The sequence below is a fragment of the Micromonospora sp. DT63 genome, from assembly GCF_049841615.1.
Taxonomy (GTDB): Bacteria; Actinomycetota; Actinomycetes; order Mycobacteriales; family Micromonosporaceae; genus Micromonospora.
The window spans coordinates 1-222,728 of record NZ_JBNCKQ010000009.1 but is presented as its reverse complement, the minus strand read 5'-3'; the positions used below and the strand labels follow the sequence as shown (position 1 = coordinate 222,728).

189 protein-coding genes, 1 tRNA gene and 1 pseudogene are annotated in these 222,728 nt (G+C 72.2%); 82 read left to right on the top strand and 109 right to left on the bottom strand.

Annotated elements, in window-relative coordinates:
• Window positions 1–65 precede the first annotated feature (65 nt).
• Window positions 66–149 (bottom strand) — tRNA-Leu (locus ACLQ27_RS28310).
• Between the two features lie 231 nt (window positions 150–380).
• Here ACLQ27_RS28310 and ACLQ27_RS28305 point away from each other — a divergent pair.
• The 5 genes from ACLQ27_RS28305 to ACLQ27_RS28285 all read left to right on the top strand — a co-directional run bounded on the left by ACLQ27_RS28305 (window position 381) and on the right by ACLQ27_RS28285 (window position 10,546).
• Window positions 381–3,056, top strand: coding sequence for a tetratricopeptide repeat protein (locus ACLQ27_RS28305; protein ID WP_425869534.1), 2,676 nt, complete (start codon window positions 381–383; stop codon window positions 3,054–3,056).
• A 208-nt stretch (window positions 3,057–3,264) separates the two neighbouring features.
• Window positions 3,265–5,889, top strand: a complete 2,625-nt coding sequence (locus ACLQ27_RS28300) for a fibronectin type III domain-containing protein (RefSeq protein ID WP_425869532.1) — start codon at window positions 3,265–3,267, stop codon at window positions 5,887–5,889.
• Between the two features lie 27 nt (window positions 5,890–5,916).
• A complete protein-coding gene (locus ACLQ27_RS28295; protein ID WP_234587888.1) occupies window positions 5,917–6,912 on the top strand; it encodes an AAA family ATPase in 996 nt (331 codons plus the stop codon).
• A 14-nt stretch (window positions 6,913–6,926) separates the two neighbouring features.
• Window positions 6,927–8,084, top strand: coding sequence for a DUF58 domain-containing protein (locus ACLQ27_RS28290; RefSeq protein ID WP_425869530.1), 1,158 nt, complete (start codon window positions 6,927–6,929; stop codon window positions 8,082–8,084).
• The gene (locus ACLQ27_RS28285) at window positions 8,060–10,546 is read left to right on the top strand and encodes a DUF3488 and transglutaminase-like domain-containing protein (protein ID WP_425869528.1); all 2,487 of its coding nucleotides are present in this window, start codon (window positions 8,060–8,062) and stop codon (window positions 10,544–10,546) included. Before ACLQ27_RS28290 ends, ACLQ27_RS28285 begins: the two co-directional genes overlap by 25 nt.
• On the opposite strand, the gene ACLQ27_RS28280 is transcribed toward ACLQ27_RS28285, so the two are convergent.
• Both ACLQ27_RS28280 and ACLQ27_RS28275 read right to left on the bottom strand, forming a co-directional pair.
• Window positions 10,547–11,125 (bottom strand): hypothetical protein, encoded by a 579-nt coding sequence (locus ACLQ27_RS28280; RefSeq protein ID WP_425869526.1) that lies wholly within the window; start codon window positions 11,123–11,125, stop codon window positions 10,547–10,549.
• Window positions 11,112–11,378, bottom strand: coding sequence for a hypothetical protein (locus tag ACLQ27_RS28275; RefSeq protein WP_425869524.1), 267 nt, complete (start codon window positions 11,376–11,378; stop codon window positions 11,112–11,114). Before ACLQ27_RS28275 ends, ACLQ27_RS28280 begins: the two co-directional genes overlap by 14 nt.
• A gap of 6 nt (window positions 11,379–11,384) precedes the next feature.
• Between ACLQ27_RS28275 and ACLQ27_RS28270 the strand changes: the two genes are divergently transcribed.
• The gene (locus ACLQ27_RS28270; protein WP_425869522.1) at window positions 11,385–12,188 is read left to right on the top strand and encodes a class I SAM-dependent methyltransferase; all 804 of its coding nucleotides are present in this window, start codon (window positions 11,385–11,387) and stop codon (window positions 12,186–12,188) included.
• On the opposite strand, the gene ACLQ27_RS28265 is transcribed toward ACLQ27_RS28270, so the two are convergent.
• Together ACLQ27_RS28265 and ACLQ27_RS28260 are read right to left on the bottom strand one after the other, a co-directional pair.
• The gene (locus ACLQ27_RS28265) at window positions 12,185–12,976 is read right to left on the bottom strand and encodes an SDR family oxidoreductase (protein WP_357493200.1); all 792 of its coding nucleotides are present in this window, start codon (window positions 12,974–12,976) and stop codon (window positions 12,185–12,187) included. The two genes, ACLQ27_RS28270 and ACLQ27_RS28265, sit on opposite strands and share 4 nt — an antisense overlap.
• Complete coding sequence (locus ACLQ27_RS28260) at window positions 12,973–13,956, bottom strand: LLM class F420-dependent oxidoreductase (protein ID WP_357493438.1); 984 nt, start codon at window positions 13,954–13,956, stop codon at window positions 12,973–12,975. The genes ACLQ27_RS28265 and ACLQ27_RS28260 overlap by 4 nt, the downstream gene beginning before the upstream one ends.
• A 64-nt stretch (window positions 13,957–14,020) precedes the next feature.
• On the opposite strand from ACLQ27_RS28260, the gene ACLQ27_RS28255 reads away from it, so the two are divergent.
• Complete coding sequence (locus tag ACLQ27_RS28255; RefSeq protein WP_357574312.1) at window positions 14,021–15,331, top strand: low temperature requirement protein A; 1,311 nt, start codon at window positions 14,021–14,023, stop codon at window positions 15,329–15,331.
• A gap of 39 nt (window positions 15,332–15,370) precedes the next feature.
• Window positions 15,371–16,234, top strand: coding sequence for a DUF1028 domain-containing protein (locus tag ACLQ27_RS28250; protein WP_357493205.1), 864 nt, complete (start codon window positions 15,371–15,373; stop codon window positions 16,232–16,234).
• Window positions 16,235–16,332: 98 nt separating this feature from the next.
• On the opposite strand, the gene ACLQ27_RS28245 is transcribed toward ACLQ27_RS28250, so the two are convergent.
• A complete protein-coding gene (locus tag ACLQ27_RS28245) occupies window positions 16,333–17,001 on the bottom strand; it encodes a maleylpyruvate isomerase N-terminal domain-containing protein (RefSeq protein ID WP_425869553.1) in 669 nt (222 codons plus the stop codon).
• A gap of 8 nt (window positions 17,002–17,009) precedes the next feature.
• Entirely contained in the window at window positions 17,010–17,897 is an 888-nt protein-coding gene (locus ACLQ27_RS28240; RefSeq protein ID WP_357493208.1) for a phosphatase PAP2 family protein, read from the bottom strand.
• A gap of 194 nt (window positions 17,898–18,091) precedes the next feature.
• On the opposite strand from ACLQ27_RS28240, the gene ACLQ27_RS28235 reads away from it, so the two are divergent.
• Window positions 18,092–18,745: a DUF3159 domain-containing protein gene (locus ACLQ27_RS28235; protein WP_425869551.1), complete on the top strand. Its 654-nt coding sequence runs from the start codon at window positions 18,092–18,094 to the stop codon at window positions 18,743–18,745.
• A gap of 284 nt (window positions 18,746–19,029) precedes the next feature.
• Here ACLQ27_RS28235 and ACLQ27_RS28230 read toward each other — a convergent pair whose 3' ends face one another.
• Window positions 19,030–21,936, bottom strand: a complete 2,907-nt coding sequence (locus ACLQ27_RS28230; protein ID WP_357574313.1) for a glycoside hydrolase family 48 protein — start codon at window positions 21,934–21,936, stop codon at window positions 19,030–19,032.
• 843 nt (window positions 21,937–22,779) lie between these two features.
• On the opposite strand from ACLQ27_RS28230, the gene ACLQ27_RS28225 reads away from it, so the two are divergent.
• Window positions 22,780–24,123 (top strand): GH1 family beta-glucosidase, encoded by a 1,344-nt coding sequence (locus ACLQ27_RS28225; RefSeq protein ID WP_425869518.1) that lies wholly within the window; start codon window positions 22,780–22,782, stop codon window positions 24,121–24,123.
• Window positions 24,124–24,202: 79 nt separating this feature from the next.
• Here ACLQ27_RS28225 and ACLQ27_RS28220 read toward each other — a convergent pair whose 3' ends face one another.
• From ACLQ27_RS28220 to ACLQ27_RS28210, 3 genes are all read right to left on the bottom strand, one after another.
• Window positions 24,203–24,625, bottom strand: a complete 423-nt coding sequence (locus ACLQ27_RS28220) for a roadblock/LC7 domain-containing protein (protein WP_053652618.1) — start codon at window positions 24,623–24,625, stop codon at window positions 24,203–24,205.
• A complete protein-coding gene (locus ACLQ27_RS28215; protein ID WP_425869516.1) occupies window positions 24,622–27,171 on the bottom strand; it encodes a sensor histidine kinase in 2,550 nt (849 codons plus the stop codon). The genes ACLQ27_RS28220 and ACLQ27_RS28215 overlap by 4 nt, the downstream gene beginning before the upstream one ends.
• Before the next feature lie 98 nt (window positions 27,172–27,269).
• Complete coding sequence (locus ACLQ27_RS28210; protein ID WP_425869514.1) at window positions 27,270–28,682, bottom strand: FGGY family carbohydrate kinase; 1,413 nt, start codon at window positions 28,680–28,682, stop codon at window positions 27,270–27,272.
• Between the two features lie 271 nt (window positions 28,683–28,953).
• Here ACLQ27_RS28210 and ACLQ27_RS28205 point away from each other — a divergent pair, with 271 nt between their 5' ends.
• Window positions 28,954–30,885 (top strand): anthranilate synthase family protein, encoded by a 1,932-nt coding sequence (locus ACLQ27_RS28205; RefSeq protein ID WP_425869549.1) that lies wholly within the window; start codon window positions 28,954–28,956, stop codon window positions 30,883–30,885.
• Window positions 30,886–30,998: 113 nt separating this feature from the next.
• Here ACLQ27_RS28205 and wrbA read toward each other — a convergent pair whose 3' ends face one another.
• The 4 genes from wrbA to ACLQ27_RS28185 form a co-directional block, all read right to left on the bottom strand.
• Complete coding sequence (wrbA, locus tag ACLQ27_RS28200; RefSeq protein WP_234589883.1) at window positions 30,999–31,616, bottom strand: NAD(P)H:quinone oxidoreductase; 618 nt, start codon at window positions 31,614–31,616, stop codon at window positions 30,999–31,001.
• Window positions 31,617–31,904: 288 nt separating this feature from the next.
• Window positions 31,905–32,273, bottom strand: coding sequence for a DUF3037 domain-containing protein (locus ACLQ27_RS28195; protein ID WP_357493221.1), 369 nt, complete (start codon window positions 32,271–32,273; stop codon window positions 31,905–31,907).
• On the bottom strand, window positions 32,270–33,028 hold the full coding sequence (locus tag ACLQ27_RS28190; protein WP_234589868.1) for a HipA family kinase: 759 nt from the start codon (window positions 33,026–33,028) through the stop codon (window positions 32,270–32,272). The genes ACLQ27_RS28195 and ACLQ27_RS28190 overlap by 4 nt, the downstream gene beginning before the upstream one ends.
• An 80-nt stretch (window positions 33,029–33,108) precedes the next feature.
• Window positions 33,109–33,501, bottom strand: a complete 393-nt coding sequence (locus ACLQ27_RS28185) for a hypothetical protein (protein ID WP_234589865.1) — start codon at window positions 33,499–33,501, stop codon at window positions 33,109–33,111.
• Between the two features lie 135 nt (window positions 33,502–33,636).
• Between ACLQ27_RS28185 and ACLQ27_RS28180 the strand changes: the two are divergent.
• Window positions 33,637–34,757: pseudogene (locus ACLQ27_RS28180) on the top strand (winged helix DNA-binding domain-containing protein).
• On the opposite strand, the gene malQ reads toward ACLQ27_RS28180, so the two are convergent.
• The 6 genes from malQ to ACLQ27_RS28150 all read right to left on the bottom strand — a co-directional run bounded on the left by malQ (window position 34,739) and on the right by ACLQ27_RS28150 (window position 41,781).
• Window positions 34,739–36,763 carry a 4-alpha-glucanotransferase gene (malQ, locus tag ACLQ27_RS28175; RefSeq protein WP_425869511.1) on the bottom strand — a complete coding sequence of 675 codons (2,025 nt, stop codon included), beginning with the start codon at window positions 36,761–36,763 and terminating at the stop codon, window positions 34,739–34,741. The pseudogene ACLQ27_RS28180 and the gene malQ overlap by 19 nt on opposite strands.
• A 158-nt stretch (window positions 36,764–36,921) precedes the next feature.
• Window positions 36,922–38,130 (bottom strand): ABC transporter ATP-binding protein, encoded by a 1,209-nt coding sequence (locus ACLQ27_RS28170; RefSeq protein WP_234589859.1) that lies wholly within the window; start codon window positions 38,128–38,130, stop codon window positions 36,922–36,924.
• Window positions 38,131–38,140: 10 nt separating this feature from the next.
• Window positions 38,141–38,977, bottom strand: coding sequence for a carbohydrate ABC transporter permease (locus ACLQ27_RS28165; protein WP_234589857.1), 837 nt, complete (start codon window positions 38,975–38,977; stop codon window positions 38,141–38,143).
• Between the two features lies 1 nt (window position 38,978).
• Window positions 38,979–39,962, bottom strand: coding sequence for a carbohydrate ABC transporter permease (locus ACLQ27_RS28160; protein ID WP_425869509.1), 984 nt, complete (start codon window positions 39,960–39,962; stop codon window positions 38,979–38,981).
• Complete coding sequence (locus ACLQ27_RS28155; RefSeq protein WP_357493235.1) at window positions 39,959–41,248, bottom strand: ABC transporter substrate-binding protein; 1,290 nt, start codon at window positions 41,246–41,248, stop codon at window positions 39,959–39,961. The genes ACLQ27_RS28160 and ACLQ27_RS28155 overlap by 4 nt, the downstream gene beginning before the upstream one ends.
• A gap of 278 nt (window positions 41,249–41,526) precedes the next feature.
• Window positions 41,527–41,781 carry a flavin reductase gene (locus ACLQ27_RS28150; RefSeq protein WP_357493238.1) on the bottom strand — a complete coding sequence of 85 codons (255 nt, stop codon included), beginning with the start codon at window positions 41,779–41,781 and terminating at the stop codon, window positions 41,527–41,529.
• 283 nt (window positions 41,782–42,064) lie between these two features.
• Between ACLQ27_RS28150 and ACLQ27_RS28145 the strand changes: the two genes are divergently transcribed.
• The 5 genes from ACLQ27_RS28145 to ACLQ27_RS28125 all read left to right on the top strand — a co-directional run bounded on the left by ACLQ27_RS28145 (window position 42,065) and on the right by ACLQ27_RS28125 (window position 44,901).
• A complete protein-coding gene (locus ACLQ27_RS28145; RefSeq protein ID WP_425869505.1) occupies window positions 42,065–42,865 on the top strand; it encodes a helix-turn-helix domain-containing protein in 801 nt (266 codons plus the stop codon).
• A complete protein-coding gene (locus ACLQ27_RS28140; protein ID WP_357493243.1) occupies window positions 42,853–43,041 on the top strand; it encodes a DUF397 domain-containing protein in 189 nt (62 codons plus the stop codon). Before ACLQ27_RS28145 ends, ACLQ27_RS28140 begins: the two co-directional genes overlap by 13 nt.
• A gap of 176 nt (window positions 43,042–43,217) precedes the next feature.
• Window positions 43,218–43,919, top strand: coding sequence for a VOC family protein (locus ACLQ27_RS28135; protein ID WP_425869503.1), 702 nt, complete (start codon window positions 43,218–43,220; stop codon window positions 43,917–43,919).
• Window positions 43,920–44,104: 185 nt separating this feature from the next.
• Entirely contained in the window at window positions 44,105–44,536 is a 432-nt protein-coding gene (locus tag ACLQ27_RS28130) for a hypothetical protein (RefSeq protein WP_234589839.1), read from the top strand.
• Between the two features lie 47 nt (window positions 44,537–44,583).
• On the top strand, window positions 44,584–44,901 hold the full coding sequence (locus ACLQ27_RS28125) for a hypothetical protein (RefSeq protein ID WP_234589836.1): 318 nt from the start codon (window positions 44,584–44,586) through the stop codon (window positions 44,899–44,901).
• A 367-nt stretch (window positions 44,902–45,268) separates the two neighbouring features.
• On the opposite strand, the gene ACLQ27_RS28120 is transcribed toward ACLQ27_RS28125, so the two are convergent.
• Window positions 45,269–45,979 carry an HAD family hydrolase gene (locus ACLQ27_RS28120; protein WP_357493249.1) on the bottom strand — a complete coding sequence of 237 codons (711 nt, stop codon included), beginning with the start codon at window positions 45,977–45,979 and terminating at the stop codon, window positions 45,269–45,271.
• An 86-nt stretch (window positions 45,980–46,065) separates the two neighbouring features.
• Window positions 46,066–46,641, bottom strand: a complete 576-nt coding sequence (locus ACLQ27_RS28115; RefSeq protein ID WP_357493251.1) for a TetR/AcrR family transcriptional regulator — start codon at window positions 46,639–46,641, stop codon at window positions 46,066–46,068.
• 177 nt (window positions 46,642–46,818) lie between these two features.
• Here ACLQ27_RS28115 and ACLQ27_RS28110 point away from each other — a divergent pair, with 177 nt between their 5' ends.
• From ACLQ27_RS28110 to ACLQ27_RS28100, 3 genes are all read left to right on the top strand, one after another.
• On the top strand, window positions 46,819–48,021 hold the full coding sequence (locus ACLQ27_RS28110) for a low temperature requirement protein A (protein WP_425869500.1): 1,203 nt from the start codon (window positions 46,819–46,821) through the stop codon (window positions 48,019–48,021).
• A 512-nt stretch (window positions 48,022–48,533) separates the two neighbouring features.
• Window positions 48,534–48,923 carry a hypothetical protein gene (locus ACLQ27_RS28105; RefSeq protein WP_425869498.1) on the top strand — a complete coding sequence of 130 codons (390 nt, stop codon included), beginning with the start codon at window positions 48,534–48,536 and terminating at the stop codon, window positions 48,921–48,923.
• 72 nt (window positions 48,924–48,995) lie between these two features.
• Window positions 48,996–49,355, top strand: a complete 360-nt coding sequence (locus ACLQ27_RS28100; protein WP_425869496.1) for a hypothetical protein — start codon at window positions 48,996–48,998, stop codon at window positions 49,353–49,355.
• Window positions 49,356–49,714: 359 nt separating this feature from the next.
• Here the strand turns inward: ACLQ27_RS28100 and ACLQ27_RS28095 are convergent, their stop codons facing one another.
• A complete protein-coding gene (locus tag ACLQ27_RS28095; RefSeq protein WP_425869494.1) occupies window positions 49,715–52,423 on the bottom strand; it encodes an MGH1-like glycoside hydrolase domain-containing protein in 2,709 nt (902 codons plus the stop codon).
• A 42-nt stretch (window positions 52,424–52,465) separates the two neighbouring features.
• Between ACLQ27_RS28095 and ACLQ27_RS28090 the strand changes: the two genes are divergently transcribed.
• From ACLQ27_RS28090 to ACLQ27_RS28025, 14 genes are all read left to right on the top strand, one after another.
• On the top strand, window positions 52,466–54,409 hold the full coding sequence (locus ACLQ27_RS28090) for an amylo-alpha-1,6-glucosidase (protein WP_357493266.1): 1,944 nt from the start codon (window positions 52,466–52,468) through the stop codon (window positions 54,407–54,409).
• Between the two features lie 137 nt (window positions 54,410–54,546).
• Window positions 54,547–55,881, top strand: coding sequence for a glycosyltransferase family 4 protein (locus ACLQ27_RS28085; protein WP_234591471.1), 1,335 nt, complete (start codon window positions 54,547–54,549; stop codon window positions 55,879–55,881).
• 84 nt (window positions 55,882–55,965) lie between these two features.
• Entirely contained in the window at window positions 55,966–57,804 is a 1,839-nt protein-coding gene (locus ACLQ27_RS28080; RefSeq protein WP_425869491.1) for a protein kinase domain-containing protein, read from the top strand.
• 118 nt (window positions 57,805–57,922) lie between these two features.
• A complete protein-coding gene (locus ACLQ27_RS28075) occupies window positions 57,923–59,569 on the top strand; it encodes a serine/threonine-protein kinase (protein ID WP_425869489.1) in 1,647 nt (548 codons plus the stop codon).
• A 102-nt stretch (window positions 59,570–59,671) separates the two neighbouring features.
• The gene (locus ACLQ27_RS28070; protein ID WP_234591164.1) at window positions 59,672–60,481 is read left to right on the top strand and encodes a metal-dependent hydrolase; all 810 of its coding nucleotides are present in this window, start codon (window positions 59,672–59,674) and stop codon (window positions 60,479–60,481) included.
• A complete protein-coding gene (locus ACLQ27_RS28065; protein WP_425869486.1) occupies window positions 60,478–61,398 on the top strand; it encodes an amidohydrolase family protein in 921 nt (306 codons plus the stop codon). The genes ACLQ27_RS28070 and ACLQ27_RS28065 overlap by 4 nt, the downstream gene beginning before the upstream one ends.
• A 437-nt stretch (window positions 61,399–61,835) precedes the next feature.
• Window positions 61,836–62,885, top strand: a complete 1,050-nt coding sequence (locus ACLQ27_RS28060; RefSeq protein WP_357574384.1) for a LacI family DNA-binding transcriptional regulator — start codon at window positions 61,836–61,838, stop codon at window positions 62,883–62,885.
• An 86-nt stretch (window positions 62,886–62,971) separates the two neighbouring features.
• Window positions 62,972–64,276, top strand: a complete 1,305-nt coding sequence (locus ACLQ27_RS28055) for an ABC transporter substrate-binding protein (protein WP_357574332.1) — start codon at window positions 62,972–62,974, stop codon at window positions 64,274–64,276.
• Between the two features lie 67 nt (window positions 64,277–64,343).
• Window positions 64,344–65,312 (top strand): carbohydrate ABC transporter permease, encoded by a 969-nt coding sequence (locus ACLQ27_RS28050; RefSeq protein WP_357493273.1) that lies wholly within the window; start codon window positions 64,344–64,346, stop codon window positions 65,310–65,312.
• 1 nt (window position 65,313) lies between these two features.
• Window positions 65,314–66,195, top strand: coding sequence for a carbohydrate ABC transporter permease (locus ACLQ27_RS28045; protein WP_357493274.1), 882 nt, complete (start codon window positions 65,314–65,316; stop codon window positions 66,193–66,195).
• Window positions 66,192–68,432, top strand: a complete 2,241-nt coding sequence (yicI, locus tag ACLQ27_RS28040) for an alpha-xylosidase (RefSeq protein WP_425869484.1) — start codon at window positions 66,192–66,194, stop codon at window positions 68,430–68,432. The genes ACLQ27_RS28045 and yicI overlap by 4 nt, the downstream gene beginning before the upstream one ends.
• Window positions 68,429–69,826: a GH1 family beta-glucosidase gene (locus ACLQ27_RS28035; protein WP_425869482.1), complete on the top strand. Its 1,398-nt coding sequence runs from the start codon at window positions 68,429–68,431 to the stop codon at window positions 69,824–69,826. Before yicI ends, ACLQ27_RS28035 begins: the two co-directional genes overlap by 4 nt.
• Before the next feature lie 75 nt (window positions 69,827–69,901).
• Window positions 69,902–70,858: a GlxA family transcriptional regulator gene (locus ACLQ27_RS28030; RefSeq protein WP_425869480.1), complete on the top strand. Its 957-nt coding sequence runs from the start codon at window positions 69,902–69,904 to the stop codon at window positions 70,856–70,858.
• Window positions 70,859–70,874: 16 nt separating this feature from the next.
• On the top strand, window positions 70,875–71,522 hold the full coding sequence (locus tag ACLQ27_RS28025; RefSeq protein ID WP_357493281.1) for a DJ-1/PfpI family protein: 648 nt from the start codon (window positions 70,875–70,877) through the stop codon (window positions 71,520–71,522).
• Window positions 71,523–71,529: 7 nt separating this feature from the next.
• Here the strand turns inward: ACLQ27_RS28025 and ACLQ27_RS28020 are convergent, their stop codons facing one another.
• Entirely contained in the window at window positions 71,530–72,123 is a 594-nt protein-coding gene (locus ACLQ27_RS28020; protein ID WP_234591166.1) for a nucleotidyltransferase family protein, read from the bottom strand.
• A 432-nt stretch (window positions 72,124–72,555) separates the two neighbouring features.
• A complete protein-coding gene (locus ACLQ27_RS28015; RefSeq protein ID WP_425869547.1) occupies window positions 72,556–74,265 on the bottom strand; it encodes a bifunctional 3'-5' exonuclease/DNA polymerase in 1,710 nt (569 codons plus the stop codon).
• A 99-nt stretch (window positions 74,266–74,364) separates the two neighbouring features.
• On the opposite strand from ACLQ27_RS28015, the gene ACLQ27_RS28010 reads away from it, so the two are divergent.
• Together ACLQ27_RS28010 and ACLQ27_RS28005 are read left to right on the top strand one after the other, a co-directional pair.
• Window positions 74,365–76,086, top strand: a complete 1,722-nt coding sequence (locus ACLQ27_RS28010) for an ABC transporter ATP-binding protein (protein ID WP_425869545.1) — start codon at window positions 74,365–74,367, stop codon at window positions 76,084–76,086.
• 50 nt (window positions 76,087–76,136) lie between these two features.
• A complete protein-coding gene (locus ACLQ27_RS28005; protein ID WP_425869543.1) occupies window positions 76,137–77,834 on the top strand; it encodes an ABC transporter ATP-binding protein in 1,698 nt (565 codons plus the stop codon).
• A 4-nt stretch (window positions 77,835–77,838) separates the two neighbouring features.
• On the opposite strand, the gene ACLQ27_RS28000 is transcribed toward ACLQ27_RS28005, so the two are convergent.
• Genes ACLQ27_RS28000 through ACLQ27_RS27980 form a run of 5 tightly spaced genes read right to left on the bottom strand, consistent with a single transcriptional unit; the run spans window position 77,839 to window position 82,870 of the window.
• Window positions 77,839–78,768 carry a carbohydrate ABC transporter permease gene (locus ACLQ27_RS28000; RefSeq protein WP_357493283.1) on the bottom strand — a complete coding sequence of 310 codons (930 nt, stop codon included), beginning with the start codon at window positions 78,766–78,768 and terminating at the stop codon, window positions 77,839–77,841.
• Window positions 78,768–79,676: a carbohydrate ABC transporter permease gene (locus tag ACLQ27_RS27995; protein WP_234591425.1), complete on the bottom strand. Its 909-nt coding sequence runs from the start codon at window positions 79,674–79,676 to the stop codon at window positions 78,768–78,770. Before ACLQ27_RS27995 ends, ACLQ27_RS28000 begins: the two co-directional genes overlap by 1 nt.
• Before the next feature lie 18 nt (window positions 79,677–79,694).
• Window positions 79,695–81,134, bottom strand: a complete 1,440-nt coding sequence (gene ngcE, locus ACLQ27_RS27990) for an N-acetylglucosamine/diacetylchitobiose ABC transporter substrate-binding protein (RefSeq protein ID WP_234591424.1) — start codon at window positions 81,132–81,134, stop codon at window positions 79,695–79,697.
• A 27-nt stretch (window positions 81,135–81,161) separates the two neighbouring features.
• A complete protein-coding gene (locus ACLQ27_RS27985) occupies window positions 81,162–81,911 on the bottom strand; it encodes a sugar isomerase domain-containing protein (RefSeq protein WP_425869477.1) in 750 nt (249 codons plus the stop codon).
• Window positions 81,908–82,870 (bottom strand): MurR/RpiR family transcriptional regulator, encoded by a 963-nt coding sequence (locus tag ACLQ27_RS27980; RefSeq protein ID WP_234591421.1) that lies wholly within the window; start codon window positions 82,868–82,870, stop codon window positions 81,908–81,910. Before ACLQ27_RS27980 ends, ACLQ27_RS27985 begins: the two co-directional genes overlap by 4 nt.
• Window positions 82,871–83,073: 203 nt before the next feature.
• On the opposite strand from ACLQ27_RS27980, the gene ACLQ27_RS27975 reads away from it, so the two are divergent.
• Complete coding sequence (locus ACLQ27_RS27975) at window positions 83,074–84,060, top strand: N-acetylglucosamine kinase (protein ID WP_425869475.1); 987 nt, start codon at window positions 83,074–83,076, stop codon at window positions 84,058–84,060.
• Between the two features lie 390 nt (window positions 84,061–84,450).
• On the opposite strand, the gene ACLQ27_RS27970 is transcribed toward ACLQ27_RS27975, so the two are convergent.
• The 3 genes from ACLQ27_RS27970 to ngcE (ACLQ27_RS27960) are packed head-to-tail and all read right to left on the bottom strand — an operon-like array spanning window position 84,451 to window position 87,727.
• On the bottom strand, window positions 84,451–85,350 hold the full coding sequence (locus ACLQ27_RS27970) for a carbohydrate ABC transporter permease (RefSeq protein ID WP_357574337.1): 900 nt from the start codon (window positions 85,348–85,350) through the stop codon (window positions 84,451–84,453).
• On the bottom strand, window positions 85,347–86,255 hold the full coding sequence (locus ACLQ27_RS27965; RefSeq protein WP_355067158.1) for a carbohydrate ABC transporter permease: 909 nt from the start codon (window positions 86,253–86,255) through the stop codon (window positions 85,347–85,349). Before ACLQ27_RS27965 ends, ACLQ27_RS27970 begins: the two co-directional genes overlap by 4 nt.
• Window positions 86,256–86,314: 59 nt before the next feature.
• A complete protein-coding gene (ngcE, locus tag ACLQ27_RS27960; RefSeq protein ID WP_357493293.1) occupies window positions 86,315–87,727 on the bottom strand; it encodes an N-acetylglucosamine/diacetylchitobiose ABC transporter substrate-binding protein in 1,413 nt (470 codons plus the stop codon).
• 200 nt (window positions 87,728–87,927) lie between these two features.
• On the opposite strand from ngcE (ACLQ27_RS27960), the gene ACLQ27_RS27955 reads away from it, so the two are divergent.
• The gene (locus ACLQ27_RS27955; RefSeq protein ID WP_425869472.1) at window positions 87,928–89,373 is read left to right on the top strand and encodes an acyltransferase family protein; all 1,446 of its coding nucleotides are present in this window, start codon (window positions 87,928–87,930) and stop codon (window positions 89,371–89,373) included.
• Here ACLQ27_RS27955 and ACLQ27_RS27950 read toward each other — a convergent pair.
• Together ACLQ27_RS27950 and ACLQ27_RS27945 are read right to left on the bottom strand one after the other, a co-directional pair.
• Window positions 89,345–90,856 carry a CoA-acylating methylmalonate-semialdehyde dehydrogenase gene (locus ACLQ27_RS27950; protein WP_425869470.1) on the bottom strand — a complete coding sequence of 504 codons (1,512 nt, stop codon included), beginning with the start codon at window positions 90,854–90,856 and terminating at the stop codon, window positions 89,345–89,347. The genes ACLQ27_RS27955 and ACLQ27_RS27950 overlap by 29 nt on opposite strands.
• Window positions 90,853–92,151 carry an aspartate aminotransferase family protein gene (locus ACLQ27_RS27945; RefSeq protein WP_425869468.1) on the bottom strand — a complete coding sequence of 433 codons (1,299 nt, stop codon included), beginning with the start codon at window positions 92,149–92,151 and terminating at the stop codon, window positions 90,853–90,855. Before ACLQ27_RS27945 ends, ACLQ27_RS27950 begins: the two co-directional genes overlap by 4 nt.
• 239 nt (window positions 92,152–92,390) lie before the next feature.
• Here ACLQ27_RS27945 and ACLQ27_RS27940 point away from each other — a divergent pair, with 239 nt between their 5' ends.
• On the top strand, window positions 92,391–93,287 hold the full coding sequence (locus tag ACLQ27_RS27940) for a glutamate cyclase domain-containing protein (protein ID WP_425869466.1): 897 nt from the start codon (window positions 92,391–92,393) through the stop codon (window positions 93,285–93,287).
• A gap of 6 nt (window positions 93,288–93,293) precedes the next feature.
• Here ACLQ27_RS27940 and ACLQ27_RS27935 read toward each other — a convergent pair whose 3' ends face one another.
• Both ACLQ27_RS27935 and ACLQ27_RS27930 read right to left on the bottom strand, forming a co-directional pair.
• Window positions 93,294–94,193, bottom strand: a complete 900-nt coding sequence (locus ACLQ27_RS27935; protein ID WP_425869464.1) for a hypothetical protein — start codon at window positions 94,191–94,193, stop codon at window positions 93,294–93,296.
• Between the two features lie 19 nt (window positions 94,194–94,212).
• Complete coding sequence (locus tag ACLQ27_RS27930; protein ID WP_425869462.1) at window positions 94,213–95,085, bottom strand: hypothetical protein; 873 nt, start codon at window positions 95,083–95,085, stop codon at window positions 94,213–94,215.
• An 88-nt stretch (window positions 95,086–95,173) separates the two neighbouring features.
• On the opposite strand from ACLQ27_RS27930, the gene ACLQ27_RS27925 reads away from it, so the two are divergent.
• Window positions 95,174–96,136, top strand: coding sequence for a hypothetical protein (locus tag ACLQ27_RS27925; protein WP_425869460.1), 963 nt, complete (start codon window positions 95,174–95,176; stop codon window positions 96,134–96,136).
• A 62-nt stretch (window positions 96,137–96,198) separates the two neighbouring features.
• On the opposite strand, the gene ACLQ27_RS27920 is transcribed toward ACLQ27_RS27925, so the two are convergent.
• Window positions 96,199–96,882, bottom strand: a complete 684-nt coding sequence (locus ACLQ27_RS27920) for a Tat pathway signal sequence domain protein (protein WP_357493311.1) — start codon at window positions 96,880–96,882, stop codon at window positions 96,199–96,201.
• A gap of 390 nt (window positions 96,883–97,272) precedes the next feature.
• On the opposite strand from ACLQ27_RS27920, the gene ACLQ27_RS27915 reads away from it, so the two are divergent.
• The 3 genes from ACLQ27_RS27915 to ACLQ27_RS27905 all read left to right on the top strand — a co-directional run bounded on the left by ACLQ27_RS27915 (window position 97,273) and on the right by ACLQ27_RS27905 (window position 99,362).
• Window positions 97,273–98,037 carry a TetR/AcrR family transcriptional regulator gene (locus ACLQ27_RS27915; protein WP_357493314.1) on the top strand — a complete coding sequence of 255 codons (765 nt, stop codon included), beginning with the start codon at window positions 97,273–97,275 and terminating at the stop codon, window positions 98,035–98,037.
• Between the two features lie 232 nt (window positions 98,038–98,269).
• Window positions 98,270–98,851, top strand: coding sequence for a DUF6230 family protein (locus ACLQ27_RS27910; protein WP_357493316.1), 582 nt, complete (start codon window positions 98,270–98,272; stop codon window positions 98,849–98,851).
• A gap of 1 nt (window position 98,852) precedes the next feature.
• Complete coding sequence (locus ACLQ27_RS27905) at window positions 98,853–99,362, top strand: DUF6114 domain-containing protein (protein WP_357493318.1); 510 nt, start codon at window positions 98,853–98,855, stop codon at window positions 99,360–99,362.
• A 1-nt stretch (window position 99,363) separates the two neighbouring features.
• On the opposite strand, the gene murD is transcribed toward ACLQ27_RS27905, so the two are convergent.
• Complete coding sequence (gene murD, locus ACLQ27_RS27900) at window positions 99,364–100,710, bottom strand: UDP-N-acetylmuramoyl-L-alanine--D-glutamate ligase (protein WP_425869457.1); 1,347 nt, start codon at window positions 100,708–100,710, stop codon at window positions 99,364–99,366.
• 83 nt (window positions 100,711–100,793) lie between these two features.
• Between murD and ACLQ27_RS27895 the strand changes: the two genes are divergently transcribed.
• On the top strand, window positions 100,794–102,143 hold the full coding sequence (locus ACLQ27_RS27895) for a hypothetical protein (RefSeq protein WP_425869455.1): 1,350 nt from the start codon (window positions 100,794–100,796) through the stop codon (window positions 102,141–102,143).
• 33 nt (window positions 102,144–102,176) lie between these two features.
• Here ACLQ27_RS27895 and ACLQ27_RS27890 read toward each other — a convergent pair whose 3' ends face one another.
• The 3 genes from ACLQ27_RS27890 to ACLQ27_RS27880 are packed head-to-tail and all read right to left on the bottom strand — an operon-like array spanning window position 102,177 to window position 106,271.
• Complete coding sequence (locus ACLQ27_RS27890; protein WP_425869541.1) at window positions 102,177–103,982, bottom strand: PucR family transcriptional regulator; 1,806 nt, start codon at window positions 103,980–103,982, stop codon at window positions 102,177–102,179.
• Window positions 103,979–105,430, bottom strand: coding sequence for an argininosuccinate synthase (gene argG / locus ACLQ27_RS27885; protein WP_234588495.1), 1,452 nt, complete (start codon window positions 105,428–105,430; stop codon window positions 103,979–103,981). Before argG ends, ACLQ27_RS27890 begins: the two co-directional genes overlap by 4 nt.
• 28 nt (window positions 105,431–105,458) lie before the next feature.
• On the bottom strand, window positions 105,459–106,271 hold the full coding sequence (locus ACLQ27_RS27880; protein ID WP_425869453.1) for a TrmH family RNA methyltransferase: 813 nt from the start codon (window positions 106,269–106,271) through the stop codon (window positions 105,459–105,461).
• A 119-nt stretch (window positions 106,272–106,390) separates the two neighbouring features.
• Here ACLQ27_RS27880 and ACLQ27_RS27875 point away from each other — a divergent pair, with 119 nt between their 5' ends.
• Complete coding sequence (locus ACLQ27_RS27875) at window positions 106,391–108,238, top strand: thiamine pyrophosphate-requiring protein (RefSeq protein ID WP_425869451.1); 1,848 nt, start codon at window positions 106,391–106,393, stop codon at window positions 108,236–108,238.
• 113 nt (window positions 108,239–108,351) lie between these two features.
• The gene (locus tag ACLQ27_RS27870; protein ID WP_425869449.1) at window positions 108,352–109,077 is read left to right on the top strand and encodes a hypothetical protein; all 726 of its coding nucleotides are present in this window, start codon (window positions 108,352–108,354) and stop codon (window positions 109,075–109,077) included.
• 58 nt (window positions 109,078–109,135) lie between these two features.
• Here ACLQ27_RS27870 and ACLQ27_RS27865 read toward each other — a convergent pair whose 3' ends face one another.
• The 4 genes from ACLQ27_RS27865 to ACLQ27_RS27850 all read right to left on the bottom strand — a co-directional run bounded on the left by ACLQ27_RS27865 (window position 109,136) and on the right by ACLQ27_RS27850 (window position 114,005).
• Window positions 109,136–111,340: a transglycosylase domain-containing protein gene (locus tag ACLQ27_RS27865; protein ID WP_425869447.1), complete on the bottom strand. Its 2,205-nt coding sequence runs from the start codon at window positions 111,338–111,340 to the stop codon at window positions 109,136–109,138.
• Between the two features lie 161 nt (window positions 111,341–111,501).
• A complete protein-coding gene (locus ACLQ27_RS27860; RefSeq protein WP_234588490.1) occupies window positions 111,502–112,269 on the bottom strand; it encodes a hypothetical protein in 768 nt (255 codons plus the stop codon).
• 151 nt (window positions 112,270–112,420) lie between these two features.
• Complete coding sequence (locus ACLQ27_RS27855) at window positions 112,421–113,527, bottom strand: SPFH domain-containing protein (RefSeq protein WP_357493343.1); 1,107 nt, start codon at window positions 113,525–113,527, stop codon at window positions 112,421–112,423.
• A gap of 4 nt (window positions 113,528–113,531) precedes the next feature.
• Window positions 113,532–114,005, bottom strand: coding sequence for an NfeD family protein (locus tag ACLQ27_RS27850; RefSeq protein ID WP_425869444.1), 474 nt, complete (start codon window positions 114,003–114,005; stop codon window positions 113,532–113,534).
• 120 nt (window positions 114,006–114,125) lie between these two features.
• Here ACLQ27_RS27850 and ACLQ27_RS27845 point away from each other — a divergent pair, with 120 nt between their 5' ends.
• Window positions 114,126–115,427, top strand: a complete 1,302-nt coding sequence (locus ACLQ27_RS27845) for a serine hydrolase domain-containing protein (protein WP_425869442.1) — start codon at window positions 114,126–114,128, stop codon at window positions 115,425–115,427.
• A gap of 80 nt (window positions 115,428–115,507) precedes the next feature.
• Here the strand turns inward: ACLQ27_RS27845 and ACLQ27_RS27840 are convergent, their stop codons facing one another.
• On the bottom strand, window positions 115,508–116,320 hold the full coding sequence (locus tag ACLQ27_RS27840; protein WP_357493350.1) for a DUF3097 domain-containing protein: 813 nt from the start codon (window positions 116,318–116,320) through the stop codon (window positions 115,508–115,510).
• Between the two features lie 62 nt (window positions 116,321–116,382).
• Entirely contained in the window at window positions 116,383–117,285 is a 903-nt protein-coding gene (locus ACLQ27_RS27835) for an alpha/beta hydrolase family protein (RefSeq protein ID WP_425869440.1), read from the bottom strand.
• A 121-nt stretch (window positions 117,286–117,406) separates the two neighbouring features.
• On the opposite strand from ACLQ27_RS27835, the gene ACLQ27_RS27830 reads away from it, so the two are divergent.
• Both ACLQ27_RS27830 and ACLQ27_RS27825 read left to right on the top strand, forming a co-directional pair.
• Window positions 117,407–117,982, top strand: coding sequence for a TetR/AcrR family transcriptional regulator (locus ACLQ27_RS27830; RefSeq protein WP_234588481.1), 576 nt, complete (start codon window positions 117,407–117,409; stop codon window positions 117,980–117,982).
• 170 nt (window positions 117,983–118,152) lie between these two features.
• Complete coding sequence (locus ACLQ27_RS27825) at window positions 118,153–118,947, top strand: hypothetical protein (protein WP_039908695.1); 795 nt, start codon at window positions 118,153–118,155, stop codon at window positions 118,945–118,947.
• 112 nt (window positions 118,948–119,059) lie between these two features.
• Here the strand turns inward: ACLQ27_RS27825 and ACLQ27_RS27820 are convergent, their stop codons facing one another.
• The 4 genes from ACLQ27_RS27820 to fabG all read right to left on the bottom strand — a co-directional run bounded on the left by ACLQ27_RS27820 (window position 119,060) and on the right by fabG (window position 122,491).
• Window positions 119,060–119,839, bottom strand: a complete 780-nt coding sequence (locus ACLQ27_RS27820) for an HAD-IIA family hydrolase (protein WP_234588479.1) — start codon at window positions 119,837–119,839, stop codon at window positions 119,060–119,062.
• Window positions 119,832–120,884, bottom strand: coding sequence for a ferrochelatase (locus tag ACLQ27_RS27815; protein ID WP_357493358.1), 1,053 nt, complete (start codon window positions 120,882–120,884; stop codon window positions 119,832–119,834). Before ACLQ27_RS27815 ends, ACLQ27_RS27820 begins: the two co-directional genes overlap by 8 nt.
• A 100-nt stretch (window positions 120,885–120,984) precedes the next feature.
• A complete protein-coding gene (gene fabI / locus ACLQ27_RS27810) occupies window positions 120,985–121,752 on the bottom strand; it encodes an enoyl-ACP reductase FabI (protein WP_234588477.1) in 768 nt (255 codons plus the stop codon).
• 34 nt (window positions 121,753–121,786) lie between these two features.
• The gene (gene fabG, locus ACLQ27_RS27805) at window positions 121,787–122,491 is read right to left on the bottom strand and encodes a 3-oxoacyl-ACP reductase FabG (protein ID WP_425869436.1); all 705 of its coding nucleotides are present in this window, start codon (window positions 122,489–122,491) and stop codon (window positions 121,787–121,789) included.
• A 154-nt stretch (window positions 122,492–122,645) separates the two neighbouring features.
• Between fabG and ACLQ27_RS27800 the strand changes: the two genes are divergently transcribed.
• From ACLQ27_RS27800 to ACLQ27_RS27785, 4 genes are all read left to right on the top strand, one after another.
• Window positions 122,646–123,875 (top strand): sensor histidine kinase, encoded by a 1,230-nt coding sequence (locus ACLQ27_RS27800; protein WP_425869434.1) that lies wholly within the window; start codon window positions 122,646–122,648, stop codon window positions 123,873–123,875.
• The gene (locus ACLQ27_RS27795) at window positions 123,872–124,534 is read left to right on the top strand and encodes a response regulator (protein WP_007462555.1); all 663 of its coding nucleotides are present in this window, start codon (window positions 123,872–123,874) and stop codon (window positions 124,532–124,534) included. Before ACLQ27_RS27800 ends, ACLQ27_RS27795 begins: the two co-directional genes overlap by 4 nt.
• Before the next feature lie 99 nt (window positions 124,535–124,633).
• Window positions 124,634–125,530 carry an alpha/beta hydrolase gene (locus tag ACLQ27_RS27790; protein ID WP_425869432.1) on the top strand — a complete coding sequence of 299 codons (897 nt, stop codon included), beginning with the start codon at window positions 124,634–124,636 and terminating at the stop codon, window positions 125,528–125,530.
• On the top strand, window positions 125,527–126,780 hold the full coding sequence (locus ACLQ27_RS27785; protein ID WP_425869430.1) for an acyltransferase family protein: 1,254 nt from the start codon (window positions 125,527–125,529) through the stop codon (window positions 126,778–126,780). Before ACLQ27_RS27790 ends, ACLQ27_RS27785 begins: the two co-directional genes overlap by 4 nt.
• Before the next feature lie 326 nt (window positions 126,781–127,106).
• Here the strand turns inward: ACLQ27_RS27785 and ACLQ27_RS27780 are convergent, their stop codons facing one another.
• Genes ACLQ27_RS27780 through ACLQ27_RS27770 form a run of 3 tightly spaced genes read right to left on the bottom strand, consistent with a single transcriptional unit; the run spans window position 127,107 to window position 130,170 of the window.
• Window positions 127,107–128,057: a VWA domain-containing protein gene (locus tag ACLQ27_RS27780; RefSeq protein WP_425869428.1), complete on the bottom strand. Its 951-nt coding sequence runs from the start codon at window positions 128,055–128,057 to the stop codon at window positions 127,107–127,109.
• Entirely contained in the window at window positions 128,054–129,049 is a 996-nt protein-coding gene (locus ACLQ27_RS27775) for a DUF58 domain-containing protein (protein WP_357493456.1), read from the bottom strand. Before ACLQ27_RS27775 ends, ACLQ27_RS27780 begins: the two co-directional genes overlap by 4 nt.
• Complete coding sequence (locus ACLQ27_RS27770) at window positions 129,028–130,170, bottom strand: AAA family ATPase (protein ID WP_234588469.1); 1,143 nt, start codon at window positions 130,168–130,170, stop codon at window positions 129,028–129,030. Before ACLQ27_RS27770 ends, ACLQ27_RS27775 begins: the two co-directional genes overlap by 22 nt.
• A 239-nt stretch (window positions 130,171–130,409) precedes the next feature.
• Between ACLQ27_RS27770 and ACLQ27_RS27765 the strand changes: the two genes are divergently transcribed.
• The 4 genes from ACLQ27_RS27765 to ACLQ27_RS27750 all read left to right on the top strand — a co-directional run bounded on the left by ACLQ27_RS27765 (window position 130,410) and on the right by ACLQ27_RS27750 (window position 133,165).
• Window positions 130,410–130,640 (top strand): hypothetical protein, encoded by a 231-nt coding sequence (locus ACLQ27_RS27765; RefSeq protein WP_357493371.1) that lies wholly within the window; start codon window positions 130,410–130,412, stop codon window positions 130,638–130,640.
• The gene (locus ACLQ27_RS27760) at window positions 130,637–130,768 is read left to right on the top strand and encodes a hypothetical protein (protein ID WP_357493373.1); all 132 of its coding nucleotides are present in this window, start codon (window positions 130,637–130,639) and stop codon (window positions 130,766–130,768) included. Before ACLQ27_RS27765 ends, ACLQ27_RS27760 begins: the two co-directional genes overlap by 4 nt.
• Window positions 130,769–130,998: 230 nt before the next feature.
• The gene (locus ACLQ27_RS27755) at window positions 130,999–131,538 is read left to right on the top strand and encodes a PH domain-containing protein (protein WP_357493458.1); all 540 of its coding nucleotides are present in this window, start codon (window positions 130,999–131,001) and stop codon (window positions 131,536–131,538) included.
• A 43-nt stretch (window positions 131,539–131,581) separates the two neighbouring features.
• Window positions 131,582–133,165 carry a PH domain-containing protein gene (locus tag ACLQ27_RS27750; RefSeq protein ID WP_425869425.1) on the top strand — a complete coding sequence of 528 codons (1,584 nt, stop codon included), beginning with the start codon at window positions 131,582–131,584 and terminating at the stop codon, window positions 133,163–133,165.
• Between the two features lie 109 nt (window positions 133,166–133,274).
• Here ACLQ27_RS27750 and ACLQ27_RS27745 read toward each other — a convergent pair whose 3' ends face one another.
• The gene (locus tag ACLQ27_RS27745; RefSeq protein ID WP_305076148.1) at window positions 133,275–134,333 is read right to left on the bottom strand and encodes a phosphatase PAP2 family protein; all 1,059 of its coding nucleotides are present in this window, start codon (window positions 134,331–134,333) and stop codon (window positions 133,275–133,277) included.
• Window positions 134,334–134,471: 138 nt separating this feature from the next.
• Between ACLQ27_RS27745 and ACLQ27_RS27740 the strand changes: the two genes are divergently transcribed.
• Together ACLQ27_RS27740 and ACLQ27_RS27735 are read left to right on the top strand one after the other, a co-directional pair.
• The gene (locus tag ACLQ27_RS27740; RefSeq protein ID WP_425869423.1) at window positions 134,472–134,876 is read left to right on the top strand and encodes a thioesterase family protein; all 405 of its coding nucleotides are present in this window, start codon (window positions 134,472–134,474) and stop codon (window positions 134,874–134,876) included.
• Window positions 134,873–135,703, top strand: coding sequence for an MBL fold metallo-hydrolase (locus ACLQ27_RS27735; RefSeq protein ID WP_425869421.1), 831 nt, complete (start codon window positions 134,873–134,875; stop codon window positions 135,701–135,703). The genes ACLQ27_RS27740 and ACLQ27_RS27735 overlap by 4 nt, the downstream gene beginning before the upstream one ends.
• Window positions 135,704–135,886: 183 nt before the next feature.
• Here ACLQ27_RS27735 and ACLQ27_RS27730 read toward each other — a convergent pair whose 3' ends face one another.
• Both ACLQ27_RS27730 and ACLQ27_RS27725 read right to left on the bottom strand, forming a co-directional pair.
• Entirely contained in the window at window positions 135,887–136,822 is a 936-nt protein-coding gene (locus tag ACLQ27_RS27730; protein WP_357493381.1) for a carbohydrate kinase family protein, read from the bottom strand.
• Between the two features lie 142 nt (window positions 136,823–136,964).
• A complete protein-coding gene (locus ACLQ27_RS27725) occupies window positions 136,965–138,116 on the bottom strand; it encodes an XdhC family protein (protein ID WP_357493383.1) in 1,152 nt (383 codons plus the stop codon).
• A gap of 477 nt (window positions 138,117–138,593) precedes the next feature.
• On the opposite strand from ACLQ27_RS27725, the gene ACLQ27_RS27720 reads away from it, so the two are divergent.
• Window positions 138,594–139,745, top strand: a complete 1,152-nt coding sequence (locus ACLQ27_RS27720) for a lytic polysaccharide monooxygenase auxiliary activity family 9 protein (RefSeq protein WP_357493386.1) — start codon at window positions 138,594–138,596, stop codon at window positions 139,743–139,745.
• Window positions 139,746–139,832: 87 nt separating this feature from the next.
• On the opposite strand, the gene asnB is transcribed toward ACLQ27_RS27720, so the two are convergent.
• Window positions 139,833–141,794, bottom strand: coding sequence for an asparagine synthase (glutamine-hydrolyzing) (gene asnB / locus ACLQ27_RS27715; RefSeq protein WP_357493388.1), 1,962 nt, complete (start codon window positions 141,792–141,794; stop codon window positions 139,833–139,835).
• A 134-nt stretch (window positions 141,795–141,928) separates the two neighbouring features.
• Here asnB and ACLQ27_RS27710 point away from each other — a divergent pair, with 134 nt between their 5' ends.
• The 3 genes from ACLQ27_RS27710 to ACLQ27_RS27700 all read left to right on the top strand — a co-directional run bounded on the left by ACLQ27_RS27710 (window position 141,929) and on the right by ACLQ27_RS27700 (window position 147,890).
• Window positions 141,929–143,410 (top strand): aminopeptidase P family protein, encoded by a 1,482-nt coding sequence (locus tag ACLQ27_RS27710; protein ID WP_357493391.1) that lies wholly within the window; start codon window positions 141,929–141,931, stop codon window positions 143,408–143,410.
• A 462-nt stretch (window positions 143,411–143,872) separates the two neighbouring features.
• Complete coding sequence (locus ACLQ27_RS27705; RefSeq protein ID WP_425869417.1) at window positions 143,873–145,936, top strand: right-handed parallel beta-helix repeat-containing protein; 2,064 nt, start codon at window positions 143,873–143,875, stop codon at window positions 145,934–145,936.
• Window positions 145,937–146,237: 301 nt separating this feature from the next.
• A complete protein-coding gene (locus tag ACLQ27_RS27700) occupies window positions 146,238–147,890 on the top strand; it encodes a hypothetical protein (RefSeq protein WP_425869416.1) in 1,653 nt (550 codons plus the stop codon).
• A 75-nt stretch (window positions 147,891–147,965) separates the two neighbouring features.
• On the opposite strand, the gene pulA is transcribed toward ACLQ27_RS27700, so the two are convergent.
• From pulA to ACLQ27_RS27675, 5 genes are all read right to left on the bottom strand, one after another.
• Window positions 147,966–153,467, bottom strand: a complete 5,502-nt coding sequence (pulA, locus tag ACLQ27_RS27695; RefSeq protein ID WP_425869414.1) for a pullulanase-type alpha-1,6-glucosidase — start codon at window positions 153,465–153,467, stop codon at window positions 147,966–147,968.
• Window positions 153,468–153,577: 110 nt separating this feature from the next.
• Window positions 153,578–154,270, bottom strand: coding sequence for a cellulose binding domain-containing protein (locus tag ACLQ27_RS27690; RefSeq protein WP_425869412.1), 693 nt, complete (start codon window positions 154,268–154,270; stop codon window positions 153,578–153,580).
• A gap of 83 nt (window positions 154,271–154,353) precedes the next feature.
• Window positions 154,354–155,019, bottom strand: coding sequence for a hypothetical protein (locus ACLQ27_RS27685; RefSeq protein ID WP_425869410.1), 666 nt, complete (start codon window positions 155,017–155,019; stop codon window positions 154,354–154,356).
• A 135-nt stretch (window positions 155,020–155,154) separates the two neighbouring features.
• Entirely contained in the window at window positions 155,155–155,544 is a 390-nt protein-coding gene (locus tag ACLQ27_RS27680) for a hypothetical protein (RefSeq protein ID WP_234588232.1), read from the bottom strand.
• Between the two features lie 36 nt (window positions 155,545–155,580).
• Entirely contained in the window at window positions 155,581–156,288 is a 708-nt protein-coding gene (locus ACLQ27_RS27675; RefSeq protein WP_234588231.1) for a hypothetical protein, read from the bottom strand.
• A 19-nt stretch (window positions 156,289–156,307) separates the two neighbouring features.
• On the opposite strand from ACLQ27_RS27675, the gene ACLQ27_RS27670 reads away from it, so the two are divergent.
• On the top strand, window positions 156,308–156,496 hold the full coding sequence (locus ACLQ27_RS27670; protein ID WP_425869408.1) for a hypothetical protein: 189 nt from the start codon (window positions 156,308–156,310) through the stop codon (window positions 156,494–156,496).
• A gap of 62 nt (window positions 156,497–156,558) precedes the next feature.
• On the opposite strand, the gene ACLQ27_RS27665 is transcribed toward ACLQ27_RS27670, so the two are convergent.
• The 4 genes from ACLQ27_RS27665 to ACLQ27_RS27650 form a co-directional block, all read right to left on the bottom strand.
• On the bottom strand, window positions 156,559–157,215 hold the full coding sequence (locus tag ACLQ27_RS27665) for a DedA family protein (protein ID WP_234588229.1): 657 nt from the start codon (window positions 157,213–157,215) through the stop codon (window positions 156,559–156,561).
• 265 nt (window positions 157,216–157,480) lie between these two features.
• Window positions 157,481–158,821: an FG-GAP repeat domain-containing protein gene (locus ACLQ27_RS27660; protein WP_425869405.1), complete on the bottom strand. Its 1,341-nt coding sequence runs from the start codon at window positions 158,819–158,821 to the stop codon at window positions 157,481–157,483.
• A gap of 77 nt (window positions 158,822–158,898) precedes the next feature.
• Window positions 158,899–160,449: an FG-GAP repeat domain-containing protein gene (locus ACLQ27_RS27655; protein WP_425869404.1), complete on the bottom strand. Its 1,551-nt coding sequence runs from the start codon at window positions 160,447–160,449 to the stop codon at window positions 158,899–158,901.
• Window positions 160,450–160,501: 52 nt separating this feature from the next.
• Window positions 160,502–162,760, bottom strand: a complete 2,259-nt coding sequence (locus tag ACLQ27_RS27650; protein ID WP_425869402.1) for an AfsR/SARP family transcriptional regulator — start codon at window positions 162,758–162,760, stop codon at window positions 160,502–160,504.
• Window positions 162,761–163,018: 258 nt separating this feature from the next.
• Here ACLQ27_RS27650 and ACLQ27_RS27645 point away from each other — a divergent pair, with 258 nt between their 5' ends.
• Window positions 163,019–165,871: an aconitate hydratase gene (locus tag ACLQ27_RS27645; RefSeq protein WP_234588223.1), complete on the top strand. Its 2,853-nt coding sequence runs from the start codon at window positions 163,019–163,021 to the stop codon at window positions 165,869–165,871.
• A 228-nt stretch (window positions 165,872–166,099) separates the two neighbouring features.
• Here ACLQ27_RS27645 and ACLQ27_RS27640 read toward each other — a convergent pair whose 3' ends face one another.
• The 9 genes from ACLQ27_RS27640 to ACLQ27_RS27600 form a co-directional block, all read right to left on the bottom strand.
• A complete protein-coding gene (locus ACLQ27_RS27640; RefSeq protein ID WP_425869400.1) occupies window positions 166,100–167,359 on the bottom strand; it encodes an RNA polymerase sigma factor in 1,260 nt (419 codons plus the stop codon).
• 4 nt (window positions 167,360–167,363) lie between these two features.
• Complete coding sequence (locus ACLQ27_RS27635; protein ID WP_234588219.1) at window positions 167,364–167,699, bottom strand: YciI family protein; 336 nt, start codon at window positions 167,697–167,699, stop codon at window positions 167,364–167,366.
• Between the two features lie 82 nt (window positions 167,700–167,781).
• Window positions 167,782–168,393, bottom strand: a complete 612-nt coding sequence (locus tag ACLQ27_RS27630) for a GTP-binding protein (protein ID WP_234588218.1) — start codon at window positions 168,391–168,393, stop codon at window positions 167,782–167,784.
• On the bottom strand, window positions 168,374–168,760 hold the full coding sequence (locus ACLQ27_RS27625; RefSeq protein WP_007462630.1) for a DUF742 domain-containing protein: 387 nt from the start codon (window positions 168,758–168,760) through the stop codon (window positions 168,374–168,376). Before ACLQ27_RS27625 ends, ACLQ27_RS27630 begins: the two co-directional genes overlap by 20 nt.
• A gap of 5 nt (window positions 168,761–168,765) precedes the next feature.
• Window positions 168,766–169,188 (bottom strand): roadblock/LC7 domain-containing protein, encoded by a 423-nt coding sequence (locus ACLQ27_RS27620; protein ID WP_234588217.1) that lies wholly within the window; start codon window positions 169,186–169,188, stop codon window positions 168,766–168,768.
• Window positions 169,189–169,279: 91 nt separating this feature from the next.
• Window positions 169,280–171,865 (bottom strand): nitrate- and nitrite sensing domain-containing protein, encoded by a 2,586-nt coding sequence (locus tag ACLQ27_RS27615; protein WP_425869397.1) that lies wholly within the window; start codon window positions 171,863–171,865, stop codon window positions 169,280–169,282.
• Between the two features lie 123 nt (window positions 171,866–171,988).
• Complete coding sequence (locus ACLQ27_RS27610) at window positions 171,989–173,593, bottom strand: prenyltransferase/squalene oxidase repeat-containing protein (protein ID WP_357576117.1); 1,605 nt, start codon at window positions 173,591–173,593, stop codon at window positions 171,989–171,991.
• Window positions 173,586–174,503: a terpene synthase family protein gene (locus tag ACLQ27_RS27605; RefSeq protein ID WP_357498917.1), complete on the bottom strand. Its 918-nt coding sequence runs from the start codon at window positions 174,501–174,503 to the stop codon at window positions 173,586–173,588. Before ACLQ27_RS27605 ends, ACLQ27_RS27610 begins: the two co-directional genes overlap by 8 nt.
• Window positions 174,500–175,837 carry a cytochrome P450 gene (locus tag ACLQ27_RS27600; RefSeq protein WP_357498941.1) on the bottom strand — a complete coding sequence of 446 codons (1,338 nt, stop codon included), beginning with the start codon at window positions 175,835–175,837 and terminating at the stop codon, window positions 174,500–174,502. Before ACLQ27_RS27600 ends, ACLQ27_RS27605 begins: the two co-directional genes overlap by 4 nt.
• A gap of 465 nt (window positions 175,838–176,302) precedes the next feature.
• Here ACLQ27_RS27600 and ACLQ27_RS27595 point away from each other — a divergent pair, with 465 nt between their 5' ends.
• On the top strand, window positions 176,303–176,551 hold the full coding sequence (locus ACLQ27_RS27595; RefSeq protein WP_234591490.1) for a DUF2630 family protein: 249 nt from the start codon (window positions 176,303–176,305) through the stop codon (window positions 176,549–176,551).
• Between the two features lie 49 nt (window positions 176,552–176,600).
• Here the strand turns inward: ACLQ27_RS27595 and ACLQ27_RS27590 are convergent, their stop codons facing one another.
• The 3 genes from ACLQ27_RS27590 to ACLQ27_RS27580 all read right to left on the bottom strand — a co-directional run bounded on the left by ACLQ27_RS27590 (window position 176,601) and on the right by ACLQ27_RS27580 (window position 179,314).
• Window positions 176,601–177,533 (bottom strand): RIO1 family regulatory kinase/ATPase, encoded by a 933-nt coding sequence (locus ACLQ27_RS27590; protein WP_357498914.1) that lies wholly within the window; start codon window positions 177,531–177,533, stop codon window positions 176,601–176,603.
• Between the two features lie 210 nt (window positions 177,534–177,743).
• Window positions 177,744–178,388: an HAD family hydrolase gene (locus ACLQ27_RS27585; RefSeq protein ID WP_234591492.1), complete on the bottom strand. Its 645-nt coding sequence runs from the start codon at window positions 178,386–178,388 to the stop codon at window positions 177,744–177,746.
• A 65-nt stretch (window positions 178,389–178,453) separates the two neighbouring features.
• Complete coding sequence (locus ACLQ27_RS27580; protein ID WP_357576116.1) at window positions 178,454–179,314, bottom strand: carbon-nitrogen hydrolase family protein; 861 nt, start codon at window positions 179,312–179,314, stop codon at window positions 178,454–178,456.
• Window positions 179,315–179,391: 77 nt separating this feature from the next.
• Between ACLQ27_RS27580 and ACLQ27_RS27575 the strand changes: the two genes are divergently transcribed.
• The 6 genes from ACLQ27_RS27575 to mug all read left to right on the top strand — a co-directional run bounded on the left by ACLQ27_RS27575 (window position 179,392) and on the right by mug (window position 183,775).
• Window positions 179,392–179,964 (top strand): TetR/AcrR family transcriptional regulator, encoded by a 573-nt coding sequence (locus ACLQ27_RS27575; protein ID WP_234591495.1) that lies wholly within the window; start codon window positions 179,392–179,394, stop codon window positions 179,962–179,964.
• Window positions 179,965–180,119: 155 nt separating this feature from the next.
• A complete protein-coding gene (locus tag ACLQ27_RS27570) occupies window positions 180,120–181,049 on the top strand; it encodes a TIGR04222 domain-containing membrane protein (RefSeq protein ID WP_425869393.1) in 930 nt (309 codons plus the stop codon).
• A complete protein-coding gene (locus ACLQ27_RS27565) occupies window positions 181,046–181,864 on the top strand; it encodes a DUF692 domain-containing protein (RefSeq protein ID WP_357498907.1) in 819 nt (272 codons plus the stop codon). Before ACLQ27_RS27570 ends, ACLQ27_RS27565 begins: the two co-directional genes overlap by 4 nt.
• Window positions 181,861–182,385: a hypothetical protein gene (locus ACLQ27_RS27560; protein WP_425869391.1), complete on the top strand. Its 525-nt coding sequence runs from the start codon at window positions 181,861–181,863 to the stop codon at window positions 182,383–182,385. The genes ACLQ27_RS27565 and ACLQ27_RS27560 overlap by 4 nt, the downstream gene beginning before the upstream one ends.
• Window positions 182,370–183,131 (top strand): SDR family oxidoreductase, encoded by a 762-nt coding sequence (locus ACLQ27_RS27555; protein ID WP_357498903.1) that lies wholly within the window; start codon window positions 182,370–182,372, stop codon window positions 183,129–183,131. Before ACLQ27_RS27560 ends, ACLQ27_RS27555 begins: the two co-directional genes overlap by 16 nt.
• Before the next feature lie 44 nt (window positions 183,132–183,175).
• Window positions 183,176–183,775, top strand: coding sequence for a G/U mismatch-specific DNA glycosylase (mug, locus tag ACLQ27_RS27550; RefSeq protein WP_425869389.1), 600 nt, complete (start codon window positions 183,176–183,178; stop codon window positions 183,773–183,775).
• 102 nt (window positions 183,776–183,877) lie between these two features.
• On the opposite strand, the gene ACLQ27_RS27545 is transcribed toward mug, so the two are convergent.
• The 3 genes from ACLQ27_RS27545 to ACLQ27_RS27535 all read right to left on the bottom strand — a co-directional run bounded on the left by ACLQ27_RS27545 (window position 183,878) and on the right by ACLQ27_RS27535 (window position 187,010).
• Entirely contained in the window at window positions 183,878–185,854 is a 1,977-nt protein-coding gene (locus ACLQ27_RS27545) for an ABC transporter ATP-binding protein (protein WP_425869537.1), read from the bottom strand.
• A gap of 114 nt (window positions 185,855–185,968) precedes the next feature.
• Window positions 185,969–186,736: an enoyl-CoA hydratase/isomerase family protein gene (locus tag ACLQ27_RS27540; protein ID WP_425869387.1), complete on the bottom strand. Its 768-nt coding sequence runs from the start codon at window positions 186,734–186,736 to the stop codon at window positions 185,969–185,971.
• A gap of 46 nt (window positions 186,737–186,782) precedes the next feature.
• Window positions 186,783–187,010 carry a helix-turn-helix domain-containing protein gene (locus ACLQ27_RS27535; RefSeq protein ID WP_007462679.1) on the bottom strand — a complete coding sequence of 76 codons (228 nt, stop codon included), beginning with the start codon at window positions 187,008–187,010 and terminating at the stop codon, window positions 186,783–186,785.
• 212 nt (window positions 187,011–187,222) lie between these two features.
• Here ACLQ27_RS27535 and ACLQ27_RS27530 point away from each other — a divergent pair, with 212 nt between their 5' ends.
• Entirely contained in the window at window positions 187,223–187,822 is a 600-nt protein-coding gene (locus tag ACLQ27_RS27530; RefSeq protein WP_425869385.1) for a cadmium resistance transporter, read from the top strand.
• Window positions 187,823–187,870: 48 nt separating this feature from the next.
• On the opposite strand, the gene ACLQ27_RS27525 is transcribed toward ACLQ27_RS27530, so the two are convergent.
• Window positions 187,871–189,475, bottom strand: a complete 1,605-nt coding sequence (locus tag ACLQ27_RS27525) for an ABC-F family ATP-binding cassette domain-containing protein (RefSeq protein ID WP_234588419.1) — start codon at window positions 189,473–189,475, stop codon at window positions 187,871–187,873.
• Between the two features lie 246 nt (window positions 189,476–189,721).
• Between ACLQ27_RS27525 and ypfJ the strand changes: the two genes are divergently transcribed.
• A complete protein-coding gene (ypfJ, locus tag ACLQ27_RS27520; protein ID WP_357498893.1) occupies window positions 189,722–190,624 on the top strand; it encodes a KPN_02809 family neutral zinc metallopeptidase in 903 nt (300 codons plus the stop codon).
• 60 nt (window positions 190,625–190,684) lie between these two features.
• Here ypfJ and ACLQ27_RS27515 read toward each other — a convergent pair whose 3' ends face one another.
• From ACLQ27_RS27515 to ACLQ27_RS27460, 12 genes are all read right to left on the bottom strand, one after another.
• Entirely contained in the window at window positions 190,685–191,050 is a 366-nt protein-coding gene (locus ACLQ27_RS27515) for a nuclear transport factor 2 family protein (RefSeq protein ID WP_425869383.1), read from the bottom strand.
• A 2-nt stretch (window positions 191,051–191,052) separates the two neighbouring features.
• Window positions 191,053–191,364 (bottom strand): muconolactone Delta-isomerase family protein, encoded by a 312-nt coding sequence (locus ACLQ27_RS27510; protein WP_425869381.1) that lies wholly within the window; start codon window positions 191,362–191,364, stop codon window positions 191,053–191,055.
• A gap of 107 nt (window positions 191,365–191,471) precedes the next feature.
• On the bottom strand, window positions 191,472–192,134 hold the full coding sequence (locus ACLQ27_RS27505; RefSeq protein ID WP_357498887.1) for an acVLRF1 family peptidyl-tRNA hydrolase: 663 nt from the start codon (window positions 192,132–192,134) through the stop codon (window positions 191,472–191,474).
• Between the two features lie 53 nt (window positions 192,135–192,187).
• Complete coding sequence (locus ACLQ27_RS27500; RefSeq protein WP_357498885.1) at window positions 192,188–192,814, bottom strand: LysE family transporter; 627 nt, start codon at window positions 192,812–192,814, stop codon at window positions 192,188–192,190.
• A 558-nt stretch (window positions 192,815–193,372) separates the two neighbouring features.
• Window positions 193,373–193,900: a metal-sulfur cluster assembly factor gene (locus ACLQ27_RS27495; protein ID WP_425869378.1), complete on the bottom strand. Its 528-nt coding sequence runs from the start codon at window positions 193,898–193,900 to the stop codon at window positions 193,373–193,375.
• A 73-nt stretch (window positions 193,901–193,973) separates the two neighbouring features.
• Window positions 193,974–194,447, bottom strand: a complete 474-nt coding sequence (gene sufU / locus ACLQ27_RS27490) for a Fe-S cluster assembly sulfur transfer protein SufU (protein WP_234588465.1) — start codon at window positions 194,445–194,447, stop codon at window positions 193,974–193,976.
• A gap of 2 nt (window positions 194,448–194,449) precedes the next feature.
• Window positions 194,450–195,754, bottom strand: a complete 1,305-nt coding sequence (locus ACLQ27_RS27485; protein ID WP_357498883.1) for a cysteine desulfurase — start codon at window positions 195,752–195,754, stop codon at window positions 194,450–194,452.
• 20 nt (window positions 195,755–195,774) lie between these two features.
• Window positions 195,775–196,548: a Fe-S cluster assembly ATPase SufC gene (gene sufC, locus ACLQ27_RS27480; protein WP_151489655.1), complete on the bottom strand. Its 774-nt coding sequence runs from the start codon at window positions 196,546–196,548 to the stop codon at window positions 195,775–195,777.
• A complete protein-coding gene (locus ACLQ27_RS27475) occupies window positions 196,548–196,874 on the bottom strand; it encodes a non-heme iron oxygenase ferredoxin subunit (protein ID WP_234588432.1) in 327 nt (108 codons plus the stop codon). The genes sufC and ACLQ27_RS27475 overlap by 1 nt, the downstream gene beginning before the upstream one ends.
• Window positions 196,874–198,019 (bottom strand): Fe-S cluster assembly protein SufD, encoded by a 1,146-nt coding sequence (gene sufD, locus ACLQ27_RS27470; RefSeq protein WP_357498880.1) that lies wholly within the window; start codon window positions 198,017–198,019, stop codon window positions 196,874–196,876. The genes ACLQ27_RS27475 and sufD overlap by 1 nt, the downstream gene beginning before the upstream one ends.
• Window positions 198,020–198,111: 92 nt before the next feature.
• A complete protein-coding gene (gene sufB / locus ACLQ27_RS27465) occupies window positions 198,112–199,542 on the bottom strand; it encodes a Fe-S cluster assembly protein SufB (protein ID WP_234588434.1) in 1,431 nt (476 codons plus the stop codon).
• Entirely contained in the window at window positions 199,539–200,261 is a 723-nt protein-coding gene (locus ACLQ27_RS27460; protein ID WP_234588466.1) for a helix-turn-helix transcriptional regulator, read from the bottom strand. Before ACLQ27_RS27460 ends, sufB begins: the two co-directional genes overlap by 4 nt.
• Before the next feature lie 173 nt (window positions 200,262–200,434).
• Between ACLQ27_RS27460 and ACLQ27_RS27455 the strand changes: the two genes are divergently transcribed.
• On the top strand, window positions 200,435–201,397 hold the full coding sequence (locus tag ACLQ27_RS27455) for a COX15/CtaA family protein (protein WP_425869375.1): 963 nt from the start codon (window positions 200,435–200,437) through the stop codon (window positions 201,395–201,397).
• A 250-nt stretch (window positions 201,398–201,647) separates the two neighbouring features.
• Here the strand turns inward: ACLQ27_RS27455 and ACLQ27_RS27450 are convergent, their stop codons facing one another.
• The 3 genes from ACLQ27_RS27450 to ACLQ27_RS27440 all read right to left on the bottom strand — a co-directional run bounded on the left by ACLQ27_RS27450 (window position 201,648) and on the right by ACLQ27_RS27440 (window position 204,156).
• Window positions 201,648–202,562: an ATP-grasp domain-containing protein gene (locus ACLQ27_RS27450; RefSeq protein ID WP_357498876.1), complete on the bottom strand. Its 915-nt coding sequence runs from the start codon at window positions 202,560–202,562 to the stop codon at window positions 201,648–201,650.
• Window positions 202,563–202,576: 14 nt separating this feature from the next.
• Window positions 202,577–202,912 (bottom strand): hypothetical protein, encoded by a 336-nt coding sequence (locus ACLQ27_RS27445; RefSeq protein WP_357498874.1) that lies wholly within the window; start codon window positions 202,910–202,912, stop codon window positions 202,577–202,579.
• Window positions 202,913–203,202: 290 nt separating this feature from the next.
• On the bottom strand, window positions 203,203–204,156 hold the full coding sequence (locus ACLQ27_RS27440) for a heme o synthase (RefSeq protein WP_425869372.1): 954 nt from the start codon (window positions 204,154–204,156) through the stop codon (window positions 203,203–203,205).
• 265 nt (window positions 204,157–204,421) lie between these two features.
• On the opposite strand from ACLQ27_RS27440, the gene tkt reads away from it, so the two are divergent.
• The 6 genes from tkt to pgl all read left to right on the top strand — a co-directional run bounded on the left by tkt (window position 204,422) and on the right by pgl (window position 212,979).
• On the top strand, window positions 204,422–206,560 hold the full coding sequence (gene tkt, locus ACLQ27_RS27435) for a transketolase (RefSeq protein WP_357498870.1): 2,139 nt from the start codon (window positions 204,422–204,424) through the stop codon (window positions 206,558–206,560).
• Window positions 206,561–206,575: 15 nt separating this feature from the next.
• Window positions 206,576–207,751, top strand: a complete 1,176-nt coding sequence (gene tal, locus ACLQ27_RS27430) for a transaldolase (RefSeq protein ID WP_234588441.1) — start codon at window positions 206,576–206,578, stop codon at window positions 207,749–207,751.
• A gap of 117 nt (window positions 207,752–207,868) precedes the next feature.
• Entirely contained in the window at window positions 207,869–209,518 is a 1,650-nt protein-coding gene (locus ACLQ27_RS27425) for a glucose-6-phosphate isomerase (protein ID WP_425869369.1), read from the top strand.
• Between the two features lie 2 nt (window positions 209,519–209,520).
• Window positions 209,521–211,074: a glucose-6-phosphate dehydrogenase gene (zwf, locus tag ACLQ27_RS27420; protein ID WP_357576121.1), complete on the top strand. Its 1,554-nt coding sequence runs from the start codon at window positions 209,521–209,523 to the stop codon at window positions 211,072–211,074.
• Entirely contained in the window at window positions 211,071–212,087 is a 1,017-nt protein-coding gene (locus tag ACLQ27_RS27415; RefSeq protein WP_234588443.1) for a glucose-6-phosphate dehydrogenase assembly protein OpcA, read from the top strand. The genes zwf and ACLQ27_RS27415 overlap by 4 nt, the downstream gene beginning before the upstream one ends.
• Window positions 212,088–212,208: 121 nt before the next feature.
• Window positions 212,209–212,979, top strand: coding sequence for a 6-phosphogluconolactonase (gene pgl, locus ACLQ27_RS27410; protein ID WP_234588444.1), 771 nt, complete (start codon window positions 212,209–212,211; stop codon window positions 212,977–212,979).
• A gap of 34 nt (window positions 212,980–213,013) precedes the next feature.
• Here the strand turns inward: pgl and ACLQ27_RS27405 are convergent, their stop codons facing one another.
• The 8 genes from ACLQ27_RS27405 to rapZ all read right to left on the bottom strand — a co-directional run bounded on the left by ACLQ27_RS27405 (window position 213,014) and on the right by rapZ (window position 220,102).
• Window positions 213,014–213,358 carry an RNA polymerase-binding protein RbpA gene (locus ACLQ27_RS27405; protein ID WP_354860378.1) on the bottom strand — a complete coding sequence of 115 codons (345 nt, stop codon included), beginning with the start codon at window positions 213,356–213,358 and terminating at the stop codon, window positions 213,014–213,016.
• Window positions 213,359–213,497: 139 nt separating this feature from the next.
• Complete coding sequence (secG, locus tag ACLQ27_RS27400) at window positions 213,498–213,758, bottom strand: preprotein translocase subunit SecG (RefSeq protein ID WP_234588446.1); 261 nt, start codon at window positions 213,756–213,758, stop codon at window positions 213,498–213,500.
• 95 nt (window positions 213,759–213,853) lie between these two features.
• Window positions 213,854–214,645 carry a triose-phosphate isomerase gene (gene tpiA / locus ACLQ27_RS27395; protein ID WP_425869366.1) on the bottom strand — a complete coding sequence of 264 codons (792 nt, stop codon included), beginning with the start codon at window positions 214,643–214,645 and terminating at the stop codon, window positions 213,854–213,856.
• 2 nt (window positions 214,646–214,647) lie between these two features.
• Window positions 214,648–215,847: a phosphoglycerate kinase gene (locus ACLQ27_RS27390; protein WP_234588450.1), complete on the bottom strand. Its 1,200-nt coding sequence runs from the start codon at window positions 215,845–215,847 to the stop codon at window positions 214,648–214,650.
• On the bottom strand, window positions 215,844–216,848 hold the full coding sequence (gene gap, locus ACLQ27_RS27385; protein ID WP_234588452.1) for a type I glyceraldehyde-3-phosphate dehydrogenase: 1,005 nt from the start codon (window positions 216,846–216,848) through the stop codon (window positions 215,844–215,846). The genes ACLQ27_RS27390 and gap overlap by 4 nt, the downstream gene beginning before the upstream one ends.
• Window positions 216,849–217,109: 261 nt before the next feature.
• Window positions 217,110–218,090 carry a DNA-binding protein WhiA gene (gene whiA, locus ACLQ27_RS27380; RefSeq protein WP_074312802.1) on the bottom strand — a complete coding sequence of 327 codons (981 nt, stop codon included), beginning with the start codon at window positions 218,088–218,090 and terminating at the stop codon, window positions 217,110–217,112.
• A gap of 54 nt (window positions 218,091–218,144) precedes the next feature.
• Window positions 218,145–219,200, bottom strand: coding sequence for a gluconeogenesis factor YvcK family protein (locus ACLQ27_RS27375; RefSeq protein WP_425869363.1), 1,056 nt, complete (start codon window positions 219,198–219,200; stop codon window positions 218,145–218,147).
• Window positions 219,197–220,102 carry an RNase adapter RapZ gene (rapZ, locus tag ACLQ27_RS27370; RefSeq protein ID WP_234588457.1) on the bottom strand — a complete coding sequence of 302 codons (906 nt, stop codon included), beginning with the start codon at window positions 220,100–220,102 and terminating at the stop codon, window positions 219,197–219,199. Before rapZ ends, ACLQ27_RS27375 begins: the two co-directional genes overlap by 4 nt.
• A 348-nt stretch (window positions 220,103–220,450) precedes the next feature.
• On the opposite strand from rapZ, the gene recQ reads away from it, so the two are divergent.
• Window positions 220,451–222,292, top strand: a complete 1,842-nt coding sequence (gene recQ, locus ACLQ27_RS27365) for a DNA helicase RecQ (protein ID WP_357576102.1) — start codon at window positions 220,451–220,453, stop codon at window positions 222,290–222,292.
• A 122-nt stretch (window positions 222,293–222,414) separates the two neighbouring features.
• Here the strand turns inward: recQ and ACLQ27_RS27360 are convergent.
• The coding region (locus tag ACLQ27_RS27360; protein ID WP_425869360.1) for a C39 family peptidase at window positions 222,415–222,728 on the bottom strand (314 nt) is incomplete at its 5' end.

The following is a 222,728-nucleotide window of genomic DNA, read 5'->3' as shown; positions in this document are numbered from 1 at the left end:
CACCCGGAAGCGCAAACGGTGCACGCTGAAACCGATCTCAGCGCGCACCGTGGGGCAATTGTTTGTGTCCGAGGGGGGACTTGAACCCCCACGCCCTATACGGGCACTAGCACCTCAAGCTAGCGCGTCTGCCATTCCGCCACCCGGACCTGCTCGTTCAGCCTACCTCGCCGCTCAGATGATCTTTCCATCCGAGGTCGGCACGGCGAGCCGCACGGGGAGTTACTGTACACGGCGCTCGTGGATCATGCACATCGCCCACCGGCGCCTGCCCGGTCGCCCTCCCGCCCCTGCTCACACCCGTCACGCGAGGTCACCGAAGCGGGATCGGGTGTGAGCCCGGGTAGCGTCGGCGGCCCGGTGCCGGGCAGCATTGCCCTGTGTCCCATCCCTCTCCTCTGGCCGCCGTCCAGCAACGGGCCCTCGCACTGCGCGCCGAGGGCGACCTCGGCACTGCCCGGCAGCTGCTCGCGGACGCTGTCGGGTCCGCCCGTCGGCCGTACGGCGAGGACCACCCCGAGACGCTGCACACCGCGCACCTGCTGGCCCGCCTGCACCGCGAGGCGGACGACCCGCTTGCCGCCCGCCGGGTGCTTGAGGAGGCCTTCGCGGCGGGCGAGCGGCGCTGGGACCATTCCGAGCCGACGATGCTCGCGCTCGCCTTCGAACTGGCCGAGGTCGCCGAGGAGTTGGGCAACAGACACGAGGCCCGCCGCAACTACACGCGCGTCGCCAGCGCCGGGCCCGCCGTGCTCGGTGAGCACCACCCGGTGGTACGCGCCGCCCGCGACTACCTCGGCGAGGCCAGCCCTGGGCAGACCCGGCCGGACGCCGGACCGCCGACGTCCGCCCCCGCTGCCACGACGAAGGACTCCGGCGCCCGATCGGCGTTGACCGGTCCGACGCTGTCCCTGGCGACCCTGGCCGCGATGCGCCCGGCGGCGGGCGATGGTCCGGCTCCTGCGTCGCCCTGGGCCCCACCGCCTCCCCCGGCCCCCACCCATGCGGCGCCGACCTCGTCACCCATGTCGCCGACGCCGGCACCGCCCGCGCATCCGGTCCCGCCCGCGCCCGTCATGTCACCGGCGCCGGCAACGCCCGTCCAGCCGGTGCCGCCGCGCCAGCGGACCGAGCAGCAGCCGCCGCCGTCACCCCCACCGGTCGCGCCGCCGCCTCAGGCCGCCGGCCGGCCGACGCCGTACGTCCGGCAGCAGCCACCACCCACACCGCCGCGTCAGCGAACGAATGACCAGCCGATCCACCCGGTCGTCGAGGCGCCGCCCTCCACGCCGTCGGCCGCGGATCCGGCTCGCCCTCCGGTCCACCCGACGAGTCCGGCCCCGGCTGTCGCCGCGCAGACCTCCGCCGCGCCCTCGGCACCCCCACCGTCGGCGCCGGCTCCGCGGTGGGCCGACCCGACCATTCAGGTACGGCAGATCGAGCCCCTGCTGGCCGAGGAGGCCGCCCGGGTCGCAGCGGCCGGGCCGAGCGGGCCGACCCGCACGACGGACCGGCCGGGGCCTTCCGGGACCATCCCGACGAGTCCAGACCCGGCGCCCTCCCGCCCGGTGAGCGGGCCACCCCTGCACCACGCGGGCAGCGCGACGCCCGCCGCGACGCAGCCGGTCTCCGCGCCGCCTGTCGGTTCGACCTCCGCACCGGCCGCGGGCCCTTCGCGTCCGGTGTCGGCTCCGCCCGAGCACGGCCAACCCGTCTCTGGACCGCCCGACCGGCCCCACCCCGCCTCCGGCCCACCGACGGCCCACACCCAGCCCGTGTCCGGACCACCCGGCTACGGACCGCCGGTGTCCGCGCCGCCCCTCCACACCTACCCCGTGTCGGGGCCACCGGCGCAGCCCTACCCCGTGTCCGGACCACCAGCCCACCCCTACCCCGTGTCCGGACCACCAGCCCACCCCTACCCCGTGTCCGGACCACCAGCCCACCCCTACCCCGTATCCGGACCACCCGGCTACAGCCAGCCCGTCTCCGCGCCACCGGTGAGCGCGCCGCCGGTGAGCGCGCCACCGTGGGGATTGACCGCTCCCCCCTGGAGCAGCATTGCGCCCCCGCATCCGCTACCCACGACTGCCGGGGACCCCGTGGACCCGCCACGGACGGACGCCGCAGAGACCACACCCGCTAGCGCGGCCACCCTGGGCGGCGCGGTCACACCCACCAGCGCGGTCCCACCCACCAACGCGACCACCCTGGGCGGCGCGACCACCCTGGGCGGTGTGCCCACGCCGAGCAACGTCGCCACCCCGGGCGGGGCGCCCACCCTGGGCGGCCTGTCCACAGCGGGCGGCGAGAGCATGCCGGTCGCGAGCCCACCGTTGCCGACCGTGCAGGGTGAGCCGTCGGGCTTCGCGTCCGCGTCGACGGAGGTGTTCCCGGCCGTCGGGCCGGAGCCGGCCCCGCCCCAGGACACGACGGCTGCGCCCCTCGCGCCCGCGGCCTACCGGCCGCCGGCCACCGTCACGCAGCCGCCCGCCGCGCAGTACCCGTCCGGTCAGCAGTACCCGGGGCAGCCCTACCAGCAGAGCCACGAGGTGTATCCGGGGCAGCGGTACCAGCAGGACCCCTACTCGACCGCGTACGCCGATGAGGGTGTTTCGACGGGTCGCAGCCGGGCGACGCTGATCGGCGCGGCGGTGGCGGCCGGGGTTGCCCTGGTCGCGGTTGCCGGCCTGGGCGCGGTGGTGCTGAACCGCGACGACGCGCCACCCCCGGCCGGCGACGCGGTGACGGCGGCGCCGGCGGTGAGCGGTCCCCCTCCCGGTGACCTGAAGCTGCGCGACGACCTCGTGACGATCACTCTGACCTGGACGGACCCGTCCGGGGGTGCGGTGCCGTTCATGGTCGCCGGTGGACGGGCCGGTCTGGCGCTGGGGGTGATGGCCACCGTGGAACCGGGGCGGACCAGCCACACCATCAACGGTCTCAGCTCCCGGGTGGACTACTGCTTCACAGTGCTCGCGGTCTACTCCACGGACAGCTTCGCCACCTCGAGCCAGGTCTGCACCAAGCGCGAACGGTCCACACCGCCGAGCTGATCGTGAGCGGTCCGCGCCGCCGAGTCGACACAGTCGGGTTCGCGATCGTCGAGCTGAGCTGGGCGTCCACTGCGCACGCTCGGTATCCACAGGGGTGACGGTGCGGGTTCCCCCGTTCCCGGCCGAGCCATATGATGGCACCCGGCTCAGGGGAGGGGTCGCCGCGAGGCGTACGCCACCTGCCACGACTCAGGGAAGGCAGCCGGCTGTGGCCAGCATCGACGACGCCGAGCGGACCGACGCCCCCCGTTCCCGGTCCCGACTGCGCGGCGGGCTGGTGACGGTCGGCACGGTCACCGCGCTGCTGGCCGCGATGGGGTTGACCGTCCTGGGGCTGGGGGCGGCGGACAACGCGGTGGCCAACTACGACGCGAGTTCCTGGCTGTGGAGCGCGGTCCGCAGCGAGCTGGCCCGGGTCAACGGGGTCACCGCCCGGGTGGACACCCGCACCGAGGTTCCCGGTGCCCGCCGGCACCCGATGCAGGTCGCCCAGACCGATCGGCTGCTGATCCTGCGTGATCTGCAGACCGGGCAGATCAGCTCGCTGGACCTGGCCACGCTGCAGCTCACCGCGACCACGCCGACCACCCCCGGCCTGGGTGTGAGCGTCGCCCTGCACGAGGACGCGGCGTTCGTCGTCGACGCCGTGCAGGGCATCGTGCGGCAGCTCGACCCGCGGTCGTTGAGCCCGGTCGGCGAGCCGGTGCGCTATCCCCCGGGCATCACCGGCGGCACGTTCGACGGAGAGGGCCGGCTCTGGATCGCGGTGCCCAGCGAGGGCACGGTCTCGGCGATCACCGCCGCGAAGCTGCCGTCCGCGCCGGCCTCGGCCGCGCCGGCAGGTGGCGGGCTCAGCCCGGAGCGGGTTGAGACGTACGACGTGGCCGACGCCAGCCACGAGCTGGTGGTCTCCACCCTGGACGACGGGGTGGCGGTGCTCGACCGTACGGCCGCCCGGCTGGTGCGGGTGCAGCGCGGCGAGGTCCGCCCGACGCCGTTGACACTGCCCGGCCCGGCGGCGATGCCGACCCGCACCTCCGGGCCGCGGGTGCCGGTGACGGTGCCCGCCGAGCGGCGGGTGTTGGTCGTGGGTGACGCCGGTGAGGAGCGGGCGTTCACGGTGCCGGGCAGCGGCGACCGGCTGAGCCCGGCGGTGGCCTGGGCGGACCGGTTCTACTGTGCCGACGAGGCGACCGGCACCATCTACTCCTTCGACGCGGGCGGCCAGCTGGTCGACACGGTCAAGGGCAGGGCGAACGGGCCGCTGGAGATGGAGGTGCGGGAGAACCACCTCTTCATCAACTCGCCCGACTCGGCGACGGCCCGGGTGGTGGACGACAAGCACCAGGTGCGCGAGGTCGACAAGTACGCCAACGACGTGCTGGGCGGTGACCCGCCGCCGGCTCCCCCGCCGCCGCCCCCGCCGAAGAAGCCCCGGGTGGGCAAGCCGAGCGCGCCGCGCAGCGTCACCGCCGCCGCGGGCAACGCCCAGGCCCGGGTGAGTTGGCGGCCGGCCGCCGCGAACGGTGCCGAGATCATCAGGTACGTGGTGCAGGGTGCCGGTCAACGCCTGGAGGTGGGCGCCAACCAGCGTTCGGTGGAGGTCAAGGGGCTGACCAACGGCGAGACGTACCGTTTCGCGGTGCACGCCGTGAACGCCAAGGGTGACGGCCCGGCGCGCAGCAGCAACCCGGTGACCCCGACCGCAGCGGTGCCCGATCCACCGGCCAGCGTCACGGCGCAGGAGCGGCCGGACGGCACGGTGGTGGTGAAGTGGCCGGCCGCGAACGGGCAGGGCAACAAGATCGCCAAGTACGCGGTGACGGCCACGTCGGCGGGGACGAACGCGCCGGCCGGCGAGTCGACGAAGACGGAGCTTGTGGTGCCGGCCGGTGAGCTGGAGTTCGGCACCCAGTACGCGTTCACAGTCGTGGCCGTCAACGACAAGGGCGCCGGCTCGGCCGCGTCGCCGGTGAGCAACACGGTGGTGCCGTTCGCGGCGCCGGGTCGGCCGCTCGACCTGCAGGCCGGTACGGTCGCCGACCAGCCGGGCGCGGTCACCGTGCAGTGGTCGCCGGCGGAGGCCAATGGCCGACCGGTGACGAAGTACCAGGTGGACGTCGGCGGCAGGACGAGCGAGGTGACCGAGACCCGCACGACAGTCACCGGGCTGGGCAACGGCCAGAACGTCACCGTGAAGGTGAAGGCGGTCAACGAGGCTGGGCCCGGTCCGGAGGCCACCGCCACGGCCCGTACGGTCGCCGCGCCCCGGGTCACGGTCACCGGCTCGTCGGCGACGGCCACGTCGGCGACCGTCACGTTCACCGTGGACGCGGGCGGCGGTAAGGCCACCTGCTCGCTGAGCACGTCGGGTGAGCCGGCGAAGGCCGGGGCGTGTTCCAGCATCACGATGACGGGACTGACGCCGGGCACGAAGTACACGTTCACCGTGACGGCGAGCAACGCCGCCGGTAAAGGCACCGCGGAGCGGGCGGACAGCACCGAGCCGCTGTACGGGATCGCGACGTGCAACAACGGCCCCGACGGCGACCAGCGGACGTACTGCAACAGGGACGTCGACGGCCGCAACGGCAACGAGATCTTCTCGGTGACCCGGCAGGACAACGACAAGCAGGAGGGCTGGGCGAAGCCCGGCACCCGGCTGAAGGCGTACTGCAAGAAGTCCGGCGAGGACGTCGACTCGTGGATCTACAACGATCAGAAGCGCAGCACCTGGTGGGTGCAGGTCGAGTACAGCGGGAAGAACTACATCCCGTGGGCCTGGCTCAACCTGGAAGGCGGCGACAACATCAACGTCCTGCCCACCTGCTGAACCACCAGCCGAGGAGCACCACCGACCGTGAACACCCACGAGCCGCTCACCCAGCCGGAGGTGCAGGGCTTCGCCGCCCTGGCCGCCCGGCTGGCCGAGAACGTCAACGCGGTGGTGCTCGGCAAGCCGCAGGTGGTCCGGTTGGCGTTGACCGCGCTCTTCGCCCAGGGTCACGTGCTGCTGGAGGACGTGCCCGGGGTCGGTAAGACGACCCTGGCGCGGGCGATCGCCGCGACGGTGAAGGGTGAGTGGCGGCGCATCCAGTTCACGCCCGACCTGCTCCCCTCGGACGTGTCCGGCGTGACCATCTTCAACCAGGCGACCCGTGACTTCGAGTTCCATCCGGGGCCGGTCTTCGCCAACATCGTCATCGCCGACGAGATCAACCGGGCGTCGCCGAAGACCCAGTCGGCGCTGCTGGAGGTGATGGAGGAGCGCACGGTCACTGTGGACGGCGTCCGGCACCCGGTGCCCGCGCCGTTCCTGGTGGTCGCCACGCAGAACCCGGTCGAGATGGACGGCACCTACCGGCTGCCCGAGGCGCAGCTCGACCGTTTCCTGGTGAAGCTGTCCGTCGGCTACCCGGACGAGGCGGTCGAGGTGGAGGTGCTGCGCGGCGCGACGGTCCGCTCCCCCGAGGCGCTCGCCCCGGTCACCGACACCGCGACAGTCGGGGAGATGGTCCGGATGGCCCGCCGGGTGCACATCGCCGAGCCGCTCTACGCGTACGCGGTCCGGCTGGCCGCCGCCACCCGCACGCATCCGCAGGTACGCGTCGGGGTCAGCCCTCGGGGCGTGATCGCGTTGACCCGGGCAGCGTGCTCGTACGCGCTGATCGACGGTCGGGGCTGGATCATGCCGGAGGACCTGAAGGCGCTCGCCGAGCCGGTGTTCGCGCACAGGCTGCTGCTGACCCCGGACGCGCAGGTGCGCGGGGTGACCCCTGCGGAGGTGCTGCGCCAGGCCATCGCCTCGGTGCCGGTGCCGCTGCCGTCGGGGCAGCCCGCCCCGGTGCAGGGCTGACCGGCAGCAGCGCCATGGGGATCACCGCCCGCGGAGTCGGGCTGCTCGTCGCCGCCGTCGTCCTGCTCGGCCTGGGGTTCCGCTTCGCGTACCCCGAGTTGACGTTGCTCGGCGCGGCGGCCGGCGCGGCCGTCGGCTACGCGGCGCTGACCGCGGCCTGGCGGCCCCAACTGGTGGTCGACCGCCAGGCGGACCCGGACCGGGTGGCGCGCGGGGAGCCGGCGAGCATGACGCTCACCGTGCGCAACGCCGGCCGGCTGCGCTCGGCGAACCTACTGGCCGAGGACCGGTGCGGGAGCCGTGCCGTGCCGGTGCCGCTGCTGCGCCTGCGGCCCGGTCGGGACACCGAGGTCCGCTACGACGTGCCGACCGACCGTCGCGGGGTGGTGCCGGTCGGTCCGCTGCGGGTGACGCGGCGCGACCCGTTGGGGTTGGTGGCGCTGGCCCGCCCGTACGGCGGGACGACGCCGGTCTGGGTGCATCCCCGGATCCATCCGCTCACGGCGGTGCCCCGCGGCGCGGGCCGCAGCCTCGACGGCCGGGTGGACGGTGTGCCGCACGGGTCGATCACGTTCGACTCGCTGCGGGAGTACGTGGTGGGTGACGAACTGCGTCGGGTGCACTGGCGCACGAGTGCCCGGGTCGGCGAGCTGATGGTGCGCGAGAACGTGGACACCAGCCTGCCGCGCCTGGTCGTCCTCCTGGACAACCGGGCCGCCGCGCATCCGCAGCGGTCCGGCGGGGTGGCCGAGTCGTTCGAGTCCGCGTGTGAGGCGGCGGCGTCGGTCGTCACCGCCGCGCACCGCGCGGACCTGCCGGTGTTGATGCTGCTGGTCGGCCCGGAGCAGGGGGACGGCGGGGACGGCCCCGCGCTCGGGCCCCTGGACCGGCTTGCCGCCGCCGACCTGTCCGACGAGGCCGACGCGTTGCGCGCGGTCACGACCCGGCTGCGCCAGGACCGGCTCGGCGACACACTTGTCTTCCTGACCGGCCCCGGTGGTCGGGACGGGTTGGGACACGTCGGCGCGCTGCGCGGCGCGTACCCGTCGGTGGTGGTCGGGGTGTTCGGCGCGGCCGAGCCGACGCCGGCGGGCACTGCCGGTCTGGTGGTGGTCGACGCGGCGGACGGCGCGCAGTTCGCCGCCGAGTGGGACGGGGTACGCCGGTGGTGACGGGCATCGCGCCGCAGGAGGAGACGGCGGCCCGTCGACAGGCGCCGCCGGCGGGCGGCGGCCCGAGCGCCGCGGCGCGGGTGGTACGCGCGCTGCGGGCGGCCGTCGTGCCGCTGGCGCTGATCACGCTCACCGCGCTCGCCGGGGTGGTGCTCGGTCGGGTGTACGCGGGCGACCTGCTGACCCGGCTGGTGATCGGCGCGGCGGTGGGCTCGGTGCTGGTGAGCGTCGCCACCCGACGGCTGCCGTCCTGGCTTGTCGCACCGGTGTCGATGGCGGCGATGGCCGGCTGGACGCTGTGGGCGTTGCGGCTGGCCGCCACCCACGCCGACCTGCCGGGCAGCCTGCTGGAGGTGAGCGCGGACGCCGCCCGCAACGGCATTCCCCGGCTGCTCACCGCGATGATTCCCGTGGAGCCCACACCGGACACGGTGCTGATCCCGGTGGTGGCGGCCTGGCTGGCCGGTCTGGCCGGGGCGGAGGTGGCGCTGCGCACCGGCCGGGTGCTGCTCGGCTACCTGCCGGCGGCGGGGCTCTACGCGGCGGCCCTCTACGTGGTCGGCCCGAACGCCGAACCGGCGATCGGGACGACTGTCGCCTTCGTCGCGGTCGCGGCGGTCGGGCTGGCCGCGCCTTCGGGTACGCCGTCGGCCGGCGGTGACCCGACGGCCGGTCTCGCCCCGGGGACGCGCGCGGCGGTACGGCTTCGGCTCGCGGCCTCGGCGGCGCTCGGCGTCGCGCTGGTGATCGGCCTGGTCGCGCTGCTCGGCCCGGTGGTCGCCGGTCAGGTCGACGGGCGTCCGGTGGATCCGCGCCGGTACGTGGAGCCACCGCAGGTGCAGACGCTCGACGAGAACCCGCTGATCCGGATCTCCGGGTGGGCGCTGCGCCCGGAGCAGAAACTCCTCGACGTGAACACGGTGGGTGCCACCCCGCCGGCCGACGCTGGGAACGACCCGAAGGCGACCGGCGGCGCGGACGATTCGAAGGCGGGTCGCAGCGTACAGATCCGGTTGGCGGTGCTCAGCGACTACGACGGGATCACCTGGCGGGTCGGCGCGACGTACCGCAACGCGGGGCGGATCCTGCCGGCCACCGCGCCGGCCCGGGACAGCACCGTGGACAGTGTTCGGCAGGAGATCACCGTGGCGGAGCTCAGCGGTCGGCTGCTGCCGGCCGTGGCGACGCCGCGCGAGGTCAGCGGGGCGCGGGTGGCGTACGACCCGGCGACGGGCACGCTGATCAGGCCGGAGGGACTGACGCCGGGGCTGCGGTACACGGTGACGTCGGCCCGGGAACGCCCGGACAACAACCTGCTGGCCACCGCGAACGTGCCGGCCGGCGAGGAGGTGGCCCGGGTGCTGCGGGTCGCCGACGGGGTGCCCGACCCGATGCGCCGGTTGGCGACACAGCTCGCCGAGGAGAACGGCGCCCCCTACGAGCGGGCGGTGGCGATCGAGCAGTTCCTGGCCGAGCACTACCGGGTGGTGGCCGACGCGCCGAGCGGGCACGCGTACCCGAATCTGGCGTTCTTCCTCTTCGGTCCGCGCAACGGCGGCGGGCAGCGCGGGACGTCGGAGCAGTTCGCGGCCTCGTTCGCGGTGCTCGGCCGGCTCTCCGGTCTGCCGACGAGGGTGGTGGTCGGCTTCTCCTGCAGTGGGCAGGGCCCGGTGCGGGCCGGTGACGCGTACGCCTGGCCGGAGGTGCTCTTCGACGGGTTGGGTTGGGTGGCGTTCAACCCGCTGCCCCGCCCGGAGAACGAGCCGAGGCCGGTGGAGGAGGATTTCCGTCCGACCCCGGAGGACCCGCCGCCGTCGGAGGCGCCGGCGCCCACTGTGGATCCGAGCGCGTCGCCGGAGCCGGTGGCCGCCGCCGAGGGCCCGCCCGCACGGGGTGGCGCGTCCACGCCGGTGCTGGTCGCGGGCGGCAGCGGTGCGCTGCTGCTCCTGGTGGGGGCGCTGCTGCTCACCCTGCTGGCGATGCGCCGCTCCCTCACCCGCAAGCGGTTGGCGGGTGGTGACCCCGGCCAGCGCATCGCCGGCGCCTGGCGGGAGGTCACCGACGCGTTGCGACTGGCCGGCCGTCCGGTCGGTGACGACCTGGCGGCGACCGAGGTGGCCGCGCAGGCCCGCCAGGCCCTTGCCGAAGCCCGAGCAGGCACGACCAGCGGTGGCAGCGCACCTGGCAGCGGCACGAACGGCAGCGCCACACCCGGCGGCGGCGTGCCCAGCGCGGAGCCGGCAGTCGACGAACTGGCGACGCTGCTCAATCAGGTGGGCTTCGCCCCCGAGGCCGCGGCGGCCGGTCAGGCGGCCCGCGCCGCCGAGGTGGCCACGGCCTACGTCGCCAACCTGCGCTCGGCCCGCCCCTGGTGGCGTCGCCTGCTCTGGTCCGTCCACCCCTCCCCCCTGCACCAGGCCCGCCGGTCCCCCCACTCCCACCCCCGCCGACCCACGCGGTGATCAAGAGGTTCGCGTCATGTCAGGACCCGTTCCTGACCCGAACCTCTTGATCACCGGTGGCGGGTTGGGGGATCGGAGCCGGGCGCGGCGGCCGTAGTCGGCGGCCACCGCAATCACCAGGGGGCCCCACGCGGCCAGCGGTGCGTAGTACCGCAGCACGTCCCAGCCGGGCGGGGTGCGCGCCGGTTCGTCGCGCCCCATCCCCACCCAGCCGCGGTTCACGACGTGGAACGTGCTGTTCAGCACCAGGTACAGGCAGATGGCGACGAGCAACGAGCCGCCGACCACCGCGGCGAGCACGACCGGGCGTGCCGGGATCGAACGCCTGCCGAACAGCGGCACCCAGTGCGGCACCTGCTGTCCCCAGTGGTGCACCAGCCCGAGTGTCGACAGGGCCAGGCCCATCGACAGGACGGACAGGAAGATCATGTACCACGTCGTGACGGCGTCGTCGGTGAACACGAGGGACAGTCGCCAGATCGCGGACGGCAGGACGCAGAGCGGGACGGCGTACGCGGCCCCGACGGCCCAGGGCGCGGGAGCGGCGGCCCAGGTGCGGCCCGGGTCAGTGGATGTCATGCGCGTTCCGATCGTCGAGGGCGATCCGGTAGAGACGCAGGGCAGTCGCACCGACGACGAAGACGCCGCAGGCCACCGCCCATCGCCGCACCCGGTCGATCGCTGCGGATCGAGTGACATTCATGAACCGATGATCTGCGGGCCGGACGCGCGCCTCCTCCCCGGCGGAGGTGAACGCGTTCCCGCCTTCGAGGGAGGAGTCGCGCGCCGGCGCGGAAACACGGTGGCGGCGGATAGGCGCGACGACGAGCATCGGGGGGTGGATCAGCACACGAGCGAGATCGTCGACTACTACACGCTGCGCTACCGCGAGGACCAGCGGCTGTCCGCCCGCCCCCAGGCACGGCTGGAGTGGATCCGCACGACGCAGCTCCTGCGGGATCTCCTGCCCGGCCCGGGTGCTCGCGTCCTGGACATCGGCGGAGGCACTGGCGAGTACGCGAGGGCCCTCACCGGTGCCGGCTACGAGGTCCGCCTCGTCGACCTGGTGCCGAGTCACGTCGCCCAGGCACGCGGCGGACAGCCGCCCATCGAGGCCCGGGTGGCCGACGCGCGGGCGCTTCCCGACGCCGACGACGCGTACGACGTGGGGCTCCTCCTGGGGCCGCTCTACCACCTGGTGAACCGTGCCGACCGGCTGAAGGCGCTACGGGAGGCCGTCCGGGTCACCCGCCCCGGCGGTCACGTCGTGGCCGCCGCCATCTCCCGTTTCGCCGGCCCGCTGGACTTCGCCGCCACCGGACGCCTCGACGAGAGGCTCCTCGACGAGGCCGAGAGCCTCCTGACCGACGGCACCAACGATCCACGGACCGGTTTCACCCATGCCTACTTCCATCGGGTCGAGGAGATCACCGACGAGTGTTCGGCGGCGGGGCTGACCGACGTCGTCGTACACGGGGTGGAGGGCCCCGCGTGGACGGCTGCGGAGGCCGCGGCGGGCGGGCCGGGGCAGGACGCGGTCTTCTCCGCGGCGTTGGATCTGGCCCGCGTCTACAGCACCGAGCCAGCGCTGGTCGGATCGAGCGCGCACCTCCTGGTCGCCGGACGCGTCCCGGGGCGTTAAGCGGTCAGCCGGCGGACCAGCTTGCGGAGGCCGGCCTGCCAGCCGTCCGGGTCCTCGGCGCGGCGGCGGGCGTAGTCGGCGACCTCCGGGTGCGGCAGGATCAGGAACCGCTCCTCGGCCAGCCCGGCGATTGTCGCCTCGGCCACCTGGTCCGGGCTGAGCACCGCTCCGGAGGCGGCGATCACCCGGGCGCCCAGGTGGCCCTCGACGATGCCGTCGGCGAGCATCGGGGTGTCCACACCCTGCGGGCAGAGGGCGCTGACCCGGATGCCCCGGTCCCGGTAGGTGATGGCGAGCCACTCGGCGAAGCCCACCGAGGCGTGCTTCGTCGTGGTGTAGGCGGCGTCGCCCACCGCGGTCAGCACCCCCGCCGCCGAGCAGGTGTGCAGCAGGTGGCCGCCGCCGCGGGCGAGCATCCCGGGTAGCACCGCGCGGGCCGAGTAGACGTGGGCGAGCACGTTGACCCGCCACGCGCGGTCCCAGGCCGCGTCGTCGACCTCCACTCCCCCGCCGGTGGTCACTCCCGCGTTGGCGCAGAACAGGTCGATGCGGCCGAAGCGTCGTTCGGTGTCGTCGACGATCGCGCGGACCTGGGCCTCGTCGGTGACGTCGAGGGCGGCGGCGTGCGCCACCGGGCCGATGCTCTCGGCCACCGCGTGGGCCGCCTCGGCGTCCAGGTCGGCGACGATCACCGCTGCGGCGCCCTCGGTGGCGAAGCGCCGTGCCAGTGCCGCCCCGATGCCACCGGCCCCGCCGGTGACCACCGCGATCCGGTCGGTCAGGTTCACGCGGACGCTCCCACGGGCTCGGTGCCCAACCGGGCGATGAGGGTCATCAGGGCGGCGGCGCTGCCGGCGGTCACCTCGGGAGTGGGCAGCAGCGCGAGGACCGGCACGTCCACGCCGGCGTCGGCGTAGCGGCGGACCTGGGCCCGGCACCGCTCCGGCGAGCCGTGCAGCACCAGGGCGTCGACCACCTCGTCGGGCACCGCCGCGCTGGCGGCACGCCGGTCACCCGCCGCCCAGGCCTCCCACATCGGCGCCAGCGCCTCCGTGCGGCCGAGCCACCGATGGAATTCGGCGTACGCCGGCACGGTGAGGTAGCTGGTGATCAGCCGGCGGCCGAGCGTGCGGGCGTACGCGGTGTCCTCGGTGGGGCAGACGAAGATCCGGGCGGCGATCTCGAAGCCGGCCCGCCGCTCGCCCAACTCGGCGAGGGTCCGCGGCACGTCGTCGGCGCTGAGCCAGTTGAGGATGACCCCGTCGGCCTCGGCGCCGGCGAGCCGGAGCATGCCCGGGCGCAGCGCGGCGAGCAGGATCGGCGGCGGCACCGCCGGTGGCCGTTCGAGGGTGAACCGGCGCACGGTGAAGGTGTCGTAGACCTCGTCCACCGTCTCGCCGCGCAGCGCGGCGCGCAGGAACCGCAGGACGTCGCGGGTGCGCCGGAACGGCTCGTCGAACCGCACCGCGTTCCAGTCCCGCACGAGCACCGGCGAGGACGCGCCGATGCCGAGCGCGAACCGGCCCGGTGCCGCCTCGGCGAGCGCCGCCGCGCTCATGGCGAGCAGCCCGGGGCCACGGGTGAAGACCGGGGTGATCGCGGTGCCCAGCCGCAGCCGCGGCTGCCACGCCGCGGCGAGGGCCAGCGGCGTGAACGCGTCGGTCCCGGCGACCTCGGAGGACCACACGTCGGTGAACCCGGCGCGATCAAGGGTCGTGTAGACCGCCTGGTGATCGGCCAGCGGGATCCCGCCCAACGGCACCGTCATGCCCCATCGATTCGTCACCGATCGATCGTGCCCGTTGACGGTGCCCGCGAGCAAGATCCCCGAAGTGGGCAGAATCGCCGGTTCGCGGCTGCGCGCCCCGGCCGAGGTGCTACGACTTCGAGGTGGACCGGAGCACCGGCGCAGGCCGCTGACCATGGGTTCCAGGGCGGCGGGACACCTGGAGCCGGTTCCGGCGGCGGCCGCACCCGGTCGGGCCACGTTCCTGGAGCTCTTCTTCGACCTGGTCTACGTCTTCGCGCTCACCCGGATCTCCGCGCGCGCGTTCGAGGACCTGACCGAGAGCCCGGCGCGGCAGCACCTCTGGGCGGCGGTCACCGGCAGTGGCAAGACGCTGCTGTTGCTGCTGGCCCTCTGGTCGGTCTGGCAGGGCACCGCGTGGACGACCAGCCGCTACGACCCGTACCGGGCGCCGCTGCAGACAGTGGTGTTGACCGCGCTCGTGTCCAGCATGGTGATGGGGGTCGCGATCCCCCGGGCCTTCAGCGAGACCTCGCTGATGTTCGCGACGGCGTACGTCATCGCGCAGGTGACCCGGCCGCTGATCCTGTCGATCGCGTTGGGGCCACATCCGTACCGCCGGCTGAAGGTGCGGATGACAGTGGTCTTCGCCGTCAGCGGGGTGTTCTGGATCGGTGGGGCGTTGCTGGCCACCAACGGGCAGGTGGTGCTCTGGACGCTGGCGCTGCTCATCGAGTACCTGGCGGCGCGGTGCGGCTGGCCGGTGCCGGGCCTGGGCCGGTCGACGGTCTCGAAGTGGGAGATCGCCGGGGAGCACCTGGCCGAGCGGTACCAGCAGTTCTTCCTCGTGGCGCTGGGCGAGACGATCCTGGTGGCCGGTTTCGCCTACAGCAAGGGCACCTACGAGTCGGGGCACGCGTTGGCCTTCGCGCTCGCGGTGGCCACGTCGATCATGCTGTGGCGGATCTACGTCCAGCGCGCCGGGCAGATCCTGGCCGAGGCGGTGATGACGGCCCGTCACCCGGCCAACATCGGTCGCTCGGCGGCGGACACGCACCTGGTCATGGTGGTCGGCCTGGCCGCCACGGCGGTCGGCTACGAGCTGATCATCGACCACCCGCTGGGCCATGCCCCACCGACGTGGCTGGCCATGACGCTCGGCGGACCCGCGCTGTTCCTGGCCGGCCGGGCCCGCTTCGAGTACGAGGTGTTCGGGCGGGTCTCCCCGTCGCGCTGGATCGCCATCCTGGTGCTGGCGGCGGTGGCCGTACCGCTGCTGTTCCTGCCGGGGTTGGCCGCGTCGGCCGCCGGAGTGGTCGTGCTGGGCGGCGTCGCGGTCGCCGACGCCCGCCGGGCGCGGGGCGGGCCGCCGGAGGCCGCCGCGACACCGTTCTGAGCCGTCGGCGTACGCCGAACGGCCGGATAGTCTCGGCGGGTGACCTTCTCCCTCGTCGCCCGATCCGCCGACGGCCGCCGCCACGGCGTCGTCGTGGCCAGCAAGTTCCTCGCCGCCGGGGCGCTGGTGCCGGCCGCGCAGGCCGAGGTCGGCGCGCTGGCCACCCAGGCGCACGTCAATCTCGCCTACCGCCCGCAGGGGCTGACTCTGCTGCGCACCGGGGTGGGCGCCGCCGACGTGGTGGCCGGCCTGGTCGCCGCCGACGCCGAGCGGGAGCACCGGCAGCTCGGCGTGGTGGGCGTCAGCGGGCCGGGCGCGAGCTGGACCGGCCCGGCCTGCCACCCGTGGGCCGGCGGGCGCACCGGCGACGGCTGGGCCGCGCAGGGCAACATCCTCACCGGCCCGGAGGTCGTCGACGCGCTGGGCGACACGTGGCTGGCCTCCTCGGCGCTGCCGTTCGCCGAGCGGCTGGTCGCCGCGCTGCGCGCCGGTGACGAGGCCGGTGGGGACCGGCGCGGCCGGCAGAGCGCCGGCCTGCTGGTGGTCGAGCGCGGCGGAGGGTACGGCGGCACCAGCGACGTGCTGATCGACCTGCGGGTGGACGACCACCCCGACCCGGTCACCGAACTGGGCCGGCTGCTGGCCGTGCACACCCTGCTGTTCAGCCGACCCGACCCGGCGACCCTGCTCGACCTGAGCGGCGCGGTCGCCGACGAGGTCGCGACGTTGCTCACCGCGCTGGGCCACCCGGTCGGCGACGACGGGCCGGAGGCGGCGCTGTTCTCCTGGGCGGGGCTGGAGAACCTGGAGGAGCGGCTGGTGCCGGGCCGCATCGACCCGGTGGTGCTCACGCACCTGCGGGGCGTCGCCCCGCACGTTCCCGCACCCCGCCCGGCGAGCTGACCGGGCAGCCCGGCGTCGCCCGGGCCCGCGCGCGGTCCGGCGAGCCGACCGACCAAAGCGGCGCCAGCGGCACTCGCTGACGGGCCAGGGTGGTCGGGTCAGCGGCCGAAGGCGAGCCAGCGGAAGCCGGCGGCGTCGATCGCGGCCCGTTCCGGGCCGGTCAGCGCGGCACGTCCGGTGGTCTTGCGGATCAGGGTCAGCCGGTCCCAGCCCAACGCGGCAGGCGTGGGTCGCCCCGCGGTGAGCAGGTCGGCGATCACCGCGGCGGCGTGCGGTGTGAGCCACGGCTGGCGGTCCAGCGCCGCCGCCAGGTCCAGGCCGTGCACGCCCACCTCGACCACCCGGGTCCGCAGGAACTCGGTGAGGAGCATCGCATCGCCGTGGCGGGTCCGGACCACCCGATCGGGCGGGGCTCCGGCGACCGCCGCGTCGGCGGCCCGCCAGGCCCGCTCGAACCCGATCGCCAACGCCTCCCCGCTCGCCTGCCGCGCGTCGCGGCGGCCGCCGGCGATGCGGTCGGCGTCCACCTGCGGGGTGAACTTCGCCGCGCCGAAGTAGCGGGCGGCGTCCACCTCGGCGCGCGGAGGTGCGGGGGCGGCGAGCATGTCGGCCAGCCGTCCGGCGCCGGTACGCACGTGCGCGAGCAACTCCCGGACGGTCCACGGCGGGCAGGGGGTGGACCGGTCGAGGTCGACGTCGTCCACCTCGGCCAGGACCTCGGTGAGCCGTCCGCACTCGGCACGGAACGCGGCACGAACCGGGTCCATCGGTCGGCTCACCCCTTGACCCTCGGCACCAGCCGATGCACGACGGTCAGCACCAGCGCCATCACCAGCGCCATCGTGCCGGCGATGCCGGCGGCGCTGCCCGCGTACCCGACGAAGAGCGGGCGGCGGCTCAACTCCTCCGGCCCGGTCCCGCGCAGGTCCACCAGCCAGGTGAGGGCCAGCCCGGAGGCGATCAGGGCGAGCACGCCGGCCACGCCGAGCACGATCGCGGCGACGCGGTGGGCGTCGCCGGGCGCGATCTGGGCCTGCTCGCGTTGGGTGATCAGCAGGACCAGTCCCGCCAGCGCCGCCCACACGCCCACCACCAGGTAGGCGGCGACCGCGTCGCTGGGTCGGTGCCAACCGGCGGACAGGGTCGCCACCCCGGCGAGGGCGGCGTAACTCGCGCCGACGAAGGCACCGACGGCCCGCACCTTTGGCGGCAGGACGAGCATGAGCGCGACCGCCACCGAAGCGGCCACGGCGGTGTGCCCACTGGGGAGGCTGTTGCCCACCGCTGCGCGGTCCGGGTCGAGGCCGAGGTCGGGCCGGCTCAGGCCGTACTTGAGCAGTTGGGTGGAGACGTTCGCCCCGGCGATGAGCAGGGTCGCGGTGACGGCCAGGGCGATCCGCCCCCGGATGAGCGCGATGAAGCCGATCATCGCGGTGGCGGCGAGCAGGGAGACCACCGACATCGCGTTGAGGATCCGGTCCACCGGACCGTCGATACGGTCGTGGCCGATCTGGTTGCCGGTCAGTGCGACAGTGTCGACCCACTGGCCGATCTCGGTGTGCAGGGCCACCCGCCAGACGGCGAGGAAGGCGGCCGCCTGGACGAGGGCCAGTACGACCAACCAGACCGCGGTCCAACCCCGTGCCGTCGCGCGCATCCGCACACCGTAGCGGCCGGTGCCGGCCGGTCGGTCGGTGGCCCACCGGCTCCCGCCGGTTAGGTTGGGACCGAGGCGAGGAGGTGGCGGTGGACGGCACACCGGGGCGGGAGTCCGGCCAGGTCGAGCCCGGGCCGGACCGGGCGGCGGCGGCCGGTCCACACGCCGGTGGGACGGCCCCGGTCGAGTCCCTGGCGGACTTGCTGGGCGGTCGGCGGGGCGCGGTGGACGCCACGCTGCCGCCGGTGGCGTTCGCGCTGGGCTGGCTGATCGGGGGCGAGTCGCTGTGGGCCGGGGTGGGCGCGGCGCTCGCCGTGGGCGTCGTGGTGGCCGGCGTACGGCTGCGGCGGGGTGACCGCCCGCGCTCGGTGCTGATCGGGCTGCTCGCCGTCTGCGTCGCGGCGCTGATCGCGGTGCGGACCGGGCGGGCCGAGAACTTCTTTCTGATCCAGCTGCTGTCGAACGCCGCCAGCGCGCTGGCCTGGGCCGTGAGCATCGTGGTGCGCTGGCCGCTGCTCGGCGTGCTGGTCGGCGCGGCGCTGGGCCAGCGGACCCGGTGGCGGCGGGACCCGGCGCTGCTGCGCGGGTACGGCAGGGCCAGTTGGGTGTGGACGGCGACCTATGTGGTGCGGGTGGCGGTGTTCGTCCCGCTGTACCTGAGTGGGCAGGTGCTCGCGCTCGTGGTGGCCCGGATCGCGTTGACCTGGCCGCTGGTCGCGGCGGCGCTGGCGGTGAGTTGGGTGGTGCTGCGCCGGTCGTTGCCGACCGGGCACCCGGGGCTGCGTCACCCGGTCACCGGCGACCCGGACGTCCGGCCCGACGAGCAGGCAGGGCACGGGTCCCGGCGGGCATAAAAGTGGAGAGGCCGCCACGGGGGGAGCGGCCTCTCCGGTGACGTACGTTACTCCGTCATCCTCTGTGGTGTGATCCCGCGACAGCCGGAATTTCTGGGCTTTTTCGCGGCAGTCTTCAGTCCGGGCGGTGGGGTGGGCCGGTCGACCCGCTGCGTTGGCCAGATGACCGGCCCACCCCGGCCTGACCGTGGGTGTCAGGCCGTCCGCCGGCCGGGTCCCGTCGTTCCCCCGGACCCGGCCGAACCCCGGGGTGGGCGGGGCACTCCACCCACCCCGGGTCGTTGTCAGCCGTTCGGGAACAGGGTCCCGTAGTCGGCGTACGCCATGGCCACGTCGGCCTGCGCCCAGAAGCGGTGGTAGTTGAAGCTGGGCTCCGCACCACCGTTCAGGTACGCCTGCACCTTGGGCCAGTCCGGGTCGTTCTTGTAGAAGGACCGGATGTCGAGGAAGCTCTTGCCGGCGGCGATGGCGTCACCGTTCGGCATCTTCCCGGTCCAGCCCGGCGGGACGTAGAGGCCCTGCCCGGTGGACGCGTCGTAGACGTCGTCGAAGCGCTTGTAGTCGCCCCGCGTCTCGGTGGTGGAGACGCCCTTCGCGTCACTGGCGGCGTCGAGCGCGTCCAGCAGGCCCTTGGCGGTGGTCTTCGCCGCCGCGTTGCCCGACTTGGCCGCGTACGCGATCAGGGTCCGGGCGTAGGAGGCGGCGACGCCGACGTCCTGGCCCTTGCTGATCACCTCGACGTGCAGGTTGGTGTTGGGCTGCGGGCTGGACGGGTTCCAGGTGGTCGGCTGACCGGTCCACTTCATGTCCGACGGGATCGACCAGTTGGTGCCGACGGTCGTGTTGGCGATCGCCCACGGCACCCACTTGTCCAGCAGCGCCTTGGCCTTCGCGTTGCCGGTCTGCAGATACAGCTCGGCGATCCGCTGCATCGACCACGCCTGCATGCCGAACCACTGGTTCGACGGCGGGTCGTTGTAGACCGGGTCGACGTCGTAGAACATGCCGTAGAAGGTGCTGGTGCCCGACGGCGGCTGGGCGTAGCTGCCGTCCCAGCTGTTGGTCGCGCCGCCGGCGATGCCGCCCTCGGACGACTGCAGCCAGGTGTAGAACTCCAGCTGCCGGTCGAAGCTCTTGGTCCAGTCGGCGACAGCTGTCGACGACTGCGGCTTGAGCTCCGGGGTGTTGGTCAGCGCCCAGGCCGCGAACGGGTTCTGGTAGCCGAAGTGGTTGTGGCTGGAACCGATCCGCCAGGACCAGTTCTGGCTGGTGTCGTACGCGCCGCCCCAGGCGTAGTACCAGGACAGCAGGTAGTGCGCCGAGTCCTTGCCGCTGCCGGCGGGGCAGGTGCTGGCCCCGACGCAGTTGCCGATCTTCTTGAAGTACTTGTCGAACATCGCGTACCGCAGGTAGTCGCCCATCTTGGCGGCCTTGGCCACGGTGGCGGCGACGTCGGCCTGCTTGCCCTGCGCCTTGGCCCAGGTCAGCGCCCAGTACGCGGCCTGCACGGCACGGGCGTCGGCGTCCGGGGCGTTGGTGTACTTCCACTGCTTGGCGGGAGCGCCGGTGTCCTTGACGAACAGGTCGAGGTAGCCGTACTGACCGCCGTGCTTGAAGGTGTCGCAGGACGGCTGCGGGACGGTCTCCCACACCGACTCCTGCGTGCCCCGCTGGAAGGTGTTGATGTACGCCGGCTTGGTGGTGCCGTCACCACAGTGGCCAAAGCCGTAGGTGTTGTCGACGTCCATCAGCCAGTGCATGCCGTAGATGTCGCCGGTGCCGTAGGTGGACTGGAGCTCCGAGCGGAGCGGGTCCTGCCCGACGGAGATGTTGGGCTGCAACGCCGAGGGGTACTGGCTGGGCAGGTTGTACTCGGCGGCGTACTGCGGGGTGCCGGCGGAGCCCGCGGTGGGCTGGTCGGCGTGCGACGGGATGATGTACTTCTCCATCACCGTCCAGGCGTTGTTGAACGGCGCCCAGTTCTGGGTGACGCGGCCGTACTGGGCCTCGAGCCAGATCCAGAAGCTGAACGCCTCCGACGTGGTCTCGTGGCCGTGGTCGGGCGCCTCGACGATCAACGTCTCGACCGAGTGGTACGGCACGCCCTCGGGGCTGAAGTAGCCCGAGTTCTTGATCTTGCCGTACTGGTCGAGGAACTTCTTGATGTAGGCGTTGTCGCCGCCGGGGGTGTCGTTGTCGATCTCCGTGGCGGTGACCGCCAGGGGCGCGATACCGGTGGCGGACGCGGTGATGGTGGCGGCGCCGCCGACGGTGTCGGTGTCCTCCGCCGCGGCGACCGTGACGGTGACCCCGGTGTTCCAGTTGGTCGGCGTCAGCGTGGCGCTGGTCGGCGAGACCGTGATGTCGGTGTCCCCGCTGGGGGTGAGGGTGACCGGCACGCTGGTCGTCGGCGCGGCGCTGAGCTTGAGGTTGAAGGTGGTCGTGCCACCCTCGTTGACGCTGACCGCGGACGGCGTGGCGATCAGCGTCGGGCCGCTGGCGGCGCCGACGGTGAACGCCTTCTCGGCGACCCCGATGCCGTTGGCGTTGTCGTACGCCTTGGCCTGCACCGTGTAGTTGCCGGCCGGCAGGTCCTCCTGCGTGTACGCGTACGGCGCGGTGGTGTCGGTGTTGATCAGCAGGCCGTTGCGGTAGAACTCGACCTTGCTGATCGTCCCGTCCGGATCGCTGGCCGTGGCGGTCAGCGGCACGTCGGCCGGGGCGGTGAACGGCCCGCTCGGCAGGGCGAGGGAGACGGTCGGCGGCTGGTTGGCCGGGGTGCCGTTGCAGGAGGTGCCGTTCAGGGTGAACGAGGTGGGCTTCGGGTTGCTGCCCGAGTAGGAGCCGTTGAAGCCGATGGTGGTGGAAGCACCGGTGCCGAGGTTGCCGTTGTACGACTCGTTGGTCGCGGTGACCTCACTGCCGGACTGGCTGAACCTGGCCGACCAGCCCTGGGTGACTCGTTGGCTGCTGTTCGGGAAGGTCCACTTGAGGGTCCAGTTGCTGACCGCGTCGCCCAGGTTCTTGATGGTCACGTTCGCGGTGAAGCCGGTGTTCCAGTCGTTGGTCGCGTAGACCACGTCGCAGGCGGGTGCTGCCTGCGCGGCGCCGGCGGGCAGCGTCACCCCGCCGATGGCGAGCGCGGCGGCGGCGAGAATCGCCACTCGGCGGCGTCGTGCCAGTTGTCTCATGTGCGCGGTGTCTCCTCGGACCAGGCCGGGGTGGTCCCCGGCGAGGCGCCTGCCCGCGGGTGTGGTGGTACGCGGGGGATTCGAGGCGCCGGGAAGGTGGTCGCCCCGGGCCCGGCCGGGGTACGGCGGTGCGGCCCGCGCGGGAGGGGGTTCCGCCGGCTGCGATCGGGTGCCGTGACCGGAAGTCGTGCTGCCGGCTGCCCTCGGCGGACCCACGCCCACGCGATCTGGCTCCTGTCGCGTTGAATCGACAGTGTGCCATGGAAGCGCTCCCACAACAAGCGCACAGAGGGTGGGATCACCCAGTTGTTTCGATCTCGTTTTGGGTCTTTCACAAAGGCGTGACGGGCGTTACAGTCGCAACATCGGTCGATGGGAGCGCTTCCATCGACAAAGGTTCCAACTGGAAGATCACCGGGACCGTCCTCGTGGCGGGCCCGGGGAACCAACCCGAAGGCCGACGGCGGGCCAGCCCGGACGCCGCCGTCAGCCATCATCCCGCCACAGGGAGGGAGGTGGAACCAGAGCCACTCGCGTGGCCCGGCTCCCGCGCGACACGCACGGCAGGACCCAAATTCCGCCCGTGTGTGTGCAGTTACGGTGGGGACGGGGGTTGCCCTCCCCCGTCCCCACACTAAACCCCCGTACACAATGGGAAAAGAGGCCGACGGGACAGGCGCGAGGCGCCGCCCGGTCGGCCTCGTTCGCTGTCCGGGGCCCTCACCCGCCTCGACCCGCCACGCCGGCCGCCCTGACGGCCGGCTCACCGGGCCGGCCGCTCCTGGCCTATCCTGGGAGCGCTCCCGAATCTCGGCGGCGGCCCCGTATCCACGAGGAGAATCCATGTCGATACCTACCGGGCCCGCCGGCCCGCTGCGCTTTCCCCGCGACTTCGGCTGGGGCGCGGCCACCTCCGCTTACCAGATCGAGGGCGCCACCAAGGAGGACGGCCGCGGCGAGTCGGTCTGGGACACCTTCAGCCGTGTCCCCGGGCGCACCCGCAACGGCGACACCGGCGACGTGGCCGCCGACCACTACCACCGGTACGCCGAAGACCTCGACCTGATGCGCGACCTGGGTCTGCGCAGCTACCGCTTCTCCATCTCCTGGCCCCGCGTCCAGCCCGACGGCACCGGAGCGCCCAACCAGCGCGGGCTCGACTTCTACCGCCGTCTCCTGGACGGCCTGCACGAGCGCGGCATCGCCCCGATGGCCACCCTGTTCCACTGGGACCTGCCGCAGGCGTTGCAGGACGCCGACGGCTGGGAGTCCCGCGACACCGCCCACCGCTTCGCCGACTACGCCGACGCGGTCTTCACCGCCCTCGGTGACCGGGTGCCCGTCTGGCTCACCATCAACGAGCCCAAGACCGTCGTGCAGAACGGCTATCTCATGGGCCACCACGCGCCCGGCCGGCAGGACCCGGACGCCGCCTACCTCGTCGCCCACCACCTGCAACTGGCCCACGGTCTCGCGGTCCAGGCGCTGCGCGCCGCCGACGGCACCGGCCGGATCGGCCCCGCGCTCAACCTGCACCCCTGCTACCCCACGGACGACTCCCCCGAGGCTGCCGCCGCCGCCCAGCTGTACGACGGCTACGAGAACCGCCTCTACCTCGACTCGCTGCTCAAGGGCAGCTACCCGCAGGATGTGCTGGCCGACCTGGGCCCGCAGAGCCGGATGGTGCGCGGCATCCGCGACGGCGACCTGGCGGTGATCTCGGCCCCGGTCGACCTGCTGGCCGTGCAGTACTACACGCCCATCTACGTCACCGCCGACGGCAGCACCGAACACCGGTGGCCGACCTCCGAGGCCGGTTGGCAGCAGATCTACCCCGACGGCATGTACGACATCCTGACCCGGGTCACCCGTGACTACGGCCCGATCCCGCTCACCGTCACCGAGAACGGCCTGCCCACCCCCGACACCCTGGCCGCCGACGACACCGTCGACGACAGCGGCCGGATCACCTTCCTGCGCGACCACCTGGCCGCCGCGCACCGCGCCATCAGCGCCGGAGTGCCGCTGGAGAGCTTCCACGTGTGGTCGATGCTCGACAACTTCGAGTGGGACGAAGGGTACGACCAACGCTGGGGCCTGGTCTACGTGGACTACACCACCCAGCGTCGGGTGCTCAAGCGCAGCGCCCACTGGTACCGCTCCGTCATCGCCGAGGGCGGTTTCTGAGCGGGCCGCCCGGACGGCCGGGCCCGGACGGCTCGGCTCCGGGTGAGCCGGTGACCGTCCGGGTTCCGGTCGGGAACGTTCAGCGGGGCAGCGCCTGCTGCAACTCCGCCCGCAGGGCAGGGGTGAGCATCTCCCCCGCCTGCTTCGCCAACCGGGCCATCTCGTAGCCCACCACGCCGATGTCCGCATCGCCGGCCGCGAGCGTGGCCAGGATCGACCCGTCGCGGACCTGCATCACGAGGAAGTAGCCCCGGCCCATCTCGACCACCGTTTGCTTGACGATGTCGCCGTCGAACATCTGCGCCGCGCCCGCCGTGATGCTCATCAGCCCGGACGTCACCGCGGCGAGCTTGTCGGCGTGGTCGCGGGGCAGATGGTCGGAGATGGCCACCAGCAGCCCGTCGGAGGAGACCACCACCGCGTGCGCCACACCCGGCACCCGCTCCGCGAACGCGCTCACCAGCCAGCTCAGGTCACGTGCCTCCTGGCTCAACGTCGTCACTGTCGTCGTCCTCCTTCGTCGTGCCCCCACGAGGGTGGCACCGGTATCTCGGTGGTGTCCTCGGCCTCGGCACGCCGTACCCCGCTGTAGAGCCGGGAAAGCATGCCACCGACCGCCTCCGGGTCCAGTTCGGCGCGCGCCGGCGCCGACTCCGGCTGGGCCGGGCGGGTGACCGCGGAGAGTTGCGCCATCGGCACGCGGATCGGCAGGCCCCGCTCGTTCGTGCCGGCCGTCACCGGGGTGGCGGGCGGCGCGGCCGGGCCGGGGGCCGCCGCCCCGGTCGGTCCCTGCCGGGACCACCAGCCGCCGCCGTCAGCGCCGCCGCCGACGGCGGCCGGCGCCAGCACGTCCTCGGCGCGGACCGGCACGGGGCGACTCTGGCGCGGCACGGTGGCGGCCGGCGGGCGACCGGCCACCGGCAGGTCCAGCGGAGCGACGGCCGGGCCACGGGCACCCGCCGACCGGGCCGCTCCCGGCAGCCGCTGCGCGGCGGCGCCCCGCGCCGCACTCGCCGCCAGCATCCGCGCCGGCGCCGGCGGATCCAGCTCCACCGAACCAGCCGGAGCCAGCAGGGCGCCCGGCAGCACCAGCCGCGCGACCAGGCCGCTCTGGCCCGCGTCGAGCTGCACCCGCACGCCGAGGCGGCTCGCCAGGTGGCTGACCACGAACAGGCCCATCCGCTCGACAGCCGCGACGTCCGCGGCCGGCGGAGTGGCCAGCACCGCGTTCGCCTCGGCCAGCGCGGCCGGGCTCATGCCCAGGCCGTCGTCCACGATCTCGATCAAGGCTCCCGAAGCCTGGACCCGGGCGGTCACCAGCACGACAGTGTCCGGACGGGAGAACGCTGTCGCGTTCTCCAACAGCTCGGCCAGCATGTGCACCAGTTCCCCGACCGCGTGCCCCACCACGTTGACCTCGCCCACCGAATCCAGCCGGACCCGCTGGTACTGCTCGATCTCGGCGGCGGCGGCCAGCAGCACGGTGCCGAGACCCACCGGACGGTTCCACCGACGGGTGGAATCCGTACCGGCGAGCACGAGCAGACTCTCGTCGTTACGGCGCATCCGGGCGGCCAGGTGGTCGAGCTTGAACAGGTTGTCGAGCTGGTCCGGGTCGCTCTCCTCGCGCTCGAGGTCGTCGAGCAGCTCCAGTTGGCGCTCCACCAGCACCTGGCTGCGGCGGGCAAGGTTGACGAACATCGCGTTGACGTTGCGCCGCATCGACGCCTGCTCGACGGCGACGGTCACCGCGCTGCGGTGCACCGCGACGAACGCCTCCGCCAGCTCACCGATCTCGTCGAGTGAACGGACCACCGCCGGCGCTACCTCGATGCTCGGCACCCCGCCGGTGACGGTCCGCAGCCGATCCAGCGCGTCCGGCAGCTCGACCTGCGCGATCCGCAGCGCCTGGCTGCGCAGCAGCCGCATCGACCGGGCGACCGACCGCCCCACCAGCAACGAGATCAGCAGAGCGACCAGCAGGACGGCGACGACACCGCCGACCACCAGCAGGGTGGCCCGCAACTGGCCACTGCTGGCGTCGTCGGCCTGGCGCACCGCGTCGTCCAGCACCCCCGCCTCGACCTGGCGCAGCAGCTCCTGACGCTGTTGGCTGGCCGACCACCACTGCTCGGACGGCAGCACCTCGGACGCGGCGTTCCCGGCCGGCAGGCTGCGCTCCTCCAGCTGGGTGGCGACCAGGAACAGCGGGTTCACCGAGGTTTCGTCGTACCGGCGGATCTGGTCCGTGGTGGCGGCCACCCGGAACGCGCCGAGGGCGGTCAACTGCTGGGCCCGCAGGTCGGTGAGGGCCACCCGGTCCTCCGTGCCATAGCGGCCGGCGCGGGCGGCGGCGTAGAGCTGGGCGCGGACGCGCGAGGAGAGCTCCTTGACCCGGGCCAGCTGCACGTAGCGCAGCACCGCGTCGCTCAGCGCCGCCCGGTCCTGACCCGGCGTCGGCTCGGCGAGCAGATCCAGCAGCGCGCCCACGGCCCGGTGGTAGTTGCTCAGGATGGTGTCGTTACTGAGCACCGCCGGCGGGATCGCCGGACGGATGTCGATCACCTGGTCGTACGCCTCCTGCGCCTCGGAGAAGGCCACCCGCCAGGACGCGTCGGCGTCGGCCAGCGGCCTGGCCGCCCGACTCAGGTCGGCCATCGCCCGGTCGGAGGACGCCTGCAACGGCCGCAGCGCGGTCGCGGCGGCCTGCCGGTCGCCACCGCGGCGCAGCTCGCCCAGCTCACCCGCCGAGCGGTCCCGCTCCTGTTGGAGCTGGTGCACCACGGCGGTGATCTCCCGGCCGATGGCGACCTGCCGGGAGAAGTCGTTGAGCGCTGTCGTCCGACCGACCAGGGTGCTGGTCTGCACCCCCGCGAGCACCAGGAACGCCAACGACGGCACCACCAGCACGGTGGCGAGCTTGGTGCTCATCCGCCAGTCCCGCAGCCGGAACGGCGAGCGGCGTCGATGCGGGACGACGCGGACGTCGAAGCGTCGCCGGCGGTGGTTCGACACCCCGCCGGTCGCCGGGTCGGGACCTGCCGCCACCCTGCCTCCTCCTCCTGCCGCGTCCACCGCGACCCGGGGAGCGCAGTCCATCCAACCAGGCTCGGTAGCGCTGTCAACGGCCCGGGCAGGGCGAAAGTTCAGGAAGGATACTGCGGGTGGGACCGTCCTGTCGTGGTCGGTAAGACCAGCTCATCCGTCCGGCCGATGTCGGCGAGCTCGGCCGCCGCGCCAAAGCGGCCCAGCGCGACCAACGCGGCGCCGGTGGCACCGATCTCCGGGTTCCGTTGGTGCGACACCGGACGCGGCGCGAGCGCGGCGGCGAATGCCTGCCGCCACCACACCGAGGCGGCCACCGCGCCGCCACCCAGCACCACCCCGACCGGTTTGTCGACGGTGGACTCCAACACCGCGAGATCGTCGGCGACCAGCTCGCACAGCCCCTGCATCAACCCGGCCAGGATGTCCACCGCAGTGGTGCTGAAGCTCAGGCCGCGCAGCTCGCCCGAACCCGCCGGCGCCAACCCGGGCGGCCGGTCGCCCCCGAAACGGGGATCGGCCGGCCGGCCGCCGCCCGCCGGCACCAACGCCAGCGCCGCGTCCAACTCGTCCCCGGAGGGCAGTCGCAGCTCCCTGTTCGCCCAGGCGAACAGGTTGCCACCGCTGGAGTACGCCGCCCCGGTCACCACGTGGTCGTGATCGACCCGGTAACGCCAGAGTCGTTCGGGCAGCCGCGGCAGCGGCTCACCGGCCGGGATCCGTTGCATCAGGCGTACGGCCGCGGAGGTGCCCACCGTGACCGCGGCGCGGCTCGGGTCGGCGCAGCCCGAGCCGACGTTCGACGCGCCGCCGTCACCCACCGGCGGCGTCCACCGGGCCTCGGCCAGCTGCGGCCAGCGGCGGGCGCGGTCGGGCCGGAGCCGGCCGTGCCAGTCCAGCTCACCCAGGGGCGGCAGGTCGCGCGGTCGCGCGCCGGCGAGCGTCAACGCCTCCTCGTCCCAGCGCAGGCTGCTCAGGTCCAGCAGGCCGGTGCCGGAGGCCTGGGAGACCGACATGGGCGCCGCCTGCAGCAGCTCGCCCAGCACGTACTCCGGCAGGCCGACGAACCGTGCGATCGGCGAGCCCGACTGTTCCCGCAGCCAGGGCAGGCGCATGGACCAGTAGGAGCGGTGCCACCAGCAGCCGGTGCGCTGGTGGAACCCGTCCGGGTCGGCCGGGCCGGACGTGTCGCCGACCGGCGCGGGCCGGGTGTCCAACCAGGTGACGACCGGGCCCAGCGGAGTGCCGTCGCGGTCCAGCGGAAGCACCGAGTGCCACTGCGCGGAGGTCGCCACCAGACCGACGTCGTGCAGGTGCCCCGCCTCGGCCAGCTCGTCCAGACACTCGATGAGACAGGCGAGGTAACCGGGACCGGAGAGCGTGCCGGTGCCGTCGTCACCGATGGCGAGGTTGACCTTCCGCCGGGCCAGGGCGCCGGGCAGCGGCTGGGTTCCCCCGTCCAGCACCAGCCCGCGTACGGAGGAGGTGCCCAGGTCGAGCGCGAGAATGTTCATCGCCGGTCAAGTTACCCGGTGCCGGCCGCGCGGGAACGAAGGTCCGGTCGGGCACACCCGTACGTCCGAAGGGGTCCCGGGCCGGGCCGCGGCCGCGTAAGGTGGACCGCATGCTCGCGCACCCAACCTCCTGGTGGCCCGCCGACCCGGCGGCCACCCCCCGCGCGTAGCTCCATCCACGCGGCCGCCACCGAGGCGGCCGCCGGATCTCCCGGCCCGGATGGCCGCCACCGCTGGCGGCGCCCGGCCCACGGAGACCACGATGACCAGCCTGACCCACCTGACCGACCTGCTCGCCGCCATCTCCCGTGGCGACGACCCCGGCCCGTTCGCGCTGCTGCGCCGCGAGGGCGCCGACGAGCTGGAACTGTTCACCGGCGTCGTCGCCACCGTCGACCGGCTGGCGGACATCCCGCTGTCGCCGAGCGTGCCCGGGGCGCGGACGCTGGCCCTGGTGCCGTTCCGGCAGATCGCCGAACGCGGCTTCGCCTGCGTCGACGACGACGCCCCGCTGGAGTGCCTCCAGGTCCGCGAGCACCTGCGGATCCCCCTGGCCGAGGCCCTGGCCGCGCTGCCCGACCAGCCGGTCCGCACCCGCGACGCCGCGTTCGACGTCAGCGACGAGGAGTACGCGGGGATCGTGCAGCGGGTGCTCACCGAGGAGATCGGCCGCGGCGAGGGCGCGAACTTCGTCATCCACCGCACCCTGCACGCCACAGTGCAGGGCGCCCCGCTGGTGGCGGCGCTGGCCGCGCTGCGCCGGCTGCTGGTCGCCGAGCGTGGCGCCTACTGGACGTTCGTGGTGCACACCGACACGCGGACCCTGGTCGGCGCCAGCCCCGAACGACACGTCAGCGTCGACGACGGGCTCGTGATGATGAACCCGATCAGCGGCACCTTCCGGCCCAGCGGCGACACCCGGGACCGGGAGGCCCTGCTGCGGTTCCTCGCCGACCCCAAGGAGGTCGAGGAGCTCTACATGGTGCTCGACGAGGAGCTGAAGATGATGGCGACAGTCGCCGAGCACGGCGGCCAGGTCATCGGCCCGTACCTCAAGGAGATGTCCCACCTGGCGCACACCGAGTACCTGCTCGCCGGGCGGGGCACCCGCGACGTGCGGGAGGTCCTGCGGGAGACGATGTTCGCGCCCACCGTGACGGGCAGCCCGATGGAGAACGCCTGCCGGGTGATCGCCCGGCACGAGCGCCGGGGCCGGGGCTACTACGCGGGTGTGCTGGCCCTGCTCGGGCACGACGACGCCGGCCGGCAGACGCTTGACGCGCCGATCCTGATCCGTACCGCCGAGATCTCCCCCGCCGGCCAGCTGCGGGTGCCGGTCGGCGCCACCCTGGTCCGGCACTCCACGGCGGCCGGCGAGGTGGCCGAGACGCACGCCAAGGCCGCCGGGGTGCTGGCCGCGCTCGGTCTCGGCCCGGCGGCGCCCGCCGGCGACCGCGGGCCGGTCGTGCGGCTGGCCGACGACCCGGCGGTACGCGATGCGCTCGCCGCGCGGAACACGCCGCTGGCCCGGTTCTGGTTGGACCAGCGGGCGCCGGACGCGCCGGGGCTGCCCGGGTTGGCCGGTCGGCGGGCACTGATCGTGGACGCCGAGGACACCTTCACCGGCATGCTGGCGCACCAGCTGGGCGCGTTGGGTCTCGCGGTCACGCTGCGGCCGTGGCACGCCGGTGGCCCGGTCGACGAGTACGACCTGGTGGTGGCCGGGCCCGGGCCGGGCGACCCGGGCAGCGCGGACGACCCGAAGATGACCGCGTTGCGGGAGCTGCTGGACGGACTGCTGGCGACCGGCCGGCCCACCCTCGCGGTCTGCCTGGGGCACCAGGTGCTGGCCGGGCTGCTGGGGCTGCCCCTGCACCGCCGGGACGCGCCCTATCAGGGGTTGCAACGGGAGGTCGCCCTGTTCGGCAGGACCCGCCGGGTCGGCTTCTACTCCTCGTTCACGGCACGGGCCGAGCTGGACCTGCTGCACACCGCGTACGGGACGGTGGAGCTGGCCCGGGACGCGCGCGACGGGTCCGTGCACGCCCTGCGCGGGCAGGGTTTCGCCGGGGTGCAGTTCCACCCGGAGTCGGTGCTCAGCCCGGACGGTCTGACCGTGCTGACCGAGTTGCTGGCCGATCTGCTGCCGGCGTCCCGCCAGGTCCGGCAGGCATCGCCCACCGGCCCGGCCCACCAGGCGTAGCCGACCGGCCGCGCCCGCTCGGCATAGCCACCGCCGTCGTGGGGTAGGGCTGGTGCGACAGGTGGTGCGGGCGGGCCGAGAGCCCCCGCCCGCGCCACCGGTCGCACCAGCTGTCAGCCGCCCAGGCCCTGCTTGAGCGCGGTGCCGATCAGCACCGCCCGGCGGGCGGTGAGGGCGCAGGCGCCCAGCGCCACCGCGTCCGGGGCGATCTCCCCGTTGTTGCTGGTGTGCGAGGCGCCGTACGGGTTGCCGGCGATGAACTGGCTGGAGTCGGTGTAGCCGGGGGGCACCACGACACCACCCCAGTGGTAGAAGACGTTGAAGAGCGAGGTGAGGGTCGTCTCCTGCCCGCCGTGCGAGGTCGCGGTCGAGGTGAAGCCTGCGTAGACCTTGTTGGCCAACGCGCCCTGCGCCCACAGCGGACCTGTGGTGTCGATGAACTGCTTCAGCTGGGCGGCGATCATGCCGTACCGGGTGGGCGATCCGAGGATCACCACGTCGGCCCAGGCCAGGTCGTCGATCATCGCCTCGGGCACGTCCTGGGTCTCCAGGTGGTGCGCCTGCCAGCCGGAGTTGGAGCGGATCGCCTCGTCCGGCGCCAGCTCCCGCACCTTGCGCAGGCGCACGTCGGCGCCGGCCTCCCCGGCGGCCTCGCACGCGGCCTGCGCCATCTGGTAGGTGATGCCGGTGGCGCTGTAATAGATCACCGCTACCTTGGTCTGGGCAGCCATCAGATTGTCCCCTTCTCGTCTCGGGTCAGCTCCCGCGACTACCCGACGGGTGCGGTGACAAACGACGCCGGTGACCGCCTTCCGGTCGTCCGGGCTCAAGTTTTCCGCAAGTTCCCGGTCGTTCCGGCCCGGCCGTGAGCGCGGGCGGCCATCCTGATGCCATCGGTGCCGGCGCGATCCTGCCGCCCCCCAGGCACCGGGCGCCTGAACGGGGGATCGCGCTCCGCTGGCAACGACGCTGGCGCAGCGCGATCAGGGGTACGTCCCGAGACCTCGCGGCCCGTGCGCTCAGTGGACCAGCGCCGCCATCAGCCGATCCAGCTCGTCGGCCGGGTCAGCGGTGAGGCCGGTGTGCACCGGGCCCGCCTGGATCATCGTGCTGCGGGGCGCGGCCAGCCAGTGGAACCGCTCACCGAGCCGCATCCGGGTCGCCGGCCCGTCACCGGAGCAGGTCCGGTCCAGAGAGTCGAGCACCGCCGCCACGGCCGGCAGATCGACATCGGGCGCCAGCGCGCGGACCCGATCGGCGTCCAGGTGCGTCCGCGCGGCCAGGAAGTCACGCTGCTGGCAGTAGAGCAGCACCCCGACGTTGATCTGCTCGCCGCGCTCGATGCGGGGAACCAGCCGGATGAGGGCGTACTCGAACGGATGCCTCACGCCACGCTCCCCGCCGGTAGCCAGTCCGCCGGCCGGGCGACCCGCCGCGACAGGTGCGCCACGTACGCCTCGCGCGCCGCGTCGGCCGAGTCGAAGTCGGCGGCGGTCAGCCACTGGTCCGGCACCAGCGCCAGCACCTCCCGCAGCAGCTCCGGGGTGACCCGGGGGGCCAGCTCGGCATCGGCCTCGGCCATTCGCGACGCGTACGGCTCCAGCACGTGGTCGTCCGCGCGGTAGGCCCGGTGCACGGCGGCGTCGGCGCGCGGCCAGTTGTGGTGGAAGTACAGCGCGGCGCCGTGGTCGATGAGCCACAGCTCCCGGTGCCAGACCAGCAGGTTCGGGTTGCGCCAGCTCCGGTCGACGTTCTCCACGTACGCGTCGAACCAGAGCACCCGGGACGCCAGCACGGCGTCGACCGGGTGTGCGACCGGGTCGAAGCCGAGCGCTCCCGGGAGGAAGTCCATCCCCAGGTTGGCGCCGCCGCTGTTGCGCAGCAGCTCCTGCACCTCCTGGTCGGGCTCCGCCCGCCCGATCACCGGGTCGATGTCGAGGACCACCAGCGGTGGCACCCGCAATTCCAGCCGGCGGGCCAGCTCACCGCAGATCACCTCGGCGATGAGCGCCTTGGGGCCCTGCCCGGCGCCGGAGAACTTCGCCACGTACGTGCCGAGGTCGTCGGCCTCCACGACGCCCGGCAGCGAGCCACCCTCGCGCAGCGGCGTGACGTAGCGGATGGCGTTGACCTGGCGGAGCACGTCGCCCACCCTACTGGGGCCCGGGTCGTGGCCCTCCCCCTGTCGTCGTCGGACGTGCTCCGCCATCCGGGCGGCCCGCGTCAGTCGAGCTTGTCGCGCAGCTTGTCGACCTGCGTCTGGAGGCGGTTCACCGCGTTCTCGTTGTTGACGAAGGTGGTGATGCCCGCGGCGAGGCCGAGGCCGATCAGCACCGCCAGGATGCTCAGCACCAGCCCGCCGATCGACACCCCGCGGCCGGTCACCCCGGGTCGTTGCGCCATCTTGAGCCCGACGATGCCGAGGATGATTCCGATGATGCCGAGCACCAGCCCCAACCAGGCGAGGATGGCGGTCAACACGCTGAACAGGCCGGCGACGCCGAAGACCAGCGCGAAGGTGGCGGCCGCGCTGGTCTTCGCGCTGGCATCCCCCCGGTGGCTCCGAGACCCGGCCGGTACGCCGGCGCCCCGCGCCGGCTCGCTTGCGGCAGTCATGCGACTCCCCCTTCGTACGCGCGGCTCGCGTACTTCCGGTGCGCCGCCTTCCCGCTGCTCAGGCGGTTATGCAGCCGGGCCACTGTCGGTCGGGTGCCCTACCCTGACGCAGCCACCCCCGGGGAAGGGAGTCCGATGACCAGGGACCGCACCGCGTCCGAGGCGCTCGGCCTGCGGATGACGAGCCTGCTGCTGCGACCGCACCCGAGCATCCGGCCCGGCACCGTCGCCGACGTGGTCGAGTGGTTCGGCGCGATGCAGGCGCAGGATGTGGCGAGCGGGATGTGGTCGCTGGGTGTCCGGTTGCCGGGGTGGACCAGAGCCGACGTGCAGGCGGCGCTGGAGCGCCGTGAAGCTCTCCGCACGTGGCCGATGCGGGGCACCGTGCACCTCGTTCCCCCCGCCGACACCCGCTGGATGCTGGAGCTGACCGGCGTCCGCTCGCTGGCCGGCGCGGCGACCCGGCGAACACAACTCGGGCTCACCGAGGCCGACGCGGGCCGGGCGTTGGACGTGCTCGGCGCGGCGCTGGTCGGCGGACGCCGGCTCACGCGGGCGGAGTGCCTGGCGGCCCTCGGGCGGCGGGCCTGTCGACGGACGGCCAACGTGGCTACCACCTGCTCTGGTACGCGAGCGTGCGCGGGGTGACCTGCGTGGCGCCGAACGTCGGCGTCGACCAGACCTTCGCCCTGCTCGACGAGTGGGCGCCGGAGCAGCGCCACCTGGATCGGGACGAGGCGTTGGCCGTGCTCGCCCACCGCTACGTCCGGGGGCACGGGCCGGTCACGGCCCGCGAGTTCGCCGGCTGGAGCGGCCTCACCCTGACCGACGCGCGGCGCGGTTTGGCAGCCGCCGGCGAACTGCTGAGCACCGTGGTCGTCGACGGCGAGCCGATGCACGTGGACGCGGCGCTGTGCGACACGGCGTCGGCCGGTGCGCGCGCGCCGCAGGATGACGTGCTGGCGCTGCCCGGCTTCGACGAGTACCTGCTCGGCTACCGGGACCGCACGCTGATGCTCGACCCCGCGCACCAGCCGGCCGTGGTGCCCGGCAACAACGGCGTCTTCCAGGCGACGGTGGTCCGCGCCGGCCGGGTGGTGGGCGTCTGGAAGCGTACGCTCGGCCGGGCCGCCGTCACGGTGGCGATCCGGCCGCTGACGGCGCTGGACGCCGGCGAGCGAGCGCGGGTGGAGCAGGCGCTGGGACGGTACGCGGACTACCTCGGGCTGCCCGCCCGCTATGACTGGTCGGCCTGAGGGCTGCTCGGCTCGGACCGGCGCGGGGCGGACGATCGGGGACGCGCTGCGGTGAGCAGGTCGACGACGCGCGTCACCTGCGGGTCGTCGCGGATCTGCGCCACGGTCGCCGGCAGCGGCAGGCGCCAGTTCGGGTACTCGTCGACAGTGCCCGGCATGTTGGGCTGGCGCACCTCGCCCAGCACGTCGTAGAGGGAGACGCCGAGCAGCCGGGTGGGGCTGGCCGCGAGCGCGGCGTGCATCGCCACCACCACGTCGTCGTCGGTTGAGGCCGGCTGGCCGCCGGGCGTCGCCTCCGGGTCGGCCGGCTCGGGCAGCAGCGCCTCGTCGCGCAGCATCGCCAGCAGCCGTTCGCGGTCGGCGGCGGCCCGGGCCCGCTCGACCGTCACGTCGGTGCCGAGCAACTTCAACTCGTCGCGGACCCGGACGTGCTCGCCGGTCAAGAAGCCCGCAGCGGTGGGCAGGTCGTGGGTGGAGATGCTGGCCAGCGCGTTACGCGGCCACCGGGCCGGCGGGACGAAGGTGCCGTCGTCGTCCCGGGCGAACCACAGCACCGTCGAACCGAGCATGTTGCGCCCCCGCAGCCCCCGGGTCACGGCGGGTTGGACCGTGCCGAGATCCTCGCCGACCACCACCGCGCCGGCCCGGTGGGCCTCCAGCGCGAGGATGCCGAGCATCGCCTCGGCGTCGTACCGGACGTAGGTGCCCTCGGCGGCGCTGGCGCCCGGCGGCACCCACCACAGCCGCCACAGCCCCGCGACGTGGTCGACCCGCAGGCCGCCCGCGTGCCGCAGGGTCCGCCGCAGCATGTCCCGGTACGCCGCGTACCCGGTTTCGGCGAGCCGGTCCGGCCGCCAGGCGGCGAGGCCCCAGTCCTGGCCGAGCTGGTTGAAGTCGTCAGGTGGGGCGCCGACCCGCACCCCCTGGGCGAGGACGTCGGCGAGCTGCCAGCCGTCCGCGCCGCCCGGGTCGATGCCGACGGCCAGGTCGTGCACCACGCCGACCGGCATCCCGGCCGCGCGGGCCGCCGCGGTGACGGCGTCGAGCTGCTCGTCACACAGGTGTTGCAGCCAGGCGTGGAAGGCCACCCGGTCGGCCAGCTGCCGACGCTGCTCGGCGACCGCCGGGGCGTCCGGGTGGTGCAGCTCCGCCGGCCAGGCACGCCAGTCGTTGCCGTGCCGCTCCGCCAGCGCGCACCAGGTGGCGAAGCTGGCCAGCGCCGGGTCCGCGGCCAGGTCGACCGGCCGGGCGTACGGGTGCAGCAGCTCCAGGGCGTGCCGCTTGGCGGTCCACACCTCGTCGTAGTCGATCAGGTCGCCGCGGTCGGGGCGCAGCGCGTCCACCACCGCCCGGGTGGCCGGGTCTGCCGCAGCGTACGCGGCGGTGTCACTCACGCGCAGGTAGAGCGGGTTGACGAAGCGCCGGCTGGCCGGCGAGTACGGCGAGGCGGCCACCGGATGCGCTGGCCCCACCGCGTGCAGCGGGTTGAGCAGCACCAGCCCCGCGCCCGTGGCACCGGCCCAACCGGTGAACTCGGCCAGGTCGCCGAGGTCGCCCATGCCCCAGGAGCGTTCCGAGGTGAGCGCGTACAGCTGGAGCATCCAACCCCAGGTGCGCGGCGGCACGGGCAGCCGGCGGGGCACCACCACGAGCGTCACCTCGCGGCCGGCACAGCCCAACCGGTGCCAGCCCAGCGGCAGGTCTCCCGGCAACTCGCCGTCGACGTCGCGGCGACCGCCGTCCTCCAGGGTCACCACGCCCGGGCCGGGCAGCGCCCGGGTCGTGCCGTGGGTCAGCACCACGGTCGGCGGCAACGCGGTCGGATCGACCGCGCGGGCGGCGGCGAGGGCGTCGGCAACGGCGGCCGGGCTGGTCGCGTCCACGCCGAGCAGGCCGAGCACGCCCACGACGGTCTCCGGTGCGACCTCGACGCGGCGGTGCCGCCAGTCCTCGTACCAGGTGGACACGCCGTGCGCCTTGGCCAGCGCGGTCAGTCGTCGGTCCATCCCGCCCCCCGCCTCACGATGCGACCTGCGACCACCTTGCCACGCCCACCCACGCGGTGCAGCACAAGGCGTGCCCCCGCCCCGCCGATCTTGCGCTTACTGTCGCGACACAGTCGACAACAGAAACCGCAAGATCGGCGGGATGGGAGCGAGGGCCGTCAGTCGGCGAGGGCGCCGGCGGACCTGCCCTCGTGCAGGGTGAGGTTGCGGCCGTTGGTCGGGTCGAACAGGTGGATCTTCTCCAGGTTGAACCAGACCCGGCGGGACTGTCCCTCCGCGACCGGCGACTCGGCGGACAACCGGGTGACCAGGTTGCCACCGGTGCCGGCGAAGTCGCCCGCGCCCGCGTCGGCGGCCAACTCCTCCAGCTCGGCGGCGCTGGCCCGCTCCCCCTCGACAGTGAAGTAGACGTACTTGTCCGAGCCCATCGACTCGACGATCTCCACGGGCGCCTCGAACTCCAGGCCCCGGCGGCGGGTGTCCTCGTCGACCAGCTCGGCGTCCTCGAAGTGCTCGGGGCGTACGCCGAGGATCAGCTCGCGGGGCGCGTCGGCCGCCTCCAGCTCGCGGCGGACGCGGTCGCCGAGCGGCACCTCGCCCAGCGCGGTGTGCAGGCTGCCGTCCTGCACGGCGGCGTGCAGGAAGTTCATCGACGGGGAGCCGATGAAGCCGGCCACGAAGAGGTTGCGGGGGTGGTCGTACAGCTCCTGCGGAGGCCCGACCTGCTGGATCGCGCCACCGCGCATGATGACCACCCGGTCGCCGAGGGTCATCGCCTCGGTCTGGTCGTGAGTGACGTAGACGGTGGTGGTGCCGAGCTGCTTCTGCAACCGGGACACCACAGTGCGCATCTGCACGCGCAGCTTCGCGTCCAGGTTGGACAGCGGTTCGTCCATGAGGAACGCCTTGGGCTGGCGGACGATCGCCCGGCCCATCGCGACCCGCTGACGCTGACCGCCGGAGAGGTTGGCCGGCTTGCGGTCCAGCAGCGGCACCAGCTCCAGCACCTTGGCCGCCTCGTCGACCTTGGCGTTGATCGTCTCCTTGTCGAGCTTCGCCAGCCGCAGCGGGAACGCCATGTTCTCCCGCACGGTCATGTTCGGGTACAGCGCGTAGGACTGGAACACCATGGCGATGTCCCGGTCCCGGGGTGCCTTGTCGTTGACCCGCTGGCCGCCGATGCGCAGCTCGCCGGAGCTGATGTCCTCCAGGCCGGCGATCATGTTGAGGGTGGTGGACTTGCCGCAGCCCGAGGGACCGACCAGGATCACGAACTCGCCGTCGGCGATCTCCAGGTCGACGTCCTGCACGGCGACGGTCCCGTCCGGGAAACTCTTGCTCACCTTGTCGAGCACGATGTCAGCCATGACTACTCACCTATCCCTTGACTGCGCCGGAGGTCAGGCCGGACACGATGCGGCGCTGGAAGAAGAGGACGAACAGGATGATCGGTACGGTGATCACCACGGCGGCGGCGCAGATCGCCCCGGTGGGGTCCTCGAACTGCGACGCGCCGGTGAAGAACGACAGCGCGGCCGGCACCGTGCGGGACCGCTCGGTGGAGGTCAGCGAGATGGCGAACAGGAAGTCGTTCCAGCAGAAGATGAAGACCAGGATCGCCGTGGTGAACAGGCCGGGTGCGGCCAGCGGCGCGATCACCCGCCGGAACGCCTGCGCCTGGGTGGCGCCGTCCATCTTCGCCGCCTTCTCCAGGTCCCACGGGATCTGCTTGAAGAACGCCGACAGCGTGTAGATCGCCAGCGGCAGCGCGAAGGTGATGTACGGCAGGATCAGCCCCGGCCAGGTGTCGAAGATCTTGAGCTGACGCTCGATCTCGAACAGGGGTGACACGAGGGACACCTGCGGGAACATCGCGATCAGCAGGGAGACCCCGACCAGCAACCCCTTGCCGGGAAAGTCCAGCCGGCTGATCGCGTACGCGGCCATAGCGCCGAGCACCACCGCGATGAGCGTGGCGATCAGGGCGATGCCGATCGAGTTGATCAGCGCGCGGACGAACTGGTCGGTGTCGAAGATCGTCCGGTAGTTGTCCAGCGTCCACTCCCGGGGGATGAAGTTCCCGTCGGTGAGGGTGGCCGGCGTCTTGAACGACAGCGACGCGATCCACAGCACCGGGACCAGCGCGAAGACGACCACGAGGACGTCGAGCAGACCCCAGCGCACCTTGGCTCGGGTGGTGGTTTCGACAGCCATGTCAGCGCCTCTCGGAGTCGTCGCTGCCGGGGGCAGCGGTGCCGAACAGCTTCACGAAGACGAAGGCGATGATGGCCACCGTGATGAAGATGAGCACCGACATCGTCGAGCCGATGCCGAGGTTGAGACCCCGGATCAGGTTGTTGTAGGCGAGCATCGACACCGACGAGGTCTCGTTGCCTCCGGCGGTCAACACGAAGATGTTGTCGAAGACCCGGAACGCGTCCAGGGTGCGGAACAGCAGCGCGACCAGGATCGCCGGCTTCATCACCGGCAGCATCACCTTGGTGAACTTCTGCCAGGAGGTCGCCCCGTCGGTGGAGGCGGCCTTGAGCAGGTCCTCCGGCACCAGCGCCAGCCCCGCCATCAGCAGCAGCGCCATGAATGGCGTGGTCTTCCAGATCTCCGCCAGCATGATGATCGCCAGCGAGCTGGCCCGCTCGGTGAGCGGCGCACCGTCGCTGAACAGGTCGGCCAGGTAGCCGGTGCCGGGCGTCCAGGCGTACCGCCAGGAGAACGCGGCGACCACCGTGACGATGCCGTACGGGATGAGCGCCGACGTGCGGACGAGGCCGCGCCCGACAAGCGTGCGGTGCATGATCAGCGCCAGCCCCATGCCGAGCACCAGCTCGACGGCCACGGTGACCACAGTGATCAGCGCGGTCACCCCGAACGCCGTCCACCAGAACTCGTTGGTGAGCACGGTGACGTAGTTCTCCAGCCCGATGAACTCGCGCTGGTCCGGAAAGCGCAGGTCATAGCGCTGCAACGACAGCCAGACCGAGTAGATGATCGGGTACGCGGTCACCGCCACCATCACCAGCGCGGCGGGCGCGCAGAGCAGCCAACCGAGCCGGCGTTCGGCCTTCTTGTTCTCACTCAGCGGCGGCTTGCGACGGCCGCCTCGCTGCGTGGGCACGGTGGTGGTGGATCGTTCTGCCTCGGCGCTCACCTGCGCGCCGGCCGGCGTGGCGTTGACACTCACGGCAGGACCCCCTTGGACTCCAGGGCGTCGGCGATGGCGCCGCGCAGCTCATCGGCCGTCTGTTGCGGACGGATCGCCGACGGCGGCGACAGGATCGCCGACATGACAGTTGAGATGCTCTGGTAGGCCGGGGTCAGCGGACGCGTCGCCGGGTCCTTCAGCTCTTCGAGGATGGTGTCCTTCATGGGGTACGCCTCGGTCATCTCCGGCTCGTCGAAGACCGCCTCGATGGTCGGTGGCACGCCGTCGTTGATGGCGGAGAACTTCTGGTGCTCGGGGCTGCGCAGACACCGGGCCGCCTCGAACGACTGCTCCGGGTGCCGGGAGTAGGAGCTGACCGCCAGGTTCACGCCGCCGATGGTGACCTTGCTGGGCGTGTTCTCGTCGATGCCGGGCACCCGCGCCCAGCCGACCTGCTTGGCCAGCTCCGGGTTGGCCTCCTGCAAGGCCGGGTAGACGAACGGCCAGTTCACCTGGAACGCGCCCGAGCCGGACTGGAACTCCAGCCGGACGGGGTCCTCGGTGGCGTTGCTGAACGACGGCGACGTCACGCCCGACGTGGCGAACTTCTTCAGCTGGTCCAGCGCCCGGACCGTGCCGTCGTCCATGACGGCCTTCTTGCCGTCGTCGGAGAGGACCTTTCCGCCGGCGCTCTCGGCCAGGGTGTTGTAGAGGACGACCAGGCCCTCGTACTGCGCGCCCATGGTGAGCACCTGGTACGGCTTGCCCTGCTCCTTGAGCTGCTTCGCGGCCGTGATCATCTGGTCCCAGGTGGTCGGCGGCTGCGGCACCAGGTCCTTGCGGTACCAGAGCAGTTGGACGTTGGTGTTCTTCGGCGCGGCGTAGAGCTTGTCCTCGTAGCGGGCGGTGTCCAGCGGCCCGGCGAGGGTGCCCTGCTCGACGTCGGACTTGTCCTGGCCGGTCCACTCGCGGATCCAGTCGGCGCTGGCGAACTCCTGGGTCCAGGTGACGTCCAGGCCGAGCACGTCCATCCCGGTGTCCTCGGCGGCCAGCCGGCGCACCATCTGCACCCGCTGGTCGTCGGCCTGGCGGGGCAGCACCCGGTAAACGATCTTGTATCGTCCCTGGGCCTGCGCGTTGCAGTCGTCGACCACCTTCTGCAGGTTCTGCTCCGGCGGGTAGTACAGGTTGATCGTCGGCGTACCGCCGCCACCGTCGTCGGCGCCGCACGCGGCCAGCGGCGCGACCAGCGCCAGCGCGGCGGCTGCGGCGCCGAGCCGGGCAGCCGGCCGACGCCGGTGTCGAGCCGTTTCGGGGTCCGTCATCGCCCTCCCCCTCTCTTCGGCGAGAAACCGGGGAGGGGCATCCGTGCCCCGGTGCACGGCGAGGCCATTGCGGGCCGATGAGCTGCGGAAATGCCCAGGCCCGGATGGTCCCAGCGGCTACACTGCCCCGCCTGCGAAGTCACGAAACCTGCCCGCAACGGGCAAGACGAGCACCCCGCAAGATCCGCACAACATCCCTGTCGTTGCTGCCGCAAGGCCGCCGGAGGCAGCAATATCACCGAAACTGCGCGGATCTTGCGCGCCCCGACCGGCAAGCGTCAGCCCCGGGCTCGCGCCCAGGAGAGGAAGCGCTCGGTCATCCGCGCCGGTGGGTGGTCGGGGTGGAGCTGGGTGAGATGGTGGGTCGCCTCGTTCATCAGGGCGCCGAGGTAGATCAGCAGACCCGTCCGGTCGGTCCGGTACTCCGTCAACAGGGTGAGCTTGGCCGGCTGGCAGGGCCACTCCCGGCCGCAGTTGCGGCACCGCCACAGCGGACGCATGGCGACATGTGGGGTGGGCGGGCGAACCACCATCACCACCACCGTGTCTCGTCGTGGTGGTCTGTCGGGCTCAGCACATCGGCCTCCTCGCGCATGGGGAAGGGGCCGCTCCCGCAAGGGGGGGGGGAACGGGAGCGACCCCAGGGGGCAGAGCCCGCCAGCGCCGTTGCGGCCACCAGCGAACCCGCCATTGGTGACAGTCTGCGATGACTCGACTACCTTCGATAGGCGCTCGCGCCATCCGCGCAGCTCATGGACTCAGGCGAGCGGTCGGGACCGACACGCCGATCCGGGTTGGGCAGAGATTGGGGAATTGATGGGGACCGTCACCGACTACGTGCTGGAGGAACTGCGGCTACTCCGGGCGGAGACAGGGCTCAGCCAGGACGACTTCGGCCGAGCCATCGGCTACTCGGGCTCGCACGTCAGCTCGGTCGAGACGGGCGGGCGACCGCCCACGAAGGAGTACACGCGGGCGGTCGACAACCACCACCGGACCGGCGAGCGCTTCCAGCGGATGCTGGAGCGGTTGGGCCGGCTCGACGCCGAACCGGCCTGGCTGCGCGAATGGATCGAGTTCGAGCGGGAGGCGACCACGCTGCGCTGGTTCGAGTTGGCGTACGTGCCCGGCCTGTTGCAGACCGAGCGGTACGCCCGCGCCACGCTGGCCGGCGGCCGGTTCGACGCCGAGGACGTCGACCGGATCGTCGCGTCCCGGCTGGAGCGGCAGGCGATCCTGCGACGCCCCCGCCCGCCGCAGCTCATCGCCGTGCTGGACGAAGCGGTGTTGCGCCGGCCGGTGCTCGACCAGCCGGGCCTCATGGTCGAGCAGTGCGAGCACCTGGTGGAGCTGGCGGCCCAGGAGCACATCCAGGTGCATGTCGTCCCGGTGGACGCGGGCATGTACCTGGGGTTGGCCGGTCAGTTCATCATCGCCGAGATGCCGGACGGCGAGCGGGTGGCGCACGCCGACAACCAGCTCATCGCGCAGTTCGTCGACGCGTCGACCGACGTCGCTAAGCTGGCGAAGACGTGGGAGATCGTCCGCAACGAGGCCCTCCCCCGCCGGCAGTCAATCGAGCTGATCAAGGAAGTGGCGAAGGCATGGACACCCTGACCCCGCAGTGGCGCAAGTCGACCAGGTCCGGCGGCAACGGCGGTTCCTGCGTCGAGGTCGCCGACAACCTGCCGCACGTCGTGCTGGTGCGCGACACCAAGGACCGCGACGGCGGGACCCTCCACGTCACCCGGAATGCCTGGAAGGCATTCATCGGTTACGCCACACAGCGCTGACCACCCGCTCTCCCGGGCCAGCACCCCGCAAGATCCGCACAACATCCCTGATATTGCTGCCTCAAGGCCGCCGGAGGCAGCAATATCACCGAAACTGTGCGGATCTTGCGGACCGCCGCGTACGACACGCCACGCACCGCCCCCCGCGACCGCGCCGGACCGGCCATGCTGGGACCGTGATCGCACGCTTCAAGGACCTCTGCCTGGACGCCGCCGACCCGCTCGCACTGGCGGGCTTCTGGGCGCGGGTGCTCGACGCCGACGTGGCCGACGCCGGTGACGGCGACACGCGGATCGATCCCCGCTCGGCACGCTCGGCCGCCGAGTCGATCTGGGTGAACCGGGTGCCCGAGCCCCGGACCGGCGCGACCCGCGTACACCTGGATCTGCGCCTGGCGGACGCGGACCCGGCGGCGCTGCTCGCGGCCGGCGCGCGGTCGGTGCGCGAGCCCGACGGCGACACCGACCGCCGGGTGCTGGCCGACCCGGAGGGCAACCAGTTCTGCGTGCTTCCCGCCAGCGACGGGGCCCGGCCGGGTCCGGTCGGGCTGGTGGTGGCCGCGGTCGACCCGGCCGCTCAGGCCACCTGGTGGGCCGGTGTGCTCGGCGGCAGGGTCGAGCATGGATCGAGCAACGCGTCGGTGGTCGGCGCGGCCGGGTTCGAATGGGAGCGCTGGGTGTTCAACGCGGCGCCCGGGCCCAAGGCCGTCAAGAACCGGATGCACTGGGACGTCGAGATGGTCAGCCCGGAGCCGACAGCTCTGCTCGACGCGGGCGCGACGCTGTTGCGCGAGCCGATCACCGAGGCGCGCTGGTGGGTGCTGGCCGACCCCGAGGGCAACGAGTTCTGCGCCTTTTCGCCACGCCCCACCGGGTGAACGACCGACTACCCAGCGCGGGCGGCTTCGACTAGCGTTTCCGTAGCGCCGCAGCCAGCGCGTTCGCCGCCGACGTCGACACGCCTCCGGCCGGCCCAGCCTGCCCGATCGGTTGGTTATCGCGGGAACGTCCCACCGCCACTGCACCGGTTCGGCAGGATCGTCCCAATGAGGGAGGTGCCGTCGTGCAGGACACCCGCGCTCTCGCCCTGACGTTCGAGGTGAGCGGCCTGCCACCGGTCAAGACCGAAGCGTTGTCCATCTTCGCCGCCGGGCATCGGCAGGCGACGAGGGTCCGCACCCTGCTCCAGGCCGCCCTCGGCGCGGCCCAGCGCACCGGCTGGACGCCGTTGCCCGGGCCGATCGAGGTGGACCTGGTTCTGCGCTGCCCGCCCGGGCACCGGACATCCGACGCCAGCACCCTGCTCGGCGGCGTCTGCGCGGTGCTCCAGGACAAGAAGCGGGTCTCCACCATCGGCCTGGCGCACCTCGGCGTCCTGGTGGACGTCGCCCTCTACGACGACGACCGGCAGATCCGCCGCCTGTCGTACCACGAGGAGCCGGCGGAGGACTTCTCGTACCAGGTGCGGGTCGCCGCCGTACCATCCGGCGTTTGACCGACGGCCGCGGTGGGGTATCGCGGACGCCGACGAAGGGAGCACCGATGTCGGAGCCACATGTCACGCTCGACCCGCGCGGGCTCGATCCGGTGCAGCAGAAGCTGCGCGGGCCGCTGGAGGACCAGCTGACCTCGGCTCTCCAGGCAGCCACCGACCGGGTTCGCGCCGGCTACGCCGGCGAGCCGGTCGAGCAGGTGTGCCAGCGGCTGTTGGACGAGACCCGCTCCGGGTTGCATCCCGACATCGCGGCCGGGTTCAACCCGGACATGGACGAGTTCTGCCGGGTGGCGATCTCGATCGTGCGCGGCGGGTCCGACGAGCCGGACGCCCACCACGGCGGCGACGGCCGGCACCGCGCCTGACGGGCCGGCACCGATCGGAGTGGCCGGGTCAGGACCGGGTCCGCAACTACCCGGTCCTGACCCTCGGCCGTCCGACGGGGAGCGGACAGGTCCGGCACCCACCGCGCGCGTGGGCGCGGCACGACGCCACGCGGCCCGGCGGGGAGGTTCCGGCCGCCCTGCACTCAGCTCCACGGTGCCCACCCGCCGGACACCCGTGCGCCCCCGGCACACCCCGAAAGGCCGTGAGCGCCGGCCCAGGTTAGGCGGATCCCGACGGGCCGGACAAGCGTTGCGGGACCGTCCGCGACGTGACTGATCTCAAGGGGAAAAAGCGGCATGTGCGCGTAACGCGACCCTGATCTTCGACGCTGTTCGGGTTCGACGGTCAGAAGTGCCGGAGCAGGTCACGGAAGGCGGCCAGCCGCAGGATGCCGTCGTCGGTCGGGTCCAGCTCGTCGTCCTCCAACACCCAGGTGTTCTCGTTCGGAATGAAGACCGCGTTCAGCCCGGCCGCCCGCGCCGGGAGGATGTCGGACTTCGGGGAGTTACCGATCATCCACGCGTCGGCCGGCTCGAACCCGTGCTCGCGGATGAGCCACCGGTAGGTGTCGACGTTCTTCTCGGCGACGATGTGCGCCGCCCCGAAGTGGTGCAGCAGCCCGCAGGCGTCCAGCTTGCGCTGCTGCTCCTCCCGCTCGCCCTTGGTCAGCAACAGCAGTTCGTGCCGGCCGGCCAACTCGTCGAGCGCCTCGGCGACACCGGGCATCAGCTCCACCCGGTGCTCCACCAGCGCCAGGGCCAGCCGGTCGATCTCCTGGCGCTCGGCATCGGTGGCCGGCCGTTCGCGCAGCCGCTCCAGGCACTCGGCGAGGCTCCGGAGGAAGACCTTGCTGCCGTACCCGTGCGCCACCGCGTTGGCCCGCTCGATGTCGTCGAGGATCGCCCGGGTCTGGGCCCGGTCCAGGGTGGGGTGGTCGAGCCAGGCCAGGAAGTCGTCGATCACCCGCTCGAAGACGACGTTGTTCTCCCACAACGTGTCGTCCGCGTCGAAGATCAGCACCTGTGCCCGTCGGCGGGCCTCCTGGTCCGCGGTCATGCCGCCCCCTCCTCGCGATCATGCTCGTGCGGACGCGAACTTTAGGGCATCCCGCCCTGGGCACCCAGCGAGTTTCCGCCCGCCGGTCACGGCCACCGCAGCAGCCGTTCCGCGATCATCGACTCCCGCTCCTCCTGCGCCTCGGGGCGCAGCCGGCCACCACGGGTGAGCATCACGAGGCCGTGCAGCAGGCTCCAGCCCACCTCGGCCAGGGTGTCCGGATCACGCCCCTGGGCCAGCGGTAGCAGGGCCGCCCGCAGCGCGGCGGACACGGCCCGGGGCGCCGCCGGCACACCGGCCGCGCCGAGCGCGAGGTCCGGGGTCAGCGCGAGCATCGCGTCGTAGACAGCCGGATTGGCGTACGCGAAGTCGAGGTACGCGCTCGCCATCACCGCCCAGGCCCGTTCCGGGTACGGGTTGTCGGCGTGCGCTGCGGTCAGCGTGGCGGCCAGATCGGCGAAGCCGTGCACCGCGACCGCGGCCAGCAGCGCCTCCTGGTCGGCGAAGTGGCGGTACAGGTCGCCGAGGTCCATCTCGGCCCGTTCGGCGACCCGACGGACGCTCAGGCCCACCCAGCCCTCGGCTTCGGCCAGCGCGCGTGCGGCGGCGACGATGAGCAGGCGTCGCTGGTGTTCGATGGCCTCCTCGGCAGGTACGGACACCGGCCGAGCGTAACGATCCGCACTGTCCGCATCCGCCTCGTGACAGATTGGTGACTGATCGCCTGCTCCGAGCCCCTTCGCTGCCGTATCCGGTGGTGGTTCGTTAGGTGGTCAGGTCACCGCGACGGGAGGGCACGTGGTCGTTCGACGGCGTCCGCCCACCGAGGCGGTCGGCGGGTGAGGGAAATCCCCGATGGCGGGCTGCTGCGCGGCGCGGGCACCCGGGAGCGGGCCACCTTCCTGGAGCTGTTCCTCGATCTCGTCTTCGTCTTCGCCCTCACCCGGATCTCCCTGCGGCTGATCGACGACTTCACCGACGGCGAGCGGGGCGCGTTCGCGGGCCTCGGTCAGGCGCTGGTGCTGTTCCTGGCGCTGTGGACGGTGTGGACGCTGACGGTCTGGTCGACCAGTTGGCTCGACCCGGAGGCGATGGTCGTCCAGACCGTCATCGTCATCACGATGGCGGGCGCGATGACGATGGCGGTCGCCGTGCCCGACGGATTCGGCGCGCGGGCCTCCCTGTTCGCCATCACGCTGGTGACCCTCCAGGTCGGACGGGTGGTGTACTTCCACATCGCCGGCCATGGCCGCCCCGATCCGCAGCAGTCGATCCGGATCATGTTCTGGTTCGGCCTGAGCGCGCCGTTCTGGATCGTCGGTGGGCTGGTGAACGACGGCGACGTCCGTGGTTGGCTCTGGGCGGTCGCCGTCCTGGTGGACTACACCGGGTCGTACCTCGGGTGGCCGACGCCGCGCCTGGGGGCGCAACGGCTCGGTGTCCAGGGCATCGCGGCCGAGCACCTGGCCGAGCGGTACCAGCAGTTCCTGCTCATCGCGCTCGGCGAGGCCATCTTCGTGATCGGGCTGGCGTTCAGCGGCAGCGGCTTCCACGCCGAGCAGACGGCCGCCTTCGTACTCGCGCTGGCGACGACGGTCCTGCTGTGGCGGATCTACTTCCACCTGGCCGGCGGGACGCTGGACGCCGCCGTCGGCAACTCCGGCGACCCCGCCCAACTCGCCACCGACATGGCGTTCGCCCACCTGGCGATGATCGCCGGGATCGTGCTGACCGGCGTGGGCATGGAGCTCTACATCACCGAGCCGTTCGGGCCCCTCCCGGCGACCTGGCTCATCCCCATCATCGGTGGTCCGGCGCTCTTCCTCGCCGGAAGGTCCGCCCTGGAATACCAGGTGTTCGCCCGGATCTCCCGCTCCCGGACAGCCGGCCTGCTCGCCCTGGCCCTGCTGGTGCCGGCGACCCTCCCCCTGCGACCGCTCACCGCCGGCACGGCCGCCACCCTGGTGCTGCTCGGCGTCGCCGGCGCGGACTCCCGGCACTCCCGGCACCGGCCCCGCGAGATGGCCAGGCCGCCGTTCTGACCCCGCCATCGATCAGCGGCGCAGCGCGGTCGCCTGCTGCACGTGCGACAGCTTCTCGGGACTGCGGACGGCGTACAGACCGCTGACGAGACCGTCGTCGACGCGCACCGTCGGGACGGTGTCGAGTGCGCCGCCGGACCGGACGATCAACGCCGGTCAGCCGTTGACCTCGGCCGGATGCAACGACAGCGCGGCGACCTCCACCTTGCGGAAGCCAGGAGACGGGCCACCCGGTCGGCGCCGACGACCGGCCGCAGCGCCGCCTGCTTGATGCCGCCGCCGTCGCCCAGCAGGACGACGTCGGGCGCCAGGACGTCGAGCAGGCCGCGCACGTCGCCCGACTCGACCGACCGCTGGAACGCCTGCAACGCACGTCGCGCCTCGGTCGCGGAGACCGGGCCGCGCGGTCGACGTGCGGCGACGTGCGCCCGTGCCCGGTGGGCGACTCGGCCCCGAGACCTCCGCCGGCTGACGTTCACGGGAACTCCACAACGCCTCGCTAGCCTGGCGCGATGACATCGCCGACCCCGCCGCGTCGACGCGCCCGATCGCTCCTCGTGGCCGGGTTCGGCGTCGTGGGCCTGCTGGCGTGCCTGTGGGGGCTGTGGTTCGCGTCGCTGCGGGCGTTCGGCGACGAGGGATCGTTGCCGCCGAAGTGGCGCATCCCGGACGTGCCCGCCGGGGCGACAGTCGTCGACGAGAGCGAGGAGTGCGCCTCCGGCGGGTGCTCGTGGCAGGTCACGGTGACGCCCGCGGCCGGCCAGTCTCCGGAGGATCTGGCCGAGCAGATGGGTCTCTCCGAGGACCGGACCGAGCCGCCGAAGTTGTTCGACCCCGGGTCCGTCTACGTGGTGGCACAACCCAGGAACGGCCAGTTGGTCATTCACGTCGGCTACGAGTAGGCCCTCGGGCCTCGACAGGTCCTGCGTCACCTCATGTGACGTGAAGCGCTTGAAGTTGGGGACGCTTCATGCATGGCAGCGACGAAGGCGGGCCCGAAGCGCCCCTCAGCATCCAGGAGATGGGAGACCGCCGGTGAGCGGTTCATCGGCGTCGGTGGCCCGGAGATCAGCTTCTTCGACATGGCGGCGATGCTCGCGCGGCACCTGCCCAGCCTGGCCGACCGGGTGCCGGCCCGGGAACTGAGCGACGAGGAGGTCCGGGAGGCCGCGAAGACCGAGCCGGCCCTGCGCGACGCCGCCCTACGCGGACAGATCCCGATGATCAGCAACGACAAGGCACGTCGGGTCCTCGGATGGCAGCCCCGCCCGGTGGCGACGACGATCACCGACACCGCCGACAACCTGATCAAGCACGGCCTCGTCACGCCCTGACCACCCGCACCTAGCGCCCGTCCCGCGCTCCGACGCACCCGCCGCCGCCCGGCCGCCCGGCATGATCGTGCTCGATCCAGGATGTAGTGGCCTCCCGCGCCGAGGACGCCACTACAACAAGGATCGAGCGCGATCATGACGGAGCCGGCCCGCAAGATCCGCACACTTTCGGTGATATTGCTGCCTCCGGCCGTCGTGATGCAGCAGCATCACTGAAGTTGCGCGGATCTTGCTGGCGCGGTGCGCGGCGCGGACCGGTGCGCAGGCGCGGTGCGCAGGCGCGGTGCGCAGGCGCGAGGCGCGAGGCGCGAGGCGGGGAGGCGGGGAGGCGGGGAGGCGGGGAGGCATCCAAGGGTCGGTCAGCGGCGCAGGGTGAGGATCAGGTCGGCGATCAGGGCCGTCCAGCCGGTCTGGTGCCAGGCGCCCAGGCCGGCGCCGTTGTCGCCGTGGAAGTACTCGGGGAAGGCGATCAGGTCCCGCCAGTCCGGGTGGGTCTGGAACATCTGGGCGGCGCCGTAGATCGGCCGTCGACCCCAGTCGTCCTGGGTGAAGAGCGAGATCAGCCGGGCGGACAGGTCGTCGGCGATCTCGTCCAGCGAGCGTTTCACCCCCGAGCGGGTCGGATACTCCACCTGGAGGTCGTCGCCGAAGAACGCCGCGTAGTCGCGCAGCGCGCTGATCAGCAGGAAGTTCGTCGGCATCCAGATCGGCCCGCGCCAGTTCGAGTTGCCGCCGAACAGGCCGCTGGTCGATTCGGCCGGTTCGTAGCCGACGGAGAACTCCTGCCCGCCGAGGGTGACGGAGAACGGCTTGTCCAGGTGCGCGCGGGACAGCGTCCGCAGGCCGAAGTCGGAGAGGAACTCGTCGGGGTCGAGCATCCGGGCGAGCAGTCGGACCACCTGCTCCTGGCCGACCATGGACAGCAGCCGCTGCTGGCGGCCGTCCGGGCCGAGCCGCCGGGTGCCGATCACCTGGGCGTACTCCGGGCGGTTGGTGAGGAACCAGCGCAGCCGGGCGCCCAGCTCCGGCAGGCGGTGCAGGGTCCTGGCGGTGAGGCGGGTGGTGGCGGCCAGCGGCAGCAGCCCGACCACCGAACGGACCTTCAACGGCACCTTCGTGCCGTCGGCGAGGCGCAGCACGTCGTAGAAGAAGGCGTCCTCGTCGTCCCACAGCCCCTGCTCGTACGCGGCGGCGGCGATGTAGAGGAAGTGTTCGAAGAACTTCGTGGCGGTGTCCACCCACGTGCGGTCGTGCTCGGCCAGCACGATGGCCATGTCGAGCAGGTTGAGGGCGTACATGGCCATCCAGCCGGTGCCGTCGGACTGTTCCAGCACGCCGGCCACCGGCAGCGCCGCCGAGCGGTCGAACGGCCCGACGTTGTCCAGCCCGAGGAAGCCGCCCTCGAAGACGTTGTTGCCGCCGGTGTCCTTGCGGTTGACCCACCAGGTGAAGTTGAGCAGCAGCTTGTGCAGGACCCGGCCCAGGAACTCGAAGTCCCGGCCGCCGTCGATCTCGAACACCTTGAGCGCCGCCCACGCGTGCACCGGCGGGTTCACGTCGCCGAACGCCCACTCGTACGCCGGGATCTGCCCGTTGGGGTGCAGGTACCACTCGCGCAGCAGCAGCAGGATCTGCTCCTTGGCGAAGCCCGGATCGACCCGGGCGATGCTCACGCAGTGAAAGGCCAGGTCCCACGCCGCGTACCACGGGTATTCCCAGGGGTCGGGCATGGAGATGACGTCGAAGCTGGTCATGTGCCACCAGGCGCTGTTGCGACCGTGCCGGCGCCCGGCCGGCGGGGGCGACGAGCCCGGGTCGCCGTCCAGCCAGCGCTTGACGTCGAAGTGGTAGAACTGCTTGCCCCACATGAGCCCGGCGATGGCCTGCCGCGCCACCAGCGCCTCGTCCGGGGTCGCGGCCTCCGGGATCACACCGGCGAAGAAGCGGTTCGCCTCGGCCCGCCGTGCCCACACCACTGCCTCGAATCCGTCACGGAGGTCGGCCGGGGGCGGCGGGGCGGCGGCCGGTGGCGACGCGGTACGGGTCAGCCGCAGCCGGATCTGCCGCTGGCCGCCGGCCGGCACGTCGAGCACGTAGTGCAACGCGCCCTTGGTGCCCTCGCGGGCCGGGTTGACCGTGGGGGCGCCGTTGACCACGTGGTCGTTGATGCCGTCCTTCGGGTACGGCGAGCGGCCGGGCAGCCCCCACAGCCGCTCGGCGTTGGTGTCGTTGTCGCAGAGCAGCGGCACCGGGCCGCCGTCGCCCTCCAGCAGCAGTTGGCCGAGCACCCGGTGCTCACCGACCAGCCGGGTGCCCTCGCCGGTGAGGCGCGGGATCCGGTCGCCGCCGGGCAGCCCCCACGCCCAGGTGTTGCGAAACCACAGGGTGGGCAGCACGTGCAGGGTCGCCGCCCGGTCGCCCCGGTTGGCCACGGTCACCACGATGCACAGGTCGGTCGGGGACGCCTTGGCGTAGTCGACGGTCACCGCCCAGTACCTGTCGTCGTCGAAGATCCCGGTGTCCACCAGCTCGTACTCGGTGTCGTCCCGGCCGCGCAGCGCGTTTACCGCGACGAGTTCGTCGTACGGGAAGGCGGCCTGCGGGTAGTGGTAGCGCCAGCGCATCCAGGAGTGGGTGGGCGTGGAGTCCTCGTACCACCAGTACTCCTTGGCGTCCTCGCCGTGGTTGCCGCCGTCGCCGCCGAGGCCGAACATCCGCTCCTTGAGGATCGGGTCCTTGCCGTTCCACAGCGCCAGGGCGAAGGCGAAGGTCTGTCGGTCGTCGCAGACGCCTGCCATCCCGTCTTCGTTCCAGCGGTAGGCTCTGGACCGCGCATGGTCGTGTGGGAAGTAGTCCCACGCCGTACCGTGCTCGCTGTAGTCCTCCCGTACCGTCCCCCACGCCCGTTCGGACAGATAGGGACCCCATGCACGCCAGTCCTGCTCCCCCGAGTCGGCCTGGGCGAGCCGGAGCCGCTCAGCGTCGGGTGGCGAGGCGTCGGAGGACGATCGGTCAGTGATCACGTGCACATCTTTGACGCCGCCGCGGTACTTCACCACAGCGGCCATTCTCGTCGTGGCGTGTTACACCTCGGCGGCGGTGGAGGAAAGTTGATCGACATTCACTTCGGTCCGCAGGTCTGCGGCGAGCTGACCAGCGCGTCCAGCCGGGAGTGGCTGGTGCCCGACGGCCTCGGCGGGTACGCGATGGGCACCGTCGGTGGGCTGCGGACCCGCCGCTACCACGGTCTGCTGGTGGTGCCGGGCGAAACTCCCGCGTCCCGTCAGGTGGGACTGGTCAGTCTCGACCCGGCGGTCACCCTGCCGTCCGGCGCCCGCGTCCGGCTCGGCGCCCACGAGTGGTCCTCCGGCGTCGTCGACCCGCGCGGCTTCGAGCTGCTGGAGCGCTTCGAGCTGGTCGACGGGCTGCCCCGGTGGCGGTGGCGGATCGGTGGGGTGGTGATCGAGCGGGAGCTGGCAATGCTGCCCGGCCGTTCCTGCGTGGCGGTCGTCCACCGGCTGGTCGCCGGCGGGCCGGTCCGGCTGGAGCTGTCGGCCGCGTGCACCTGGCGGGACGCGCACGGCGAGCGGCGGGCCGACGGCCCGACCCCGCAGGTCGAGGCGGTCGCCGACGGCGCGGTGGTCGAGGGCGCGTACCGGCTCGCCGGGCCCGGCTGGGCGCCGGAGGGGCAGTGGTGGCTGGGCGTGCACCACCGCGAGGAGGCCAACCGCGGACTGAACGCGGACGAGGACCTCTGGTACGCGGGACGCTTCGTCGGCGAGCTGGAACGCCCGGGCGACACGGTGTCGGTGCGGGCCTGGGCCGGTCGACTCGACGAGGAGCCGCCGCCGGCCGCCGAGATCGTGGCGACCGCCCGGCGACGCAACCGGCAGGTGGTGGCCGCGGCGCGGCCGGCCGACGAGGTGGACGCGACGCTCGCGCTGGCCGCCGACGCGTTCGTGATCCGTCCCGGCGGCACGGCTGTCGACGTGGTGGCCGGATACCCGTGGTTCGGCGCCTGGTCGCGGGACACGATGATCTCGTACGAGGGGTTGTTCCTCGGCACGGGCCGGGCCGCCGAGGGGCGCGAGCTGCTGCGGGCGTACGCGGCGACGCTGTCCGATGGGATGCTCGCCAACACTGCCGACACCGGTCGGGTGGAGTACAACACCGTCGACGGCACGCTGTGGTTCCTGCACGCGGTGAGCCGGCACGTGACGGTCACCGGCGACACCGATCTCGGCGACGAGCTGCTGCCGGCGCTGCGTGCCGTGATCGACGCGCACGTGGCCGGCACCCGCTACGGGATCGCCGTCGACCCGGCCGACGGGCTGCTCGCCCAGGGCGCCCCGGGCACCGCCCTGACCTGGATGGACGCTCGCGTGTACGGGGTGCCGGTCACCCCGCGTACGGGCAAGCCGGTCGAGGTCAACGCGCTGTGGATCAATGGGCTGGCCGGCCTCGCCGAGCTGACCGAGCTGGCCGGGCAGGACGCGGGCGAGCTGTGGCGGCGGCACGCCCAGGCGACCGCGTCGTTCCGGGACCGCTACCCGGCCCCGACCGGCTGGCTGCACGACGTGCTGGACGCGCCCGCGCCGGCGTACCCGCTGGGTGGGGCGGCCCTGCACGACGACGACGCCCTGCGCCCCAACCAGTTGCTGGCCTGGTCGTTGCCGTTCGCGCCGCTGGAGCCGGACGAGCCGACGCTGCGCCGGATCGCGACGGGGCTGCTCACCCCGCTCGGGCCCCGCAGCCTCGCCCCGGACTCGGCCGAGTTCGTGGGTCGACACCGGGGTGGCCCGGCCGAGCGGGACGGCGGCTACCACCAGGGCACGGTGTGGCCGTGGCTGATCGGGCCGTACGTGGACGCCTGCCGCCGGGGCAAGATGTCAGTCGATGACGTATTGATTGGTATTGAGTCCCATCTGACCGAATATGGGCTAGGCTCGGTAAGCGAGACGGCCGACGGCGTCGCGCCGCACTCCGCGACCGGCTGCCCGTTCCAGGCGTGGTCGGTGGCCGAGCTGCTGCGGGTGCGCCGAAAGGGCCAGTAGCGCTTTACACGACCGCAACGGCGGTGTCTCCGCTGGTTATCTCGGCCCCGGCAGGATTGGCCCCGATCCAGACGCGACGGCGACACCGACTCCGGTGTCGGTCGGCGCGCGCCCGGGGACAACTCAAAGGGGGCCGCATGTCACCCGACGCCCACGTGATCGACATCCACCCCGCCCGTCAGCTGCGGGTGCTGATGCTCTCCTGGGAGTACCCGCCGGTGCTCGTCGGCGGCCTCGGCCGCCACGTCCACGCCCTCTCCGTCGCCCTCGCCGCCGCCGGCCACGACGTCACAGTCGTCACCCGCCACGCCGACGGCGCACCCCTGGAGGAATACGCCGACGGCGTACGCATCCTGCGCGCCCCCGAAGACCCCGTCACCTTCCCCCTCGCCACCAGCTCCCTCCTGGCCTGGACCATGGCCTTCAACCACACCCTCACCCGCACCGCCCTACGCGCCACCCAGGCCGGCAGCTACGACGTCATCCACGCCCACGACTGGCTCGTCGCCCACACCGCGACCACCCTCGCCGAACACCTCGACCTCCCGCTGGTCACCACCATCCACGCCACCGAGGCGGGCCGGCACCAGGGCTGGCTGCCCGAGGAGATGAACCGCACCATCCACGGTGTCGAGCACTGGCTCAGCGGGTCCTCCACCCGGGTGATCGCCTGTTCGGGTTACATGCGCGACCAGGTGAGCGCGCTCTTCGACGTACCGACCGGGTTGGTCGACGTGGTGCCCAACGGAGTCGACGACCGGGCCTGGCGGGCCCGCCCGCGCGCGGTCGCCACGGCCCGTGCCCGGTTCGCCGCCGACGGCCCCCTGGTCGGGTACGCCGGACGCCTGGTCTACGAGAAGGGCGTGCAGCACCTCGTGCACGCGGTGCCCCGGCTGCGCGAGCGGCACCCCGGCCTGCGCGTGGTGATCGCCGGCGACGGCCCGTACCGCCCCGAGTTGGAGGCCGAGGCCCGCCGCCTGGCGCTCGGCTCGACAGTCCGCTTCACGGGCTTCCTCGACGCCACCCAACTGCCGGCGGTGCTCGGCGCGACCGACGCGACAGTGGTCCCCAGCCTCTACGAGCCGTTCGGCATGGTGGCCCTCGAAGCGGCCGCGGCCGGAGCGCCGCTGGCGGTGGCCCGCACCGGCGGCCTCGCCGAGATCGTCGAGTCCGGCGTGACCGGCGTGACGTTCCCGCACAGCGACCCGGCGGCGCTCGCGGGCGCGGTCGACCAACTGCTCGGCGACGAGGTCTTCGCGCGAAGGGTGGCCCGACGGGCCCGCAGCATGGTCGGCGAGCGGTACGGCTGGGCCAGCATCGCCGCCCGCACCGCCGCCACCTACGCCACCGCCCGTCGCGAGCACGGCCCGCTCCAGGCTCGGCGGGCCGCCGCCCGACTGGCCGGTGGACGCGCCCGGATCGCCATCCCGGAGGGCAATCTGCTCGCCGCCACCGACCACGCCGCCTGCTGAAGGCGGGTCGGACGACCGATAGGTGACTTCCGATCCGCTGGTTAGGGTGTACCCCGGACAGCGGCTGAGGAGGAGCGTGCGCAGGTGCTGATCGCGGGTCGGTACCGGCTGCTCGACCTGGTGGGTCGTGGGGGCATGGGTCGGGTGTGGCGAGCCCGCGACGAGATGCTGCACCGCGAGGTCGCGGTCAAGGAGGTCGTACCGCCGAGTTGGCTGGCCGACCACGAGCGGGCCGAGCTGCGCTCGCGCACGCTGCGGGAGGCGCGCGCCGCGGCCCGGCTCAACCACCCCGCCGTGGTCCGGCTCTACGACGTCGTCCCGGTCGAGGGCAGCCCGTGGATCGTGATGGAGTACGTCCCGTCGCGCACCCTGCAGGACGTCATCGACGCCGAGGGGCCGCTGGAGCCGGCTCGCGCCGCCCAGATCGGCCTGGCCCTGCTCGGTGCGCTGGAGGCCGCGCACACGGCCGGCGTGCTGCACCGCGACGTCAAACCGCAGAACGTGCTCGTCGCCCACGACGGTCGGGTGATGCTCGCCGACTTCGGGCTGGCCACCTTCGACGGCGGGGACGGCGCGATGACCCGCCCAGGGATGGTGCTCGGCTCCCCGCAGTACGTCGCTCCGGAACGGGCCGCCGAGGGCGTGTCCACGGTGGCGGCCGACCTGTGGTCGCTCGGCGCCACCCTGCACGCCGCCGTGGAGGGCCGCTCCCCGTACGCCCGCAGCAACGCCATGGCCACCCTCAGCGCGCTGGCCGCCGGTCCACCCGACCCGGCCCCACACGCCGGACCGCTCGCGCCGGTGCTCGCCGGGCTGCTGCGCCGCGACCCGCGCGACCGCCTCGACCACGACGCGGCCCGCCGGCTGCTCACCGCCGCCGCGACCGGCCACCCCGGCCCGCCGGCGCGCACGCGGGAAGCCGCAGTCGACGCCGCGACCCACTCCCCGCCGGCGACCAGTTCCCCGACCTCGAACGGTTCCTCGGCCTCGGCGGCGTCCGCTGCGGGGGAACCGGCCGACCAGGACGTCACCATCCCGCTGCCCGAGCCCGACCCGGCAGCCACCAGCAGCGGCGAACCGGGAGTCCGGGCCGCGGCGGACGAGACAACCCCCGCCCCTTCGACGCCCGAGCGATCGGGCGGACGACCGGCCGGACCACTGGCCGGGCGGCCCAGGGTGCGACGGGCCGCGCTTGTCGTCGCCGCGCTGCTCGTGGCCGCCGCGGCCGGCGTGGGCACCGCTCTGGCCGTCGCCGGTGATGCCCCGACCGACACCGCCGGACGGTCCACCGAGCCGACGGCGGACCGTCCGAACGACGGCAGCGGCACGAACGAGGGCTCCGGCGACGGCCGGGGCGGCCCGTACGGCGGTGGTGGCCCCGGCCGGCCCGGCCCGCCGCCGAATGGCCGCGACGTGCCCCCGCCGCCGTTCCCCTGCGTCCATCCGGACGTCGCGGGGCCGCCGGTGTCGGTGGGGTCACCCGCGCCGGGCGAGCCGTTCCGGCCACCCACGGGCTGGGTCTGGCACGCCGACAGCACCGGCTTCCGCGTCTCCGTGCCGGCGAGCTGGCACTACTCCCGCGAAGGCCCGGTGGCCTGCTTCCAGGACCCGGCCACCGGTCGGGCGTTGAGCGTCGCGCCGGGCACGGCTGCCGACCCGCTGACCCGACTGCGCTCGACCCGCGACGACGCGGCCCGGATCGGGGCGCTGCCGAACTACGACGAGATCCGGCTCACCGCGGGCGGTGGCGGCGCCGAGTGGGAGTGCCGGTGGACGGCGCCGTACGGCGTCGTGCTGCACGCCCGGCAGGAGGTCCTCGCACCCGAGAGCTGGACCTTGGGTTGGATCACCGACGATCGGGACTGGACGGCTGCGGACGCGGACTGGAGGACAGTGCGAAAGAGTTTCCGACCACCCCGCTGACCTGCGCCGTATGGCCCTGCCGGGCCCTCCGTCCGGCGTGGATCGAGGCCGCTCAGCGGATGAGAAAAGTCGTCTTGGTGGCTATCGTGTAACTCGGGGTGACCGAGGGGGAGCGACCGTGCAGCAGTTGCTGATCGCGGGTCGGTACCGGCTGCTCGACCTGGTCGGCACCGGCGGGATGGGCCGGGTGTGGCTGGCCCGCGACGAGATGCTGCACCGGGACGTGGCGGTGAAGGAGGTCGTGCCGCCAGCCTGGCTGGCCGAGGCCGACCGCGCCGAACTACGACTGCGGACGCTGCGCGAGGCCCGCACGGCCGCCCGGCTCAACCACCCCAACGTCGTTCGGCTGTACGACGTGGTGCACCACGGCGAAAACCCGTGGATCGTGATGGAGTACGTGGCCTCCCGGTCGGTGCAGCAGATCATCAACACCGAGGGCCCGTTGAGTCCACAACGTACCGCCCGGATCGGGCTGGCGGTGCTCGCGGCGTTGCGGGCTGCGCACAGCGCCGGCGTGCTGCACCGCGACGTGAAGCCGCACAATGTGCTGGTCGCCGACGACGGGCGGGTGGTGCTCACCGACTTCGGGCTGGCGACGTTCGACGGCGGGGACGGTGCGATGACCGGCCCGGGCCTGGTGCTCGGCTCGCCGCAGTTCGTCGCGCCGGAACGGGCCCGCGAAGGCGTGTCGGATCCGCGTACCGACCTGTGGTCGTTGGGCGCGACGCTCTACGCCACGGTCGAGGGGCAGTCCCCGTACGCCAGGTCCAGCGCGATGGCGACGCTGAGCGCGCTGGCCACCGAACCGCCGGATCCGATGCGCCGGGCCGGCCCGCTGCGTCCGGTGATCACCGGCCTGCTGCAGCGCGACCCCTGGCGGCGGTTGACCGCGATCGAGGCCGAACAGCTGCTGCGCGCAGCGGCGGCCGACCACGACCGGCCGGCCGGGCCGGCTCCCTCCTCGGCGGTGGCGGCGGTCCGCAGCGCGGGCCGGTCCGCAGCGTCCACCCCGATCAGCCCGGCCGGTCCGTCGAACGACGCGGCCCCGCCGATCCGCCCGCCGACCCGTCCGCCGGCGGCCCGTCCGAACGGTCGACGAGGTCGGCTGATCGCGCTCAGCGGCGCGGCGACCGCCGCCGTCCTGCTCGTCGCCGGGGGTGTCACGGCAGCGCTGCTGCACCGCCAGGACGAGCGGACGCCGCCGTCCGGCGTCGGAGGTGGCGCGAGCGCCACCCGACCGGCCGCGTTCGCCTGCGCGGCCCCTCCGCCGCCGGCCGCCACCCCGGTGCCGTTGGTGTCGCCGCCCAGCGACGCGCGGTACGGGCTGCGCGACGGTTGGACCTGGCACGTCGACCCGGCCGGTTTCCGCATCGCGGCGCCGGTGGCCTGGGCACGCTGGACCGAAGGGGCGGTGACCTGCTTCCGCGAGCCCAGCGGGGCCCGGGTGCTCAGCGTCGAGGCGGGCCCGCCCCAGGCCGATCCGGTGGCGCACTGGACGGCCGAGGAGAAACGGCTCGTCGGCGGTGACGCGCTGCCGGGCTACCGCAAGCTGGACATCTCGGCGCTCGACGTCTTCGACGGCGGGGCCCTCTGGGAGTGCAGTTGGGAGAACGCGGCAGGCGAGCGGGTGCACAGCATCCGGCTGCTCGCCAACACCTCGGCCGGACGCGCCTACACCGTCTCGTGGTTGACAAAAGAGTTCGACTGGCAGGTCAACGCGGCATACTTCGTGATGATCCGGCAGAGCTTCACGCCCACCCTCTGACACTGTCCGTTGTGGACGGCCCGACTGACGCCCCTGCGACACCGGCGCTGGCTACAGTGGCGTAGTTTTGGCGCTCAAGATCCCTGGGGAGGGTGAGCCGAGATGATGGGACCGTCGCACGCGCTGTCCGGCGCGGCGGTATGGCTGGCCGGGTCGTGGGCGCTGGACCAGTTCGCCGACTACCACCAGTCCCCGCTGGCGCTGGCGGTCGGCACGGCGGTGTGCGCGGGCGGGGCGCTCTTTCCCGACCTCGACCTGTCCGGCAAGGTGACCCGCAACCAGGGCGGCGCCACCGTCGCCCGCACGTTCGGGGTCTTCTCGCTCTTCGTCGCCGAGGTGATGGAGAAGATCTCGCTCGGTGTCTACTACGCGACGAAGCTCAGCAAGGATCCGCGTCGCAACAACGGGCACCGCACCCTCACCCACACGCTTCCGTTCACGGCCCTGGTCGGCTGGGGCACCACCGCCCTCTGCGCCGCGTACGGCAAGTGGGCGGTGATCACGATCCTGTTCTTCATGTTCGGTCTCGCCCTGCGCGGGCTCTTCGACGAGTGGGCCGAACGGGCCGGCTGGGTGATCGTGACCCTCGCGTCGGCCGGCGCAGCCTGGTTCACCTTCGCCAACCTGCCGGGCGGGCGGGGCTATCCCCTGATCGGCACGGCCGTCGGGGTGGGCTGCCTCGTGCACATCCTCGGCGACATGATCACCAGAGCCGGGGTGCCGATCCTCTGGCCGATCCCGATCCGCCGACGCATGTGGACGATGATCGGCCTGCCCAACAGCATCGCCCTGCGCACCGGCAGCAAGACCGAGGTGGTCGTGCTGCGCGCCGTGCTGACCGTGGTCTCGGTGCTCGCCACCGCCGGCCTGGTCGCGCCATCGGTGCTGCAACGGTTCAACATCGACGTATGACCGAGGCCGCCCCCGCGTCGAGCCTGCCGTCACCGCCGGCCGAGGACGCGCGGGTGCCGGAGTTCTGGCGCGCGCTGGGGCTGCCCGGACTGGCGGACGTGCACGTGCACTTCCTGCCGCCGAGGCTGCTGCGCCGCGTGTGGGAGTACTTCGACGCCGCCGGCCCGCTGGTCGGCACCGAATGGCCGATCCGCTACCGGTGGAGCGACGCGGACCGCGTCGCCCACCTGCGCCGCCTCGGGGTACGCGCGTTCAGCGCGCTGGCGTACCCCCACCGGCCGGGCATGGCGGCGGACCTCAACCGCTGGACGTTGCAGTTCGCCCGGGACACCCCGGGCTGCCTGCCCTCGGCGACCTTCTTTCCCGAGCCCGGCGCCGCCGCGTACGTCGAGGCCGCGCTGGCCGACGGAGCCCGGCTGTTCAAGGTGCACGTGCAGGTCGGCGGCTTCTCCCCCACCGACCCGGCGCTGGACGAGGTGTGGGGGACGCTCACCGACGCCGAGGTGCCGGTGGTCGTGCACGCCGGGCACGCCCCGGTGGGAACCACACACACCGGACCTGCCCCGTTCGCCGACCTGCTCGCCCGGCACCCCCGGCTGACCGCCGTGGTGGCGCACCTCGGTGCGCCGGACTACCGGGCCTTCCTCGACCTCGCCGACACGTACGAGCGGGTCCGGCTGGACACCACTATGGCGTTCACGCCGTTCTTCGACAGGTTCGTACCCTTCCCCGCCGACGAGTTGCCCCGGCTGCGCGACCTGGGCCTCGCCGGCAAGGTGCTGCTCGGCAGCGACTTCCCCAACATCCCCTACCCGTACGCCGACCAGCTGACCGGGCTGGCCCGGCTGGACCTTGGTGACGACTGGCTACGCGCGGTCTGCTGGAAAAACGCGGCCACCCTGTTCGACCTGACCTGAAGCGCCCAGCCGAGGCCGCCACAACCGGGCCCGCCACGCCCCGCGCCCGCGCCCGCGCCCGCGCCCAAGATCGTGCTCGATCCTGGATGTAGTGGCCTCCTCACGGTTCGAGGGGACTCTTTCCAGGATCGAGCGCGATCATGGCCAGCGGCGCACGGCGCAGCGGCAGCACGGCGGCGACGCGGCGGCAGCACGGCCGCGCAGCGGCGGCAGGACGGCGGCGCAGCGGCGGCACGGCAGGACGGCGGCGGCGGCGCGACAGGACGGCGGGGGCGGCTCAGGAGGCGGGGTCGGCGGGCCCGACTTGTTTTCGACATCGGCTATTGACGTCGCCGTAACAGGTGGCCTAGCGTCTGTCGAAACGCTTCGTCGAAACGCTTCGACGATCATTCGGGAGCGATCCCACGCCGGGCCGGAGGAGGTGCGCGGTGGCCACGATGCACGACGTCGCCCGCCTTGCGCAGGTCTCGGTCAGCACCGTGTCGTACGTGCTCACCGGCACCCGGCCGATCTCCCAGGCCACCCGGGACAAGGTGCTCGCCGCGATGGCCGAGCTCGACTACCAGCCCAACGCCATGGCCCGCGGGCTGGCCAGCCGGCGCAGCCGCATCCTGGGCCTGCTGATGCCGATGGACGAGCGCGGCCTGGGCGCTACCGAGACGGCGTTCGTCACCGGCGCCGCCGCCGCGGCCAGCGCGGTCGGCTATCACCTGGTGCTCTCGCCGGTCGGCGGGGGCAACCTCGACGACCTGCGGCGGCTGGCCAGCCAGCGGATGCTTGACGGCGTCGTGCTGATGGAGGTGCAGCTCGCCGACGAGCGGGTCACCGTGCTCCAGGAGGCGGGCGTGCCGCTGGTGCTGATCGGGCGCACCGGCGACACCACCGGGCTCTCCTACGTCGACATCGACTTCGAGCAGACCGTGCGGGAGGCCGTCGCGCACCTGGTCGGCCTGGGACACCGTCGGATCGTCTACGTCAACCACTCGGCCGCCACGCTGGCCAGCGGCTACGGTCCCGCGTTGCGTACCCGGGACGCGTTCGTCGCGGCGATGACCGGCCACGGTCTGGAGCCGGTCATGATCCCGGCCGAGGACAGCGCCGCGGGCGGGCGGGCCGCCCTGGCCGCCGCCTTCGCGCGGACGCCGGAGCTGACCGCCGTGCTGGCGATGAACGAGACCGCGATCTTCGGCATCCTCGGCGAGCTGACCGGACGGGGGCTGTCGGTGCCTGACGACGTCTCGGTCGTCTCGATGGTCACCTCGCCACAGGTCGCCGAGCTGGCCACCCCGGCGCTGACCGCGATGACGTCGCCCGGGTCGACGCTGGGCCGGATCGCGATCGAGGCGCTGGTGCGCCACCTGGACGGGCCCGGTCACGAGCGCCACCAGCAGCTGCTGCCGTGCGCGCTGGAGATCCGGGGATCGACCGCCGGGCCACGACGGCCGGCTCCGGTCAGCACCGAACCGTCTCCGACGAGCGGGGGCTGACCAGCCAGAACGGCCCGCCGCCGCGCGGCAACGCGACGACGGGCCCAGTGAGATACCGGGCTCGATACTCAACGAGGAGGATAGCAATGCAGCGATTCCGCCGGATCGTCGCGGCGATCGCCCTGGCGGCGACCGCGACGACCACCGTGGCCGCGTGCGGCGGCGGCGAGAGCGAGGACGACAGCGGGGCCAAGACCCTCAAGCTCTGGCACTACGAGAGCGAGAACAGCGCGATGGGGGTCGGCTGGAACAAGGCGATCGAGATCTTCAAGGCCGAGCACCCCGGCGTCGAGGTGCGCTTCGAGCGCAAGGCGTTCGAGCAGATCCAGCAGAACGCCGGCATGATCATCAACTCGTCCGAGGGCCCGGACATCATGGAGTACAACAAGGGCAACGCGACGGCCGGCCTGCTGTCGTCGCAGGGTCTGCTCACCGATCTGAGCGCCGAGGCCGACAAGCGCGGCTGGGCCGGCAAGCTCAGCCCGAGCCTGCAGACCACCGCCCGGTACAGCGACAAGGGCGTGATGGGGTCGGGCAACTGGTTCGGCGTGCCGAACTACGGCGAGTACGTCACGGTCTACTACAACAAGGACCTGTTCGACAGCAACGGCGTCAAGGTGCCGACCAGCATGGCGGAGATGACCGCCGCGATGGACACCTTCGTCAGCAAGAAGATCACCCCGTTGGGCATGGCCGGGGCGGAGTACCCGGCCGGGCAGCTCTTCTACCAGTTGGCGCTGTCCAAGGCCGACAGGCAGTTCGTCGACAACTACCAGCTCTACAAGAACCCGGTCGACTTCAAGGCCGACCCGCTGAAGTACGGCGCGGACACCTTCGCCGAGTGGGTGCGCAAGGGCTACGTGGCCAAGAACTCGGCGAGCCTCAAGGCCGAGGACATGGGCACCGCGTTCATCGCCGGCAAGACCCCGATGATCGTCTCGGGCAGCTGGTGGTACGGCCGGTTCAAGACCGAGATGAAGGCCAACTGGGACACGTTCCTCTTCCCCGGCAACACCCTCAACGCCGGGTCGTCGGGCAACATCTGGGTGGTTCCGTCGAACAGCAAGGCCAAGAGCCTGGCGTACGACTTCATCGACATCACCCTGCGTCCGGAGATCCAGGACCTGATCGGCAACAACGGTGGCGTCCCGGTCGCCGCCGACGCGTCGAAGATCAGCGACCCGAAGGACCGCAAGCTGATCGAGGACTTCAACACGGTCAGCAAGTCCGACGGCCTGGCCTTCTACCCGGACTGGCCGGTGCCCGGCTACTACGACGTGCTGGTCGGCGGCTTCCAGGGCCTGATCAACGGGTCGAAGTCCCCCGACCAGGTGCTCGACACGATCGCCAAGCCGTACGCCGATGGCGTCAAGGAGATCACCGGCAAGTGACACGGCGAGCGGCGGGCACGACCGGCACGACCGGCGTGCCCGCCCGCCCCGCCGGGAAGGATCTTCCATGGCAGTCTCCGAGACCGTCGCCGCCCCACACCCGACGGCGACCCCCACCCCGCGCAAGCCCCGCCGCGGACCGCGCGGCCGCAACGCGGCCTACTGGCTCTACCTGCTCCCCGGAGCGGTGCTGTTCGTCCTGGTCATCGGCGCTCCCCTGGTCGGCACCGGTTACCTGTCGCTGACCAAGTGGTCCGGCATCGGCGACCCCACCTTCGTGGGGTTCGACAACTACCAGCGTCTGCTGCACGACGAGGTGTTCTGGGCGTCGTTCCGCAACACCGTGGCGATGATCGTCGCGATGGTGGTGGTGCCCACCCTGCTCGGGCTGCTGCTCGCCTCGGTGCTCTTCGACGTCATCGGGCGCCGGTTCAAGCCGCGTACCGCCGCCGCGCTGCGGGCCGCGTTCTACCTGCCGCAGGTGCTGCCCGTGGTGGTGGCCGGCATCGTCTGGGGTTGGATCCTGCGCCCCGACGGCGCGTTCAACAGCCTGCTCGACGCGGTAGGTCTCGGCGCGCTGCGCCACGACTGGCTCGGCGACCCGGGCACCGCCCTGCCGGCCGTCATGGCGGTGATGATCTGGGTGCAGATCGGCTACCCGGTGGTCGTGTTCATGGCGGCGTTGCAGCGGGTCGACCCGGAGCTGTACGAGGCGGCCGAGGTCGACGGCGCGAACTGGCTGCACCGGTTCCGGGCGATCACGCTCCCGCAGATCCGGCCGGAGACCTTCGTGGTCGCGTTGACCTGCACCATCGCCGCGTTGAAGGTGTTCGGGCCGATCTTCGCGCTGACCCGGGGCGGCCCGGAGAACGCCACGAACGTGCCGTCGTACTTCGCGTACTACACGTTCTTCAAGAAACTCCAGGTCGGCTACGGCTCCGCGATCTCCACAGTGCTCACGCTGATCATCGTGGTGGTGGCCGTGATCTTCATCTGGATGCAGGCGCGCAGCGAGCGCCGGGACCGGGGGTTCTGACATGGCCGTCACGCTCACGCCGGCGCCCACGCCGGTGCGCCGGCCGGTCCGCGACCGGCACCACCGCGGCGTCAGCCGCTGGGTCGTGCTCGTGCTGGTCACCCTCGGCGCGCTCGTCATGCTGGTGCCGTTCGCGTTCATGCTGCTCAACGCGTTCAAGTCGCCAGGCGACTATTCGTCGGGTGGGCCGCTGAGCTGGCCGGGCGAGTTCTACACCAAGGGTCTGCGGACGTACTGGACCGAGGTGAACTTCCCCCTCAAGCTGTGGAACTCGGCGCTCATCGCCGGCTCGGTGGCGGTGCTCGGCGTCGTCGTGTCCCTGCTCAACGCGTACGCCCTGGGCATCGGCCGGGTCCGCGGCCGGCTGTGGATCGTCGGGTTGTTCCTGCTGGCCAACATGCTGCCGCAGGAGGCGCTGATCTACCCGCTGTACTACGTGGCGAAGGAGATCGGCCTCTACAACACCCGACTCTCGGTGATCATCATCTTCACGGTGATCCAGAGCGCCTTCGGCACGTACCTGCTGGCCTCGGTCCTGGGCACGTTCCCGCGCTCGCTGCTGGAGGCCGCCGCGCTCGACGGCGCCGGCAAGTGGACGGTGCTGTGGCGGGTGGTCTTCCCCAACCTGCGACCCACGCTCGCCGTGCTCCTCATCTTCTTCTTCATCTGGACCTGGAACGAGTTCCTCATCCCGCTGGTCATGCTCATCGACAACCAGACGCAGACCATCCCGGTCGCGCTCGCGTCGTTGCAGGGCGACCGGCTGATGGACGCCCCGACGACCAACGCCGGGGCGTTGATCAGCCTGGTGCCGGCCATCCTCTTCTTCCTCATCTTCCAGCGCACTCTGGCGCGCGGCATCACGGCAGGAGCCGAGAAGTGAAGTTCACCGACGGGTACTGGCAACTGCGCCCGGGGGTCAGCGTGCTGCGCCCCGGCACAGTGGAATCGGTCGAGCCGGACGAGCGCGGCTTCACCGTCTTCGCGCCGGCCGGTCAGATCACCGGTCGGGGCGACACCCTGAACCGGCCCGTCGTCACCGTCCGGTTCTTCTCCCCCGCCCCCGGCGTCGTCGGGGTGACCATCGGCCACCACAGCGGCGGCCTGCCCCGCGAGCCGCACTTCGGGTTGACCACCGACGACACGCACCCGGTCACCGTCGACATCACCGGCATCACCGCGTCGCTGACCACCGGCGAACTGACCGCCCGGGTGGCGCTCATCGACGGCTGGCGGGTCGAGTTCCTGCACGGCGACCGGCTGATCACCGCGTCCACCGCGCGCAGCGTCGGCATCGTGACCGACGGGGAGGGCCGCCGGTACGTGCACGAGCGGCTCGCCCTCGGCGTCGGCGAGACGGTGTACGGGTTGGGCGAGCGTTTCGGCCCGTTCGTGAAGAACGGCCAGACCGTCGACATCTGGAACGCCGACGGCGGCACCGCCAGCGAGCAGGCGTACAAGAACGTGCCGTTCTATCTGAGCAGCGCCGGCTACGGGGTCTTCGTGGACCACCCGGAGCACGTGTCGTTCGAGGTCGGCTCGGAGGTCGTGGCGCAGAACCAGTTCAGCGTCGAGGGTCAGTCGCTCACCTACCACGTCATCGACGGGCCCACCCCGAAGGACGTGCTGCGCCGGTACACGGCGCTGACCGGCCGGCCGGCCCGGGTGCCCGCCTGGTCGTACGGGCTGTGGCTGTCCACGTCGTTCACCACGTCGTACGACGAGAAGACGGTGACCGAGTTCGTCGACGGGATGGCCGAGCGGAACCTGCCGCTGTCGGTGTTCCACTTCGACTGCTTCTGGATGCGCCAGTTCCACTGGGTCGACTTCATCTGGGACCCGGCGACCTTCCCCGACCCCGAGGGGATGCTGCGCCGGCTGCACGAGCGCGACCTGAAGGTGTGCGTCTGGATCAACCCGTACATCGCGCAGCGTTCGTACCTCTTCGAGGAGGGCCGCCAGGCCGGCTACCTGGTCCGTAACCCGGACGGTTCGGTCTGGCAGTGGGACAAGTGGCAGGCCGGCATGGCCCTCGTCGACTTCACCAACCCGGACGCGGTCCGCTGGTTCACCGGCAAGCTCAAGGTCCTGCTGGACATGGGCGTCGACTGCTTCAAGACCGACTTCGGCGAGCGCATCCCGACCGACGTGGTGTGGCACGACGGCTCGGACCCGCAGCGGATGCACAACTACTACGCCTACCTCTACAACAAGGCCGTCTTCGAGCTGCTGGAGACCGAGCGGGGCGAGGGCGAGGCGGTGGTGTTCGCCCGCTCGGCCACCACCGGCGGGCAGCAGTTCCCGGTGCACTGGGGCGGCGACTGCGAGGCGACGTTCGTCGCGATGGCCGAGTCGCTGCGCGGCGGGCTGTCCCTGGCGTCGTCCGGTTTCGGCTACTGGAGCCACGACATCGGCGGCTTCGAGGGCACCCCCGACCCGGCCGTGTTCAAGCGGTGGATCGCCTTCGGGCTGCTCTCCTCGCACTCCCGGCTGCACGGCTCCGGCTCGTACCGGGTGCCGTGGGCGTACGACGAGGAGGCCGTCGACGTGCTGCGGCACTTCACCCGGCTCAAGCTCAGCCTGATGCCGTACCTGGCCGCCACCGCGCAGGAGGCGCACCACGACGGCATCCCGGTGATGCGCCCGATGATCGTGGAGTTCCCGGACGACCCGGCCGCGGCGCACCTGGACCGGCAGTACATGCTCGGCCCGGACGTGCTGGTCGCGCCCGTGCTCAGCGCCGACGGCCAGGTCACCTACTATGTGCCGGCCGGCACGTGGACACACCTCGTGACCGGCGCGCAGCTCACCGGCCCGGCCTGGGTCACCGAGAAGCACGAGTTCGACAGTCTGCCGGTGCTCGTCCGGCCGGGCGCGGTGATCCCGTTCGGATCGCGCTCCGACCGGCCCGACTACGACTGGGCGGACGGCGTGCAACTGCGCCTCTACGCTCCGGCGGAGGGGCAACGGCAACGGGTGCGGATCCCGTCGCCCGGCGAGGGGCCGGGCGCGGAGTTCGAGGTGAGCTTCCACGACGGTGTGGCCAGCGCGGAACTGGTGGCGGGTGACTCGTCGGCGTACCACTGCGTGGTCGCCGGGACGGAGGTAGCAGGACGATGACGGGACGCACCTTTCCGGAGAGCTTCCTCTGGGGCTCGGCGACGGCGGCGTACCAGATCGAGGGCGCGGCCACCGAGGACGGCCGTGGGCCGTCCATCTGGGACACCTACAGCCACACGCCCGGTCGGACGTTGAACGGCGACACCGGCGACGTGGCCGCCGACCACTACCACCGCTGGCCGCAGGACCTCGACCACATCGCCGAGCTGGGCCTGGGCGCGTACCGTTTCTCGATCTCCTGGCCGCGGGTGCAGCCGGGCGGGTCCGGGCGGTTCAACCAGGCCGGCCTGGACTTCTACTCCCGGCTGGTCGACGGCCTGCTGGAGCGCGGCGTCCGCCCGGTCGCCACCATGTACCACTGGGACCTGCCGCAGGAGCTGGAGGACGCCGGTGGGTGGCCGGTGCGGGACACGGCGCTGCGCTTCGAGGAGTACGCGTCGGGGATCGTCGCCGCGCTCGCCGACCGGGTGCACACCTGGACCACGCTGAACGAGCCGTGGTGCTCGGCGTACCTGGGCTACGGCTCGGGCGTGCACGCTCCGGGGCGGACCGAGCCGGCGGCCGCACTGGCGGCGGTGCACCACCTGAACCTCGCGCACGGCCTGGCCGGCCGGGTGGTCCGGGAGCTGGCCCCGACCGCCGAGCTGTCGGTGACGCTGAACCTGCACGTGATCCGCCCGGCGTCCGACTCGGCGGCGGACGTCGACGCGGCCCGCCGCATCGACGCGCTGGCCAACCGGGCGTTCCTCGGCCCGATGCTGAACGGGGCGTACCCGGGCGACCTGCTGGCCGACACCGCGGGCGTCACCGACTGGTCGTTCGTGCACCAGGGCGACGAGAAGATCGCGGCCGTGCCCCTGGACGTGCTCGGGGTCAACTACTACTCCAGCACCCTGGTCCGCGCCTGGGACGGGCACTCGGCCCGCTCGGACGCCGACGGTCACGGCGCGTCGGCACACTCGCCGTGGGTCGGCGCCGACGACGTCGACTTCCTGCCGCAGCCCGGCCCGTACACGGCGATGGGGTGGAACATCGACCCGCCGGCCCTGACCGAGCTGCTGCTGCGGCTGGGCCGGGAATACCCGGGGCAGCCGCTGATGATCACCGAGAACGGCGCTGCCTTCGACGACGCCGTGTCGGCCGACGGCCGGATCCACGACGACCGGCGGATCGACTATCTGCGCCGGCACATCTCGGCCGTGGCGGACGCCCGGGAGCAGGGCGTGGACGTGCGGGGCTACTTCGTCTGGTCGCTGCTGGACAACTTCGAGTGGGGTTACGGCTACGACCGTCGGTTCGGGATCATCCGGGTCGACTACGACACGCAGGAACGCATCTGGAAGGACAGCGCGCACTGGTACGGGCGGCTCGCGGCCACCGGTCGTCTCGACTGAGCCGTCCCGCACGGTGTCACTATCCGTGGGTGGCGCGTCATGGCGCCACGCCGGTCGCCCCGACAGACTCAGGGCATGGTTGAGCGCGTCACAGTCGTCGCCTTCGGGGGTGTGCAGTCCCTCGACGTCGCCGGGCCGTGGGAGGTCCTCACGGGGGCGAACCGGTATCGGACCGCACACGGTGACGAGCGGGCGTACGACCTGAGGCTGGTGGGCACGGAGGCCGAAGTGGCGTCCGAGAGCGGCCTCGTCATGGTGGCCGGTGCGCTCGGAGAGCCCGTCAGCGGCGGCACCCTCGTCGTCCCCGGTGGCCGTACGGCGGCCGCCGGGGACGAGCACGACGACCTCGTCGCCTGGTTGCGGGGCTGCCGGCCGACCCGCCTGGTGTCGATCTGCTCCGGGGCGTTCCTCTGCGCACGGGCCGGACTGCTCAGTGGTCGCCGGGTGGCCACCCACTGGTCGCTGTCCCGGGAGCTCGCTCGGCGGTTCTCCGACCTCACCGTCGACCACGACGCCCTCTACGTCCACGACGGTCCGGTCTGGACGTCCGGCGGTGTCACCTCGGGAATCGACCTGGCGCTCACCGTCGTGGCGGCCGATCACGGAGCACGGGTCGCGCAGGAGATTGCGCGCTGGCTCGTGATGTTCCTGCACCGGCCCGGCCAGCAGGCACAGTTCTCCGGCCCGGTGTGGCTGGAACGCGCCACCGACCGGCGGGTGGCCGCCGTGCAACGTGCCATCGACGCCGATCCGGCCGCCACCCACCGGGTCGACGATCTCGCCGCGCAGCTCGCCATGTCGCCCCGGCACTTCCAGCGTCTCTTCGCTCGGGAGACGGGGCTCACCGTCGGGCGCTACCGCACCGAGTTGCGTCTGGAGACCGCCAAACGCCTTCTGGTGCAGTCCGACCTCGCCCTCGACGTCGTGGCGGTCCGGGCGGGATTCGGTTCCGCCGAGTCGCTCCGACGTGTCTTCGGCGAACGGCTCGGTACGACGCCGGGCGCGTTCCGCGCACGCTTCTCGACCCTCTGACCGGAAGGAACCTCTGGTGACCCACGTCGTCATACCGCTCTACGACCGTTTCACCGCCCTGGACGTCATCGGCGTCTACCAGCCACTGGCCCTCACCCCGGGCATCGACGTGGTCCTGGTGGCCGAACGCCCCGGTCCCGTCCGCGACGACTGCGGGATGCTCTCCCTCGTGGCCGAGGCCGCGCTCGACGACGTGCGGGCGGCCGACGTCCTCGTGGTGCCGGGCGGGCCGGGGACCGGTCCCGCTCTCACCGGCCCCCTGCCGGCATGGATCAGGCGGATCCACGCCACGACGACGTTCACGACCTCCGTGTGTTCCGGCTCGCTCCTGCTCGGGGCTGCCGGACTGCTGCGGGGACGACGGGGCACCAGCCACTATCGGGTGGCGCAGAAGCTGGTCCACTTCGGTGCCGAACCGACGGACCAGCGGGTTGTCGAGGAGCCCAACGCGCGCATCATCACGGCCGCCGGCGTGTCGAGTGGCATCGACATGGGGCTGAGACTCGTCGAACTCCTCACGGACCGCACGACGGCGCAGGCGGTGCAGCTGTGGATGGAGTACGACCCGCAGCCGCCCTTCGACAGCGGCCACCCCTCCCGCGCGACCGCCGAGGTGATCGCACGAGCGGCGGCGTACGAGAGCGCAGGCAGAGTGGCCCGATGACCTGGCCCTAGACCCCGACGCGCTGCGGCGGGACGGTGAGGCCGTAGAGCGCCATCAGCTCCGGGGTGTCGACGCGACTGCCGTCGGCCACCGAGTCGCAGGCGATGTCGACGATCTGGTCCTTGTGCGCCAACAGGTACGGCCGAGCGCCCACGTCCGCGCTGGCCAGCGTCGCGATGCCGGGCCAGTGCCGGCGGCCGAACAGCATCGGGTACCCGCGCAGCCCGTCGTAGGTGGCGCACACCAGCACATCCGGGTACGGCAGCGCGGCCACCCGGCGGACCGCTGCTGCGGTCAGGCCCGGCATGTCGACGGGCACCACCACCACCGCCTCGATCCCCGCGTCGTCCATGGCGGCCAGACCGGCGCGGATGGACGAGCCGACCCCGGTGCCCCACGCCTTGTTGATCACAACTGTCGCCTTGCCCAGGTCGGCGGTCTCCCGGACCTGGTCGGCGGCGGCCCCCAGCACGACCACGATCTGCTCGCAGCCGGCCTCGGTCATCGTGTCGATCATCTGGTTGACCAGGGGCTTCTCACCCTGGTGCAGCAGCGCCTCGGGACCGCCGATGCGGCGCCCCCCACCTGCGGCGATGATCATTCCTGCGATCCGGTTCAGCTGGGCCCCCTCAAGCACGGGACCGACCGTGACGGCCGGCCCCCTCCTACGGACACTGCAACGAGGAGGGCCGCGCACGAGTGGCGGGGCAAAACGGAGAAATAGCGCAACCGTTACACGCCAGACAGTTGCGCCGGGGGATCAATTGATCATTGGCGCACTCCGGGGTAGCGGAGGTGTTCGGGTCGTCCTTTGCTCTGCTTCAACCCACGCAACACGGAGGGCCCGAAAGTGTTGCGTGGGTTGAAGCAGAGCAAAGGGAGCGGCACATAGGTGCCCCCTCGTCCGACACCCGGTGCGGGCACCCGACGTCAGGGGCGGTCATCAGAGGGTTGTCACCAGGATTCAGGCCCTTGACGCAGCGGCGGCGACCTACTTCTCGTCAGTGGACAACGGCAGGGCAGTGGCCGCCGGTCAGGCCGCGTCGGCGTAGCAGTCGACGATGGACAGATCCAGGGGGAAGCGCACCGGGGTGTCGCCGAACAGCAGCGCGGTGGCCCGCTCACCCGCCCTGCTCACCGCCGCCGCCACGGCCTCGGCCTGATCGGCCGGACAGTGCGCCATCACCTCGTCGTGCTGGAAGAAGACCAGCTCGGCGTCGGTGCCGGCCAGCTCGGCCCGCAGCGTGGCCAGCAGCGTCGAGGCCCACTCCGCGGCGGTGGCCTGGATGACGAAGTTGCGGGTGAAACGCCCCCGGGAGCGGGCGGCCCGCGCCCTAGGGCTCTGCCGATCGGACGCGGCGTCCGGATCGGTCGGCAGCTCGTCGGGATCACCGAGCCCGACCGAGCCGGGTGGGCAGGTGCGCCCCAGCCACGAGCGCACCAACCCGCCCGCCTCCCCCGTGCGCGCCGCCGCCTCGACATAGCCGAACGCCGTCGGGTAGCTGCGTTTGAGCACCGCGAGCGCGGGCACCGCCGCACCGCCGGTCTGCCCGTACATGGCACCGAGCAGGGCGACCTTGGCGCGGGGACGGTCACCACCGAACGAGTCCCGGGCGAGCGCGGCGTACAGGTCACCGGCGCCGCCCGCCGCCGCCAGCCGATCGTCCCCGGAGACCGCCGCCAGGACGCGCGGCTCCAACTGGCCGGCGTCGGCGACCACCAGCCGCCAGCCCGGGTCGGCCACCACCGCCCGGCGGATCACCTTGGGGATCTGCAACGCGCCACCGCCCCGGGTCGCCCAGCGGCCGGAGACCACCCCGCCCGGCACGTACTCCGGCTGGAACCGACCGTCGCGCACCCACTGCTCACGCCAGGACCAGCCGTGCGCCGTCCAGATCCGGTACAGCTCCTTGTATTCCAGAACCAGGGGCACCGCCGGATGGTCGACCCCGCGCAACACCCAGGCCCGGGTGTTGGGCAGCTCCACCCCGGCCCGGGCGAATGCCTTGAGCAGCTCGGCCGGGGAGTCGGCGTGCAACTGGCGGACGCCGAACGCGTCAGCGATGCGGGCCGCCAACTCGGCCAACCGGCGCGGCGGCCCACCGACCGGGGACGGCTCCCCCAGCAGCTCGGCGAGGATCGCGTCGTGCACCTCGGCCCGCCAGGGCAGCCCGGCGACGCCCATCTCCACCGCGATCAACGCGCCGGCCGACTCGGCGGCCACCAGCAGCCGGAACCGGCCCGGGTGCTCGGTGGTGGCGAGCCGGGCGACCTGGTCGGCGTACACCCGGGTCAGTGCCTCGATGCCCGGCCCCGGCGGACCGGGCAGGGTGTCGAAGAGCGCGCCCTGGCCGTGCCCGGGCGGCGCGGCGGCGCGCGGCGGCGGGTCGGGCGGCACCGCGGCACCGGTCAGGCGGGCCCAGGCGGCGGCCAGCGAGCGGGGCTCGCCCCAGCGGCCGGCGTGCCCGAGCAACAGGGCCTCGGTCAGCTCCACGTCGTGGCACCGCTCGACGCGCACCCCGGCCCGCAGCAGCGCCGGGTAGATCGCGCCCGCGGCGGCCCACACCCACCGCGGATGCTCGGTCGCCTCCCGTGCGGCCACCGCGGCCGCGAGATCGCTGACGGTCTCGACCGGGCCGACGGGTCGGCCGGCGGCGTCGAGCGGACGCAGCTCTCCCCCACCGCGTTCGCCCGCCACCACCGCCACCAGCACGAATGTGATTCTGCCTTCCCCCTCCGACAGGAAAACGGGTCGGTGCGTCGGCCCGGTGCTCGATAGCGTGGCCAGGTGCCTCCCCAGATCCCGCACTCCGACCCCGGTACCCCCGACACCCGCGGTCCGATGCGGTACCTGTGGTGGCTGGTCCGGTGCCAACCCTGGCGGATTCTGCGCGGCAGCCTGCTCGGCACGGCCTGGATGGTCGGGCTCTCGGCGCGGCCCTACCTGATCGCCCGCGCCGTCGACGACGGCCTGCGCGCCCGCGACAGCCGCGCCCTGGCCCTGTGGGTCGTGGCGATCGTCGTGGCGGGGGTGGCGTTGTCGTACCTGGGGATCATGCGACACCGCACGATGACCTTCATCCGGGAGGACGCCAAGGCCCGCTCGGCGGAGGTGCTGCTGCGTCAGCTGTCCCGGGTCGGCGCGGCGCTGCCGCGTCGTTCCGCCGCCGGTGAGGTCGCCACCGTGGGCGGTTCCGACATCGACTGGTCGGCGCAGGTGCTGACCCTGACCGGGCCGGGGGTGGGCGCGATCATCGCGTACGGGGTCATCGCCGTGGTGCTCTGGTCGATCTCCCCGCTGCTCGCGCTCTGCGTGCTGGTGGGCATGCCGGCTGTCGCGCTTGTCGTCGGACCGCTGCTGCGCCGGCTCGAACGGGCCGAGTCGATCTACCGCGGGCAGCAGGGCGCGCTGACCGCCCGGTCCGGCGACATCGTGGCCGGGCTGCGAGTGCTCGCCGGGGTGGGTGGCCGGGACCTGTTCGCCCGCCGGTACGCGAGCCGATCGCAGGAGCTACGCGCCGAGGGCTACCGCGTCGGCGCGGTCGTGAGCTGGATCGACGCGGCCACGGTGGCCATCCCCGGCCTGTTCCTGGCGGCGGTGGTGTGGCTGACCGCCCGGATGGCCGTCACCGGCGACGTCACGATCGGTGAACTCGTCGCCGTCTACGGCTACGTGGCGACGCTGATCGTGCCGGTCTGGTTCCTGTTGGAGGGCAGTCACCAGCTCATCCGGGGTCGGGTCGCCGCCCGGCGGATCGCCGGTCTGCTCCGGCTCGCCCCGGACGACGTCGGTGGGCCGGGCCGCCGGTGGCCGGCCGGTGTCCCCGGCGCCCGCGACCCGCACGCCGTGCCCGCGCCATCCGGCCCGGCCGACCTGCACGACCCGTCGACCGGGCTCACCATACGCGCCGGCCGGCTGACCGGGGTCGCCGCCGACGACCCGGCCGAGGCCGTGGCGCTTGCCGACCGGCTCGGCCGGTACGTCACCAGCGACGTCACCTGGGGCGGCGTGCCGCTGACCGCAGTCGCCCTGGACGAGGTCCGGGCCCGGATCCTGGTCGCCGACCACGACTCGTACCTCTTCGCCGGCACGCTGCGCGACGTGCTGGGCCCGAAGCCCGACGACGAGATCCGCGCCGCGCTGCGGGCCGCGTCGGCCGACGACATCGTCGACGCCCTGCCGTCCGGGCTGGACACCCCGCTGGACGCCCGGGCCCGGACGCTGTCCGGCGGTCAACGCCAACGGGTGCGCCTGGCCCGGGCGCTGCTCGCCGAGCCGGAGGTGCTGATTCTCGTCGACCCCACCTCGGCCGTGGACGCGCACACCGAGGCCCGCATCGCCGAGCGGCTCCGGATCGCGCGGGCCGGGCTGACCACAGTTGTGTTCGCCACGTCGCCGCTGCTGCTCGGCCGCGCCGACTGGGTCGCGCACCTGAGCGAAGGCCGGGTCGACTCCTCCGGCACCCACGAGGGGATGCTCGACTACGACCCGGGCTACCGGCACCTGGTGGCCCGGGGCAGCGATGACGGGCAGCACTCCGATGCCGAGGAGGCGTACCAGTGAGCCGCCTGCCGGTCGCGGATCGCGGCACCGTACGCCGCGCCCTGCGGGACATGATCAGCCGGCATCGCCGGGCCGTCGGCGTCGTGCTGGCGCTGCACAGCGCCGCCGCGATCGCCGGCCTCGCCCCGCCCTGGCTGCTGGGCGCCATCGTCGACCGGGTCACGGCCGGCGCGGGCGTGGCGACGGTGGACCGGCTGGCCCTGGCCATCGCCGGCTGTGTCGTGGTGAGCGCGCTGCTCGCCCGGTACGCCCAGTACGCCGGTCACCGCTTCGGTGAACGTGCCGTCGCCGAGCTGCGCGAGCAGTTCGTCGACCGGACGCTCGCCCTGCCCGTGTCGGTCGTGGAGCGGGCCGGCGCCGGGGACCTGGCGACCCGCAGCTCGGTCGACGTGGCGACCGTCGGCACCACGGTCCGGGACGTGGTGCCGACCATCGTCATCGCCTCGGTGCAGTTGACGTTGCTGTTCGGGGCGGTGTTCCTGCTGCATCCCCTGCTCGGGCTCGCGGCGCTGGCCGGGCTGCCGTCGATCGTGGCGGTGACGCGGTGGTACCTGCGGCGGGCCAGCTCCGCTTACCTCACCGAGGGCGCCGAGGCGGCCGAGTTGACCGAGGCGTTGACCACCACCGCCGAGGGGGCCCGCACGGTCGAGGCGCTGCGGCTGACCGACGACCGGATCCGGCACGGCACCACCCGCGTCACCCGGCTGTGGCAGGCCCGGCGGGCGACCCTCGCGCTGCGGACCGTGTTCTTCTCGGTCGTGGAGGCCAGCTACCCGCTACCCGTCGCCATGGTCCTGCTCGTCGGGGGCTACCTGTACGCCGCCGACCGGGTCTCGCTCGGCGCGGTGGTCGCCGCCGCGCTCTACCTCCAGCAGGCCATCGACCCGCTGGACCGGCTGTTGCAGTGGACGGAGCAGGCGCAGCGCGGCTTCGCGTCGTTCGCCCGGGTGCTCGGCGTCGGGCTGGTCCCACCGGAGCCGCCCGGCACCACGGCCACCTCGCGGGGCGAGCGGCTCGTCGTGCGCGAGGCGCGGTTCTCGTACGCCGACGGGCACGACGTGCTGCACGGCATCGACCTGGACGTGCGGCCCGGCGAACGGCTGGCGGTCGTCGGCCCGTCGGGCGCCGGCAAGTCGACCCTGGCCCGGCTGCTGGCCGGCATCGACGCGCCGCGGCGGGGCGTCGTCAGTATCGGTGGCTGCCCGGTCACCGACCTGGACCCGGCCGAACGTCGGAGGCGGATCGCCCTGGTCACCCAGGAGCACCACGTCTTCATCGGCTCGGTACGCGACAACCTCGCGTTCGCCGCGCCGGACGCCTCCGACGAGCAGATGCGCGCCGCGCTCGCCACGGTGGGCGCCGACTGGTACGACGAGCTGCCCGAGGGGCTGGACACCGCGCTCGGCGACGGCGCCCGCCAGCTCGGCGCGGCCGAGGCCCAGCAACTGGCGCTGGCCCGGCTGGTGCTCGCCGACCCGCACACGCTGATCCTGGACGAGGCGACCGCGGCGCTCGACCCGAGCACCGCTCGGCGGACCGAGCGCGCCCTGGCCGCCGTGCTCGTCGGGCGGACCGTCATCGCCATCGCGCACCGGCTCAACACCGCGCACGACGCCGACCGGGTGGCCGTCCTGGCGGACGGCCGGATCACCGAGATCGGCAGTCACGACGACCTCGTCGCGGCCGACGGGGCGTACGCCGCCCTCTGGCGCTCGTGGCACGCGCACGCCGACGAGCGCCAGAGGTGACGGCCTACTTCACCGCGCCGGAGGTGAGCCCGGCCTGGATCTGACGCTGGAAGACCGCGTACACGATGATCATCGGGAGGATGGCGATGGTCAGCGCGGCGAACAGCCCGGACCAGTCCGCCTCGTAGCCGGCGTTGACCGAGATGTCGGCGATGCCCTGGGTGAGCACCCACTTGTCCTTGGCGTTGGAGAGCAGCACCAACGGGAGCTGGTACTGCGCCCACTGCCCGATGATGTTGAAGATCGCCACGCTGATCAGGCCCGGCTTCGCCATCGGCATCATGACCTGGAAGAACAGCCGGGCGTGCCCGCAGCCGTCGATCATCCCCGCCTCGGCCACCGAGGTCGGCAGCGTCTTGAAGAACGCGGCCAGGAAGAAGACCGTGAACGGCAGCGAGTACGCGATGTAGACCAGCACCACGCCCTGGTAGGTGTCCAGCATGCCCAGCTGCTTCACCACGAAGAAGAGCGGCACCAGGGCCAGGAAGACCGGGAACGCCAACCCCGAGACGAACAGGTAGTAGATCGCCCGGTTGCCCCAGAACCGGTACCGCGCCAGCACGTACGCCGCCATCGAGCCGAGCAGCATGGTGCCGAAGGTGCTGCACGAGACCACGAGGACGCTGTTGAGGAAGTACCGGCCGACGTTCGCCTTGGTCCACGCCCGGCCGAAGTTCTCCCACCGTAGCTCCGCCGGGAGCGTCCACGGGCTGCTGAAGATCTCACTGGTGTTCTTGAACGCGGCGAGGAACGTCCAGAGGATCGGCACGATCACGATCACCGCCCACACGGCGAGCGCGACGTGTCCCAGGCCGGCGAAGAGCCGCACCTCCGAGCGGGGGCCCTTGCCACGCCGGCCGCCGGTCGCGGAGTTCTCGCCGGTCTTCGGCGGTAGGGCCGCCGGCGTCGGCGGCAGCGTCGACTGGGGGTTCATCAGTACTCCACGCTTTCCCGCTTGGTGAGCCGCAGCGTCAGCGCCGCGAACGTGAGGGTGAGGAAGAACAGCGCCACGCCCATCGCGGAGGCGTAACCGTACTTCGAGTAGACGAACGCGTTGCGGTAGATCTCCATGGCCAGCACGGTGGTGGCGCCGTCCGGGCCGCCACCGTCGACCGAGAGCACGGCCACGATGGCGAACGCGTCGAACGCCGCGATGCCCAGATAGACCCACGCGACCTGGAGGGTGTCCCAGAGCAGCGGCAGGGTGACCCGGAAGAACAGCGTCACCCTGCTCGCCCCGTCCATCTCCGCGGCCTCGTAGATCTCGCCCGGGATGGAGGCCATCCCGGCCGAGAAGAGCACCACGTAGAAGCCGACGGCCTGCCAGACCAGCACCGCGAGGATCGACCAGAGGGCCAGGTTCGGCTTGACCAGGAAGAGGATCGGCTCCAGGCCGAACTTCATCAGCACACCGTTGATCAGGCCGGACTCGTTCGGCCGGTAGACCATCTGGAACAGCACCGCGATGATCGCCACCGCCAGGACCTGGGGGAAGAAGAACACCACCCGGTAGAACTTCGCCCCCCAGACCCCCTGGCGTTGACCGCCACTGCTCTTGCCACCCACGTTGAGCAGGAAGGCGAAGAACAACGCGATGGCGATCGTGATCAGCGGCAGGGCAAGCAGCAGTACGCCGTGGTGCTGGACCGCCTTCCAGAAGGCGCCGTCGTCGAGCAGCTTCCGGTAGTTGTCGAAGCCCACCCACTGCGGGGCGGAGAGCCCTCGCCAGTTGGTCATCGAGATCTGGAACGCCTGCGCGTACGGCCAGATAACGAATGTCACGTACAGCGCGACCGGGGCGAACAGGAACCCGATCACGAATGGATACTTGCCGTGCCGCATGACCCTAGCTCCGATCGATCAGCGCTTGAACTTGGCGACCGAGCTGTCCTTCTTGATCGCGTCGGCGCGCTTCTGGATCCGCTCCACGAAGGCGTCCGCGTTGATCCGGCCGAACATCAGCTCGTTGGTGGCGCTGCGCGCCTCGGTGTCGAGCTCCTTGTACCAGCCGTCGAAGTACAGGTTGAACACGTCCTGCCCGGCCGCCTTGAGCGCGGCCTGCGAGCTGGCCACACCGGGCGGGAAGGCGAAGCCCTCCGAACCGGAGGTGACCACGGTCGGGGCCTTGACCACCTCGGTGAAGCCCTTCGCGCCCGCCGTGGACAGCATCTGGCGCATGTACTCCAGGCCGCCCTTGGGGTTCTTGCTCTTCGCCGAGACGAAGTAGCCCTCGCCCGCGGTGGCCCGCAGCGCCGTGGCCGGCAGCTTGTCCGACGCGGTGAGGCTCGGCACCGGCATGAGCTGGTAGTCGAAGCCGGCCGGGGTGTCCTTCTTCTGCTCGCCCTCCAGCCAGTCACCGCTGGGGTACAGGGCCACCTTGTACTGGTTCTGCCGCAGCTGCACGTCGGTGTGCTTGAGCCCCTCGAAGCTCTTGTCGCTGAACTTCGCCCCGACCTCGGCCCACGCCGTGGCCGCCTGCTTGACCGCGTCCTGCTTCCAGGCGCCGTCCTCCAGGTTGTCGATGTTCTTCAGCACCTCCACGCCGCCGATCTTGGCGGCCTGGGTGAGGATCACGTTCCACTGGTAGTACGCCGCGTTCGCCCCGGCGTAGCCGTACGGCGTGATGCCCTTGGCCTTGATGGCGGTGAGCAGCTTGATGAAGTCGTCCCAGGTCTTCGCCGGCGCCCAGCCGTTGTCCTTGAAGAGCTTGCCCGAGTACCAGATGCCGAAGACCGTGGAGACGTAGTACAGCACGTACGGCTTGCCGTTGAACGAGCCCGCCTCGACGGTGCCCGGCACCACGGTGTCGCGGACCTTCTTGGCCGGGTCGTCGACCGACGGGGCGTCCCACAGCTCGGTGAGGTCCTGGAGCTGACCGTCGGCGACCAGCGCGCCGAAGTCCATCAGCTTCTCGCCCGAGTTGTTCACGAACTCCGGCGGGTTGCCGGACGCGAACCGCGGCTGCAGGACCGTGGAGACGGCCTGCGTGGACTGGTGCTTGATCTCCGCCTTGGGGAACGCCTTCTTGTAGAGCGGCTCGTGTACGTCGGTGGCGTACTTCTCGCCGTAGCCACCGTTGAAGATGATCACCTCGATCGGAGCGTCGTCCTTGACGCCCAGCGGGTTCTTCTCACTCTTGGTGCCTTCGGCGGCCTTCTCGTTGTCCTTGTCGCCGCCGCTGCTCGTCGCGCACGCGCTGAGCAGGCCGATGGCCGGAGTGGCGAGCATGCCCACGGCCGCGGCGCGACGCAGCACCGTGCGACGGTCGAGTGCGGCCGGGTGCTCGGGGGTAATCGACATCGTCGTCTCTCCTTGTGGAATTTCGGGTCAGGCGGTGCGCCGGAGACGCCCGGCGTACCGCGACTCGAGGGCGATGTTGTGCTCGTCCCCGCCGGGGACGTTGGCGGAGAGGTAGATAGGGGGTACCTCCCCGGCCTGGTGGAACCGTCGTACGACCTCAGCGGTCAGCAACTGCGCCAGCAGCGCGGTGGTGACCGAGGAGACCGCACAGACCGCGCCGCCGCCCTCGAGCGGCAGCAGTGCGTCGCCGTACGGTGCGCCGTTGTCCAGCACGACGTCGGCGAGGTCGGCGAGCCGTTGACCGGACGGGTGCCGTGGCGCCACCCGTGCGGTGTGCTCGACCGAGGTGACCGCGATCAACGGGTGACCGCGCTCGGTGACCAGCGCCGCCAGCTCGACCACCGAGCCGTTGATGCCGGACTGGGACGCCACCACGAACACGTCGCGCGGCTGGGGCGCCGCGAGCGCGTAGATCTGGTGGGCGATCCAGGGGTCGCGTTCCAGCTTGGGGTCGGCGAGCACGTCGCGCGGGGCGTCGCCGTGCACCACCAGGTCCCGTACCGACAGCTGGTTGGTGGGGACCAGCCCACCGGCGCGGGCGACCAGCTCGGCGGCGAACGCCTCGGAGTGCCCGGCGCCGAACGCCTGGAGCACACCGCCGGCGCGCAGGCTGTCGGCGATCAGGTCGGCGGACCGGGTGATCCCGTCGGCCTCCGAGTCGAGCAGGCGGTCGAGCACCGGGCGGACGGCGTCCGCGTACCCCTGGGCACTGATCATGACTGGGCCCCTTTCGCGGCCTTGTGCCCGTCGACGGCCTGCGCGGTGCGCCGGAAGGCCGCGTGGGCGCGGTCGTGGGTGCGCTGGGCGACGGCGATGTAGAGCAGGTCGAGGACCACCAGTTGCGGGTGGCGGGCGGAGAGGGCGTCCGGCCGGAAGGTGGTGGCCTGGCTGGCGGTGAGCAGCACGATGTCGGCCAGCTCGGCCAGCGGTGAGCGGGGAAAGCCGGTGAGGGCGAGTGTGGTGGCGCCCCGGCTACCCGCCTCGGCGAGCATCTCGATCGTCTCCCGGGTCTGGCCGGTGTGCGAGATGCCGAGCGCGACGTCGCCGACGCCGAGCAGCGCGGCGCTGGCCAGCCCCTCGTGCACGTCGCTCCAGGCCCAGGCGGCCACCCCGATGCGGTGCAGGCTGAACTGCATCTCCTCGCCGACCAGGGCGCTGCCGCTGGCTCCGAAGATGTTCACCCGGTTGGCGCCGGCGATCGCCACCGCGGCGCGTTCCACCTCGCCGAGGTCGAGCAGCGCGGCGGTGTCGTGCATGGCCCGGGTGTCGGCGGCCATGATCTGGTCGAGCACCCGCGCGAGGGGGTCGTTGGGCTGGATCTCACGGCCGATGTCGACGGTCCAGCCGGCCGAGCGGGCCCGGCCGGTCTCGGCGGCGATGCCGAGGCGCAGGTCGGCGTACCCCTCGAAGCCCATCGCCCGGCAGAAGCGGGTGATGGTGGCCGGCGAGGTGCCACTGCGCTCGGCGAGCTCCACAATGGTGGAGCGCGCGGCGGCCTCCGGGTCGCTGAGGACGTGCTCGGCGACGCGGCGCAGCGCGCCGGTCAGTTCGCCGAGACTGTTGCGGACCCGGGCCAGCACCCCGTCGGACGACGATCCGAGGGCGTTTCGCCGGTCGATCGCGTCGGCGTCGACCACCGCGGTTCCCGCAGCGGTGTCCACCTCATGATCAACCATCGACGCCTCGCATTTTCGAAGGACTGTTAACTGTTAGTGGTAAAATTTCTTACTGAACGACCTTCTATGTCAAGACCGTGGGCGAAGTTTTCAAACTGTTACCTGGCGCACGCCCCTCCGCGCCGCCCCGAAGTTGCCCCGCGCGGCCGCGCCGACCAGCATGAACAGGCCCAGCACCGCGCAGCGCAAGGAGGACCGTGCCGATGTCCGACACCGTCGTGGTCGGTCTCGACGTCGGGGGTACGTCCACCCGGGCGACCGCCCTGACCCTCGCCGGCGAACGCCTCGGCACCGGCCGAGCCGGCGGCGGCAACCCCACCAGCCACGGCGCCGAACGGGCCGCCGCCGAACTGTTGACCGCGCTGCGCGCCGCGCTCGCCGACGTCGACCCGACCCGGGTGGCCGCCGGCACCATCGGGTTAGCCGGCGCAGCCCGGATCCTCGCCGACCCCGCCAGCCGCGCCGCCTTCGACCAGGCCTGGCACGACGCCGGCCTGCGCTGCCCGTACGCCGTGCACGGCGACGCCCTGGTCGCCTACGCCTCCGGCACCGCGGTCCCCGACGGCACGGTGCTCATCGCCGGCACCGGCGCGATCACCGCGCAGGTCGTCGACCTGCGACTCGACCGGGTCGCCGACGGCCACGGCTGGCTGCTCGGCGACGCCGGATCCGGCTTCTGGCTCGGCCGCGAGGCCGTCCGCCGGCTCCTGGCCGACCTGGACGCCGCCCGCACCCCCGGCACGCTGACCACTGCCGTCCTCACCGAACTGACCGGCAGCGCCGAGGTCGCTCCCCGCCCCCGCGACACCGTCGACGCCACGATCCAGGCGGTCACCCGCCGGCCGCCGATCGAGCTGGCCCGGCTCGCGCCGCTTGTCGTCACCGCCGCGGTCGACGGCGAACCCGTCGCCACCGCGCTGATCGCCGAGGCCGCCGCCCACCTGGCCGCAAGCGTCGGCCGGATCCGCCCCGCCGAGGCGACGACGCCCGTCGTACTCGGCGGTGGACTGCTCACCGCGCACACCCCACTGGCCACAGCCGTGCGCGCCGAGATCGGTCAACGCTGGCCGTCCGCGCCCCTGCGCACCGCCGGTGACGGTGCCGCCGCGGCAGCCTGGCTCGCCGCCCGCGCCCTCCCCGAGCTCACCGACCCGGCAGCCCTGCACGCCCGCCTCTTCCCCACCCCCTGACCGCCCCCACCCGGACCACCCCACCCCGGGCCGAACCGGGCAGCGCCAGACCGCGCCTGGTCATGATCGTGCTCGATCCTGGAAAGAGTGCCCACCTCACGCCACGAGGCCACTACATCCTTGATCGAGCACGATCAACGCGTGTGCACGACCGCCGCCACGGCAAGATCCGCGCAGTTTCAGGGAAACTGCTGCCTCACGACGAGCTGAGACAGCAACTTCACCGAAGTTGCGCGGATCTTGCCCTGGCGGCGGGCGGGCGGGCGGCGGGCGACGCGAGCGGGACCGTGTGATCAGGAGCGGTCACTTGTTGGTGGTGGATGCCGCCTCTGGGGGCGGCCGCCGTTGCCCAGTTCGGCGGGTGGCGGGTGAGCCGCCACCCGCGCCGTCCTACTTGAGCTGACCCGCGGTCAGGCCGGCCTGGACCTGGCGTTGGAAGGCCACGTAGATCGCCAGCACCGGCAGCACCGCGATGCTCAACCCGGCGAAGAGCCGCGCGTAGTCGCCCGCGTAGCCCTGACTGACCGACAGCGCGAACAGCCCCTGGGCGAGCATCCACTTGGACTCGTCGCCCTGCATCAGCACCTGCGGTAGCAGGAACTGGTTCCAGTGACTGAGGAAGTTGAAGATCGCCACGCTGATCAGTCCCGGACGCGCCATCGGGAGCATCACCCGGAAGAACAGCCGGAAGTGACCGCAGCCGTCGACCATGGCCGCCTCGGCCACCGAGGTCGGCAGCGTCCGGAAGAACGCGGTCAGGAAGAACACGGTGAACGGCATCGAGTACGCCGCGTACACCAGGATCAGTCCCGTCCAGGTGCCGAAGAGGCCGGCGTTACGGACCACGAAGAACAGCGGCACCAGGGCGAGGAACACCGGGAACATCAGGCCGCCGACGAACAGGTAGTAGACGACCTGCCGGCCACGGAACTCGTACCGGGCGAAGACGTACGCGGCGGCGGCGCCCATCAGCATGGTGAGGCTGACCGAGCCGGTGACCACCACGAGGCTGTTGAGGAAGTACCTGCCGATGTGCGCCCCGGTCCACGCGCGCGCCCAGTTGTCCCAGCTCAGCGACGCGGGCAGCCCCCACGGGTCGGCCAGGATCTCGCCGTTGGTCTTGAACGAGCTGAGGAACATCCACAGCAGCGGCAGGACGGTGAGCAGGCCCCAGAGCAGCAGGAAGCCGTGCGAGAGGGCGTTGGCGACGCCGAGTTCCCGCCGGACGGGACGGTCCCGGGCCGGGGTCGACGTCGGCGCGGCGGCGGTGGGCTGGTCCAGTGTGGTCACGAGTACTCGATCCGATCGCGCCGGCCGACCCGCAGCGACAGCACCGCCACCGAGAGGGTCAGGAAGAACATCACCACGCCGATCGCCGAGGCGTAGCCGAACTTGGTCTCGCTGCCGAAGGCGGTGTCGTACATCCGTACGCCGATCACGTCGGTGGAGAAGTTCGGTCCACCGTTGGTCATGAGCTGCACGAGGATGAACCCGTCGAGGGCGAAGATGGCCAGGTAGACCCAGGCGACCTGCACGGTGTCCCAGAGCAGCGGCAGGGTGATCCGCCGCAGCGTGGTGAACCGGGACGCGCCGTCGAGCAGGACCGCCTCGTAGATCTCCTTCGGTACTGCCGACATCGCGGCGCCGAACAGGACGACGTAGAAGCCGACGTTGCTCCACACCATCACCGCCAGCACACACCAGAAGGCGGTCGCCGGGTCGCCGAGCCAGGTCGGGGCGGGCAGGCCGACGGCGTGCAGCGCGCTGGTCAGCAGCCCCTTGTTGGGGTGGTAGACCTCCTTGAACAGCAGCGCGATGATCACGACGGAGAGCACCTGCGGGAAGAAGTACACGGTGCGGTAGAACGCCCCGCCGCGGACCCCGGTGACTCCGGCGCGGCCCCGACGCCCGCCCAGGGCGAGCATGGTCGCGAAGAAGAGCCCGAATCCGATGGTCAGCACGGGCACCAGGGCCAGCAGGATCGCGTTGTTCTTCAGCGCGTTCCACACGTAGTCGTCGTGCCACAGCGCCGTGAAGTTCGCCAGCCCGACCTGGTTGGCGTCGGCCGAGTAGCCGAGCCAGTCGGTGGTGGAGATCTGGAACGCCTGCAGGTACGGGGAGACGACGAAGAAGACGTACAGCAGCACCGGCGGCACCAGGAACGTGACGATCAGCGGCCACTTGCCATGTTTCACGGTGGACCTTTCCCAAGGTGCGGCCGGTGGGGGCTCGCTCGCCCCCACCGGCCGGGCTGTCAAGCCGCTCGCTTGTACTTCTTGATCGAGCTGTCCTGGGCGATCGAGTCGGCGCCCTTCTGACACTGGTCGAGGAACTCCGCCGGGCCGATCCGGCCGCTGAAGAACTCGCCGCACGCCGCGTCGACGAGGTTGCGCTCCAGCTTGCGGTAGTAGTTGTTGTAGACCCAGTTGAAGCCGTTGGACCCGGACGCGTCGAGTGCCTTGACCACGGTCGTGAGCCCGTACGGCAGCTCGACTCCCTCGGTGGCGCCGGCGACCACGGTGAGGCTGGCGACCTTCTTCGTGAAGTCCTGGGCGCCCTTGAGGGACAGCATGGTCCGGAAGTACTCCAGCCCACCGGCGACGTTGCGGGCCTTGGCCGGCACCATGAACGGCTCGCCGGCGGTGCCTCGGATCGCCTCGAACGGCAGCTTGTCGCCGCTGCCCAGGCTGGGGGTGGGCGCGATGGTCATGTTGAACCCGGCCGGGGTGACGTCCTTCTGCTCACTCTCCAGCCAGGATCCGCAGGAGATGAAGGCGGCCTTGCCCTGGCACCAGGCGGTCTGCGACTGCTTGTGGTCCAGGCCGGGTGAGCCCTCCAGGATGAACTTGTCCTTGACGATCTGGTGCCACGCGTCGGCGGCGGCCCGCATCGAGTCGGACTTCCAGGCGTTCGGCTCCAGGTTGTCGATGGCGGTCGCCACCGACGGCCCGCCGAGCTTGATCGCGGTGGCGATCAGCGGCCAGCTCATGTAGCGCGGGTGCAGGCCCGCGTACGTCCAGGGGGCGATGCCGGCAGCCTTGATCTGCTTGCAGAGCGCGATGTGGTCGTCCCAGGTCTTGGCGTACTCCCACCTGCGTTCGGCGAACAGCTTCTCGGAGTACCAGATGCCGTAGGCGGTGTAGGTGTAGTTGAGCACCAGGAACGTGCCGTCGTACGACCCGACCTCGACCGCGCCGGGCAGCAGGGTGTCCTTGACGGTCTTGCCGGGCACGTCGAGGCTCGGCGCGGCGAGCAGCTCACCCAGGTCGGCGATGGCGTTCTGGCTGACCAGGCCGTTGAAGTCGATCTGACTGGCGCCGGAGTTGTTGACCACGTCGGGTGGCGTGCCGTCGACGAAACGCGGCTGGAGGGTCTTGCTGATCTCCTGGGTGGCGGAGTGCTTGATCTTCGCCTTCGGGTACTTCGCGGTGTACATGGCCTCGTGGGCCTTGGCGTACTCCTCGCCGAACCCGCCGCCGAAGATCACCACCTCGAGCGGGGCGTCCTCCTTGACGCCGAGCGGGTTCTCGGCGCTCTTGGTGCCCTTGTAGGTCTCGGCATCGCCCTTGTCGCCGCCGCCTGTCGCACAGCCGGTCAGCAGGCCGGCGGCGGGGGTGGCCAGCAGACCGGCGGCGGCGCTGCGCCGCAGGATCTCACGCCTGTTCATAAGGTCTCCTCGGTTCGGGTCGGGCGGTCGCCGGGGGGATGGGGGAAGGCGTCCGTCGCGCGAGGCACGGGGGGTGTTGCTTGTCTTCAGTTAGCGCAAAGTTGCTGAAGAATTTCTACGGCAGCGACGAGCGGACTTCAACCCCCGGCAGCCGAACCGTTATCACCACCGGCCACCACCTGCTCGCCTAGCCTGAGGTGATGGGCCGCCTGCGCCAGCTCGCCGAGCGCACCCCGGCGGGCCGGGAGCGGTACGTCGACCTGCTCCGCGCCCTCGCCATCACCATGGTCGTTCTCGGACACTGGGGCGTCGCGGTGATCGTGCGCGACGACGGCGGGCTGCCCACCGGGCATTCCGCGCTCAGTGACCTGCCGTGGGCCTACCCGCTGACCTGGGTGGCCCAGGTGATGCCGGTCTTCTTCCTGGTCGGCGGTTACGCCAACGCGGTCTCGCTGGCCCGCCTGCGGGCGCGGGGTGGCGACGCCGCCAGTTGGCTGCTCGACCGCAGCGCCCGGCTGGTCCGCCCCACCAGCGTGCTGGTGCTGGTGCTCGGCGGCGCCGCGGTCGTGGCGCGGTTGCTCGGCACCGACCCGACCCGGATCCGCGAGGTGGTCTGGTTCGCCACCATCCCGCTCTGGTTCCTGGTCGCGTACCTCGCGGTGGTCGCGCTCACCCCACCGATGTACGCGCTGCACCGCCGCCTCGGCCTGATCGTTCCACTGGTGCTTGTCGCCCTGGTGGGTCTGGGCGACCTGGGCCGGCTCACCGGACCGGTGGGGCTGAGCTACGGCAACTACCTGTTCGGCTGGCTGGCGATACACCAGCTCGGCTTCGCCTGGTACGACACCCGGCCGGCCGCCGGGCCGAAGCCAGCCAGCGATACCGCCCCGCCGGCCGACGCCGCCGGCCGTCCGGCCCCCGCTGAAGCCGACCCGTCGGCCCACGAGCATTCGGGGGTACGTCGCCGCCGGCTGCCGACCTCCCGCCGGGCCGCTCTGGTGTTCCTGTTCGGGGGACTGGCCGCGCTGCTGCTGCTCACCGTGCCTGGCCCCTGGCCGGTGGCCATGCTGAACGTGCCCGGCGAGAGGCTGGACAACGCCGGCCCGCCGAGCCTCGCGCTGTTGGCCGTTGCCGCCACCCAACTCGGCGTGATCCTGCTGCTGCGCGGCCCCGCGGAGCGCCTGTTGCGGCGCACCGGCCCGTGGCAGCTGGTGATCGGGGTCAACCTGGTGGTGCTGACCATCTTCCTCTGGCACCTGACCGCCGCGATCCTGCTGATCGGGCTGCTTGACGCGACCGGGACCCTGCCCACACCGGAGGTCGGCTCGACTGCCTGGTGGGCGTGGCGGGTGCCCTGGCTGCTGCTGCTCGCGGCCGTCCTGACGGTGCTGGTCGCCATCTTCGGGCCGGTGGAGGTCCACAGCAGCGGGCACCGCACCGGGCAACGGGTCGGCCAGGGCACCACGATCCGCACGGCGCTGACCGTGGCCGGTTACGCCGCCGTGGTGTTCGCACTGATGCTCAACAGCGCGACCCCGAAACTCGCCGCGGAACCGCTCGGCATGCCCGCCCCGGCCCTGCTGGCGTACCTGGCCGGGGCGGGCGTGCTGCGTCTGCTCAGGTCTGGGTGGGGAACCCGAGGTTGACCCCGCCGTGGCGTGGGTCCAGCCACCGGCTGGTGACCACCTTGCCCCGGGTGCAGAACCGCACCCCGTCCTCGCCGTGCGCGTGCAGGTCACCGAAGAGCGACGACTTCCAGCCGCCGAACGAGTGGTACGCCATCGGCACCGGGATCGGCACGTTGATCCCGACCATGCCGACCTCCACCTCGTGCTGGTAACGCCGGGCCGCGCCGCCGTCGTTGGTGAAGATCGCCGTGCCGTTGCCGTACGGGCTGGCGTTGACCAGCTCCACGGCCTCGTCGTACGAGCCGACCCGGACCACGCTCAGCACCGGCCCGAAGATCTCGTCCGTGTAGATCGACATGTCCGGGGTGACCCGGTCGAACAGGGTCGGGCCGAGCCAGAAGCCCTCCGGGTCGCCGTCGGGCGTCACGTCCCGGCCGTCCACCACCGGCACCGCGCCGGCGGCGACACCGGCGTCCACGTAGGAGCGCACCTTCGCCGCGTGCGCGGCGGTGACCAGCGGACCCATGTCGCAGCCCCGTCGGCCGTCGCCGGTGCGCAGACCGGTCACCCGGGCGGCGATCCGGTCGACGAGCGCGTCCGCCACCGGCTCCACCGCCACCAGCACCGAGATGGCCATGCACCGCTCCCCCGCCGAGCCGAACCCGGCGTTCACCGCCGCGTCGGCCGCCAGGTCCAGGTCCGCGTCGGGGAGCACCACCATGTGGTTCTTCGCCCCGCCGAGCGCCTGCACGCGCTTACCGGCCGCCGTTCCGCGCTGGTAGACGTACCTGGCGATCGGGGTGGAACCGACGAACGACACCGCCCGCACCTCCGGGTGCTCCAGCAACGCGTCGACCGCCTCGGAGTCGCCGTTGACCACGTTGAGCACCCCGTCGGGCAGGCCCGCCTCGGCGAACCACTCGGCCAGCAGCAGTGCCGCACTCGGGTCCTTCTCGCTCGGCTTGAGCACCACCGCGTTGCCGCAGGCCACGGCCACCGGCACGAACCACAGCGGCACCATCACCGGAAAGTTGAACGGGGAGATCACCGCGACCACGCCCACCGGCTGCCGGATGGTGTACGAGTCGACCTCGGTGGACACGTTCTCGCTGAACGCGCCGCGCAGCGCCGACGGCAGGCCGCAGGCGTACTCGATGACCTCCAGGCCGCGCTGCACCTCGCCGGCGGCGTCGGCGAGCACCTTACCGTGCTCGGCGGTGATCACCTCGGCGAGCCGGTCCCGCCGGGTGTGCACCAGCTCGCGGAAGGCGAACAGCACCGCCGACCGTTTCGCCAGCGACGCGTCGCGCCAGTCGCGGGCCGCGCGGGCGGCGGACCGCACCGCGACGTCGACGTCCGCGGTCGAGGCCAGCTCCACCTCGGCGGTACGCCTACCCGTCGCCGGATCGAACACGTCACCACGCCGTTCGGACGTGCCGCCGACCCGCTTGCCGTCGACGAAGTGGCCGATGCTCGTGCCGCCCAGACCGCCGATGCTCATGCCACCACCGCCGCCGACGAGCGGATCGCGTCGACGAGGATCGCCAGGCCCTCACGGGCCTCCTCCTCGGTCAGCGTCAACGGTGGACCCATCCGCAGCACGTTGCCGTACAGGCCGCCCTTTCCGGTGAGCAGTCCACCGGCGCGGCACGCCTCGAAGACCCGGTTGGTCAGCGCCGGATCCGGCTCACCGCCGCCCGGCCGAACGAACTCGACGCCGAGCATCAGCCCCTTTCCGCGTACCTCGGCGACGCAGTCGAGACCGCCCACGGCGGCCCGCAGGCCGTCGGCGAGGATCGCGCCGACGCGGGCCGCGTTGGCCTGGAGGTCGTGCGCGAGAAGGTAGTCGAGCACCGCGTTGCCGGCCGCCGTGGAGATCGGGTTGCCGCCGAACGTGGAGAAGCTGATCCCCGGCACCGCCTGGAGCACCTCGGCCCGGCCGACCACCCCGGCGAGAGCGAACCCGTTGCCGACGCCCTTGGCGAAGGTGAGCAGATCCGGCGTGACGCCGTGCGCCTGGTAACCCCAGAAGTGCTCCCCGGTACGCCCCCAGCCGGTCTGCACCTCGTCGGCGATGAACAGGATGCCGTGCTCGTCGAGGACCTTCTTCCAGCCGGCGAAGAGCCCGTCCGGCGGGTGCACGAAGCCGCCCACGCCCTGGATCGGCTCGGCGATCAGCGCGGCCACGTCACCGGTGGTCTGGGTGGCCAGCACCTCGCGCAGGTCCTCCACGGCCGCGTCGACCTGCTCCTCGGCGCTCAACCGTGCCAGCAGACCGCGAACCCGGTCACCGGAGTGCAGCCAGGCCACCTGGAGCGGGTTGAGCGCGCTTGCCGACCAGGTGCGGTTGCCGGTGACGCCCATCGCCGCGTACGACCGGCCGTGGTAGCTGTTGCGCACGGCCAGGACCTGGTGCGATCGGCGGTAGTTGGTGGCGACCAGCAGCGCCGCCTCGTTCGCCTCGGTGCCGGAGTTGGTGAAGAACACCCGGGCATCTCCGATGCCCGAGCGCTGGGCGATCTTCTCGGCCAGCTCCACCTGCTGACGGATCAGGTAGAGCGTCGAGGTGTGCACGATGCCGGTGGCGAGCTGCCGCTCGACCGCCTCGCGGATCTCCGGGATGTCGTACCCGATCATGTTGGTCAGCACGCCGCCGAAGAAGTCCAGGTAGCTGCGGCCCCGCGCGTCGGTGACCCGGCGGCCCGAGCCGGCGACCAGCTCGATCGGCTCGTCGTAGTAGAGAGGCATCCAGGACGGGAGCACGGCCCGGTGCCGGGCCAGCAGGTCGTCGGTCATCGTGGCAACCCTTCAGCGGCGTTCGTGGATACCGCACGCTCCCACCGCCGGCCCGCACGGACAACTGTCAGGGTGTAGCGCAAGGCCGTTCCGGCCTGACAGCACGTCAACGGTTTCCAGAGCCGTGGTCGTGGTTGGCCGCTGATTTCCGCAGCGAACATGCTCTTCCTCCGCTCGATCCGCAGTCTGGTCGCTCACCGCTACCCTGGGTCCGTCCACTGTCGCCGGGGAGGCACGCGGTGCGCATCGACGAGACCATCGCCGCACTGGAACGCGTCGCCGCACGGGAGGTGGGCCGGGGCAGCGAGGCGCTGGCCGCGCCGGCGGCCGGCGGGCTGCTGGCCGCCGCCCGGTCGCTCGCCAGCGCCGGTGCGCCGGACGCCGCGGTGCTCACCGGGTTCTTCATCCCCGGTGCCGAGCCGCCGGCCGCGGAGACCGACGGCCCGCTCGGCGCCGTCCAGATCGCCGCCGCGCTGCGCCTGCTCGGTGGCCGGTGCCGGCTCGTCACCGACCAGCCGTGCGCGCCGGTGGTCGAGGCGGCCGTCGCCGCCGCCGCGCCGGGCCTGCCGGTGGACGTCGCGCCGCTGCGGGGGTACGACGAGTGGGCCGCCGCCCTCCTGCCCCGCTACGACCGCCTGACGCACCTCATCGCCTGCGAACGGGTCGGGCCCGGAGTGGACGGTCGACCCCGCAACATGCGCGGCGAGGACATCGGCGCGCACACCGCGCCTCTGGACCGGCTCTACTGTGCCGGTTCGGCCTTTCGGATCGGCATCGGCGACGGCGGCAACGAGCTGGGCATGGGCCTCCTGCCGGCGGACCTCGTCGGCCGGGTGGTCGCCTCCGGCGAGCGGATCCGGTGCGTGGTGGGCGCTGACGCGCTGCTCGTCGGCGGCACCTCCAACTGGGCGGCCGCGGCCCTCGTCGGCGCGCTGTCGCTGCTGCGCCCCGACGTGCCCGGGCTTCGTACGCTGCTGGAGCCCGCGTGGTCGTCCGACCTGCTGGCCGCGATCGTCTCGGCGGGCGCGGTCGACGGGGTGCGCCGCCGCCCCACGCTCAGCGTCGACGGCCTCGACTGGCCCGCGTACGCCGAACCCCTCGCCCAGATCGCGGACCTGGTCCGGAGCGCCAGGTAGTCGGGGTCACCGCACGGTGGGTGGCTCGGCCGCCGACCGCAGGGGTCTCGACACGCGCCTCGGCGGGCTGGCCCGGGCGGCCCCACGGCGGCGCTTCGGCAGGTGCAGGACGGTGGCGACCACCGCGAAGGCGGCCCAACCGGTGCCCAGCGCGACGGCCGACGAGACGTCCTGAAGGTAGTGGTACGCGGTGAGGAAACCGACAAGCGCGAGGCTGTTGCGGGCGAAGTGCCCGCTGAACTCGAACAACTGACGGCGGGCCTCGACGGCGACCAGCACCCCCGAGTACGGGAATGTCACCACCATGCCGCGCAGCACCGCGCCGAGCAGCGCGGTGAGGATCGCCCCGACGAAGATGACAAGCAACTTGAGCAGCGCCGGCAGACCGTCCGGACGGCCTCCGGCCGACGTCTCCGCGTCGGAGCCCGCGTCGGAGCCCGCGTCGCCGACCGCGCCCGGTCCGCCAACGGCGGCGTCCGCTCCGCCGGCAACGGCTGCGTCTGCTTCGCCGGCAGCGGCGGCGGGGGTGACCCGCGTCCGGGCGCGACGGCGCAGCAGGAGCATGGCCGCCAGCCAGAGCACGAGCGTGGCGGCGAGGGCCGCCTCGAACGGGATGTCGACGGCCAGCAGACCTGCGCTCAGCGCCACGTAGACGGCGATCCCCGCGCCGTCGGCGAGCAGGATGGGCCAGCGCAGCCGCTGATGGGTGACCGCCACGGTGACGAAGAAGAGGTTGAGCCCGAGCACGCCGAGCACCTGCGCGCCACCCACCCCGTAAGGCGTGCTGACCAGGGCGAGCGTCATCGGCAACGGAAGGCTGTAGACCAGTGCCCGGAGCCGGATCGAGCGGATCACGCTGACCGCCCAGACCACTGCCGTCACCAGCAGGACCGCACTCAGCGTCATGGCTTCCCCGTCCCGACCGTCAGTCCTGGAAGGTCGCGGCGTTCACGCAGACGTCGAACACGCGGGTGAGGCGCTCGACGTCCGTCCGGTTGACCGAGAACTGGTTCTCGCCGATCTCGCCGTGCGCGGTCATCCGGGCCTCCCAGCAGCTCGACCCGTCCCAGACTGTCAGATTGACCAGGAGCTGTGGACTGACCACACCGAAGGGCAGCAGGCCCACCCGCGCCCCGACCGCGCGCTGCGCCTGCACGAGCGCGGACAGCTCGTCGGTCAGCGTGGCGTAGACGAAGACCCGGGTGATCCGTACGCCCCGTTGCAGGGCCTCGACGTTCGCCTCCCAGTAGCGTCGGCCGATCTCGCTGCGCCACCAGCTCAGCTCCCCACTCACCCGGGGCATCACGTTCGTGAGTGCGTCGAGCCGGTGCACGCAGCCGCGGGTCGCGCCGACCAGGTCCTCGTCCTCGTCGCCACGCCGGATGATCCGCCCCTGCGCGAGCTGCTCGGCCTCCAGCCGGAACTGCTCGTAGCGCCGCTGCGCCTCCGCCGCGACCCGCGTGCCCGCGTGCTGCTCGGCCGCCTCCCGCATCGCCCCGGCCAGCTCGGTGGTGGTGTGGACGAGCCACGGCGGCCCGTCCAGCAACGTCCGCAGGTGAAACCGGCGCTCCGCACGGGCCAGCGAGTCCACCAGCAGCGAGATGGTGATGCCCATCAGGCCGGCCAGCAGCGACTCCACCCCCGAGGCGGCGTTGGTGAGGTCGAGAATGACGCTGAGGCTGATCGACAACGTGATGCCGACCAACGCCACCGGGTCGGTGTGCGCCACCAGACGCGCGAAGCCGTCGGAGGCGCCGCCGCGCTCGCGGGGCCGCCGACGGGCCACGTCACGGACCATCGAACTCCCCCAATCCGCCGGTGCCGCCAGGGTAGATGCCAACCACAACCCGCAGGTCCCGCCGGACCGCAGCGGTAGCATCCGGCAGGTGCAGAGCGCGGATGCGGCCCCGTCGACGGTCGCCGAGCAGATCACGGCGGACGTCCGGGCCTGGGTCGACTCCGGTGCGCTCCGCGGCCTGGTCCGGCACTTCGGCGGTAACTGGCCGACCGGCGACCTCGCCGAGGTGCTGCGGTTCCTCGACGACTTCTCCGCCCGGCACTGGGACTTCCGGCAGGGGCGCGAACGCCCGGACGCCCGGGAGCCGAGCTTCGACGCGCTCACGTCCGGGCTCGTCCTCGACGCGGTCGCCGCGCTCGGCATGGTGCGTGCGGTGCCGCCGGCCCGCCCGGCGTACGCCCACCTGCTCGTGCTGGGCGGCCTGGCGCACGCCTGCGTGCGGCGCGTCGCGTACGCCGCGCATCTGCTGCGCGCGGGCCTGCGGGTGACCGGCGAGGTCGCCGTGCTGGGCAGCTTCCGGCCACTGTCCGAGTGGGAACGCGCCACCCTCGCCGACGCGGGCCTGCCGCCGGACGAGACCGAGGTGGACGTGCTGGACACGGCGGTCCGGCAGGTGTTCGGGGTGACCGCCCCGACCGAGCAGGACGGCGTCGACGCGGGCCACCCCCACCACTCCTGGTCGTCGCGGACCTACCGGCCGGAGGGCCGGCCACCGGTACGGGTGCTGGCCGCGCCGTCCAGCGAGCCTGACCGGCGACGCGCCCACACCGCCGACACCCAGCGGTTCTGGGCCGGGCACGTCCGGCTCGCCCCGGGTGACGAGGCGCTGATGGTCACCGCGCCGATATACGTGCCGTTCCAGCACTGCGACGCCCTACGCACCCTGGCGGTCCCGTACGGGTGCCACATCGACACCGTCGGGGTGGACCCGGCGCTGACCGACCCGGCGGTGCTGCCGGAGCAGACCCTCACCCCGGGGCGCTACCTGCAGGAGATCCGCTCGGCCATCCGGTCGATGCGCGCCCTGCACGCGGCGCTGGCCGCCGGCTGACCCGCGCAGGGTCGAGGGCCGGCGCACGGCGGATCGCCGCGCACCGGCCCCGGTGGACCTGGTCAGTTCACGTAGACGGCGGCGTTGCCCTTGGTGCTGTCGCGCACCGGCGAGTACGTCGCCGAGAAGTACGCGGTGCCGAAGCAGAGGGACGGGCCGGAGAACTTGGTGAACGGCTGGTTGGTGAAGGTGATCGAGTTGGTGGCGTTGGCCGCCGTGCCGGTGAGGCTGTTGGTGCTGGTCCGGTAGACGCAGGTGATCGCGCCGAGCAGCGAGTTCAGCACGACGGTGCTCTGGACCGGCGCCGCCGTGGTGCCGGAAATCTTGACCACGCCGGCGCTGGTGACGGAGGTGGCGTACGGGAGGTTGTTGAGGGCGATGCTCTGCACCCCGGTGGTGCCGAGCACGTTGGTGGTGCAGGTGCCGAAGGTCTGGGCGGTGAGGCTCTCGGTGGCGGTGCCCGGGGCGGTCGGGTTGGTGAGCACCTTGGCGCTGAAGCTGGATGCGGCGCACTTGATGCCTGTGGTGCCCGAGGTGGAGTTGTAGAAGGTGGCGTTGGTGCCGGCCTTGAGGCTGGCCTGGATGACGTCGTTGACGGCGACGGCGGTGCCGCCGGCGGTGGGGTAGGTCAGGACGTTGCTGGCGAGCGTTGCCGACGGGTCGGCGGAGGCCGGGGTGGCGGCCACGAGACCGGTCAGCAGCGCGAGGGCGACGAGGCCCCCGCCGATTTTGCCGTACCTGGGCATGGTGCTTCCTTCCGGTGGTGGGACGGGAACGAGCGGACCGCGCAGGCGGTCACCGCCGGGCGGGAACGCCGGGCGGAGATTGTGGCCATGACGTGGACGGTGGGTGGTGGTGGCGCCAGGTGACCGTCGGGTCGGGCCGGGTGACTTAAGGTGCCGCGGATCAGCGGGCGGACCGGCGTGGTGCACTGCGGCGTAGCCGCGTCACCTGCGCCTTTCCGGCATTGGGAGAGCGTTCGTGTTCGGCGATAATGACAGCCATCGAGCCCTCCTTCGACGAGTCAGGGTGACCATCCGGGGAGATCACCAAAGGTGACGGGGGGAGAACTGAGCGTGAGGAAAGTTATAAACCCCGGAGGGTCGCAAAGTCAACGAATCAAGGAGGTCGATGAGTTGACCACGCAGAGCCACCCGCAGCCGGCACCGGCGCCCCTACCGGGCGCACGCCCGGGCCGCGACCCGGACCGCGCGATCAAGCGCGGCCCGCGACGGGTCTCCGCGGAGGTCGTGGCCGCCACCCAGCGCGACCGCCTCTTCGACGGACTCGTGCACGAGGTGGCGACCAAGGGCTACGACAACGCCCGGGTCAGCGACATCTGCCACGCCGCCGGCGTGACCCGACCGGCCTTCTACGCCCTGTTCACCGGCAAGGAGGACGCGTTTCTCGCCGCCTACCGGCACGGGATCGCCGTGGTGTCGCAGCTGATGGAGGACGCCTACCGCGAGGCCGGCCCGGCCTGGCCGGACGCGGCGCGCGCCGCGCTGCGCACCCTGCTGGAGGTGCTGGCGAGCGTGCCGGCGTTCGCCCGGATGGCGCTGGTCGAGGTGGACGCGGCAGGCCCCGACGCCCGCCGCGAGCGCGACGGGCTGCTCACCAGCTTCCGCCGGTTCTTCGCCGACGCCGGCCCGGGGCCGGCGCTTGCGGACGTGGGCCGCGACGAGCTGGTGTCCACGGTGGTCGGCGGCATCTACGCCACCGTCCGGGGGCGCGTGGCGCGGGGCCGGGCGGCGGAGTTGCCGGAACTGCTGCCGGTGCTCACCTACGCGGCCATGGCGCCATTTCTGGGCACCGAGGGTGCGATCCAGGCGACCCGGCCGATACGACCGGACGACGGCCCGAGCACGACCGCGCCCTGCGTACCGGCCCACCACTCCTGATCACCCGGTCGGAAACCGCAGCGGTTTTTCACTTTGGCCGCATTTAACGAATACCGCCCAAATGGCCGCCACACACCGTTGACCTCCCCTTTACTCGGCGGTAACTTCGGCTCTGCGCCCACCAGGCGCAGGTCAACGTGCAATTCCCATTGCCGCCAATCAATTGATCTTAAGGGGAGCCGCCATGTCGGAGGAAACCACACCAATCGCAGGGGGCCCGCCACGTAGTGGCGTGCGCTGGCGCCGGTTCGCCGCCACCTTCGGAATCGTCGTGGCGGGCGCCGCCGGCATGATCATGCTCACCGCCCAGGGCGTGCTGGGCGCGCAGTTCGCCATCTCGGGCATGCCGTTCACCGTCACTGCCGACAAGCTCACCGGCACCGGGTTCGAGCAGTTCGCCACCCTCGACCAGATGATCCCGGACAGCCCCAACCAGGGCGACACCGGCGGACAGGTCCTGGTGATGGTGTCGGCGATCGACAAGGCCGAGCTGACCAACCTCTGCCAGAGCATCAACCTCGGCGGCATCTTCCTGAAGATCACCGCCGGCGGCGGCGACCGACCGGTCACCGCCCGGACCCTGGTCGTCGACGGTGACGAGGTCAACGGCGACGCCGCCTTCCGCAACATCAACGTCGGCCAGGACGCCAGCACCCTGGACAAGGTGCCCGGCGTGAAGGGGAACCCCGGCGTCTTCTCGCAGCAGGCCGACTCGGTAGTCATCGAGAACCTGCGGCAGAACAACTACGCCACCACCGCGGCGGTCTTCAACCTGCCCAACCTGCGCATGGCGTTCACCTCCGACGGTTGCTGACGTGAGCGCCGAACGACACCAGACAGCGCCCGCCGTCCGCGGATCCCGCGGGCGGTGGCGCCGCTGGCGGCGGGCCCGCCCGTTCACCGCCGCCGTGCTGATCGCCCTCGGAGGCGTGGAGATGCTGGCCACCCTGCGCGCGCCGCTGGGGGTGCTGCTGCACATCGGACCGCAGGGTCTCGCCGCCTACCTGGTACCCACCATCCTCGTGATCTGCGGGGTGCTGCTGATCACCACCCCGCAGCAGCGGGTCTTCTACGCCGTGGTCTCGCTGGTGCTCGGGCTGGTCTCCTGGTTGACCTCGAACCTGGGTGGCTTCGTGGTCGGGATGCTGCTGGCCCTGACCGGCGGGGCACTCGCGTTCGCCTGGACCCCGGACAAGGACCGCCGCCGCACCGGCGCCACGACGAAACCCGCGGCACCGAACGACGACGAGAACGACGCCGACACCGACACCGTGCTGCTGCCCGGGCTGCAGTCACCGGACCCCAGCCCGGTCGACCGCGGCTGAGTCAGCGGGCGGTGTCGGCGACGGCCTGGGCGAAGACCTCGGAGCGGTGCTCGAAGTTGCGGAACCGGCCGTAGCTCGGGGCGGCCGGGGACAGCAGCACCACCCCGCCGGCCGGGGTCACCTCCCGGGACAGCCGGACCGCGTCCACCAGGTCGTCGACCAGTTCGGTACGCACCTTCGGCAGGCCGGCGAGCGCCTCGACGATGCGGGCGCCGCTGTCCGGAATGCCGATCACGGTCAGCTCCCGCTCGGCGAGGTGCTCGGCCAGCGGCGTGTAGTCCAGCCCCCGGTCGTTGCCCCCGACGATCACGGTCAACGGCCGCCCGTCGTACGCGTCGATGGCGTGCATGGCCGCGTACGGGCTGGTGGCCAGGGTGTCGTCGACGAAGGTCAGGCCGGACGGGTCGGTGATCTCGGTGAGCCGGTGGGCCAGCCCCTGGAACTCGGCCAGCGCGACGGCGAGGTGGTCCTTGGCGGCCACCACGTCGATGCCGAGCGCGTCGAGCACGGCGAGGGCGACGCAGAGGTTGCCCTCGTTGTGCCGACCCACCAGCGGCAGCACGGCGCGTGGGAAGAGCGGCTGGTCGCCGAGGTGGAACCACCGCGTGCCGTCCGCGCCGGTGGCGACGTGGGTGGTGTCGGGGCGGCCGGCCCGCACCGCCGGCAGCTCCCCCAGCTCGGCGGCGAGCCGCGGGTCGGCGCCGTTGACGACGATCGTCTGCGGATCGTGGGCGAGCAGGTTGAGCTTGTCGCGGTAGTACTCCCGCTCCCCGCCGTGCGCGTCCAGGTGCTCGGGGAACAGCGCGGTGACCACGGCCACCCGGGGCGAGTCGGTGAGGTCGCTGCACTGGTAGCTCGACAGCTCCAGCACGTACAGCTCCGCGTCGGGCAGGTCGAGGGTCGGCACGCCGATGTTGCCGCCGAAGACGTTCGGGCGGCCCATCGCGGTGAGCAGGTGGCTGATCAGGCTGGAGGTGGTGCTCTTGCCCTTGCTGCCGGTCACCCCGACGGTGCGCTCGGCATGGTCGGCCATCCACAGCGCGGTGCCCTGGGTGACCGGCACGCCGCGTCGGCGCAGCTCGACCAGCCAGGGATGGGTCTGCGGCACGCCGGGCGAGCGGACCACCACGTCGGCGGCGGCCAGCCGGGCGAAGCCCTCCTCGCCGGTGACCAGCGGGGCCGCCTCGGCCAGCGGGCCGTCCCAGGGCAGTGACAGGAAGTTGGCGCTGTCGTCGACGGCGACCAGCTCAGCGGGGCCGTGCGCGGCGATCGCTGTCACAGCTGCCCGGCCCTCCCGACCGGTCCCCCAGACGGCGACGCTACGTCCGCGCAGGTCAGACAGGCGCACTGGGCTCTCCTCGGGATCACGGCGGCGACAGGGCGGGGGCCCGGTCCGGACACGGCCGGACGAACCAGGGCCTAGTATGGCGTGTGCCCAACGAGCAGCTCCGGCGGATGGACGCCTTCACCTTCCCGTCCTACTCGATCGACTTCGCCACCGGCGAGGTGTTGTTCGACTACGCGCTGACCGGCCCGGCCGGCGAGCAGCGGTTCACCGAGGTGATCACCCTTCCGTTGCCGGCGCAGCCGCCGTCCGACGAGACCGTGGCCACCCTCGGCCGGGTGTTGGAGGTGCTGCACCTCGTCGCCGGAGTGAGCTACTACAAGGTCGCCGCGCCGCCCCGGCTGGTGCTGCCGGCGCCGCTGGGCGCGGCCACCGTCGACTACGTCACGGCCGTCTACACCAAGGGCCTCGCGGAGTACGCGTACCGCAACCAGTTGCCGCACGTGCTCGAGTTGCGCCCGGAGGTGCCGGCAGGCTCACCTGAGTCGCCGCGCCTCTACGACAACTCCGATCGTCGCCCCCTCTCCGCGGTCGGCGGCGGCAAGGACTCGATCGTGAGCTTGGAGGCGCTGCGCCGCGCCGAGCTGGACCCGGTGCCGTTCTCGGTCAACCCGAACCACGTGATCGTCTCGGTCAACGAGGCGTCCGGGCTGACCCCCCTCGCGGCCCGCCGGCGTATCGACCCGGTGTTGTTCGACCTGAACGCGGCGGGCGGGCTGAACGGGCACATCCCGGTCACCGCCATCAACTCGCTGATCGCGGTGGCGACGGCGGTGCTGCACGGGCTCGGCCCGGTGGTGATGTCCAACGAGCGCTCCGCGTCCGACCCGAACCTCAGCTGGAACGGCCACGAGATCAACCACCAGTGGTCCAAGGGCGTCGAGGCCGAGGGGCTGCTGCGGGGCGCGCTGGCCGAGCACGCCGGCCTCACCGAACCGTACTTCTCGCTGCTGCGTTCGCTGTCCGAGCTGCACATCGCCCGGCTGTTCGCCGAGTTCACCAGGTACGACGACGTGGTGACGAGCTGCAACCAGGCGTTCAAGCTGCGCGACGCGTCCGAGCGCTGGTGCCGGGACTGCCCGAAGTGCCGGTTCGTCTTCCTCGCGATGGCCCCGTTCATGCCGCGCGAGCGGGTCACCCACATCTTCGGCGGCGACCTGCTGGCCGACCCGGAGCAGATCCCCGGCTACCGGGAGCTGCTGGGCGTGGACGGGCACAAGCCGTTCGAGTGCGTGGGTGAGGTCGAGGAGTCGGTGGTGGCTCTCGGCCTGCTCGCCGAACAGGACCAGTGGCGCGACGCCCCGGTGATCAAGGCGCTGGTCGAAGCCGTACCGGAAACGGCCTGGTCCGCGGTGGCGACGTCGGACGTCTTCACCCCCGGCGGCCCCAACCACATCCCCCCAACCTACGCAAAAGCCCTAACCTCCCTGTCCTAACCCCACCCCCTGCGCCGCGCGGTAGGGGGCGAGTTAGGGGGTTCGGACGGCTTCCAGGGCCAGCAGGGCCACGTGTAGGGAGAGGCTGGTTTCCACCGAGTCCAGGTCTGCGTCGAGGATGCGGGCTATGCGGGCCAGGCGTTCGTAGAAGGCCGGTCGGGACAGGTGGGCGGCCGCGGCACCGGCGGACTTGTTGCGCCCCTGCTCCAGGTACGCGCGCAGGGTGTCGAGCAGCCGCTCCCGGGGGTGCTGGGCGTCGTACTCCAGCAGCGGGCCGAGTTCGCGCTCGACGAAGGTCTGCAGCCGGGGCTCGTCGCGCAGCAGGTGCAGCAGCCCCGCGAGGCCCACGTGCGGCAGTCGGAAGACCGGCAGGTCACGCCGGTCCCGTCGGGCCGCCTCGACGATCTGCCGCGCCTCGACGAGCGACCGTCGAGCCTCGCGCAGGCTGCTGACCCCGGACCCGGCGGCGATGATCAGCCCGGCGGACGTGCCACCGACGCCGCTTCGCAGCGGGTCGACACCCGACCCCGGGCGGGACGGGTCGGCGGCGGACGCGGCCCGGCCCGCGCCGGCGTCGAGGCGTACCCGACGAAGTGCGCCGGCGAACGCGGCCAGCGCGCGGTCCTCGGCGGCCGGGTCGGGCAGCGCCAGCAGCGCGCCCACCGAGTTGTCGTCGACCGCGCTGGTCAGCGCGGTCAGCTTCGCTTCCCGCAGCGCCTGGCCGACGGCCTCGGACAGGTCCCGCAGCCGGGCCTGGCCGACCTCGGGGCCGTTCTCTCCGGCGAGTTCGTCGCCACGGTGCCGGACCATCACGCCGACGAGGTGCCGACGGTCCAGCGCCACACCGAGCGCCTTGGCGCGCAGCGCCACCTCGTCGACCGGTCGGGAGTGGTCGAGCAACGCCGTGAGCAGGGTGCGGTGCAGCTGCCGTTCCAGCCCCTCGGCGTCGCGGCGGATCAACCGGCCCAGCGCGAGGGTGGACGCGGCCCGCTCGATGAGGATGGTGAGCCGGGTGGGTGGGGCGAGGGCCGCCTCGCCGCCCCGGGCGCTGGTCGCGTCTCCGCTGGCCGGCCAGCGCAGCAGCAACCGCCCCCAGTCCTGTCCGCGGGCGCCGACGACTGTCACCAGCCAGCCGCTGTCCGGGTCGTACGCGGTGCGCCCGGCCGGCCGGATCCGCCGCGAGTGCTGCTCCCAGCCGTCCAGCAGCAGCTCCGCGCTCTCCCCCGCCGGGTCGTACCCGAGAACCTGCCGGGACAGGTTCTCCAGCACCACCGGGCAGCCGGACAACTCGGCGGCCTGCCGGATCACCTCGGCCGCGTCGGCGCCCTCCACGGAGAGGTCGGTGAACCGCTGGTGGATCTCCTCGGCGGCCCGCAGCTCGGTCAGCTGCGCGTCGACGATCAGCGCGTGCACGGCCTCGGTGATCCGCACGAACGGGGTGGCCCGGCGCAGCTCGACCAGGGGCAGGCCGCGCCGCTCGGCGGCGGCGGCCATCACCCGGGGTACACCGCTGACGTACCGGCGGCCCAGTTCGACGACGAGCCCGGAGACACCGACGTCGGCGAGGTCGCCGATGAACGCGCGCAGTCCCGCGTCGTCGGCCGGCAACCCGATGCCGGTGGTGAGCACCAGCTCACCACCGCCGAGCAGGGTGGCGATGTCGGGTACCTCGGCGACGTGCACCCACCGGACCGGCCGGTCCAGCCCGGCGTCCCCGGCGACCACGCGGGGAGCGCCGTGGCGGACGGGGTCCAGGGCGAGGACCTCACGGACGGTAGGGAACACGGCCGACACGCTACCGTCCGTGACCCCGGACCTCGACGTGCCGGGGCCGCTCAGTCGACGCCGAACTCCATGGCGGCGCGGTCGAGCGCCTCGTCGGCGGCGGAGGCGACACCCCGGGAGGCGATGGCCTCCGCGCCGCCCTCGGGCATCGCGCCGATCAGCCCGGTCGAGGCTGCCTGCGCGGCGCCGATCATCCGCTGGGGAGCCGCGCCGCCGACCATGCCGAGGGAGGCGTACTGCTCCAGCTTCGCCCGCGAGTCGGCGATGTCCAGGTTGCGCATGGTGAGCTGGCCGATCCGGTCGGACGGGCCGAACGCCGAGTCCTCGGTGCGCTCCATGGACAGCTTGTCCGGGTGGTAGCTGAACGCGGGGCCGGTCGTGTCCAGGATCGAGTAGTCCTCGCCCCGGCGCAGCCGCAGCGTCACCTCACCGGTGACCGCCGTGCCGACCCAGCGCTGCAACGACTCGCGCAGCATCAGCGCCTGCGGGTCGAGCCAACGACCCTCGTACATCAGGCGACCGAGGCGGCGACCCTCGCTGTGGTAGTTCGCCAGCGTGTCCTCGTTGTGGATGGCGTTGACCAGCCGCTCGTACGCGGCGTGCAGCAGGGCCATGCCGGGCGCCTCGTAGATGCCCCGGCTCTTGGCCTCGATGATCCGGTTCTCGATCTGGTCGGACATGCCCAGGCCGTGCCGGCCGCCGATGGCGTTGGCCTCCAGCACCAGGTCGACGGGGCTGCCGAATTCCTTGCCGTTGATCGTCACCGGGCGGCCCTGGTCGAACCCGATCGTGACGTCCTCGGTGGGGATCTCGACCGACGGGTCCCAGAACCGGACGCCCATGATCGGGCTGACCGTCTCGATGCCGGTGTCGAGGTGCTCCAGGGTCTTCGCCTCGTGCGTCGCGCCCCAGATGTTGGCGTCGGTGGAGTAGGCCTTCTCGGTGCTGTCCCGATATGGCAGGCCCCGCTCCAGCAGCCACTCCGACATCTCCTTACGCCCACCCAGTTCGGTGACGAAGTCGGTGTCGAGCCACGGCTTGTAGATCCGCAGCTGCGGGTTGGCCAGCAGGCCGTAGCGGTAGAACCGCTCGATGTCGTTGCCCTTGAAGGTCGAGCCGTCGCCCCAGATCTGGACGTCGTCGGAGATCATCGCCCGCACCAGCAGGGTGCCGGTCACGGCCCGGCCCAGCGGGGTGGTGTTGAAGTACGCCCGCCCGCCGGAGCGGATGTGGAAGGCGCCGCAGGTCAGCGCGGCGAGGCCCTCCTCGACCAGGGCGGCGCGGCAGTCGACGAGCCGGGCGACCTCGGCGCCGTAGCTGAGCGCTCGGCCGGGCACCGAGCCGATGTCGGGCTCGTCGTACTGGCCGATGTCGGCCGTGTAGGCGCAGGGGACGGCGCCCTTGTCGCGCATCCACGCGACCGCGACCGAGGTGTCGAGGCCGCCGGAGAAGGCGATGCCGACACGTTCGCCGATGGGCAGGGAGGTGAGAACCTTGGACACGGGGAAGATTATTCAACAAGACGCATGGTCATGCAAGCTGATCGTCCCGACCCAGTTCCCAGAACGCCACCGCCGCGGCTGCGGCGACGTTCAACGAGTCCACGCCGCGCCGCATCGGGACGACCACCCGCACGTCGCTGGCCGCCTGCGCCGCCGCGGTGAGGCCGGGCCCCTCGGCGCCGAGCAGCAGCGCCGCCCGCGCGCGCTGCGCCGGGGTCAACCGCTGAATGGGTACGGCATCCGGCGCGGGCGTCATGGCGAGCACCGTGAAACCCGCCTCGCGCACCTCGTCGAGCCCGGTGGGCCAGCGTTCGAGCTTGGCGTACGGCATCGCGAAGACCTCACCCATGCTGACCCGCACGCTGCGCCGGTACAGCGGATCGGCGCAGGACGGCGACAGCAGCACGGCGTCGATGCCCAGCGCGGCGGCGCCCCGGAAGATCGCGCCGAGGTTCGTGTGGTTGTTGACGTCCTCCAGGATCACCACCCGGCGCGCGGCGGCGAGCACCTCGGCCGCCGTCGGCAGCGGGCGGCGGTGGAACGACGCGAGCACCCCCCGGTGTACGTGGAAACCGGTGGCCCGTTGCAGCACGTCCTGCGTGGCGGCGTAGACGGGCGCGTCGCCGGTGTCCAGGTCGGCGAGCTGGTCGACGCGCTTGGCGTCCACCAGGTACGACCGGGCGGGGTAGCCGGCGCGCAGCGCCCGGCGCAGCACCAGCTCGCCCTCGGCGATGAACAGGCCGTGCGGAGGCTCCCAGCGGGTGCGCAGCTCGACGTCGGTGAGGGCGCGGTAGTCGGCGATCCGGTCGTCGTCGGGATCGGTGATCTGGTGGACGGGCACCCGACGATTCTGCCGGACGGCCAACCCCCGCTCCGGATGCCGGCCCTGCGGGGTGTTTTGTCCCGTCGAGACGGGGAACGACCGGTGGAGTACCGGACCCGACGGGAAGGACCAGCCAGGTGAGCGCAGACCACACGGCACCGGGCGAAGCGGGCGCGCTCCCCCGGCGACCGACAGTCGCGGATCACATCGTCTCCCGGCTGGCCAGCTGGGGCGTGCGGCGCTACTTCGGCTATCCCGGCGACGGCATCAACGGCATGACCTCGGCGCTGCAACGCGTCGACGGGCGGGCCCAGTTCATCCAGGTCCGGCACGAGGAGACCGCCGGCTTCGCCGCCTCCGCGCACGTCAAGTACGGCGGCGGACCGCTGGGCTGCGCACTGGTGACCAGCGGCCCCGGCGCCATCCACCTGCTCAACGGCCTGTACGACGCCAAGCTCGACCACCAGCCGGTGGTCGCCCTCGTCGGGCACACCGCGGTCACCGCCGAGGGTGGCGGCTACTACCAGGAGGTCGACCTCCTGGCCCTCTACAAGGACGTCGCGGCGGCGTTCCTGGCCCAGCTCGACCACCCGGCGCAGGTGCGTCACCTCGTGGACCGGGCGTGCCGCACGGCGCTGTCCCGGCGTACCGTCACCGCCCTGGTGCTGCCCTCCGACATTCAGGACGAGCCGGCGATCCCCGACCCGCCGCACGCGCACGGCTACTACCACACCAGCAACGTGCCGAGCAGCACGCCGACAGTTCCGCCGACGGCCGACCTGCGCCGTGCCGCCGAGGTGCTGCGCGGCGGCGAGCGGGTGGCCATGCTCGTCGGGCAGGGCGCGCTCGGCGCGCAGGACGAGGTCCGCGAGGTCGCCCACCGGCTCGGCGCCGGCGTGGCCACCGCGCTGCTCGGCTTCACCGTCGTCGACCATCGCGAGCCATGGGTGACCGGCGCGATCGGCCTGCTCGGCACCCGGCCCAGCTGGCAGCTCATGACCGGCTGCGACCGGCTGCTGATCGTGGGCAGCAACATGCCGTACTCGGAGTTCTACCCGCCGCCCGGTCAGGCCCGCGCGGTGCAGATCGACCTGGACGGCACCCAGCTCGGGCTGCGCTACCCGACCGAGGTCAACCTGACCGGCGACGCCCGCCCCACCCTGCGGGCGCTACTCGACGAGCTGGGCCCCGGCCCCGGGCCGACCGCCTGGCGGGCCGAGATCGCCGAGGCCACCTCGGCCTGGCGACGCGTCCAGCGCGACCTGGCCGCGCAGAGCGCCGACCCGGTCAACCCGCAACTGCTGTTCACCGAGCTCAGCGACCGGCTCCCCGACGACGCGATGCTCGCCGTGGACTGCGGCACGGCGACCGCCTGGTACGCCCGGCACGTGCAGGTCCGGCCCGGGATGCTGGCCAGCCTCTCCGGCACGCTGCTGTCCATGGGCGGCGCCATGCCGTACGCGCTGAGCGCCAAGTTCGCCCACCCGGACCGGCCACTTGTCGCGCTGATCGGCGACGGGGCGATGCAGATGAACGGCGTCAACGAGCTGATCACCGTGGCGAAGTACTGGCGCGGCTGGGCCGACCCGCGGTTCGTGGTGCTCGTGCTCAACAACCGGGACCTGGCGTTCGTCAGCTGGGAACAGCGCTCCAGCGAGGGGACGCCGATGTTCCCGGACAGCCAGCAGCTGCCGGACATCGGCTACCACCAGTGGGCCCAGGTCCTCGGGTTGCACGGCGAACTGGTCGACGACCCCGCGCAGGTGCCGGGCGTCTGGGACCGCGCGCTGAGCGCCGACCGGCCGGTCGTCATCAACGCGCTGGTCGACCCGGCCGAGCTGATGCTGCCGCCGCACTTCACCGCCGAGCAGGCGCGCAAGACCGCGGCGGCGGTGCTGCGTGGCGACACCGACTGGGCCGGCATCATCCGACGCGGTCTCCCCGCGACGATCGCCAGCTACCGCCCCCGCCGCCGGGAGCGCTGAACCTGACCTGCTCCCGGTGCCCGCGACGACGCGGACATCGAAGGATTGCCCCAGATCGATCATGGGTACCTGCGTGTCTGCTCACCCACGGGGGTGGCACGAGGGAGCTGACGATGAGATCACCGACAATCAAGAAGCACCTGGTCGCCGTGGTGGCGGTGGCCCTGCTGGCCGGCTGCGGAGGCAAGGGAGAAAGCGAGCCGGAATCCACAGCGCCCGCCGACAACGGTGTCGCCGCGCTCGCACCGAACGAGGCACTCCAGCGCGCCACGACGGCGGTGCGGAACGCGAAGTCCTACCACCTGGTGGGCGATGTCGACAACGACGGCCAGAAGATGACCCTCGACTTCAAGGTGACCGGCAGCGACCTGGGTGGTCGGGTGTCCACCGACGACGGCACGGTGGAACTGCTCTCCGTGGCCGGTCAGCAGTACATCCGGCCGGACGAGAAGTTCTGGGCGAAGAACCTCGGTGCCCAGGCATCGGGCGAGATCGTGAAGTTGATGGGCGAGAAGTGGGCCAAGGTGTCGAAGAAGGACGACTTCTCCCAGCTGTTCGACATCGCCAACATCGACGAGCTGCTCAAGCCGGACGGCACCCTGACCAAGGGTGCGGCCAAGGAGTTCGACGGCGTCAAGACCATCGGCCTCGTCGACGGCGACAACAGCGGCACCCTCTACGTCGCCACCACCGGTGAGCCGTACCCGATCCGGATGGAAGGCGACCAGGACACGGCCGGTCAGATCACGTTCAGCGAGTTCGGCGCGACCTTCGACGACGTGAAGGCGCCGCCGGAGGACCAGGTGGTCGACTTCGACCAGTTGAAGAGCAAGAAGTAGACCGACGCAGACCGGCGCCTCCCCACCACACGGTGGGGAGGCGCCGTCTCGTCGGGGCTCAGCCGCGCCGGTTGTCGAGCCAGCGTTGCAGGGCCGAGCGCGGGTCCTGCTCCCGCGTGGGCTGCTGGCGCTCGGGGACGACCGGGCGCTCCACCGGGCGGCGGGGCTCGCCGGCCAACTCCTTGGTGGGCGCGACGAACGCCTTCTCCGGCTGACCCTTCACCGCCGTGGCGATGACCCGGGCGACCGCGTCGATCACCTTGCTCTGCACCGCCGAACCCACCGAGTCGGCCGGGTCGTCCGGGTTGACGGCGATGCCGGCGACGGCCACCTGCGGGGTGAAGCCGACGAACGTCTCGGTGGAGTTCTCCTCCGAGCTACCGGTCTTGCCGGCCACCGGCCGACCGTCGAGGATGTCGTTCACACCGGTGGCGGTGCCACCGTTGCACTGCCCGTACGGCGACTGCTGGCCCACCGGGCAGCGGGCCGCGTCCGTCGCGGCGCGCGCCACGTCGGCGTCCAGGACCCGCTTGCAGGACGGCTGGCCGACCGGCACCTTCGCGCCCTTCGCGTCGGTCACCGAGACCACCGGCACCGGTGTGCAGTAGGTGCCCTCGGCGGCCACCGTGGCGTACGCGTTGGCCAGGTCAAGCGGGGTCGTGGCCGCCACGCCGAGGGTGAACGAACCCCAGTTCGCGGCGTTGTCCCTGGCGAAGGCGGCGTCCGAGTCGGCGCGGAAGGTGATGCCGAGCCGCTGCGCCATCTCGACGACCTTGTCCTGACCGACCTGCTCGGCCAGCCAGACGAAGTAGGTGTTCACCGACCGGCCGAAGCCGTCCCACATCATCCGGTACCCGTCCATCCAGTCCGGGTTGGCGTTCGCCGGGCACCACTTGCCGTCGCAACTGCCCGGTCCTTCGGCGGCGTACCGGGTGGGCAGCTTGGCGGGCGCGTCGAACCCGGTGGAGAGGGTACGGCCCGACTCCAGCGCGGCGAGCATGGTGAACAGCTTGAACGTCGAACCCGCCTGGTACCCGTCGACACTGGCCCCGCCGGAGATCAACGGGTTGACGGTGTTCGGGTAGTTCGCCTGCCCGGCCGGGTTGTCGGCCAGGCTGTAGTGCCTGTTGACCGCCATCGCCAGCACCCGACCGGTGCCCGGCTGCACGGCCGCGATCGGCAGGGCGCGCTTGTTGTCGTACCCGTACACCTTGGTGGCCTGCTGTTGCGCGGTGGCCTGGACCTGCGGATCGAGCGAGGTGACGACGGTGTAGCCGCCCGCGCGCAGGGCCTGCTCGCGCTCCGCGGTGGTGGCGCCGAAGGCCGGCTGGGTCAGCCACCACTGGCGCAGGTAGTCACAGAAGTAGCCCCAGTCGTCGTGGCCCTGGGCGACTGCGGTGCAACCGTTGGGCTGCGCGGTCGGGTGCAGGGTCAGCGGCTCCGCCTTGGCCTGCGCGGCCTGCACGGCGGTGATCGCGCCGGTGGCGACCATCGAGTCCAGCACGTACGACCGGCGGGCCAGCGCCTGGTCCTTGTCGCCGCCGATCGGGCTGTACGCGTCCGGGGACTGCACCAGGCCGGCGAGCAACGCCGACTCGGCGAGGGTCAGCTTCGCCGGCGGCTTGCCGAAGTAGCGCTGGCTGGCCGCCGCGATCCCGTACGCCCCGGAGCCGAAGTAGGCGATGTTCAGGTACCGGTTGAGGATCTCGTCCTTGCCGAGGCTCTTGTCGAGCGCGCCCGCGTACCGGATCTCCTGGAGCTTGCGGCCGACGGTCGGGTCGGTGGCGGCGGCGCGCTCCTCCGGCGTGCGGGTGGGGTCGGTCTTGAGCACGTTGCGGACGTACTGCATGGTCAGCGTGGAGCCGCCCTGCTCGGTGCCGCCGCCCTTGACGTTGGCCACCAGCGCTCGGGCCAGGCCCCGCAGGTCCGCGCCGCCGTGGTCGTAGAACCGCCGGTCCTCGGCCGCCACGATCGCCTGGCGCATCACCGGGGCGACGTCCGCCAGCGCGACGTCGGTGCGGTTCACGTCGTAGAACGTGGTGAGCAGCGTCTTGCCGTCGTTGGCGTAGAGGTACGAGCGCTGTGGGGTGGCCGGGGTCTTCAGCGAGGCCGGCAACGCGGCGTACGACCCGATCGCGGCGCGCGCGGCGAACCCGACCAGCAGGTTGCCCGGGAGCGCGGCGACGGCCAGGACGAGCCCGGCCAGCACGCCGGCGAGCAGCACGGTGAACAGCCGCGACAGCGGCGAGCGAGAGGCGGCCATGCTCCCCAGGATTGCCACATATAGCGCCAACCGACCACCCCCAAAACCCAACTGTCACCAACTTCACGCCCCACGGCCCCTCCCCGGACCGCGTTGATCGAGAAGCTGTTGCACGACACGCCGAGGTGGAGGGCAACAACTTCATGATCAACGGCGTGGGATCAGGGGGTTGGGGTGCTCAGGCTGGCGTTTGCGGCGTCCCTCGCGGTTTCGCGGGGCATCAGGCGGCCGGAGCGGTAGCCGATGCCGATGCCGGCGATCAGCACGAAGATCGCGCCGAACGTCTGGAGCGAGCCGATCAGGGCACCTCCCAGGCCGAGCAGCGGTGCGGCGATGATCAGCATGACGCCGTCGCCGAGGCTGAAGGTGCCGGAGCGGGCCACCGCCCACCCGGTGAGGAACCAGCCCACGCTGTAGAACGTGGCGCCGAGCAGGACCAGCGAGCGCGCGGTGGTGCCGAAGACGGGCGTCTGCTCCTCGAGCCCGGCGAAGGGCAGCATCAGCACGGTGCCGGCGATGCTGACCAGCAGACCGGCGGCGGCCACCCGGCGGCTGCGCGTGGCGGCCAGCAGGCCGGTGAGGGCCAGGAGCGCGAGCAGGCCCAGCCACACCGCGGCCACCCAGCCGACCAGATACACGGCCCGGCCGTTGGCGGGATAGGGGTCGTTGCCCACCCCGCCGTCGCTGGCCATCGCCACGACGCCGTAGAGAATGGCGTACGCGGGCAGCAGCCACACCGCGGCCCGCGCGAACCGGCGTACCGACCAGGCCCAGCTGGCATTCGTGGCCGGGGCGCCCGGGGTCGGCTCACCCACGAAGGGCAGTACGCCGAAACCTCCACCGGTGCTGCGGGAGCCCAGCGGGGCGACCGGGTCGTGCGCGCCGGGCACCGGGGCCGAGGACCACATCCGATTCGCCGGATCCTTCATGCGTCACCTCGCTCGTCCGCGAGCGGTGCGAGACGCGCCGGGGCGCCCCGATTGCCTGGTCACCACCCGTCCTAGGACCGATCGTGGCAGGCATCGGAGCGCCCCATGAGTCTTTCTCGCATTTAGCCGGCCGGCTGGCCGGCGTCCTGCGTCAGCCGCGCTCGCGCTGGTCGGCCGGGTCCTCGGTCAGGCTGGCCGGGGTGACCGGCTCCGGCGCGGGCAGCCCCTGCGGCTTGTTGCCACCGGTGGCCTGCACCTCGGCGACGCGTACCTCGTCGTGGATCTGCTGGGCGGCGTCCGCCGCGGCCTGCGCCGCCTCCGCGGCCTCGCGCTCCACCTGGCTCGCGTGTTCGGCCGCCTCCGGTGCGGGCAGGTCTCCCACCATCTGGCTCAGCCCGCCGAGCGCGCCGCCCATGCCCTCCAGGGCCTTGGTCAGCTCGGCCGGCACGATCCAGACCTTGTTGGCGCTGCCCTGGGCGATCTGCGGGAGGGCCTGCAGGTACTGGTAGGCGAGGACCTTCTGGCTCGGGTTCGCCTGGTGGATCGCGTCGAACACCGTCCGGATCGCCTTCGCCTGACCCTCGGCCTGCAGGATCCGGGCCTGCCGGTCACCGTCGGCGCGCAGCACCGCGGACTGCTTGTCACCCTCGGCGGTGAGGATCACCGACTGCTTGTGGCCCTCGGCGGTGAGGATCGCGGCGCGGCGGTCCCGCTCGGCGCGCATCTGCTTCTCCATCGAGTCGCGGATGCTGGCCGGCGGCTCGATCGCCTTGATCTCCACCCGGGTCACCTTGATGCCCCAGCGGCCGGTGGTCTCGTCCAGCACGCCGGACAGGTGCCGGTTGATCTCGTCCCGGCTGGTCAGGGCCCGCTCCAGGTCCAGCGAGCCGATCACGTTACGCAGCGTGGTGACGGTCAGCTGCTCGATGGCCTGCAGGAAGCTGGAGATCTCGTACGTCGCCCGGACCGAGTCGACCACCTTGAAGTAGAGAACGGTGTCGATCGAGACCACCAGGTTGTCCGAGGTGATCACCGGCTGCGGCGGGAAGCTGACCACCTGCTCCCGCATGTCGACCTTGGTGCGCACGGCGTCGATGAACGGCACCAGCAGGTTGAGGCCGGGGCTGAGGGTGCGCTTGTACTTGCCGAGCCGTTCCACCACGTCCTGACGCTGCTGCGGCACGATCCGCACCGCCTTGGCCAGCGTAATCACGGCGATCAACGCCACCGCGATGATCAGCACACCTATGACCGTCATCGGTTCACCCTCTCGCTTCCGGCAGCTCGCCGGCGGAAGAAACGTCGTCCTGCCACACCAGGGCCGTCGCGCCCCGGACCTTTATCACCCGAACCCGTTGACCGGGCTCGAAAGTCTGCGTCGTGTCGTACGACCGGGCGGTCCACAACTCACCGTCGATCTTGACCAGGCCGTGCTCAGCGTCCACCCGTTCCAACACCAGTGCCGTGGAGCCCTCGATCGCCTCCACGCCGAACGGCTGCTCGCCGCTCTCCAGCGCGGAGCGGCTGTGCCGCCGGATCACGGGTCGGACCACCACCAGACTCAGCGCGGACACCACCGCGAAGACCAGCGCCTGCACGGCCACCGGTGCTCCCAGGGCCGCTGCGCCGGCGGCGGCGAACGCGCCGACCCCGAACATGATCAGAAATAGCGTCGTCGTGAAAATCTCGGCGACGGCCAGCAGCACTCCCAAAACGATCCACACCACGGCGTCCACCCCACGATCGTGACACGCAAATGCACGCGCGACCTGCCCGCGAAGATCAGTACGCTCGGCGAAGCCCTTTCCGACACACCAAAACACCACAAATCGGCGGCCCGACCCGAGGAGATCGCATTGACCCTGCTACCCGAGACCGCCCGACAGATCGACACCCGGGTCGCCCAGGCACAGGCCGACGGCCGTACCCCGTCGCTCGTGCTGGGCGTGGTCCGCGACGGCACACTGGCACACCTGGCCGTCGCCGGCGAATACCCCCGCCCGGACGTCGACCTCCAGTACCGGTTGGGCTCGATCAGCAAGACGATGACCGCCACCCTGATCATGCAGTTGCGCGACGCCGGCCGACTGGACGTCGACGACCCGCTGGAGCAGCACCTGCCGGGCACCGGTGTGGGCAAGCTCACCCTGCGCCAACTGCTCAGCCACGGCAGCGGCATCCAACGCGAACCCGAGGGCGACTGGTGGGAGCGGGCCGCGGGCGTCGACCTGACCACCCTGCTCGCCGAGGTCAACGCCGGCAAGATCGCTTACCCGCCGCACCGCACGTACCACTACTCGAACCTGGCGTACGGGCTGCTCGGCGGTTTGCTCGAACGGCTCACCGGGAGGTCCTGGGCCGACCTGCTCGACGAGCGGATCCTCACCCCGCTGGGCCTGCGCCGCACCACCTACGCGGCCACCGAGCCGTACGCCCGCGGTTACGTCGTCCACCCCTGGCACGGCACGCTGCGCGAGGAGCCCCGTACCGACACCGGCGCGATGGCCCCCGCCGGGCAGCTCTGGTCGACGGTCGAGGACCTGGGCCGCTGGGCCGCGTTCCTCGCCGACCCGGACCCGTCGGTGCTGGCCGCCGAGACCCTGACCGAGATGTGCGCCCCCGTCATGATCAGCGACCTCAACTCCTGGACCGGCGGGCACGGCCTGGGCCTGGAGCTCTACCGGGACGGCGAGCGCGTGTACGTCGGACACGGCGGCTCGATGCCCGGATACGTGGCCGCCCTCGTGGTACACCGGCCCACCCGTACCGCTGTGGTCGGCTTCGCCAACTCCTACGCCTTTCCGATCACTAGGCTCGCCCGCCAGTTGCTGACCACGGTGCTGGACGCCGAACCGGCGTTCCCGCAGCCGTGGCGGCCGGCCACCGCCGCGCCGGACGCCGGGTCGGCCGAGCTGACCGGCCGCTGGTGGTGGATGGGCACGTCGCTGGACCTGCACCGGGACGCGGGTGACCTGGTGGCCCACGTACGCGGCGAGAGGGTCAGCCGGTTCGTCCCCGAGGGCCCGGACCGCTGGCGGGGACGTTCCGGCCCGGAGGACGGTGAGATCCTCACCGTCCGCCGCGACGAGCAGGGCGCAGCGGTGGCCCTGGACATCGCCACCTTCGTCTACACCCGCAGCCCCGACCAGGAGCCCTGACCGCCGCCCTGCCCCCAGCGGTGACGGGGCAGCGGGTGACAGGGTGGGCGGTGACGGGGTGACGGGGCGGCAGCCGGTGGTCAGGCTGGCTCGGTGACGAAGTCGATGAGGCGTTCCATGGCGTTGATCAGAGGGGTCTCCACGTCGGCGAAACTGTTCACCCGGGACAGGATGTGCCGCCACATGTCGGCCGGCTCGGCCACCCCGAGGGCCGCGCAGACCCCCTCCTTCCACGGCTGCCCCGGCGGCACGACCGGCCACGCCGCGATACCCAGTGCCGCCGGTTTGACCGCCTGCCAGACATCCACGTACGGGTGGCCGGTCACCAGGACGTACGGCGAGTTGACCCGGGCCACGATGCGGCTCTCCTTGCTGCCCGACACCAGGTGGTCGACGAGCACGCCGAGGCGTCGGGTCGGGCCGGGACCGAAGTCGCGTACGTCGGCGTCCAGGTCGTCGATGCCGTCCAACGGCTCGACCACCACACCCTCGATCCGCAGGTCGTCGCCCCAGATCCGCTCGACCAGGGCGGCGTCGTGGATGCCCTCCACCCAGATCCGGCTGGCCTTGGCCACCTGGGCGCGGACGTTGTCCACCGCCACCGAACCGGACGCGGTACGTCGGCGGGCCGCCGGCACCGGCGCGCGGCTCGGGCGGCGCAGCGTCACCGGACGGCCGTCGAGCAGGAACGCCGCGGGCAGCAGCGGGAAGTTGCGCCGCCGGCCGTGCCGGTCCTCCAGGACCACCGCGCCGGCCTCGAAGCCCACCACCGCCCCGCAGAACCCGGAGTCGGCGTCCTCCACCACGAGATCCGGTTCGGCGTCCACCTCGGGGGTCACCTTCCGCCGCCGCCAGTCCCCCGCCAGCACGTCCTCGCCGTATCGCCCCGCCATGTCGATCACGCTAACGTCCCCACCAGCGCGCCGCCCCCCGACACACCGCCCCGGCCCATCGATCAGGGAGTGGATTCGAGGCGTCCCAGGGTGCTCTCGACCGGCGCCGGCCAGGCGGAGTCCTTGAGGCCGAGGGCGTCGCGCAGGTAGGCCCAGGTGAGCCGCTGGAGCAGAGCGACCCGCTCGGGACTCTCGTCAGTCGTCTCCCTGGCCTCGTAGTCGGAGATGCCGCCGAGCGAGTGCTCCGCGCCGAACAGCGTGAGCAGGCTCTTGCTCCCCGGGCTCAGGTGGTACGCGTCGGTGAACCAGTCCGGCCCACGGACCGACAACGGGGAGTCGTCCCGATCGCCCGCGACGACGAGGGTCGGGGTGTGCATGGTCGCGAAGCTCGGGCTCATGAAGGGGAAGTGCTCGGCCGCGAACGGAGCGAGGTCGGCCCCGCCCCGGCCGGTCACGGCCAGCAGGACGCCTGCCGTGATCCGCGGGTCGCGCATCTCCTCTCCGGGGTTCTGATCGGCGTCGAGGACTCGGGCTCCCAGCAGGGTGCTCGCCGTCTGGGCGCCCCAGGAGTGGCCGGCCACCGCGATCCGGGTGCGGTCGAGCCGTCCGGCGAGGCCGGGGACGGACGACTCCAGCAGGTCGAGGTGGTCGAGGCTGCGCGTCAGGTCGTCCACCCGGATGCGCCAGATCGCCGGGGTGCGGGGGTCGTCGGGCGGAAGGTTCAGTCGCCGTGAGTCGAGGTGGGTGGGCTGGATGACGACGAAACCGTGCGAGGCCCAGAAGTCGACGAGCGGACCGTACAGGGTGGCCGCGCCGCCGAAGCCGTGCGAGAAGACGATGACCGGCAGTTCGTGGCCGGTCGTGGGCGCGGAGACGCGTACGTGCAGATCGTCGCCGCGGTCCGGGGCCGGCACCGTGACGGGGTGGACGGAGACCACGGGCGTGGGCTCGGGCATTGCGTGCATGATCGCTCCTGGTTGACTTGGTGTCCGCTGCCGTTCCTGGCATGCTGCATAGGCGGAACGCGGTTCCGTTAAAACATACGGAACACTGTTCCGTTTTCCAAGGGATGTGACGGGGGTAACGGTGACCGGGACGGAGGCGGGTGCCCCGCGCAAGCGGCGGGCTGATTCGCGGCGCAACGAGACGGCGCTCCTGGAGGCGGCCGCCGCGGCATTCGTCGCCTCCGGAGTCAATGCGCCGGTGCGTGACATCGCCGCCAGGGCCGGCGTCGGCGTCGGGACGATCTACCGCCACTTCCCGACGCGGGCCGACCTGATCGTTGCGGTGTACCGACACCAGGTGGAGGCATGCGCCGCGGCCGGCCCGGTGCTGCTCGCGGAGAGCGCCACCCCGCACGCCGCCCTGGCGAGCTGGATCCACCTCTTCGTCGACTTCCTGGTCACCAAGCACGGCCTCGCCGAGGCGATGCGGTCCGACGACGCCGCCTTCCAGACGCTGCACGCCTACTTCCTCGACCGACTCGTCCCCGTCTGCGCCGAACTGCTCGACGCCGCCAGCACGGCGGGCGAGATCATTCCCGACATGGACGCCCTCGTCCTGATGCACGGCGTCGGCAACCTCTGCATCGGCGCCGACAACCCTGGCTACGACGCGCGCCTCATGGTCGGACTGGTCATCGCGGGTCTGCGGCTGCGCTAGCGCTCCGGGAGGCACGCGGGCGGGGCCGCGGCACCGCCGAATGACGGTCGACAGCGGATCAGCGGGCCGCGCCGCGGGCGAGGATCGGGCGAAGGGGGCAGTTCGGGGCAGGCAGGGCGGCCGGAGCGGCAGTCGAGACAGGGCCACCGATGACCACGTACCCTTTCGGCATGTCCACCCCCGCAACGGGCGCGGCCACGCTTGCGCCGCGCCGGTCGAGCCGGTTCGTTGCCTGGGTGCGCGCGTGGCGTGCCGGGCTGGTGCCGTACGACGAGGTCGCCGACGCCATCGCCGGTGACGAGGAGCATCTCGTTGCGGACGCCCCCGGCACCTGGACCGACGTCCCGCTGGGTGCCGCGCTGCCCACCCTGGCCAAGCTCTCCCCCGACGAGATCCGTCTGGTGCTGCCCGCGCCGGGCGACCCGCGGGGTCTGCCCGGTCCCGGGGACTTCGCCGGCGCGGCGCTGGTGGCGGGCGAGGCGGTGGTGGCCGGCGGGCTGGGTCTGATCCCGCAGGTGCGCAGCCACACGTCCGGCTCGGGGGACTGTTTCGAGACGGTGCTGTGGCGGGTGTACCCGCTGCCGGCCAACGCCCCGGCCGCCTCGCTGTCACTGCCCGGCGCCGCCGAGGCGGAGGCCGAGCTGGCCGCCGCGCTGGCCGAGACGACAGCCGCGCTGACGCGACTCGACGTGGCCCAGTGGCGGCCCGAGTTGGCCGGAGCGCTGGCAGCGCTGCGCCGCCCGGACGGCGCCACCGATCTGCCACCCGGCTTCGACCCGCGAGCCCGCCGGCTCTTCGCCAGGGCCGCGGTGCTCGACCGGGTGCTCGCGCTGGCCGGGCATGCCGCCCCCGGTGGCGCGATCAACAACTACGAGGCCCAGCAGCGCGACGCCGCGTTGCGCCCGCTCACCACGGCCTGCCGGCAGGCGCTGGTCGCCGCCTGCAACGCCCCGCTACGCCCCTGACCCCGACCTCGACCCCACACCGCGTCGATCTTGCACTTTGTGTCGCGGCACAACGGGCATCCCGGCCATACCGGCGACAGCAAGTGCAAGATCGGCGAGAGCGGGAGCGCGGTCAGACCTCGTCGAGCAGGTCGGCCACCGAGTTGATGATCCGGGACGGTCGGTACGGGTAGCGCTCCGCCTCGGTACGGCTGCTGATGCCGGTGAGCACCAGGATCGTCTCCAGCCCGGCCTCCAGACCGCAGAGGATGTCGGTGTCCATCCGGTCGCCGATCATCGCGGTGGTCTCCGAGTGGGCGTTGATGGTGTTCAGCGCGGAGCGCATCATCATCGGGTTCGGCTTGCCGACGAAGTACGGCTCCACCCCGGTCGCCTTGGAGATCATGGCGGCGACCGAGCCGGCGGCCGGCAGCGCGCCCTCCACGGACGGGCCGGTCACGTCGGGGTTGGTGCAGATGAACCGGGCCCCGTCGTTGATCAGCCGCACCGCCTTGGTGATCGCCTCGAAGCTGTAGGTGCGGGTCTCGCCGAGCACCACGTAGTCCGGGGCGAAGTCGGTGAGCACGTAGCCGACCGCGTGCAGCGCCGTGGTCAGGCCGGCCTCCCCGATGACGTACGCGGTGCCACCCGGCCGCTGGTCGGCGAGGAACTGGCCGGTGGCCAGGGCGGAGGACCAGATCGACTCCTCCGGCACGTCCAGGCCCATCCGGCTCAACCGGGCGGTGAGGTCCCGCGGGGTGTAGATCGAGTTGTTGGTCAGCACCAGGAACGGCTTGCCGGAGGCGCGCAGCCGGTTGATGAACTCCGGTGCGCCGGGCACCGGCTGGCCCTCGTGCACCAGCACGCCGTCCATGTCGGTGAGCCAGCTCTGCACGGGCTTGCGGTCATGCATCGGTGCTCCCAGCGGGCGTCGGACGGCGGGTCGGAACACAGCAGACGGTGGGGCACGAGTCCCACATCGGCAGCTCGCCGAGACGGCGACGCAGCTGCGCGCCGTCCGGGTCGGTCCGCTCGGTGACCAACTCGCGGACCATTGTCACGAACCGCGGGTCGATGCCCGGGGTGCCCGCCCGGACGAAGTCCAGGCCGAGCTGCTTGGCCGTCTCCAGTGCCTCGGTGTCGAGGTCCCACACCACTTCCAGGTGGTCGGAAACGAACCCGATCGGGCTGACCACCACGCTCGTGGTGCCGCCCTCGGCGAGGGTGCCCAGGTGGTCGTTGATGTCCGGCTCCAGCCACGGCACGTGCGGGGGGCCCGAACGGCTCTGCCAGACCAGGTCGTACGCCAGGTCGGGGGCGGCGGCAGCGGCCACCAGCGCGGCGGCCTCCCGCAGTTGCGCCTCGTACCGGCCGCCGTGCGGGCCGGCGTTGGCCGCCATCGAGGTGGGGATGGAGTGGGCGGTGAACACCAGCCGGGTGGTGTCCCGCCGGGCCGGGTCGAGCTGGCCCAGCGCGGCACGGACGGCGTCGACGTGCGGCTCGATGAAGCCGGGATGGTCCCAGAACTGGCGGATCTTCTCGATCACCGGGGCGTCCGGGCCGACGGCGGCGCGGGCGGCGGCGATGTCCTCCTGGTACTGCCGGCAGGACGAGTAGCCGCCGTACGCGCTGGTGACGAAGGCAAGCGCCCGGGTCACCCCGTCGTCGCGCATCTGCGTCACGGTGTCGGCGAGCATCGGGTCCCAGTTGCGGTTGCCCCAGTAGATGGGCAGGTCGAGACCGTGCGCGGCGAAGTCGGCGCGGAGGGCGGCCAGCAACTCGCGGTTCTGCTGGTTGATCGGGGACACCCCGCCGAAGTGCTGGTAGTGCTCGGCGACCTCGGCCAGCCGCTCGGGCGGCACGCCTCGGCCGCGGGTCACGTTCTGCAGGAACGGCATCACATCCTCGGGCCGTTCGGGCCCGCCGAAGGACACCAGCACCACCGCGTCGTACGCCATGGGGTCATTCTCGCCCCTCGGCCGCGACGGCCCGGCGACGCCCCCTGGTCCGGACGCGTAGATCACGCGGACGGCGACCAGGGAGCGTCGCGGCGCAGCGTCAGGAACCGACGGCGTGGTAGCCGCCGTCGACGTGCACGATCTCGCCGGTGGTGGCCGGGAACCAGTCCGAGAGCAGCGCCAGGCAGGCCCGGGCGGCCGGCTCCTGGTCCGTGAGGCTCCAGCCCAACGGCGCCCGCTCGGCCCACGCCTCCTCGAACTGGTCGAAGCCGGGGATCGACTTCGCGGCGATGGTGCGCAGTGGCCCGGCGGCGACCAGGTTGCTGCGGATGCCCTGCTTGCCCAGGTGCATGGCGAGGTAGCGGGACGCGGACTCCAGGCCGGCCTTGGCCACGCCCATCCAGTCGTAGACCGGCCACGCCTTCGTGGCGTCGAAGGTCAGGCCGACCACCGCGCCGCCGGCCGACATCAGCGGCAGCGCCGCCATCGCGAGGGACTTGTACGAGAAGGTGGAGACGTGCAGGGCGGTCGCCACGTCCTCCCAGGGCGCGTCGAGGAACCCGCCCCCGAGGCAGCTCTGCGGGGCGAAGCCGATCGAGTGCACGACGCCGTCGAGGCCGTCGACGTGCTCGCGCACCCGGTCGGCGAGGCTGGCCAGGTGCTCGGTGTTGGTCACGTCGACCTCGATCACCGGGGCGGGCTCGGGCAGCCGCTTGGCGATCCGCTCGACCAGGGAGAGTCGTCCGAAGCCGGTCAGCACGACCTGCGCGCCGTTCTCCTGGGCGAGTTTCGCCACCGAGAAGGCGATCGAAGCCTCGGTGATCACACCGGTGACGAGCAGCCGCTTACCGGCGAGCAGTCCGGACATGCAGGGTTTCCTCCGTACGTTGTCGAAGCGCTGGTCAGTGGCCCATGCCGAGGCCGCCGTCGACCGGGATCACGGCGCCGGAGACGTACCCGGCGGCGTCCGAGGCCAGCCAGGTGACCACGGCGGCCACCTCGTCCGGGCTGGCCATGCGGCCGGCCGGGATGGACTTGCGGATCTCCGCCTTGCGGTCGTCGCTGAGGCTGGCGGTCATGTCGGTGTCGATGAAGCCGGGCGCCACCACGTTCGCGGTGATGTTGCGGCTGCCCAGCTCACGGGTGATCGAGCGGGCCACGCCTACCAGGCCGGCCTTGCTGGCGGCGTAGTTGACCTGACCCGCGCCGCCGGAGAGGCCCACCACCGAGGAGATGAAGATCATGCGGCCCCACTTGGCCCGCAGCATCTTGCCCGAGGCCCGCTTCGCGACCCGGAACGCGCCGGTGAGATTGGTGTCCAGCACACCCGTGAACTGTTCCTCGGACATGCGCAGCAGCAGGGTGTCGTCGGTCATGCCGGCGTTGGCGACCACCACCTCGACCGGGCCCAGCTCGGCCTCGACGGCGGTGAACGCGGCGTCGATCGAGGCAGCGTCGGTGACGTCGGCGCGCACGCCGAACAGCCCCTCGGGGGCGTCGCCGCTGCGGTGGGTGACCGCCACCCGATCGCCCTGCTTGGCGAAGGCCTGCGCGATGGCCAGGCCGATCCCCCGGTTGCCCCCGGTCACCAGCACGGTACGGGCCACGGTTCCCCCTTGCTCAGCTGATCTCAGTCGCAGGCGAGCCTAGGCGTTACCGGTAGGTAAGCGCTAACGGGAGCCGCGTCACACCGTGGTACGACACCGGGATCAACCCCTGGTGGCACGCCCGGTGACGGGCTCCGCCCGTAGCCTCCGGGTGGTGAACCGGCAACCGATCGCCGCGGCCCTGCGGGCGCTGCGGCAGACCCTGTGGGGCCCGGACGCCCCGCCCGGTCGACCGCTGCTGGCCCGCTGGCCCCGGCTGGCCCGCCCCGCCGCCCCGGTCGGGCTGCTGGCCGCGCTCGGCCTCTTCTGGATCACGTTCGCCGTGGAGAGCGACTGGGGTCTGCCGGCGCCGGTCGCGGTGCTGTTCGCGGCGATGACCGTGGCACCGCTGCTGGCGCTGCCCAGGCGTCCGCTGCTGGCCTGGCGGCTCACGGTGCTGGCCCTGCTGGTGTGCACGTTCAACGCGCCGGCCGGCCTGCCCGGGCCGTGGACGCCGCCGCTGGCGCTCGGCTCGGTAGCGGTGGTCGCGGTGGTCGTCGCGCGGGTCGACCGGCCGGTGCTGGCCTGGGTGGTGGCGATCACCGCGGTGCCGGTGCTCACGCTGGCGCACGCGGAGAACCGGGCCGCCGTCCTGGCGCTGCTCGGCGCGCTGGCGATCGTCGGTGACCTGATCCGGCGCAACCGGCTGTCCCGGCGGGCACTGGCCGCGCAGACCGAGCTGAGCGAGCGGGAGCAGGAACGCCGCGCGGTGCTGGAGGAGCGCACCCGGATCGCCCGCGAGCTGCACGACGTGGTGGCCCACCACATGTCGCTGATCGCGGTGCAGGCCGAGACCGCGCCGTACCGGCTGACCGACGTGCCAGCGCCGGCGGCCGCCGAGTTCGCCGCCATCGCCAGCTCGGCCCGCGACGCGCTCACCGACATGCGGCGGCTGCTGGGGGTGCTGCGCAGCGAGGCCACCGGCCCGCAGACCGCTCCGCAGCCCGACCTGACCGACCTGGGCGCGATGGTCGACGGGGCCCGCCGGGCCGGGCTGCCGGTGACCCTGGACATCGACCCGCTGGGCGACGGGCGGGTGCCCGCGCCGGTCGGGCTGGCCGCGTACCGCATCGTGCAGGAGGGGCTGGCGAACGCGGCCCGGCACGCGGCAGGCGCCGCGGTGCGCGTCACCGTCCGCGCCCGTCAGTCCGGTCTGGGAGTACGCGTCGAGAACTCCCCGACCGACGCCCGACCGACCGCCGACGGCAGTCCGGGGCACGGGCTGACCGGCATGCGGGAGCGGGCCACCTCGCTGGGCGGTACGTTCACCGCCGGGCCGCTGCCCGACGGCGGTTACGCGGTGGCGGCCGACCTGCCGTACGAGGCGGAGAGCGGAGACGCATGATCAAGGTGCTGATCGCCGACGACCAGGCGATGGTCCGGCAGGGCTTCGGCGCGTTGCTCGCCGCCCAGCCGGACCTGCTCGTGGTGGGTGACGCCGCCGACGGCGCGCAGGCGGTCGCCGCCACCCGCCGGCTCGACCCGGACGTGGTGCTGATGGACGTGCGGATGCCGGTCATGGACGGGTTGGAGGCCACCCGCAAGCTGCTCGGCGACCGCTCGGCGCAGCGCCCCCGGGTGCTCATCCTCACGACGTTCGACCTGGACGACTATGTGTACGAGGCGCTGCGCGCCGGTGCCAGCGGTTTCCTGCTCAAGGACGCGCCGGCGGCCGACCTGGTGCAGGCGGTTCGGGTGGTGGCGGCCGGGGACGCGCTGCTCGCCCCGGCGGTGACCCGCCGGCTGATCGCCGAGTTCGCGGCCCGCCCGGACCGCCGTCGACCCCGCCCGACCGACCTGGCCGGCCTCACCCCACGCGAGACCGAGGTGCTGCGGTTGATCGCCCGGGGTCGCAACAACGCGGAGATCGCCGGTGACCTGGTGGTGGCGGAGCAGACGGTGAAGACGCACGTGGGGCGGATCCTCGGCAAGCTGGGGCTGCGCGACCGGGCCCAGGCCGTGGTGCTGGCGTACGAGACGGGTCTGGTCGCCGCCGGCGAGTAGCCCCACAGGGCCAGCCGCGAAACGGCTCCCCGGTGCGACGCCCGCGACCCATGCACCCCCGCACTCTCCCTCCGGACGACAAACCGGAGGGAGAACGTGATGCGACGACGAGGTGCCGCCCGCTTCGCACTGAGCGCACTGCTCGGCGTGAACCTGGTCCTGCCCACCCGGCCGGAGCCGGTCACGGCGGCGGGATTCGTCGAGGCGTACCCGGTCACCGCCGAGGCGATGCGCGCGGCCGGCCCCCCGTACGCGGACTGGGCTGCCGACGGACGCCGGTTCCTGCTGTTCGACGAGCGCGGTGACGGCCGCGCGGGCGAGGTGATCGGCGACCTGGCCGGCGCGGACCGCATCGCGGTGCTGGTGCCGGGGGTGGGCAGCACGCTTGCCGACTTCGACCGCGGGTTGGGCGGGGTGGCCCGGCGGGCGCCTGCGGTGCAGGCCACGCAGCTGTACGGGCAGCTGCGGTCGACCGACCCGGCGGCGCGGGTCGCGGTGCTGGCCTGGTTGGGCTACGACCCGCCCGACGGGGTGCTGACCGCCGTCAGCGACGCCAGCGCCCGGCGTGGGGCGGTCGGGCTGGCCCGGCTGCTGCGGGAGCTGGCCGCGCGTCGGCCCGGCGCGACGATCACGGTGATCGGGCACAGCTACGGGGCGTTGGTGGCGGCGCTGGCGACGACGCACGCCCCGGCGCAGGTGAGCGACGTGGTCAGCCTCGGTGGCGTCGGCGCCGGGGTGCAGCGCGCCGCCGACCTGCGCGACGGGTTGCGGTTCTGGGCGGCCGAGGCGCCGTCGGACTGGATCCGCCGGGTGCCACCGGTGCGGCTGCCCGGCCTCGGCTACGGGCGGCGCCCCGGCGATCCGGCGTTCGGCGCCCGGCCGCTGCCCGTGGACGGGGTGTCCGGGCACGACGGCTACCTGGCGACCGGCAGCGCCACCCTGGCCGCGGTCACGGCTGTCGTGCTGGGCGCCGGCCCGGTCGGGGACGCCCGGTGAGCCGCGACCGCGCGGTCGACGCGCTGCGGGCGTACGCGATCGGTGGTGTGGTGCTCGGGCACTGGCTGGTCACCGGTCTGGTGCTGGCCGGCGACGGCGGGCTGCACCAGGCCAGCCCGCTGACCACGCTGCCCGACCTGCGCCCGGTGACCTGGGTGTTGCAGACGCTCGGCCTGTTCTTCTTCGCCGCCGGCTTCGGCTCGGCGCGGTCGCTGGCGCGTCACCAGGGCGGGACGGGTCGGTGGCTGGCCCGCCGGTCGCGCCGGCTGCTGCTGCCCGCGGTGGCCCTGCTGGGCGTCGGTGCGGCAGTGCTGCTGGCCGCCACCGTGGCGGGCGCACCCGACGACACGCTCGCCGTCGGGCTGCGACTGGCGGTCAGCCCGCTCTGGTTCCTGGTGCCGCTGCTGCTCCTGGTGGCGGTGAGCGGCCCGCTGCGCGCCGCCGTCCGCCGGTGGGGGTTGGTCCGCTGTGTCGTGCCGGCGGTGGCCGTGGTGGCGGCGAGCGACGTGGCGGTCCGCGTGCTGCCGGCCGGCGTGGCGGTGGCACCGGTCAGCGTGGTGGCGGCCTGGGCGGTGCCCTACCTGCTGGGCCTGGCGTACGCCGATGGGCGCCTGGCCGGGCGGCGCACGGCCGGTCTGCTGGCGGCCGGTGGGGCCGTGGCGCTGGCCGCGCTGCTGGCGGTGGGCTACCCGGTCAGCGCGGTCGGGGTGCCCGGCGAGGGGGTGTCCAACCTGAACCCGCCGTCGCTGCTGGCGGTGGCGTTGGCCTTCACCCAGGTCGGGCTGGGACTGCTGGCCCGGCCCGGCTGGGAACGCCTGCTGGCCCGACCGTTGCCGCGCCGGGCGGTGACCGCGGTGAACCACAACGCCGTGCGGATCTATCTGTGGCACCAGCCGGTGCTGGTCACGGTGACGGCGCTCACCGCCCGGGGTGGCCTGGCCCTGCCCGGGCTGCACACCGCGCCGGACGGTCCGGCGTGGGTGCTGGCCCGGTTCTGCTGGCTGCCCCTGCTCGCCGTGGTGCTGGTCACGGTCGTGCGCAGGGGCCGCCGCCACGGGTCGGCGGACGGCCCCGACCGGTGGCGTCGGCCGCGCGGTGGAGCGCTCGCCGACCGGTCGGCCGAGTGCGTCCCGGCACCGGCCCAGGTGTACGATCATCGACGTTCCGGCCGGGCCGACTTGCAGGAGGTGATCGCTGTGCGAGATAGCGATCCTCCTAGTCGTGGCCGGGCCGATGGTCAGCCCCGCTGAGCCACGACTCAGTCTGGCGAGCTGACCCCGCTCCGCTCCCCCACCGCCTCGGCTGACGCCGGGGCGCGTGTGCCGCGCCGTCCGGCTTCACCGGACGGTCGCCGGGAGCCGCCCGGTCACGACTTCGTGTGCGCGTCCCCACCCCCTGCGGTCCGCCCCCGCACGCGGACCGTCCAGCCGCCACTCGGAGCCGTCCATGAGCCGCTACGTCGCCCCGCTGGGCTTCACCCTCGCCGCCGTCTGGGTGGCCGTCGTCTTCGTCCTGGCCGGCGGCGGTCACTGACCACCGCCGGCCGTTCTCGGCTCGTTCTCCGCCTTGTCGGCGGTCAGAGCATCCGGGACGACCAGAGCAGGCTGAGCGCGCCGGCGCAGAGCGCCAGCAGCAGCGCCACACCCGCGTACCACTGGGTCACCTCGCGTGGCTCGGTGCGGAACCCGATCGAACTGCCCATGTCCTGGTAGACCTGCTTCAGCTCGCTCACCGACGCCGCCTCGTAGAAGTAGCCCTCGGTGGTCTCGGCCAGCTCCGCCAGGGCCAGCCGGTCCACCGGCACCCGCTGGAGCTGCCCACCGATGTCGACCTGACCGGTGTCGGTCCCGAACGCGATGGTGGAGACCGGCACGTTGGCTGCCTGCGCGGCGGCCGCCGCCTCCTCCACCGATCGACCCGACGTGCGGAACCCGTCCGACAGCAGCACGATCCGCGCCGGTGGGATACCCGCCGCGCCGTCGGCCGGCACCGACCGGATCGCCTCCAGGCAGGTGAACACCGCCTCGCCCGTCGCGGTCGCCTCGGCCAGCACCAGCCCGTCGATGGCGGCGGTCACCGCGTCCCGGTCCTTGCCCGGCGGCACCAGCACGTTTGCCGCCTTGGCGAACGACACCAGGCCCAGGTTGTAGCTCTCCGGCAGCTCGCCGACGAACTGCTTGGCCGCCTCCTGCGCGGCCTCCAGCCGGTTCGGCGCCACGTCGTCGGCCTGCATCGACAGCGACACGTCGATGGCCAGCATCACTGTCGCCCGCTCCAGCGGCTCCTTGGTGTCCACCGCCGGACGGGCCAGCGCCGTGGCGAGCACCAGCAGGCAGAGCAGGAACGCGGTCGCCGGCACGTGCCGCCGCCAGCCCAGACCCTTGGGCGCGACGGTCCGCAGCAGGTCCACGTTGGTGAACCGCATCGCGTACGCCCGGCGGTGGAACTGCCGCCAGACGTAGAACGCGGCGAGGGCGAGCACCGGCAGAACTGCCAGCAGCCACCACGGTTGCAGAAAACGGATCATCGTGTCGTCCCCCGGGTGCGGGCGTGCCGCTGCGCGGCCACGAAACGCACCATGTCCAGCAGCCAGTCTCGGTCGGTACGCAGACGCAGGTGGGCCGCGCCGGCGCCACGCAGCGCGGCGGAGATCGCGGCCCGTTGAGCGGCGGCGGCCTCGGCGTAGCGCTGCCGCAACCGCGGATCGGCGGTCTGCACCTCGTGCAGCTCACCGCTCTCCGGGTCGACCACCGGCAGCACCCCCACGTCGGGCAGCTCCAGCTCGCGCGGGTCTACCACCTCGATCGCCAGCACGTCGTGCCGGACGCGCAGCTTGCGCATCGGGCGGGCCCACTGCTCGGTCGGCGCCAGGAAGTCCGAGACCACCACTGCCACCCCGCGCCGCCGGGGCGGGCGGTTGAGCATATCGACAAGCGCGCCCAGATCGCCCCGGCCCGGCTGGATCGCGGTGCCGGCGACGGCCCGCAGCAGGCCCTGCGCCTCCTTGCGGCCCGAGCGGGCCGGCAGTCGGGTGAGCACCCCCGGTCCGACCGGCGGCGGGCCGCCCCGCCACCGTCGCGCCGGTGCGGACGCGCCGCCACCGGTGCCGATCACCGCGCCGATCCGGTTGCCGCCGCGCACGGTCAGATGGGTGATGGCGGCAGCGGCGGCCACCACCACCTCCCGCTTGAGCCACTTGCCGGTGCCGAAGTCCAGGCTGGCCGAGAGGTCCAGGGCCAGCCACGTCTCCAACTCCCGGTCCGCGACCGTCCGCCGCACGTGCGGCGTCGTGGTCCGCGCGGTCACCGGCCAGTCCATCCGGCGTACGTCGTCACCGGGGCGGTACTCCCGGGACTCGCCCGCCTCGCTGCCCGGCCCCGGGAGCAGGCCGGCGTAGTCACCCTGGAGCAGGCCATCGAGCTTGCGGGTGACCAGCAACTGGAGTCGGGACAGCACTGCCTCGCTGCGGTCGGGGGCGGGACGAGGGGTGGGTGAGGTCACGGCCGCTGCCCGGGCCAGCCGGCGCCCGGCGGCGGGGTGTTCGGCGAAGGGGTGGCCTGCTGTCGGGGCGCGACGGCCGGCAGCGGGATGGTCGACATCACCCGGTGCACGATGTGGTCGGCCGGCACGTCGTCGGCGAGCGCGTCGTAGCTGAGCACCAGCCGGTGGCGCAGGATGTCCGGGGCGATGTCCTGCACGTCCTGCGGCAGGGCGTAGTCGCGCCCACGCAGCAGCGCCAACGCGCGGGTGGCCCGGACCAGCCCGAGCGAGGCGCGCGGGCTGGCCCCGTACTGGATCAGCTGGGCGACGTCCGGCATGCCGTGCTCGGCGGGCGCGCGGGTGGCCAGCACCAGGCGCACCGCGTAGTCGACCAGCGCGTTGTGCACGAACACCTGGTCGGCCTTGCGTTGCAGGGCGATCAGCTCGGGGGTGTCGAAGACCGCCGTCGGCTCCGGGGCGGTCACGCCCATCCGGTAGACGATCTCCCGTTCCTCGGCGTCGGTCGGGTAGCCCACCACGATCTTCATGAGGAAGCGGTCCCGTTGCGCCTCCGGCAGCGGGTAGACGCCCTCCTGCTCGATCGGGTTCTGGGTGGCCATCACCAGGAACGGATCGGGCACCCGGTGACTCTCCCCACCGATGGACACCTGGCGCTCGCTCATGACCTCCAGCAGCGCCGACTGCACCTTGGCCGGAGCACGGTTGATCTCGTCGGCGAGCAGGAAGTTGACGAAGACCGGGCCCAGCTCGACGTCGAACTTCTCACTCGACTGCCGGTAGATCCGGGTGCCCATGATGTCGGCCGGCACCAGGTCCGGGGTGAACTGCACCCGGGCGAAGGACCCGCCGACGACCTTGGCGAGGGTCTCCACGGCCAGCGTCTTGGCCACGCCGGGCACGCCTTCGAGCAGGCAGTGGCCACGGGCGAGCAGCGCGACGAACATCCGCTCGACCATCCGGTCCTGCCCGACGATCACCCGTTTGATCTCGAAGAGCGCCTTCTCCAGCAGGGTGGCGTCCTGCGCGGGCGTCGTCACCGGCGCCGGCGCGGTCACCGGCGTGGTAGTCGTCACCGGTGCGGGTGTGTCCGGTGCCGCCCCGTTCGGCGTCGGGGCGTCGGGCGTGGTCGGCTGGGCCACCGGTCCTCCACAGCGTTTGTCGGTCGTCGCGGCAGGTGCGGTATCAAGACTCGCACGCCTTCCTGAGTGTCGAGGTGGGGAGAAGCCGATTTTCGCCGCGGCGTCCCATGCCCGAATCGTGTGTCACGGGTGGACAGGGACCGGCCCGCCGTGTGTACGATTCACCCCGTCGCCGGGCGGCTCCCCCCGTGGCCGCCCGGCGCTCAAGCTCTCCGTCCGGCCGCCCTAGACTGGCCCGGATGAGCCTCCCCTCCCCCGCCGACGAGCCCCTGGTCTGCTCGGCCCGGGGCTGCCGCGCCCCCGCCGTCTGGGCGTTGGAGTGGAACAATCCGCGCCTGCACACCGCCGATCGGCGCAAGACCTGGCTGGCCTGCGCCGAGCACCGCGACAGTCTCGGCGAATTCCTGAACGTCCGCGGCTTCCTTCGTGCCGTCACTCCGGTGCCCGGATCGCCTACCCTCGACACGTGAGCGAGCGCAGCGAGCGACCGATGAGACACGGCAGCGTGGCGCTCCGCGCCGACGGGCAGGGCGAGGCGGCGGCACACGGCGCACGGATCGTGCGGCGTGGCGGCGCGCGGAACGGCGTCCGCCGGTGAGCGCGGAGGACCGCATCGACCGCCCGACCACCCCCGACCCCACCTCCCCGGCCAGTCCGCCGCCCGGCGTCGCGCCGCCGCCCGGCGCGTTCGGGGCACCCGGCACCCTCGGTCCGGACCCTTCCCCACCGGACGTGTCGTGGCCGGCCCCGCTGCCGCCGAGCGCCCTGCCCCCGTCCGGCGGGCACGATGCGGGACCGCTCCCGCCCGACCTGCCGTCGCCTGGTCTCCTGCCGCCGGGCCCGGGTGCGTTGCCCCACCCCGGTCCGCAGTCGTCGGGGCGGGGGCCGCTGGAGCCCTGGCCGGACACCGTCCAGTGGCAGCCCATCTCCACCAACCTGATCTGGGTGGAGCTGATCCGACTCGCGGTCGTGGTGGCCATCGGCCTGGCGGTGACCGCGATCGGCTGGGCGTTGAGCGACCACTGGCTGTTCGGGCTCGCACTGGCCCTCGTGGTGGTGCTCGGCGCGTGGCGGGCCACGGCCATCGTCCGCGCGGTACGCGCCTGGGGCTACGCCGAACGCGACGACGACCTGCTGGTGCGGCACGGGCTGCTGGTCCGGCGGTTGTCCATCGTCCCGTACTCCCGCATGCAGTTCGTCGACGTGAGCGCCGGCCCGCTGGAGCGTGCCTTCGACCTGGCCACCGTCCAGCTGCACACGGCGGCGGCAGCCAGTGACGCGCGGGTGCCGGGGCTGCGTCCGGCGGAGGCGTCCCGGCTGCGCGACCGGCTCACCGCGCTCGGCGAGGACCGGGCGGAGGGTCTGTGACCGCCCGCGCGGGCGACCGTCGGCACCGCCGAGGGCCGGCCCGATGACCGACGGTCCCGCCGAGCCGGGCACCCGGCCGCCGCTGCCCGCCGGCCCGCCCACGCCGCCGTACCCCGCCGGCCCGCCTGTTCCGCCGCATTCCGCCGGCCCGCCTGTTCCGCCGTACCCCGTCGGCCCGTCTGCTCCGCCACACCCCGCCGGCCCGCCTGGGACGCCGTACCCCGTCGGCCCGGCCGCTCCGCCGTACCCCGCTGGACCGTCCGGGGTTCCGCCCGGGGCGGTTCACCCGGTGCCGGCGTCGCCGGGCGGCGGTGACGGTGAGCCGCGGCAGCGGCTGCACCCGCTCAGCCCGCTGCTGCACGGCGCCAAGTCGCTGGTAGTGGTGATCGCGGGCCTGTCCTGGTCGACGCTGTCGCGGGTCGGCTTCGGCTGGTTCGCCGCCATGGTGGTGGTCCTGGCGCTCGGCGCGACAGTGCTGTCGGTGATCAGCTGGTACAACACCGGCTACCACGTGGTGGGCCGCGAACTGCGGGTGCACGAAGGGCTGCTCTGGCGGCGTACCCGGGCCATCCCGTTGGAGCGGTTGCAGGCCGTGGAGGTGGTCCGGCCGCTGCTCGCCCAGCTCACCGGCCTGGCCGAGCTGCGCCTGGAGGTGGTCGGCGGGGGCAAGACCGAGGCACCGCTGGCGTACCTCGGAGTGGCCGATGCGGCCCGCCTGCGCGAGCGGCTGCTGGCGCTCGCCGGGCGGACGACCCCGCCGCCCCCGCCCGGCGTTCCCGCGCTCCCGGCGGAACCCGGGACGCCGGCGGCCGCGCCGGGCCGGCCGATGCACGCGGTGCGCAACCAGGACCTGCTGGTCAGTCAGTTGCTCACCCCGCAGGCGTTCCTGCTCCCGTTCGGCCTGGCGTTCGTCGTGGTGCAGTTCGTCACCGCCGGCTCGTGGTCCTTCGTCGCGGTGGCGAGCACGCTTACCGCGATGGCCGGTGTGCTGCTGCAACCGATCCGCCGGGTCCTCGACGACTGGAACTTCCGGCTGGCGCGCGACGGCGGCACCCTGCGGGTGCACAACGGCCTGCTGGAGACGCGCGCGCAGACCGTGCCGCTGGACCGCGTCCAGACCGTCCGGGCGACCTGGCCGCTGCTGTGGCGGGTCAACGACTGGCTGCGGCTGCGGTTGGAGGTGGCCGGCTACTCCGCGGCGGAGGCCGACGACCGTAACCGGCCGGACCGGCTGCTACCGGTCGGCGACCTGCCGACCGCCGCGATGATCGTCGCCGAGGTGCTGCCGGGCGTACGCCTGGACGCGCTGACGCTGAGCCCACCACCGCCCCGGACGCGCTGGCTGCACCCGCTCGGGCGCGGCGCGCTCGGGGCGGGCCTGTTCGAGCGGGTCTTCGCCACCCGGTCCGGACTGCTCACCCGGCAGTTGGCGATCGTGCCGTACGCGCGGATCCAGAGCGTGCGGGTGGTGCAGGGCCCGGTGCAGCGCCGCCTGGGCCTGGCGACCGTGTACGCGGACACCGCCGGCGGCTCGGGCGCGGCAGCCCAGGACCGCGACCTCACCGAGGCGTGGACCCTGGCAGCCGAGCTGACCACCCGAGCAACCAAAGCCCGCCGCACCCCCTAACCCCCACCCACCCGCTCTGGTGATCATGAAGTTATTGCCCCGACACGCCGAGCGGACGGGCAACAACTTCATGATCGACGGGGTCTGGCCGGGGCGGGGCAGGGGTCCGTCAGTGGTCGGCGGGTATCGCTTGTTGGTCGTCTGGTGTGGGGTGCCTGTCGGCCGATGGTTCGGGGGCTACCGGCTGCCCTGGTGGTTTGTCGGCGGCCCCCGCTCGGCGGGCCCGCAGCGCCGCCCAGCCGCGCTCGGCCAGGCCGACGACCAGGTAGGTCAGCCCGACGTACGTCCAGCCCACCAGCACGTCGATCACGTAGTGCTCACCGGAGTAGACCAGGGTGAAGGTCATCGCCAGCGGGTACGCGAGCAGCAGCGGCCACCAGCGGCGACGGGTGGTGCTCAGGAAGAACAGCACCACGAACAGCGCCCACGCTGTGTGCAGCGACGGCATCGCGGCGACCGGGTTCGAGGCGATCTGGCCGGCGTTGAGCACGTTGCCGGCGCCGTGCATGCCGAACGCCTTCCAACCCCGGGTGGAGATCCGGGCGACCTCGGTGAGCAGGCCGTTCTGCGCGGCCCACCAGGGCGGGGCGGCGGGGTAGATGAAGTAGGTGGCCAGGCCGGCGGCGCAGAGGAAACCCCAACGCCGCATGTAGGCGGCCCAGCGGTGCCGGTCACGCAGCCACAGCACCGCGGCGGCGGTCAGCGCCACCACGAAGTGCGAGAAGTACACCCAGCTCGCCGCGACGTCCCACCAGTGCACCTGCGGGCGGTAGAGGTGCTCCTGCAACCAGATGGTGGGCACCTCCCCGCCGGTGGCCCAGCCGAACATGAACCGGTCGGCGACGATCAGCTCCATGGCGTGCGGGGTGGCCCCGTTGTCGGCGAACCCGCGCGAGAGGTTGTAGACGACGAACAGCAGCACCACCGGCACCCAGTCCCGGGCGAAGCGCAGGTGGCTGCGCCACGGGCGGTCGCTGTTCCAGGCGATGGTCCCGAGCCAGATCCACACGAAGGCGTAGGCCGGGTCGGTGGGCAGCCCGATCGCCAGCCAGGCGGCGACGAAGGCGACCGCCCAGACCGTCATGGCGACGATGCGCCGACGGCCACCGTCCGGGGACGCGGGCGGGTCGGTCCGGGCGGGGGGTTGGGGGTCAGTCACGACGGCCATCGCGGTCAAGGTTAACGACGGGTCCGGCATCGACCGACGGGGACCACCCGGCGAAGCCGTGCGCGTGTGGGCGGCGGCCGGTGTGCGGATCGCCGGGCGCGTGCTCGACGGGCTCGGCGAGCACCTAGGCTGACGACCATGCAGGAGCAGCCCGAGCCGGCCTTCGCGCCGGGTCTGACCGCCCAGGTCGAACTGACCGTCACCGACGCGGACACCGCCCAGGCGGTCGGTTCGGGGGACGTACCGGTGCTGGGCACACCACGGGTGCTCGCACTCGCCGAGGCGGCCACCGTCGCGGCCACGGCGGCCACGCTGCCGCCCGGGTCGACGACTGTGGGCACCCGCGTCGAGTTGGAGCACCTCGCGCCGACGGTGGTCGGGCGCACGGTACGGGCACAGGCCCTGCTCGCGACCGTCGACGGTCGCCGGCTGTCGTTCGAGGTCACCGTCGCGGACGGCGACCAGACGGTGGCCCGGGGCCAGGTCGACCGGATCCTGGTGGACCGGCAGCGCTTCGTCGACCGGGCCGGGCGGTCGTCGTGAGCGCCGGGTTCACCGAGGTCGCCAACCGGGTGTACGTGCTGCCCGAGCCCCTGCTGCGGGTCAACGTCACCCTGGTCGTCGGCGACGACGAGGCGCTGCTGGTGGACACCCTCTCGTCGGCCAGGCAGGCCACCGAGCTGGCCGCCGCCGTCGGGCGGGTCACCGACCGTCCGCTGACGCTCGTCAACACCCACCACCACTACGACCACTGCTTCGGCAACGCCGTCCTGGCCGGCGATCCACCCCGCCCGGTGTACGCGCACGAACGGGCCGCCGCGGCCCTGCGCGACGAGCCGGAGCGGCTGCGCCGGGAGGCGTACGAGGAGGTGCGCACGGAGCACCCGGAGCTGGCAGCCGAGCTGGCCGACACCCCGCTGCTCGCTCCGACGCACACGGTGCACACCGAGACCGAGCTCGACCTCGGTGGCCGGCGGGTGCTGCTGCGGCACCCGGGGCGCGGGCACACCGACGCCGACGTGGTGGTGCACGTGCCCGACGCGGACGTGCTCGTCGCCGGCGACCTGGTGGAGCAGAGCGGCCCGCCCGCCTTCGAGGACTCGTACCCCCTGCAGTGGCCGGACGCCGTCGCGGACCTGCTGCGGCTGACGACCGCGCGCACGGTGGTCGTGCCGGGCCACGGCGACCCGGTGGACGTCGGATTCGTCCGCGCCCAGCACGCCGACCTGGCGCGACTGGCCTGGCTGATCCGCGCCGCGCACACCGGCGACGCGCCGCCCGAGCGGGTGGCCGCCGAGGCGCCCTTCGGCGCCCGCGCCGCCCTGATCGCCGCCCGCCGCGGCTACACCGAACTAAACGGAACCCCCTAACCCCGCCCCTCGCCCCCGCCCCCCAACCTCGCCGATCTTGCACTTCCTGCCGCGACATAAAGGGCAAGAGGGGGCCAACCGCCGACCGAAAGTGCAAGATCGGCGGGGCAGGCAGGGCGGGGCGTGGGGCAGGCAGGGCGGGGCGTGGGGCGGGGCGGGCAGGGCCAGGGGTCAGGGGCAGGGTCAGGGTTTGAAGCGGCGGTCTACCTCGGTGCGGGTGGGCATCGCTGTGGCGCCGCCGGGGGATTCGCAGACGAGGCCCGCCACGCGCAGCGCGAAGGCCACCCGTTCGACCCAGCCCGCCGGCTCGTCGGGCTCGCCGTCCAGGAGCAGGTCGGCGATCAGCGCGGCCATGACCGAGTCGCCGGCGCCGGTGGCGTCGACGGCGTTGACCTTGGGGGCCGGCACGCGTACCGGATCCGCGCCGGCGGTGGCCAGCACCGCGCCCGCCGCGCCGAGCGTCACCACCACTGTGGTCGCGCCCAGCTCACGCAGGTACGCGGCCACTCCCTCGACCGGTTCGTGCGGGTAGAGCAGTTCGGCGTCGGCGGTGCTCAGCTTGACCAGGTGCGCGCCCGCGGCGAACTCGGCCACCACCTCGCGCAGCCCGTCCAGCGCGGCCGGACCGTCGAGCAGGCGGGGGCGTACGTTCGGGTCGAAGACGCGCAGTCCGGGCGCGAGCGACCAGGCGCGGCGCGCGGCGGCCAGGGTGCGCGGTTTTGCCAGCACGATCGAGCCGCAGTAGAGCACGTCCGCGCCCTCGATCAGCGCCAGGTCCAGATCGTCGGGGCCGAACAGGCTGTAGGAGGGCGGTTCGCCGTAGAAGCGGAAGTCGGGCTCCGGCCCGGCGTAGGTGACCACCGCGAGCGTGGTCGGCGCCGGTGCCGTGACGGCACCGGCGAGACCGACGCCGACATCGGTCAGGAAGCCGCGGATCCGCCCGCCCAGCACGTCGTCGCCGAGCGAGCCGACGAACTGCGCCGCGCCGCCGAGCCGGGTCACCCCGACGGCGACGTTGAGCGGTCCACCGCCGATCGCCTGCCGGTAGACCCGTTCCCCGTCGCGCTCGGTGTCGAGCAGGTCGACGAGCGCCTCGCCGAACACCACCGCGTACCCCATCGAAGTCCCTTCGTCGTCGTCAGCCGGCAGCGCGCCGGCGTGCCCCACGCCGTGCGGCCGCGGGCGATCGGGCGGACCTGGTCGGCTGGGATCAGGCTGGCACAACGAACGCCCTGCTGGGCGGCGAAGAGGCGGTACGGCGTCAGCCCGGGTGGTGGATCGGCCCGTCGAGCGCGGACAGGGGCCGACCGCTGCCGCCCCAGCGGGCGGCGACGATCTGCGCGGCGACGCTCACGGCGGTCTCCTCGGGCGTACGGCCGCCGAGGTCCAGCCCGATCGGTGAGGCGAGCCGGTCGAGCTGCTCCAGGGTGAGCCCGGCCTCGCGCAGCAGCTTGTGCCGCTCGTCGTGGGTGCGCCGCGACCCCATCGCGCCGACGTACGCCAGTGGTTGGCGCAGGGCCAGCGCCAGCAGCGGCACGTCGAACTTCGGGTCGTGGGTGAGCACGCAGACGACTGTGCGCGCGTCGATCCGGCCGGCGTCGACCTCGGCCCGCAGGTAGCGGTGCGGCCACTGCACCACCACTTCGTGCGCGTCCGGGAAGCGCCGGTCGGTGGCGAACACGGCCCGGGCGTCACAGACGGTCACCCGGTAGCCGAGGAACGCGCCGATCCGGGCCACCGCGGCCGCGAAGTCGATAGCCCCGAAGACGATCATCCGGGGCGCGGTGGCGTGCGTGGCCACGAAGAGGCTGAGCCCGGCGCCGCGGCGCTGCCCCTGGTAGCCGTACCGGAGCACGCCGCTGTGCCCGGCGGCGAGCAGTCCGAGCGCGTCGTCGGTAGCGGCGTCGTCCAGCCGGTCGTCGCCGAGCGAACCGGTCACCTGTCCACCGGTCAGCACCAGCCGTCGGCCCAGTCGCCCGGCCGGGTCGGTCGGGGCCGCGCCCGGGGTGTCGCCGGCGTCGGCCGCCACGCAGGTGACGACCGCGGCCGGTTCGCCGGCCCGCCGCGCGGCGGCGACCGCGTCCACCTGCGCGCGGGCGTCGCCGTCGACCCGCTCCACGAACACGTCGAGCATCCCGCCGCAGGTCAGGCCCACGGCGTACGCCTCGTCGTCGCTGACGCCGTAGTGGACCAGCTCGGGTACGCCGGTGGCGAGCACGTGGCGGGCACGCTCGTAGAGGTCGGCCTCGACGCAGCCGCCGGAGACGCTGCCGGTGACCGTGCCGTCGGCGGCCACGAGCATGGCGGCGCCGGGCGGCTGTGGCGCCGATCGCCAGGTGGCGACGACCGTGGCCAGGGCGACCGGCTCGCCGGCGCGGCAGCGGCGGTGCAGGTCGTCGAACACGTCGGGCACGCGCTGCCGCCTCCTTCGTCCCGTCGCCGGCCGGTCCCGCCGTACGGCCGGCACGGCGACGTGCGCCGCCCCGACGCGGGAGATCGGCCCGGACGGCAGTCGTCGCCGTGGGGATGCAGACCATCACTATAGGAGAGAACCCATCGGTCCGATCGGGAGTCGGGTGAGCCGGCGGACCACGCCTGCCGCGTTTGGCACATCGAGGGTCGACTATTGCGCAGGCGGTCGGCGACGTGGTGGGATGGCGCATACCGGGCGGTGCGAGGGCTGCCGCGCCGCCGGTTGCCGGGTTGGTTCGACGCGAGGGCACCGGTCCAGGACAGGACCGTCGATGGCGTGTGTCCGCTGGCCGCACTTCGGCCGGGGCACGTCACAGTGATCGCCGCATCCGCCCCCACGGCGCTGCGACGACACCACAACCCCACCCGATTGCGGCGGGGCGGCTCGGGCGGCACGCCTCGCGAGTCAGGAGAACCCGTGAACCGTTCCCGTACGGCCGCGTTACTCACCGCGGCCCTTACCTTCGCGCTGGGCGCCGTAGCGCTTGCGGCCAGTCCGCAACCGGCGGCCGCGCACGGCGCGGCGATGACGCCGGGCGCCCGGACCTACCTCTGCTGGCAGGACGGCCTCAGCCAGACCGGTGAGATCAGGCCGAACAACCCCGCGTGCGCCGCCGCGGTGGCGCAGAGCGGGACGAACTCGCTCTACAACTGGTTCAGCGTGCTGCGCTCGGACGCCGGTGGCCGTACCACCGGCTTCATTCCGGACGGGCAGCTGTGCAGTGGTGGCAACACCGGCTACCGGGGCTACGACCTGCCCCGCACCGACTGGCCGCTGACCCACCTGACCTCCGGCGCGCGGCTGGACTTCCGGTACAGCAACTGGGCGCACCACCCGGGCACCTTCTACTTCTACGTCACCAAGGACAGCTGGAGCCCGACCCGGGCGCTGGCCTGGAGTGACCTGGAGGAGCAGCCGTTCCTGACGGTGACCAACCCGCCGCAGCGCGGCAGCGTCGGCACCAACGACGGTCACTACTACTTCAGCGGCAACCTGCCGTCGGGTAAGAGCGGCCGGCACATCATCTACTCCCGCTGGGTGCGCTCGGACTCGCAGGAGAACTTCTTCGGCTGCTCCGACGTGGCGTTCGACGGCGGCAGCGGCCAGGTGACCGGTGTGGGTCCGGGCGGGTCGAACCCGACCACTCCGCCGCCCACCACGCCCCCGCCGACCACTCCGCCGCCCACCACCCCGCCGCCGACCACTCCGCCGCCCACGACGCCGCCGCCGACCACCCCGCCGCCGACCACGCCGCCGCCGTCGACTGGTGACTGCATGGCCGTCTACAAGGTGACCAGCGCCTGGCAGGGTGGCTTCCAGGGCGAGATCACGATCATGAACCACGGCAGTACGCCGTTCGCCGGCTGGACCGCGAGCTGGACCTGGCCCAACGGGCAGGCGATCAATCAGATCTGGAGCGCCACCCAGACGACGTCCGGCGCCTCGGTGACGGCGACGAACGTCTCGTACAACGGCACTGTCGCACCGGAGGGCACCACCACGTTCGGCTTCCTGGCCAGCAGCACGGGAACGAACGGCATCCCGACTGTCACCTGCGCCCGACGCTGAGGGTCCCTGAAATGATCAAGAGGTTTGCGTCACCCGGAGTCACTCGGGTGACGCAAACCTCTTGATCGACGGGGTGGGGGTCGCCGGTCAGCGGACCATGGAGCCGACCACCGGCTTCGTCAGCAGAGCCGACTGGTTGCGCTGGATGCCCGGGTCGAGCGTCTTGGCCACGAAGATGGCGTGCCAGATGCAGAAGATCAGCACCGTCCACACCTTGCGGGAGTGGTCGGCCTCCTCCCGCTTGTGCTCGTCGAGCAGCCGCAGGGCGTACGACAGGTCGAGCAGGTCACCCGCGCCCGAGGTGCTCAGCACGTGCCGGGCCCACTCGTACATCTCCCCGCGCAGCCACACCCGGGTGGGCGTCGGGAAGCCCAGCTTCTTGCGGTTGACGATCGCCGGCGGCACGACACCCTGCAACGCCTGACGCATCGCGTACTTGGTCGCGTCGGAGCGCGGCGGCAGCTTGAGGTCCACCGGAATCTTCGCCGCGACGTCGAACACCTCGCGGTCGAGGAACGGCACCCGCACCTCCAGCGAGTGCGACATCGAGATCCGGTCGGCCTTGACCAGGATGTCGCCGCGCAGCCAGGTGTAGAGGTCGACGTACTGCATCTTGGTGACGTCGTCCAGCTCGGTGCACTCGGCGTAGATCGGCGCGGTCACGTCCGTGTAGCGCACCGAGGGGTCGTAGCGCCGCAGCAGGTGCTGCTTCTCCTCCTCGGTGAACATCCGGGCGTTGCCGTAGTAGCGCTCCTCGATCGGGGTGGTGCCACGCTCCAGGAAGCTCTTGCCCTTGACCCCCTGCGGGATCGCCTTGGAGACCGCGCGCAGGCCCTTCTGCACGCCGCCGGGCAGGCCGTTGACGGTGCCGAGCGACAGCGGCTCCCGGTAGATCGTGTAACCGCCGAAGAACTCGTCGGCCCCCTCGCCGGAGAGCACCACCGTGACGTGCTCGGCGGCCTTCTTCGCCACGAAGTACAGCGGCACCAGCGCCGGGTCCGCCACCGGGTCGTCGAGGTGCCAGACGATCTTCGGCAGCGCGTCGATCATGTCCTGCGGACCGATCTTGGTGGGGATGGTGGTGACGTCCAGGTGCCGGGCCGACTCCTGCGCGACGTCGATCTCCGAATATCCCGGCACGTCGTAGCCGACGGTGAAGGTCAGGATGTTCGGGTTGAACTCCCGGGCCAGCGCGACGACGGCCGTCGAGTCGATGCCGCTGGACAGGAACGAGCCCACCGGCACGTCGGAGCGCATGTGCATGCGTACGCTCTCGCGCAGCGTCTCCCGGATCTCGTGGTAGAGCTTCTGCTCGTCGTCGACCGGCGCGGGCCGGAACACCGGCCGGTACCACCGGCGCACGTCGATCCGCCCGCCCGGAGACCAGGTCAGGTACTCCCCCGAACCGATGCGGCTGATGCCCTTGTGCAGGGTGCCGGGCTCGGGAACGTACTGCAGCGTCAGGTAGTGGCTCAGGTTCGCCGCGTCGACACCCGCGTCGCCCTGGTAGCTGCTGTGCGCGAACGGAAGCAGCGCCTTCTTCTCCGACGCCAGGTAGAGGCCGTCGGCGGTCTCCAGGTAGTGCAGCGGCTTGATGCCGAAGTAGTCGCGGGCGCCGAACGCGCGCCGCTCCTGCCGATCCCAGATGACGAAGGCGAACATGCCGCGCAGGCGGGTGAGCACCTGCTCGCCCCAGAAGTGGTAGCCGGCGACGATCACCTCGCCGTCACCTGCGGTCGCGAACTGCGCACCGAAGTTCCGGACGAGCTCGTCGCGCAGCTCGATGTAGTTGTAGATCTCACCGTTGAAGGTGAGCAGATAACGGCCGTTCGCGTAGGGCAGCGGCTCGTGACTCGACGCGACGTCGATGATGGCGAGCCGCTTGTGGGCGAACACGCCGTCCGCGTACCGGCCGGAGGCGTCACCGACCACCTCGACCCCTGTCTCGTCGGGGCCGCGGTGGTGCAGGCATTCCAATGCTCCGGCGATGTGGTCGCGGTGCGCGGCGGCGTTGCCGTTCGCGCTGAAGAAGGCCAGGAGTCCGCACATGGTGGTCATCTTTCCACGCGGTCCGTCGGCCCGTCGCAGCCGTCCGTCGATCCGGAGCGCTCCCGGCCCCCACCAACACGAACCGGGCACGCGGTACCGTCGGGACCAGCAACGAAGCGGAAGGGAGCGGCGCAATGACCGAGGAAAGCACCGACGGTACGCCGACAGACGGCACGGAATCGCACGATCCGGACTTTCCGGAGGCGTTCCTGTCCTTCATGCGGCAGGGCTGGCGGGACACCGAACTCCCGGTCACGCCCCGTCCCGAGGCGCCCAACTACGCCAAGCGCCGCGCCGCGCTCTCGGCCGCCTTCCCCGGCGAGACACTTGTCATCCCGACCGGCGGCGAGAAGGTCCGCGCCAACGACACCGCCTACCCGTTCCGGCCGGGCAGCGACTTCGCCTACCTGACCGGCGACCACGACCCGGACAGCGTGCTGGTGCTGCGCCCGAACGGCTCGGGGCACGACGCGACGCTGTACATGCGGCCCCGCTCATCCCGCGAGACCGACGAGTTCTTCCGCAGCCGGCACGGCGAGCTGTGGGTCGGCCGGCGACACACCCTCGGCGAGAAGTCCACCGAGCTGGGCCTGCCCACCGCCGACCTGACCGGCCTGGAGGCGGCGCTCGCCGACCTGGCGCCCGGTCGCACCAGGGTGCTGCGCGGCTTCGACGCCCAGGTCGACGCGGCCGTCCGCCCGTACGACGGGGTCCGCGCCGACGGGCAGCCGCCCCGCGACCGGGAACTGGCGATCGCCATCTCGGAGCAGAAGCTGGTCAAGGACGAGTGGGAGATCGGCCAGCTTCAGGACGCCATCGACGCCACGGTGCGCGGCTTCGAGGACGTGGCCCGGATCCTCCCCGCCGACCGCGCCGTCTCGGAGCGCCTGCTGGAGGGCATCTTCGCGCTGCGCGCCCGCCACGACGGCAACGACGTCGGGTACGGCTCGATCGTCGGCGCCGGCGAGCACGCCACGATCCTGCACTGGGTGCACAACCACGGCGCCACCCGTCCGGGTGACCTGCTGCTGATGGACATGGGCGTCGAGGGACGCAACCTCTACACGGCCGACGTGACCCGGGTGCTGCCGGTCAACGGCCGGTTCACCGCCCTGCAACGGCAGGTCTACGACATCGTGTACGCCTCGCAGCAGGCCGGCATCGACGCCATCCGCCCCGGCGTCAAGTTCAAGGACGTCCACCTGACCTGCATGCGGGTGCTCGCCGAGGGCCTGTCCGACCTGGGCCTGCTGCCGGTGAGCGTGGACGAGGCCATGGACGAGAAGTCCTCGGTCTACCGGCGCTGGACGCTGCACGGCTTCGGTCACATGCTCGGCATCGACGTGCACGACTGCTCGAACGCCCGCAAGGAGACCTACCGCGACGGGGCCCTGGGCGAGGGCTACGTGCTCACCGTCGAACCGGGCCTGTACTTCCAGCCGGAGGACGAGCTGGTCCCCGCCGAACTGCGCGGTATCGGCATCCGCATCGAGGACGACGTCCTGGTCACCGCGACAGGTGCGGTGAACCTGTCGGCCGGCCTGCCGCGTACCGCCGACGAGGTGGAGACCTGGCTGGCCGAGCAGCGCGAAGCAGGCCCCCGCCTGCCCGCCTGACCCAAGCCCCGCCCCTCCCCCGACCCCGGAGGTCGCCGCCTCGGCCTCGGCCCGGACCTTGCCCCGGACAGGGCAGGTCCGGGCCGTCCCTTGCCCGGACCGGCGTCCAGGGCCGGACTCGTCCCGGCGCGTTGATCCACTCGACTTCCGTGCTGTCGGGGTGTCCGAGGCGTCCGGACAGCGCGTCTTCCTGAAACCTGAGTCGATCACGCCCAGCGACACCGAGGCGCCCCACAAGGGGCGCCTCGTGGTGTTTGGGCTGCTCACGCCCCTTCCTGTCCTGCCGGACCATTACGGGCTCCTGCCCTAACCTGAGGCATATGCGGGGTTTTCTCGGATACGTCCGCCTCGCGAAGATAGTTCTCATACGGTGGGCATCAGAGGCTGCAACCGATTTGTGGCTGGTCGTGGCGCTGCGGGCGGTGCGACCCCGTCTGGTAGTAGGAAGGGCGGAAGGCTCTGATGTCCAACGACGTAACGAGTACCGACGGCGGGGCCTCGACGGCTCCGCCGACACGACGACGACGGGCCCTGTGGGTTGCCGGCGTCGCCGGCCTGACCGGGGTGGTCGGCCTGGCCGCCCTCGGTGGCGTGGCCGCCCGGGACGACAAGCCCACCTCCGACCGGGTGTCCGATGCCCAGCCGTCAACCAACCGGCAGAACGTCAGCGACGCTGGCGCGAACGCCGACGGCGGCACGGAGAACGGCGGCAAGGAGAGCGGCACCGACGACGAGTGGAGTGGCGACGACTGGAGTGGTTTCGACTACCGCTCCGGCAAGGACGACAAGCGCGACGACAAGGACCGCACCAGGCAGGTGCCCTGCGACTCGGACAAGCTGATCCAGGCGATCACCTTTGCCAACAACGGCGACGGCGGTGTGCTGGAGCTGGCCAAGGGCTGCACGTACACCCTGACCCGCAACCAGGACGGCAACGGCCTCCCGGTGATCACCGAGAACATCACTCTCAAGGGCGAGCACACGACAATTGGTCGTGAGGCCACTGCCGACTACTTCCGCATCCTGAACGTCGGCGCGGGTGGGCAACTCACCCTCAAGGGCCTGAGCATCAAGGGTGGGCAGACCATCCAGCGGGCGATGACCGTGGAGCCGGCGACGGTCTGGGGGCCGTACTCGACCTCGGTGCGGACCACCGCGACGACGGCCAAGCCGGCGGCCACCACTGCAGCGGGCACCACTGCAGTGGGCAGCGCGGCCCAGCCGGCAACGGCGGCGGCAGCGAAGCCGGCGGCGTCCACCGACCCGACGACGGCGGCCAAGCCGACCGCCGCCAAGGCGGCCACGACCAAGGCGGCAGCGGCCAAGGCAGCGACTGTCAAGGCGGCGGCCAAGCAGGCTGCGACTGCCAAGCCGGAAGCAGGCAAGGCGGCGGACCCGACGGCAGCGGCCAAGGCGGCAGCGGACGCCAAGCAGGCAGCGGCAACCGCAGCCAAGCAGGCAGCGGACGCCAAGCAGGCAGCGGCAACCGCAGCCAAGCAGGCAGCGGACGCCAAGCAGGCAGCGGCGACCGCCAAGTCGGCCACGTCGACGAAGGTAACCGCCGCCAAGCCGGCAGCAGCTACCGCGGCCAAGCCGGCAGCAGCCGAGGCTCCGACGACGGCGGCCGGAGCGGCGGTTGTGCCGCTGGTGGAGGAGCCCGGATTCAACGACGGCGCCGGGGTGCTCGTACAGCCTGGGGGCCGGGCGGAGATCCTGGACAGTGAGCTGCTCTACAACCAGTCCGGCGGCAACGGTGGCGGGTTGGCGAACTTCGGCAGCGCCCGGCTCAGCAAGAGCACGGTTGCGCACAACACCGCCTTCTTCTTCGGCGGTGGCATCTTCAACGCCGGCGTGCTCCAGGTCGACGAGTCGAAGATCAAGGACAACACCGGGATCATCGGCGGCGGCGGCATCGCCAACGGCGCGGCCGAGATCTTCACCGAGTCCGTCGACGGCGGTGCGGTCTGGGTCTACAAGAGCGAGGTCACCGACAACGAGACGCTCGGCTTCGGCGGCGGCGTCCTGGACGTCGAGGGCACCACGACCCTGCACGACACGAAGGTCACCGACAACACGGCGCTCCTGGACGGCGGCGGCGTTGCCGTGGCCGACAGTCAGCTCACCCTCAAGCACGCCACGGTGGCCAGGAACAGCGCTGGCCGCCAGGGTGGTGGGGTGGCGGTCGTCTCCGACAGCACCGCGACGATCGAGGACACCGCCATCGCGGACAACACCGCCGGGTCCGGCGGGGCCGGCCTCTTCAACGAGGACAGCCGCACGACGCTGCGCGACAGCGAGGTCGTCGGCAACCGGGCCATCGGTCCCTTCGCCCGCGGCGGCGGCATCCTCAACGCCGAGGGGAGCGAGGTCAGGCTCTACCGGACGACGGTGGCGCACAACTTCTCCACCCTTGAGCCGGGGGGCATCTTCAACAGCCTCGGCGGCACCGTCCTGCTGGACGACGAGTCCGCGGTCACCGCCAACCGCCCGACGAACTGTTTCAACGTTCGGGACTGCTTCGCCTGATCGGGTGGGGCTGAACCACATAGAGGGCACGCCTCTCCGAGCCGGTCACGGCACGGAGGGGCGTACCCATTTGGGCTGCTCACAGGCCCGACGGCCCGGCTTGGGGGCGGCGTACCCGCCCGGGGTGTCCCGGCCACCAAACGCGCGAACGTGAACCTAATGTGGGGTTGTTTCGGATACGCCCCCGAGGCGAGGAACATTCTCATACGGTGGTTTTGGGAGCTACAACCGATTTGTAGCAGGGGACGCCCGCCGGAGGGCGGCGACCCTGTCTGGTACGAGGAGAGGGCAGAGAGCTCCGATGTCCAACTACCTAACGAACAATGAAGCCTCCGGGCGGGCGACGGCCAAGCGCCGCCGCAAGCTCTGGCTCGCCAGCGGCGTGGCCGGTCTGACGGGTGTGATCAGCCTCGCGGCGGTGGGCGTCGCGGGCAGCGCCGGAGCGGTTGGCCTGAACTGGAACACCGCGCAGGTCAGCAAGGACGGCGACCAGCACGGCGAGGAGGGCCGCGACTGGAACAAGGACCGGGACAAGGACAAGGACAAGGACAAGGACCGGGACAAGGACCACGAGCGTGGGAAGGAGGTGCCCTGCGACACCGACAAGCTGATTCAGGCGATCGTCTTCGCCAACAACAAGCACGGCGGTGTGCTGGAGCTGGCCAAGGGCTGCACCTACAACCTGAGCCGCAACGACTACCAGGGCAACGGGCTCCCGGTGATCACCGAGAACATCACCCTCAAGGGTGAGCACACGACGATCGCCCGGGAAGCCACGGCCGACTACTTCCGGATCCTCAACGTCGGCAGCGGTGGACACCTCACCATCAAGGGCCTGACCATCAAGGGTGGCCAGACCCTCGAACTGTACGAGGCCGTCGAGCCGGCGGCCGTCTGGGCGTCCTACTCGGATTCCGAGGCGATCGCGGCGCAGGTGAAGGCGGGCGTTCCGCTGAACCAGGCGCTCGCCACGCGGCAGACCAACCCGAAGGCCGGCCTCAAGGCCGCGCCCAAGGTGACGCCGAAGGCCGCGACGAAGGCGGCGCCGGGCGTCGTCACGCCGCTGGTCGAGGAGCCGGACGAGAACGACGGTGCCGGCATCCTGGTCCAGCCGGGCGGCACCGCCGAGATCATCGAGTCCGAGGTCGTCCTCAACCAGTCCGGCGGCAACGGCGGCGGCGTGGCCAACTTCGGCACCACGAAGATCTGGCACAGCACCGTCACCCGTAACACCGCCTTCTTCTTCGGCGGCGGTGTCTTCAACGCCGGCCTGCTCAAGGTCGAGGAGTCGAAGATCACCGACAACACGGCAGTCATCGGTGGTGGCGGTATCTCCAACGGTGCCGCGCGGATCTTCACCGACGACGTCGACGGCGGGACCGTCGAGTTGAAGAAGGCCGAGATCACCGACAACGAGACGCTGGGCTTCGGCGGCGGCTACCTCGACATCGAGGGCAACACCACGGCGTACGAGACCAAGTTCGTCTCGAACACCGCGATCCTCGCCGGTGGCGGCCTGGCGGCGGCGGACAGCCAGCTGAACCTGTACAACGTCTCGGTCGAGAAGAACAGCACCGCCGGTGTCGGTGGTGGTGTGGCGATCGCCTTCGACAGCGCGGTCACGTTCGAGAAGAGCAACATCAAGGACAACACCGCTGGCTTCTTCGGCGGCGGGCTCTTCAACGCCGGCAGCGTCACCACGCTGCGCGACAGCGAGGTCGTCGGCAACCGGGCCATCGGCCCGATCGGGGTCGGCGGCGGCATCTTCAACATCTTCGGCGAGGTCAACCTGTCGAGGACGAAGGTCGCCTACAACTTCTCGACCTTCGCACCGGGCGGTGTGTTCACCTTCTTCGGGCCGGTGAACGTGGACGACAAGTCCGCGATCACCGCGAACCGCCCGACGAATTGCCTGGCCATCCCGGGCGGCACCATCGAGAACTGCTTCGCCTGATCAGGAGCACCACGGCACGACGCACCACAAGGACCGGCCCCCTTCCGCGCGACGCGGAAGGGGGCCGGTCCCCGCTCACCTGCGGACGAACACCGCCACGCTGCGCGCCGGCACCGTGAAGGTGCCGGCCGCCCGGTCGAACGACGCCGTCCGCAACGCCGGGTCGGCCGAGTTCACCAGCACCGGGTGCAGTGCCACGTCCGCGCCCCGCAGACCGGTCACGGTCTGCTTCGCCGTCGCCGGCGTGCCGTTGAAGACCACTGTCAGCGACGTCCACTGCCCGCCCAGACCACGGGCGTCCAGCGTCATGGTCAGCACACCCGGCGTCTCCGCCTCGCCGGAGAGCGGGAACGCCACCCTCCGCTGCACCTGCTCGGCGGTGCTCAACCCGAACACCGGCGAGGACACCCGGATGCGCAGCAGCTCGGCGTACCGGGCGTCGGTGGTGTCGATCGCCGCGCAGTCGGGCACCAGGGCCGGGTCCGCGAGCAGTGGCTTGGCGTACGGCCACTTGTCCTCGTTGTCCTGTGCCGGCGGCAGGCCGGCGCCGAACCCGTTGCCCCGCTCGCAACCCCAGCGGATCTGGTTGAACCAGTCACCGGAGTTGAACGAGTTGCGGTCCAACGACTTCGACCGCAGCCGTTCACTGCCGGCGGTGACGAACCCGGTGCCCTGCCCCAGCGCCACGGTGCTCAGCGCCAGCACCTGCATCCGGGAACGGTCCGCCGGGCTGGTGGCCTGCGGCAGCTTGTACGCCAGCGCGTCGTACAGGATCTCGTTGTCGTGCGCGTCGACGTAGGTGACTGCCTCCCCGGGCGCGGCGGTGTAGCCGGCCGGGGAGCCGTTGTAGTCCACCTGCGCCCCGGTGACCGTACGCCCCGAGGTGTCGGTGAACCGGTAGTTCCGCAGGTTGCCCGTGAGACCCACCTTGATCAGGTCGTGGGCGTGCAGCAGGCGGGCCTTCTGCGCCGCCGCCGACCCGTTCACCGGGTCGCCGTTGGGGTCGGTGTAGAGCCCGGAGGCGAAGCCCTGCGCGCGGGGGTTGGCGTCGAACGGCCCGCCGCCGCGTACGGCGTCGCGCAGCCGGTCGTTGAACGTGCCGATGCCGGTGCCGGCCATGTTGGCCTGGGTGGCCTGCACGAACCGGGCGTCGTTGGCGACCTCGCCGAAGTTCCAGCCCTCGCCGTAGAGCATGATCGCCTTGCCGTCCACCCCGTCGCGGGCGACGGTCAGCCGGTCCAGCGCCGCACGTACGGCCAGGATGTTCGCCTTCGGGTGGTGGCCCATGAGGTCGAACCGGAAGCCGTCCACCTTGTACTGCCTGGCCCAGGTGACGAGCGAGTCGACGACCAGCTTGCCCATCATCGCGTGTTCCGGAGCGGTGTTGGCGCAGCAGGTGGAGTTGGCCACCGTCCCGTCGTCGAGCAGCCGGTGGTAGTAGCCCGGCACCACCTGGTCGAGCACCGACTTGTCGTCCACGCCAGCCGCCGCGGTGTGGTTGTAGACCACGTCCATGACCACCCGCAGGCCGGCCTCGTTCACCCCGGCGACCATCCGCCGGAACTCGGTGGTCCGCGCCGCGCCGACCGGGTCGACGGCGTACCCGCCCTCCGGCACGGTGTAGTGCAGCGGGTCGTAGCCCCAGTTGTAGCCGTCGGTGTCGGCCACCGCCGCCACGCATTTCTGCTGTTCCGCGGAGTCCGGCGCGAGGGCCGCCAGGTCGCAGGCCGGCTGGCGCTGGTCGGCCCGCTTCTCGGGGATCGTGGCGAAGTCGAACGCCGGCAGCAGGTGCAGGTGCGTCACACCGGCGTCGCCCAACGCCCGCAGGTGGGTCATCCCGGCGGTCTTCGGGTCGGTGAAGGCCAGGAAGGTGCCCCGGCGCTGCGCCGGCACGGTCTCGTCGGCGATGGAGAAGTCGCGCACCGACAGTTCGGAGATCTGCGCCTTCGACGCCGGCACGGCGGCCGGCTTGCGCAGCGTGCGCCAGCCCGGCGGGGCCAGTGCCGGATCGTTCAGGTCGACCAGCTGGCTGTGCGTGGAGTCCGCGGCCAGAGCCACCGAGTAGGGGTCGGTGACCGACGCGGTGACCATCCGCTGCGCGGCCGGCTGCCACGCCTGCACCTGGTAGCGGTAGTACTTCCCCGTCCAGGCGTGGCTGCCGTGCACCGACCAGACACCGGTGCGATCGTCGCGGCGCATCGGCACCGTCTTCGCTGCCGATGTGGGTGAGTCGAACAGTTGCAGCGCCACCGTCCGGGCGGTCGGCGCCCAGAGCGCGAGGCTCGGCGTACGACCGGCGAAGGTCGGACCGAGCGTGACCTGGGCGGCCCGGGAGTACACGTCGTCGAGCACGCCGGGGATCTGCACGCCCGTCGCGGCGAGCAGCTTCCCCTGGGCGTCGCGCTCGGTGACCAGCAGCTGCCCGCGCAGCGCCGCCGGCACCTTCGCCAGGTCACCCCGGTCGAGGGTGAAGGCCCGGTAGGACCACAGGTGCGGGAACGCCGCGCGCTGGGCCTCGGTGAGCCCGTTGCGCTGCGCCCGCAACGGCAGACTGGTGTACGTCCCGGACAGCTCGCCGTCGACGACGCTCACTCCGCCGGTGGGGGCGGCCACCAGGGCGTACACCCGACCGTCGGTGGGTGGGGTCTGCCAGGCCACCGTGGACCTGTCGATCCAGTGCGCCTTCTGCTTGCCGATGTCGGTGTCCCCACCTGCGCTGGTCGCTGTCGACGGCAGCAGACGCCCCGGGGTGGCGGCGAGCAGCCACACCTCCCGGCCGGCGCTGGCGAAGTCGAGCCGCTGGTCGTCGGGCAGATCCTTGGTGTCGCCCTTGTGGATGATGTAGTTCAGCCCGGTGGCACCGGCCGCCAGCGGCACCCGGAACACCGCGCCGAACGCGTCGATCGACGTCGGCGCGAGCGGGGTGGCCCACTCGGTCGGTTTGGCCGCCCCGTCCCACAGGTGCAGGCCCCACCCGTCGTAGTTGCCGTCGGCCCGCCGGTAGTGGATGACCGCGGTGCCCTCCTCGACCGACGGATCCGGTTGACCGGTGGCCGCCTGCCTGCTCGGGTAGATCGCCGGGTCACCCTGCTTGAGCCAGACCTCACCGGTGGCGCTCACGTCGATGCTGCGGTCCTGGGCGACGTCCTTGGTGCCGTTCTTGTCGACCACCACGAAGCCCACCGACTTCGCGCCGGGCTTGAGCTTCACCCAGGCGAACCGGCCGTAGGAGTCCTCCCCGGCGAACGGTTGCCCCTTGGGCCACTCGGTGACGTACGCCGGGTCGATGTCGCCCCAGGCGTACAGCCCCCAGTCGTCGTACCCCCCGGCCGGGCGCTGGTAGTGCACCACCGCCCACTCCCGGGACCCGCCCTGCTCGGGCGTGCCGACGACGGCGACGGACCGCGCCGTAGCGGTGCGGCCACGGCCGTCGCGCACGACGGCGCGGTACTCGATCCGGGTGCCGCCGGCCAGGCCGTCCAGGTCGTGGTGCACGGTGTACGGCGCGTGGTCGGCGCTGCCCAGCAACGTCCACCTGCCGCCGGCGACCCGGGCCGCCACGGTGACTGTGGCGAGCGGGTCGCCTGTCACCTTCGCGGTCACGGCGGCACGGGTGGCCACCGGCGCGTCCGGCGCGGGGGTGGTGATGCTGATGGTCGGCTTGCCGCTCGGCCGGGCGATGGCGGTGCCCGCGCGGTACACGGCCGCCGACAGCGGCGGCACGGTCAGGGTCAACCTGCCGTCGCCACCGGCCTGTTCCACGCCCGACCCGCCGTAGATGCCGGTGAACGTGGCGCCGGCCGACCAGGTGTCCACGGTGACAGTCTGCGCGGTCTCGGCGTTGTTCACCGCGACCACGTACTCGGTCCGGTCGGTGGGGGCGATCCGGGAGGCGGCGAACACGCCGGGACCGTCGGCGGCGTACCGGGTGACCTGGATGCCGTCGCGCAGCGCGGGGTGCGCCTGGCGCAGCCGGCCCAGCTCGGCGATCGTCCGGTACAGCGGATGGCCGGTGTCGAACTGGTCGCTGGCGTGGGTGCGGTCGGTGCCGAGCAGGTCGTCGTCGAGATAGTCGGGCACTTTCGAGGCGAACATGTCCTGCCGGGCGTCCTTGTCCCCGCCGGGGCCGGTGAAGCCCTGCTCGTCGCCGGAGTAGACCACCGGCTGGCCACGGGTCAGGAACATCAGCTGGTGGGCGAGCTGGTCCCGCCGCAGGTGGCTGGCCGGTTCGGTGCCGCCGCCGGCGATGAACGACCCGATCCGACCCATGTCGTGGTTGCCGAGGAAGGTCGTCAGCCGGCCCGCGTCGGTGTCCCGGGCGGCGTACAGGTCGTCGCGGGCGTACACGTCGGCGAGGGCCTTCGCCGAGCCGGCGCCCGCCGTGTAGCCCCGCGCGGCCTCCTGGAACGCGAAGTCGATGGTGGCCGGCAGACCACCGCGGCGCACGTACGTCGACGTGATCTCCGGGTTGGCGCTGTAGACCTCGCCGAACAGGAAGAAGTCCTTCTTGCCGGCCTTCTCGGCGGCCCGCTCGACCCCCCTGGTGAACTGCGGCCAGAAGTCCATGTTGACGTGCTTGACGGTGTCCAGCCGGAACCCGTCGACGCCTGTCGCGCCGATCCAGTCGCCGTACGCCTTCGTCATTCCCCGCACCACCTCCGGACGCTCGGTCCACAGGTCGTCGAGACCGCCGAAGTCGCCGTACTCGCTGTTCTCACCGGAGAAGGTGGAGTCCCCCCGGTTGTGGTACATGGTCGCGTCGTTGAGCCAGGCCGGCACCTTCACCGTGGCGTCGCCGGGTTCGGGGAAGACCGGCGTGTACGGGCCCGAGTTCCTGTCGACGGTGGGGAAGTCACGGCTGCCGTCGGCGTAGTTACGGTCCTCGAAGGCCCGCCCCTGCGCGTCGACGTACGGCGAGGCGGCCTTGTCCACGTAGGCATAGGAGTCCTCGGCGTACTTGATGACGTCGGCGGTGTGGTTGACCACGACGTCGAGGTAGACCTTGATCCCCCGCCGGTGCGCGAGCGAGACCAGCTCCTTGAGCTGCGCGTTCGTGCCGAAGTGCGGGTCGACCTGGGTGAAGTCGGTGATCCAGTAACCGTGGTAGCCGGCCGAGACGTCGTCGCCCTTGCCCTGCACCGGACGGTTCTTGAAGATCGGGGCGAGCCAGATGGCGGTGGTGCCCAGACCCTGGATGTAGGCCAGCTTGTCGATGACGCCCTTGAGGTCACCGCCGTGGTAGAAGCCCTTGTCGGTCGGGTCGAGCCCGGTGCGCAGCCGACCACCGGTCAGGCCACCGGAGTCGTTGCGCCGGTCGCCGTTGGCGAACCGGTCCGGCAGGACGAAGTAGAACTGCTCGGCACGCGCGGTGTCGTCGCCGGCGGCCAGCAACGCCTCGGCGGTGGGCTCGTTGCGCCACTGGACGGCGCCGGCCGCGGCGAGGGCGTCGGTGCCGGACGGTCGGGGGTCGGCGTCGGCGCCGAGGGGCCGCGTGGAGTCCGGCGTACCGACGAGGGTGAAGGTGAGCAGGCAGACGAGCGCGAGCAGGGCGGTACGCGGGATCGGCGGGGGTTTCATCGACGGCCTTCCTCTGGTCGTGATTGGCCGCACGCTAACCCTTGCCGAAACAATCTGCAATACCTTGCAAACAAAGTCGTAACCGAGCAAAGTCCTTGCGGAAGTGCAGCTCAGAATCCGCTGCAGCGCACTCCGTCGACTGTGCAACCCCGCGGCGTCGTGGACGCCCGCTCCAGGTGGAACCGCAACGCCACCGACCCGCCGGCCGGCACGTCCACCCCGCTGACGTACGTGAAACTCCCGTCGGACTGACGCAGCGTCCCCTGTGGCACCCCCTCCACCCAGGCGGTCACCAGCCGCCTACCGGAGAAGTCGAACCGCACCGTCCAGCCGTGGTCCGCACCCGACGCGTTGACGATCAGCACCTCGCCGATGAAACCCCCGTCGAAGCTCTGCATCACCCGGTACCGCCCGCTCACCGCCGGCGGCCGCGGCGACGACGCCCCGGTCGACGGTCGCCCCGAGGTCGGCGCCGCCGTCGGGCCGACCGCCGGTGGCCGCGACATGGCAGGTGTGCTCGGGGGCGGCCCGCTCGCCCGCGGCGACAGCCCCGGCCGCACCGGCGCCCGCTCCGGCAGCGGCGTCGACGACTGATCCGACGGCGCGACCGGCGCCTGCGGCAACGGCAGCCCCGCCGGCGGCGGGCCGTCGTCGGAGGCGGGACTACGCCCCCGGTACGCGCCCAGGGCCACGAAGAGCAGAACCACCATCACGACGAGGCCGGCACACGCCACGATCCACGGCGACGACGCGATGGCAGCCGGACCGTGCGACGGTCGCGGCGCGCGACGCATGCCGGACATGTACCTCCCTCAGCGGGCCGTCCGGGCAGCGTAGCGATCGACGGCCCGACTCGAAAGCGGCGACGGCCGCCACCGACGCCCGTTCAGCCGAAGCGGCAGTCGACGCCGTTGACCGTGCACCGCACCGGCCGCTGCGCCGACCCGTCCCAGGCCAGCCGCAACCGCAACGTCTGCGTGTCACCCGGATCCAGCGCCGCCCCGCCGCTCACCACGAACTCGCCGTTACCCTGCGCCGACACGGAGATCCCCGCTTCGCCGCTGACCCGCAGACCGCGCATGTCGTCCTCGAACGCCAACTCGACCCGCCAGTCCACCGACCGGGCCGACTCGTTCGTCAGCGACAGCACGGCCTCCGTCGCATTCCAGCCGTCCGTACCGACCTGGTACCGGGCGGTCACCGCCCCGTTCGCCGGCGCCACCGCCCGGGCGCTCGTCCGGGCCGGCGACGGCGAACCCGTGGTGGCCCGCGGCGACGGCGTCCGGCTGCTGCGCGACGGCCGCGGCGACGCCGTACGCCGCTCCAGCCCACCCGGGGTCGGCCCCGACGACGCCGCAGCCGGCACCGTCGGCAGGAACACCGGCGGCGCGGCCTGCGGCGCGCTCTCCCGCTCCCGCGTACGGAACGACAACAGCGCGATCACCAACAGCACCACCAGCGCGCCGATACCGAGCAGCACCACGATCCACGGCACCGACAGCAGCACACGCGCCGTCCGCGGACCTCCCGCACCGTCCGGCCCCACCGCCATCAGGTCTCCCCTCGTCCCACCGACGCGACAGCGTAGCCAGCGGCGGCCGGACCGAACACCTCGCGGGTACAGATCGGACCGACCGGCCCACCCGACGCGGAAAACGGCTCGCCCGCGTGGACGGTCCGCCAGCGGTCAGGCCGTCCGGACAACGGTGCAGATCAGCGGACCCTCACCCGACGTACGCAGCAGATAGCGGTACCGCTCCCCCGGCACCGCGTACCCCCGGCTGTCCAGGAACTCCCACTCCACCGACACCATGGTCAGCAACGCCGACACCGGCTGCACGTCCTCGATCCGAGCGTGCGCGGCGATCAGCTCCCGATCCTGGTAGTCGGGCGCGGCGCCCACGAAGGACAGCGCGACCGCAGCGAGGGAAGTGAACGAGAAGCTGTACGTGTCGGCCACCACCAACCCGGGCAGGGCGTAACAACCAGCGAGCGACGGCAGGTCGCCGGAGGTCATCGCGGCGCCGTACCTGTCGAAGAAGCCGGTCAGCGCGTCAAGATCGGTGGAGGCGTTCACGCGACAGCAATTGCCGCTCACGGGGCGGGCCAAACCTCAGCGGGGCGGAACCCGCACCTCGATCTCCGCACCCAACCGGGCGCCACCGGTCAACCCCAGATCGTCACCACTCCAGAACCGCCCCGGGTCGTACCAGTTCGGACGCTTACCGGCGGGCAGCAGGCCCATCGCCTCGTAGGTCACCGCCACCACCTCGGCGCAGTACGCCGTCTCCAACGCCCGCTCCCGCGCAGCAGCGCTGGCCGGAGCGGCAGAGTCACCCCGGGTCGCCTGGGCGGCCCGCGAGACGGCTCGCAGCGCGGCCCGGCCGGGACCCGGCAGCGACGGCACCCGACCGCGCACCCACCGCCACGCCAACTGCGCGGTCGACGGGAACGGCGTGCCGTCCAACCGCGCCACGGTCCGCAGCACCGCCCGCTCCATCTCCCCGGCGGCCGGCGGGTCGAGCTGCCGCAGCCAGGCCCGCTGCCCGTACCGGTTGGCCCACACGCAGACCGCGTCCCGCAGGTCGTGCAACTGCACACCGCGCTGGTGCGTGCCCGACCACAGGTCCGGCAGCGACCTGCCCAACTCCGCGTGCCACATCAGCGGCGGCATGTCGTCCAGCACCACAGCCATCCCGACGTGATTGACCGGGCTGTTCGTGGTGAACTGGATCGCCCGGTCCGGCACGCTGCGACCCCGGAACACCCACACGTCACCGGTGCGGGTCAACTCGACGGCCTCATCCAGGCTGATGCTCATGAGGGACTAGCCTAGGCCGATGCGGCAAGGATTGCGGTGGTGGAAGGTCCTCGGGCTCGCCGGCCTGGCCGGGGTCGCGGCGTCCGGCGTGGTGATCGCCCGCGCCGAGCGGCGCCGGCGCGCGTACACCCCGGAGGAGATCCGTCAGCGGCTGCTGGAACGGCACGCCCAGGCCGGCGACGCCACGAAACCCGTCGACCCAGCCTGACCCACGAGCCCACGGCTCCGCGGCTGTCAGCGGCAGGGCGCCGTCAACCCGGCCGCGCCACGTCAGTGTCCGCTGCCGGCGCGGACCGGCTCGGCATCGTCGGTGGCGTCGGTCGACGCGAACCGGTGCGCCCGCCGGCGCAGCCACCAGGTGCTGACCAGGCCGGCGAGTACGGCGAGGACAAGTCCCGCCCAGGAGATGTCCTTGAGCCAGTGCTCGGCCGCCCGACCGACGCTGTACAGCAGGTACGTGGTGCCGAACGCCCAGACCAGGCCGCCCGCGGCGTTGGCCAGCAGGAACCGCCGGTAGGGCACGTGCAGTGCTCCGGCGAGCGGGCCGGCGAGGATGCGCAGCAGCGCCACGAACCGACCGAAGAAGACGGCCCACACGCCGTACCGGGCGAAGCTCCCCTCGGCCCGGGTGAGCTGCGCGGGGCCGAGATGACGCGGGAAGCGCCGACCGAGCCTGATCAGCAGTGGACGGCCGCCGCGGCGGCCCACGGCGTACCCGATGGAGTCGCCCGCGATGGCGCCCACGGCCGCCGCGGTGGCGACCCACTCCGGCTCGACGACGCCGGTGGCGGCGAGCAGCGCGGAGCTGACCAGGACGATCTCGCCGGGCAGCGGAACACCCATGCTCTCCACGCCGATCACCGCCGCGACGATCAGATAGACCGCCAGCGGCGGCAGCGCCACGAGCCAGTGCTGTACGTCGACCATGGCCGTCGTGTCCTCTCCCGGTCGGTCCGCCCTCGAACCCTACCCGGGGTCTGGAGATCCGGGCGTTCCTCCAACCGACGAAGGGCGCTGGCGATCCGCTGTGGCTGCCGGCCGTGTCGATGTGCTGCTGAGCGGTATACCTCAGAGGTATGAATATGACTCTGAGGTATACCGCTCACGACCCGCGTCCGCCTCCACGAGGTGACCGAGGGTCACCGCCGGTAGCCGGCGGGCCCTGGGTGGCGTGCCCGGCGGGAGCGGTCCGTCACGCAGTGGCGGGGATGTCCGCACAGCCGCCGAAATGGTGGTCGGCACGGATCTGATAGGCGTCGACGATGTCGAAGATCCACCAGGTGGAGCCGTTGGTGCAGTCCTGCCGGTACAGCGCGAGGTCCGTCGACCCGTTGCCGTTGTAGTCGCCGGGGGCCGGGATGTCCTTGCAGCCGCCGTACTTCAGGCCTGACTGGATCGCCCCGCCCAAGCGCACGTTGTAGATCGACCAGGACGAGCCGTTGGCGCAGTCCTGCCGGTACAGGGCCAGGTCGGCCCACTTGTCGCCGTTGTAGTCACCCGGCGCCGGGATGTCGGCGCAGCCGCCGTACTTGAAGCCGGACCTGATCGCGCTGGAGTTCTTCACGTCATAGATCGACCACGACGAACCATTGGCGCAGTCCTGCCGGTACAGGGCCAGGTCCGTCACACCGTCACCGTTGTAGTCACCCGGCGCCGGAATGTCCCCACAGCCCCCGTACTTGAAATCGGCCTTGATCTGCGTCGTCTTGTCCCGGCCGCTCTGGATCCACCACGCCGAACCGTTGACACAGTCCCGGCGGTACAACGCCAGATCCGCCACCCCATCACCGTTGTAGTCACCCGGCGCCGGGATGTCCGCGCTCCCGCCGTAGTGGTGATCGGCGAGGACGATCTGCTCGGTGCTGGGGCTCTGCACCCACCAGGCCGAACCGTTGACCGGGTCCGGTCGGTACAACGCCAGGTCGGTGGAGCCGTCACCGTCGTAGTCCGCGAGTGCGGAACTCACGGACCCCCACATCGCCGTCGCCAGCCGTTCCCCGTCCGCTGCCTGTGGCTGGTACGCGTCCGGGGTGCCGGAGACCTGTACCGCCTGGCAGATCTCGCCCACCGGTGCGCTCTGCCAGGGGAACCTCTCCATCTTGGTGAGGAAGGAATTGGTCGAGTACACCGGGTCCAGGATCTGCGCCTGCGTGCCCCAACCTGTGCTGGGGCGCTGCTGGTACAGACCCAGACTGTCCCGGTCGCCGTAGGGGAGGTTCTGGATCGTGCTCTCCACGATCGCCGTGGTCAGCGCGATGGTGGCGGCGCGGACGGGCAGCTTCCGCGCTTTCACCACCTGGACGATCAACCGGGCGCACGCCACCCGGCTGGGGGTGAGGGCGGCGCCGCTGAGCTTGCCGGTCAGCGTCGGGCCGACCCGGGCGGCGAAAGCTGCGTCGGCGCTGGTGGGTGCGGCCGCCGTGCAGTCGGGGATGACGGCGGCCCGGGCGACCGGCACGTCGAAGGCCAACGCGGCGAACGTCACCAGGGCGGCGAGGCCGGCGAGTGCACCGTGGGAACGAAGACGTCTCACACCTTGCTCCTTGCGAAACGGGGATGGGCGGCGAGGGTGGGGCCGCCCCCGGAAGCGGAACGGCCCCACCCGAGCTGTCAGGCAGTCGCGGGGATGTCCCCGCAGCCGCCCCAGTGGTGGTCGGCGAAGATCTGGCTGTTGTCCGTGATGTCAAGGACCCACCAGGTGGAGCCGTTGGTGCAGTCCCGGCGGTACAGAGCCAGGTCGTTGATGCCGTCCTCGTTGTAGTCACCGGGAGCGGGGATATCCGCGCAACCGCCGTACTTCAGACCCGACCTGACCGCGCTGGCCGTGACGATGTCGAAGATCGACCAGGACGAGCCGTTGGTGCAGTCCTGCCGGTACAGCGCGAGGTCCGTCGACCCGTTGCCGTTGTAGTCACCCGGGGCGGGGATGTCGGCGCAGCCGCCGTACTTGAGGCCCGACTGGATCGCCCCGCCCAACCGCACGTTGTAGATCGACCAGGACGAACCATTGGCGCAGTCCTGCCGGTAGAGGGCCAGGTCGGCCCACTTGTCGCCGTTGTAGTCACCCGGCGCCGGGATGTCCGCGCAGCCGCCGTACTTGAAGCCGGACTTGATCGCGCTGGAGTTCTTCACGTCGTAGATCGACCACGACGAACCATTGGCGCAGTCCTGCCGGTACAGGGCCAGGTCCGTCACACCGTCACCGTTGTAGTCACCCGGCGCCGGAATGTCCCCACAGCCCCCGTACTTGAAATCGGCCTTGATCTGCGTCGTCTTGTCCCGGCCGTTCAGGATCCACCACGTCGAACCGTTGACACAGTCCCGGCGGTACAACGCCAGATCCGCCACCCCATCACCGTTGTAGTCACCCGGGGCCGGAATGTCCGCGCTCCCGCCGTAGTGACGATCGGAGAAGATGCTCTCGCGCGAGTTGGAGCTCTCCACCCACCACGCCGAGCCGTTCGTGGCATCCCGCCGGTACAGCGCCAGGTCCGTCTGGCCGTCACCGTCGTAGTCCCCGGTGACCATCCTGGTCGCGGTGGGACTGTCGACGATGTTCTTGTATCGCAGCGGTCGGTTGTGGGTGATGTCGTAGTACGAGATGTCGCCGACCTGGTTGTGGCTGTTCGGGACCGGCCCCTTGGCCCAGTCCTGGAAGGCCGGACCGTTCAAGGAATAGGTATATGCGCCCTTGCTGTGGTCGGCGCCGTCCTTCCATCGGGCGAACAACTCGATGTGCCCGCTCGAGAGGATCGCGTCACCAGGCTTGAGCGAGTCCGCGCTGATCGAGTCCGTCACCGACCCGATCGAGTTACGGAAGTCGTCGGTCGTCGGGCTGCTGGAAAGGTGCCACGCCATCGAGACCAGGCCGGAGCAGTCCGTCCGGTACTGCTTACCGCCGGGGTCCGACGACTGCTGGGTCGAGATCACCCTTCCGCTGCCGTCGTAGACCGTGCCGTAGACCACGTTCTTGTCGACCCAGTACTGGGCGCGGGCGAGCACCTCAGACCGGGTGATCTGGCCGCCGATGCTGCTGGCTGCCTGGGCCGGAGCGGCGGACGTCACCACCTGGATCGCGGTGAGCGCGGTGGCGGTGGCGGCCAACGCCAGCGCTCCGGCCACGATGCGACCGGCTCGCTGACGTAACCTTGTTCTGGTCATCGGGATCCCTTCGACTGGCCAATTCCTGCCAGTGAGGGTGCTCCGGCTCCCTTCAGGAACGCTGCAGCTCGGCGCCTCGGCAGGTACAGCGGATCTGGAGCTTCTCTGCAGCGCACACGGCGCCGAGGCCAGGCGACGGTCGCCGCTTGGCCGCGCCGGTGTGGGTCGACGGATGTCGCCCGTCCGGGCCCGAGGAGGTCGAGCCGGTAAGGGCACCTGCCACCTCGCGGGCCAGGTCGTCCAGCCGGTACGCGGCACATGCGGTGACCACGGCGTCGAGCGTCGCGCGCTCCCGGGCGAGCCACAGCGCGGGGTGGGACAGGGCCGTCTGGACTGCCGTGTCGAACGGGGACCCGTCCGCCGGTAGATGCCAGGCGAGGAACTCTCCGGACGGCGCCGGGTGCGACGCCGCGCCGATCAGGTGCAGGCCGGCAGCGGCGATCGCCCCTATCCCTTGGCGCAGCAGGTCGTCCGGGTCCTCGATCTCGGCCCGTTCGCGCGCGAAGAGCCGAACCAGCTCGTGCAGCCGGTACCGGGGCTGCTCGCGGCTTCCGGTCGGTACGACGTCGACCAGCCAGGCGTCGACGAGCCGGTCGAGTAGTTGCTCTCCCGCCGTCTCGGACAGGCTCAGCGCGGCAGAGACCGTCCACGAGGCGAAGTCCGGTGCCCCGAGAACTGCCAACAGCCGCAGGGCCGCCTGCGCCGACGGGTCCAGGGTCTGGTAGCTGAGGGCGAAGCTGGCCCGAACCTCCTGGTCCCCAGCGGCGAGCTCGTCCAGCCGACGGCGCTCGTCGGCAAGCCTGCTGGCCAGGACCTCCAGTGGCCAGTTCCGCCGGCCCACCAGCCGGGCCCCGGCCACCCTGATCGCCAGGGGCAGGCCGCCGCAATGCTCGACGATGGCCCGTGTCGCGTCCGGCTCCTGCCGGGTACGGCCGCTGCCCACGATCCGGTCCAGCAGCTCGGCGGCTTCAGCCGTCTCGAGCACGTCGAGTTCGGTCAAACGGATCCCGTCCAGTCCGCCGAGAGCGGTGCGGCAGGTCACCAGCACGGCGCAACCGGGAGCCGCGGGGAGCAACGGTCGGAGCTGACTCTCACTGCCCGCGTCGTCGAGCAGCACGAGTAGGCGCCGGCCGGCGGTACGGGTCCGGTAGAGCTGGACCCGCTCCGCCAGGGTCTCGGGCACCGCCTCGGCGGCGACGTCGAGTGCCCGGAGAAAGCCACCGAGGACGTCAAGAGGTTCGAGCGGAGTGTCGCTGAGGCCGCGCAGGTCTGCGTACAGCTGCCCGTCCGGGTAGTGGTCGCACACCTCGTGACCGACGCGCACCGCCAGCGCCGATTTGCCCACGCCGCCTCTGCCGACGATGACCTCGACCGGCCGGGTGCCGCGGCCGACCGGCGCGGTGATGGTCTGCACGAGCGACTCCACCACGGCACGCCGGCCGGTGAAGTCCACGGGCTGCGGTGGCAGTTGTGCCGGACGGATCGGGGCTGCGCGGGTGCCGTCGGGTTGGTTGGTCGCCGCGGTGCTGGTGATCCGCTGCCGCTGTCCGGGGTATGGCCCTGGCGGCGGCGCCTCGTCCTCGCGCAGCAGCAGCTCGTGGATGTTCCGCAGTTCGGGGCCTGGTTCGATGCCCATCTCCCCGATCAGCAGAGCCCGTGCCTCCCGATAGACCGCCAACGCGTCGGAGCGGCGTCCCATCATGGCCAAGGCCGTCATCAGGTGGCCGCGCAGCCGTTCCCGGTAAGGATGGCTGCCGACCAGGCCGGTCAGCTCGGCGCACGTCTGTTCGACGTGGCCGAGGGCGAGCTCGGTGGCGACCCGTTCCTCGACAGCCGTCAGCCGCAGCTCCTCCAGCCGCAGCACCTCGGCGGAGAGCGCGTGGTGATCGACGTCGTCGAGTGCGACACCTCGCCAGATGTCATCGGCGGCGCGCAGCCTGCGGATGCCCTCGCCGGACCGACCGTGCGCCAGCGCCGCGCGACCCAGCCCCACCAGCCGTTCGAAGACGTCGCGGTCCACTGTCTGAGGGTTGACCTGAAGGAGGTAGCCGGAGGACTGGGTGACGATCGCCGACGCCCCGTCCGGCCCGATCAGTGTCCGGCGCAGTGCCGAGACGTACGTTTGTAGAACGCCGCGGGCGGTGCCCGGGGGTGCGGCACCCCAGACGGCATCGACCAGTTTCGCGGTCGATACCACCCGCCCGTGCTCGACCAACAGTGTGGCGAGCAGGGTTCGTCGTTTGCGTCCGCCGAGCGGTATGAGCCGCCCGTGCCCCAGCACCTCGACCGGCCCAAGCAGACGGAATTCCACGCCAACCTCCCCCGAAGCAGCCGGCAGTAGCCGGGCAGACAGGCTAGGTCCGCAAGGCGCACGGGAGGAGTCCGGCAAGTCGACGGGAGGTGACGTGATTCCGGCAACGTTCGTCCCGAGACCTGAGCCGAGGTTGCGCGAATAGCAAGACGGACGTACGGTTTTGTTGAAGAGCGGAATCGGCGGTAAGTGTCACCTAACCTCGGCGGCACCCCGGCCGGTGCGACAGACTGCTCAGGACTACTCACGGTCGCTGGTGTGAAGGAGTACGACGTGGCGAGCCTCGACACCTTCGGTGCGAAGACCCAGCTACGCGTCGGAGACGCGAGCTACGAGATTTTCAAGATCGACAAGGTGGACGGCCACGAGCGGCTGCCGTACAGCCTGAAGATCCTCTTGGAGAACCTGCTGCGGACCGAGGACGGCGCGAACATCACCGCCGACCACATCGAGCAGCTCGGCGGGTGGGACCCCACCGCCGACCCGAGCGTGGAGATCCAGTTCACCCCGGCGCGGGTGCTCATGCAGGACTTCACAGGCGTGCCCTGCGTGGTCGACCTGGCCACCATGCGCGAGGCCGTACGGGAGCTGGGTGGCGACGCCACCAAGGTCAACCCCCTCGCCCCCGCCGAGCTGGTCATCGACCACTCGGTGATCGCCGACCTGTTCGGCCGCGAGGACGCGTTCGCCCGCAACGTCGAGCTGGAGTACGAGCGCAACAAGGAGCGCTACCAGTTCCTGCGCTGGGGCCAGACCGCGTTCAACGAGTTCAAGGTCGTCCCGCCGGGCACCGGCATCGTGCACCAGGTCAACATCGAGTACCTGGCCCGCACCATCATGGAGCGCAACGGCCAGGCGTACCCGGACACCGTGGTCGGCACCGACTCGCACACCACGATGGTCAACGGCCTGGGTGTGCTGGGTTGGGGCGTCGGCGGCATCGAGGCCGAGGCCGCGATGCTCGGCCAGCCGGTCAGCATGCTGATCCCGCGCGTGGTGGGCTTCAAGCTGTCCGGCGAGATGCCGGCCGGCACCACCGCCACCGACCTGGTGCTGACCATCACCGAGATGCTGCGCAAGCACGGTGTGGTCGGCAAGTTCGTCGAGTTCTACGGCCCCGGCGTGAGCGCCGTGCCGCTGGCCAACCGCGCCACCATCGGCAACATGTCGCCCGAGTACGGCTCCACCGTGGCGATCTTCCCGATCGACTCCGAGACGATCCGCTACCTGGAGCTGACCGGCCGCGACGCCGCGCAGGTCGCGCTCGTCGAGGCGTACGCCAAGGAGCAGGGCCTCTGGCACGACCCGGACGCGGAGCCGGCCTACTCGGAGCGCCTGGAGCTGGACCTGGGCTCCATCGAGCCGTCGCTCGCCGGCCCGAAGCGCCCGCAGGACCGGGTGCCGCTGGGTGCCGCCAAGACGCTGTTCCGCTCGGCGCTCACCGACTACGTCGCCGACGACTCCACCGTCGAGCGTGACCTCAAGCCGGGTGTGCCCCGTGAGGAGCTGCCGCGCGGCGCGAACGGCCCGGCCGACGAGGCCAGCGCCGAGTCCTTCCCGGCCAGCGACCCGCCGGCCAACGACTTCAGCGACCCGGCCGACGAGCCGCGCGACCTGGAGACCGCAGCGGTGGGCGCCGGCGGCCGGGCCACCAACCCGGTCCGGGTCACCGGCGCCGACGGCGTTGAGTACGAGCTGGACCACGGCGCCGTGGTGATCGCCGCCATCACCTCCTGCACCAACACGTCCAACCCGCAGGTGATGATCGGCGCGGCCCTGCTGGCCCGTAACGCCGTGGAGAAGGGCCTGACCCGCAAGCCGTGGGTGAAGACCACCCTGGCCCCGGGCTCCAAGGTCGTCATGGACTACTACGAGCGCGCCGGCCTGACGCCGTACCTGGACAAGCTCGGCTTCAACCTGGTCGGTTACGGCTGCACCACCTGCATCGGCAACTCGGGCCCGCTGCCCGAGGAGGTGTCTGCCGCGGTCAACGAGCACGACCTGTCGGTCGTCTCGGTGCTGTCGGGCAACCGGAACTTCGAGGGCCGGATCAACCCGGACGTCAAGATGAACTACCTGGCGTCCCCGCCGCTGGTGGTGGCGTACGCCCTCGCCGGCACGATGGACATCGACCTGGCCAACGAGCCGATCGGTGAGGACAGCGACGGCAACCCGGTCTTCCTGCGGGAGATCTGGCCGAACAGCGCCGAGATCCAGGACGTCATCGCCCAGGCGATCGGCGCGACCGGGTTCAGCGCCGCGTACGCCGACGTCTTCGCCGGTGACGAGCGGTGGCAGTCGCTGCCCACCCCGACCGGCGACACGTTCGCCTGGGCCAGCGACTCGACCTACGTGCGCAAGCCCCCGTACTTCGAGGGCATGCAGCAGGAGCCGAGCCCAGTCGTCGACATCTCGGGCGCGCGGGTGCTGGCCAAGCTGGGTGACTCGGTGACCACCGACCACATCTCGCCGGCCGGCGCGATCAAGGCCGACTCCCCCGCCGGCACGTACCTCGCCGAGCACGGCGTGCCGCGCCACGAGTTCAACTCGTACGGCTCGCGCCGGGGCAACCACGAGGTGATGATCCGGGGCACGTTCGCCAACATCCGGCTGCGCAACCAGCTGGTCCCCGGGGTGGAGGGCGGCTTCACCGTCAACCACCTCACCGGCGAGCAGACCTCCATCTACGACGCCTCGATGGCCTACCAGGAGGCGGGCATCCCGCTGGTCATCCTGGCCGGCAAGGAGTACGGGTCGGGCTCGTCGCGGGACTGGGCGGCCAAGGGCACCATGCTGCTGGGCGTCCGGGCGGTCATCGCCGAGTCGTACGAGCGGATCCACCGCTCCAACCTGATCGGCATGGGCGTGCTGCCGCTGCAGTTCCCGGTGGACGTCACCGCCGAGTCGCTCGGCCTGACCGGCACCGAGATGTTCACCATCACCGGTGTGACGGCCCTGAACGACGGCGACACCCCGCGCACGGTGACGGTCACGACCGACACCGGCGTGGAGTTCGAGGCAGTGGTGCGGATCGACACCCCGGGTGAGGCGGACTACTACCGCCACGGCGGCATCCTGCAGTACGTGCTGCGCCGCATGATCGCCAACTGACGTACCGACGCGCGCCAGGCTCCTTTCCGCAGAAGCGGAAGGGAGCCTGCGTCGTCTTCCCGCCGCCCCAGCGCGCCAACCACGAGATCTTGGACAGTTTCCGTTCGAGGCGAACGGAAACTGTCCAAGATCTCGGCGTCCCGTGGCTCCATGGCACCGGCCGAACCGGCCCGGGGGGCCTGGACCCGGTTCCTGGTGCGGGGCAGGCGCGGCTGACCCCCACCCGTCCTACCGGGTGAGTTCGTCCGCCCGGTCGAGCAACGCACGGTGCTCGGCGGTCGAACCGGCCATCTGAGCGGCCTCCCGGAACAGCGCGGCGGCCCGCGGCCGGTCACCCTGCCGGGCGACCAGATCGGCCCGCACCGCCACGGCGAGCGGGTTGCCGTCCAACCCTCCCCCGGCCTGCGCCGCGTCGAGCACGCCCAACCCGGCGTGCGGCCCGTACGCGTAGCCGTGCGCGACGGCGCGGTTGAGCGCGACCACCGGCGAGGCCCGGATGTCGGCAAGCGCGTCATAGGCCCGCGCGATCGTCGGCCAGTCGGTGTCGTCGGCGGACGGCGCGGTGGCGTGGCAGGCGGCGATCCGGGCCTGCCACGCGTACGGCCCGTCATCGCGTACCCGGGCAAGGGCGGCCCGGCCCTCGGCGATGGCCGCATGGTCCCACCGCGCCCGATCCTGGCGCTCAAGGGTGAGCAGGTCGCCTGCGGCGTCCCGACGGGCGTCCCGGCGGGAGTGCTGGAACAGCAGCAGCGCCAGCAACGCGGCGACCTCGGACTGCTCCGGCATCAACTCCTCGAGCAGCCGGGCCAGCCGGACCGCCTCGTCGGCGAAGGCCGGCTCGCCGTCGACGACGTAGCCCCGGGTGAACAGCAGGTACAGCACGGCGAGGACGCCGGGCAGCCGTTCGGCCAGCGCCGGCCCGCTCGGCACCCGGTACGGGATCCCGGCCTGCGCGATGCGGGTCCGGGCGCGGGTCAGCCGGCGGGTCATCGTCGACTCGCTGACCAGCAGGAGCCGGGCGATGTCGGCGGTCGGCACCCCGCAGACGGTCCGCAGGGTCAACGCCACCCGCGCCTCGATCGCGAGCGCGGGATGGCAGCAGGTGAAGATGAGCCGCAGCCGGTCGTCCACCACGTCCCTTCCCGCCGGGGTCTCGGGCCACGCGTCGTCCGGCGCGAGCACCGCCAGTTCGTGCAGCTTGCGGCGCTCGACGGCGGTCCGGCGCAGCACATCGATCGCCCGGTTGCGGGCGACGGTCAGCAGCCAGCCGCCCGGGTTCCCCGGCACGCCGTCGCCGGGCCAGCGTTCCAGCGCGACAGTGAGCGCCTCCTGCGCGCAGTCCTCGGCCAACGCCCAGTCCCCGGTCAGTCGGATCAGGGTCGCGACGATCCGGGGGTACGCGTCCGCGCCGGCGGCCGCGACGGCCTGCGCCGCCGCGGCCGCGCCGACGCTGTCGGGCGCACCGGTGGTGGTGTCGGTGCGGCTCATCCGATCAGGCGGACAGGTCCGCGTACGGGCGCAGTTCGAGCCGCCCCTCCCGCGCCATCGGGTGGGTGCGCGCCACCTCGATCGCCTCGTCGAGGTCGGCGCAGTCGAGCAGGTCGAAGCCCACGATGACCTCAGTGGTCTCGGCGAACGGCCCCTCGGAGACGAGCAGCTCGCCGTCGCGGACGCGGACCATGGTGGCGGCGCTGGTCGGCGCCAGCACGTTGCCGGTGAGGCGTCGGCCACGGGAGTCGTTCTCCGCCACCCACTTGTGGATGTCGGGCAGCTCGGTCGGGTCCGTGTCCGGTGCGGTGTCGGTGCAGACGAACATCATGAACTTCATCTGGCGCTCCCTCGTGTGTCCGGGTGTCGCCAGCATGACGAACGGGCGCAGCCGTTCCGGACAGCCTCCCGAAAAAACTCCGTCAGTCCGTGCCGGCAGCCCGCCGGCGGGCCTCGCGGGTCTTCATGGCGTGCTCCATGAGGGTCACGAGCACCTCCTTGCTGGATTCGCGCTGACGGGCGTCGCAGAGCAGCACCGGCACGCCCGGGTCCAGGTTCAGCGCGGTCTGCACCTCGTCGAGCCGGTACTTGCGGGCACCCTCGAAGCAGTTCACCGCCACGACGAACGGGGTGCCCCGGCCCTCGAAGTAGTCGATCGACGGGAAGCAGTCGGCCAGTCGGCGCGTGTCGGCCAGCACCACCGCGCCGATCGCGCCCAGCGCCAGCTCGTCCCAGACGAACCAGAACCGGTCCTGCCCGGGTGTGCCGAACAGGTAGAGCACCAGGTCGTCGCTGATGGTGATCCGACCGAAGTCCATCGCCACGGTGGTGGTGGTCTTACCCTCCACCCCGGACAGGTCGTCGATGCCGACGCCGGTCTCGGTCAGCACCTCCTCGGTGCGCAACGGCCGGGTCTCGCTCACCGCGCCGACCATTGTGGTCTTGCCCACGCCGAAGCCACCGGCGACCAGGATCTTGATCGCGGTGGGCAGTGGCGTCGCTCCCGCCGGCCGGTCAGAGTGCCCGTAGTCCATTGATTACCGCCTCGAAGATGCTGTTGTCGGGAAGACCGGCCGTGGTCTGGGGTTCGCGTACCTGCACGAGGTTGCGGGCCGCCAGGTCGCCGAGGAGCACCCGGATGGTCCCCACCGGAAGGTCGAGGTGGGCGGCGATCTCGGCGACGGACTGTATTCGCTGGCACAGGCCGACGATCGCCAGGTGCTCGGGACCGAGACCCACCTCCGGCGTCACGTCGGCTCGGGTCGCAGTGACCAGGGAGATCAGGTCGAACGTGCCGGTGACCGGGCGGGCACGCCCGCGTGTCACCGCGTACGGGCGCACCACCGGGCCCGCATGGTCATCCACCCACTGATGCTCTGCGGACTCCCCCTGCACCGTCATGGCCGTTACCTCTCGCCAGCCGACTGTTCGGCGCCCCGCGACGGGGAGGCCACGTACTTGCCGACCCGGGTGACGAGCATCGCCATCTCGTACGCGATGAGACCGACGTCGGCGTCCTCGCTGGCGAGAACCGCCAGGCAGGCGTTGCGGCCGGCGGCCGTGACGAACAGGAACGACGACTGCATCTCGATGATGGTCTGCTGCACCTGCCCGCCGCCGAAGCGCTTGCCGGCACCCCGGGCCAGGCTCTGGATACCGGCCGCCATCGCCGCGAGGTGCTCACCGTCGTCGCGGCTCAACCCCTGCGAGGAAGCCATCAACAGCCCGTCGGTGGAGAGCGCGACCGCATGCTCGGCCTGCTTCACCCGGCCCACCAGATCATCCAGCAACCACGTCAGGTCGGCACTCGAAGCCGTCTTCTGGGCCACTTCGTCGTCCTCTTCTCGCCCGGCAGTTGCGCCGTATTCGTCTTGGGCTTGACCGTCACACCGCGCGGGAACCCGCAGCACCGGTGCTCGGTCAGGTGGCTTGTGGTTCCTCGTCGGTCGGCTCGGGCGTGCCGCTCGCCGAGGCGTCGGACGCGCCACCGAGCAGTCGCGCCGCGTCGGTCCGACCGCGCCGGGTGCCGGTCTGATACGAGCTCATCATCCGGCGTACCTGCTCCGGCGGCCGTGCCACGTCCTCCTCGTCGGACTCGGTTGCCGCCGGGTCGTCGCGCAGCTCGGGAACGATGTTCGCCTGGCGGACGCGGACCGGCAGGCCCGAGTCGGTCCGGTCCGTCTCGGCGGGCGCCGGGGTCGGCCCGCCGTCGCCGGCCGGCTCGCTGCCGCCGCCGCTCGGGCCGACCCGGTCCACCGCGGGAAGGCCGGTGGGCACCGTCGGGCCCTCCAGGGCGGGCTGGCCGAGGCCACGCCGGGCCCGGGTGGGCAGCTCCGCCGCCGGGGCGCCCAGGGTCGTCCGCTGCCGGGTGGGGAGTACGACCTCGCTGTCGGTCCCGTCCACCTGCTGCTCGGTCGGGGTGCTGCTCTCGGGCAGCACCGGGGCGAGGGGGGTCACCGGCGTTGCCGGGCCCGGAGCGCTCGTGTCCGTCGCCGCGGCGGCCACCGCGACCGACGAGAGGCTGGCGGAACGGCCGCCGTCGGCGGGACCGGCGGCGGACGGCCCCGACGGCAAGGCGATGGCAGTCGGCCCGGCGGGAAGAGCGCCGGAGTCCTCCGGGTCGGTCCCGTTCGCGGTGACCAGCTCCAACGGAATGAGCACGACCGCGGTCGTGCCGCCGTACGCCGATTCCTTGAGCCGGACCCGTACGCCGTGCCGCTCGGTCAGCCGGCTCACCACGTAGAGGCCGAGCCGGGCGGCGTTGGCGAGGTTCAGCTCGGACTGGTCGACGATGCGGTGGTTCGCCGCGGCCAGGTCCTCCTCGCTCATGCCGAGGCCCCGGTCCTCGATCTCGATGGCGAACCCGTTGGCCACGAGCTGGCCACGGACCTCGACTGTGGTGTGCGGCGGTGAGAACGACAGGCCGTTCTCGATCAGCTCGGCGAGCAGGTGGATGATGTCGCCGACCGCGCGGCCGGCGAGTGAGACGGGCCCGAGCGGCAGCACGTTGACCCGGGTGTAGTCCTCCACCTCGGCGACCGCGCCGCGCACCACGTCCACCATGGGGACGTTGCGCCGCCACGCCCGGCCCGGGGTGGAGCCGGACAGCACGATCAGGTTCTCCGCGTTACGCCGCATCCGCGTGGCCAGGTGGTCGACCCGGAACAGGTCCTCCAACTCCTCCGCGTCGTGCTCACGGCGCTCCATGGCGTCGAGCAGGGTGAGCTGGCGGTGCACCAGGGCCTGCGTACGCCGGGCCAGGCTGAGGAACACGTCGCGGACGTTGCGGCGCAGCTCGGCCTGCTCGACAGCGGTGCTCAGGGCGGTCTCCTGGACGGCGTTGAACGCCTTGCCGACCTGGCCGATCTCGTCGGTGCCGAACTCCAGCGGGGGCGCCTCGGTGGCGACGTCGACCTCCTCGCCGCGACCGAGCCGCTCGACCACCCGCGGCAGCCGCTCGTCGGCGAGCTGCCAGGCGGCCTGGCGCAGCCGTTCGAGCTGGCGCAGGAGGGTCCGGGCCGTGGTGATGGAGACGACGACCGAGGCGATGACGGCGAGCAGGCCCAGGCCGGTGGCGAGCACCAGCCGGACGACCACCATCACGGCCACGCCGGTGGCCCGGCCGACGATGCCCTCGCCGCCGTCGGTGACCGCGTCGTTCACCTCGGCCAGCGCCGGCTCGACGGTGCCGCGCCACTGCTCGGCGCTGACCGGCAGCTGGGTGGCCGGCCGGCCCTCGCGGATGATGCTGTCCTGCACGGCGCGCAGCCGGGTGAACGCCTCGCCCCCGACGAGCTGCCGGTAACGGCGCTCGTCGGCGTCGGCGAGCCGGGTCCGGGTCTCCTCGCCGAGGAAGCGTTCGGCACCGACCAGGCTGACGTAGCGGGCGTACTCCGGGCCACTCATCCGGCCGTTGCCGAAGAGGCCGCTGAGCAGCGCGTCCTCCTGGGAGATCAGCTCCTTCATCCGGTTGAGCTGGATCAGGGCCGCCGCGTCGGCGGCGATCTCCTTGTCGTCCAGGCCGCCGGTGACGTCGTAGATCCGGAAGATCGATCCGATGGCGCCGGTGTAGGCGTCGGCGGCGGAGATCCGGTCCACCTTGCGGGCGAGCACGTCGGCGCGGGTCTGCTTCAGGCCGTCGATCTGCACGATCGTGGCGTCCAGCTGGGCGTCGAGCGCCGAGCTGCCGGCCACGTCGACCTGCCAGTTGCGGACCGAGTCGGCGAAGTCCTCGGCCAACTGCGCGGCCTTGCGCTGCTCGGCCTCCAGCGTCGCGCGCTGCTCGGCGTCGGGGTTGCTCAGGTACGCCTGGGTCAGCCGCCGCTCCAACTGGAGCTCCTGCAGCAGCGGCTCACTGGGCGTGTAGACCTTGCTGTTGAGCAGCTGGACACCGAGCAGGTTGAAGCCGTCCCGCAGGGTCACCCATGCCGCGAACATCCAGAGCGCGACCAGGGAGAGCAGCAGGGCGACAACCTTGGTGCGGATACTCGTACCGCGAGAACGCATTGAACCGTCCCAGGCCGGGGTTGACTCAGCTCATCAACGGGTGATCATGAAAGACGACGTCCCGCCACAGCGGGGCGTACGGGGCTGAGGCTCTGCGTACGCTAGCAGTGTCCACACAACCCCTCAAGTTGTTGTTTTTGTTGCCGGGTAACCACAATCCACCACCGAACGGTCGGCATCCGCCAGATGGACGGACGCCAGACGGCAGGCTGCGAGCACCGCCGCGCGGACGATCGCAGTAGGACAGTACAGCTCCTTGCCGTACCACAGTGGACGGTCGGTCCGGCCGGACGGCAGGTGCAGGTAGGCGTGGCCGCGCGCCACCGCGTCGTCGACCCGGGGCGCCCCGGTCGGTGCGGCCAGCAGCACCTGCAGGGCGTACGCGGTCTCCTCGACCGTGCCGCCCCACCGCCCCCACGAGCCGTCGGCGCGTTGACTGTCCAGCACCCAGCGGGCCGCCCGGTCCACCGCCTCGGCCGCCACGCCGCCTCTACCGAACTCCGCCAGCGCCAGCACGCAGCAGGCCGTGGCGTAGTACGGCGAGGCGTGCCACCGGTCCTGCCACGGGCCGTCGGCGAGCTGGTGTGCGGGCAGCACGGCGCTGAGCCGCTCGACCGTCCGGTGGTAGCGCGGGTCCGCGCCGGGGTACGCGGCCACGTGCTGGCCGAACGCGTCCAGCACGTGCGCGTTGGTGGTGACCGAGAAGCCGTCCTCGCTCCCCGGCCAGGTGCAGAAACCGTCCGCCGTCTCGTACGCCCAGAGGCTGGCCGGGTCGGCGGGGTGGCCGAGTCGGGCGAGCGCGTCGAGCGTGACCGATGTGGTGTCGGCGTCGGTCGGCAGGCCCTCGCCGGTGGCGACGCCCTCGGCGGCGGTGGCGGTGGCCAGGGTGCGCAGCACGGTGGCCGGCGGGTTGACCGCGACACCGGCGCGACGCAGCCCGCTGAGCACCCAGGCCCGCTCGAACACGGTGATCGGGGTCGGACAGGGCACCGGTCCGTCACCCTCGCGGATCAGCTGCCGCAGGAAGGCGTGCGCGGCGGGGCCGGCGTCCGGGCCGGCGGCGGTCAGCCAGGCGGCGGTCGCCGCCGGCGAGGCGCCGACGGCGGTGAGGGTCGGCCCGGCGTCGGCAGGTGTCGCGTCCAGCAGCTCGTAGAAGTGGGCCAGCTTGGTCGGCAGCGGCGCCCCGGCGGCCACCGCGGCCCGCACCGCGCGCAACCGGTCCGGGCCGAGCCCCGGTGGCAGGCTCAGCGGCGGGTGGGGCAGCCGGTCGGCGGTCGCCCGGTCCAGCCGGGTCAGCCGGTCGTTGATCGACTCGACGAGCGCCGGGACGATGAGGTCCAGCGCCGGGGTGTCCGGCAACGCCCGCGCGTGCGTGGTGAGCAGTCGGCCGGCGAGCGCGGCCAGCCCGCGCGCCACCGGGGCGAGCAGGTCCGTCCCGGACCATCCGCCGTCGGCCAGCGCGGCGAGCAGAGCGTCGGTGGCGCTGAGCGTGGGCACCAGGGCGTACCCCTCGGGTGGGCCCCACGCGCCGTCCGGGCGCTGCTCGCGCAGCAGGAACCCGATCCGCTGGTGGTGCCCCGGCAGCCAGGGCGCACCGGCAACGAGCCGACCGCTCTCGTACACCGAGGGGGCGACCTGCCCCCACTGTCGCAGCGCGAGGCCGGCGATCAGCTCGCGCGCGGCGTCGGTGGCCGGCTCGACCAGTACGCGCGGGGAGCCCTCACTCATCGCGCGCCCCCCAGAAGTCCGACAGCTGGTAGAAGCCACCCGTGAAGGAGATCTGCCGGTGCAGGTAGTCCGCCTGGCGGGGGCAGCGTTCGGCGAGGGCGGCCAGGTCGCCGCGGGACCGGGTGGTCAGCTCGGCGAGCCGGGTGTGCACCCGCGCCGGGTCGTCGACCAGCAGCAGGGCGTTCAGGTCGCCCCACTCGGCGTCCCGCCCGTGCGTGGCGAGGTCGTTCACCAGTCGCAGCACCCGCTGCACGCCACGTCCGGCGTCCAGCAGGTCGGTCAACTGGGCGAGGGTCCGCTCGTCGCCGGTGGCGATCCAGTGCGTGACGTTGACGAAGGAGCAGGCGAGGTTGTCCGCGTTGTCCAGATAGCGGTCCAGGTCCGGCAGGCGCCGCCCGGTGGTCGGGTCGGTCGGCAGGTTCTTCCAGTCCCACTCGCGCGACACGGCGGCGAGCATCCGCGCCAGCTCGTCGCGCCAGATCGGGCGCAGCCGGCCGAACGCCGGGACGGTCGTCAACTCGTCGCGCAGGTCGGCCAGCAGCCGCGCCAGGTGCCGGCCCGGCGGCGGCGCGGCTCCGTCGGCCACCGCCAGGCAGTCGGTCACGATCGCCCGGACGTCGTCGGCGGACCGGGCCAGGTAGTCGACCTGCCAGTCGGCGGCGAAGACCCAGAGCAGGGTACGGGTGGTGATCCGCAGTTCGGCGGCGGTGTGCCACGGCGCGGTGAACGCGATAGCGGTGGCCACCGAGCTGAGCAGCGCGGCGTCGAACGGCGCGGCGTCGAAGAGTTCGGGGTGGGCAGCGGTGACGCCCTGCAGGTCGCGGACGCCACGGACGGCGAGCGCGCACACCCGGCCCTGCTCGGCTACCGCGTCGGGCCCGGCCTGCACCGGCCACGGCGCCCCGGTCACGACGCGACCGGCCGCTCGACCGGAGTGAGGATCAGCTCGGCCCGCTGCTTGGGTTGCAGCGAGGCACCGAGCCGGGGTGTCAGGCCGACGGGCTCGCGCAGTCGGAAGCGGTAACGGCTCAGCACGGTGCTGACGATGAGCTGGGCCTCCAGCAGGAACAGGTACTGACCGAGGCACTGGTGCGGGCCACCGCCGAACGGGAAGTACGAGTAGCGGTAGCGCCGCCGGGGCTTCTCCGGCGCGAAGCGCTCCGGGTCGAACAGCGTCGGGTCGTCCCAGAACGTCGACATCCGCTGGGTGACGTACGGGCTGACCAGTACGGTGCCACCGGCCTTGATCCGCACACCGCCCAGCACGTCGTCGCGCACCGCGGTGCGGGGGATCATCCAGCCGGCCGGGTAGAGCCGCAGCATCTCGTCGAGCACCATGCGGCCGTAGCGCAGCTGCGGCAGGTGCTCGCGGCCGACCCGTTCCGCGCCGACGACCTGCTCGATCTCGTCGGTCATCCGCTCGGCCACGTCGGGTCGGGAGGCCAGCACGGGCCACAGCCAGGAGAGCAGGGCGATGGTGGTCTCGGTGGCGGTGGAGAACATCGCGACCACGTCGCCGCGGATCGCGTACTCGTCGGGTTCGCTGCCGTCGGCGCGCGGTCGACAGAGGGTGGAGATGATGTCGTCGCCGTCGGTGGGCCGGGCCCGGGCCTCCCGGATGATCGGCAGCACCACCTCGTCGATGGTCCGCACGGCCTCGGCGAAGCGTCGGTCGCCGGGCATCGGCACCGCGTACGGCACGAAGGGCACCAGCAGGCGCGGAAGCATCGCGGTGGTGACGGTGTCCAGCGCGGCGCTGATCCGCAGCGCGTCCGGCACCGAGATGCGGTCGGCGAAGAGGACCCGCATGGTGGTCCGCAGCACGATCCGGGTCAGCTCGCCGCCGCCGTCGATCGGGCGGCCGTCGCGGGCGGGTTCGAGCCACTCGTCGACGGCCTCGTTGATCGCCTCGGCCATCCGGTCCACGAGCGTCTCGGCCCGCTTCGCGGTGAACAGCGGTTGCAGCGCGCCGCGGCTGGACTCCCAGATCTCGCCCTCGGCGACCAGGATGGCGTCGCCGACGATCCGGCGGACCGGACGCCACAACAGGCCGTCGCCGTCGCGGGTGTAGTTGGCAACGTTGTCCCTCAGGACGCGTTGCAGGTGCTCCGGGTGACTGACGAGGTAGGGGCGGAACGAGCCGAGGTTCAGCCGGACGACCTCACCGCCGGCGGCGTCCGCGAAGCCGACCAGCGCGCCGAGCGGGTCGCGGATCAGCGCGGGCAGGGCGCGACGGAGCGGAATCTTCCGGGGTTCGGTGCTGACGGGGGCGGGGCCGGCATCGGACACCTGGGACATGCAACGTCTCCTCGTCGTTCCGCCGGCCTGGGTTGTCCACTTCGGCCGGACGGGACTGTGGAACTTTCACCTTCTGGGCGACGGAAGCATCTCACCAAATCGGGGGCACCTCTAGACCTGTGACCGGTGAGATTCCACCGACGCGCCCGATGAACATCGATGTCCATGGCGGGCTCGGGTCCTGAGTGGATTGTCAGGATGTGGCACCGGTGCAGGTCGCACCCGTACCGGTTGGGGTCGCGGACACCGGAGGGCCCGCGGGACGGCGGGCCCGGGGGCCGCACGCCCAGCGGAGCCACCCACCGGGTCGCACCCGTGCGATCCCAGAGGGCGGGCGGCGCGTGTGAGCCAGGACGCACCGGTACCTGCGAATCCGGGCGATGCCGGGCACCCTGTGCCAGGCTCTGTGGCATGGACGACAAGACCATCCTGAACCGGATCTCCGAGCTGGTCGACGAGGAACACCGGCTGCGCGCGGACGCCCAGGCCCACGAGTCGGGCACCGAGGGGGAGGCCAGCGAGCGGCTCCGCGCGCTGGAGGAGTCCCTCGACCAGTGCTGGGACCTGCTGCGCCGCCGTCGGGCCGCCCGAGAGACCCACGGCGACCCGGACTCCCAGGGCGAACGCCCCAAGCCCGAGGTCGAGCGCTACCTGCAGTGACCGGTGGGAGTGGGTCGGGCAGCCGCTCGGGCAGCCCGACCCGCTCCGCTCAGCGGATGCCCGCCTCCCGCAGCAGCTCCCCCGTCAGTGCGCCGGGGTCGACCTGCTCGGCGCTCAGCCCCCGGGCCACGAACCACGCGCTGACCACCCGCACGTCGCGGGCCAGGAACTCGGGACCCTGCGGGTTCGCCACCACGTCGACCACCTGCGGCAGATCGATCACGACCAGCCGCCCGGAGTGCACGAGCAGGTTGTACGGCGACAGGTCGCCGTGCGCGTAGCCGGCCCGAGCCAGCACGCGCAGCGCCTCGACAAGCTGGCCCCACAGGTCGCGCAGCTCCGCCGTGCCGGGCCGGAGCTGGGCCAGCCGAGGCGCGGCAAGCCCCGACTCGGCGTCGCCGACGAACTCCAACATCAGTTCGGTGCCCCGCAACTGCACGGGGTACGGCACGGCGATCCGGTCGTAACCGGCGCCGATCTCCCAGAGCCGGGCCAGCGCGGCGAACTCGGCCGCCGCCCACTGCCCGGCGATCATCTGCCGGCCGAAGGCCGTCCGGCCGGCCATCGCCCGGTTTTCCCGGGACCGCCGCACCCGGCGCCCCTCCAGGTAGCCGGCATCACGGTGGAACAGCCGGTGCTCGGCGTCCCGGTATCGCTTGACGGCCAGCAGACAGGATCGGTCCGTGTCCGGTACCGCACGGCGGACCAGGTGGACGTCCGCCTCCTTGCCGGTCTTGAGCACACCCAGTTCGGTGTCCTTGGCGGCCAGCTCGGTGATCAGCCACTGCGGGTGCGGCTCGGGGCCGTGCACGGCGTCGTCCCACGACGACCAGCGTTCGCCGGTGGCCGGGTCGGGTTCGCCGTCGGGGTCGGCGGGCGGCTCGGTGGGCCGCCCGCGCTTCAGAAACTGCGGTTCGTCGTCGTCGAAGCGGCTCTTGCCGCGGCTGCGGCGCTCCAGCGCCGGCAGGTCATGATCGCGCACTGTGGTGAGGTTCCCTTGGTCGAGGCTGAGTTAGGCAGCTGGAAGCGACCTGCGAAGACGGCCATGACCGACCCCCTCTCCTCGACCGGGCGCACGCCCGGGTGCACGATGCGCCGCCCATGCTGCCGTCGCCCCGACGGCGGGTCAATCGAATTAGCGCGGCCGCTGCAACGGCCGGGTGCACGCCGCGTCCGGCGGCGGCGAACCCCGTCAGCTAGCGAGCACCGTGGCGACCGCGGCGATCAGCCCGTCCACCGTGCGGCTCGGCGCGAACCGGACGTCCGACCAGGTCCGTCCCCGGTGCAGCCAGACGCTGGGCAATCCGACGGCCGCGGCGCCGCCGATGTCCGCCTCCGGGCTGTCGCCGACCACCCAGGCGCCGCGCAGCGGCATCCGGACCCGCTGCGCGGCGAGCGCGAAGATCCGCGGGTTGGGCTTGCTGACCCCGGCCTCCTCGGAGATCACCCAGTCGGCGACGTACCGATCCAGGCCGGTACGTCGGATCTTGGCGTCCTCGACGCGTACGGTGCCGTTGCAGACCACCACCGGCACCCAACCCGCGTCGTCGGCGATCCGCAGCGCGCAGGCGGTCAGCGGATCGAGGCGGGTCTGCTCCACCACCCCGTCGTGCAGCTCCTCCACCAGGTCGATCGAGGGGATACGCAGCTCGTAGCGGTCCCGGATGGCGTCGGCGAGATCCCAGCGGTCGGTCAGACCGTCGGCGTCGATCGAGAGCAGCCAGTCGATGTCGGTGGGGGGCGCACCTATGCCGTCCAGGAAGCGCTCACCCCAGCGGCGGAACGGCCCGGCCCGATCCAGCAGGGTGTTGTCCAGGTCCAGCAGGAGCAGTGGCACTCGGGCACCCTACGGGACCGACGTGTCCGCCAACAGATCCCGCGGGCGTCGACCTGACGGTGGGCTCAACCGGTCAGCGACACCCGTGGGCCGCCCTGGCCCGGCAGCAGATCGGCGAGCATCGAATGGGCCGACCGGGTGTCCGCGAGCGCGGCCGGGTCGAGGGTCGCCACCAGCACCGCCGTGCCCTCGTCGGCGCCCCGGGCGAGCGTACGTCCCTGCGGGTCGTAGATCGCCGCGCCGCCGTTGAACCGCCACGGGTCGCTGCCGCCGACCGCGTTGGCGAAGACCACGAACATGGTGTTGTCCAGGGCCCGCGCGGCGTAGTACAGGTCCCGGCGGTGCTCGGAGCCGGCCAGGTAGCCGCTGGGGCACAGGTAGGCGTGCGCGCCGTCGAGCGCGGCGGCGCGGCCGTGCTCGGGGAAGCAGCCGTCGTAGCAGATGCCCAACCCGAGCCGCCAGTCGTCGACCAGCAGCGTGGCGCCCCGACCGCCGGGGGTGAACAGCTCGCGCTCGTCGCCCCACAACTGCTGCTTGTCGTACCCGACCCGGATCGTGCCGACGCGGTCGACCACCAGGGCGGCGATGGTGCGCCGGCCGTCCGGGTGCCGTGCCGCCGCCCCGACCACCAGGGTGCTCCCGGCCGTGCGCGCCGCGTCGCGCAGCGGGTCGAGTCGGGCGTCGACGACCACCCCGGCCGGGTCGACAGCCACGTCGGTGCCGACCGGGTCGACGGCGAGGGTCGGCGGGTGGTACGCGCACAGGTACAGCTCGGGGAGGACGACCACGCGGGCGCCCTGGCCGGCGGCGTGACGGACCAGCTCGGCCGCCGCCGCCGCGTTGCCGGCGACGTCACCGGGGACGGGGGTGGCCTGGACGGTGGCGACGGTCAGCGCCGCGGTGGGCGTGGGGTGCAGCGGGGTCACCGGAGGATGGTAAACGGCACCGCACCAAGCCGTACGTACGGTTTGCATGGCCCGGGGTGACCTGCGACGATCGACGTGTGCCCAGAGTAAGCCAGGACCAGCTCGACGCGCGCCGGCAGGAGATCCTCGCCGCCGCGCGGGCGTGTTTCGCGCGGCTCGGCTACGAGGGGGCGACTGTCCGTCGCCTCGAGGAGGCCACCGGGCTGTCCCGGGGCGCCATCTTCCACCACTTCCGGGACAAGGACTCGCTCTTTCTCGCCGTCGCCGAGGACGACGCCGCCGCGATGGTCGAGACGGTGGCCCGCAACGGTCTGGTGCAGGTGATGCGCGATCTGCTGGCCCGCGCGGTCTCCCCCGACACCACCGGCTGGCTGGGCAGCCAACTGGAGGTCTCCCGCCGGCTGCGCACCGATCCGGCGTTCGCCAAGCGCTGGGCGGAGCGGTCGGCAGCGATCGCCGAGGCGACCCGGGACCGGTTGGCCCGCCAGCGCGACGCCGGGGTGCTGCGCGAGGACGTACCGATCGACGTGCTGGCCCAGTTCCTGGAGCTGGCCTACGACGGCCTGGTGCTGCACCTGGCGATGGGCCGACCCGCCGGCGACCTGGGTCCGGTGCTCGACCTGGTCGAGGAGGCCGTCCGCCGCCGCTGAACGCCTGCCGCACACCGGGACGGGGACCGTGGCGGTCGTGCTCCACGAAGAAGGCGGTCCGCCGCCGCTGAACGCCTGCCGCATACCGGGACGGGGACCGTGGCGGTCGTGCTCCACAATGGGGCCGCCGATCCCTCCGGCGACAGGAGCAGCCGATGATCGTCCACGCCGCGTCGGGCGACACCTGGGGCATCCCCGGCCCGACCTTCCTCCGGCTCTACCTCGTGGCGACCGCCGTCGTGGTCGCCCTCGCGGTGCTGCACCGGGTCCGCCTCGCCACCGAAGGGGGCCACGCCAGCGCCGACCCGCTCGGCCCCCAACAGGTCGCGTACCTCAACGGTGGGCCGACACTCGCCGTGCACGCCGCGCTCGGCGGGCTGCGCGGCAGCGGCGCGATCGGCGTACGGCCGGACCGTCGACTCACCACCGTCGGGCCGGCGCCGACCGGGCTCACCCCGTTGGACGGCGCCATCCACTGGGCGGCCCACCAGCACTCCCGCGTCCGTGACCTGAGCCAGAACGACCGGGTGGTCACCGCGCTCGCCCAGCTCCGCACCGGCCTCGAAGAGCGCGGCCTGCTCGTGAGCCCGGAGCGACGCGCCACCGCGAGGCGGTGGGCACGGCTCCTCGCCGCGCTGCTGGTGCTCGGCGTGGTGCGGCTGTTCGCCGGCCTGACCAACGGGCGGCCCGTGGGCTACCTGCTGCTCACCCTGGTCGGGGTGCTGGTAGCGGTGCTGCTGCTCTGGCGCGTGCCCCAGACCAGTCGGGCCGGTCGGGCCATGCTGCGCGACCTGCGTAAGCGCAACAACCACCTGGCCCCCGCCTCGTCTCCCGCGTACGCCACCTACGGCGCGGCGGGCGCGGCGATGGGCGTGGCGCTGTACGGCACCGCGTCGCTCTGGGCGATCGACCCCGGCTTCGCCGAGCAGGCCGAGATCCAGCGCCAGGCCATCGCCAGCAGCGGCTGGTCGTCGGGCTCCGGCTCGTCGGGCAGCGGCAGCTCGTGTGGCGGCGGCAGCTCCTGCGGTGGCGGCAGTTCCTGCGGTGGCGGGGGCGGGTGCGGCGGAGGCGGGTGCGGCGGATGACCGCCCCGTCCGGCGTCGGCATCGGCTGGCGTCCCGAGATCGCCGGTTTCGTGGCCGAGCTGCCCGGGCTGCGCTTCGTCGAGGTGGTGGCCGAGTCGGTGCCCGCCACCGGGCCGCTCCCGCCGGGGCTGGCGCAGCTGCGCGAGCGCGACGTGACAGTCGTACCGCACGGGGTGCGGCTCTCCCTCGGCGGCGCCGAGCCGGTCGACCCGGCCCGCGTCGCCCACCTGGCCGCGGTGGCGCAGCGGCTCGACGCCCCGCTGGTCAGCGAGCACATCGCCTTCGTCCGGGCCGGTGGGCTGGAGGCCGGGCACCTGTTGCCGCTGCCGCGCAGCGCCGAGGCTGTCGACGCGGTCTGCGCCAACGTGGCCCGGGCGCAGGCCGAGCTGCCCGTGCCGATCGCGCTGGAGCCGATCGCCGCCCTGTTCGACTGGCCCGACGACGAGCTGGACGAGGCGGACTTCCTCACCGAGATCCTCGACCGCACCGGTGCGCTGCTGCTGCTGGACATCGCCAACGTGCACGCCAACGCCCGCAACCGGGGTGAGGACCCGCTCGCGCTGCTCGACCGGCTGCCGTTGGACCGGATCGGTTACGTGCACGTGGCCGGCGGTGCCGAGCACGGCGGGTTCTACCACGACACGCACACCGATCCGGTGCCGCCGGAGGTGCTGGAGCTGGTCCGCGCGCTCTGCGCCCGGCAGCGGCCACCGGCGCTCCTGCTGGAACGCGACGGCGGCTACCCACCGGCCGCCGAGCTGCGCGCCGAACTGGACGCCCTGGCCGCCGCCGCCGGCTTCCCGGCCGTGACGTGACGGGCGCCGATCCCCGTACCGGGCTCGTCGCCCGGCAGGCGGAGCTGGTGGCGACGCTTGTCGCCGGAGGTCCGCCGCCGGCGGGGTTCGCGGCCGGACCGCTGGCCGCCACCCGGGCGGCGCTGCGCCGCAAACGGGCCGGTGAGGTGGCCCGACACTGGCCGCTGCTCGCCGCCGGCCTCGGCGCGGCGTGGCCGGCGACCTTCGCCGAATGGGCCGCCGAGCGCCCCACCGCCGGGTCGCTGCGCGACGGCTGGGACCTGGCCCGGACGCTGCGCGAGCGCGGCGCGCTGCCGCCGGGCGGCGCCGAGGAACTGGCCGTCCGCGAGGCCGGCCTGCGCTATGACGGGCGTCGGGCGCCGCGCCCGCGCCGGCTGCCGGCCGTGGCCCGCGTCGGCGGCGCCGTCGCGGTGCAGGTCGCCGGTCGGGTACGTCTGGTGCGCCCCGCCGCGCGTCCGCCCGCCCACGTTGGCGGGCCCGACCCGGATGCGGCAGGATCGGCGACATGGATCTCGGACTGACCGACCGGGTGTACGTGCTCACCGGCGCCTCCCGCGGGCTGGGCTACGCGACGGCGCAGTGCCTGGTCGCCGACGGCGCGCGGGTGGTGCTCTCGGCCCGCGACACCGACGCCGTCGACGCCGCCGCCGAAGCGCTGGGTGGCCCGGACCGGGCGGTCGGAGTCGCCGCCGACCTGGCCGACCCGCAGACCCCGGAGCGGCTCGTCGCGGCGGCCCGCAAGCACTTCGGCCGGATCGACGGCGCGCTCATCTCGGTCGGCGGCCCGCCCGCCGGCACCGCGGCGTCGATCACCGACGAGCAGTGGCGGCACTCCTTCGAGACCGTCTTTCTGGGCACCGTCCGCGCGGCGCGCACCGTCGCCGCCGCGCTGCCCGAAGGGGGCGCGATCGGGCTGGTGCTCTCCACCTCGGCGCGCGGCCCGGTGCCCGGCCTCGGCATCTCCAACGGCCTGCGGCCCGGCCTGGTCGGCGTCGCCAAGGACATCGCCGACGACTACGGCCCGCGTGGCGTACGCGTGGTCGGCCTGCTGCCCGGCCGGGTCCTGACCGACCGCAACCGGGAGCTGTTCGCCGCCACCGGCGACCCGGAGCGCGCCCGCGCCGAGGCGGAGGCGAGCATCCCGCTGCGCCGCCTCGGCGACCCGGCCGAGTTCGGGCGGGTGGCAGCGTTCGTGCTCTCTCCCGCGGCCAGCTACCTGACCGGCCTCACCGTCCCGGTCGACGGCGGCGCGCTGCGCGGCCTGTGACAGCGGGCGCTCCGACACCCGGCGAGGGCGGCCGAGGCGGGGATGTGCCGACCGCGCTGGGAGGTCGCACGGGTGCCGCGCATCCACGGCCGAGCAAGGCGGACCTGGCCGCCGCCACCGACCGGACCATCCCGGACGTGCTCGCGCCAGCGCTGTCGGTGCTCTTCGTCGGGATCAATCCGGGCCTGTGGTCGGCCGCCACCGGCCGGCATTTCGCCCGGCCCGGCAACCGGTTCTGGCCGGCGCTGCACCTGGGCGGGTTCACTGCCCGGCTGCTGCACCCGAGCGAACAGGACGAGTTGCCGGCCCTCGGGCTCGGAATCACCAACATGGCCGCCCGGGCCAGCGCCCGCGCCGACGAGCTGACCGCCGAGGAACTGCTCGACGGCGCCGCGATCCTGACCGACAAGGTGACCCGGTACCGGCCGCGCTGGGTGGCGGTGGTCGGGGTGACCGCGTACCGGATCGGCTTTCAGCGGCCGAAGGCCGCCTTCGGGCCGCAGCCGGAGTCGCTGGCCGGGGCACGGCTGTGGGTGCTGCCGAACCCGAGTGGACTGAACGCGCACTTCACGCCGGTGACGCTGGGCGCGGCGTTCGCCGAGCTGCGCGAGGCGACCGGCCTGCCGGACCGCCGCCCGACCTGACGCCGCCTGCCGTTGATCGACTCGACTTCCTGGAAGTCGGCCTGTCGACGCGGCCGGGACACCCCGATTTCCAGGAACCGGAGTCGATCAACCGATCGTCGGTCAGTTGGCGGCGGCGGGTGGCATCGCCTCGTCGGCGACGTACGTGCCCAGGGGCATGACCACCGGCTCGGGGCCTGTCGCGTCCACGAAGGGCCGGGGCGAGTCGGCGACAGCGAACTGGGTGCGGTACAGCTCGGCGTAGAGCCCGCCGACCGCCACCAGCTCGTCGTGGCGGCCCCGCTCGACGATCCGGCCGCCGTCGAGCACGAGGATCTGGTCGGCGTCGCGGACTGTGGAGAGCCGGTGCGCGATCACCAGGGCGGTACGCCCGGCCAACGCGACCGACAGCGCCCGCTGCACCGCCGCCTCGCTCTCCGAGTCCAGGTGGGCGGTCGCCTCGTCGAGGATCACGATCGACGGGGCCTTGAGCAGCAGCCGGGCGATGGCGATGCGCTGCTTCTCGCCGCCGGAGAAGCGGTAGCCGCGCTCCCCCACTGTGGTCTCCAGCCCGTCGGGCAGCGACCGGACGAGGTCGGCGACCTGTGCGCCGGCGAGCGCCGCCCAGATCTCGTCGTCGGTGGCGTCCGGCTTGGCGTACCGCAGGTTCTCCGCGATCGTCTCGTGGAACAGGTGCGAATCCTGGGTGACGACGCCGATCTCGTCGCGCAGGGAGGCGAGCGTGGCGTCGCGCACGTCCGTCCCGCCGACCAGCACCTGGCCGTCGGTGACGTCGTAGATGCGGGAGATGAGCATGGACAGCGTCGACTTGCCGGCGCCGGACGGGCCGACGAGGGCGACCATCTGGCCCGGCTCGACGCTGAACGAGACGCCCTTGAGCACCGGCTCGTTGACCGTCCGGTCGAGGGTGGCGACCTCCTCCAGCGAGGCGAGGGAGATCTCGGCGGCGCTCGGGTAGCGGAAGCGGACGTCGCGGAAGTCGACGCGACCGTTGCCGCGGGGCACCGGCACCGCGTCGGGCTTCTCGACGATGCCCGGCTGCAGGTCGAGCACCTCGAAGACGCGGTCGAAGGAGACCAGCGCGCTCATCACGTCCACCCGGACGTTGGAGAGCGCGGTGAGCGGCCCGTACAGCCGCGTGAGCAGCAGCGCGAGGGTCACCACGGTGCCCGCGCTGACGCCGCCGGTGACGGCGAGCCAACCGCCGAGGCCGTAGGTGAGTGCCTGCGCCAGCGAGGCGACCAGCAGCATCGCCACGAAGAACGTCCGGGAGTACATGGCGGACTGGATGCCGATGTCACGCACCCGCTCGGCCCGGTCGGCGAACCGGCGGGCCTCGATCTCGGGCTGGCCGAACAGCTTCACCAGCAGCGCCCCGGCCACCCCGAACCGCTCGGTCATGGTCGCGCTCATCTTGGCGTCGAGGTTGTACGCCTCGCGGGTGATGTCGGCCAGCCGCCGTCCGACCCGTCGGGCCGGGATGATGAAGATCGGAAGCAGCACCAGTGAGAGCGCGGTGATCTGCCAGGAGAGGGTGAACATCACCGCGGCGGTGAGGACCAGTTGGATGACGTTGCTGACCACACCGGACAGGGTGGAGGTGAACGCCCGCTGGGCGCCGAGAACGTCGTTGTTGAGCCGGCTGACCAGGGCGCCGGTCTGGGTGCGGGTGAAGAACTGCAACGGCATCCGCTGCACGTGGTCGTAGACCCGGGTGCGCAGGTCGAGGATGATGCCCTCGCCGATGCGGGCCGAATACCACCGCTGGGCCAGGGACAGCAGCGCGTCGGCGACGGCCAGCCCGGCGATGAACAGGGCCAGCTGGACCACGAGCCGACCGGCCTCGCTGCCGCCCCGGTTGATGGCGTTGATGACGTCACCGGCGAGCACCGGCGTCGCCACGCCGATGATGGCGGCCAGCACCACGGTGGCCAGAAAGACGATGATGTCGCGCCGGTAGGGCTGGGCGAAGGCCACGATGCGGCGGGCCACGCCGTGCTTGAGCCGGTGGGTGGAGACCTCGTCGCGGTTACGCATCGACCGGAGCATGCTCCACCCGGCCATGCCACCGCCGGACATCGGGTTGGACACCGCTCACCTCCGGGTCGTCGGGTGGACCACACACGTCAGGTCAATTCTCCCGACGACTCTGACAACCTCGGTCGTAACCCGGATCTTCCCGTACGGTCCTTACTATTCTCCGCGGCCGGCCAGATCCCGCAGGCGGCGGGTCTGCGCCTCCCGCTCGGCGCGCTGCTGGTCGGCGTGCGACCGCCCCGCCGCGCCGGCGAGCAGGGCCTTGATCTCCACCACCGCGTCGCGGGGCCCGGCCAGCAGGCCGGCGGTCAGGTCACGGACCGCGCCATCCAGCTCGGCCGGCGGTACGACAAGAGTGGCCAGGCCGATCCGGTCCGCCTCGGCGGCGTCCAGCCGGCGGCCGGTCGCGCAGATCTCCAGCGCCCGGGAATAGCCGACCAGCTCGACGAGGCGCTTGGTGCCGGCCAGGTCGGGCACGAGCCCGAGCGTCACCTCGGCCATCGACAACTTCGCATCGGCGGCCAGGACCCGCAGGTCACAGGCCAGAGCGAGTTGGAAACCCGCGCCGATCGCGTGCCCCTGCACGGCGGCCACCGAGACGACGTCCGGTCGGTGCAGCCAGGTGAAGCCGGCCTGGAACTCGGCGATCCGGTCGGCGCACTCCTGCTCGGGCAGCGTGGCCAGCTCGGCGAACGACCCCGGGCCGGAGGCACCAGCCACCGCGAGGTCGAGGCCGGCGGAGAACGCACGCCCCTCGCCACGCAGCACCACGACCCGGACGTCGCCGGGCAGGTCGCGAGAGAAGTCGCTCATCGCGCGCCACATCGCCGGCGTCTGGGCATTGAGCACGTCGGGCCGGCACAACGTCACCGTGGCAACCGGCCCGTCGCAGGTCAGCCGAACCCCGGTCGCCTCGGCGGTCACCGGGCTGCCCGGGGCGCGGCGCTGGTGAACGACGCGAAGGGGCGGGTCACGCCTTCTTGCGGCGCCGGGCACCGCCGCGCTGACGCAGCTGAACCCCGGACTCGGTGAGCACTCGGTGGATGAACCCGTAGGAACGGCCGGTCGAGGCCGCCAGCGCGCGGATGCTCTCCCCCGACGTGTACCGCTTTACCAGGTCCTTGGCGAGCGTCTGACGCTCGGCTCCGACGATCCGGCGACCCTTCTCAGTGCTGGTGGCTGTGCCAGTGGCTGCCATGCTGTGTCCTCACGTCCCAGACTGTGCGGTTCGGATACGGTCCCACCTATTAGACCGCCTCGGACGATCATGCGCCAGATATCAACTCTTCGCCAACCGACACGCTATGCAATGTCAGCTTCCCGATAGAGTGATCCTCGCGATCGGCCCCGGCGCATCGTCCGGAAGGGCCACCGCCGCGCGGCGACGCCTCGACCCGTACGCTCCCGGGCGTGATCGACCTGCTGGGCACCGCGGCCGGAGCGGCGGTGGTCTTCGCCGCCACCGACATCGACGACATCGTCATCCTCACGCTGTTCTTCGTGGCGGCCCGCACCACCGGCCGGCCCCGCACCTCGCAGATCGTCGCGGGCCAGTACCTGGGAATCGGCGCGCTCGCGCTGGCCAGCGCGGTGGTCGCCGCCGGGTTGCTGGTCGTGCCGGACCCGTGGACCGGGCTGCTCGGCCTGCTGCCGATCGCGTTGGGCATCCGCGCGCTGCGCGGCGCGGACGATGACGAGCCGGCCACTGTCGTCAGCGGGACACTCGGCGTGGCCGGGGTGACCATCGCCAACGGCGCCGACAACGTGGCCGTCTACGTACCCGTGTTCCGGGCTCTCGGCCCCGGCGACAGCGCGGTCTTCCTGCTGGTCTTCGTCGTGTTCGTCGGCCTGTGGTGCGCCGCCGCGGCCTGGCTCGGCGGCCACCGGCGGGTGGTCGCCCTGGTGGAGCGCGCCGGGCACTGGCTGGTGCCGGCGATCTTCGTCGCCATCGGCGTGGTGATCCTGGTCAGCTCCGGCGTGCTCGGCCGGCTGGTCGACCTGCTCGGCTGAGAACGGGCCGACCCACCCACCGGCGGCGGCCCGAGCCGGCCCGCCCTGTCAGGCCAGCTCGACCAGTTCGAGGAGGTCGTCGCTCCAGGCGTCCTCGTCGCCGTCGGGCAGCAGGATCGCGCGGTCGGGCTTGAGCGCGAGCACCGCGCCCGGGTCGTGCGTGACCAGCACGATGGCGCCCGGGTAGTTGGCGATCGCGTCGAGCACCTGCTCGCGGCTGACCGGGTCGAGGTTGTTGGTCGGCTCGTCGAGCAACAGCACGTTGGCGCCGGAGCAGACCAGGGTGGACAGCGCCAGGCGGGTCTTCTCGCCGCCGGAGAGCACCCCGGCCGGCTTGTTCACGTCGTCGCCGGAGAACAGGAACGCACCGAGGATCTTGCGCAGGTCGGTGTCGGACTGCTCGACGGCTGCGGCGCGCATGTTCTCCAGCACCGTCCGCTCCACGTCAAGCGTCTCGTGCTCCTGGGCGTAGTACCCCAACCGCAGCCCGTGCCCCGCGTGCACCTCGCCCGTGTCCGGGGTGAGCAGCCCGCCGAGCATCCGCAGCAGCGTCGTCTTGCCAGCGCCGTTGAGCCCGAGGATGGCCACCCGGGAACCACGGTCCACCGCGACGTTGACGTCGGTGAAGATCTCCAGCGAGCCGTACGACTTGGACAGGCCGGTCGCGGTGAGCGGCGTCTTGCCACACGGGGCGGGGCTGGGGAAGCGCACCTTGGCCACCCGGTCGGCGACGCGTACCTCCTCCAGGCCCGAGATCAGCTTCTCGGCGCGGCGGGCCATGTTCTGCGCGGCGACGGTCTTGGTGGCCTTGGCCCGCATCTTGTCGGCCTGCGCCATCAGCGCGCCGGCCTTCTTCTCCGCGTTGGCCCGCTCCCGGCGGCGGCGGCGCTCGTCGGTCTCGCGGGCCTCCAGGTACGCCTTCCAGCCCAGGTTGTAGACGTCGATCACGGACCGGGTGGCGTCGAGGAACCAGACCTTGTTGACCACCGACTCCAGCAGCGCGCCGTCGTGGGAGATCACGATGAGGCCGCCCTTGTGGTTGGCGAGGAAGCCCCGCAACCAGGTGATCGAGTCCGCGTCGAGGTGGTTCGTCGGCTCGTCGAGCAGCAGGATGCCGCCGCCGTTCTCACCGGCGTCGCGGAACAGGATCCGGGCCAGCTCGATGCGCCGGCGCTGACCGCCGGAGAGAGTGCCGATGGTCTGGGCGAGCGCGCGGTCCGGCAGCCCCAGGTTGGCGCAGATGCGAGCGGCCTCGGCCTCGGCCGCGTACCCGCCCAGGGCGGCGAACTGGTCCTCCAGCGCGCCGTAGCGGCGGACCAGCTTGTCGCTGGCGTCCTCGGCCAGTTGGGCCTCGATCTCCTTCATCTGGGACATCAGCACGTCCAGGCCACGGGCGGAGAGCACCCGGTCACGGCCGGTGACCTCCAGGTCGCCGGTGCGCGGGTCCTGCGGGAGGTAGCCGATGGCGCTGCGCTGGTCGATCTGCCCGCCGTACGGCTGCCCCTCGCCGGCGAGCACCTTCAGGGTGGTGGTCTTGCCGGCGCCGTTGCGGCCGACCAGGCCGATCCGGTCACCGGGCTGCACGCGCAGCGTGGTGTCGGACAGCAGGATCCGGGAGCCGGCGCGCAACTCCAGGCCGGTGGCAGTGATCATCTCGTGGGACTCGCTCTCGGGGTCTGGAAGGCTGACTCAGGGCACGCGAAAGCGCCGGCGGGCGGTGGGCCCGTCGGCGCGGGGGCGGTTCAGCCTTCGCAGCGCGGCACGGGGACAAGTGTACCGGGGCGCGGTCGAGCGGCCGGGCCGGATTACCAATCAAGATCATCGGGTACCGAATCGCCGTCCGGACCCGGTCCGGCGCTGACGGCCTATCACAGGACATTTCACGCGATCGAGGTCATCATGGAGCTGAACGAGAACGCGCAGGTCGACACCAGTCAGGTAGAGGACATGCGTGGATCCGGCGGAGGCGGCGGGGGCGGAGGCCTCGGGATCCCGATCCCCGGGGGCGGCGGCCTGATCGGCATCATCATCGCCGTCGTGCTGGCGTTGGCCGGTGGCGGGTTCGGGCTCAGCCAGCTCGGCGGCGGCGGCAGCGACCAGCCAGCCGACAACTCCAGCCTGGACGCCGAGTGCTCCGCGAGCGCGACCAAGACCGAGGACTGCCGCAACACCCTCTTCATCAATTCCATCCAGGCTTACTGGAAGGACGCCATGCCGAAGGCGTTCGGCGACCAGTACCAACCGGTCACCACGCGGTTCTTCAGCAACAGCGTGAACACCGGCTGCGGTCAGGCCGACTCGGGTGTCGGCCCGTTCTACTGCCCGGCGGACAAGCATGTCTACATCGACCTGACCTTCTACGACACGCTCAAGTCCGAGTTCGGCGTCGACGGCGAGTTCCCCCAGCCGTACGTTCTCGCGCACGAGTACGGCCACCACGTGCAGGACCTGCTCGGCACCGAGGCCAAGGCGCAGGACGGCAAGACCGGGGCCACCTCCGGCTCGGTCCGGCTGGAGTTGCAGGCGGACTGCTTCGCGGGCGCCTGGGCCAACCACGCCACCGAGACCAAGTCGAAGAACGACAAGGCGATCTTCAAGTCGATCAGCGAGCAGGACATCCAGGACGCGGTGGACACCGCTGGCGCGATCGGCGACGACGCCATTCAGCAGAAGTCCGGCCGGGGCAACGACCCGAGCTCGTACACCCACGGCACCGCCGCCCAGCGGCAGAAGTGGTTCGAGCAGGGCTACAACAGCGGCGACCCGAAGACCTGCGACACCTTCGGCACCAACCAGCTCTGACATCTCCACGCGATCGCGGCAGGCCCGCCGAGCGGGCCTGCCGCGATTGTCGTTGGGTGGTCAGTCGAGCCGGGAGACCTGGTAGTGCCCGATCAACCAGGCGTCGTGGACCCGCCGGACGACCACACCGAGGTGCACGGTCAGCGCCGGTCGGTCGGTGAACCCGAACTCGACCTCCAGATAGCCGAGGACCGCATCGTCGGCGAGCCGCCGGGTCTCCCGGATCTCGTACGCGGCGGTCAGGCCGAGCGGCTGCGCGGCGTAGTACGCGGCGACGCCGGCCCGGCCGACGACGTACGGGCGCAGGCCCTGGAAGATCGCATCCTCGGTGAAGACCGACGCGACCTGATCCGGCTGGTGGGCGTCGACAGCTGACTTCCACCGGTCCAGGACGGTCCGCAGGACGTCCGCCTCGCTGCCGGCCACCGTCAACTCCTCGCCTGCCGGGGCGGCTGACCCGGGTCGTTCGGGTGCGGCGTCAACACCGTGACCGTCTCCCGCCGCCAGGCGCGCAGCGGCATCGACGCGAGGACCGCCTCCAACTCGTCCGCGTCGGCGGCCTGGAAGAGCCCCCACGTACGCCACTCCCCCGGCGCCAGCGGCGGCCGCCACAGGCGCAGTAGGCTGCCCTGTGCCACCAGCTCGGCCGAACGCGCCGCCTCCCGTGCGCGCATGTCGGCGACCTCGTCCTCGGACGTGCCGTCGGGAACCGTCGTCACCATGTCAACCAGGAACTCCACCCGCCCATCCTCCGGCCGGCGGCCCGGCAGCACGCCGGGAACCCCGATCTGCGTGGCGGTCGTCTCCCCCTGCGGCCCGCCGTCGCTGGCGCCGAGGCCGGCGGCCGTTACCGCGCGGGATCGGGCTCCGGGTCGCGCAGCCGGATCCGTACCGCCCGGGCCGCGCCCACCGCCGCCACCAGCACCGCGTGCCGCGGCTCCGGCACGTCGAGCAACCGCTCGGCCCGCAGCGGCACGAGCGGGGCCAGCCGCCGGTCGGCCAGCACCGTGTCCACCGCCCGCCGGTCACCGCCACAGACGAGGGCCGCGAGCCGCGCCGCCTCCGGCAACAGCAGGCGTACGGCCAGGTCCGCCGCGTCGCCCAGCGCCGCCTTGGCCTGGTTGTCGCGGCGGCGGGCGAACCGGTGCTGCGACCATCCCCCGGCGGCGGTGCGCCCCTGCACGTACCGGGTGTCCACCTTGGAGACCACGAGGTCGGGGCCCTGCGCCACACCTACCGCCACCGCACCCTTGCGGGCCAGCAGCAGGCCGATCCGGTGCGGTGCGCCGGCTGCGGCGACGAAGGCCGCCACGTCCGCGCCGACCGGAGCGCCCGGCGGGGCGTACAGCTCGGCGGTGGTCCCGTCGGGGGCGGTGAGCAGCAGGCCGTACTCCCGCGCGGTGGTGGTGGGCGGGCCGTGCCGGTCGGCGAAGCCCTCGACCCAGCGGCCGACGCGGGCCGGGTCGACCTCGACCCACCGGCCGCCCCCGGCTGCGGGTCGACTGGTCACGGCCCGACCGTACGCCACGACGGCTCGGGGCGGGGCGTCGGGCGGGCTCGGCTTCAGCCGGGCAGCAGCGCCACCACCGCGAGCGCGGCGATGAGCGCGCTGGAGACCAGGCCGGTGACGAGCCGGCCACGCGGCCCGGTCAGCGCCCGGCCGACCATCGTGCCGCCGCCCGCGATGAGCAGCTGCCAGCTCGCCGACGCCAGGAACACGCCGGCCACGAAGAGCCCGGCGGTCAGCCCGTTCGCGTCCGCGGTGTCCCGGCGCCCGAGCACCAGCGCGGCGAAGTAGAGCACTGTCATCGGGTTCAGCAGGGTCAGCCCGAGCACCGCCGCGTACGCCCGAGCGGGAGTACGCAGGCCCCCGCCGGCCGATGGCGCCGGCCGGGCGCGGTGGGTGGTCCACGTGCGCCAGAGGCCGTGCGCGGCGAGCCCCAGCAGGACCACTGCGGCGACCACCCGCAGCGGACCGGCCGCCGGGGCGACGACCCCGGCCAGGCTCGCGCCGCCGAACGCGGCGACCGCCGCGTACAGCCCGTCGGCCGTCGCCACCGCGAGCGCCGCGGCCGCGCCGACCCGGAACGAGGTACGGGCGCTGAGCCCCAGGATGAGGATCGCTATCGCGCCGACCGGGATGGCGACGCCGTACCCGGCCACCAGACCGGCGAGGAACGCGCCGCTCACGACGACGGGCGACGGGTCGAGGTCACCCCGGGCACGGTCCGCTGTCGACGCGCGGCGGTGGCCGCACGGACAGAAACCTGCATCGGGTACGCCTCAATCACAGTCGGCATCCTGCGCGCCCCACCCACGCCCCCGCAACGGACTTTCACCCCACGCCCACGCCCATGCCCACGCCCCACGCCCCACGCCCCACGCCCCACGCCCCACGCCCCACGCCAAGATCCTCACAACATCGCCGATGTTGCTGCCTCAGCCTGGCGGGAGACCGCAACATCGGTGAAGTTGCGCGGATCTTGCCAAGGCCGCCGGCGAGCAAGCCCATCTGGAGGCGAGCTGCGAACGTCAACGACGATCCGGCCAAGATCGCGCTCCGACCAGGATGTAGTGGCCTCGGCGACGCACCGAGGCCACTACATCAATGATCGAGCACGACCTTGGGCCCGTCAGGGTCGACAAGTGCGGGGCTCCGGGCCACTGCGGTTTCCCGCGCATCCCGCAACGGATCGAGCGCGGCGCCCCGAAGGGCACCGCGCTCGACGACTGTGGGACGGAGTCGGGTCAGACGTTGAAGCCGAGGGAACGGAGCTGGTCCCGACCCTCGTCGGTGATCTTGTCCGGGCCCCACGGCGGGAGCCACACCCAGTTGATCCGGATGTCGTTGACCAGGCCGCCGCCCGGGCCGGTGGTCAGCGCCTGCCGGGCCTGGTCCTCGATGACGTCGGTCAGCGGGCAGGCCGCCGAGGTGAGCGTCATGTCCAGGGTCGCGACGTTCTCGTCGTCGACGTGCACCCCGTACACCAGGCCGAGGTCGACCACGTTGATGCCCAGCTCGGGGTCGACGACGTCCTTCATCGCCTCCTCGATGTCGGCGATCATCGCCTTGCTGACGCCGCCCGTCGAGGTGGCGGCGTCGCCGGCACCCGGGGTCGCAGCCGCGTCGGTCGCAGCGCCGTCGGTCGTCGCAGCGCCGTCGGTCGCAACGGCGTCGGTCGTCGGGGCTCCGTCGGTCGTCACGGCGTCGGTCTGCGGCGCCGCGGTGGCGTCACCGGCCTCCGGCGTCGCCGCGGTAGCGGTGTTCTCGCTCATGCCGTCCCTCCGGTTCGCTTCGTGATGCCACCCGGCACCACAGTGCTGCTGGAAATCGCTCGCTGACGCACGCTCACGCCTTCACCTCCGGGCCCACGCCCACGCCGGCGCGTGCCGCGGCGTCCTTGAACGCCATCCACGGCAGCAGCGCGCACTTCACCCGGGCGGGGTAGCGGGCGACGCCCGCGAAGGCCACCCCGTCACCGAGTACGTCCTCGTCGGGCGTGACCTGGCCACGTCCCGACATCAACTCGACGAACGCCTCGTGCACCTCGAATGCTTCCCCGGTGCCCCGACCGCGCAGCAGTTCGTGCAGCACGCTCGCCGAGGCCTGGCTGATCGAGCAGCCCATGCCGTCGTACGAGATGTCGTGCAGCACGTCGCCGTCGGTGGCCACCCGGACGGTGATCTCGTCGCCGCAGGTCGGGTTGACGTGGTGCGCTTCCGCGACCTGGTCGGTCGCGTCGTCGGCGTCGCGCAGGCCACGGCCGTGCGGATGCTTGTAGTGGTCCAGGATGATCTCCTGGTAGAGCTGGTCGAGTTGCACCATCAGTCGAACACCTTCCGCACCTGCTCCAGACCGCCCACCAGGGCGTCGATCTCCTCGGTGGTGGTGTAGAGGTAGAACGAGGCCCGGGTCATCGCCGGGACGCCGAACCGGCTGCACACCGGCTTCGCGCAGTGGTGGCCCACCCGCACCTGCACGCCGAGCGAGTCGAGCACCTGGCCCACGTCGTGCGGGTGCACGTCACCGAGGGCGAACGAGATGGTGCCGCCGCGGCCCACCGGCACGGTCGGGCCGAAGATCCGCAGGTCCGGCACCGTGCCGAGGGCCTCCAGCGCGTACGCCGTCAGCTCCTTCTCGTGCCACTGGACGGCCCGCATCCCGACGCCGGTCAGGTAGTCGACGGCAGCGCCGAGCGCGACCGCCTCGGCGATCGGCGGGGTGCCCGCCTCGAAGCGGGCCGGCGGCGCGGCGAACGTCGACCGGGCCATGGTCACCGTCTCGATCATCGAGCCGCCGCCCATCACCGGCGGCATGGCCGCCAGCAGCTCACCGCGGCCCCAGAGCACGCCGATGCCGGTCGGACCGAGCATCTTGTGCCCGGTGAACACGATGTAGTCGGCGTCCAGGTCGACGACGTCGATGGGCAGGTGCGGCACCGACTGCGAGCAGTCCAGCAGCAGCAGCGCGCCCACCTCGCGGACCCGCGCGGTGATCCGGGAGGTCGCGTTGACGGTGCCGAGGATGTTGGACACGTGCACCAGCGAGACGATCTTCGTCCGTTCGGTGACCAGGTCCTCCAGGCCCGACTCGTCGAGCCGACCCTGGTCGGTCACCGGGAACCAGCGCAGGGTCGCGCCGGTCCGCTCGCAGAGCAGCTGCCACGGGACGATGTTCGAGTGGTGCTCCATCTCGGAGATCACCACCTCGTCGCCGGGGCCGAGCCGGAACCGGGGGTCGGCGTCCGGGCGCAGGGAGGCGTTCGAGAAGGCGTACGCCACGATGTTGATCGCCTCGGTGGAGTTCTTGGTGAACACCACCTCGTCGACGCTCGGCGCGTTGATGAACGCGGCGATCTTGGCCCGCGCCCCCTCGTACGCCTCGGTGGCCTCGGTGCCCAGGGTGTGCACCGAGCGCGACACGTTGGCGTTGTGCCGTGCGTAGTGCTCGTCGAGCACGTCGAGCACCTGCCGGGGCTTGTGCGAGGTGTTGGCGCTGTCGAGGTAGACCAGCGGGTGCCCGTTGATCTCCCGATCGAGGATCGGGAAGTCGGCGCGTACCCGGGCCACGTCGAAACGCGGCACGTCGTCGTACTGCGGCATCCCCTCGGGGATCGCGATGCTGGTCATCTCGGCAGCGCCCTCCCCACTCAGGCCTTGGCCGTGCCGGCCCCGGCGGCGTACCGCTCGTAGCCCTCGGCCTCGAGCTTGTCGGCCAGCTCCGGGCCGCCCTGCTCGACGATCCGGCCGGCCACGAAGACGTGCACGAAGTCCGGCTTGATGTAGCGCAGGATCCGCGTGTAGTGGGTGATCAGCAGCACGCCGGTGTCACCGGTGTCGCGGACCCGGTTGACGCCCTCGCTGACCACGCGCAGCGCGTCCACGTCGAGGCCCGAGTCGGTCTCGTCGAGGATCGCGATCTTCGGCTTGAGCAGCTCCAGCTGGACGATCTCGTGCCGCTTCTTCTCACCGCCGGAGAAGCCCTCATTGACGTTGCGCTGGGCGAACGCCGGGTCCATCTGCAGGCGCTCCATCGCGCCGCGCAGCTCGCCACCCCAGGTGCGCAGCTTCGGGGCCTCGCCGTCGATGGCGGTCTTCGCGGTACGCAGGAAGTTCGCCACCGAGACGCCGGGCACCTCGACCGGGTACTGCATGGCCAGGAAGAGGCCGGCGCGGGCGCGCTCGTCGACGGTCATGGCCAGCACGTCCTCGCCGTCGAGGGTCACCGAACCGCCGGTGATCTCGTACTTCGGGTGGCCGGCGATCGAGTACGCCAGGGTGGACTTGCCGGACCCGTTCGGGCCCATGATCGCGTGGGTCTCCCCCGACTTCACGGTCAGGTCGACGCCGGCCAGGATCGGCTTGAGCTCACCCTCGGGCAGCTTGACCGACACCTTCAGGTCGCGGATCTCCAGGGTGCTCATTATCGGGTCACTCCATTACTCGGCGTCAGGCTGAGGTAGATGTCGCCGTCGCGGACTTCGACGGGGTAGACGGGGACGGGTTCGGTGGCGGGCAGGCCGGTCGGCGCACCGGTGCGCAGATCGAAGCGCGAGCCGTGCAGCCAGCACTCCAGCGTGCAGCCGTCGACCTCACCCTCGGAGAGGGCGACCGCGGCGTGCGAGCACTCGTCGTACGCGGCGTAGAACTCGCCGTCCTCGCCGTGCACCAGGGCGATCGGGGTGCCGTCGACGTCCGCGCTGATCGCGGTGCCCTTCGGCACGTCCTCGGTGGAGCAGATGCGGATCATCAGGCGCCCGCCTTGGCCAGCCGGGCCTCGATCGCGTCGCCCAGGCGCTCGCGCAGCTCCTCGACCGGGATCTTGTTGATCACCTCGGCGAAGAAGCCGCGGACCACCAGTCGGCGGGCCTCACCCTCCGGGATGCCCCGGGCCATCAGGTAGAACAACTGCTCGTCGTCGAACCGGCCGGTCGCGCTGGCGTGGCCGGCGCCGGCGATCTCGCCGGTCTCGATCTCCAGATTGGGTACGGAGTCCGCCCGCGCACCGTCGGTGAGCAGCAGGTTCCGGTTGATCTCGTACGTGTCGGTGCCGGTCGCCTCGGCCCGGATCAGCACGTCGCCCACCCAGACGGTGTGCGCGTCCGCGCCCTGCAGGGCGCCCCGGTAGCCGACGTAGCTGCGGCAGTCCGGCACGGAGTGGTCGACCAGCTGGCGGTGCTCCAGGTGCTGGCCACCGTCGGCGAAGTAGACGCCGTACAGCTCGGCCTCGCCGCCCCGGCCGGTGTACTCCACGCTGGTGAACTGGCGCACCAGGTCACCGCCCAGGCTCACCTGCACGTGCGTCACCCGGGCGTCCCGGCCGAGCTTGAACTTGAGGTGCTGCGCCTGCACCGCGTCCGGTGCCCAGTCGGCCACGGTGACCAGGGTCAGCTTGGCCCCGTCGCCCACCGACACCTCGACGTTGTCCGCCAGGGTCGCCGAGCCGACGTGCTCCAGCACCAGCGTCAGCTCCGCGAAGCGGCCCACCTCGACGAAGGTGTGCCCGAAGGCCAGACCCTCGCCGCCGTCGCCGACCACCCGCACGCTCACCGGGGCGCCCACCACGACATCGCTCGCCACCGAGAACAGCAGCGCCTGCCCGGCGCCGCCGTACGCGAGCGCGCTGACCCGGTCGACCGGGGTGAGCACGCTGCCCACCCGCGGGTCGTCGGTGCCGATGCGCTCGATGGCCACGCCCTCGGGCAGCTCGCCGTACTCGTGCCGGACCGTGCCGGTGCCGGCCTGCGCGTCGCCGGCGAGGCCGCGCAGTCGCTTGAGCGGGGTGAAACGCCACTCCTCCTCCAGGCCGGTCAGGGCCGGGAAGTCGGCGACGTCGTACGAGCGCAACGCCTGCGACTTGGTGCTGGGCGGTGGCGCGGAAGCCTGGGTAGTCATGTCTTCCTTGGTCTGTCTGTTCCGTGACGACGAGGTTGGGGCAGGGTGCGGGCGGGCCGAGGTTCCGGCCCGCACCGCGGGCGGAGGCGGCGTCAGCCGACCGCGCCCTCCATCTGAAGCTCGATCAGGCGGTTCAGCTCCAGGGCGTACTCCATCGGGAGCTCCTTGGCGATCGGCTCGATGAAGCCACGGACGATCATGGCCATCGCCTCGTCCTCGCTCAGGCCCCGGCTCATCAGGTAGAAGAGCTGGTCGTCGCTGATCTTGGAGACGGTCGCCTCGTGCCCCATCGACACGTCGTCCTCGCGGATGTCGACGTACGGGTAGGTGTCCGAGCGCGAGATGGTGTCGACCAGCAGCGCGTCGCACTTGACAGTGCTCCGGCTGTGGTGCGAACCCTCCAGCACCTGCACCAGACCGCGGTACGAGGTGCGGCCGCCGCCACGGGCGATCGACTTGGAGATGATGGACGAGGAGGTGTGCGGCGCGGCGTGCACCATCTTGGCGCCCGCGTCCTGGTGCTGGCCCTCGCCGGCCATCGCCACCGAGAGCACCTCGCCCTTGGCGTGCTCGCCGGTCATGTAGACCGCCGGGTACTTCATCGTCACCTTGGAGCCGATGTTGCCGTCGACCCACTCCATGGTCGCGCCCTCGTGGCAGACGGCGCGCTTGGTGACCAGGTTGTAGACGTTGTTCGACCAGTTCTGGATGGTCGTGTACCGGCAGCGCGCGTTCTTCTTGACGATGATCTCCACGACGGCGCTGTGCAGTGAGTCCGAGGAGTAGAGCGGCGCGGTGCAGCCCTCGACGTAGTGCACGTACGCGCCCTCGTCGACGATGATCAGCGTCCGCTCGAACTGGCCCATGTTCTCCGTGTTGATCCGGAAGTAGGCCTGCAGCGGGATCTCCACGTGCACGCCCTTCGGCACGTAGATGAACGAGCCACCGGACCAGACGGAGGTGTTCAGGGCGGCGAACTTGTTGTCGCCGACCGGGATCACCGTGCCGAAGTACTCCTTGAAGACGTCCTCGTGCTCGCGCAGCGCCGTGTCGGTGTCCAGGAAGAGGACGCCCTGCTCCTCAAGGTCCTCACGGATCTTGTGGTAGACGACCTCGGACTCGTACTGCGCCGCGACACCGGCGACCAGACGCTGCTTCTCCGCCTCCGGGATGCCCAGCCGGTCGTAGGTGTTCTTGATGTCCTCGGGCAGGTCCTCCCAGCTGGTGGCCTGCTTCTCGGTGGACCGCACGAAGTACTTGATGTTGTCGAAGTCGATGCCGGTGAGGTCCGCGCCCCAGGCCGGCATCGGCTTGCGGCCGAACAGCCGCAGACCCTTGAGGCGCAGGTCGAGCATCCAGGCCGGCTCGTTCTTCTTGGCCGAGATGTCCCGCACCACTGCCTCGTTGATGCCACGCTGGGCGACCGCCCCGGCGGCGTCCGGGTCGGACCAGCCGTACTCGTATCGACCCAGGGCGGCGAGCTGCTCTTCCTGGGTCAGGGGCTGGACGATCTGCTCGGTCATCTATCTGTCCTCACAGTGGTGACGGGATTACCGGATTGAGCGCGGCCCGGCTGGGTCGGGATGTGCGTGGTGCACACCCCGTCGCCGTGCGCGATGGTGGCCAGGCGCTGTACGTGGGTGCCGACCAGACGGGAGATCACCGCGGTCTCGGCCTCGCACAGCTGGGGAAACTCGGCGGCCACGTGCGCCACCGGGCAGTGGTGCTGGCAGAGCTGGCCGCCGGAGGCGATCGTGGTCGCGTTGGCAGCGTAACCCTCGGCGGTGAGCGCTCCGGCGAGTGCCTCAGCCCGCGCGAGGGGGTCGTCGCCGGCGTCCTCCATGGCGGCGCGGCAGCGCGTCTCCAGTGCGGACACCTGCTCGGTGGCGAACGCCTCGACCGCGTCCGGGCCTCCGCTGCGGGCGATCCAGCGCAGCGCGGCGGTGGCCATGTTGTCGTAGTGGTGTGTGCCACAGCGGACCCGGGCCGCGTCGGTCAGCACGAACACCTTGGCCGGACGCCCCCGACCGCGGCTCCCCCGCACCGTCTGGTCGCGGGCGACGACGTCACCGTCGGCGAGCATCGCGTCCAGGTGCCGGCGGATCGCCGCCGGGCTGAGGCCGAGCGCCAGACCGAGCTGCGCGGCGGTGGTCGCGCCCCGCTCCAGCAGCAGCTGGGTGACGCGGTCCCGGGTGGAGATCTCCGTCGTGGCGCCGCCCAGCGCGGACGACGAGGCCCCGATGAGGGCGGACGCGGACGCGCCGACGGCCTGGGCAGCCGTCGGCTGGTGCCCGGAGAGCGCCGCCGCGTTTTTCACAACGCCAACGTTACGTAATTACCCGGAGGGTCGCAAACCCGGGCCTCGGTGATCCGAACCACCGGCCCGGCGGAGTCGGACGAACCTCGATCACTACGGTGCGTAGGATTTGGGCCGTGAACCGCATCGTCCGTCCGGTCTCCGGTCTCCTGCTGCGCCGCCTCGCGCTCGCCTCGATCATCGCGAACGTGGCCATCGTCGTCACCGGCGGGGCGGTCCGGTTGACCGCGTCGGGCCTCGGCTGCCCCACCTGGCCCCGGTGCACCGACGACTCGTACGTCACGACACCCGAGATGGGCGTGTACGGCGTCATCGAGTTCAGCAACCGGATGCTCACCTTCGCGGTGGGCCTGATCGCGCTGGCCACCGTGCTGGCCGTCCTGGCACACCGGCCCCGCCGCCGCGGGGTGCTGACCCTCGCCGTCGCCGTCTTTCTGGGCATTCCCGCCCAGGCGGTGATCGGTGGCATCACGGTGCTCACCAACCTCAACCCGTGGGTGGTCGGGCTGCACTTCCTCGCCTCGATGGCGGTGCTCGCCGCCGCGTACGCCCTCTGGCGGCGGGTCGACGAACCGGACGCCCCGACGGTCGCCGTGGTGCCCTCCCCCCTGCGCACGCTGGCCCGGGTCACCACCGGCGTCACCGTCGCGGTGCTGGTGATCGGCACCTGGGTCACCGGCAGCGGCCCGCACGCCGGCGACCACGGCGCGGCCCGCAACGGACTGGACCCGGAGTCGATCTCCCAGGTGCACGCCGACGGCGTCTTCCTGCTGATCGGCCTGTCGGTGGCGTTGATCTTCGCGTTCCGCGCGGTCGGCGCGGCGCGGGCCACCCGCGCCGCCGTCGTCCTGCTCGCGGTGGAGCTGGGTCAGGGGCTCATCGGCTTCGTGCAGTACTTCACCCACGTGCCGGCGATCCTGGTCGGCGCGCACATGCTCGGCTCGTGCCTGGTGCTGCTGGCGGCCCTCTCGGTCCAGTGGTCCACCCGCGAACGCCGCCCGGCGGCCCCCGCGCCGCAGACCACCGCGACCGAGGTCGAAGCCGTCCCGGTCACCGCCTGACACCGCACCGAGCATCCGCCACCCCGCGCCCCGCAGGCGCAGGCCCGCGCCCGAGCACCCCGTCACCCCGCGCCCGGCCGGCCCGCGCCCGCGCGCGGCCGTTACCCCGCGGCGATCTTGCACTTTCCTCAAGATCTACACAACATCGGGGATGTTGCTGCTTCCCGTCGGGGCGAGGCAGCAACATCCCCGATGTTGCGCGGATCTTCGGGGTACGCCCACGGCCAGGCGGCGGGGTGGGAGATCAGGCTCAGCGGGTCAGGTGGGTGGCGATCGCGGTGGCGAGGCGGTCGGGGGCGCCGTCGGCGTACCCGATGAAGAGCGACGGCTCGGTCAGCTCCAGTTCGACCAGGACCGGGTCGCCGTCCGGGCCGGGGATCAGGTCGACCCGGGCGTAGAGCAGTCGACGCGTGCCACCGGGCACCGCGGCGAGGGTCCGCTCGGCGACCGCCAACTGCTCGGGGCGCGCGGCGCGGGAGCTGATCTCCTCGGCCTTGTAGAGACCGTCCGGGCCGAGATCCGGGCCGGTCAGCATCGGGCCCTTGCGGATGGCGTGGCTGTACGCGAGCCCGTCCGGGCCGGCCAGGAAGAGCAGCGCGGTCTCGCCCTCGCTGTCGACGGCGCTCAGGTACGGCTGGACCATCGTCGTGCGGCCGGCGGCGGAGAGGCGGCGTACGTGGGCGCGGGCCAGGTCGCGGTGCTCGGGGTCGGCCAGGTCGTACCGGCCGGTGTCCTGGCTGCCGGCGCTGACCGAGGGCTTGAGCACGTACTCGCCAGTCCCGGCGGGCGGCGACCAGGTCTCCCCCGGCTCGACCCAGGACGTCGGCACGGTCGGCACCCCGGCGGCGCTCAGCTCGGCCAGGTAGCGCTTGTCGGTGTTCCACCGCACCACGTCAGCCGGGTTGACCAGCGCGGGCACGGACGCGGCCCAGGCGACGAACTCGTCGCGGCGCAGGGCGTAGTCCCACGGTGAGCGAAGCACGACGAGGTCGTACGAGGACCAGTCGGCGGCCGGGTCGTCCCAGACGACCGCCTCGGCGGCGATCCCCCGGGCGCTGAGCGGGTCGAGGACGAGACGGTCGTCGGGGTCGAGGTCGACCAGCTCGGTGCAGGTGACGAGAGCGACCCGGGGTTCCCCCCGGGTCGACTGGTGGTGGTTGGTCAATTCAGCTGTCTATCTCAACGGGCCATCGTGCGCCGGGCCATCGACCGCCAGAGGTCGTTGCTCGGTCGCATCTGGTCCATCAGTTCACGCTCCCAGGCGTTCTCGACGGTGACTCCCGCCTTGGCGCACGCCTCCCGAGCGGTGACGGTGTCCTCGGCGAACTGGTCGCCCCACTCACCGTCGGTACCCACGAGGACGATCCGTGCGCCGCGCTTACCGACGTACTCGATGACGGCCTTCGCGCCGCCGTGCGCGGCGGCGAACGACTGAAGGCCTGCGACCAGGCCGTGCGGGGCCTGCTCGCCGGCGGTCTGCTCAGCCGTCAGCGTCGTATCGGAACCATCTGCCATGACGCGAAGCCTAAGCAGAGTTGCACTCGCGCGTGCGAGAACCATGAACCTTTTGTGATGCCAATTACCTACAGGTTTAAGGATGAGCACAGACTTCCTGTCCGGTTATATCCGGACTTTCCCGCACTAATCGCTTAGGCAAATCAGGGTTCACCACCCGCAGGTTGAGTCGATCCGACTCATGGCGAAAGTTACTCTCATGTGACGTTAAACCCGGACAACTCATCCACGGCCATGATTAGTCCGCGGATTTCCAGTGAACCGCCGCGGCGACGTCCGCGCGACAGGCGTCAGATCAGCGCGTCGAGCGCGACGGCCACGAAGACGATCGTCAGGTAAGTCGTCGACCAGTGGAACAGCCGCATCGGCTTGACCGCCTCGCCGCGGGTCGCCCGCCGGCAGAGCCGGTGCGCCTCGACGATGAAGATGGCGCCCACGACGAGGGTCGGCACGCCGTAGATCGCGCTGAGGCCCAGCGGCCAGACCGCGAGGGAGGTGAGCACGGTGAGCCACGCGAAGATCAGGATCTCGGCGTTCACCCGCCGGATGGAGGCCACCACCGGCAGCATCGGGATGCCGGCGCGGGCGTAGTCGTCCTTGTACTTCATGGCGAGGGGGTAGAAGTGCGGCATCTGCCAGAAGAAGACCACGGCGAACAGGCCCCAGGCCGCCGGGGCGAGCCCGCCGGTCACCGCCGCCCACCCGATCAGCACCGGAGCGGCCCCGCAGGCGCCACCCCAGAACGTGTTCGTCGGCGTGGAGCGCTTGAGCCAGAGCGTGTAGACGACGTCGTAGTAGACGATCGCGGCGAGCGTTAGCCCGGCGGCGAGCAGGTTGGTGAAAGCCGCCATCAGGACGATCGAGATCGCCGCCAGCACCAGACCGAAGACGAGTGCGCTCCGCGGCGACACCGTGTGCGCCGGCAACGGACGCCGCTTGGTCCGCCGCATCAACTGGTCGATGTCCCGGTCGATGTAGCAGTTGAGAACGCTGGCCGCCCCCGCGGCGAGCGAGCCACCGATGAGCACCACTGCCATCAGCCACAGCGACGGCAGTCCCCCGTCGGCGAGCATCATCGCCGGGATGGTGGTGACCAGCAGCAACTCGACGATGCGCGGCTTGGTGAGCGCCACGTACGCCGACACGATCGCGCGCACGTCCCGCCGCGCCACCGGACCCTCGGCCGCCCGGGCCGGGGGCTGCCCGGCGGGGTTGCTCGCGGGGCGCTCGGTGATCATGCTCACGGATTGCCACCTTCCGGCATCGGCACGGGGAGATCGAGTCGGGCGGGGCCCACTTGCGACCGCACACCGACCCACACACTACGCGTTGTCGTTTTGGCTGCCCGGCCGACCCGACAACGGTGCGGGCCGTCACACCACCGGGTTGAACGACTCGCTGCCCTGTCCCGTACCGCAGACCATGCAGAGATCCCCGGGCGGACGTTTAGTCACGCTCGATAGGGTCACCAGTGAGGGTTCCGCCCATCTGCCGAGGAGCACAACCATCGTGGCTGCCAACCGACCTGAGCACTCTGAACTCAACTGGTCCGACCTCGATCGCCGGGCTGTCGACACCGTCCGCGTTCTGGCCATGGATGCCGTCGAGAAATCCGGCAACGGCCACCCGGGCACCGCGATGAGCCTGGCGCCCGCGGCCTACCTTCTCTTCAACCGGGTCATCCGGCACAACCCGGCCGACCCGAACTGGCCCGGCCGGGACCGGTTCGTGCTCTCCGCCGGGCACTCCAGCCTGACCCTCTACATCCAGCTGTTCCTGTCCGGCTACCCGCTGAGCCTGGCCGACCTCAAGTCGCTGCGGCAGTGGGGCTCGCAGACCCCCGGTCACCCGGAGCACGGTCACACCCCGGGCGTCGAGACCACCACCGGTCCCCTCGGGCAGGGCCTGGGCAACGCGGTAGGCATGGCCATGGCGGCCCGCCGCGAGCGCGGCCTGTTCGACCCGGAGGCCGAGCCGGGCAGGTCGGTCTTCGACCACAACATCTGGTGCATCGTCTCCGACGGCGACATCGAGGAGGGCATCAGCCACGAGGCCAGCGCCCTCGCCGGGCACCAGCAGCTGGGCAACCTCACGGTCGTCTACGACGACAACGAGATCTCGATCGAGGACGACACCCGCATCGCCAAGAGCGAGGACGTGGCGGCCCGCTACGAGGCGTACGGCTGGCACGTCCAGACTGTCGACTGGCGCAGCGGTGACGCCGACCAGGGCGACTACCACGAGGACGCCGAGGCGCTGTACCGCGCGCTGGTGGCCGCCAAGGCCGAGACCGGCCGTCCCTCCTTCATCGCGCTGCGCACCATCATCGGCTGGCCCGCGCCCAACAAGCAGAACACCGGCAAGATCCACGGCTCGGCGCTCGGCGCCGACGAGGTGAAGGCCACCAAGCGGATCCTCGACTTCGACCCGGAGCAGACCTTCCAGGTCGACGAGGAGGTGCTCGCGCACGCCCGCAACGTGATGGGCCGCGGCTCGGACGCCCAGCAGGAGTGGACCGTCTCGTTCGACGCCTGGAAGAAGGCGAACCCGGAGCGCACCGCCCTCTACGAGCGGATGGCCGGCCGCGTGCTGCCGGACGGCTGGACCGAGGCGCTGCCGGTCTTCCCCGCCGACGCCAAGGGCGTGGCCACCCGGGCCGCCTCCGGCAAGGTGCTCGAGGCGCTCGCGCCGGTGCTGCCGGAGCTGTGGGGCGGTTCGGCCGACCTGGCCGAGAGCAACAACACCACGATGAAGGGCGAGCCGTCGTTCATCCCGGCCTCGCACGCCACCAAGGACTTCCCCGGCCACGAGTACGGCCGCACCCTGCACTTCGGCATCCGTGAGCACGCCATGGGCGCGATCCTCAACGGCATCGCCCTGCACGGCGGCACCCGCCCGTACGGCGGCACGTTCCTGGTGTTCAGCGACTACATGCGCCCGTCGGTGCGGCTGGCCGCGTTGATGAAGCTGCCGGTGACGTACGTCTGGACGCACGACTCGATCGGCCTGGGCGAGGACGGCCCGACCCACCAGCCGGTGGAGCACCTGACCGCGCTGCGCGCCATCCCGGGCCTGGACGTGGTCCGCCCGGCGGACGCCAACGAGACGGCGTGGGCCTGGCGGCAGGCGCTGGAGCACACCGACCGGCCGACCGCGCTGGCGCTGAGCCGCCAGCCGCTGCCGACCCTGGACCGGGACGTCCTGGGTGCCGCGGACGGGGTGGCCAAGGGCGGCTACGTGCTGGCCGAGGCGTCCAACGGCAAGCCGCAGGTGATCATCGTCGGCACCGGCTCCGAGGTGCAGCTCTGCCTGACCGCCCGGGAGCGGCTGGAGGCCGACGGCACGCCGACCCGGGTCGTTTCGATGCCCTGCCAGGAGTGGTTCTACGAGCAGGATGAGGCTTACCGGGAGTCGGTGCTCCCGCGCGGGGTAAAGGCACGGGTGAGCGTGGAGGCCGGGATCGCCATGTCCTGGCGCGGCGTCGTCGGTGATCTCGGCGAGAGCGTCAGCCTGGAGCACTACGGGGCGAGCGCCCCGCACACCGTGCTCTTCGAGCAGTTCGGGTTCACCCCCGACCGGATCGTGGCGGCGGCACACGCCTCGCTGGCCCGGGTGGGCGACATCACCGGTTTCACGACCGGCAACTGAGGGAGCGTGGACGGCATGACGGACAAGCTGAATGAGCTCACCGCCGCAGGTGTGGCGGTGTGGCTCGATGATCTTTCCCGGGTACGTTTGAGCTCCGGCGGGCTGGACCAGCTCCGCCGTGAGAAGCACGTCGCCGGCGTCACCACCAACCCGACGATCTTCGCCAAGGCGTTGAGCGACGCCGACGAGTACAACTGGCAGCTGCGTGACCTCGCCATCCGTGGCGTGGACGTGGAAGAGGCCGTACGGATGCTCACCACGTACGACGTACGGTGGGCCTGCGACGTGATGCGCCCGTCGTACGACGGCAGCGCGGGCGTGGACGGCCGGGTCTCGATCGAGGTGGACCCGCGCAGCGCACACGACGCGGACAAGACGGTCGCCGAGGCCAAGGCGCTGTGGTGGCTGGTCGACCGGCCCAACCTCTTCATCAAGATCCCGGCCACCGAGGAGGGCCTGTCCGCGATCACCGACACCCTCGCCGAGGGGATCAGCGTCAACGTGACGCTGATCTTCGGTCTGGACCGCTACTCGGCGGTCATGGAGGCCTTCCTGGCCGGTCTGGAGCAGGCCAAGGCCAACGGGCACGACCTGTCGAAGATCGGCTCGGTCGCGTCGTTCTTCGTCTCCCGGGTCGACTCCGAGGTCGACAAGCGGCTGGAGAAGGTCGGCTCCGACCAGGCCAAGGCGCTCAAGGGCAAGGCCGCGGTGGCCAACGCCCAGCTGGCGTACGAGCGCTACACCGAGGTCTTCTCCTCGGACCGCTGGAAGGCCCTGGAGGCCGCCGGAGCGCACCCGCAGCGGCCGTTGTGGGCCTCCACCTCGACCAAGAACCCGGACTACCGGGACGTGATCTACGTCGAGGAGCTGATCGCCCCCGGCACGGTCAACACCATGCCGGAGTCGGTCATCCACGCGTACGCCGATCACGGCGAGACGCGCGGCGACACCGTGACCGGCGCCTACGACGCGGCCCGGAAGGTCTTCGCGGACCTGGAGTCGGTCGGGGTGGACATGGCCGACGTGATCGCCACCCTCGAACGCGAGGGTGTGGAGAAGTTCGAGGCGAGCTGGCAGGAGCTGCTCGACGGCGTCAGCAAGTCGCTGAAGGCCGCGGGCACCGGCACGGGCGCTCCGAACAAGGCTGCCAAGGGCAACGCCAAGGCCGCCGAGAAGGCCGGTGGCGCGTGAGCGAGCGAATCAGCAAGCGGCGAAGCGGAGTGACGGCATGAGCGAGCGCAGCGAGCGAATCGGAAAGCCCAGCGCGAAGGTGCCTCATGGCGGCACGCAGCGAAGCGGAGTGACGGCATGAGCGACCTTCTCGCAGGGCCGGTGGAGGCAGCCGCCGGGCTCGCCGTGTACGGCGCGGACGCGGTCGACAAGTCCGCGCCCGCCTCGACCCGGGAGGCGCTGGTCAAGGCCGGCGTCCCCGGCAAGCTGGCCGCCAAGGACGCGGGCCTGTGGGGTCCGGACGCCGAGGCCGAGGCGAAGATCCGGCTCGGCTGGGTGGACACCCACCGGCGCAGCCGGGAGCTGCTGGCGCAGCTCGCCGAGCTGAGCGCGGAGCTGGCCGACCTGGACCACGTGGTGCTCGCCGGCATGGGCGGCTCGTCCCTCGCCCCCGAGGTGATCACGCGGACGCTGGGCCGGCCGCTGACCGTGCTGGACACCACCGACCCGGGCCAGGTCCGGGCGGCCCTGGGTGACCGGCTGGAGCGCACCGTGGTGGTGGTCGCCAGCAAGTCCGGCTCGACGGTGGAGACCGACAGCCACCGTCGCGCCTACTGGCAGGCGTTCCTGGACGCCGGGATGACCGAGGCGGAGGCCGGCCGGCACTTCGTCATCGTCACCGACCCCGGTTCGCCGCTGGAGGCCACCGCGGCCGAGATGGGCGCGTTCACCGTGCTCGCCGACCCGAACGTGGGCGGTCGGTACTCGGCGCTCACCGCGTTCGGGCTGGTGCCCTCGGCGCTGGCCGGCGTCGAGGTCGCCGAGCTGCTCGACCAGGCCGACGCGTTGGCCGAGTCGCTCGCCTCGGACCGCGACAACCCGGCGTTGGCGTTGGGCGCCGCGCTGGGCGCGGCCGCCACGCTGGCCCGTGACAAGGTCGCCCTGGTGTCCGACGGCACCGGCATCGACGGCCTGGGCGACTGGGCTGAGCAGCTGATCGCCGAGTCGACAGGCAAGGCCGGGGTGGGCATCCTGCCCGTCGTGGTCGAGTCCCCGCAGAGCCCCGGCGCCACCGGGCCGGACGTGCTGACCGTCAGCTACGGCGGCGCGTTGGCCGCCGGTGACGTGCCGGGCGGCGGCGCCGACCCGGACGTGGCCGTCAACGGCCCGCTCGGCGCGCAGTTCCTGGCCTGGGAGTACGCCACCGCGGTGGCCGGCGTGGTGCTCGGCATCGACCCGTTCAACCAGCCGAACGTCACCGAGTCCAAGGAGAACACCAACAAGATCCTGGCCTCGGGTCTGCCGGCCGAGACGCCGTCGTTCACCGAGGGCGCGATCGAGGTGTACGCCCCGCAGGGCGCCCCCGGTGACCTGGTCGGCGTGCTGCGCTGGCTGCTCGACGGGTTGGGCGACGACGGCTACCTGGCCGCGATGGCCTACCTGGACCGGTTCGCCGACGCCGACGCGGCCCGGCTGCGTCCGCTGCTGGCCGAGGCGAGTGGCCGGCCGGTCACCTTCGGCTGGGGGCCACGGTTCCTGCACTCCACCGGCCAGTACCACAAGGGTGGCCCGCAGGTGGGCAGCTACCTTCAGGTGACCGGCGCGGTCACCGAGGACCTGGCGGTGCCGGGCAAGCCGTACACCTTCGGTGAGTTGCAGGCGGCACAGGCCGCCGGCGACCGGCAGGCCCTCGCCGGCCGGGAGCGTCCGCTGCTGCGGCTGCACCTGACCGACCGGGCAGCCGGCGTCGCCCAACTACTCGACGCGGCCGGTGAGCTGCGGGCGTGAGGATGGACGCTGTGACTGAAGCGGAGCGAGACGGCGGTTCGGTGAACCCGCTACGCGACCCGCAGGACCGCCGGTTGCCCCGGATCCCCGAGCCGTGCGCTCTGGTGATCTTCGGGGTGACCGGCGACCTGGCCCGCAAGAAGCTGCTCCCCGCGGTCTACGACCTGGCGAACCGGGGGCTGCTGCCGCCCGGTTTCGTGGTGCTCGGCTTCGCCCGCCGAGACTGGGGTGACGGCGACTTCGAGACCCTCGCGTGCGAGGCGGCCCGCAAGCACGCCCGCACCCCGTGGCGGGAAGAGGTGTGGGCGCGGCTGGCCGGCAACATCAAGTTCGTCGGCGGGTCGTTCGACGACGACGCGGCCTTCGACCAGCTCGCCTCGACGCTGGACGACCTGCGGCAGACCCACGGCATCGCCGGCAACGCGGCGTTCTACTTCTCCATCCCCCCGGCCGCGTTCCCCGTCGTGCTCAAGCAACTGGCCCGCACCGGGATGGCCGACAACGAGAAGTCCGGCGGCTGGCGCCGGGTCGTGGTGGAGAAGCCGTTCGGCAACGACCTGCCGTCGGCGAAGGCGCTCAACGACCTCGTCGACGACGTGTTCACCCGCCAGGACGTCTTCCGGATCGACCACTACCTGGGCAAGGAAACCGTCCAGAACATCCTGGCCCTGCGGTTCGCCAACAACCTGTTCGAGCCGTTGTGGAACTCGAAGTACGTCGACTCGGTGCAGATCACCATGGCCGAGGACGTCGGCATCGGCAGTCGGGCCGGCTTCTACGACACCGTCGGCACCGCCCGTGACGTGCTCCAGAACCACCTGCTCCAGCTCCTGGCGCTGGTGGCGATGGAGGAGCCGACCAGCTTCGACGCCGACGAGATCCGCGCCGAGAAGCTGAAGGTGCTCAAGGCGATCACCCTGCCCAAGGACGTGGCCCGGGACACCGTCCGCGGCCAGTACCTGCCCGGCTGGGTGGGCGGCGAACGCGCGGTCGGCTACCGGGAGGAGCAGGACGTCCCCGCCGACTCCACCACGGAGACGTACGTGGCGGTGCGGCTCGGCATCCAGAACCGGCGCTGGGCCGAGGTGCCGTTCTACATCCGGGCCGGCAAGCGGCTGCCCCGGCGGGTCACCGAGGTCGCCATCATGTTCAAGAAGGCGCCGCACCTGCCGTTCAACGACGCCGACATGGAGTCGCTGGGCAACAACCAGCTCGTCATCCGGGTGCAGCCCGACGAGGGCGTGGTGCTCAAGTTCGGCTCGAAGGTGCCGGGCACCACGATGGAGGTCCGCGACATCGCGATGGACTTCCAGTACGGCGAGGCGTTCACGGAGTCCAGCCCGGAGGCGTACGAGCGGCTCGTCCTGGACGTGCTGATCGGGGACCGCACCCTGTTCCCGGACGCGGCCGAGGTCGAGCAGAGCTGGCAGGTGATCGACCCGCTGGAGCACGCCTGGGAGGGCACCACGCCGGAGCCGTACCGCGCCGGCGAGTGGGGGCCACGGGCTGCCGACGAGATGCTGGCCCGCGAGGGCCGCGCTTGGAGAAGAGCATGATCGGGCTGTGGGACACCACCGGCAACGAGGTGGTCAAGGCGCTTGCCGCCGAGCGGCGCAGCGCCGGTGGTGTGGCCAGCGGCATGGCGCTCACCCTCATCGTGGTGGTGGACGAGAAGCGGGTCCGCGAGGCGGAGGCGGCGGCGACGATCGCCGCCGCGGCCCACCCGTGCCGGCTGGTGGTCGTGGTCCGCTCCGACATCGAGCGGGAACGCAACCGGCTGGACGCGGAGATCGTTGTCGGTGGCCGGCTCGGCCCCTGCGAGGCGGTGGTCACCCGGATGTACGGGCGGCTCGCCCTGCACGCCGAGTCGGTGGTGATGCCGCTGCTGGTGCCGGACGTGCCGGTGGTCACCTGGTGGCACGGCGAGCCGCCGGCGGAGATCGCCACCGACTTCCTCGGGGTGGTCGCCGACCGGAGGATCACCGACACGGCGCAGGCCACGGACCCGATCGAGGCGCTGCGGCAGCGCGCCCGGGACTACGCCCCGGGTGACACCGACCTGGCGTGGACCCGGATCACCCCGTGGCGGACCCTGGTCGCCGGGGCGTTCGACACCACCGAGGCGAAGGTCACCGAGGCGACTGTCGTCGCGCCGCCCAGCGACCCGACGGCGGCGCTGATGGTCGGCTGGCTGTCCAGCCGGCTCGGCATCACCCCGCGCCGGGTCGACAGCGACGAGTTCCCCCGGATGCGGGAGGTGCAGTTGACCTGCGCCAACGGTGACCGCCTGACGCTGACCCGCGAGGACAGCCTGGCGGTGTTCCGGCGGACCGGTCAGGACGACCGGACCCTGCCGCTGGTCCGTCGGCCGCTCGGCGACGAGCTGGCCGAGGAGCTGCGCCGGCTGGACGCGGACCAGGTGTACGCGGAGGCGCTGGGCGCGACCGCCGGTCTGCGGGGTCTGGAACAGCGCCCCCCGCAGCGGGTGCACGTCTGGAAGGATCCGGCCACGGCCCAGCGCGCCGAGGCCGGGGTCACCGCGCACACCGGCACGAGCGGCGAGAGCTGAGCAGCACCACACCCGAGGGCCGGGACGCCATGTCCCGGCCCTCCACCGCCACCTCCGGACGTTCCGTCCGGTAACGACGCGACAGCGACCGCCCAGCGGTCGGGAAACGAAGGCACAACCCATGAGTGAGGCGAGTGTCGCCGTCCACGCCGACGCCGACCTGCTGGCGCAGGCCGTGGCGGCCCGGCTGCTGGTGAAGTTGCTCGACGCCCAGGCCGACCGGGGCGAGGCCGCGATGGTGCTCACCGGTGGGCGCATCGCCGCCGCCGTGTACCGGGCGGTGGCGCAGTTGCCGGCCCGCGACGCCGTGGACTGGTCCCGGGTCGACGTGTGGTGGGGTGACGAGCGGTTCCTGCCCGCCGGCGACCCGGAGCGCAACGAGACCCAGGCCCGCGCCGCCCTGTTGGACGTGGTGCCGCTGGACCCGGCCCGGGTGCATCCCATGCCGGCCTCCGACGGACCGGCCGGCAACGACCCCGAGGCGGCCGCCGCCGCGTACGCCGACGAGTTGGCCCGCGCCGCCCGGCCGGGGCACGCCGCGCTGCCGCACTTCGACGTGCTGATGCTGGGCGTCGGTGAGGACGGGCACGTCGCCTCGGTCTTCCCGGAGCACCCGGTGCACTACGAGACGCGACCGGTCAGCGCGGTGCGGGGCAGCCCGAAGCCGCCGCCGGTGCGGACCACGCTCACCCTGTCGGCGATCAACACCGCCGAGGAGGTCTGGCTCGTGGCCGGCGGCGCCGACAAGGCCCGTGCGGTGGGCATGGCGCTGGCCGGCGCCGGCCCGGTGCAGCTGCCGGCCGCCGGGGTGCACGGCGTGGACCGTACCCGCTGGCTGCTGGACCGCGCGGCGGCCGCTGACGTGCCCGCCCGGCTGCGGAGCCTGCGCTGAGCGACGGTGCGGCCCCCGACGCGGGGGCCCGCACCTAGCTTTCGCCCCGGCGGCGGCGCAGCGCCGCGAGCGCCTCCGCCAGCAGCGCCTCGCCCTCTTCGGCGGTACGCCGCTCCTTCACGTACGCCAGGTGGCTCTTGTAGGGCTCGGCGCGGACCCGTCCGGGCGGGTTCTGCGCGTCCAGACCGGCGGGGAGCCCGCAGCGGGGGCAGTCCCACAGCGGCGGCGCCGTGGCGTCGGCCGCGATGCGGATGTCGGTCTGGTGGTCGTTGCGACACCAGTAGGTGACGTCCTGTCGGGGTGCGGGTTGGTGCCGCTCGTCCGGGCGCATGGGTGCGGACCCGACGCGGGCGCCGCGGATGACGTTGCCACTGGGCACGGCTGCTCGCTCCTGTCGTCGGAGGGGACCCGCCACCGTCGGGGATGGGCGGCGGGCGACGCGGTGCAGCGGAGAAAAGACTGCGCGCGGCCCGTCGAGTGACGGACCGCGCGCAGATTGTACGACTTCGCGGACCTGCTCAGGTGCCGCTGTTCAGCTGGAGACGGAGCCAGAGCCCCAGCCCGACGATCGCCGCGAACCAGACGACACCCACCAGAACGGTGTAACGGTCCAGGTTCTTCTCGGCCACCGAGGAGCCGGCGAGGCTGGAGCTGACGCCACCGCCGAACATGCTCGACAACCCGCCACCCTTACCGCGGTGCAGCAGGATGAGCAGGGTGAGCAGGATGCTCGTGATGACCAGCAACACGATCAACGTGTATGCGAACCAGATCGGCATGGCTGGGGGCAGTCCTCTCGTAGCGATCCTCGCCCGGACAGGTCGGGCACGGCGGCACCGGCCGGTGGACGGGCGGTGTCCAGGATAGCGAGCGATCAGCGAGCGATGTGCTCGGGGAACCGGCAGATCTGCGCGAATTCTTCGGCGTCCAGGCTGGCGCCACCCACCAGGCCACCGTCCACGTCCGGCTGGCCCATGATCGAGGCGACGTTGGACGCCTTGACCGAGCCGCCGTAGAGGACCCGGACCGCGTCGGCGGTCTCGGTGTCGAAGCGCTCCGCCAGCCGTTGGCGGACCGCGCCGCAGACCTCCTGCGCGTCCTCGGGCGTCGCGGTCTTGCCGGTGCCGATCGCCCAGACCGGCTCGTACGCGATGACGACCTGGCGCACCTGCTCGGCCGTGAGCCCGGCGAGGCCCCCGTCGAGCTGGTCGGCGCAGTGCGCCACGTGGGTGCCCTGCTCGCGGACGTCCAGCCCCTCCCCCACGCAGAGGATCGGGGTCAGGCCGTGCGCGAGCGCCGCCTTCACCTTCGCGTTGACCGCCCCGTCGTCCTCGTGGTGGTAGGCCCGCCGCTCGGAGTGCCCGACCACCACGTACGTGCAGCCGAGCTTGGCGAGCATCGCGCCGGAGATGTCCCCGGTGTACGCGCCGGAGGCGTGCGGGGAGAGGTCCTGCCCGCCGTAGCCGATCAGCAGCTTGTCGCCGTCCACAGCCGTCTGCACGGTGCGCAGGTCGGTGAACGGCGGCAGCACCACCGTCTCGACCTCGGTGAGCTGCTTCTCGGTGAGGCTCGCGGCCAGCTTCTGCACGAGCAGGTTGGCCTCGAGGTGGTTGAGGTTCATCTTCCAGTTGCCGGCCATCAACGGCCGGCGGGTCGTGCTCGCCATGCTCAGTTCTCCAGGGCCGCGATGCCGGGGAGGGTCTTGCCCTCCAGGTACTCCAGGGAGGCGCCGCCGCCGGTGGAGATGTGACCGAAGCTCGACTCGTCCAGGCCCAACGCCCGCACCGCCGCGGCGGAGTCGCCGCCACCGACGACGCTGAACGCGTCGGCCTTGGTGATCGCCTCGGCGATCCCCCGGGTGCCGGCCGCGAACGCCGCCATCTCGAACACGCCCATCGGGCCGTTCCAGAAGATCGTCTTCGCCTGCGACAGGGCGGCGGCGAAGCCGGCGACCGTCTCCGGGCCGATGTCCAGGCCGAGCCGGTGGCTCGGGATGCCGTCGACGCGGACCGTGTCGTGCGCGGCGTCCGGGGCGAAGGCGTCCGCGACCACCACGTCGACCGGCAGCATGATCTTGCCGCCGGAGCGCTCCAGCAGGTTGCGGCAGGTCTCGACCATGTCCTTTTCCAGCAGCGAGGTGCCCACCTCCAGGCCCTGGGCCTTGAGGAAGGTGAAGCACATCCCGCCGCCGATGAGCAGCCGGTCGACAGTCGGCAGCAGCGCCTCGATCACCGCGAGCTTGTCGGAGACCTTGGAACCGCCCAGCACCACCACGTACGGCCGCTCGGGCTCGCTGGTGAGCTTGGAGAGCACCTCGACCTCACGCAGCACCAGCCGGCCGGCCACGTGCGGCAGCCGCGCCGGCACGTCGTAGACGCTGGCGTGCTTGCGGTGCACGGCGCCGAACGCGTCGTCCACGTACGCGTCGCCGAACGCGGCGAGCTGATCGGCGAAGGCGCCCCGCTCGGCCTCGTCCTTGCTGGTCTCCCCCGCGTTGAAACGCAGGTTCTCCAGCAGGGCGACCTGGCCGTCGGCCAGGCCCGCGACGGTGGAGCGGGCCGAGTCGCCGACCGTGTCGGTGGCGAAGTGCACCGGAGCGCCGAGCAGCTCACCGAGCCGCCCGGCGACCGGGCTCAGGCTGAACTGCGGGTCCGGCGTGCCCTTCGGGCGGCCCAGGTGCGAGCAGACGACCACCTTCGCGCCGGCCTCGACCAGCGCACCGAGGGTCGGCAGCACCGCGCGGATGCGCCCGTCGTCCGTGATGGCGCCGGACTGCTTGTCGAGCGGGACGTTCAGGTCGGCGCGCACCAGCACGCGCCGACCCGACACCCCCTCGGCGAGCAGGTCGTCGAGGGTCCGGATGCTCACAGCGACGAACCGACCAGCTTGACGAGGTCGACCAGGCGGTTGGAGTAGCCCCACTCGTTGTCGTACCAGCCGACGACCTTGACCTGGTTGCCGACGACCTTGGTCAGCGGCGCGTCGAAGATGCACGACGCCGGGTCGGTGACGATGTCGGTGGAGACGATCGGGTCCTCGTTGTAGACCAGGATGCCCTTGAGCGGGCCGTCCGCGGCGGCCTTCAGCGCGGCGTTGACCTCGTCCACGGTGGTCTCGCGACCCACGTTGACGGTGAGGTCGGTGACCGAGCCGGTCGGGATCGGCACCCGCAGCGCGTACCCGTCGAGCTTGCCCTTCAGGTCCGGCAGCACCAGGCCGATGGCCTTCGCGGCGCCGGTCGAGGTCGGGACGATGTTCAGCGCGGCGGCGCGGGCCCGACGCAGGTCCGAGTGCGGCGCGTCCTGCAGGTTCTGGTCCTGGGTGTACGCGTGGATCGTCGTCATCAGGCCGTGCTGGATGCCGAACGTGTCGTGCAGGACCTTCGCCATCGGGGCGAGGCAGTTGGTGGTGCACGAGGCGTTGGAGATGATGGTGTGCTTCGCCGGGTCGTAGGTGTCCTGGTTGACACCCATGACGACGGTGACGTCCTCGTTCTTCGCCGGGGCGGAGATGATGACCTTCTTGGCTCCGCCGTCGACGTGCGCCTTGGCCTTGGTGGCGTCGGTGAAGAAGCCGGTGGACTCGATGACGACGTCGGCGCCGACCTCGCCCCACGGCAGCTTCGACGGGTCCTTCTCGGCGTACGCCTTGATGGTCTTGCCACCGACGGTGATCTCGTCGGCGGTCGCCTTGACCTCGTACGGCAGGCGGCCGAGGATGCTGTCGTACTTGAGCAGGTGGGCGAGCGTGGCGTTGTCGGTCAGGTCGTTCACCGCCACGACCTCGATGTCGGCGTCGGACGCCAGCACTGCCCGGAAGAAGTTACGGCCGATGCGGCCGAAGCCGTTGATGCCAACCCGGATGGTCACAGGTCCCATCTCCTCGCGTTCTGGTCTGCCGGCTTCAGACAACGGGCCGGCGGAGTGGTGTGCGCCGACCGTTGGAGCCGGCCGTTGACGGTTCGTCTCGGCACCCCGCCGCGGTCTGAGGACCTGACCGCCCGAGGCGGTAAGCACGACGAGGAGTGCCTGTGTCGGCCCCCTTGCCGTACTCAGCGACCTTATCCGAGCGCGTGAGAGCACGCCGCGCCGGGGCGTGGTCCCGGCGCACCGTACGGCCCCACCGTCCTATCAGACCACGAGCATGTCGGGTGTGACGGCCGCTTCGGTATCCGGGATGCCGAGGTCCCGGGCCCGCTTGTCGGCCAGCGCCAGCAGACGGCGGATCCGTCCGGCGATGGCGTCCTTGGTCAGCGGAGGCTCGGCCAACGCGCCCAGCTCCTCCAGCGACGCCTGCCGGTGCTCCAGGCGCAGCCTCCCGGCGTCGGTGAGGTGGTTGGGCGCCTCGTCGGCAAGGATCTCCAGCGCCCGGGTCACCCGGGCCGCGGCGGCGACGGCGGCACGCGCCGAGCGGCGCAGGTTGGCGTCGTCGAAGTTGGCCAGCCGGTTGGCGGTGGCCCGCACCTCGCGGCGGACCCGGCGCTCCTCCCAGGCCAGCACGCTGGAGTGCGCGCCGATGCGGGTGAGCAGCGCGGCGATCGCGTCGCCGTCCTTGACCACCACCCGGTCCACCCCGCGCACCTCGCGGTTCTTCGCGGTGATGCCGATCCGCCGGGCCGCGCCGACCAGCGCCAGCGCCGACTCCGGCCCCGGGCAGGTGATCTCCAGCGCGCTGGAGCGGCCGGGCTCGGTGAGCGAGCCGTGCGCCATGAACGCCCCCCGCCACGCCGAGACCGCGCAGCAGACGTTTGCCGCCACCACGTGCGGGGGCAGCCCGCGCACCGGCCGACCGCGCACGTCCAGCAGGCCGGTCTGCCGCGCGAGCGCCTCACCGTCCTTGACCACGCGGACGATGAAGTGGCTGCCCTTGCGCAGCCCACCGGACGCCAGCACGTGGATCTCGCTGGGGTAGCCGTAGACCTCCGCGATCTCCCGGCGCAGCCGACGCGCCACCGCGCCGGTGTCCAGCTCAGCCTCCACCACCACACGGCCGGAGACGATGTGCAGCCCGCCGGCGAAGCGCAGCAGCGCCGCCATCTCCGCCCGCCGACAGCAGGGCTTGGGCACGTCGACCCGACTCAGCTCGTCCTTGACCGCAGCCGTCATCGCCATTGTGCGTCCCCTCACGGACCTGTTCCGGCGTGTCGCCGGAGATTACGTACGTGTCTAACGATCGGCGCCCAGGACAGGCACCAGCGCGGCGCCCAGGGCAGCCGGATCATGGCGGGGAGTGCCGTCGGTGACGGCGACGGGGGCGAGGACCAGGCGGGCACCCAGCGATTCTGCCGCACGTTCGACCGGTTCAGGGTCACCCACCGCCTTGGCGTCCGCGAGCACGAGATCGACCTTGAGTTCGGGCAGGTACCAGCGCAACGCCGCCAGATGATCGGCGACCGAGAGGCCGAGGGTCTCCTTCTCCGCGGCCAGGTTCAGCGTGACCAGCCGCCGGGCCGAGCTGGACACGATCGCGTCGGCCAGCTGCGGCACCAGCAGGTGCGGAAGAACACTCGTGTACCAACTGCCCGGCCCGAAGATCAACCAGTCCGCCGCGCCGATCGCCGCCAGGGCCTCGGCGCAGGCCGCCGGGGCGGCCGGGGTGAGACGCAGCGACTCGACCCGCCCGGTGGTGACCGCCACCTGGTGCTGACCGCGTACGGTCCGCACCTCGTCGGGGGCGCTCGGGTCGGCGCCGCGCACCCGCGCCTCGATGCCTACCGGCTGGCGCGACATCGGCAGGACCCGCCCGACCGTGCCGAGCATCGCCCCGGCGTGTTCCAGCGCCGCCACCGGGTCGCCGAGCAGCTCCATGAGGCCGCAGAGCACCAGGTTGCCCACCGCGTGCCCGGCCAGGCCGTCGGAGCGCGCCGCCGCCGGTTCCGCGCCGCGCGACTCCGGGCCGCCCGCCGCCGTCAGGTCCGCGTCGGTCCCGTCCCGCGGGGGTACGCCGATAGCCGGCACGGCGGCGAAGCGGTGCTGGAACAGTCCGGCGCTGCGTCGGGTGGCCGGGTGGTCTCCGGCCAGCGCCACCAGCGCCTGGCGCAGGTCACCCGGGGGCAGGCCGCCCCGTTCGGCGCGCAGCCGGCCGCTGGAACCGCCGTCGTCGCCGACCGTGACCACCGCGGTGATGTCCAGGTCGAGTTCGGGGGCGCAGTGGCGCAGCGCACGCAGCGACGCGGACAACCCGTGCCCTCCGCCGAAGGCGACCACCCGACGCGCCGTCATTCCCGCCCCAGGTCGCGGTGCTGCGCGTTGGCGGCCAGCCCCGACTGGCGCAGCCGACCGGCCAGCTCCTCGGCGATGGCCACGCTGCGGTGTTTGCCGCCGGTGCAGCCCACGGCGACGGTCAGGTACCGCTTGCCCTCCCGCTCGAACCCGGTGGTGGTGGCGTTGACCAGGTCGGCGTACGAGGCGACGAAGGCGTCCGCGCCCTCCTGACCCAGCACGTACGCGCTGACCGCCTCCTCCCGACCGGTGTGCTCGCGCAGCTCCGGCACCCAGTACGGGTTGGGCAGGAACCGGGCGTCCAGCACGAAGTCGGCGTCCGGCGGCAGGCCGTACTTGAAGCCGAACGACAGCACGGTGACCCGCAGCCGGCGGGCGTCCTCGCCGCCGAACAGCTCCTCGATGCGCCGACGCAGCTGGTTGACGTTCAGGTGGCTGGTGTCGATGATCACGTCGGCCTGGTCGCGGGCCTCCTCCAACAGCCCGCGCTCCACGGCGATGCCGTCGGCCAGCCGCCCGTCGCCCTGCAACGGGTGCGAACGCCGGACGCTCTCGAAGCGCCGGATCAGCACCTCGTCGTCGGCGTCGACGAACACCACCCGGGGCGAGAAGCCCCGCTCCTTGAGCTCGCGGATCGCCCCGGCCAGGTCGGTGGAGAAGGCCCGCGAACGGACGTCCAGGACCATCGCCGTACGCCGGGCCGCGCCGCCGGCCTTGAACGCCAGCTCGGCCATGTCGAGCATGAGCGCCTGCGGCAAATTGTCCACGACGTAGTAGCCGACGTTCTCCAACGCCCGCGCGACGGTGCTGCGACCGCCACCGGACAACCCGGTGACCACCACCAGAGTGGTCTCCGACTCGGCCGCCGGCTGCCCGTCACCGGCTGTGTGCGCCTCGCTCACCCGTACCCCCAAGCCGTGGCGCCGCGGCCGCCATCGGCCGCGATTGGTCAATCAGCGACTCTATCCCGCCGGTCGGCGCCGGGTCGGGCGCGTCCGCTCCCGGGTAGCGTGGGTCGCCCTCCCGACAGGCCGCACCCTTGGCGGCTGTCAGTAGTCACCTGTGCGCTTCGCGCGATCGCCGCAGGTCAGGACCGACATTCCGGAGGTCTCCGCCGAGCAACGTGCGGGATCGGGGCCGCTTCACCCCGCCGAGCGGCCCGGCCGACCGGTCCAACTGACCGCTCGCCCGTCCGGTGCGCCCGGGTGCGCCGGGCGAGTGGTGTCGGGGTCGGCTCGTAGACTCCGCGGATGGCTTCCCCCACCGACGTGCGAGCCGAGGCCGCGCTGGACGCGCTGCGCCGGGTGTTCGGCTACGACGCCTTCCGCGGTTTCCAGCAGCAGGTCATCGACCATGTCGTCGCCGGTGGCGACGCGCTGGTGCTGATGCCCACCGGTGGCGGCAAGTCGCTGTGCTACCAGATCCCGGCCCTGGTCCGCGATGGTGTCGCGGTCGTCATCTCCCCGCTGATCGCGCTCATGCAGGACCAGGTGGACGCGCTCACCGCGGTAGGTGTCCGCGCCGGCTTCCTCAACTCCACCCAGACCCTGGACGCCCGGCGGCGGGTGGAGGCCGCGTTCGTCGCCGGCGAGCTGGACCTGCTCTACCTGGCCCCGGAGGCGCTCGGCGTCCGGTCCACCCTCGCCCTGCTCGACCGGGGGCGGATCTCCCTGTTCGCGATCGACGAGGCGCACTGCGTGTCCCAGTGGGGGCACGACTTCCGGCCCGACTACCTCGCGCTGTCGATGCTGCACGAGCGCTGGCCGCAGGTCCCCCGGATCGCGCTGACCGCCACCGCGACGAGCGCCACCCGCCGCGAGATCGCGAGCCGACTGGGGCTCGACGACGCCCGGCACTTCGTGGCCAGCTTCGACCGGCCCAACATCCAGTACCGGATCGTGCCCAAGCGGGAACCCCGCAAGCAGCTGCTGGCCCTGCTGCGCGACGAGCACCCCGGCGACGCCGGGATCGTCTACTGCCTCTCCCGCGCCTCGGTGGACAAGACCGCCGAGTTCCTCGTCGCCAACGGGGTCGCCGCCCTGCCGTACCACGCCGGTCTGGACGCGGCCACCCGCGCGGCCAACCAGCAACGCTTCCTGCGCGAGGACGGCCTGGTCATGGTGGCCACCATCGCCTTCGGGATGGGCATCGACAAGCCGGACGTGCGCTTCGTCGCCCACCTCGATCTGCCCAAGTCCGTCGAGGGCTACTACCAGGAGACCGGCCGCGCGGGCCGCGACGGACTGCCGTCCACCGCCTGGCTGGCGTACGGCCTCCAGGACGTGGTCCAGCAGCGCAAGATGATCGAGACGTCCGACGGCGACCTCGCGCACCGGCGCAACCTCGCCGCACACCTGGACGCGATGCTCGCGCTCTGCGAGACGGTCCGCTGCCGACGGGTGCAGCTGCTCGAGTACTTCGGCGAGACCACCCCGACGGCCTGCGGCAACTGCGACACCTGCCTCAACCCACCGGAGTCGTGGGACGGCACCGTCGCCGCCCAGAAGCTGCTCTCCGCCATCTTCCGCCTCGACCGCGAACGCAACCAGCGGTTCGGCGCCGGGCACTGCATCGACATCCTGCTCGGCAAGCAGACCGACAAGATCAGCCAGTACGGTCACGACGCGCTGACCGTCTTCGGCATCGGCACGGAGTTGAGCGAGGCCGAGTGGCGGGGCGTCGTCCGGCAACTCCTCGCCGAGGGGCTGCTCGCCGTGGAGGGCGACTACGGCACCCTCGCCCTGACCGAGGCCAGCGCCGACGTCCTGGGCCGCCGCCGCACCGTCACGATGCGCCGCGAGCCGGAGCGGCAGGCGTCGAGCCGGTCGTCGAAGCCGCGCGGCGCGGCCACCGTCGTCGCCGAGCTCACCCCGGCGGCCGCGTCGGTCTTCGAGCGGCTGCGCGCCTGGCGGGCGGCCACCGCCAAGGAGCAGGGCGTCCCGGCGTACGTCATCTTCCACGACGCCACCCTCCGGCAGATCGCGGGCGACGCGCCCACCTCGCTGGCCGAGCTGTCCCGGGTCAGCGGGGTCGGCGAGAACAAGCTCGCCAAGTACGGCGAGCAGATCCTGGCCGTCCTCGCGGCCGAATGACCCCGGGCATGCCGCAAGGGCCGGGCTCCTGTGGTGGGGTCCGGCCCTTGTCGGATATGTGGCAAGGGCCGGACCCCACGATCGGGGTCCGGCCCTTGTCGGTTGGTGTGTTGGTGTGTGGGTCAGCTGGTGGCGTAGCCGCGGGTGGCGATCCAGTCGGCGAGGTGGTCGACGGTGACCTGGTAGGAGGCGGTGTTGGGGTCGGCGGAGTCGGCGATGGTGACGGTGGTGCCGTTGTCGCGGTAGCCGACGACGCTGATGTAGTGCCCGCCTTCGAAGGAGTGGGTGTTGCCGTCGGTGTCGGTGGTGGTGCCGGCGATGTTGGCGACGACGGCGCGGCCGTTGTCGATGGTCTTGATGATGTCGGCGCGCAGTTGGTCGGTCTGCTTGGCGTCGGCGTCGGGCTTGCTGATCTCGACGCTGTGGTAGGCGTCGT

Excerpts from the sequence above, each read along its gene's own strand:
- ACLQ27_RS27865 (WP_425869447.1), bottom strand. The coding sequence starts at position 111,340 with ATGGCCGCCTCTCGCTCGCCGCTGTCGCGGCTGTTCACCGTGCTGCTC.
- ACLQ27_RS28055 (WP_357574332.1), top strand. The coding sequence starts at position 62,972 with ATGCAGCGATTCCGCCGGATCGTCGCGGCGATCGCCCTGGCGGCGACC.
- ACLQ27_RS27855 (WP_357493343.1), bottom strand. The coding sequence starts at position 113,527 with ATGACGGTCATAGGTGTGCTGATCATCGCGGTGGCGTTGATCGCCGTG.
- ACLQ27_RS28085 (WP_234591471.1), top strand. The coding sequence starts at position 54,547 with ATGTCACCCGACGCCCACGTGATCGACATCCACCCCGCCCGTCAGCTG.
- ACLQ27_RS28100 (WP_425869496.1), top strand. The coding sequence starts at position 48,996 with ATGGCAGCGACGAAGGCGGGCCCGAAGCGCCCCTCAGCATCCAGGAGA.
- ACLQ27_RS28065 (WP_425869486.1), top strand. The coding sequence starts at position 60,478 with ATGACCGAGGCCGCCCCCGCGTCGAGCCTGCCGTCACCGCCGGCCGAG.
- ACLQ27_RS28030 (WP_425869480.1), top strand. The coding sequence starts at position 69,902 with ATGGTTGAGCGCGTCACAGTCGTCGCCTTCGGGGGTGTGCAGTCCCTC.
- ACLQ27_RS28105 (WP_425869498.1), top strand. The coding sequence starts at position 48,534 with ATGACATCGCCGACCCCGCCGCGTCGACGCGCCCGATCGCTCCTCGTG.
- ACLQ27_RS28170 (WP_234589859.1), bottom strand. The coding sequence starts at position 38,130 with ATGGCTGACATCGTGCTCGACAAGGTGAGCAAGAGTTTCCCGGACGGG.
- ACLQ27_RS27635 (WP_234588219.1), bottom strand. The coding sequence starts at position 167,699 with ATGAAGTTCATGATGTTCGTCTGCACCGACACCGCACCGGACACGGAC.
- ACLQ27_RS28125 (WP_234589836.1), top strand. The coding sequence starts at position 44,584 with ATGTCGGAGCCACATGTCACGCTCGACCCGCGCGGGCTCGATCCGGTG.
- wrbA (WP_234589883.1), bottom strand. The coding sequence starts at position 31,616 with ATGGCTGCCCAGACCAAGGTAGCGGTGATCTATTACAGCGCCACCGGC.
- ACLQ27_RS28155 (WP_357493235.1), bottom strand. The coding sequence starts at position 41,248 with ATGACGGACCCCGAAACGGCTCGACACCGGCGTCGGCCGGCTGCCCGG.
- asnB (WP_357493388.1), bottom strand. The coding sequence starts at position 141,794 with ATGTGCGGACTCCTGGCCTTCTTCAGCGCGAACGGCAACGCCGCCGCG.
- ACLQ27_RS27535 (WP_007462679.1), bottom strand. The coding sequence starts at position 187,010 with ATGGCAGCCACTGGCACAGCCACCAGCACTGAGAAGGGTCGCCGGATC.
- pulA (WP_425869414.1), bottom strand. The coding sequence starts at position 153,467 with ATGAAACCCCCGCCGATCCCGCGTACCGCCCTGCTCGCGCTCGTCTGC.
- ACLQ27_RS27730 (WP_357493381.1), bottom strand. The coding sequence starts at position 136,822 with ATGGGGTACGCGGTGGTGTTCGGCGAGGCGCTCGTCGACCTGCTCGAC.
- ACLQ27_RS28060 (WP_357574384.1), top strand. The coding sequence starts at position 61,836 with ATGCACGACGTCGCCCGCCTTGCGCAGGTCTCGGTCAGCACCGTGTCG.
- tal (WP_234588441.1), top strand. The coding sequence starts at position 206,576 with ATGACGGACAAGCTGAATGAGCTCACCGCCGCAGGTGTGGCGGTGTGG.
- ACLQ27_RS27780 (WP_425869428.1), bottom strand. The coding sequence starts at position 128,057 with ATGATCCGTTTTCTGCAACCGTGGTGGCTGCTGGCAGTTCTGCCGGTG.
- ACLQ27_RS28150 (WP_357493238.1), bottom strand. The coding sequence starts at position 41,781 with ATGGTGGTTCGCCCGCCCACCCCACATGTCGCCATGCGTCCGCTGTGG.
- ACLQ27_RS28035 (WP_425869482.1), top strand. The coding sequence starts at position 68,429 with ATGACGGGACGCACCTTTCCGGAGAGCTTCCTCTGGGGCTCGGCGACG.
- ACLQ27_RS27445 (WP_357498874.1), bottom strand. The coding sequence starts at position 202,912 with ATGGCAGATGGTTCCGATACGACGCTGACGGCTGAGCAGACCGCCGGC.
- ACLQ27_RS27980 (WP_234591421.1), bottom strand. The coding sequence starts at position 82,870 with ATGGTTGATCATGAGGTGGACACCGCTGCGGGAACCGCGGTGGTCGAC.
- ACLQ27_RS27820 (WP_234588479.1), bottom strand. The coding sequence starts at position 119,839 with ATGCATGACCGCAAGCCCGTGCAGAGCTGGCTCACCGACATGGACGGC.
- ACLQ27_RS27840 (WP_357493350.1), bottom strand. The coding sequence starts at position 116,320 with ATGGCGGGGCGATACGGCGAGGACGTGCTGGCGGGGGACTGGCGGCGG.
- ACLQ27_RS27685 (WP_425869410.1), bottom strand. The coding sequence starts at position 155,019 with ATGGCGGTGGGGCCGGACGGTGCGGGAGGTCCGCGGACGGCGCGTGTG.
- ACLQ27_RS28210 (WP_425869514.1), bottom strand. The coding sequence starts at position 28,682 with ATGAACATTCTCGCGCTCGACCTGGGCACCTCCTCCGTACGCGGGCTG.
- ACLQ27_RS27690 (WP_425869412.1), bottom strand. The coding sequence starts at position 154,270 with ATGTCCGGCATGCGTCGCGCGCCGCGACCGTCGCACGGTCCGGCTGCC.
- ACLQ27_RS27675 (WP_234588231.1), bottom strand. The coding sequence starts at position 156,288 with ATGAGCATCAGCCTGGATGAGGCCGTCGAGTTGACCCGCACCGGTGAC.
- ACLQ27_RS27950 (WP_425869470.1), bottom strand. The coding sequence starts at position 90,856 with ATGAGCATCGGCGGTCTGGGCGGCACGAGCATCGGCCACTTCGTCGAC.
- zwf (WP_357576121.1), top strand. The coding sequence starts at position 209,521 with ATGGACGCTGTGACTGAAGCGGAGCGAGACGGCGGTTCGGTGAACCCG.
- ACLQ27_RS28050 (WP_357493273.1), top strand. The coding sequence starts at position 64,344 with ATGGCAGTCTCCGAGACCGTCGCCGCCCCACACCCGACGGCGACCCCC.
- ACLQ27_RS27740 (WP_425869423.1), top strand. The coding sequence starts at position 134,472 with ATGCAGGAGCAGCCCGAGCCGGCCTTCGCGCCGGGTCTGACCGCCCAG.
- ACLQ27_RS28045 (WP_357493274.1), top strand. The coding sequence starts at position 65,314 with ATGGCCGTCACGCTCACGCCGGCGCCCACGCCGGTGCGCCGGCCGGTC.
- ACLQ27_RS27985 (WP_425869477.1), bottom strand. The coding sequence starts at position 81,911 with ATGATCAGTGCCCAGGGGTACGCGGACGCCGTCCGCCCGGTGCTCGAC.
- ACLQ27_RS27705 (WP_425869417.1), top strand. The coding sequence starts at position 143,873 with ATGTCCAACGACGTAACGAGTACCGACGGCGGGGCCTCGACGGCTCCG.
- ACLQ27_RS27415 (WP_234588443.1), top strand. The coding sequence starts at position 211,071 with ATGATCGGGCTGTGGGACACCACCGGCAACGAGGTGGTCAAGGCGCTT.
- ACLQ27_RS27655 (WP_425869404.1), bottom strand. The coding sequence starts at position 160,449 with ATGACCAGAACAAGGTTACGTCAGCGAGCCGGTCGCATCGTGGCCGGA.
- ACLQ27_RS27495 (WP_425869378.1), bottom strand. The coding sequence starts at position 193,900 with ATGAGCGAGAACACCGCTACCGCGGCGACGCCGGAGGCCGGTGACGCC.
- ACLQ27_RS28275 (WP_425869524.1), bottom strand. The coding sequence starts at position 11,378 with ATGCTCGTCGTCGCGCCTATCCGCCGCCACCGTGTTTCCGCGCCGGCG.
- ACLQ27_RS27525 (WP_234588419.1), bottom strand. The coding sequence starts at position 189,475 with ATGATCACTGCCACCGGCCTGGAGTTGCGCGCCGGCTCCCGGATCCTG.
- ACLQ27_RS27665 (WP_234588229.1), bottom strand. The coding sequence starts at position 157,215 with ATGGTCGACGTACAGCACTGGCTCGTGGCGCTGCCGCCGCTGGCGGTC.
- ACLQ27_RS28280 (WP_425869526.1), bottom strand. The coding sequence starts at position 11,125 with ATGACATCCACTGACCCGGGCCGCACCTGGGCCGCCGCTCCCGCGCCC.
- ACLQ27_RS28140 (WP_357493243.1), top strand. The coding sequence starts at position 42,853 with ATGGACACCCTGACCCCGCAGTGGCGCAAGTCGACCAGGTCCGGCGGC.
- ACLQ27_RS28290 (WP_425869530.1), top strand. The coding sequence starts at position 6,927 with ATGGGGATCACCGCCCGCGGAGTCGGGCTGCTCGTCGCCGCCGTCGTC.
- ACLQ27_RS28260 (WP_357493438.1), bottom strand. The coding sequence starts at position 13,956 with ATGACGGTGCCGTTGGGCGGGATCCCGCTGGCCGATCACCAGGCGGTC.
- ACLQ27_RS27795 (WP_007462555.1), top strand. The coding sequence starts at position 123,872 with ATGATCAAGGTGCTGATCGCCGACGACCAGGCGATGGTCCGGCAGGGC.
- ACLQ27_RS27625 (WP_007462630.1), bottom strand. The coding sequence starts at position 168,760 with ATGACGGTGCAGGGGGAGTCCGCAGAGCATCAGTGGGTGGATGACCAT.
- ACLQ27_RS27640 (WP_425869400.1), bottom strand. The coding sequence starts at position 167,359 with ATGAGCCGCACCGACACCACCACCGGTGCGCCCGACAGCGTCGGCGCG.
- ACLQ27_RS27750 (WP_425869425.1), top strand. The coding sequence starts at position 131,582 with ATGACCGACGGTCCCGCCGAGCCGGGCACCCGGCCGCCGCTGCCCGCC.
- ACLQ27_RS27710 (WP_357493391.1), top strand. The coding sequence starts at position 141,929 with ATGACCGAGGAAAGCACCGACGGTACGCCGACAGACGGCACGGAATCG.
- ACLQ27_RS27595 (WP_234591490.1), top strand. The coding sequence starts at position 176,303 with ATGGACGACAAGACCATCCTGAACCGGATCTCCGAGCTGGTCGACGAG.
- ACLQ27_RS27955 (WP_425869472.1), top strand. The coding sequence starts at position 87,928 with ATGGGCCGCCTGCGCCAGCTCGCCGAGCGCACCCCGGCGGGCCGGGAG.
- ACLQ27_RS27545 (WP_425869537.1), bottom strand. The coding sequence starts at position 185,854 with ATGTCCGGCGGTGGCATGGCCGGGTGGAGCATGCTCCGGTCGATGCGT.
- ACLQ27_RS28010 (WP_425869545.1), top strand. The coding sequence starts at position 74,365 with ATGCGGTACCTGTGGTGGCTGGTCCGGTGCCAACCCTGGCGGATTCTG.
- ngcE (WP_357493293.1), bottom strand. The coding sequence starts at position 87,727 with ATGAACAGGCGTGAGATCCTGCGGCGCAGCGCCGCCGCCGGTCTGCTG.
- ACLQ27_RS27825 (WP_039908695.1), top strand. The coding sequence starts at position 118,153 with ATGTCCACCCCCGCAACGGGCGCGGCCACGCTTGCGCCGCGCCGGTCG.
- malQ (WP_425869511.1), bottom strand. The coding sequence starts at position 36,763 with ATGGACCGACGACTGACCGCGCTGGCCAAGGCGCACGGCGTGTCCACC.
- ACLQ27_RS27555 (WP_357498903.1), top strand. The coding sequence starts at position 182,370 with ATGGATCTCGGACTGACCGACCGGGTGTACGTGCTCACCGGCGCCTCC.
- ACLQ27_RS27610 (WP_357576117.1), bottom strand. The coding sequence starts at position 173,593 with ATGAGTGAGGGCTCCCCGCGCGTACTGGTCGAGCCGGCCACCGACGCC.
- ACLQ27_RS28225 (WP_425869518.1), top strand. The coding sequence starts at position 22,780 with ATGTCGATACCTACCGGGCCCGCCGGCCCGCTGCGCTTTCCCCGCGAC.
- ACLQ27_RS27790 (WP_425869432.1), top strand. The coding sequence starts at position 124,634 with ATGCGACGACGAGGTGCCGCCCGCTTCGCACTGAGCGCACTGCTCGGC.
- ACLQ27_RS27485 (WP_357498883.1), bottom strand. The coding sequence starts at position 195,754 with ATGACCAGCATCGCGATCCCCGAGGGGATGCCGCAGTACGACGACGTG.
- ACLQ27_RS28020 (WP_234591166.1), bottom strand. The coding sequence starts at position 72,123 with ATGATCATCGCCGCAGGTGGGGGGCGCCGCATCGGCGGTCCCGAGGCG.
- sufC (WP_151489655.1), bottom strand. The coding sequence starts at position 196,548 with ATGAGCACCCTGGAGATCCGCGACCTGAAGGTGTCGGTCAAGCTGCCC.
- tpiA (WP_425869366.1), bottom strand. The coding sequence starts at position 214,645 with ATGGCGAGCACGACCCGCCGGCCGTTGATGGCCGGCAACTGGAAGATG.
- ACLQ27_RS27670 (WP_425869408.1), top strand. The coding sequence starts at position 156,308 with ATGCGGCAAGGATTGCGGTGGTGGAAGGTCCTCGGGCTCGCCGGCCTG.
- ACLQ27_RS28230 (WP_357574313.1), bottom strand. The coding sequence starts at position 21,936 with ATGAGACAACTGGCACGACGCCGCCGAGTGGCGATTCTCGCCGCCGCC.
- sufD (WP_357498880.1), bottom strand. The coding sequence starts at position 198,019 with ATGACTACCCAGGCTTCCGCGCCACCGCCCAGCACCAAGTCGCAGGCG.
- ACLQ27_RS27570 (WP_425869393.1), top strand. The coding sequence starts at position 180,120 with ATGATCGTCCACGCCGCGTCGGGCGACACCTGGGGCATCCCCGGCCCG.
- ACLQ27_RS28145 (WP_425869505.1), top strand. The coding sequence starts at position 42,065 with ATGGGGACCGTCACCGACTACGTGCTGGAGGAACTGCGGCTACTCCGG.
- ACLQ27_RS28245 (WP_425869553.1), bottom strand. The coding sequence starts at position 17,001 with ATGGACCCGGTTCGTGCCGCGTTCCGTGCCGAGTGCGGACGGCTCACC.
- ACLQ27_RS28165 (WP_234589857.1), bottom strand. The coding sequence starts at position 38,977 with ATGGCTGTCGAAACCACCACCCGAGCCAAGGTGCGCTGGGGTCTGCTC.
- ACLQ27_RS27860 (WP_234588490.1), bottom strand. The coding sequence starts at position 112,269 with ATGAAGGATCCGGCGAATCGGATGTGGTCCTCGGCCCCGGTGCCCGGC.
- ACLQ27_RS27920 (WP_357493311.1), bottom strand. The coding sequence starts at position 96,882 with ATGCCCAGGTACGGCAAAATCGGCGGGGGCCTCGTCGCCCTCGCGCTG.
- ACLQ27_RS27475 (WP_234588432.1), bottom strand. The coding sequence starts at position 196,874 with ATGATCCGCATCTGCTCCACCGAGGACGTGCCGAAGGGCACCGCGATC.
- pgl (WP_234588444.1), top strand. The coding sequence starts at position 212,209 with ATGAGTGAGGCGAGTGTCGCCGTCCACGCCGACGCCGACCTGCTGGCG.
- fabI (WP_234588477.1), bottom strand. The coding sequence starts at position 121,752 with ATGTCCGGACTGCTCGCCGGTAAGCGGCTGCTCGTCACCGGTGTGATC.
- ACLQ27_RS27975 (WP_425869475.1), top strand. The coding sequence starts at position 83,074 with ATGTCCGACACCGTCGTGGTCGGTCTCGACGTCGGGGGTACGTCCACC.
- ACLQ27_RS28120 (WP_357493249.1), bottom strand. The coding sequence starts at position 45,979 with ATGACCGCGGACCAGGAGGCCCGCCGACGGGCACAGGTGCTGATCTTC.
- ACLQ27_RS27615 (WP_425869397.1), bottom strand. The coding sequence starts at position 171,865 with ATGCGTTCTCGCGGTACGAGTATCCGCACCAAGGTTGTCGCCCTGCTG.
- ACLQ27_RS27630 (WP_234588218.1), bottom strand. The coding sequence starts at position 168,393 with ATGGACTACGGGCACTCTGACCGGCCGGCGGGAGCGACGCCACTGCCC.
- ACLQ27_RS27945 (WP_425869468.1), bottom strand. The coding sequence starts at position 92,151 with ATGACCGACGACCTGCTGGCCCGGCACCGGGCCGTGCTCCCGTCCTGG.
- ACLQ27_RS28095 (WP_425869494.1), bottom strand. The coding sequence starts at position 52,423 with ATGGCCGCTGTGGTGAAGTACCGCGGCGGCGTCAAAGATGTGCACGTG.
- ACLQ27_RS27935 (WP_425869464.1), bottom strand. The coding sequence starts at position 94,193 with ATGACGCTGAGTGCGGTCCTGCTGGTGACGGCAGTGGTCTGGGCGGTC.
- ACLQ27_RS27565 (WP_357498907.1), top strand. The coding sequence starts at position 181,046 with ATGACCGCCCCGTCCGGCGTCGGCATCGGCTGGCGTCCCGAGATCGCC.
- ACLQ27_RS27870 (WP_425869449.1), top strand. The coding sequence starts at position 108,352 with ATGAGATCACCGACAATCAAGAAGCACCTGGTCGCCGTGGTGGCGGTG.
- ACLQ27_RS28185 (WP_234589865.1), bottom strand. The coding sequence starts at position 33,501 with ATGACTGCCGCAAGCGAGCCGGCGCGGGGCGCCGGCGTACCGGCCGGG.
- ACLQ27_RS27745 (WP_305076148.1), bottom strand. The coding sequence starts at position 134,333 with ATGGCCGTCGTGACTGACCCCCAACCCCCCGCCCGGACCGACCCGCCC.
- ypfJ (WP_357498893.1), top strand. The coding sequence starts at position 189,722 with ATGGAGCTGAACGAGAACGCGCAGGTCGACACCAGTCAGGTAGAGGAC.
- ACLQ27_RS27930 (WP_425869462.1), bottom strand. The coding sequence starts at position 95,085 with ATGGTCCGTGACGTGGCCCGTCGGCGGCCCCGCGAGCGCGGCGGCGCC.
- ngcE (WP_234591424.1), bottom strand. The coding sequence starts at position 81,134 with ATGTCGATTACCCCCGAGCACCCGGCCGCACTCGACCGTCGCACGGTG.
- ACLQ27_RS27835 (WP_425869440.1), bottom strand. The coding sequence starts at position 117,285 with ATGCACGCAATGCCCGAGCCCACGCCCGTGGTCTCCGTCCACCCCGTC.
- ACLQ27_RS27375 (WP_425869363.1), bottom strand. The coding sequence starts at position 219,200 with ATGACGGCGCGTCGGGTGGTCGCCTTCGGCGGAGGGCACGGGTTGTCC.
- ACLQ27_RS27815 (WP_357493358.1), bottom strand. The coding sequence starts at position 120,884 with ATGGCGTACGACGCGGTGGTGCTGGTGTCCTTCGGCGGGCCCGAACGG.
- ACLQ27_RS27700 (WP_425869416.1), top strand. The coding sequence starts at position 146,238 with ATGTCCAACTACCTAACGAACAATGAAGCCTCCGGGCGGGCGACGGCC.
- recQ (WP_357576102.1), top strand. The coding sequence starts at position 220,451 with ATGGCTTCCCCCACCGACGTGCGAGCCGAGGCCGCGCTGGACGCGCTG.
- secG (WP_234588446.1), bottom strand. The coding sequence starts at position 213,758 with ATGCCGATCTGGTTCGCATACACGTTGATCGTGTTGCTGGTCATCACG.
- whiA (WP_074312802.1), bottom strand. The coding sequence starts at position 218,090 with ATGGCGATGACGGCTGCGGTCAAGGACGAGCTGAGTCGGGTCGACGTG.
- ACLQ27_RS28070 (WP_234591164.1), top strand. The coding sequence starts at position 59,672 with ATGATGGGACCGTCGCACGCGCTGTCCGGCGCGGCGGTATGGCTGGCC.
- ACLQ27_RS27425 (WP_425869369.1), top strand. The coding sequence starts at position 207,869 with ATGAGCGACCTTCTCGCAGGGCCGGTGGAGGCAGCCGCCGGGCTCGCC.
- ACLQ27_RS28000 (WP_357493283.1), bottom strand. The coding sequence starts at position 78,768 with ATGAACCCCCAGTCGACGCTGCCGCCGACGCCGGCGGCCCTACCGCCG.
- ACLQ27_RS27765 (WP_357493371.1), top strand. The coding sequence starts at position 130,410 with ATGAGCCTCCCCTCCCCCGCCGACGAGCCCCTGGTCTGCTCGGCCCGG.
- ACLQ27_RS28005 (WP_425869543.1), top strand. The coding sequence starts at position 76,137 with ATGATCAGCCGGCATCGCCGGGCCGTCGGCGTCGTGCTGGCGCTGCAC.
- ACLQ27_RS27995 (WP_234591425.1), bottom strand. The coding sequence starts at position 79,676 with ATGCGGCACGGCAAGTATCCATTCGTGATCGGGTTCCTGTTCGCCCCG.
- sufB (WP_234588434.1), bottom strand. The coding sequence starts at position 199,542 with ATGACCGAGCAGATCGTCCAGCCCCTGACCCAGGAAGAGCAGCTCGCC.